The organism is Streptomyces sp. NPDC034049, assembly GCF_055575575.1.
This window is the reverse complement of record NZ_JBVISJ010000003.1, coordinates 281,701-508,365: the sequence shown is the minus strand read 5'-3', so window position 1 is coordinate 508,365 and position 226,665 is coordinate 281,701. Positions and strand designations below refer to the sequence as shown.

Sequence of the window (226,665 nt, the reverse complement as noted above, 5' to 3'; positions counted from 1 at the left end):
CCGGAGGCTCCGGCCGCCGCATGTGCTCCTCGCCCGGCGAAGTACGTGGCTGCACCGGGGGAGCCGGGGCCGTCGAGGGCGCTGTACGCGAGGGTGACGGTGGGCCGTGCGTCTCCGGGGCTCGGACACGTGACGGCTCGGCGGCCGTCGCAGAGGTCGATCGCGGACCCGGCTGCGTCGGAGGAACCGCGCTCTGAGCCGACCGGGAGCGCGACCGGGCGGACGGAGAGAGCGGTTCTGCTGGTGCGGTGTCAGCCGTGGCCAAGGGTCACTCCCGAAGCGCGAGGAGGGCCGCCCGTGCGAGGGACACGGGAGGAGTTGCGCCGCCCGCGGGATCGAGCCCGCGACGAGTTTCCGGACTCTAGCCGCCCGTCACCGCCCGCAGACGGCCCCGCCGGGAAACTTCCCCCTGGCGAGGGAACCTCACGTTCCTGTTACCGGCGCGCCCCTGACCGGCCTCACCCACTCACGCCTCAGCCGTTGCGCGAGGCTGACGCCTCACCAGTCGCCGCGCGAGGAGGATCCCGCCGTGAACTTCCTGACGACATAGATGAGTCCGCCGACCAGGGCCACGAAGACCAGCACCTTGAAGAGCAGGCCCACCACCACCTGGACGACGCTGACTATCAGCCCACCGAACACCAGCAGGGCGATGACCGGCACCGCGATCCACTTCACCCACCACGGCATTCCCGCGAAGATCTCCCGCATCGCCCTTGCTCCTTGTGTCTCCACCCGTCGCCCGCCACCGGGGCACTGATTCCGGGCCTTGTGCTGTCCTGCCTCGATGCTAGGGCCGTGCAAGGACGCTCCGGGGGCTTCGCACCCCTTGTCCGTCCCTGATCGTCCCCCTAGGGAACGCCGAAGCGGACGTCAGCCCTCCGGCGGAGAGAACACCACCACGACCCTCAGATCCTCGGTGATGTGGTGGAACTTGTGGGCGACCCCGGCCGGCACGTACACGACGCTGCCGCGCGCCACCTGGGTCGTCTCCAGCCCCACCGTGAGCGAGGCACGGCCGCTCACGACGAGGTACACCTCGTCCTGCTTGTGCGGCCTCTGCGGATCGAGCTCACCGGCGTCGAGGGCGTACAGGCCGACCGACATGTTCCGCTCGCGGAGGAACTGCAGATAGGCACCGTCGTTGGCGGCGCGCTCCGCCTCCAGCTCATCCAACCGGAATGCCTTCATCGACTTAGTCGCCCCTGCCCAGTACTCGTACCGATCGCTTCTGCCACGATCAGACACATGATGAATTTTCTAGTCAAGACGATCGCCAACGCGGGCGCGCTGGCGATCGCGGTGTGGCTGGTCGACAAGATCACGCTGACCGGGGACAGCACGGGCAAGAAGGTCGGCACGCTGCTGGTGGTCGCCCTCGTCTTCGGCCTGGTGAACGCGGTGGTCAAGCCCCTCGTACGGCTGCTGACCCTCCCCCTGTTCATACTGACGCTCGGCCTGTTCACACTGGTGGTGAACGCGCTGATGCTGCTGCTCACCTCGTGGCTGGCCGACGTCCTCGACCTGAGTTTCCACGTGGAGGGCTTCTGGACCGCCGTTCTCGGCGCCCTGATCATCTCGATCGTCTCCTGGGCACTCTCCCTCGTCCTGCCCGACGGGGACTGAGGGTCCGGCATGGCGTACCGAGTCTGTTTCGTCTGCACCGGCAACATCTGCCGTTCCCCCATGGCCGAATCCGTCTTCCGCACCCGTGTCGAGGAGGCGGGTCTCGGCGGGCTGGTCGAGGTCGACAGTGCGGGCACCGGAGGCTGGCACGAGGGTGACGCCGCCGATCCGCGTACAGTCACGGTCCTGGAGTCGCACGGCTACGACAGCGTCCACGCGGCCCGGCAGTTCCAGGTCTCGTGGTTCTCCCGCCTCGACCTCGTCGTGGCCCTGGACGAGGGCCACCTCAAGGCCCTGCGCCGCCTCGCGCCGACGGCGGCGGACGCGGACAAGGTCCGGCTCCTGCGCTCCTACGACCCCGCCGCCGGAGACGACCTCGACGTTCCGGACCCCTACTACGGGGGCATGGACGGGTTCGAGGAGTGTCTGGAGCTCGTGGAGGCCGCGAGCCCGGGTCTGCTGGCCGCCGTACGCGAGAAGGTGGAGGTGGGGGCCGCATGAGCACCGAGAACCCCGCTTCGGGCCCCGGCGAGGGCACCCGTGCGGTGCGCGCCGGACTGCCCGAGCCCGTCAAGCACGAGCCCACCCTCCCCGGGCCGGTCTTCGCCGCCCACTACCACCTGCCGGGCGAGCCCACGGGCCCGTACGCCTACGGACGCGACCAGAACCCCACCTGGACGCTGCTGGAACGGGCCATCGGCGAACTGGAGGCCCCCGGGCAGAGCGACGTCGAGACGGTCGCCTTCGCCTCCGGCATGGCCGCCATCTCTGCCGTCCTCTTCTCCCAGGTGCGCTCCGGGGACGTCATCGTCCTGCCGAGCGACGGCTACAACGTGCTTCCGCTGGCAGGTGAACAGCTGCGGTCGTACGGCGTCGAGGTGCGCAGCGCACCGACCGGCGGCGACGCCCAGCTCGACGCCCTGGACGGGGCCAGGCTGCTGTGGATCGAGACACCCTCGAACCCGGGCCTGGACGTGTGCGACGTGCGGCGGCTCAGCGAGGCGGCACGCGCGCGTGGCTGTCTGGTGGCCGTCGACAACACCCTGGCGACACCGCTGGGGCAGCGTCCGCTGGATCTGGGCGCCGACTTCGCCGTGGCCAGCGGCACGAAGCAGTTGACCGGCCACGGGGACGTCCTACTCGGGTACGTCGCCGGACGCGACCCCGCGCTGATGGCCGGCGTGAGGCGATGGCGCAAGATCGTCGGGGCGATCCCGGGCCCGATGGAGGCCTGGCTCGCGCACCGCTCGCTCGCCACGCTCCAGCTGCGGGCCGACCGGCAGAACGTGAACGCCCTGGCCGTGGCCGAGGCGCTCAGGGGCCGGCCAGAGGTCACCGGGGTGCGCTATCCGGGGCTGCCCGACGATCCCTCGCACAAGATCGCTTCGCAGCAGATGCGGCGCTACGGGTGCGTGGTGTCGTTCGCGTTTCCCACGCGCGCGCGTGCCGACCGTTTCCTCGACGCGCTCCGCCTCGTGGACGACGCCACGAGCTTCGGCGGGGTGCGCTCCACCGCCGAGCGACGCGGCCGGTGGGGAGGGGACGCGGTCCCGGAGGGCTTCATCCGTTTCTCGGCCGGCGCGGAGGACACGGACGACCTCGTGGCGGACGTACTGCGGGCGCTCGCTGTCGCCACCGACTAGTACCGCGCTCCGTACGACGGACGGTCCGAGCCTCCCCCCTCGTGGCTCGGACCGTCCAGGTTCCCCGCGCGAAGAACCACGCCAACAAGGCTAGTTGACTCTGTGTCAGTGTCCAATCACAGTAGCGACAGCGGCCTATCGACTTATTTATCGTTGGGCGCTCCGACGGCGGGGAGGGAAGGCGACCATGGACCTGGCCCTGCTGCGGACGTTCGTGACCGTGCACCGGGCCGGTTCGTTCACCCGCGCCGCCGCCCTGCTGGGTCTCTCGCAGCCCGCCGTCACCTCGCAGATACGCACTCTGGAACGCCAGCTGGGCCGCCCGCTCTTTCTGCGCAGGCCCCGCGGGGTGACGCCGACGACCATCGGCGACGAGCTCGCCCACAAGGCCGCGCCGCATCTCGACGCGTTGGTGGAGATCGCCGAGACCGGTCTCGACGACGACTCCTCCTTACGGACCCTCCATCTCGCCGGCCCTCCGGAGTTCACCGCCGAGCGGGCTCTGCCCGCGCTCACCGAGCTGACCGGCGACGACGGCCAGGGCTTCGCGCTGCGGGTCTCCTTCGGGAACTCCGACGAGGTGCTGGAGGGCCTGGCCGCCGGACACCACGATCTGGCCATCACCACCGCCCAGCCGCGTGGTGCCCTGCTCTCCGCGACCCCCCTCTGCGACGAGGAGCATGTCCTGGTCGCCGCACCGCGCTGGGCGGACGCGATCGGTCCGGGCAGGCCGGGGCGCAAGGGTGCGCAGGCGCTGGAGGATCTTCCTCTCGTCGAGGTACACGAGTCACTGCCCTTCATCGCCCGCTACTGGGCCGCGGTCTTCGACGCCCGGCCCGCCGCCCCCGGGACCGTCGTCGTCCCGGATCTTCGGGCGGTCATCGCGTGCGCGATCTCCGGCGCCGGACTGGCCGTGGTCCCCCGCTACCTGTGCGCTTCCGCCCTGGACCGCAGGGACCTCGTCACCGTCCTCGAACCCGCGGTACCCCCGTTGCGGACCTATTTCCTGGTGGTCCGTACCGGCACCCTCGCCATGCCCCACATCGCGCGAGCGCACGAGTGGCTGCTGGGGACCGCGGCGAACTGGTCCTGAGACCGCTGTGGAGCCCCTGGACAGAGGGGGGTGCCGACCACAGACCGGCGGTGGGCACCCGGGTGCCCCGCTTCCTCGCTCCGGTGATGTTTCACGTGGAACATGCGGGGCCACATTTCTCCCATGACCGTACGACCCGTGGTCAAGCGCACCGCCCGCGCCGTCCTGCTCGACGGCGATGACCTGATCCTGATCAAGCGGACCAAGCCGGGCATGGATCCCTACTGGCTCACGCCAGGCGGCGGCGTCGAGCCGGAGGACACCACGGTCGTCGACGCGCTCCACCGCGAAGTCCACGAGGAACTCGGCGCCAAGATCACCGACGTGGTGCCCTGCTTCGTGGACACCGTGGAGCACATCAGCGAGGACGGCGGCGCGACCGGGGTGAAGGTCCAGCATTTCTTCGTCTGCCGTCTGGAGTCCATGGACCCCGCCAAGCGGCACGGTCCCGAGGTGGATGAGCCTCTGGGGGAGTACGAGATCGTGCGCATCCCCTTCACCCGGGTCGGCATCGCCTCCGTCCACCTCGTCCCGTTGTCCCTGCGGCACTATCTGGACGGGAACATCGAGGGCGTACGGGCGATGCACGCGCCCGACCTGGGCTGACCGTACGGCGGCGCCGCTCCTGGCCTCCGGCTCAGTCCCCGGCGGCCACCAGTTCCTCCACCGAGTCGTGGCGTATGCGGTCGGCGGAGACCCCGGCGGCCTTCAGCGCGTCCACACCGCTGCGGATCATGCCGGGCGGGCCGGAGAGGTAGGCGTCGTACCCGTTCCAGGGTCCGTGGTCACGAATGGCGTCGGGCAGTTGGAGCAGTCCGTGCTTGTCCACGACCGGGCGGACCTCGAGCCACGAGTTGCTCTGCTGAAGCCGCAGCAAGGTGTCGAGGTCGTAGAGGTCCTGGCCGGTGCGGGCTCCGTAGAAGACCTCGACGGGGCGGTGCCGTCCGTGTTCGGCCACGTCCTCCACGATGGCCTTGATCGGCGCGATGCCGGTGCCCCCGCCCAGGCAGAGCAAGCCGCTGTCGCTGGTGTGGTCGACGGTCATCCCGCCCGCCGGCGGTCCCAGTCGCAGCACGTCGCCGGGCCGGGCGCGGTGCACGAGCGAGTTGGAGACCCAGCCCGCGGAGATCGCCTTCACATGGAACGACAGCAACCCGTCCGACCGGGGCGCCGAGGCGAACGAGTAGTGCCGCCAGATCCGCGGCCACCAAGGAGTCTCCAGGCTCGTGTACTGCCCGGCGCGGAAGGGGTACGGCTGGTTCGGGCGGACGGTGAGGACGGCCGTGTCCGCGGTTCTCAGATCATGTGAGACGACTTCGGCGAGCCACCATGGAGGGGATCGCAGTTCGTCCGCGGCCGCCGCGTCGATCATCACCTGGGAGATCGTCGTGTACGCCCGGACCCAGGCGGCCTCGGTCTCGTCGTTCCAGCTCTCCTTGGCGTACCGGCTGAGCGCGCCGATCAGGCACTCGCCGACGGCCGGGTAGTGCTCGGCCTGAGTGCCGTACTTGCGGTGGCCACGGCCGAGGTTCTGCAGGTAGTCGACGAGCACGGGAGTGTTGTCGATGTGCTCGGCGGCGGTCAGCAGTGCCTTGAGCAGGCGGTCGCGCTGGGCGTCCATCGCCGGGGGGAACATCGAGCGCAGCTCGGGGTGCTGGACGAAGAGCAGCGCGTAGAAGTACGAGGTGACCTTGTCGGCGACGGGTCCGACCTCGGCCATGGTCCGCCGGATGAGAACGGCGTCGGGGGAGGCGGTGGCCGTCTGTCCGGCGCCTTCGTCCGGCACCCGAGGATCGAAGACGGAGGGGTCGGAGCCTTGATCCGGGGTGGGCGGAGGGCTGGGTGGGGCACTGGGAGGGAGGTCCGCGCCGGTCCGTATTCGCTCCCGCGCGGTGCTCTCCCGGTGCTGCTGCAGGCTGTTCGGCGGCTCCTGGGAGCGGCCCACGGGCCGCAGGCCTGCGAGGCGGTTGCCCTCCGGCTCCTGGTCCCCGCCCAGGGGCGGCGAAGTGCGGGGCGTGAACCAACCGCCTCCGTCGGTGTCCCCCGAAGTACCGTTGCCGGCCGACGTGGTGGTCGGAGCGTCCATGGTCTGCCTCGCCTCAAGCATCTTTCGGTCGATCTGCGTACGCCCTCCCGACGGAAGTCGCACGTTTTCCCCCGCGGACGGCCTTGCTATTCCCCGTTCGTTCCCCGTCGACCAATGCGGCCACATTCAACCCGCGTTCCCGCTCCGTACGGACAAGTAGGTGAGAGTGTGGCGTGAGCCGCGGCACTCATCGCAGCGTTCCACAGCGCCCGAACGCCCTCGCCTCGTAACGGTAAACGCAGGTTCTCGATCTCCCTGTCCGGTTAGGCTGCATTGAGCTGTGTTCGTACCCCCATCATGAGACGACTGCATCTCACTTCGGACACGAACCGGACTCGACCCTACCGGCAGGGGCGTCACACACAAGTCCCCCCTGGCCGTACCGGGAATTCCACGGGTGCGAATCAGCGATTCCTTCAATTACCGGGCGCGTCCCACCAATTCATAGGCATCTCGCAGATCCTGCCGCCGGATGCACAGGGACGGGCATCACCGGCCGATCGTGGACCTCCGTTCACGTGCCCCGAATACGCCATGGCATGGGCGCCGGGGCCAACCGGGCCTGCACGCGTATGCCCGGAGACGGATGTTTCACGTGAAACATCCGTCCCTGCGTTGTGCGGTTGTGCGCGAGATGGCCAAAACGGCGTACGTCGACGGGAAACCGGTGGACGCCCACGGCGTGTGTCGGACAACCTGACCTGCGTGTCGACACCTTTCCCCACATCTCTGCCCATCCGCCGTCTGACGCCTCGCGATCTCACCGCCTGCGCCGATCTGTCCGAGGACCGAGGCTGGCCTCGCGAAGAGCACAAGTGGGGGCTGCTTCTGACGGCCGGCACGGGATACGGCGTCGACGATCCTGCGGGCGGACTGATCACCGCCTGTGTGGTCACCGAGTACGGCCCGGCGGGCCGCCCGGATCTGGGAGCGATCGGCATGGTGCTGGTCGCCGAGCGGTACGCCCGCCAAGGCATCGGCCGCCGACTGATGCGCCATGTCCTCGCTGAGATGGGGACGACACCCCTGACCCTGCACGCCACCTCGAACGGACGCCCGCTCTACGAGGAACTCGGCTTCAAGGTCACCGGCCGGGCCGAGATGGTACGCGGGCACTTCACGGCAGAGGGCGTGGCACCCGCGGTCTCCACCCGCCCGGCCACGGCCGAGGATCTCCCCACGATCCTTCGACTCGACGAAGAGGTCTTCGGCACGGACCGCACCCACGTCCTCACCCGGCTTCCCGCCTTCGCCGACCAACTGCGCGTCGCGGAGGAGAACGGCCGGATCATCGGATACGCCGCAGCCTGGCCCAATCTGAACGACCAGGTCGTCGGCCCGCTGATCGCCCGTGACACGGAGGCGGCGAAGGCACTCGTCGCCTCCCTCGCGGCCCGCACGGACCGGCCGTTGCGCACCGACATCGACGTCCGCCACGAGGAGCTGCTGGCGTGGGTGAAGAGCCGAGGCCTGGAGTCGATCGCCTTCAACTCCGTGATGACGTACGGCATCGCAGAACTGCCGGGCGACTGGGCCCGGCGCTACGCCCCGCTGACCGTGGCGGCGGGCTGAGGCTCGCCCTCTGCCGACCCGCCCACCCTCAGGAGTGGACAGGCGTCCGCCGGGCGCCTGCTCCCCCAGATCCCGCGACGACCGTGCCGACGGTCCTCTCCCTGCGCTCCAGTGCCGCCACGACGAACGCCAGCACGAGCGCGCTCACGGCGAGAGCGGATCCGACCCAGTTGGGTTCCGTGTAACCGAGGCCCGCGTCGAGGACGAGACCGCCGAGTCAGGCGGCGAGCGCGTTGCCGAGGTTGAAGGCACCTCTGTTCACGGCCGAGGCCAGTGTGGGTGCGCCGTGCGCCGTGCGCCTGGTCGAGAACCCTCTTCTGCAACGGCGGTACGATCGCGAAGCCCAGTGCGCCGCCCAACGCGAGGCTCTGGACGCGTCCGCCGAGAATCCCGAACTGGCCCCGCTCGTGCGCGTCGTGGAGACGCTCAACGTGCCCGCGTAGGGTGCGGGCATGGGAGATCTGGACATTCGCCCGGCGACCGAGCACGACGTCCCGGAGATCGTCGCGATGCTGGCCGACGACCCCTTGGGCGCCCAGCGCGAGTCACCGGACGATCTGGCCCCCTACCTCACCGCCCTGGAGCGTCTCCGTGGTGACCCCCACCAGCACGTGGTGGTCGCTGTCCGTCAGGGCCGCGTCGTCGGCACACTCCAGCTGACGATCGTTCCGGGACTTTCCAGACGCGGCTCCACCCGGGCGATCATCGAAGGCGTGCGGATCCATGCCGATGAGCGCGGCAGCGGCCTCGGTTCACGGCTCATCGAGTGGGCGATCGACTCATCCCGGGCGCAGGGCTGTCAGTTGGTACAGCTGACGTCCGATGCCACACGCACCGAGGCCCACCGCTTCTACGAGCGGCTCGGCTTCGAGGCCACCCACGTGGGCTTCAAACTGCCGCTCTGAAAGGCCGCGCAGTAGTGGCCGTGGGGTTCTGTTTCACGTGAAACATCGCAAGTGGGACCCCGCAGCGGCAGAAGCGCGCCTACTCGATCCCGCGCCACCCCTCGGGATCCACGCCACCGGGCACCGGAGCCCCCTCGTCGTACGGCTGGCGCGTGAACACGAACGATCCGAGGTCCAGGTGGCTCACGGCCCCGTCGGGCCGTCGTACGGCCCGCAGGAGCTCTCCGGCGAAGTAGCCGTTGAGCCCGGTCCAGCTGCCGTCGTCGTTGCGTCGGAAGCGAGCACCGCGCAAGGTGGCGGCGAGCGGCTCCAGCGCGAGACCTCCCTCGGCGGTGAGCCGCAGCACGAAGCTGTACGTCCCCCAGTACCAAGGGCCGACCAACTCCAGGACCGACCGGTCCACTTCGGGCAGCGGCCGCCAGGGCTCAGGGATCCGCGGCTCGGCCTCCGCGACGATGCGCACGAGATCGGCGGCCACCTCCGACACCACCGGACCGGAGGTGCAGTTGGTCAGCACGACGGCTGCCACATCGTCCTCGACGCTGATGGTGAGCTGGGCAAGAAATCCGGGCACCGAGCCTCCGTGTCCTACGAGGAACCGGCCACCTCGGTGCTGAAGCTGAATCCCGAGGCCGTACGCCGCTCCTGCCGCCACGTCAGCGGCCTCCCCCGGTGCGGCCGGCGTACGCATCTCCAGGACCGACTCCGCACTCAGCACCCGCTCGTCCCCCTTCGCCAGGAAGGCCGCGAAGAGAGCCAAGTCGTCTGCTGTGGACCAGAGTTGCCCTGCGGGACCCATGCGGCCCAGGTCCTCGACCTGCTCCGGCAGCATCACGTCCGCCCAAGGGTGCACGGCCCAACCACCGGCGTGCGGTGCCTCCGGGTGCCAGGTCGTGCGACGCAGACCGAGGGGTTCCAGCACCTCTCGTCGCAGCACCTCTTCCCAGGGAGCACGTCGCAGCTGCTCGACGAGCGCGCCGAGGAGTGTGAAGCCGGGGTTGGAGTAGTGGAAGCGACGGCCCACGGGATGGCGGTGGGGCTGCTTCCCGAGCACATCGGCGAGTTCCGGGCGCAGGGATCCCGGCGTGCGCTCCCACCAGGGCGAAGGGGACTCCGCCGCCAGTCCTGCCGTGTGCGAGAGCAGTTCGGCGATGGTCGCCTCCCCCGCACCGGTGCCCGGCAGATGCTTCTCCAGCGGGTCGCCGAGGTCCAGGGCGCCCTCGTCACGCAGCCGCATGACCAGAACGGCGGTGAAGGTCTTGGTGATCGAACCGATCCGGTACTGCACGTTCGCGTCCGGCCCGTGCCCCTCCACCGAGGTGCGTGCTCCGTTCCACACCGTCTCCCCGCCCCGGACCACCGCCGCGACCAGAGAGGGTGCCCGTCCTTCGGTCTGAGCGACGGCGATGCGGTGCAGCAGTGCCCGGCGCGTGGCGGGAAGCAGCTCTTCGTGAGGTGTTGTCATGCGCTCAGTCCACCGGGCCCGGGACCGGGAGTCGAGCGCATTTCACCGGGTCAGGTCTGTGCCATGTCCACGAAGCGGGAGTAGTGCCCCTGGAAGGCGACCGTGATCGTGGCCGTCGGACCGTTACGGTGCTTGCCCACGATGATGTCGGCCTCGCCGGCGCGCGGCGACTCCTTCTCGTAGGCGTCCTCACGATGCAGCAGGATCACCATGTCGGCGTCCTGCTCGATCGATCCCGACTCACGCAGGTCGGACACCATGGGCTTCTTGTCCGTACGCTGCTCGGGACCACGGTTGAGCTGCGACAGGGCGATCACCGGCAGCTCCAGCTCCTTGGCCAGCAGCTTCAGGTTTCGCGACATGTCCGAGACTTCCTGCTGGCGGCTCTCGGAACGCTTGCCCCCGGACTGCATGAGCTGCAGATAGTCGATGATGACGAGCTTCAGATCGTTGCGCTGCTTCAGGCGCCGGCACTTGGCCCGGATCTCCATCATCGACAGGTTCGGGGAGTCGTCGATGTAGAGCGGTGCGGCCGACACGTCCGGCATACGGCGTGCCAGCCGCGTCCAGTCCTCGTCCGTCATCGTGCCGGACCGCATGTGGTGGAGGGCCACGCGTGCCTCGGCCGACAGCAGACGCATCGCGATCTCGTTGCGTCCCATCTCGAGCGAGAAGATCACGCTCGGCATGTTGTGCTTGATCGAACAAGCGCGCGCGAAGTCCAGCGCCAACGTGGACTTACCCATGGCGGGACGGGCCGCAATGATGATCATCTGGCCCGGGTGCAGACCGTTGGTGAGCTGGTCGAGGTCCGTGAAGCCGGTCGGCACACCGGTCATCTCCCCCGACCGCGAACCGATCGCCTCGATCTCGTCGAGCGCGCCCTCCATGATGTCGCCGAGCGGCAGATAGTCCTCGGTCGTGCGCTGTTCGGTGACCGCGAAGATCTCGGCCTGGGCTCTGTTGACGATCTCGTCCACGTCGTCGTCGGCCGCGTATCCCATCTGCGTGATGCGGGTGCCGGCCTCGACCAGGCGGCGCAGGACGGCACGCTCGTGGACGATCTCCGCGTAGTACTCGGCGTTCGCCGCCGTCGGCACCGTCTGGACGAGCGTGTGCAGATAGGAGGCACCGCCCACCTTGGTGATCTCGCCGCGTTTGGTCAGCTCGGCGGCGATGGTGATGGGGTCGGCGGGCTCGCCCTTGGCATAGACGTCGAGGATCGCCTGGTAGATGGTTTCGTGCGCCGGCTTGTAGAAGTCGGGACCCTTGAGGATCTCGACCACGTCGGCGATGGCGTCCTTGGACAGCAACATGCCGCCGAGCACGGATTGCTCGGCGTCGAGGTCCTGCGGCGGCACGCGTTCGAAGGCCGAACCTCCGCCGCCGTCCCACTCCCCGTTGTCCCGGCCCCTGTCGTGCCGCTCGTCCCTGCTCCGGTCACCGTCCGGACGCCGGCGGGAAGGGGGCAGACGATCACTGGGCCCGCTGTCGGCCCACGGGTCGTCCAGGGGCTCGGAAATGCTCACCGAGCGACCTCCTCCCGTCCGCCGAGCGGACCTCGCCGTGCTTCTTCTTTCTACGGCACGACACTGACAAATGAGAGGCCCAACTCCGGTTCTGGCACGTCGGTTTTGCGAGGTTTCCGTGATCGGCCAGGGAGTGGGCGCCGCACCACCGTAGGCCCCTCGGCACCGTCAGCCAATCTGGTTATCCACAGGCCATGTGGACGACGGCCCAGATGCTGTGGAGAACCTCGCAAAACCTGTGCACGACTCGGTGGACAGCCCTGTGAACAAGAACCCGATTGCACCCAGGAAGCTGCTCTGACCTGCACTTCTACCGTCCACGGGCTGTGCAGAAGAAAAACTTCCCCAGCCGGATCAAGATCGTCGAGATCGATACACGAGAACGCGCCCGACCAGGCCACATGTAATAGCCACAAGCACTTTACATCTCTTACCTGTGGAAGATTAGATTGGTGCTCATGACACAGGCTTCCGCGACCACCAGGGTCACCCGGCGTCGGCACGATCGAGAGATCATCACTCTGGCCGTGCCGGCCTTCGGCGCGCTGGTCGCCGAGCCACTCTTCCTCATGGTCGACACCGCCATCGTCGGCCACCTCGGCACCGCACAACTGGCCGGTCTCGGTATCGCCTCGGCCCTCCTCGTCACCGCGGTGAGTGTGTTCGTCTTCCTCGCCTACGCCACCACGGCTGCCGTCGCCCGGCGCGTCGGCGCCGGTGATCTGCGGGCCGCCATCCGTCAGGGCATGGACGGCATCTGGCTCGCTCTGCTGCTGGGAGCAGCCGTCATCGCGGTCGTGGTGCCCACAGCCCCCACCCTGGTAGCCCTCTTCGGATCCTCGGACACGGCGGCTCCCTACGCCACGACCTATCTACGGATCTCAGCCTTCGGCATCCCGGCCATGCTCGTCGTGCTCGCCGCCACCGGTGTCCTGCGCGGTCTCCAGGATACGAAGACACCCCTGTACGTCGCCGTGGCGGGCTTCGTCGCCAACGGCGCTCTCAACGCGGGCCTTGTCTATGGAGCCGACCTGGGCATCGCCGGGTCCGCGTGGGGCACGGTCATCGCCCAGTTCGGCATGGCTGCCGCATACCTCTGGGTCGTGATCCGTGGCGCCCGCAGACACGGAGCCTCACTGCGCCCGGACCTCGTCGGTATACGAGCCTCGGCTCAGGCGGGAGCACCCCTGCTGGTCCGTACGCTCTCGCTACGAGCGATCCTCATGATCGCCACCGCCGTGGCCGCCCGGCTCGGTGACGAGGACATCGCCGCACATCAGATCATCCTCTCGCTCTGGAGCCTGCTCGCGTTCGCCCTGGACGCGATCGCCATCGCCGGACAGGCCATCATCGGTCGCTACCTCGGCGCGGGAGACGCCCAAGGAGCCCGCGACGTCTGCCGCCGGATGGTGCAGTGGGGAGTTGCCACGGGTTCCGTGCTCGGACTCCTGGTGGTCGCTGCCCGTCCCTTGTTCATCCCGCTCTTCACCAGCGATCCGAACGTCCAGGAAACAGCACTGCCCGCTCTGATCGTGGTGGCGCTCTCCCAGCCGATCTCCGGCGTCGTCTTCGTGCTCGACGGCGTACTGATGGGCGCGGGAGACGGGCCCTACCTCGCCCGGGCCATGCTTTTGACCTTGGCGGTCTTCGTCCCGGCCGCCTTGCTCGTCCCCACCTTCGGCGGTGGTCTGACCGCTCTCTGGGGCGCCATGACACTGATGATGGCGACACGCATGCTGACCCTGTGGCTGCGATCCCGGTCCGGCCTCTGGATCGTCACCGGAGCGACCCGCTGAGAGTTCGGTCGATGCTCGCGCTGAGAACACCGCGAGCTTGCGATGTTTCACGTGAAACATCGCCCCGACAAGCATGTGGGGCCGCACCCATCACAGGGTGCGGCCCCATACACCGCTTCAGCGAGCGCGACCCTTAGGCCGCGATGACCTCGATGTTGACCTTGGCGGCAACCTCGGGGTGCAGACGCACGGACGTCTCGTGAGCGCCCAGCGTCTTGATCGGAGCGCCCAGCTCGATGCGGCGCTTGTCGACCTCGGGGCCACCGGAAGCCTTGATCGCGGAAGCGATGTCGGCCGGGGTGACGGAACCGAAGAGACGACCGGCGTCGCCGGAGCGGACAGCCAGACGGACCTTGACGGCCTCGAGCTGGCCCTTGATCTGGTTGGCCTGCTCGATGGTCTGGATCTCGTGGATCTTGCGAGCACGACGGATCTGCTCGACGTCCTTCTCGCCGCCCTTGGTCCAGCGGATCGCGAACTTCCGCGGGATCAGGTAGTTGCGAGCGTAGCCGTCCTTGACGTCGACGACGTCGCCGGCAGCGCCGAGGCCGGAGACCTCGTGGGTGAGGATGATCTTCATGTGTCGGTCACCCTTCCCTTATCGCGCGGTGGACGTGTAGGGCAGCAGCGCCATCTCACGGCTGTTCTTGACGGCCGTGGCGACGTCACGCTGGTGCTGCGTGCAGTTGCCGGTCACGCGGCGGGCACGGATCTTGCCGCGGTCGGAAATGAACTTCCGCAGCATGTTCGTGTCCTTGTAGTCCACGTACGTGACCTTGTCCTTGCAGAAAGCGCAGACCTTCTTCTTCGGCTTGCGCACAGGCGGCTTCGCCATGGTGTGTCTCCTGTGTGATCAAGAAGTTTGGGGTGCGGCCCCGCCCTCGACCTCGACGACCGGTGCTCCGGCCTCGCAGGCTTAGAAGGGGGGCTCGTCCGAGTAGCCGCCACCGCCGCCGCCGGAGCTTCCGCCCCAGCCGCCGCCACCGCCGCCCTGGTTGCCGCCGGCGGGAGCGCCGCTGGCCCACGGGTCGTCGGCGGGAGCGCCGCCGCCCTGCTGGCCGCCGCCGGGGCCTCCACCCCAGCTGCCGCCACCCTGGCCGCCGCCACCACCGCCGCCGTAATTGCCCTGGCCACCACGGCCGCCTCCGGCGGTCTTGGTCACCTTGGCCGTGGCACTGCGCAGGCTGGCGCCGACTTCCTCGACGTCCAGCTCGTAGACCGTGCGCTTGACGCCCTCACGGTCCTCGTAGGACCGCTGCTTCAGCCGGCCCTGCACGATGACGCGCATGCCTCGCTGGAGCGACTCGGCGACGTTCTCCGCCGCCTGACGCCAGACCGAGCAGGTCAGGAACAGGCTCTCGCCGTCCTTCCACTCGTTGGTCTGACGGTCGAAGGTGCGGGGGGTGGACGCGACACGGAACTTCGCGACCGCCGCACCGGAAGGGGTGAAGCGCAGCTCGGGGTCGTCGACAAGATTGCCGACGACCGTGATGACGGTCTCGCCTGCCATGGGGAACCTCTCGGCGGGTTTGCTGCTCTGGCTGCTTGGTTGCTGCTACTCGAATCCCGAGATCAGCTGAGCGGGAAGCTCAGTGGGTCTCGGGGCGGAGGACCTTGGTCCGGAGGACCGACTCGTTCAGGTTCATCTGGCGGTCGAGCTCCTTGACGACCGCAGGCTCGGCCTGCAGGTCGATGACCGAGTAGATGCCCTCAGGCTTCTTCTTGATCTCGTACGAGAGACGACGACGGCCCCAGGTGTCGACCTTCTCGACCTTTCCGTTGCCCTCACGGACGACGGAGAGGAAGTTCTCGATCAGGGGGGCGACGGCGCGCTCCTCCAGATCGGGGTCGAGGATGACCATCACCTCGTAGTGACGCATGTAGAACCCACCTCCTTTGGACTCAACGGCCACGGTCGTTCCGTGGCAGGAGGGTTGTGATGCGTACGCAACGGTATCGGCAGCCACTGACAATCGGGTCCCCGCGAAGGGGTTCCTGTCATGGCCTGGGCAGACACCGGTGCAGACGGTACAGACTACCCGCACACCCGCTTCCGGTTGAAATCCGGTGGTGGTGACCGTCAATCTGTACACATCGGGTGTGTATGGCGCTACGATGCGCCGTTTTCCGCAGGAGGTGCCCCATGGCACAGACATTGCGACCCAACATCGCCGGCTCCCTGTTCGCCACCGACGACAAGCCCCACCCCGTGCAGGACACCCTGCTCGCCGTGACGCTCGTACTCGGGGCGGTCTCGTTCATCACGGCGCTGTTCCACCACCTGCACCTGCTCAGTTCCTGGACGGGCCTGGTGGGGATTCTGACCGGCGCATACGGACAGTTCATCTCGGAGACGACCCGTGAGCGCTTCGGCCTGATCGTGGGTCTCGGTGCCTCGGCCGTCGGATTCTTCCTCGGCATGGCCCACGGGGGTCTTTTCGGCGGGCTCATCGGCTGACCCCCCGGCGCCGGGCGAACGGTCGGCGGACGGTGCCCCACGCCGTCCGTGGTCTCACATCGGACCAAGCGGCCGAATAACACCACCTGACGTCCTGACCACGTACTGGCCGGGCTCCAGGTGCCATACAGCCATTCGGGGCGCCCGCAGGGCGCAGTAGGCTTCGGCGCGAGAGCCGGAGCCCCTGTACCCATGGGGACACACCAGCCCGAGGAGCGCCCCGAATGAGCCTGACCCTGAGGACGATCAGCCGTGAGCAGCATCTGGCATACATCCAGAGCCTGCCCGCGGCTAGCCACATGCAGGTTCCGGCCTGGGCGGACGTCAAGGCCGAGTGGCGCTCCGAAAGCCTCGGGTGGTTCGACGACAAGACCGGCGAGATGGTCGGCGCCGGCCTGGTGCTCTACCGCCAACTGCCCAAGATCAAGCGCTACCTCGCTTACCTGCCCGAGGGCCCGGTCATCAACTGGTTCGCGCCCAATCTCACCGACTGGCTGGAGCCGATGCTCGCGCATCTGAAGCACCAGGGCGCCTTCTCGGTGAAGATGGGCCCGCCGGTGATCATCCGGCGCTGGGAGGCCACCTCGATCAAGGCGGGCATCCAGAACCCGGACGTGAAGCGTCTGCGCGACATCGAGGCCGACTTCATCGAGCCCCGGGCCTTCGAGGTTGCCGACAAGCTGCGCCGCATGGGCTGGCAGCAGGGGGAGGACGGCGGCGCCGGCTTCGGTGACGTGCAGCCGCGCTACGTCTACCAGGTGCCTCTCGCCAACCGCTCCCTGGAAGAGGTCCACAAGAACTTCAACCAGCTGTGGCGCCGCAACATCAAGAAGGCCGAGAAGGCCGGTGTCGAGGTCGTCCAGGGTGGCTACCAGGACCTGGAGGAGTGGCAGCGGCTGTACGAGATCACGGCCGTGCGGGACCGCTTCCGGCCCCGGCCGCTGTCGTACTTCCAGCGCATGTGGACGGCCCTCAACACCGAGGACCCCAACCGGATGCGGCTCTACTTCGCCCGGCACAACGGCGTGAACCTGTCCGCGGCGACCATGCTCGTCGTCGGCGGACACGTCTGGTACTCCTACGGTGCCTCGGACAACATCGGGCGTGAGGTCCGGCCCTCGAACGCGATGCAGTGGCGCATGCTGCGCGACGCCTACGCCCTCGGCGCGACCGTCTACGACCTGCGCGGCATCTCCGACTCGCTGGACGAGACGGATCACCTCTTCGGCCTGATCCAGTTCAAGGTGGGCACGGGCGGACAGGCCGCCGAATACCTCGGCGAGTGGGACTTCCCGCTGAACAAGCTGCTCCACAAGGCGCTCGACATCTACATGTCGCGCCGCTGACGCCCCCGTTTTTGTTTCCATACCTCTGATACACCGCAGCCACGAGAAAGGTTCCGGGACCGTCCATGGCGCTCACGCTGTACGTCGACACCGCGCGCTGGCGGGCGCACCACAAGCACGTTCAGGAGCAGTTCCCGGGACTCGTCCCCGTCTGCAAGGGCAACGGCTACGGCTTCGGGCACGAGAAGCTGGCGGAAGAGGCCACGCGTCTCGGGTCGGACATCCTCGCCGTCGGCACCACGTACGAGGCCGCCCGGATCAAGGACTGGTTCAGCGGCGACCTGCTGGTGCTGACGCCCTACCGGCGCGCTGAGGAGCCCGTCCCCCTGCCCGACCGCGTCATCCGCTCCGTGTCGTCGGTCGACGGCGTGTACGGCCTCGTGGGCGCCCGTGTCGTCATCGAGGTCATGTCCTCGATGAAGCGGCACGGTGTGAGCGAGCAGGAACTGCCCCAGCTCCACGCGGCCATCGAGAACGTGCGCCTGGAGGGCTTCGCCATCCACCTGCCGCTGGACCGCACCGACGGCTCGGACGCCGTCGAGGAGGTCATCGGCTGGATGGACCGGCTGCGCGCGGCCCGCCTGCCGCTGCACACCATGTTCGTCAGCCACCTCAAGTCCGAGGACCTCATCCGTCTCCAGCAGCAGTTCCCGCAGACCCGCTTCCGGGCCCGCATCGGCACGCGACTGTGGCTGGGCGACCACGACGCGACCGAGTACCGCGGAGCCGTCCTGGACGTCACCCGCGTCGCCAAAGGCGACCGCTTCGGATACCGGCAGCAGAAGGCGGCCTCCGACGGCTTCCTGGTGGTCGTGGCGGGCGGTACGTCGCACGGAGTGGGACTGGAGGCCCCGAAGGCACTGCACGGCGTCATGCCGCGCGCCAAGGGCGTCGCCCGGGCGGGCCTCGCCACGGTCAACCGGAACCTTTCTCCGTTCGTCTGGGGCGGCAAGCAGCGCTGGTTCGCGGAGCCTCCGCACATGCAGGTGTCGATCCTCTTCGTGCCCTCGGACGCCCCGGAGCCGAAGGTCGGCGAGGAACTGGTGGCCCATCTGCGGCACACCACCACTCAGTTCGACCGGATCGTCGACCGCTGAGCCCCTGCCCCGCAGGGTTGAAAAACCGGGGCCCGGCGGATCAGCCCGCGGAGACGAATGCGGAAGGCCGTACACGAGAGCTCGTGTACGGCCTTCCGCATGTCGTTCCGGTGCTGCCCGCCCCGCCCTGTTCGCTCAGAGCGAACTACCTCCCGGGTCGCGGCTGCCCCATTCCACCTGAGGCCCTTCGAAAGGCATCGCGTGCCGCGGGGGACGGGCTGCCGCGCCGTACACATGGACGTCCTCCGCGCCGTCGAGCACTCCGCCGGAGGGGTCGTCGTCACCAGCTCTGCGCACGGTGTCCCGCTCGGGCATGAAGATGTCGCACACGACGACGACGCACAGGTAGAGCGTGCCCAACAGGTGAGCCAGGATGGCGAGTTGGTAGCCCTCGGCGGGCAGGCCCTTGTGCGCGTCACCGCTGGTCGTGTACGCGAGGTACATCCAGATCCCGAGGAAGTACGCCACCTCGCAGGCCTGCCAGATCAGGAAGTCCCGCCAGCGGGGCCGGGCCAGGGCGGCGAGCGGGACCAGCCAGAGCACGTACTGCGGCGAGTAGACCTTGTTGGTGAGGATGAAGGCCGCGACGATCAGGAAGGCCAGCTGCGCGAAACGCGGGCGGCGCGGGGCGGTGAGCGTGAGGGCCACGATGCCCGCGCAGACCAGCACCATCGAGACCATCGCGTACGCGTTCGCCGTCTCGGCGGTGATCTGGATGTTCAACCGCTGCGAGATGACGAGGAAGAAGGAACCGAAGTCCACACCGCGCTCCTGGCTGAAGCGGTAGAACTTCGACCAGCCGTCGGACGCCAGCAGCATCACCGGAAGGTTCACGGCGAGCCAGGCCCCGACAGCGCCGAGCAGCGCCGTCGCGAACGCGCGCCACTTGCCCGCTCGCCAACACAGCACGAAGAGCGGTCCGAGCACCAGGAACGGGTAGAACTTGGCGGCCGTGGCGAGCCCGATCAGTACGCCGAAGGCGAGGGGTCGCCGGCGCGACCACATCAGCATCGCGGCGGCCAGCAGGGCCACTGCGAGGAGGTCCCAGTTGATGGTGGCGGTCAGCGCGAAAGCGGGCGCCAGAGCCACCAGAAGGCCGTCCCACGGACGCCGGCGGTGGATGCGAGCGCAGCAGACCGCGATGACCGCCGCGCACACCATCAGCATCCCGGCGTTGACCATCCAGTACCACTGCTCCTGGTCCTGGATGCTGCCGCTGCCCGGGGTGAGCCAGGCGGCGACCTCCATGAACAGGCCGGTCAGTACCGGGTACTCCAGGTACTCCATGTCGCCGGGGATCTTGTCGAAGTACGGCACAAGGCCGTCCGCGAAGCCACGCCCCTGGTAGAGATGCGGGATGTCCGAGTAGCAGGCGTGCGTGTACTGGGAGCTGGCTCCGAAGAACCAGGCACCGTCGTAGCAAGGCAGCTTCTGCACCATGCCCAGCGCGAACATGCCGATGGCCACCAGCGCGACGACCCGTACCGGCGTCCACCAGGATGTGCCGAGAAGCGCTCGGCGCCCGATCGGGCCGCCGATCAGCTCACTGCCGGCCGAAGCGACCTCGTCCTCCCTGGTGGGCCGCACCGGCTCCGGCTCGTCCGTGCTCACTCGCGTCGTCTCTGCACTGGGCATGCCGCACATCCTGCCGTACGCATCCAGGAATAGACCGCGGACCACCGCATCCCGTCGTATCGACGGTCTGTGTTTCACGTGAAACATCGGCCGCCCGCGCCGGACGGGCAGGGGATATGGCGAGGGCCACCGCACCTGATCGGTGCGGTGGCCCATGTTTCACGTGAAACACCTCTGCCGAGCGTGGAGCTACCCGTCGTTGCCTCCGAAGAGACCCCCGTTCTGGTTGCCTCTCGAATCGTCCTCCGACTCGGACGGTGACGCGGTCACTCCGCCGTCGATTCCACCGGTGTCCGTGCCACCGGTGTCGGTGCCTCCGGTCTCCTCACAGGTGGGGTTGAACGGGTTGCGGCAGGTCTCGCTGGGCGTCGGCGAGGGCAGGATCTCGCTCTCGCTGGGCGTCGGGCTCGGCTCGGGCGACTCCTCCTCCGACTCGGTCACCGTCGGGGTCGGTGTCGGGTCCGGGTCGTCGTTGACGATGACACCGATCGGCTCCGGCTCCGGGAAGTCCTCGGCCGGCTGACCCTTGAGCGCGTCCTCCATGTAGTCGTGCCAGATCTCGGCCGGGAAGGAGGCACCGTGGATCGTCTCCTGGCCACCCGTGCCGTACATCTCCAGGAACTTGCGGTTCTTGTTCGACTCGTCGTCGTCCATGCGGTACATGCTGATCGCCGTCGACAACTGCGGGGTGTACCCGACGAACCAGGCCGACTTGTTGCCGTCGGTGGTGCCGGTCTTGCCCGCCACCTCGCGGCCGGTCAGCTGAGCCGACGTACCGGTTCCCTCGTCGACGACGGTCTTGAGGACGTCGGTCACGTTGTCGGCGACCTCCGCCGTGAAGGCCCGCTTGGTATCGGCGACTTCGTCGTGGTTGAACCTGGTCAGCCCCTCGTACTCGACACTCTTGACCGAGAACGGCTCGTTCTGCTTGCCGCTGGCGGCGAAGGTCGCGTACGAACCCGCCATGCGGATCGCGCTCGGGTCCGAGATACCGATCGAGAAGGACGGGAAGCTCGTGCCGGTCAGGCTGCCTTCCTTGAGGCCTGCCTCCATGGCCGCCTCCTTCACCCGGTCCAGGCCGACGTCCATGCCCAGCTGGACATAGGGGGAGTTCGCCGAGACCCGCATCGCCTCACGGAGATCGATCTGGTACTTCGGCGGGCTGCCGTACGACTCGTCGCCGTCGTTGGCCTGCAGCCACTCCTTGCCCTCTTCGTTGGTCCAGATGTCGCCGTTGTAGTCCCTGATCTTGAGGTTGTTCTTGCCGCTGTAGAGACTCTTCGGCGAGACGATGGTCCGCTCGTCCTGCGCCTGGTCGGGGTCGAGGGCGGGGTCCCGCTTGCCCCAGGTCATGGCAGCCGCGAGGACATAGGGCTTGAACACCGAGCCGACCTGCGCGCCGGTGACGTCGGCGTTGTTCGTGAAGTGCTTGGTGGCGTCCTCGCCACCGTAGATCGCCTCGATGGCGCCCGACTTCGGGTTCACCGACGCTCCACCGAACTGCACATGGGTGTCGGTCTTCGGGCGCAGGTCCGGCTTGATGTTCTCCTTGCGGACCTTCGTGACGGCCTTCTCGAGTTCCTTGACCTTCCTCTTGTCGAAGGTCGTGTGGATCTCGTAGCCGCCCTGCTCGAGCTGCTTCTGCGTGATGTTGGTGTTGTTGAGGATGTAGCCCTTGGCCGTGTCGACCAGGTAACCGATCTGGCCGCCCAGCTGTGCGTTGGAGCGGGGACGCTGGATCTTGGGGAAGTTGGGGTACTTGGCCTTCTCGGCCGCGGACAGATGGTTGTCCTTGACCATCTCGTTGAGGATCCAGCTCCACCGTTCCGTGGCCCGCTTGGTGTTCGCCTCCGACGTGGCGGCCGGGTCGATCGCTGTCGCTCCGGCCGGGTCGTAGTACGTCGCGCCCTTGAGCACCGCGGCGAGGAAGGCGCACTCGCTGGGGTTGAGCTTCTCCGCGCTCTTGTCGAAGTAGGTGCGGGCCGCCGCCTGGAGCCCATAGGCGCCACGGCCGAAGTAGGCCGTGTTCAGGTAGCCGCGCATGATCTCGTCCTTGTCGACGGAGGCGCCGACCTTCACCGAGATGAAGAGTTCCTTCACCTTCCGGGACAGCGTCTGCGACTGGTCGTCGAGCATGGCGTTCTTCACGTACTGCTGGGTGATGGTCGAGCCACCCTGCGTCTGACCGCCCTTGGCCATGTTGACGACGGCGCGGGCGATGCCCATCGGGTCGACGCCGCTGTCGGTCTCGAACGTCTTGTTCTCGGCCGACATGACGGCGTAGCGCATCGCCTTGGGGATCTTCTCGTACGCGATGATCTGACGGTTGACCTCACCACCCGTCGCGACCATCTGCGAGCCGTCCGACCAGTAGTAGACGTTGTTCTGCGCCGTAGCGGCCTGAGCGGGGTCGGGTACCGCCACAAGCGCGTACCCGATGCCGGCCGCCGCCACGAGGCAACCGAAGAACCCGATGAACAGCCCTGTCACCTGGCGCCACGAGGGCACCCACCGCATCGCTCCGTACCTGCCGGCGCGCGGATAGTCGATAAAACGCTGCTTGCCGGGCGGGGCTTCACGTCCTCGGCCACGACCCGGCCCGCGCCCCGCGGGCTCGGCCGCTCTGCGACGGCCGCCGCCCGGACCGGCGCCGGTGCTTCTCTGCGCCGCACGTCGCGACGCCGCGCGGCCCTCGTAGGCGGACTCCTCACCTCCCGCACCATAGGTGTCGGAAAGTGACCCGGTGGCGCCCCGCGGTGCCGCGCGGCGGCCGGAGGATGCCGACTGGCCGCGTCGGGCCGCGGCACGTCCGCCTCCCTGCGGCTGCGGCGGTTTGCGACGGTGCTCGCTCATCGAACGACTACTCCTCGGGCAGGCGCACCCGTGCGCGCCTGGAAACGGCGGCTGGTTTCCGGTCCCCCCGAAGTACGGATGTGGTCGTGCTGGCATTCATCCGTACCGCACCCAGGACGACGACGTGCTCAAACGTCACTCGGCTCCCAGTGGTGTGCATGCCGCACAGACTACGCACCGCCAAAACCCACTGAGCACCGAACTTCACCCCAAATCAGGCAACTTGCTTCCTACTAATTGGTGATGTGACCCCGTTCACCGGATCCCCACTTGTCGCATCCGTAGGGGCGTTCTATCGTCGTGATGTATCGAGTCGATACATCAGCTCGGCATACATCGTGTCGACAGGGCCAGTGGAAGACGGGAGGCGACGATGAGCCGGCGCTCCGGGATACTCGAGTTCGCCGTCCTCGGTCTGCTCCGCGAAGCCCCGATGCACGGCTATGAGCTGCGCAAACGACTCAACACGTCGTTGGGTGTGTTCCGGGCGTTCAGCTACGGGACGCTCTACCCCTGCCTCAAGACGCTGGTCGCCAACGGCTGGTTGATCGAGGAGTCGGGTGGTACCCCGGAAGATGCTGCCGCCGCCCCGCTCACGGGTCGCCGCGCCAAGATCGTCTACCGGTTGACGGCGGAAGGTAAGGAGCACTTCGAGGAGCTGCTCTCGCAGACGGGGCCCGACGCCTATGAGGACGAGCACTTCGCCGCTCGCTTCGCGTTCTTCGGGCAGACCTCCCGCGATGTGCGCATGCGCGTCCTGGAGGGCCGTCGTAGCCGTTTGGAGGAACGGCTGGAGAAAATGCGTGTCTCGCTGACACGCACCCGCGAGCGCCTCGACGACTACACGCTCGAGCTCCAGCGCCACGGGATGGAGTCCGTGGAGCGCGAAGTGCGCTGGCTGAACGAGCTCATCGAAAGCGAGCGGGCGGGCCGGGACCTGAAAGGCCCCGGCCACGGAGAACCCGCTCGCGACACCACAGAGGGAGCGCCGGGCGCCCTGCCCCGGCCCGGGGACACCCCCGGGCCGGATGCGCCCGGCGACACCACCACGTGAGGTCCCTGCCAGGACCTCACTCGTACACACAGGGAGCAACCGGAATGGGTTCGGTTCGCGTAGCCGTCGTCGGTGTGGGCAACTGCGCCGCGTCGCTGGTGCAGGGAGTCGAGTACTACAAGGACGCCGACCCGGCGTCCAGGGTCCCGGGCCTCATGCACGTGCAGTTCGGTGACTACCACGTCAGGGACGTCGAGTTCGTCGCCGCCTTCGACGTCGACGCCAAGAAGGTCGGGCTGGACCTCGCGGACGCCATCGGCGCCTCCGAGAACAACACGATCAAGATCTGTGACGTGCCGAGCACCGGTGTGACCGTGCAGCGCGGCCACACGCTGGACGGTCTCGGCAAGTACTACCGCGAGACCATCGAGGAGTCTGCCGAGGCCCCGGTCGACGTGGTCCAGATCCTCAAGGACAAGCAGGTCGACGTCCTCGTCTGCTACCTGCCCGTCGGTTCCGAGGACGCGGCGAAGTTCTACGCCCAGTGCGCCATCGACGCCAAGGTCGCCTTCGTCAACGCCCTCCCGGTCTTCATCGCCGGCACCAAGGAGTGGGCGGACAAGTTCACCGAGGCGGGCGTCCCGATCGTCGGTGACGACATCAAGTCGCAGGTGGGTGCCACCATCACGCACCGTGTCATGGCGAAGCTGTTCGAGGACCGTGGGGTGGTCCTGGACCGCACGATGCAGCTGAACGTCGGCGGCAACATGGACTTCAAGAACATGCTGGAGCGCGACCGCCTGGAGTCCAAGAAGATCTCCAAGACCCAGGCGGTCACCTCCCAGATCCCCGACCGGGATCTCGGCGAGAAGAACGTCCACATCGGCCCGTCGGACTACGTCGCCTGGCTCGACGACCGCAAGTGGGCGTATGTCCGTCTCGAAGGCCGTGCCTTCGGTGACGTCCCGCTGAACCTGGAGTACAAGCTGGAGGTCTGGGACTCCCCGAACTCCGCGGGTGTCATCATCGACGCACTGCGCGCCGCGAAGATCGCCAAGGACCGTGGCATCGGCGGCCCGATCCTGTCGGCGTCGTCGTACTTCATGAAGTCCCCGCCGGTGCAGTACTTCGACGACCAGGCACGAGAAAACGTCGAGAAGTTCATCAAGGGCGAGGTCGAGCGCTGATCAGGCGTTCGTAGCGGGCCATTGAGGGTCCCTGGGGCAGCTGCCCGGGGGCCCTCCCCGTATGTGAGGCTGTGCCCCATGTCCGTCGTGCGCGACCTGCGCGTCCTGCTCCGTTTCCGGGACTTCCGGCATCTGCTGGCCGTACGGCTGCTGTCCCAGGGAGCCGACGGGGTCTTCCAGGTCGCGCTGGCCACCTATGTCGTCTTCTCGCCGGAGAAGCAGACGTCGGCAGCCGCGATCGCCTCCGCGATGGCAGTGCTCCTTCTCCCGTACTCCCTCGTCGGTCCGTTCGCCGGCGTCCTGCTCGACCGCTGGCGACGCCGCCAGCTCCTGCTGTACGGAAACATCCTCCGCGCCCTGCTGGCATCGGTGACGGCCGTCCTGATCCTGAGCCATGTGCCCGACTGGCTCTTCTACGCCTCCGCGCTGTGTGTGACGGCGGTCAATCGCTTCGTCCTGGCGGGCCTCTCCGCCTCGCTGCCCCGTGTGGTGGACGCCGACCGCCTGGTGATCGCCAACTCGCTCTCACCGACAGCCGGGACGCTGGCGGCGACCGCGGGCGGCGGACTCGCCTTCGTCGTACGGCTCGTGGCGTCGGACTCCGACGCCGCAGTGGTCCTCCTGGGCGCGTGTCTCTACCTCTGTGCCGCACTGGCCTCCCTGCGTATCGCCCGGGAACTGCTCGGCCCGGACCCCGAGCTGGTGCAGCCACGACTGGGTGCCGCCCTCGCCGGCACCGCACGGGGTCTGGCAGCGGGCGTACGACATCTCGCCGAGCCGGGACGGCGGGCGGCTGCCTGGGCGCTGGCCTCGATGACGCTGATGCGGTTCTGCTACGGCGCTCTGACCGTCATGGTGCTCATGCTCTGCCGCTACGCCTGGTCGTCCGACAGCTCGGGGGTGTCCGACTCCGATGAAGGGCTGGCCCTCCTCGGTCTCGCCGTCGGCATCTCGGGAGCGGGATTCTTCACCGCGGCGGTGATCACCCCCTGGGCCGCGAGGCGCCTGGGCCCCGGCCTCTGGATCGTCACCTGCTCCGCGGCCGCCGCCGTGCTGGAGCCGGCGCTCGGCCTGCCGTTCACAGAGGTGCCCCTACTGATCGCGGCGTTCGTCCTGGGTCTGGTCACGCAGGGAGCGAAGATCTCGACGGACACGATCATCCAGTCCTCCATCGAGGACGGCTACCGGGGCCGGATCTTCTCCCTCTACGACGTCCTGTTCAACGTCGCCTTCGTCGGCGCCGCTGCCGTGGCCGCTCTGATGCTCCCGCCGGACGGCCGCTCTGCCGCCCTGGTGGTCACCGTGGCGGTGATCTACGGAGTGATCGCTGCGGCCATGGCCCGCTTCGGCGGGGCCCGGCGGAGCTGATACGGCGACGGCGATGTTTCACGTGAAACATCGCTCTCTGTTTCACGTGAAACATCGCCGTCGCGTCGATGCCGGCCGAGAGGACCGACTGGCTGCCGTCAGGAGACCTGCGACGTCTGAGCCCACCACTCCTTGAGTGCTGTCACGGCCTCGTCGTGTTCCATCGGCCCGTTCTCCAGACGCAGCTCCAGCAGGAACTTGTACGCCTGCCCGATCACCGGGCCAGGCCCAACGCCCAGAATCTCCATGATCTGGTTGCCGTCGAGATCCGGGCGGATGGCGTCCAGTTCCTCCTGCTCCTGAAGCTCGGCGATGCGCGCCTCCAGGCCGTCGTACGCCCGGGAGAGAGCGTTCGCCTTGCGCTTGTTCCGTGTGGTGCAGTCGGAGCGGGTCAGTTTGTGAAGGCGGTCCAGGAGCGGGCCCGCGTCACGCACATAGCGACGGACAGCGGAGTCCGTCCACTCGCCGGTGCCGTATCCGTGGAAGCGCAGGTGGAGTTCCACCAACCGCGAGACGTCCTTGACGAGGTCGTTGGAGTACTTGAGGGCGGTCATGCGCTTCTTGGTCATCTTGGCGCCCACCACCTCGTGGTGGTGGAAGGAGACCCGGCCGTCCTTCTCGAAACGACGAGTGCGGGGCTTGCCGATGTCGTGCAGCAGCGCGGCGAGCCGCAGCGTGAGGTCCGGTCCGCTCTCCTCCAGCGCGATCGCCTGCTCCAGAACGATCAGTGTGTGGTCGTAGACGTCCTTGTGCCGATGATGCTCGTCACGTTCCAGCCGCAGCGCCGGCAGCTCGGGCAGGACGTGCTCGGCGAGACCGGTGTCGACCAGGAGGGTCAGGCCCTCACGGGGGTGAGCGGACAGGACCAACTTGTTCAGCTCGTCCCGCACCCGCTCCGCCGAAACGATGTCGAGACGGCCGGCCATGTCGCCCATCGCCGAGACGACCTCGGGAGCCACCTCGAAGCCCAGCTGGGCGGCGAAACGCGCGGCCCGCATCATGCGCAGCGGGTCGTCGGAGAACGACGCCTCGGGTGTGCCGGGAGTGCGCAGAACGCGCGCCGAGAGGTCCTCCAGCCCGCCGTGGGGGTCGATGAACTCCTTCTCGGGCAGGGCCACCGCCATCGCGTTCACGGTGAAGTCACGGCGTACGAGATCGTCCTCGATCGAGTCGCCGTACGACACCTCGGGCTTGCGCGAGGTCCGGTCGTACGCCTCGGAACGGTAGGTCGTGACCTCGATCTGGTAGCCGTCCTTCTGCGCACCCACCGTGCCGAAGGCGATCCCGACCTCCCAGACGGCGTCCGCCCAGGGCCGCACGATCCTCAGCACGTCCTCGGGGCGGGCGTCCGTCGTGAAGTCCAGGTCGTTGCCGAGCCGCCCCAGCAGCGCGTCCCTGACCGAACCACCGACCAGGGCGAGCGCGAACCCGGCCTCCTGGAAGCGGCGAGCGAGGTCGTCGGCGACAGGGGAGACCCGCAGCAGTTCACTCACCGCGCGGTGCTGCACCTGGCTCAGGGCACTGATGTCTTCGTTGGCGTTCGGCACAACTGAAAAGGGTACGGGGCGCCGGTGGCCGCGGTCGCCTCCATTGAACGTGCACAAGGACTTCGCGCAGGTGCCCCCCTCACACGCCCCCTTGATACGTGCACATACGGGGACAGCCCGGCCTCGTTCCCCGATCTTGTGGAGCGGACCGCGGCACTTCCCCTCAGCGCACCTCGTTACCATGCGTGGACGCACATTCCGACGACCACTGACGACGACGAGGGACGGGCGAGCGCGTGGCCGAGGCGGCAGACTTCCAGGGGACGAGTCCCTCACCTGCCCGCCGGTGGATGCTGCGCACCGGCGCCCTCCTCGCCGGGGCGCCCCTGCTGGCCGGCCTGTTCCAGCTGCCCGCGCCCCCGTCGGCGCAGGCGGCCCCGAAGGTCTCCCTGGCCGAGGCCACGGGGTCGAACACCGTCGAGGTCTCCCTCGACTCGCTCAGCCCGAGCCTGCCGACGGACGGCGACACCGTCACCGTCTCGGGCACGGTGACGAACAAGGGCAAGCAGACCGTCACGGACGCGCATGTGGGCCTGCGCGTGGCCCCGGCCGCCGTGACGGGCCGCTCGTCCATCGACGACGCGGCCAAGCGCACCGGCTTCGACCAGTACGCCGACGGGCCGGAGGTCGGGGGCAAGTACGTGGAGAAGTTCTCCGCGCTCGCCTCAGGGGTGGCCCAGCCCTTCACCATCTCGGTGCCCGTCAAGGAGCTGGACCTCGGCTCGGACGGTGTCTATCAGCTGGGGGTCTCGCTCTCGGGCAGGACCGGCGCCGCTCAGTACGACCAGGTCCTCGGCATCCAGCGCACGTTCCTGCCGTGGCAGCCCGACGAGGCGGGCACCAGAACGAGGACGACCTACCTCTGGCCGCTGGTCTCCACCACTCATCTGACGGCCGAGACCGGTCCGGGCGAACAGCAGACGCCCGTCTTCCTCGACGCCGAGCTGGCCAAGGAGATCTCCGCGGGCGGACGCCTGGAGCAGATGCTCACGCTGGGCAAGGACCTGGACGTCACCTGGGTGATCGATCCGGACCTGCTGGCATCGGTCGTCGCGATGACGGGCGTCTACCAGGTCCGTAGCGGGGGCACGACCGTCGCGGGCAAGAACCAGGCTGTCGCCAAGGAGTGGCTGGCCGAGCTGGAGACCGCGGTTCAGGGCGAGGAGGTGATCGCTCTGCCCTTCGCCGATCCGGATCTCGCGGCCCTGGCCCACAACGGAAAGACGATCACCGGCTCGCTCAGCCGGCTGAAGGACGCCACCGATGTGGCCTCCGACACGGTCCAGAACATCCTCCGGGTGAAGCCGGAGACGGACTTCGCCTGGCCCGTGAACGGCGCCGTCGACCCGTCGATCGTCAAGGTCGCCATCTCGGCGGGCGCCGACAAGGTGATCGCCCGCAGTGACAGCCTGCGGGAGAGCAGCAGCCTGTCCTACACGCCCAGCGCGGCCCGGCCCATCGGCGGCGGTACCACCGCGGTGGTCGCGGACGCCCGGTTGTCGACGGCCTTCCAGGGCGACATGACGAAGGCCGAGAGCTCCACACTGGCCGTGCAGCGCTTCCTCGCCCAGAGCCTGACCACGGACCTGCAGAACGGCAAGCAGCGCAGCATCGTGATCGCTCCGCAGCGCATGCCGACGGCGAGCCAGGCACAGACCATGGCGCAGGCTCTCACCGCGCTCGAGGGCGGTAACTGGTCGCAGACACAGGACCTCTCGGCGGCGGCCGCGGCCAAGCCCGATCCGAACGCCAGCACCAAGATCCCGTCGGCCTCGGCCTACCCCTCGTCGCTGCGGAAGCAGGCGCTGCCGAAGTCCGCTTTCGAGGAGATCCGGACCACCCAGACCGACCTCGACCGCTTCAAGGTGATCCTCTCCGACCAGTCCCGAGTGGTCACGCCGTTCGGCAGGACCATGGACCGGGAGATGTCCACCTCCTGGCGAGGCCGGTCCATGGACGCGGCGGTCTACCGCAACGGCGTCCAGACGCACCTCAACTCGCTCACCGAGCAGGTGCGGTTGATCGAGAAGTCCGAGACGAAGCTCTCGGGCCGCAGCGCGACGATCCCCGTGACTGTGCAGAACAACCTCGTGCAGGGCGTCGACAACCTGACGCTGCGCCTCACGTCCAATGCGCCGAAGCGCCTGAAGATCGGTGACACGGACTTCGACGAGCGGTCCGTCGACATCTCCGGCGGACACAGCGAGTCGGTGAAGTTCACCACCAACGCCGAGGCCAACGGGCCGGTCACCGTCGTCGCCCAGCTCTACACCGTGGACGGCGAGAAGTATGGTGACGAGGTCAGGTTCACGGTGAACGTCACCGAGATCACCCCCACGGTGATGCTGGTCATCGCCGGTGGCGTCCTGCTCCTCGTCCTCGCCGGTTTCCGGATGTACACCCAGCGCAAGCGCGCCGCCGCCCGGCTGGCGGCGGAGGGAACCCCGACGGACGGCGAGGACTCGGAGAGCGCCCGGAAGGACGGCGAAGCGAACACCGAGGCGGCCTCAGTCGTACACACTGCCGAGGAGAAGGACCCGGCGAAGTCGGGGACTGACGAGCCGGAGCACCCGAGTGACCCGGCACCGGACACCGCTCCGGAAAGCGCCGACCCGTCCGGCACGGGTGAGAGAGTGGACCGTTGAGCGATTGTCGTGGCCGGTTGGCCCGGGGACGATGAGGTGGGGTAAGCATGAACGCGCCGTACGACGGTGACCGCGGCCAGGGCGCGGCCGACTCGGGGTATCCCGACGGCCCGCTGCCCGGGCCGGGCCAGGTGCCGCCGCAGCCCCCCGCGGACATGTACCTCCAGGACGCCTACGACCAGGACCCCTACCGCGCACGGGACCTCGCCGCCCAGGACCCGGTGGCCGAGGCGCTCTACGACCGGGCCGCCCACCCGCCGCCGGCTCCGGGCACCTACCAGCCGCAGCAGCCGCTCTACGCGCAGCCGTCGGCACCGCAGTACGCGCCCGACCCTCGTGTGTGGGCCCAGACTCCGGCGCCCGAGCCCGAGGGGCCGACCCGGCATCTGCCATACGGCGACGACGCCCGGACCACGCAGTTCGTCGGCGTGGACGACCTGGTGACGCAGGCGGGTGAGGAGCGCCACGAGCCGGACGCCTTCGCCCATCTCTTCCGTGACCAGCAGCAGGGCGGCTCCCCTGTGGGGCAGCCCTCCGTTCCCGGGCCGACCCCGGCCCCCGGCCCCGAGGTGGGCCGTCCGGCCCGCGAGGAGCCCGCGCCCGTGCCCACACCGGCGCCTGCCGCGAAGAAGGGCGGGCGGGCCTCGGGCCTGCTGAAGTCGAGCGCCGTCATGGCGGCGGGCACCATGGTCTCGCGCCTGACGGGATTCATCCGCTCGGCGATGATCGTCTCGGCGCTGGGTCTCAGCCTTCTCGGTGAGTCCTTCCAGGTGGCCTATCAGCTGCCGACGATGATCTACATCCTCACCGTCGGCGGTGGTCTCAACTCCGTCTTCGTGCCCCAGCTCGTGCGGGCCATGAAGGAGGACGATGACGGCGGAGAGGCGTACGCCAATAGGCTGCTGACGCTGGTCATGGTGATCCTCGGTCTCCTCACCGCGCTGGCCATGTTCGCCGCCCCACTGCTCGTCAGGGCGTTGTCGACCCCACTCGCCACGAACCCCGAAGCCAACGACGTCGCGGTCACCTTCACCCGGTACTTCCTGCCCTCGATCTTCTTCATGGGCATTCACGTGGTGATGGGGCAGATCCTCAACGCCCGTGGACGCTTCGGCGCGATGATGTGGACCCCGGTCCTCAACAACATCGTCATCATCGTCACTCTCGGCGCGTTCCTCTGGGTCTACGGCAGCGCCGCCAACTCGCACATGACGGTCGAGACCATTCCCCCGGAGGGGGAGCGACTGCTCGGCATCGGCATTCTCCTGGGCCTCGTGGTCCAGGCCCTGGCCATGATCCCGTACCTGCGGGAAACCGGCTTCCGGCCGAGGCTTCGCTTCGACTGGAAGGGGCACGGTCTCGGCAAGGCCGCGATGCTCGCCAAGTGGACGATCCTGTTCGTGCTCGCCAACCAGGCGGGCGCCCTCGTGGTGACTCAGCTGGCGACCGCAGCGGTCACCGAGACGAGGATCGCCGGAACAGGTTTCAGCGCCTACGCCAACGCCCAGCTCATCTGGGGCCTCCCGCAGGCCATCATCACCGTCTCGCTCATGGCCGCCCTCCTGCCCCGCATCTCGCGCTCGGCGGCCGAGGACGACGCCGGCGCGGTGCGTGACGACATCTCACAGGGCCTGCGCACTACGGCGGTCGCCATCGTGCCGATCGCCTTCGGCTTCGTCTCGCTGGGCATCCCGATGTGCACGCTGATCTTCGGTTCGTCCGGTACGGGCGCGGCGACGAACATGGGCTTCATGCTGATGGCCTTCGGGCTCGGCCTGATCCCGTACTCCGTGCAGTACGTCGTCCTCCGCGCCTTCTACGCGTACGAGGACACCCGGACGCCCTTCTACAACACGGTCATCGTGGCCGCCGTCAACGCGAGCGCCTCGGCGATCTGCTTCTTCGTGATCCCGGCCCGCTGGGCCGTGGTCGGCATGGCCGCCGCGTACGGTCTCGCCTACATGATCGGTGTCGGCGTGGCCTGGCGACGCCTCAAGAAGCGGCTGGGCGGGGACCTGGACGGCTCCAGGGTCATGCGCACGTACGCGCGCCTGTCGATCGCCTCGCTGCCCGCGGCACTGCTCAGTGGTGCGGCCTGCTACGGCATCAGCCGGGCCCTGGGACAGGGCGTCGGCGGCTCGATGCTCGCCCTCGCCGGCGGAGGAATCGTTCTGCTCGGTGTCTTCTACGTCGCCGCGCGACGCATGCGCATCGAAGAGCTCAACTCGATGGTCGGTATGGTCCGCGGACGGCTGGGGCGCTGAGGCTGGGGTAGGCGCACAACCATCGTCCGCCGACGCGTGTCGCTCATAGCGGCGGACTGTGGGCACAATTGGCTTTGGCGTCTTGGAACGCTCAACGGATGGGGAGGCAGGGACGACGGTGGCGGAACGGAGCACGGCTGCCGTCGACGTGGCAGACAACAGCGGCGACGAGCCGCTGACCGCACAAGCGGACCAGTCCACGGCCGACGGGGAGGCCCAGAACCGGGAGCGGGACACGGAAAGCTCGGCGAGCGAAGAGGCCCAGGGGAGCGGCGGCATCGAGAGCCCCTCCAAGACGACACCGCCCGAACTGCACAGCGGTCACAAGCTCGCCAGGCGCTACCGCCTCGAAGAGTGCGTCACCCGTCTGGACGGTTTCAGCAGTTGGCGTGCCGTGGACGAGAAACTGCGCCGCGCGGTCGGGGTGCATGTGCTGCCCGCCGACCACGCGCGCGCTCGTTCCGTGCTGGCGGCGGCCCGCTCCTCGGCGCTGCTGGGTGATCCCCGCTTCGTCCAGGTGCTTGACGCGGTCGAGGAGAACGACCTCGTGTACGTGGTGCACGAATGGCTGCCCGACGCCACGGAACTGACGACGCTGCTGGCCTCCGGTCCGCTGGAGCCGCACGACGCGTACCAGATGGTCACGCAGATCTCCCATGCCATGGCCGCCGCGCACCGGGAAGGTCTCTCACATCTGCGGCTCAACCCGAGTGCCGTGCTGCGCTCCGCCGCCGGCCAGTGGCGCATTCGTGGTCTCGCGGTCAACGCCGCCCTGCGCGGCATCAGCTCGGACACCCCGCAGCGCACGGACACCGAGGCGATCGGCGCGCTGTTGTACGCGGCACTCACCCAGCGCTGGCCGTACGAGAACGACGCACACGGCCTCTCCGGACTCCCCAAGGACATCGGGCTCATCGCGCCCGACCAGGTCCGTGCGGGCGTCCACCGGGGACTGTCGGAGCTGGCCATGCGGGCCCTCGCCAACGACGGTGCCACGGCCTCCCGCCATGAGTCTCCGTGCACCACCCCGGAGGAACTGGTGAAGGCCATCGGCGAGATGCCCCGCATCCGCCCGCCGGAGCCCGCCTTCACCGCGCCCCCCGAGTACCAGCACACGTCGTACCAGCAGGGGACCTACGGTCGTCCGTCCCCCCACGCCGGCATCACGCAGCCCCTACAGACACCGCCTCCCCCGCTGCAGAGCAGGACCGGCAAGGCCCTCAAGTGGGCCGTCTCGGCACTGCTGATCGCCGCGCTCGGTCTCGGCAGCTGGCAGCTGGCCGACGCGCTCGTGGGCGGCGGCAGCCAGTCCAGCGAGCCGGACTCGACCCAGACGAGCGACGGCAACGACAAGGGCACCGACAAGGCCAAGCCCGTCACGACGCTCAGCATCAAGGGCGCCGCGGAGTACTACCCGGACGGGAAGGCTCAGCACCCGAGCGATGTGGGCCTGACCTACGACAGCAGCGGGTCGACATACTGGCGGACCTACTCCTTCAAGGGCGGGCCCACCCTGGCTCCGTACAAGCAGGGCGTCGGCATCGTCTACGACCTCGGCTCGGCCCAGGAGGTGTCAGCGGCCTCGATAGGGCTGTACTACCCCGGCGATCGCACGACGGCCACGCTCTACGCGGCCGACTCCTTGTCGTCGTCCGCTCCGCTCAGCTCCATGACGAAGATCGCCACCAACGGGACCACCGGGACGGAACTCAAGATCTCCGCCAAGAAGTCGGTGAAGACCCGGTACGTTCTCGTGTGGCTCACGGATGTGCCCAAGGCCAACGGCGATCAGTACAGCGACCCTGGCTACAAGCAGGCGATCACCGACGTGAAGTTCATGGGCTGAGAGTTCACCGACGGGAGGGGGTCCGATGGCGCACAGCGCTGACCACAGCGAGGCGAGCGATCAGGATCTCCTGGCCCGGCACGTGGAGGGGGACGCCGACGCCTTCAGCGAACTCGTGCGGCGGCACCGGGACCGCCTCTGGGCGGTGGCGCTGCGCACCCTGGGAGACCGCGAGGAAGCCGCCGACGCCGTCCAGGACGCCCTGGTGTCCGCCTACCGGGCCGCCCACACCTTCCGTGGCCAGTCGGCCGTCACGACCTGGCTGCACCGCATCACGGTGAACGCCTGCCTGGACCGCGCCCGCAAGGCGGCGTCCCGCAAGACGTCGCCCGTCGACGACACCGAGCGCCTGGAGCAGCTCCTGGAGCCGTACGAATCGGCGTCCGCTCCGGCCGAGCGCAATGATCTGCACCGCCAGCTGCTGGAGGCCCTGAGCACCCTGCCGAAGGACCAGCGGGCGGCGCTCGTCCTGGTGGACATGCAGGGTTACCCGGTGGCGGAGGCCGCACGCATCCTCGATGTGCCGACCGGCACGGTGAAGAGCCGCTGCGCCCGTGGCAGAGCCAGACTTCTGCCGCTCCTGACTCATCTCCGTGCGGAGGGCGAGGGGGAGGGCGGCAAAAAGTCGGGGCGCGGAAGGAACCGGGCGCAGGGGACATCCGTCCCACCCGCAGCGGGAGCACACGATGCAGGGCCAAGCGATTCAGCAGCTGTGAAGGGCGGAGGTGGGCGAGCGTGACATCCACGACCGACACGGCCGGGCACCCGGAGGTCACGGAGATCTCCGACCTCAGCGAGGGACTCCTTCCTCCTTCCCGCACTGCGGGCGTCCGTCAGCACCTGGCCGAATGCCCTCTCTGCTCCGACGTCTATGCCTCGCTGGAGGAGATCCGTGGTCTCCTCGGCACCCTGCCAGGGCCTCCCCGCATGCCCGACGACGTAGCGGGAAGGATCGACGCCGCTCTGGCCGCAGAGGCTCTGCTGAACGCCACGGGACCCACAAGCGAGGCGACCGACGAGCTCGCCGCTGCCTCGCGCATCGCTGCGAGCGAGAACGGCGCGCATGTTTCACGTGAAACATCGTCGGCCGCAGACCGCCCCGCCGGTCGTCCACGCGCGTCCACCGGCCCGGGCAGGACGAGTCAGAAGCGGCGCAACCGCCGCCGGACGGCCATCGGTGCCGTCTTCGCGATCGCCGCGCTGGGCCTCGGTGCTGTTCTCGTCCAGTCGCTCGGTGACGACGACAGCCCTCCGGCCAGTGCTTCCGAGACCTTCTCCGGCGTCAAGTTGGAGAAGCGGGTCGAAGACCTCCTGACCAAGACGGAGAGTGGAAGCACGGGCGATAAGGAGCCCTTCGGGACCGCGACGGCCCCGGACAAGGGCACCAAGACGTTCTTCGCCCCCGACGTGCCCGACTGCATCGCCAAGGGCATCGGGGACACCACGGGTGCGATCGCTTCCGAGCCGGGTACCTACCAGGGAGCCGACGCGTACCTCGTGCTGCTGCCCGACCGCTCCGACGACGCACGCGTCACCGCCTACGTCGTCGACGCCTCATGCTTGAAGAAGGCGTCGGATCCTGTCGGCGCCGTTCTCGTCAAACACGTTTACGCCCGTCCCTGAGCACTGTCTCCCGCGCTGAGCCACCTCCGGCATCTCCTGTGGCGGCGTCGCACCTCCGTGTGCCCGGACACACCGGGAATGCGCGCCCCTTAGGATCCGTTGGGTGGGGTGAGAGTTTCGAGAGCAGCTCCCACCGGCAGTACGCAGCAGTCTCCAGAGACGAGGAATCAAGCCGTGAGCGACGTCCGTAACGTGATCATCATCGGCTCCGGGCCCGCCGGCTACACGGCGGCGCTCTACACCGCGCGCGCGTCGCTGAAGCCGCTGGTGTTCGAGGGCGCCGTCACCGCAGGCGGCGCGCTGATGAACACCACCGATGTGGAGAACTTCCCGGGCTTCCGGGACGGCATCATGGGCCCCGACCTCATGGACAACATGCGGGCTCAGGCCGAGCGCTTCGGTGCGGAGCTCATTCCGGACGACATCGTCGACGTCGACCTGAGCGGCGAGATCAAGACCGTCACGGACACTGCGGGCACGGTGCACCGCGCCAGGGCCGTCATCGTCACCACGGGTTCCCAGCACCGCAAGCTCGGGCTCCCCAACGAGGACGCGCTCTCCGGCCGCGGTGTCTCCTGGTGCGCCACCTGTGACGGGTTCTTCTTCAAGGACCAGGACATCGCCGTGATCGGCGGCGGCGACACCGCCATGGAGGAGGCCACCTTCCTCTCGCGGTTCGCCAAGTCCGTGACCATCGTCCACCGCCGGGACACCCTGCGCGCCTCCAAGGCCATGCAGGAGCGTGCGTTCGCCGACCCGAAGATCTCCTTCGTCTGGGACAGCGAGGTCGCCGAGATCCAGGGCGACCAGAAGCTCGCCGGTCTGAAGCTGCGCAACCTCAAGACGGGCGAGACGTCCGAGCTGCCGGTGACCGGCCTGTTCATCGCGATCGGCCACGACCCGCGTACCGAGCTCTTCAAGGGTCAGCTCGACCTGGATGACGAGGGCTACCTGAAGGTGGAGGCCCCGTCGACCCGGACGAACCTGACCGGTGTCTTCGGCGCCGGCGACGTCGTCGACCACACCTACCGCCAGGCGATCACCGCGGCCGGCACCGGGTGCTCCGCCGCCCTCGACGCCGAGCGTTTCCTCGCCGCTCTCGCAGACGGCGACCAGGCCGCCGAGCCCGAGAAGACCACCGTCTGACCCCCGTCCGCCCCACCGCACCAACCAGTTAGGAGCCCTCAGTGGCCGGCACTCTGAAGAACGTGACCGACGACTCCTTCGAGCAGGACGTCCTCAAGAACGACAAGCCCGTCCTGGTGGACTTCTGGGCCGCCTGGTGCGGCCCGTGCCGCCAGATCGCGCCGTCCCTCGAAGCGATCTCCCAGGAGTACGGCGACAAGATCGAGATCGTCAAGCTCAACATCGACGAGAACCCGGCCACGGCTGCCAAGTACGGCGTCATGTCCATCCCGACGCTGAACGTCTACCAGGGTGGCGAGGTCGCCAAGACCATCGTCGGCGCCAAGCCCAAGGCCGCGATCGTGCGTGACCTCGAGGACTTCATCGCCGAGTGATGTTTCACGTGAAACACGAAAGGGCCGACCCTTAAGGGTCGGCCCTTTCGCTTAGAGCGGTCGCAGCACGGGCTCCTTCTGCACGGCTCCCAGAAGCCGATCCAGCGCCAGTTCGACATCCTCTTTCCAGGAGAGCGTCGTCCGCAGCTCCAGCCGCAGCCGAGGGTGGGCGGGGTGGGGCCGCACCGTCTTGAAGCCCACGGCCGTCAGATGGTCGGCGGGAAGCACACACGCCGGTTCCTTCCAGTTGGCGTCCCCGAAGGCCTCGATCGCCTTGAAGCCCCGCCTCAGCAGATCCTTGGCCACCGTCTGAACCATCACACGACCCAACCCCTGACCCTGGTAGCCCGGCATGATGAAGGCCGTCATCAACTGGACGGCGTCAGGGGAGACCGGGCTCGTGGGGAAAGCCGTGGAGCGGGGCACATAGGCCGGAGGCGCGTACATCACGAAGCCCACCGGTACCTCGTCCACGTAGACGACCCGACCACAGGACCCCCAGTCCAGCAGGACGGCTGAGATCCATGCTTCCTTCTCAAGAGCGGGAGTGCCCGCCTTTACCGCGGCTTCGCCGCTGACTGGGTCCAACTCCCAGAAGACACACGAGCGACAGCGCTTGGGAAGGTCCTGAAGGTTGTCCAGCGTGAGCGGTACGAGCCGACGCCCCATGAAGGCTGATCCTCGCTTCCCTCGCCCGCAGCGTCGCGAGCGGCTGTCAGAGCGCTCCGCTCCCTGAGCAGACTGCCGACGAATCCGCCGACGGCACCCAGTCCCAGGCCTGCGGTCACCAGTCCGGAACGGCTCACGGTTCGCATGGCCCGCCTCTCCACAAAGATCCGCCAGGTCGATGCGCCATACCCGAACGCATCGTATCCACGATGCGATTACCTAGATACCGCCCCACAGCAAAGAGCGGGCTGTGTCCGTTGTATACCGGACACAGCCCGCTCATGCGGTCGACGAGCCGAAGGCCGTCCTGCGAATCAGAGGGTCAGGCCTCCGACTCCTCCGAGTCGTCGTCCAGGAGACTCCGCTGCAGAGCGAGCTTCTCGCCGGGAGCGAGCGTGCTCAGGATCCGCTCCAGGTCCTCCGTGGAGGCGAACTCCACGGTGATCTTGCCCTTCTTCTGCCCCAGGTCGATCTTCACACGCGTCTCGAAGCGATCCGAGAGTCGGGTCGCGAGCTCGCCGAGCGCCGGGGACGGCACGGAGCCGGCCCGTGGGCCCTTGGACCGTGTGGCGCTCTTCGGTCGCGATCCCATCAGGGTGACGATCTCTTCGACCGCTCGCACCGAGAGGCCCTCGGCCACAATGCGGTGAGCCAGCTTGTCCTGCTCCTCCGAGTCCTCGACGGAGAGCAACGCCCGCGCGTGCCCGGCCGAGAGGACACCCGCTGCCACACGGCGCTGAACCGCCGCCGAAAGCTTCAGCAGACGCAGAGTGTTGGAGACCTGCGGGCGCGAGCGGCCGATTCGGTCGGCCAGCTGGTCATGCGTGCAGTGGAAGTCCTTGAGCAGCTGGTCGTACGCGAAGGCCTCTTCCAGCGGGTTCAGCTGGGCGCGGTGCAGGTTCTCGAGAAGCGCGTCCAGCAGAAGCTTCTCGTCGTCCGTCGCCCGTACGATCGCCGGGATCGCGTCGAGCTCTGCCTCATGGCAGGCGCGCCAGCGCCGCTCACCCATGATGAGCTCGTAGCGGGCGGGGCCCACCTGCCGTACGACGATGGGCTGGAGAAGGCCGACCTCCTTGATGGAGGTGACGAGTTCCTGGAGGAGATCCTCGTCGAACACCTCGCGGGGCTGGCGCGGGTTCGGGGTGATGGAGTCGAGAGGCAGCTCGGCGAAGTAGGCGCCGACAGGCGCCGCAGGCAGGTCGGCCGCGGCATTCGGCGACAGCTCCTCTGTTTCACGTGAAACAGGCGGGAGCGTGGCCAGCTTCGAAGCCGCCATCCCTCGTTCAGGGGTGAAGACAGACGGCGATGACGCGGCAGCGGGTGCAGCAGCCGTCGGTGCCTCCTTCTCGCCCGTCGCGGCCGCTGGGATCAGTGCGGCGAGACCACGGCCCAACCCCCTCCGTCGATCACTCACTGGATCCCCTCCACCACACTCGGATTGTTCTGAGCACCGATGTGCGCGTGCGTCGGGTCGTACCCGACGCCCACACCCCTCAGTGCGATTTCTCGTGCCGCCTCAAGATAGGAGAGGGCACCGCTCGATCCTGGATCGTAAGTCAGCACCGTCTGCCCATAGCTCGGCGCCTCGGAGATCCGGACCGAGCGGGGAATGCTCGTCCGCAACACCTCTTCGCCGAAGTGGGTGCGCACCTCGTCGGCAACCTGGGACGCCAGGCGGGTCCGGCCGTCGTACATGGTGAGCAGGATGGTCGACACATGGAGGACGGGGTTGAGGTGCCCCCGTACCAGGTCGACATTGCGAAGCAGCTGACCGAGGCCCTCCAGTGCGTAGTACTCGCACTGGATCGGGATGAGGACTTCCTGGCCGGCGACCAATGCGTTCACCGTCAGAAGACCGAGCGAAGGCGGGCAGTCGATGAGGATGTAGTCCAGGGGCTGCTCGTACGCCTGAATCGCTCGCTGCAGTCGGCTCTCTCGTGCCACCAGCGACACCAGCTCGATCTCCGCACCGGCGAGATCGATCGTGGCGGGGGCACAGAAGAGACCCTCGACATCGGGAACAGGCTGGACGACTTCCGACAGCGGCTTACTGTCGATCAGCACGTCATAGATGGACGGCACCTCGGCGTGGTGGTCGATACCGAGCGCGGTGGACGCGTTGCCCTGTGGATCTAGGTCGACCACGAGGACACGGGCACCGTGCAGAGCCAGCGAAGCGGCGAGGTTGACCGTCGTCGTGGTCTTTCCGACGCCGCCCTTCTGGTTGGCGACGACCATGACTCGGGTCTGCTCGGGCCGAGGCAGTCCCTCACCGGCGCGGCCCAGAGCCTCTACCGCCAGTTGGGCAGCACGACCGATGGGAGTGTCGTCCATCGGGGGCGGTGTTTCACGTGAAACATCCTCCCCCATCGACTCGGTACGGGGACCGGGGACCGGATCGGTCATCGGTCCCGCGATGTTGGCGTCGGACCGCAAGGATTCACTCTCCTCGACTTCAGGCTCGCAATGAACAGAGCCTCCCATGCCTTCGGGGTCGTGAACCAGTGAGGCCTGGTGTTCTGTGGAGAATTCCACCTCTGTGGAAAACTCCGTTACCTCTCCGAGTGACCCGAGAGGCTTCCGGTCGCGCGGTTCGGCCGCGGCGCGGCCACGACTGATGATGCCGTGCAGCAGTGAGCGACGTTTCACGTGAAACACGATGCCCAGCTGCACAGGCCGCGCCCGCGCGACACTCCGAGACGCATAGGTATGGAGGCTTGTGTGGAGTACGACTGATCGTCAGGACGGATCAGCGACCGTCCAGATCGATGCCTAGCGGCGACGCCGTACCCGTCCTGTCCGAGCCGCCTTCGCGCGCTTCGCCGCGAAACGCACACCACCCGGGCTCTCCCCGACCTCCACACGGACGACTGTGGACAGCGGATCGACGACCCCTTCGCCCACATGGTGGATGGACGTCTCCACAGCACCGAGCTTACTGAGGGCGGTGGCTGCGGCCTTCAGCTCCTCCTCCGCGGTGTCACCCTTGAGCGCCAGCATCTCTCCGTACGGGCGCAGCAGCGGAATGCCCCAGCCGGCCAGTCGGTCCAGTGGGGCCACCGCTCGCGCCGTCACCACATGGACCGGCTGCAGCGTCCCGAGGACTTCCTCGGCCCGGCCACGGACCACGGTCACATGGTCCAGGCCCAGAAGCTCGACCACCTCGGTCAAAAAGTTCGTGCGCCGCAGCAGAGGCTCCAGCAGCGTGATCTTCAGATCCTCCCGGACGAGGGCCAGCGGAATACCGGGCAGGCCGGCACCGGAACCGACATCGCACACCGTCACCCCCTCGGGCACGACCTCGGAGAGCACCGCGCAGTTCAGCAGATGCCTCTCCCACAGACGGGGTACCTCGCGCGGGCCGATAAGTCCGCGCTGCACTCCCGCCTCGGCCAGGAGCTCGGCGTATCGGACCGCGTCCGCGTAGCGATCTCCGAATACGTCGCGCGCCTGCTCGGGCGCAGGGGGGAGCTCCGCTGCCTCCGTCACGGGGACCGTCCTTCCGTACCGCAAGAGCGCACTGGGCGCTGACACCAGAACAACAGGCTGACAAAGTCCGGCCCCGCCTGCAGGCAGACGGGGCCGGAGAAGCGTGCGTACCGAATCAGGCAGGCAGGACGACGACGAAGCGCTGCGGCTCCTCGCCCTCGGACTCGCTGCGCAGACCGGCGGACTTGACCGCGTCGTGCACGACCTTGCGCTCGAAGGGCGTCATCGGCTGTAGCTTGATCGGCTCGCCGGTGCTCTTGGCCTCGGCCGCCGCCTTGGCACCCAGCTCGGAGAGCTCGGCGCGCTTTTTGGCCCGGTAGCCCGCGATGTCCAGCATCAGACGGCTGCGGTCGCCCGTCTCACGGTGCACGGCCAGGCGCGTGAGCTCCTGGAGAGCCTCGAGCACCTCGCCCTCGCGACCGACGAGCTTGCTGAGATCGCGGCTACCGGAGTCGCTGATGATCGAGACAGAGGCACGGTCGGCCTCGACGTCCATGTCGATGTCGCCGTCGAGGTCGGCGATGTCCAGCAGACCTTCCAGGTAGTCCGCCGCGATCTCACCCTCCTGCTCCAGGCGGGTGAGGGTGTCGCCACCCTCGGAGGCGGCGGAGGTGGTGCCTTCCGTCACGGGATGGACTCCTTCTTACTTCTTGGACGGGGACTTGGGGCGCTGCTGACCCTTGCGCTGACCGGACTGAGCCTTGCTGCGGCCGCCGGCACCGGGCTTGGGCGCGGCCTTCTTGGCAGCGGCCGCCGGCTTGGCGTCCTCTGGCTTGGCGTCCTCCGGCTCGTCCGACTTGGTCAGCGAGGTGGGCTCGGGCTTCGGCTCGATGTCGTCGGCGGCCTTCACACCACCGGACTGACGCTGGGCCTTGGACTGGCGCTTGGGCTGCTGACGCTTCGGGGTCGCCGACGTACCGTCCTCGGCCGTGGCGACGGCCGAGGCCTCGCTCTGGATCACGGTGCCGTCGCTCTGGGCCGCGAGGCCCTCCTTGCCCAGGCCGGTGATGAACTTCCGCTCGTACTCGTTGCGGTCACGGCCCTTGGCGACGATCGCCTTGACGATGGCGCGCTCACGACGGTTGCGGGTCTTGCCGTGCCGTGTGACGTGCTTGGCGAGGCGCTCCAGGTAGGCCGCCTGCGCCTTGGAACCCGGGGTCGGGTTGTTGTGGATGACGTACATCTGCTGGCCCATGGTCCACACGTTGGTGGTCAGCCAGTAGACGAGGACACCGACCGGGAAGTTGATGCCGAAGACGGCGAACATGATCGGGAAGACGTACATCAGCATCTTCTGCTGCTGCATGAACGGCGTCTTCACCGTGGTGTCGACGTTCTTCGTCATCAGCTGACGCTGCGTGTAGAACTGCGACGCCGACATCAGGACGATCATGATCGCGGTGACGATCCGGACCGTGGTGATCGAGGCGTCGAGCGCGGCGGCGTCAGCGGCGGAGTCCGTGAAGGTCGCGGCGAGGGGGGCACCGAAGATGTGCGCCTTCTGCGCGCTCTCCAGCAGGCTCTCGTTGATGACACCGATGGTGTCGTTGTTCGCGATGCTGTTGAGCACGTGGTACAGGGCGAAGAAGAACGGCGACTGCGCCAGGATGGGAAGGCACGAGGAGAGCGGGTTGGTGCCCGTCTCCTTGTACAGCTTCATCATCTCTTCGGACTGGCGCTGCTTGTCGTTCTTGTAGCGCTCCTGGATCTTCTTCATCTCGGGCTGCAGCGTCTGCATGGCCCGGGTCGCCTTGATCTGCTTCACGAAGAGCGGGATCAGACAGATACGGATCAGGATCACCAAGGACACGATGGACAGGCCCCAGGCCCAGCCGGTGTCAGGGCCGAAAAGGGCGCCGTACACCGCGTGGAACTGGACGATGACCCAGGAGACAGGTGTCGTGATGAAGCTGAAGAGGCTGGCAATCGTGTCCACTAATCATGCTCCTTGGGCATGGGACGGGGTCTCTGCGGCCGGGCCCGAGGAGACATGCCCCTCGGTGGCCGGTTCAGCGGCGGAGGTCCCGCCCTTGCGTGCACGCCAGGCGCCACGCAACATCTCGTGCCACCGTGGGCGCTTGCGCGGCGGGACGTGGTCCACACCGCCGAGCGACCACGGATTGCACCGCAGGATGCGCCAGGCGGTGAGTGCCGTTCCCTTGATCGCGCCGTGCCGGTCGATGGCCGTGTAGCCGTAGTGGGAGCACGACGGGTAGTACTTGCACACCGGGCCGAGCAGTGGACTGATCGTCCACTGGTACAGCTTGATCAGCGCCAGCAGCGGGTACTTCATCGTGCGCCCCCTCCCAGCAGCCGCCCTATGGCGGCATCCAGGTCTTGGGCCAGTTGTACGTGGTCGGCGTCACCCGCTCCGGGCAGCGCTCGTACGACTACCAGGCTACCGGGGGGAAACAGGGCGACTCGATCGCGCATCAGATGGCGAAGCCTGCGCTTCACCTTGTTGCGCACGACCGAACCACCGACGGCCTTGCTCACGACGAAACCCGCACGCGTCGGGGGAGCGCTCTCCCCAGGCGCGTGCGGGTCCGTGGCACCGCTACGTAGGTGAACGACGAGGAGAGGGCGGCCGGCCCGGCGTCCTCGTCGTACCGCGGTCGCGAAGTCCTCGCGCCGCCTCAGCCGATGCTCGGTAGGCAGCACGACGTCATGACCTGATCGGGATCAGGCGGACAGGCTGGCGCGACCCTTGCTGCGGCGGTTCGCGAGAATCGCGCGACCGGCACGGGTACGCATCCGCAGGCGGAAGCCGTGGGTCTTCGCGCGACGACGGTTGTTCGGCTGGAAGGTGCGCTTGCTCACTCGGGGGCTCCAGAAAGAAATCGGTGTTTGCGGGTGCCGTCCTGGCTGTCACCGTGCGCCCACGAGTAGCTCGCTCAACGCCCGAGTGCACCGCTGTCCGATCACCTGAAGTGACCTGTGCCCATCGGAGGCAGGCGGCAGCAGCCATCGACAACTCGACCTGGTTACGGTACGCGCGGCTACGCCATCCGGTCAAACCAGAGATCACCAGGAGACACTATCCACAGGCTGGGGACAACAACTTGAACCGTACCGGTCGCCGTGACTACCGTGACTGAACTCCGATTCATTCCCTTTCCTTTGGCTGTGGGGACCCGACCCGCCCACCAGCAGCTCGTTCCGAGTGCCCCACCCGAGTTCCAAACCGACCTGTCCCAGAACCACACGTTCGTGGGACCTGTGAGAGAGCGTGCCCTGTGGCTGACGTACCTGCCGATCTTGCCGCAGTGTGGCCACGCGTACTGGAAAAGCTCCTGGGTGAGGGCCAGGGCCAAGGCGTCGAGGTCAAGGACGAGCGCTGGATCAAGCGCTGCCAGCCCCTCGCCCTGGTCGCGGACACGGCACTTCTCGCCGTCCCGAACGAGTTCGCGAAGGGCGTACTAGAGGGCCGGCTCGCGCCGATCGTCAGCGAGACCCTGAGCCGGGAGTGCGGCCGTCCGATCCGTATCGCGATCACCGTCGACAGCTCCGTCGGCGAGCCCCCGCCCCCGCCGGTGCAGCACCGCTTCGACGAGGCCGAGCTCCCCTCCGTCCCGGCCCAGAACCGCGAGTCGTACGACGGCAGGGACGCGTACGACGGCCCGGGGCGCGAGGCGCGCGGCGGATACGAGAAGCAGGGCACGTACGACAACCCGAACGGATACGACAGCCAGGGGCGCGACCCCTACGAGGGGTACGGACGCCACCGGGCCGACGACCGCGGCCCGGGGCGTGGCGAACAGCTGGGCGGCGGTCCCGGCGACCTGCTGCCGCCCCCGCGCACGGACCAGATGCCCCCGGGCCGCTCGGACCAGCTTCCGACGGCGCGGCCCGCGTACCCGTCCGAGTACCAGCGGCCCGAGCCGGGTGCCTGGCCGCGGCCGTCGCAGGACGACTACGGCTGGCAGCAGCAGAGACTCGGGTTCCCCGAGCGGGACCCCTACGCTTCGCCGTCGTCGGACTACCGCTCGCAGCCGATGGACCGGCCACCGTACGACCAGCGCTCCGAGTACGACTCCGGGCGCCCCGACTACGACCGGCCCGGTGGCGACTCCGACTACCCGCGACCGGACCGGCGCAAGCTCCCCGAGCCGCCGCCCGGCTCAGGACACGTGCACCGGGGCGGGCCGGCCAGCAGTGCGCCCGGCCCGCTGGCGGCGCAGCCGGCGCCGGCCCCCGGACCGGGTGAGCCGACGGCCCGACTGAACCCGAAGTACCTCTTCGACACCTTCGTCATCGGCGCCTCGAACCGCTTCGCCCACGCGGCCGCGGTGGCGGTGGCCGAGGCGCCGGCCAAGGCGTACAACCCCCTCTTCATCTATGGGGAGTCGGGCCTCGGCAAGACGCACCTGCTGCACGCGATCGGGCACTACGCGCGCAGCCTCTACCCGGGCACGCGGGTGCGGTACGTGAGCTCGGAGGAGTTCACCAACGAGTTCATCAACTCGATCCGCGACGGCAAGGGCGACAGCTTCCGCAAGCGGTACCGCGAGATGGACATCCTGCTCGTCGACGACATCCAGTTCCTGGCGGACAAGGAGTCGACGCAGGAGGAGTTCTTCCACACCTTCAATACGCTCCACAACGCGAACAAGCAGATCGTGCTCTCCAGCGACCGGCCGCCCAAGCAGCTGGTGACCCTGGAGGACCGGCTGCGGAACCGTTTCGAGTGGGGTCTGATCACCGACGTCCAGCCGCCCGAGCTGGAGACGAGGATCGCGATCCTCCGTAAGAAGGCGGTGCAGGAGCAGCTCAACGCCCCGCCGGAGGTACTGGAGTTCATCGCCTCCCGAATCTCGCGCAACATCCGTGAGCTGGAGGGCGCGCTGATCCGGGTGACGGCGTTCGCGTCGCTCAACCGGCAGCCGGTGGATCTGGGACTGACCGAGATCGTCCTCAAGGACCTGATCCCGGGCGGCGAGAACGCGTCCCCGGAGATCACCGCCACCGCGATCATGGGCGCGACGGCCGACTACTTCGGGCTCACCGTCGAGGACCTGTGCGGTACCTCGCGCGGCCGGGCCCTCGTCACGGCCCGCCAGATCGCGATGTATCTGTGCCGCGAGCTGACCGACCTGTCGTTGCCCAAGATCGGCGCGCAGTTCGGCAACCGCGACCACACCACCGTCATGCACGCCGACCGCAAGATCCGCGCGCTCATGGCCGAGCGCCGGTCCATCTACAACCAGGTGACGGAGCTGACGAACCGCATCAAGAACGGCTGACGACACAGGCTGACGACACAGGGCCGACAGGGCCGTCGGACATCGGCCGCGGTACACCGTCGTACGTCGCCGAGGGCGCCCCGGGACGAGTTCCCGAGGGCGCCTTCGGCGTTCCCGGGCAGCCTCGACCGGGCTGCCGGACCGCTTCGATCCGGCTCTCGGGCCGCTTCCACACGTCCCTCGGGCCGTTTCCACCCGCCTTCTCGACGGCTTCGGCCCGCTGCGGGGCGGCCCAGGCCGTCGCCGTCCCGTCATCGCGTGTTCGATTACCTGCGACGTTACGGCCTTCCTCCACAGATTCGGGGACTTTCTCCCGTCCACACCCTGGGGACCGGGAAGTTATACAGATCGTGTCCACAGGGCGGGCTGTTGAGAGATCATCGGGCCAGGTCAACCGCCTGTGGATCCGTGGACGAAAGATCTCCACAGGCTGTGGACGAAGCGGGGATCCACAGACTGTGGACGGAGTTGTCCACCGACAGCCCACAGGCTCCGGCCGGTTGTCCCCAGTGATCGCCGGCTTCTCCACATGCCTGTCCACTGTTCGGCAAGGCCACGCGCCTCCTCACCGTGTCGAGTGAAAGGCGTCACACGAAGTTGCCTGGTTGGCCTGTGGGAAAGGTGGGTAAACCTGGGGACGCCGCTGGGGAGAAGTGCCCCGGGGCTGTGCACGGTGTGTGCAGAACTTTCCGTTCTCCACAGAGACCCCTGGTTGTCCACCGCCTCCGCCCACAGGCGCGGTGGACAAAATTTGCCTTCTGAGCTGCGAAAACGGGGTTATCCACGGTTTCCACAGGCCCTACTACTACTCCCAACTAGAGAGAGCTGGGAATCCGTTTCGAAGTGGGTCCTGTGCACAACTCGCTCTTGGCTGCCTGACCGCGCCTCGTCACGACTTGACCCCGAGAGGCTCCGAGTGTCAGTGGTGTGCGTCAGACTGGTCCCCGGTGTCCTTCCCGTCACAGGAGCCAGCGACACCGAGACAGACGACGAAGCCAGGCAGGGCGAGAAGCGCCGGCAACAGCAGGAGGCGGCAACAGTGAAGATCCGGGTGGAACGCGACGTACTCGCGGAGGCAGTTGCCTGGGCGGCGCGTAGCCTCCCGGCCCGTCCGCCGGCGCCGGTCCTCGCCGGCCTCCTTCTGAAGGCCGAGGAAGGCCAGCTGAGCCTCTCCAGCTTCGACTACGAGGTCTCCGCACGTGTGTCCGTCGAGGCCGAGGTCGACGAGGAGGGCACGGTGCTCGTCTCCGGCCGCCTTCTCGCCGACATCTGCCGCGCCCTCCCCAACCGCCCGGTGGAGATCTCCACAGACGGTGTACGGGCGACGGTGGTGTGCGGCTCCTCCCGGTTCACCCTCCACACACTGCCTGTGGAGGAGTACCCGTCGCTGCCGCAGATGCCGAACGCCACGGGCACCGTCCCGGGCGAGGTCTTCGCCTCCGCCGCCGCCCAGGTGGCCATCGCCGCGGGTCGCGACGACACCCTGCCCGTCCTCACCGGTGTGCGCATCGAGATCGAGGGCGACACGGTCACGCTGGCCTCCACCGACCGCTACCGCTTCGCGGTCCGCGAGTTCCTGTGGAAGCCGGAGAACCCCGAGGCGTCCGCGGTGGCCCTGGTGCCCGCCAAGACGCTCCTGGACACCGCCAAGGCCCTCACGAGCGGCGACAGCGTCATCCTGGCGCTCTCCGGCTCGGGCTCCGGCGAGGGCCTGATCGGTTTCGAGGGCGCGGGCCGGCGCACCACCACGCGACTGCTGGAGGGCGACCTCCCGAAGTACCGCACGCTGTTCCCGACGGAGTTCAACAGCGTGGCCGTCATCGAGACCGCCCCCTTCGTCGAGGCCGTCAAGCGTGTCGCCCTGGTCGCCGAGCGGAACACCCCGGTGCGGCTGAGCTTCGAGCAGGGCGTGCTGATCCTGGAGGCCGGCTCCAGCGACGACGCACAGGCTGTGGAGAGGGTCGACGCCCAGCTGGACGGTGACGACATCTCGATCGCCTTCAACCCGACCTTCCTGCTGGACGGCCTGAGCGCCATCGACTCCCCGGTGGCCCAGCTGTCGTTCACGACGTCCACCAAGCCCGCGCTGCTCAGCGGCAAGCCTGCGGTGGACGCCGAGGCGGACGAGGCCTACAAGTACCTGATCATGCCGGTGCGGCTCAGCGGCTGACCGGCCGGGCACCGCCGGGGCAGAGCCGCGGAGGTTGTCCACAGCGCTGTGGGGCCCGGTGGATCACCGGGCCCTCGGCACGAAGCCGCAGGTAGGGGTGTACTTATGAGCGGGTATGCCCACAGGTGTGCGTGAGCGTCCGGGTTTAGGCTCGTGCGTGGGTACGCAGTTCAGGTGCCCTCCTGCCACGTCGCAACCTAAGGAACAACTGATGGAGCTCGGTCTCGTCGGCCTCGGCAAGATGGGCGGCAACATGCGCGAGCGGATACGCCGCGCGGGCCACACCGTCATCGGATACGACCGGAACCCGGATCTCGCCGATGTCCACAGCCTCGAAGAGCTTGTGGGCAAGCTCGCGGGCCCGCGGGTCGTGTGGGTGATGGTCCCTGCCGGTGCCGCCACCCAGTCGACCGTCGACGAGCTGGCCGAGCTGCTGGAGCCCGGTGACGTCGTCGTCGACGGCGGCAACTCCCGCTGGACCGACGACGAGAGGCACGCCGAGGAACTGGCGGCCAAGGGCATCGGCTTCGTCGACTGCGGTGTCTCCGGCGGCGTCTGGGGCCTGGAGAACGGCTACGCGCTGATGTACGGCGGCGACGCGGAGAACGTCGCCAAGGTACGACCGGTGTTCGACGCGCTGAAGCCCGAGGGCGACCTCGGCGCGGTGCACGCCGGCAAGGTCGGCGCCGGGCACTTCGCGAAGATGGTCCACAACGGCATCGAGTACGCGATGATGCAGGCCTATGCCGAGGGCTGGGAGCTCCTGGAGAAGGTCGACTCGGTGACGGACGTCCGCGAGGTGTTCCGTTCCTGGCAGGAGGGCACGGTCATCCGCTCCTGGCTCCTCGACCTGGCGGTGAACGCCCTCGACGAGGACGAGCACCTGGACGGTCTGAGGGGCTTCGCGCAGGACTCCGGCGAGGGCCGGTGGACCGTGGAGGCCGCCATCGACCACGCCGTGCCGCTGCCCGCGATCACGGCCTCCCTCTTCGCGCGGTTCGCGTCGCGCCAGGAGGACTCGCCGCAGATGAAGATGATCGCGGCGCTGCGGAACCAGTTCGGCGGCCACGCGGTCGAGAAGAAGTAACCCACGGAAGCGCCGCACGGCACAGAAGACGACAGCACACACACTACGGTCGACGAGTAGTCGTCCACAGGGCCGCACGGTGGTCCACAACCCTGGGGGAGGTCGGCACCCGACCATGCACGTCACGCACCTGTCGCTGGCCGACTTCCGCTCGTACGCCCGGGTCGAGGTCCCGCTCGACCCGGGCGTCACCGCGTTCGTGGGCCCCAACGGGCAGGGCAAGACCAACCTGGTCGAGGCCGTCGGCTATCTCGCGACCCTCGGCAGCCACCGGGTCTCGTCGGACGCGCCCCTGGTCCGCATGGGCGCCGACCGCGCGGTGATCCGGGCACAGGTGCGGCAGGGCGAACGGCAGCAGCTGGTCGAGCTGGAGCTGAACCCCGGCAAGGCCAACCGGGCCCGCATCAACAGGTCCTCGCAGGTCAGGCCGCGCGATGTGCTCGGCATCGTGCGGACGGTGCTGTTCGCGCCGGAGGACCTCGCGCTGGTCAAGGGCGACCCCGGTGAGCGGCGCCGCTTCCTCGACGAACTGATCACCGCGCGGGCCCCGCGCATGGCCGGGGTGCGTTCCGACTACGAGCGCGTCCTCAAGCAGCGCAACACCCTCCTCAAGACGGCCGCGTTGGCCCGTCGGCACGGCGGCCGTTCCATGGACCTGTCCACGCTCGACGTCTGGGACCAGCACCTCGCGCGCGTGGGCGCCGAGCTGCTCGCCCAGCGCCTCGATCTGGTCGCCGCGATCCAGCCGCTCGCCGACAAGGCCTACGAGCAGCTGGCACCTGGCGGCGGCCCGATCGCACTGGAGTACAAACCCTCCTCGCCCGGCCTCGTCGGGCACGCGCGCGAGGAGCTGTACGAGCAGCTGACGGCGGCCCTCACGGAGAGCCGCAAGCAGGAGATCGAGCGGGGCGTCACGCTCGTCGGACCCCATCGGGACGATGTGACCCTCAAGCTCGGTCCGCTGCCGGCCAAGGGCTACGCCTCCCACGGCGAGTCCTGGTCGTACGCCCTGGCGCTCCGGCTCGCCTCCTACGACCTGCTGCGCGCCGAGGGCAACGAGCCGGTGCTGGTCCTCGACGACGTCTTCGCCGAGCTGGACACCCGGCGGCGGGAGCGTCTGGCGGAGCTGGTCGCGCCGGGCGAGCAGGTCCTGGTGACCGCCGCGGTCGACGACGACGTACCGGACGTACTGACGGGGACGCGGTACACCGTGTCCGACGGGACGGTGGAGCGCGTATGAGCGGATCCGAGGGAACACCCGAGCCCTCCGGTGTGGACCTCGCGCGCGTGGCGCTGCGCGCCGCGAAGGAGGCCGCACGCGCGCGTGGCGAAGCCACCCAGCAGCAGAAGCAGGCACGGCGGGGCGGTGGGCTGCGCTCCGGCGCGCGTGCCGACGGCCGCGACCCCATGCCGCTCGGGCCGGCCATCAACCGGCTGATCACCGAGCGCGGCTGGGAGGCGCCCGCTGCGGTGGGCGGTGTGATGGGGCGTTGGCCGCAGATCGTCGGCGAGAAGCTCGCCGCTCAGTGCGTACCGCTCAAGTACGACGAGGACGAGCGCGTCCTGATCGTGCAGTGCGAGTCCCCGGTGTGGGCGACCGAGGTGCGCCGGCTCGCGCCGAACCTGGTCGCCCGGCTCAACGAGGATCTGGGACACGGCACGGTCCGGCAGATCAGGGTGCAGATGCCCGGCGGCGCTCCTCGCCGCTACGGCCCGTTGCGGGCGCCCCGAAGCAGCGGGTCCGGCGACTTCTACGAGTGACCGTAGTCACACCCAAAAGCCTCGTCGGGGAGCCTTCCGGTATCGGGCGCCCATGCCTCGCGCTCCGCTGTGGACCTTCGCATGCGGATGCGAACGGCGACCTGACCCGGGAGTAGCAAAGGGTTGACACCCGGAAGCGCTGAGTGCCGCTGTGAGCCTCTTGGAGCCCCGCTCCGCATATGGGGAGTCGGGAGAGACCGGTTCAGGGCGGCACATGCGGACTCAGGTACCGGCAAACCCCCATCACTGTCGGCGCTACCGGTAGACTGGAAGCTAATCCCGCCCCATTCGTGGGGACCGCTTCGGAAACACTGTGCAACGCTGACAAAGGCTTCCACCGCAACATGCCGCAGCCGCTCCGGCGAACCCGCCAAGAGCCTGGCTGTGCTGTGCCAGAAAGGGCGCTTCGTGGCCGATTCCGGCAACCCCAACGAGAACATCCCGTCCACCGAGGCCCTGGCCGGAACGGCCGAGGCCTCACCCTCGGCGTACGACGCCAGTGCCATCACCGTCCTCGAAGGGCTGGACGCGGTCCGCAAGCGGCCCGGCATGTACATCGGCTCGACCGGTGAGCGCGGCCTGCACCACCTCGTGCAGGAGGTCGTGGACAACTCCGTCGACGAGGCCCTGGCCGGCCACGCGGACACCATCGACGTGACGATCCTGCCCGACGGCGGTGTCCGGGTCGTCGACAACGGCCGCGGCATCCCGGTGGGCATCGTCCCGTCCGAGGGCAAGCCGGCCGTCGAGGTCGTGCTGACCGTCCTGCACGCGGGCGGCAAGTTCGGCGGCGGCGGCTACGCGGTCTCCGGCGGTCTGCACGGCGTCGGCGTCTCCGTGGTGAACGCCCTGTCGACGAAGGTCGCCGTCGAGGTCAAGACCGACGGGTACCGCTGGACGCAGGACTACAAGCTGGGTGTCCCGACCGCCCCGCTCGCCCAGCACGAGGCCACGGAGGAGCACGGCACCTCGGTCACCTTCTGGGCCGACCCGGACATCTTCGAGACCACCCACTACTCCTTCGAGACGCTCTCGCGGCGCTTCCAGGAGATGGCGTTCCTCAACAAGGGTCTGCGGATCAACCTCACCGACGAGCGCGAGTCGGCGAAGGCCACCGCCGGGGCGGACGAGGCCGGTGAGGACGAGAAGCACGAGGTCAAGACCGTCTCGTACCACTACGAGGGCGGCATCGTCGACTTCGTGAAGCACCTCAACTCCCGCAAGGGCGACGTGGTGCACCCCTCCGTCATCGACTTCGAGGCCGAGGACAAGGACAAGCTCCTGTCCGTCGAGGTCGCGATGCAGTGGAACAGCGGTTACAGCGAGGGTGTGTACTCCTTCGCCAACATCATCCACACGCACGAGGGCGGGACGCACGAAGAGGGCTTCCGCGCCGCGATGACCGGTCTGATCAACCGCTACGCGCGTGACAAGAAGCTGCTCCGCGAGAAGGACGACAACCTCACGGGTGACGACATCCGCGAGGGTCTGACCGCGATCATCTCGATCAAGCTGAGCGAGCCGCAGTTCGAGGGCCAGACCAAGACCAAGCTGGGCAACACGGAGGCCAAGACCTTCGTGCAGAAGGTCGTCCACGAGCACCTGACGGACTGGCTCGACCGCAACCCGGTCGAGGCCGCGGACATCATCCGCAAGTCCATCCAGGCGGCCACCGCGCGCGTGGCGGCCCGCAAGGCGCGTGACCTGACCCGCCGCAAGGGCCTGCTGGAGACGGCGTCGCTGCCGGGCAAGCTGAGCGACTGCCAGTCGAACGACCCCATCAAGTGCGAGATCTTCATCGTCGAGGGTGACTCCGCCGGCGGCTCGGCCAAGTCCGGCCGCAACCCGCAGTACCAGGCGATCCTCCCGATCCGAGGCAAGATCCTCAACGTCGAGAAGGCGCGGATCGACAAGATCCTGCAGAACCAGGAGATCCAGGCGCTGATCTCCGCCTTCGGCACCGGGGTCCACGAGGACTTCGACATCGAGAAGCTCCGCTATCACAAGATCATCCTCATGGCGGACGCCGACGTCGACGGCCAGCACATCAACACCCTGCTGCTGACCTTCCTCTTCCGCTTCATGCGCCCGCTGGTCGAGGCAGGGCACGTCTTCCTGTCGCGTCCGCCGCTCTACAAGATCAAGTGGGGCCGGGACGACTTCGAGTACGCGTACTCGGACCGTGAGCGCGACGCCCTGATCGAGCTCGGCCGGCAGAACGGCAAGCGCGTCCGGGAGGACTCGATCCAGCGCTTCAAGGGTCTCGGCGAGATGAACGCCGAGGAACTGCGCATCACGACCATGGACCAGGACCACCGCGTCCTCGGCCAGGTCACGCTGGACGACGCCGCCCAGGCCGACGAGCTGTTCTCGGTGCTCATGGGTGAAGACGTCGAGGCCCGGCGCCAGTTCATCCAGCGCAACGCCAAGGACGTCCGCTTCCTCGACATCTGAGTCGGTCTCAGCTGACCGCACCAGGAAGGATCCCCACCAGCAATGGCCGACGAGAACCCCACCGTCACGCCTGACGACGCCGGCGAGACGACCGTGCGCATCGAGCCCGTCGGGCTCGAGACGGAGATGCAGCGCTCGTACCTGGACTACGCGATGTCCGTCATCGTGTCCCGCGCGCTGCCCGACGTCCGCGACGGTCTCAAGCCCGTCCACCGTCGTGTCCTGTACGCCATGTACGACGGCGGCTACCGGCCCGAGAAGGGCTTCTACAAGTGCGCCCGCGTCGTCGGCGACGTCATGGGCAACTACCACCCGCACGGCGACTCCTCGATCTACGACGCGCTGGTCCGCCTCGCGCAGCCGTGGTCGATGCGGATGCCGCTGGTGGACTCCAACGGCAACTTCGGCTCGCCGGGCAACGACCCGGCGGCGGCCATGCGCTACACCGAGTGCAAGATGGCGCCGCTGTCGATGGAGATGGTCCGGGACATCGACGAGGACACCGTCGACTTCACGGACAACTACGACGGCCGCTCCCAGGAGCCGACCGTCCTTCCGGCCCGCTTCCCGAACCTGCTGATCAACGGCTCGGCGGGCATCGCGGTCGGCATGGCGACCAACATCCCGCCGCACAACCTCCGCGAGGTCGCGGCCGGCGCCCAGTGGTACCTGGAGAACCCCGAGGCCTCCCACGAGGACCTCCTGGACGCGCTGATCGAGCGCATCAAGGGCCCCGACTTCCCGACCGGTGCCCTGGTGGTCGGCCGCAAGGGCATCGAGGAGGCGTACCGCACGGGCCGCGGCTCCATCACGATGCGCGCGGTCGTCGAGGTCGAGGAGATCCAGAACCGCCAGTGCCTGGTGGTCACGGAGCTGCCCTACCAGGTCAACCCGGACAACCTCGCGCAGAAGATCGCCGACCTCGTGAAGGACGGCAAGATCGGCGGCATCGCGGACGTCCGCGACGAGACGTCGTCCCGTACGGGTCAGCGCCTGGTCATCGTGCTGAAGCGCGACGCGGTCGCCAAGGTCGTGCTGAACAACCTGTACAAGCACACCGACCTGCAGACCAACTTCGGCGCCAACATGCTGGCCCTGGTCGACGGTGTGCCGCGCACCCTCTCCCTGGACGCGTTCATCCGCCACTGGGTGACGCACCAGATCGAGGTCATCGTCCGCCGGACGAAGTTCCGGCTGCGCAAGGCCGAGGAGCGCGCGCACATCCTGCGCGGCCTGCTGAAGGCCCTGGACGCCATCGACGAGGTCATCGCGCTGATCCGGCGCAGCGACACCGTCGACATCGCGCGCACGGGCCTGATGGACCTCCTGGAGATCGACGAGATCCAGGCGAACGCCATCCTCGAGATGCAGCTTCGCCGTCTGGCCGCCCTGGAACGCCAGAAGATCATCCAGGAGCACGACGAACTCCAGGCCAAGATCCGCGAGTACAACGCGATCCTCGCCTCGCCCGTGCGGCAGCGCGGGATCGTCAGCGCGGAACTCGCCGCGATCGTCGAGAAGTACGGCGACGACCGCAAGACGATGCTGGTCCCCTACGACGGCGACATGTCCATCGAGGACCTCATCGCCGAGGAGGACATCGTCGTCACCGTCTCGCGCGGCGGCTACGTCAAGCGGACCAAGACGGTCGACTACCGGGCGCAGAAGCGCGGCGGCAAGGGCGTCCGCGGCACGAAGCTCAAGGAAGACGACATCGTCGACCACTTCTTCGTGTCCACGACCCACCACTGGCTGCTGTTCTTCACCAACAAGGGCCGCGTCTACCGGGCCAAGGCCTACGAGTTGCCGGACGCCGGGCGTGACGCGCGTGGACAGCACGTCGCCAACCTGCTGGCGTTCCAGCCGGACGAGGCGATCGCCGAGATCCTCGCGATCCGCGACTACGAGGCCACGCCGTACCTGGTGCTCGCCACCAAGGGCGGTCTTGTGAAGAAGACGCCTCTGAAGGATTACGATTCGCCCCGTTCCGGCGGCGTCATCGCGATCAACCTCCGTGAGAAGGAGGACGGTTCCGATGACGAACTGATCGGAGCCGAACTCGTATCGGCAGAGGACGACATCCTTCTGATCAGCAAGAAGGCACAGTCGATCCGCTTCACGGCGACGGACGAGGCGCTGCGGCCCATGGGCCGTGCCACCTCGGGTGTCAAGGGCATGAGTTTCCGTGAGGGGGACGAGCTGCTCTCGATGAATGTTGTTCGACCCGGTACGTTCGTGTTCACTGCCACAGACGGCGGGTACGCGAAGCGGACCGCCGTCGACGAGTACCGCGTCCAGGGTCGCGGCGGCCTCGGCATCAAGGCCGCCAAGATCGTCGAGGACCGCGGTTCGCTCGTCGGCGCGCTGGTGGTCGAGGAGACCGACGAGATCCTCGCCATCACGCTGTCGGGCGGTGTGATTCGTACGCGAGTCAACGAGATCAGGGAAACCGGCCGTGACACCATGGGCGTCCAACTGATCAACCTGGGCAAGCGCGATGCCGTGGTCGGCATCGCTCGGAACGCCGAGGCGGGGCGGGAGGCGGAGGAGGTCGACGGCGACGATGCCGTCGACGAGACCGCCGAGACCGTCGCGACGACCGGTACGGACGAGGGTGAGGCGCCCTCGTCCGAGTAGCACGAGGAGTGAGTCAGCGTGAGCGGAGCCACGGGCGCGGGATCGTCCGGTACTTCGGCCGGCACATCGACCGGGTCGGAGGCGGACGGCGGCGGCCGTGGCTCCGCCGCGCGTGCGATGGACACGCACACGACCCAACTGAAGGCCATCAAGCCGGACGCGACGGACGCGGCCGTGTCCGCGCCGGAGAAGCCGGGACCCCAGGGAGCGACCGTGACGGACACCCGTGGTCCGCAGGCCCAGAAGCCCGCGTCCGGCGGTCCGGCCGCGGCGCAGCCCCAGCCTCAGCCCCAGGCCCCGGCACAGGCCGCTGCCTCCGCGCTGCCCGGTGAGCGGCAGTCGCAGCAGCAGGCGGGTCCGTACCACCCGCCGCAGGCCTACGCGCCGGCCCCGGAGGCTTCCTCCCGCAAGCCGCGTACGGGGGCGCGCACGACGCCCCGCACGCGCAAGGCGCGGCTGCGGGTGTCCAAGGCCGACCCGTGGTCCGTGATGAAGGTCAGCTTCCTGCTCTCCATCGCCCTCGGCATCTGCACGGTCGTGGCGGCCGCGGTGCTGTGGATGGTCATGAACGCGATGGGCGTGTTCTCCACGGTCGGCGCCACCATCTCCGAGGCGACCGGCTCGAACGAGTCCAACGGCTTCGATCTGCAGGCGTTCCTGTCGCTGCCCAACGTGCTGATCTTCACCACGATCATCGCGGTCATCGACGTCGTCCTCGCCACCGCCCTGGCCACCCTCGGCGCCTTCATCTACAACCTCTCCGCGGGCTTCGTGGGCGGCGTCGAGCTGACGCTCGCCGAGGACGAGTAGGCGCGGCTCACCGCGTCGCCGTCGCCCTGCGGGTATCGATTTTGGGACTGCCCACGTCGTGCGCTAATCTTCAGGAGTCAGCGCGCGGGACACACACCGCAGAGCGCGGCGGGGCTATAGCTCAGTTGGTTAGAGCGCATCCCTGATAAGGATGAGGCCACAGGTTCAAATCCTGTTAGCCCCACCAGCCAAAAGACCACCTGCTCTTTGAGCAGGTGGTCTTTTGACATCCACGGCTGACATCAACCGATGAGTGGATCTTCCAGGAGTTCGGCGAGCATCGTGACAGCTTCCCGCTCGCTGTCTCCGACCACGTGCGTGTAGACGTCCATCGTCATGCTGATCTGACTGTGCCGAAGGATCGCCTGAGCGACCTTGGGATGCACCTTCAGGAAGGCGAGCAGGGTGCCGCAGGTGTGCCGGGCGAGGCGGACTGTGATGCGACGCACACCGGCCCGCTTCACGAGTCGGCCGAAGGTCCGAGAGAAGCCGTTCGGATCGATCATGCCGCCATGCTCCGAGGAGAAGATCAGGTCATGGTCGGGCTCCTGCGACCAGTGGTCGCCAGCGATCTTCCGTTCCAGCTCCTGAAGCTCCCGGCGTTCCTCCAGGGCACGGGCGCAGAACTCCGGCAGGGGGAGCACGGCCTGCGACGACTCGGTCTTGAGGTCCTTGAGGACCAGGCCGACGCCCTTCACCCGCTGCACCTGCTTGACCGGGGTGAAGTGCCGCGCGTCGAAGTCGACGTCTTGCCAGCGCAGGCCCAGGAGTTCACTGCGGCGCAGGCCGAGCACGAGGACGAGGACGCAGGCCGCATAGAGGCGGTGGGAGCGGGCCGTGCGGAGGAACGTGATCGCCTCGCGGGCGTTCCATGCCTTGCCCTTGTCCTTGGAGACCTTGGGCATGTCGACCAGGAGCGCCACGTTGCGCGTCAGCAGCTCCTCGCGGACCGCCCGGTTGAGCGCGTTGCGCAGGACGCGCAGCACCTCGAAGCGGGCAGAGGCACCCACCTTCTCGCGCTTGAGCGTCGCCATGAACGCGCGGATCTGGGCCGGTGTGAGCTTGACCAACGGTTTCTTGCCGAGGTGAGGCTCCAGGTACAGCCGGACCTTGGACTCGTACTTGACGTACGTGTTGTGCTCGCGTTCCGGCGCGACGATGTGCTCGAGCCAGTAGGCCAGCCATTCTCCGAGCGCCCAGGAGCGGGACGGCACCGGGACGCCGTTGCGTTCCTGATCCTGAAGCTTGCCGAGCTTCTCGTTGGCCTCGTCCCAGGTGTAGCCGTAGACGTACTTCCGAACCCTGTTGCCCTCGGTGTCCGTGACGTAGGCGGCTCCCTGGTAGCGGCCGTCCTTTCGCTTGGTGATAGTTCCGCCGCCGTTGGGTCGACGCTTGGCCATCAGAAGGCACCCTCAATCCGGCTGGCGATGAAGTCGCTCACGGCGCTCTCGGGGATGCGTCGGCAGCCGTCGACTTTGATGGAGACGAGGCGGTGGGTGCGGATCAGGTCGTAGACCTTGGTCCGACCGACCTTGAGCCGCACTTTGACCTCGTCGACGGTCAGCAGCACAGGCGAAGCGGTGGTCATGCGGCGGCTCCTTCGAGGTCGGGGTGGCTGTGCCGTTCTTCGCGAGCGATCTCGCGGCTCTGTTGGATGTCGCGCTGGATGGTGGCGGCGAGCCAGGATTCGCCGGGGGTATGGCCGTGGCCGGCATAGGTCCAGTGGGCGAGGGTCAGGGTGGTTGCCTCCTCGTTCTCGTCGGGGTCAGGCAGGCCGAGGGCGGCGCGTTGCTGAGCGGCTCGGTAGTCGGCGCGGGTCTGGCGGAGGGCGCCGAGGGTGGTGGAGTAGCGGCGGGACTTGGTGGAGAAGTGACCGCGGAAGCCGAGCATGTGGGCCCAGTCGCGCAGCTTCCGGTCCGGGTAGAGGGCGTGGAGGTCGAGGCAGGCTTCGATCAGCCGGCGGGGGTGGTCGGGCACGCCGAGCAGGGCGAGCGCTTCTTTGTTGCCGATCCGGCGGTCGACGGTGCCGGTGGTCTCGGCCGCCTTGGTGGCGTACTTGGCGACGTAGGAGGCCACGGCCTGTTCGGTGATCTCCTCGCCATGGCCGAAGGCGCCGATGGGCTGCACGTCGAGCTGGGTGCCCCAGCGCAGGGTGCGGCTGGGCTGGTCCCCGGCCGGGGGTACGTCGACGGCGACGCGGGCGGCGGCGGCTCGGATCGCGTCAGTGAGCAGGCCGATGCTGGCCCAGTGCGGGGGCGGGCTGTCCGGTCCTTCGGGGCCGTCGAAGCGGATCACGGCGTGGAAGTGCACGGCCCCGCGCTTCTGGTACTCGGCGACCTTGCCGAAGGACAGCCGGGACTGTTCACGGGCGGCTTTCTGGGTGAGTCCGGCCCGGCGGGCGATCTCTCGGCGGAGATAGATCGTGAAGTAGCGCCACAGGTCGGAGGCGTGGTTGTTCCACAGGACCGCGCCCGCATAGTCGTAGGTGGCCGGGTCGAGGGCGGTGCCCAGTTCCGGGGCGTCTTCGACGTGTCGTACACCGCAGCGGCAGGGCCGGTTGCCGGGGCGGTTGTGGACCGGGCCGAAGGAGGGGGCGGTGAGGGTGGCGAAGACGCGGGGGTGGTCGCGCACCGTCTCCGGTGTGCCTTTGGCCGGGTCTCCGGTGAGTCCGGCGCGGATGAGGTGGTAGGTGTCTCCGGCGTAGGTCCAGGCGCAGGCCGGGCAGCGCGAGGCACGGCGGTTGCCGCAGGCGACGCGGAGCATGCCGCCCGGCTCGGTCTCGGTTGAGTACGCGTGCAGGATCGTCTTCGTGGCGCGGTCGATCGTCTTCGTGCCGCCCACCAGCCGGATCGGATCGGAGCAGCCGCCGGTGCGCTTGATCTGTTCTTGCCAGCGGTCGAAGTCGGCCGACCCGGCCACCCTCAGCACGTCGGCGAGGGTGGCCGGGTCGAGACCCGCCAGGGTGGCGGTGTCGGTCACGCGATCACTTCCCAGCCTTCGCCAGGGCGGCGGGCCGGGCGTAACCGGTGCCCTTGCAGGCCGGGCAGGCGACGGTGAGGGTGACGCGGGTCCCGTCGCGGTGGAGGGTGCCGGTGGTGATGGCGGCGGTGGCGAAGCCGTCGCAGGCGCGGCAGACGGGCATGGTCCGGGTGTGCTGGGGCATGATGAGGCTTCCCTTTCGGGTCCGTTGGATCTGGAAGTGGTGCAGGCGCCCGGAGCGGCGGAAGTTTGGCGACCGAGGCCGCTCCGGGGGCCGTTTAGCGGCGGGGGTATCCGTGGCCGGGCGGCGGGTAGGCGTCGGGGTCCCCGCAGTCGTCGGCCAGGCCCTGGGCGTTGGCGGTGGCGAGCAGCGACCCGGCGACCACGGCGGTGAAGTCGTCCATCTGGCCGGTCTTGAGGTCGGCGGAGATGTCGGTCAGCATGCGCTGAGTCAGCTCCCGGTCCGACTTCCGGTCATTCTTGAACAAGCCCATGTCAGTGCCCTTTCTTGCGCTTGGCGGAGCGGGTGACTGTGTAGGTGATGCCGCAGGTGGCCGACAGGACCGAGACCGCCGACGCGGCGACGATCGGGACGACGTACGCGATCACCAGCAGGACCAGGCAGGAGCCGGTGGTGACAGCGATGGCGAGGATGATCGGGCCGGTGTAGTTGCGCGGGGCTTCCTGCACGATCACGACGCGGCGTACGTCGGTTCCGGGCGGGATCTGCCGGTACAGGTCGGCGGGGATGTGCCCGGCGCGGCGCTGTTCGTCGGGCAGTCGCATGGGATACCTCCTCTCAGGGCGTGCAGCGGTGAGTGCGGGCGGCCAGTTCGGCGGCCGACCGGACGCTGTGCTCGGTGGAGAAGCCGCAGTTCGGGGCCGTGCAAGCGGCGGTGTGCTTGGTCTGGCCCCGGCCGTTGTTGAAGGAGCCGACCTTGACGGGACCGATGCGGATCACGTCGTAGAAGCGGTTCGGGCGCGGCATGGTCAGTCCTCCTGTCGCAGGCTTCGGCCGGGGAATTCGGCGAGTATGCGGGCCGCCGCGTCCGGGTCGGAGGTACGGTCGGCGGCCTCCTCGGCCAGCAGACGCGCGAGGGTCGGGCGGCCGGAGTCGGCCATCTCGCGGGCCGCGTCCAGGAAGTCGGCAGGGCGGTTGAAGGTGAGTAAGGGCATTGCTGTTTCTCCTTTTCTGTCAGGCGAGTTGGGCGGCGATGGCCCCGGCGAGGTCGTCCGGGATGCCGAGGCGGGCGCGCAGGGTGGCGGTGTCGATGTCGGTACCGGTGCGGGCGCGGTGCTCGGTGGCGACCTTGCGGGCGTGGTCGACCAGGGCCGGTGGCAGCGCGAGAGCTGGGGCTTCGGGCAGCGCCGGAACGGGCTCGGTCGGGAGGACCGGCTCAGGCTCAGGCTCAGGCTCGGGTTCGGGAGCCGGGGCAGGGTCGATGTCGGGTGCGGGGGCCGGGGCTGCGGGCGCCGGCGGAACCGGCACCCGGTCCCCGGCCGAGTTCGGCGAGTGCACGAGCAGCGTGCCGCCGAGGAAGGCGAGCGCAGGCCAGGCGGCGACGATGATGCGCAGCCAGGCCGGGACCGCGTCGAGGTCGAGAAGCCCGGCGGTGGCGACGTTGGCACCGAGGGAGGCCACCAGGGCGATCAGGAACCAGCACCAGGCCAGCCACGAGGGACCATTGGCGCGCAGTCGTCGCCACGCGGCGACCAGGAGCAGGTCAACGCTGATCGGGTAGGCCCAGGCCTTCCAGCCGTCCTGTCCGGCGGCTTCGGCCAGGTCGTGCAGGTGGGCGAAGGACAGGGCACCGGCAATCACGGCCTGTATGAGTACGGCGTCCGGGCGCAACGAGCGGGGCACGGTCTTCACCTCCTTCGTGGGAGTTCAGCCGGGCCGGGCGCGGAGCGGTGTCCGGCCGCCCGGCCAACGGGCGGTGTTTCGGGCATGGCGGGGGTAGGGACCTGGCGCGAAGCGGTCGCGCCGACCGTGTGGGGTGGGGTGTTACTCGGTGACCGGGCGCGGCTTCGTCAGCGGTAGCGCAGGCTCCGTGACCGGCTCCGGGCGGACGATCGGCCGGAACGGGGCCAGGAACGGCAACTCCGGTACCAGGTGCGCGAATTCGCGGCACACGGCCGCCGCCGCAGCTGGAGAGGTCTCGGGCGTGCGGATGCGGGACCAGCCGCCGGAGGTGTCACCGGCCACGGCCACACCCGGACGGTCCGGCGGGATCGTGGTCACAGCGGCCACCGCGTCCGGCGCGATGTCACCCAGGCCCATCTCACCCGTCTGCTTGTCGTTGACCCGGTGCACGACCCGGCCCGTGAGCTGAGCACGCAGCGCGGTCGCGCCCTTGCCCAAGTCGGAGCCGAACCGCTGCCCGCACACCTCCAGATAGATCCCGATCGCACGGGCCAACTGAGCGAGCCGGACCAACTGCATGACCGACCGGTCCCTGCGCTCCTCCTCCTTCTTCGAAGTCACCAGGAACAGCTCCGCGACCTCGTCGACCAGGACGACCAGAGGCACCGGCCGTATGTCGTCGGGCAGTTCCCACAGGTCCGAGGCCCCATGTTCGGCCAGCAGGTCGAAGCGATCTTCCATCTCCCCCACCAGCACATCCAGCAGACGTGAGGCGTCATCCGGGGTCGTGACCAGGGCGGAAAGGCGGGGCGCGTAGCGGCTCTGCTCAACACCGCGCTTGCAGTCGATGCCGATCAGCCCCACCGGCAACTGCGCGAGCCCCTTGATCAGGTTGCGCTGGTACATCGACTTCCCCGACTGGTTCGCGCCCAGGGTCAGCGCCATGGGGACCCGGCGGTAGTCCCGCTCGAAGACCGTGCCGTCCTCCCGCAGCGCCACCGGCACGACCAGGTCGTGAGGCCGAGCCGAACGCGGCATCCTGACCCGCTTGAGCACGTCATACCCGGTCATCCGCAGCTCAACGAAGCCCGGCTTGGTCTCCGCCACGGTCACTGAGCGCACTCCCCAGGCGTGGCGCAGACGCTCGGACGACGCGGCGATGTCGGCGGGCTCCAGCCCGGCCGGGAGACGCATGGTGACCCGCAGACCGGTCGAGGTTGCACGGACTCGGCGGATCTTCGGCGGTACCGGCCGGACCTCCTGACGGGCGACGGTGCGGGTCATGAAGGCCCGCAGGCGGGACGGCCGCACCGTCAGCCCGCACACCTCCATCGTGGAGCGGTAGGTCCAGGTCAGCCGAGCCGACGTCATCGGAGCCCCCGCCAGCACCCAGTACACGCGCGGAGCACGGGCCTTCGCAAAGCCCAGACCAAGGCCACCGGCACCGGCCGCCACACTTCCGGCTTCCATCCAGGTCGGCAGGTCGGTCATGGTCAGGCCGCCGGGGTGATCGCGACCGCGCGGAACGAGATCCCGTGCCGCTTCTGGCCGTTGAACTCGTTCTCCCAGTCACGCGCCTTGAGGCCGACCACCCGCACCGGCATACCCGGTACGAGCCCCTCGGGAAGACCGGTCTCCGGCACGGTCACCTGGTAGAGGTTGCCCTCTCCTTCATCCGAGACCAGCAGACCCACGGTCGACAGACCCGCACCCGTGTCCCGGTCCATGGCCCGCTCACCGGTCTTCTTGTTGGCCATCTTCGGCTCCGGCGCGGTCGCCACGAACACGATGGCGGTCGAAGTGTCGATCTTGAACGACGGCATGAAGCTCTCCCTAAGTCGATGGCGTTGGAGCAACCAAAGGACACCCACGCTCAACAGTCCTAGGACTGCAAGCGGCATGAGGAGACTGTGGCATGCAGTCCTGGGACTGTCAACAGTCCTGGGACTGTGCTTCACTTGAATCCGTTAGGAAGGGGACACGCAATGGCGCCCAAGTGGCGGGAGCTGGCCGACAAGCTGGCTGAACAGATCAAGACGGGTGAGTACGCACCAGGCCAGCAGCTCCCGCAGATCAGGGAGCTAGTTGCAGCGGGCGAGGGCTCCAAGTCCACCGTTCATCAGGCCTACAAGGCTCTTGAGGCCGAGGGCCTAGTGACGTCGTCTCGCGGTCACGGAACCGTGGTGCGGGAGCGAGTGCCTCTCAAGCGCCTTGGTATTGCCAGGTACGACAAGGCCAAGTGGCGGGACGGGGACGAGGTCGCCTTCATCGCGGACCGCGTGGCTTCCGGACGGGGGTACCGCCGGAACGAGCAGACCCAGACGGTCAGTCGCATCGCAGCGCCACCGGAGGTAGCAGCCGCACATGGGCTGCCGGAAGGCGCCGAGGTCTACGCCCGCGCCCGACTGGTTAAGGAAGGCGATCAGCCGACGCACACGCTGACCAGTTACTACCGGCCTGAGCACGTTGAAGGAACGCGACTCGTGGATCCCACGCCGGGCCCCGCCGGCCGTGGCGGCGGATTTCGCGTGCTGTACGACGCGGGTTACGAGATCGATCACATGAAGGAGCGACTGTTCGCCCGTGCTGCTACACCGGACGAGGTGAAGCAGCTCCAGCTACCGCCTGGCGAACCGGTCGTCGAGTTGCATCGGACGACCTTTACAGCCACAGGCACCGTCGTGGAATTCGCCATTGGGGTACATGCGGCATCGCGCTTCGCGTGGGAGTACGACTTCAAGGTGCCCGACTCGGCGGAGGACAGGAAGGGGCAGCAGTGATCTCGACACAGGATTGGGCAGACGCCCGACGCGTGTGGGACTACCACCAGATGGGCCACTCGCCCCGGCCGTGCTCGGTTGCCATTGGGCTCGGCAGCCACGACCTGGGCGTGGCTGACACGGCAGTGGACCTGTACAAGCGAGGCATGGCACCCCTGCTCCTGTTCACCGGTGCCACCAGCCCCACGACGCGGGAACGCATGCCCCGGGGCGAGGCCGTCCACTACCAGGAACGGGCACTAGAACTTGGCGTCCCCAGCACGGCCGTTCTCGTAGAGCCACGCGCCTGCAACACGGGCGAGAACATCCGCTTCTCGCGAGAGCTGTTGGAAGAGGCTGGCATCGAGGTGTCCTCGGTGCTTCTGATCAGCAAGCCGTACGAGGAACGGAGGGCGTACGCCACCGCGCGCAAGCTCTGGCCCGGAGTCGAGGTCGTCAGCGCCTCCAGGTCGATGACGCTGGACGAGTACGTCGACTCCATCGGTGACGCCCGCCTGGTGATCGACATGCTGGTCGGTGCGCTTCAGCGGTTGATGATCTACCCGGAGCAGGGATTCATGATCAGCCAGCCACTACCTGCCGACGTACTCGAAGCGTACGAGCGCCTTTGCCATGCCGGATTCACGAGCCGACTCCTGACTACCGACGCACCTTCAGCCTGACCAGGCTAGAGCGAAGCTGTTACGAGTTTCTCTACCTCATCAAGCCCCGGCTGCGCTCCGCTCCGCCGGGCGCGCTTCCCGGCTCTGGCTGCGCCCGCGCTCCTGCCTTCGGCCCGCTCGGCGCTGCCGCCGCCGACGCGCGCCCACATGTGGATAGGGCCGGAAGCCATGAGTCGATCACCGCATAGCGCGGCCCACGGTCAAGACGATGCCTCCGGCGGGGGATCGGCCGGCACCGGGATGGAGGGGGCACCGTCGCCGACCGCGGGCCCGTAGTGGCGTGCGCGGGGAGCTCCCATCCCGTCCACCGTCGACCCAGGCAGAGCCGAGCAGACGCGGCCCATGGCGTCCAGGTCGTTCGTACAGTGGCGCGCTCCACCTGGACGCCATGAACCACGCCTGCTCCACGGTGTGTGGGTCGACGGCGGACGGGATGGGAGCTGGGGTGGGTGGTGGCTCGAGTAGGGAAGGCGAAGCAGCCGCCTAGGGGTAATGGGTGCAATAGGGCACTACCTCTTACTTCGCGACTCGTGGCGTGTACTTCTGTGCACCGTTAGAAGCGATCTTGGTTCGATTGGGGAAGTTTTTCTCATGCACGGGTGGGGGCGAGGAAACCTGCTGGTCAATGGGCCATCCTCGTGTCGTGCGGTCGGCTACCCACAGGCCCGTCCCGCAGGTTGCACACAGCGGTAGGTCAAGTCTCCACAGGGGGAGGCGAGGTTGCGCCCAGGGCCTGTGGATAACCAGATTGGCCGGTGACAACGGGCGTGCCACTATCAGCAAACCAAGCGGCGGAACTGCCCTACTAGGCAGCGCAATTGATGTTGAGCGGGTTCCACGTGAAACGGCCGACGGGAGTAACTCCCATGTCCGTAGCGGAGTTGGGCCTCTCATTTGTCAGTGACGTGCCGTAGAAAGGTCAGGCCCAGACAAGACGCGGGGCGCACCCGAGCACTTTGGCGAGAGGCAGGTGCGCCCCGAGAGAGCCAGGAGGAACATGCACATGCCCCGTCCGACCCACAACGCTCAGCTTCAGCACGGAAGCTTTGGCGCTAGTACCACTGTTCCACGAGCCACTGACAACGCCCAATGGGTATGGCTCGGAGCAGTAGCTAGCTGCGTGATTGGGGCCCAGCCCCTTGCCGCAGCCCTCGATTCAGCGACGCAGCTGGTCACCGTGATCGTCGTGCTGTTGCTTGTCCGAGCGCACCTGCGGAGTCAGCCCTCTACTGTTGTCGAGGAGAGTCGTCAAGTACGGCGCTGATGTCTGACACCAGTCGATGACACCAACAGGGGCGAACAGCGGCGGTCGACGCTGAACCTGGGCGGACCGGCGATCCAGGTCGAAGGTCGATTAACCCAGTACGCCCATCCGGCGTGATCGACCTGATAAGGATGAGGCCACAGGTTCAAATCCTGTTAGCCCCACCAGACCGAAGACCCCCGACCGATATCGGTCGGGGGTCTTCGCTGTCGTCGGCGACACATGGGGTGTCCCGGATCTCGGTCAGCCAACAGGGACACGGAGCGGACGACTTGCTCCTCTGGCCGGCGGGAGGCCGAGTGTCCGGCGGTGGCTCCGGTGATCGGCGGTGGCTGTGCCGCATTCGGTGGACCGTGCTCGGACGCGCTCCACACAACGACGAAGACCCTCAGCCGCGTCTGGCTGAGGGTCTTCGTCGTTCACGGTCTTCCACCGGGCGTCGTACGCAAGATCGCCGCTGGGTCGGTGTCTTCCTGCCGGGGATCAGCGCTGGAGAGGTGCTCCTGGATGCTCGGCCCGTGGGAGAGGTGCCTCCGGGGCCGCGACCCGGCCCGTGGCGTTCGTGGCGTTCGCAGCGGTGTCCGTGGCCGTGTGCAGGGCCGTGCGGTGGCGGCAGGAGGGGGAGGAGCCGTGGGCCTCGGCGCGGATGCGCTGTTTCATCGTGGGGGGCAGAGCACGGTCGTGGGGCCGGGCCGGGAGGGGCATCGCCGAGGCCGTCGCGGGGACCGCGCAGTTGCGGGTGGTCTCGGTCCGCAGTACGGCCGCCGAGGCCGTGGTCGTGACGAGTCCGAGCGCCGTGCACAGCGCGAGGAAGGCGGTGACGATGGCGGTCCACAGCTTCATGACCTTGTTCTGGGCCATGGCCCCTCACTTTCGGGTTGGGCGATTTGCGTACTTTCCTCATGATGTGTATGTGGGGTCCGAAATCATGGACCGACGTCCATGGCGCGTCGATCTTCGGATGAACACCACTCGGATGGGTGCAAGGAGGTCTTGAGGACTTGCAGGAAGCCGAGGGCCGTGGGATCCGCCGGGGTGTGCGAGATGTGATGGACCTGTGTACAGACCTGTGTGATGAGCCTGCGATCGGAACAGTGGCGTCCGGTTCTACTGCGGCCTTCCCTGCGGGAGTTGGGGGGCCGACGCAGGTCACCGATCGGTATCGGTCGGTGTGTATAGTCGGGCGCCAGAGGTCCCCTACGTCAAGGAAAGACGAGGTCGCGCGGTGAAGAAGCTTCTCCTGGTCGCACTGGCCGCCATCGGCGGGCTCCTCGTGTACCGCCAGATCCAGGCGGATCGCGCCGAGCAGGATCTGTGGACGGAGGCGACTGACTCCGTGCCCACGGGTTCGTGAACGTCGACATCAGTCTCAGAGCAGACCCCGGCCGCCTGGCGGCCGGGGTTTTGTGTCGCTCGGGGATCGCTTCCCTCCCCTTCCGGACCATTGGCCGACATTTCGGCGGACTTGGATTCGCCTTGGCGAACGAGGTGCTTGCAGGAGCAAGACGGCGTTCCGGGTAGCGGCCGTTTTCAGCCGCTCCTGCCCAGGAACTGAGGCATCGGCGCGCACGGCCCGGCAGGATGGGCGCTTTCGGGGCCACGAGCACCTGGTGGGGCCTCGGGGTCACGGTCTACGACGAGGGGTGGCGCTTGATGGGGCGGCGCACGGTCTGGTGGTGGCGAACTGCGGCGGCCGTGGGAGCGGCTCTGTGCGTGACGACGGCGCAGACCGGTCTCGCCGTGGCGGCCGACGCGCCCACCCCGTACGCCTACGCGCGGGACGCGATCACGGTCGAGGGCGCCACGAGCAGCACGGGAGCCGTACGGCTGGCGGCCGGCAAGACCTATCGGAGCTCCCTCGGGCCGGGCGGCAAGCTGTACTTCCGTCTCGATCTCGGGGCCGCCGCCAACGCGTACGTCTCGGCCACGGCCGTACCGGAGGCGGGATCGGCGGTCGGCTCCGCGGACGGGGTCAGGGTGTCCGTGCAGGACGCCGACGCCCATCGCTGCTCCTACGGGACGGCCCGCTTCGGACCGACCCGCAGCGGGCACCCCGTCACGGCCTGGGCCTCGCGGGAGATCGGCAGCGACGAGTACATGTGCCAGGGGGCCGGGGTCTACTACGTCGTTGTCGAACGGGTCGGCTCGGCTGTCGGGGTCGGTGCGGGGACGAGTACGGGCTCCGCTTCGGGTTCGGCGTCGGGATCGGTTTCCGGCTCCGCTTCGGGCTCGGTGACGGGTTCCCCGTCCGAGGCCGGCGCGGAGAAGTGGGGGCTGGAGCTCGGCTTCGTCTCGGAGCCCGCTGTGACGAAGGGCGGTGCGACGAACGCCCCCCAGACCTGGAACTCCGCCTCGCCCGAGCCCGTGTCCGGTGACCCCGAGGTCCGTCGCGGCGGGAGCGGCTTCGCCACGGCGAGCCCCGTGGCGCAGGGCGTCTGGCGGGACGAGGTCGGCATCAGAGCCGGAGAGACGCTCTTCTACAAGGTGCCCGTCGGCTGGGGGCAGCAGCTCCACGCCACCGCCGAACTGGGCAGCACGACCGAGGGCGACGGCTATGTGGGGAACGCGTTCGTCATGTCGCTCTACAACCCCGTACGCGCCTCCGTGGACGACAGGACGGCCAACTACGGGGGCGATCAACGCTCCGTCGCCCTGGACCCGCTCCCGCCCGTCGCCTACGAGAACCGCTTCTCCCCCGACGACGAGGTGGGCGGGATGCGGTTCGCCGGCTGGTACTACCTGGCACTGCATCTCGGGACGTCGGTCGCCGACCGGTTCGGCGACGACCCGGTCGGACTGACGCTGCGGGTGCGCCTGGAGGGCGAGGCCGGGGCCGGGCCGGGATATCTGGGGGCTTCCGTGCCGCGTGGGGTCTTCGAGGTCACCGAGGGGGATCGGGAGGCCGCCGAGAACGGCACGACGGGGGACACGCTGGACGACGGCGCCGGGGGTGCCGAGGGCGGCGGTGACGGAGAGAGCGCGGGCAGTTCCGGCGACGGGGAGGGCTCCGGGAGTTCCTCGGGCGGCGGAGACCAGCGTCTGGCCATGACCGTCGTCGCGGCGGGCGGCATCGGCACCGGGAGTCTGCTGGTGCTCGGGCTGCTGCTGTGGACGGTCGTGGCCCGCGTGCGGGCATCCGCCGCCACCGAGTCCGAACGGCCGAGGGTGGGCACGGCGTCGCGGGGGCGGCACGGGGCGTCCCGGGGGCGGTAGTACGGGGCGGTAGAGGGGGCGGTAGAGGGGGCGGTAGGGGGCGGCGGGCCGACCTGGGGTCGGTGGCAGAGGTCAGAGTCGGCTCAGTGCCCAGAACCCCACCGCGAAGCAGGCCAGGGCGACCAGCAGGACCGGGATGACCACCTTGACGGGAGGGCCCGGACGTCGCCGGGCAACCGCCCTCGACCGACGCGGAACCTGTGCCGTCCGAGCGGTGTATGAACCAGTAGAGGCGTATGCGTGCTGCTGCACCGCCGATGCCGGGGCCTGAGAGAGGCCCAGCGGTGGGTGCGACTGGGGGGAGGGCACATGCGCGGGTTCGAGGTGGGGCGCCGGGGCTGTCCGGACGGGGGTCCCGGCAGGGTGGCCGGCGTGCTGCTCGGGTTGCTGTGGTGGGTGGCCGAGGCCGGGGACGTGCTGCTCGACGTGCTGCTGCGGTGCGTCGGCGGTGAGTACCTGGGGCGGCGGCAGGTGGAAGCTGCCGGTGTCCGACATCGTGGAGGGCCGCGCTGCTGCGGGGGCGCTATCGGGCGGCGGTGGGACGGTGGAGGGGGACGACTCGGGAGGCGTGTGACCGGTGTGGGTCGGCGGCGCCGAAGACACCGAGGAAGCGGTGCCGGCGTCAGGGAGCCGGTGATCGGTTCCCTGTCCTGTGCCGACGCCTGAATCGGTGCTGGAGGCGGTGCCCGAGGGACCGGTGCCGAAGCCTACGCCGGAGCCGTTGTCAGAGCCGTTGCCGGAGTGGGAGGAGCCGGTCCTGGGCGGGGCGGTCGGGGGCATGGGGGGCGGGGATATGGAGCCCGTGGCCGTGTACGGGGGCTGAGGGAAGGCGCCTGGGAGCGGTGCCGGTGTCGCGGGGCCTCTCCCGGGCTGGGACGGCGGACCCATGGGCGGCGGGACGTACGCCGGCGGATGGTGAGGCGGCGGTGGTGTGGCGTCCGAGACGAGCGGTGATACGGCGGGCGCCGAGGAGGCGCCGGAAGCGGGAAACGATGAAGGGGGGTGCGGACCTGGTGAGTGGGGAGGAGCGGCGGGCGTCCCCGGGCCGGGAGTGGGCGAGGCATTGCTGCCGGTGCCCGGGCCACTGCCGGTGCCCGTGTCTGTCTTGTCCAGCCCCGATGCCCTGTGCAGCGGCCCTTCGGGAGCGAACCCCTGGGGAAGCGGGCCGAGTTGGTCGAAGACCTCCACCAGTTCGTCATCGGGCCCCGGCTCGGGCAGCAGCTCGATGGCGGCGGCGAGGGCCTTGCGGGCTCCGGTGGCGGTGCGGAAGCGGGAGTTGGGGTCCGGCTGGAGCAGCGTGGCGATGACCTGCCACAGCGGCTCGGGGATGCCTCGCGGCGCCTTCGGAGTGCCATGGGCGGCGAAGTGCTCGATGAGGGCCTTGGCGTCGGGCTTCGCACCCTGCAGGAGGTACAGGGCGACCAGTCCCACGGCGAAGAGGTCGGCCGGGAAGTCCGGATCCGCGCCCAGCATCTGTTCGGGGGCGAAGTAACCCGGCGTGCCCACCACGTAGTTGGTCTCGGTCAGGCGTGGTTCGCCCAGGCGCATGGCGATGCCGAAGTCGGACAGACGCAGACGGGGACGGGCCGTTCCCGTGGCCTCCAGCAGCACGTTCGCGGGCTTGATGTCGCGGTGGATGACGCCCTCGGCGTGCACGGCGGCGAGGCCGGACAGCAGTTGGTCGAGCAGGCCGCAGACGTAGGCGGGCGGAAGGGGACCGTAGTCGTTGACGAGGTTGACCAGTGATCCACCGGCCACGAGGTCCATGGTGAACAGGACCTTGTCGTCGTCGGCGGCCCAGCTGGCGGGGGCGAGCACATGAGGGTGGTCGATCCGTACGGCCTGCTCGCGGACGAAGCGCAGCAGGGCGTGCGCGTCACGCTGTTGCAGGACCTTGGCGGCCACATAGCGGCGGCGGCGGTGGTCCCAGGTGCGCCAGACCGCGCCGACTCCCCCGCGCCCGATCGGGTCGACCAGTTCGTACCGGCCGGCGAAGACCTCACCCATGGCTGTGCGTCGTTCCCCCTTCGGCTCCCCTCTTGGCTGCCCGTCGGCGGAGGGCACGGCGCTCGCGCCGCCCTCCGCGGAGCCGGCTCGTACGCGCCCGGCTTCCCTCGGAGCTAGTACCCGCTTCTGTCCCCCTGCCGCTCTGTCCTGCTCATGCTTCACGGTTTCTGCGCGGAGCCTACGTCCCTGATGCCGTGGCTCACGAGGGGCCTACAGACCCCTTGTCCCCCTCTTCGGCCCCGGCCCGGTCGCCGAACCCCCTTTCGGGGACCGGGCCTTGAGCTCAGTTCTGGTGGGACTGGTAGTGCGCCACCGCGTCCGAGGTGCGCCCCGCGCCGTACACCCGTAGGAACTCTGCCAGCTCCGGGTGGGTCGGGGCGAGGGTGTCCGCCGCCTCGATGATGTCGCCCGCGGCCGCCACCGAGCGAAGCAGCGACTGGATCTCGCGGACGACCCGCTTGACCGTGGGCGCCCCCGAACTCGTCGTCGACTGCGTGGTGTTGCTGAGCACCGATCCCCCCTGTGACTTCTTGATCTCATCCATGCGCTCGGTCGCCTCGGCGGCGCTCACGCTGCCGTCCGCGACCTGCCCCGCCAGGTCCTGCAGCAACTGCACCCGCTGGACCACCGCCGGGTTGCCGATCTTGGCACGCTGACCGCTCATCAGCTGCGACAGCATCGGTGCGGAAAGGCCCAGCACCCCCGCGAGCCGGGCCTGGTTGAGACCCAGGTCCTCGATGAGCCTACGGAAGAGCGCCCCCAACGGCTCTCCGTACCAGTTCCGCTGCAGCTCCCGGGCTCTTGCGGTCGCTTCCTGCTGTGCGGCGTCCATTGCGTCTCCCCATCGCTTCCCCAAATACTGCGGTTCGCTGTAGCGAACCACGACGAGCATCTTACGGAGAGTGGTCGTTCACGGGGACCCCCAATCTTTTTGCGAGATCCCGGGGGTGACCCGGTACTCTGGTCTGCGAAGCCTCCCGGTGGTCCTTCTTTCCGGGTGGATGCTTCCCTTCCGGGGCCTTAGCTCAGTTGGTAGAGCGCTGTCTTTGCATGGCAGATGTCAGGGGTTCGACTCCCCTAGGCTCCACAGCGGATCGGCCGGGCCGGATGTCTTAGGACATCCGGCCCGGCCTTTTTGCTGCCCACGGGATCACGTCCGTCGGTGGCGTCCCGGGAAGGGGACGTCGCGATCGCTATCTGTGCACTTCGCGGGAAGAAGGCCGCTGGAACGGGGCAACGGATGATGGCACGTGTCGACGTGCGCAGATGCGAAACCAGTGTGCTGGGTCACAGGGATGGCCGACGAAATGTGTAGGTCACCCTTCGCAATCGGATCAATACATTCCGGTCGGGGGATGGTGAGGTCTTGAAGGGGCGGCGCCGTTTCACGTGAAACAGCCCTGTGGGGCAGAAGACCGGCAAGTCTTCTGCCCCACAGGGCTGTTGAAAGGTGTCCCGTCGAACGCACCCTCGGGCAGGGCCGAGTCAAGAAGGAACACGTCGTCCGACACCGGTAGCCGTGGAGAAGTGCCCTCGGCTGCCGGTGCTCAGTCGGTGCTCAGCTGCGGTTGTCCCGGTCGGCAGCCTCGTCCTCGGCCTGCTTGGCCTGGACCTCGGGGTCGAGAGCGGACTGGCCGCTGCCGTCCACGGAGGACAGCCGACCCGAGTCGGAGACCTCGGTGGCGGCGGGGGGCTCGACCAGCCAGTCAGGGTTGGCCTGCTTGTCCCACCACTTCCAGGCGGCGAAGGCGCCGCCCGCCAGGACGCCCAGCACGGCCATGCCCTTGGCGGCACGGCCGAGCCTTGCCCGGCGCTGCTGCCTACGGACCAGCCGCTGGATCTGCCGGGGCGAGACCTGCCCGCGCAGTGCGGCCAGCGCCGCGACACTGCGGGCGGTGGCCTCCTCTCGGACGGGGCCGGCCGCGGCCACGGCCTGTTCGATACGTGGACGGGAGTAGTCGGCGGCCTGGCGGGCCGCCTTGCGGGTGCGTGCGGCGGCTTCGTGGGCCGCGTGATCGACCTTCGGCGGCACATGCGTGCGAGCCTGCTCCAAGCGCGGGACGACATGGGCGCCGTACTGGACGCGAGCCTGTTCCGCAGCCTGCGACACCTTCGGCGCGAGTCGTACACGTGCCTCTTGCGCGTAGTGCGAGGCCTTGTCCTTGGCCGTGTCGGCGTAGGGCGCCACCACTTCCGCGGCGTGCAGCACGCTGTCCTTCGCCGAGCCGGTCGCGGCGCGCACGCTGTCGATGCGGGTCACGGGATCCTCCTCCTCGGTGGCGTACGGTAATTCGACTTTCCACCCTTTTGGGGATCATGCCTCTCGGAGCGCTCCGAGGCATGTGCGGGCGGGCATCCGGGTCATGGCCCAGGCTCCGGCCGAACGTCGGACGGAGCCGCTCATGAACCCGTTCACATGCAAGAGAGGATGAATACGGGGCAACGGGAACTAGTCCACGACAGTGCCGACAATGCCACGGATCGCCGCGAAGCGCGCCGGTACCGGGGGTACTCGGCCGGTTTTCCGTGCGCCCGCCGTACCGGAGCGTGGGCGTCGGGGGACGGACGGCGTCGTCCGTGCGAGGATCGGGGGAGTCACAGAGGACAACGGAAGGCAGATCGTGGCTGAGCAGCTGTACGCCACCCTGAAGACCAACCACGGCGACATCGAGGTGCGGCTGCTGCCGAACCACGCGCCCAAGACGGTTCGGAACTTCGTCGAGCTCGCCCAGGGCGAGCGTGAGTGGACCAACCCGGCCACCGGCCAGAAGTCCACGGACAAGCTCTACGACGGCACGGTCTTCCACCGGGTGATCAGTGGATTCATGATCCAGGGCGGTGACCCGCTGGGCAACGGCACCGGTGGTCCCGGCTACCAGTTCGCGGACGAGTTCCACCCGGACCTCGCCTTCGACAAGCCCTACCTGCTGGCCATGGCCAACGCCGGTCCGGGCACCAACGGCTCGCAGTTCTTCATCACCGTCTCCCCGACGGCGTGGCTGAACCGCAAGCACACCATCTTCGGTGAGGTCGTCGACGCGGCCAGCCAGAAGGTCGTGGACGCCATCGCCGGTGCCCAGACCAACCCGCGCACCGACCGTCCGGTCAACGACGTCGTCATCGAGTCGGTGGTCGTCGAGACGCGCCAGGGCTGAGCCCTCGGGCCCGTCGCCGGGCCGAGCGTCCCGGTTCACCGCGCGGACCGGACCCGAAAGGTTCACAAGGTCCCGAAGGGAACCAATCGCCCCGCCCATCCGTAAGGATGAGCGGGGCGACGCGTTCCACACAGGAGACGGAGGGGACCCGATGGATCAGGTGCCGAGCGGCTCGCAGGACGCGCGGAGCCTGCCCACCTGCTACCGGCATCCGGACCGCGAGACGGGTATCAGCTGCACCCGCTGCGAGCGTCCCATCTGCCCCGAGTGCATGGTGAGCGCCTCCGTCGGCTTCCAGTGCCCCGAATGCGTCCGCGACGGCTCGGGCACGGGCCACGCGCCCTCCGCCTCGGTCCCGCGCACCCTCGCGGGGGGCACGGTCACCGCCGACCCTCGGCTCCTCACCAAGATCCTGATCGGCGCGAATCTGCTGCTTTTTCTGGTGCAGGAGGCCATCGGCGACTCCTTCACCGAACGGTTCGCCCTCGTCGGACAGGGCTGGGGTTCCAATCTCGGCTCCATGCAAGGCGTCGCCGAAGGCCAGTGGTACCGGCTGGTCACATCGATGTTCCTGCACAGCGGTGTCATGCACATCGCCTTCAACATGCTCAGCCTGTGGTGGATCGGCGGCCCGCTGGAAGCGGCCCTCGGTCGAGCCCGCTATCTGGCCCTCTACTTCGCCTCGGGTCTCGCGGGCAGCGCGCTCACCTACCTGCTTGCCCCGCCGAACCAATTGACGCTCGGCGCGTCCGGCGCCATCTTCGGCCTCTTCGGCGCGACAGCTGTCCTCATGCGCCGACTGAAGTACGACATGCGCCCGGTCATCATCCTGCTGGTCATCAACCTGGTCATCACCTTCGGCTGGTCCGGCATCGCCTGGCAGGCCCATGTCGGCGGCCTCGTCGGGGGTGTCGTGATCGGCTACGCGATGGTGCACGCACCGCGCGAGCGGCGGGCGCTGGTCCAGTACGGCGTGAGCGCGCTGGTGCTGGCCGCCGTGGTCGTCATGACCGTGGTGCGGACCGCCCAGCTGACCTGAGGTGATCGCGGACGGTCACCGTTCCGCCCCTGGTCCGGCACCGTTACAGCACTGTTGTCCACAGACTGTGGCGGATCTTGTGCATAGGGTGCGGGAACAGGTGTGCCCCCTGTCGCTCACCTGCGTTTTTGCAGGTCAGACAGGGGGCGAACATGTTTGCGGGTGCCGGTAGGTCAGTCGTACCGGCGTCAACGCCCAGTGAGTTATCCACAGATCGTCGTTCTTTTTCCCCACTGTGGAAAACGCCTGTGGATAACTCCGTGGATTGCTCTGGGGAGAACTAGCTCCGCAGAGCGAAGAGCGCTACTTCCACTGGGTCGAGACGCCGAATCCGGCCGCGATGAAGCCGAAGCCGACCACGATGTTCCAGTTGCCGAGCGAGTCGATCGGCAGCGAGCCGTCGGTCACATAGAAGACGACGATCCAGGCCAGCCCGATGAGGAACATGGCCAGCATGACCGGAGCCACCCAGCCACGGCTGTTCAGCTTGATGTTCGTGGCCTGCTTGGACGGCGGCGGCGTGTAGTCGGCCTTCTTGCGGATACGTGACTTCGGCACGAGGGTCTCTCCTGTCGATGCGCTGCGTGGCCGCGCAGGGAACTGTGGCGGGCTCCGGGGCAGCGTACAAGGGGACACTGAATGCTCCCCCGGGCGTCCGTTAGCGTAGTGCTTCCGCGGCGCCTAAGGAGATAAGGGTACGTTGAGCAATTCAGCCGACTCCCCCGAGGCGGGTTCCGGCACCTCCCCCCGAGGCGGTTTCCGGCCCGTGCGCGTGCTCACCGTCGGGGTCTTCGCCCTCGCCGGACTGATCTTCTTCACCAGCTTCGACACGGCCAAGGGCACCAACATCCGTACGGACGCCTCGCTGCTGAAGCTCTCCGACCTGATCCAGGAACGCAGCCACAAGAACGGGCAGCTCGACGAGTCCAACGCGGTCCTCCGGGACGACGTGGAGGCCCTCGCGGAACGCGACGACGGCAGCACCAAGGCCGAGGACGCCCGCCTCAAGGCACTGGAGAAGAACGCCGGCACCCAGAAGCTCAGGGGTCAGGCCCTCACGGTCACCCTCAACGACGCCCCGCCGGACGCCACCGCCAAACTCCCCGGTTATCCCGAACCGCAGCCCGACTATCTGGTCATCCACCAGCAGGACCTGCAGGCCGTCGTGAACGCCTTGTGGCTGGGCGGCGCCGAGGGCATCAAGGTCATGGACCAGCGGCTGATCTCCACCAGTGCCGTCCGCTGCGTCGGCAACACCCTGATCCTCCAGGGCCGCGTCTACTCGCCCCCGTACAAGATCCAGGCGGTCGGGGACCCGGAGAAGCTGCAGAAGGCGCTCACCGCCAGCAAGGCGATCCAGAACTACATGGTGTACGTGAACGTCTACGGGCTGGGCTGGAAAGTCGCCGAGGACGGGCCGGTGACTCTTCCCGGCTACTCGGGCACAGTGGATTTGAAGTACGCGAAGCCCGTGGAGTAACGGCAGCCGGGGGGCCCGTGTCGGTGCGCGTGATCGTGAGGACCGCCAGCGAACTCTGCATCACCGTCGGCACCCTGATCGTGCTCTTCGTGGTCTACGTGCTGTTCTGGACCGGAGTGAAGGCCGACACCGAGATGGAGCACCAGGTCGACCTGCTCCAGGACAGGTGGGCGAAGCAGCCGGTGCGACCGACCTCCGGCCCGGGCCCCTCGACGGCTCCGGAGCCGCCCGCCGCGTACGAGAGCGGCGAGCCCTTCGCGCTCATGTACATCCCGCGCCTTGGTTTCACGTGGAACAAGCCCGTCCTGGAGGGCACGAAGACGGACACTCTCAAAAAAGGGCTCGGCCACTACGCGAACACCGCGCAGCTGGGACAGAAAGGGAACTTCGCGGTGGCCGGCCACCGCCGCACCTACGGAGATCCCTTCAAAGATTTTCCCAAGCTGCGCCGCGGTGACAAGGTCGTCCTGACCGACGGCGCGGACTGGTTCACGTACGTCATCGACAAAGGGCCCCACCGGACATTGCCCACGGACATCCAGGTCATCGACCCCGTGCCGACGAAATCGGGCTACACGCGCGCGGGGCGCTATCTGACGCTGACGACGTGCGACCCCGAGTGGGGGCACAGCCACCGGCTCATCGTGTGGGGCCATCTGGATTCCACACAGCCTGTGGAGTCAGGGAAACCGGAGGCACTACGCCGTTAGTCTGGTGGCGGTACGGCGTGAGTCCGGTGCCGTGGTGTGAAGGAAGGGACGGCATGTACGGCTGGATCTGGCGACATCTGCCGGGTAACGCGTGGCTGAAGGCGCTGATCTCCATCGTGTTGACCCTGGCCGTCGTCTATGTCCTCTTCCAATACGTCTTTCCCTGGGCCGAGCCCCTGCTGCCCTTCAACGATGTGACGGTGAACGACCAGTGAGTGCCGCCCGACCCGCCCGGGTCCTCGTCGTCGACAACTACGACAGTTTCGTCTTCAACCTGGTCCAGTACCTGTACCAGCTGGGCGCCGAGTGCGAGGTGCTGCGCAACGACGAGGTGGCGACCTCCCACGCCCAGGACGGCTTCGACGGCGTGCTCCTGTCCCCCGGACCGGGCACCCCCGAGGAGGCCGGCGTCTGCGTGGACATGGTCCGCCACTGTGCCGCGACCGGCGTCCCCGTCTTCGGCGTCTGCCTCGGCATGCAGTCCATGCAGGTGGCGTACGGCGGTGTCGTGGACCGCGCGCCCGAACTGCTGCACGGAAAGACCTCGCTGGTGGAACACGAGGGCAAGGGGGTCTTCGCGGGCCTGCCCACCCCCTTCACCGCGACCCGCTACCACTCCCTGGCCGCGGAGCCGGCCACGGTGCCGGCCGAGCTCGAGGTCACGGCGCGCACGCACGACGGGATCATCATGGGCCTCAGGCATCGGGAACTTCCGGTCGAGGGCGTGCAGTTCCACCCCGAGTCCGTCCTCACCGAGCACGGCCACCGCATGCTCGCCAACTGGCTGACCGAGTGCGGCGACCAAGGGGCCGTGGCCAGGTCGACGGGGCTCGCCCCCGTGGTGGGCAGGGCCACGGCGTGACGGCACTGCGCCCCGAGCGCGAGAGTGCCCCCTACGGCGGCGAGGCCGCGTACGGGGGCGCCGAGTCGTTCGAGGCGGAGGCCTTCCCGCAGGGAACGCCGTTCGGCGACGCCGCCGAGCCCGAGCCGTGGACTCTTCAGCAGGCCTCCCCGTACTCCCAGAACGACTGGTACGGACAGCAGCAGCCCTACGCCGAGCCCTCGTTCGAGCAGTACGAGTCCTACACCCCGCCGCGTGACCAGCCGTCGTACGAGGGCTATCACGAGTCCTACGGAACGCCCGGCACCGTGAGCGCGCCCGGCGGAGCCGCGGCCGAAACCGCTCTGGAGCACCCTCCGATCGACGAGGAGACGGTGGCGCTCCGGGTGGAGGAGGCGCGGCGGCTGGCCGCCGCGGCCGAGCGGATACCCGCGCCCCCGGCTCCCGGAGGCCGTGCGGCCCGCCGTAAGGCCGCGAGACGGCACGGGAGGCACGGGGGCTCCCCGGGGGCCCACGCGGGCTCCGGGGCCGCTCAGGGGCCCGAGGAGGGCTTAGGAGAGGACGGCCTGCCGTCGCCCCGCTCCAGGGTCGAGGCGCGACGGGCGGCGCGGGCGCGCAAGCCCAGCATGGGAGTGATCGCGAGCCGGGTCATCGGCGAGGTGTTCATCACCACCGGCGTCGTGATGCTGCTCTTCGTCACCTACCAACTCTGGTGGTCCAACATCCGTGCCCATCAGCAGGCGGGCCGGGAGGCGACGAGCCTCCAGGAGGAGTGGAAGAGCGGCAAGCGCGCGCCGGGCGCCTTCGAGCCCGGGCAGGGCTTCGCCATCCTGCACATTCCGAAGCTGGACGTCGTCGTGCCGATCGCCGAGGGCATCAGCAAGTCGAAGGTCCTGGACCGCGGCATGGTCGGCCACTACGACGAGAACAGCATCAAGACGGCGATGCCCGAGGACAAGGCGGGCAACTTCGGTATCGCCGGACACCGCAACACCCATGGTGAACCGTTCCGTTACATCAACCGCCTCAAGCCGGGCGATCCGATCGTCGTGGAGACGCAGGACACGTACTACGTCTACGACATGGCCTCGATCCTGCCGGTGACCCCGCCGTCGAACGTCAGCGTGCTCCAACCCGTGCCCCCGGGTTCCGGCTTCACCCAGCCGGGTCGCTACATCACGCTGACCACGTGTACGCCGGAGTTCACGAGCAAGTACCGCATGATCGTGTGGGGCAAGATGGTGGAGGAACGGCCGCGCAGCGAGGGGAAGCCCGACGCGCTCGTCCAGTAGGGGCTCGACCAAGGGCGGAAGAACTGTGGCAGTGACCACCGACGACACCGAAGAGAAGACGGACGCGCCCGAGGCCACGCCGCGGCGCCGCGGCATGAGCCGGATCGCCATGGCGGTCAGTGTCTTCGGTGAACTCCTCATCACGGCGGGCCTGGTGCTCGGTCTGTTCGTCGTCTACTCGCTCTGGTGGACGAACGTCCTCGCCGACCGCGAGGCGGACAAGGAAGCGAACAAGGTCCGTGACACCTGGGCCTCGGACGACGGCCCCGGCGCCCTGGACACCAAGGACGGCATCGGCTTCCTGCACGTCCCCGCCATGAAGAACGGCGAGGTCCTGGTGAAGAAGGGCACCTCCACCAAGATCCTCAACGGTGGTGTCGCCGGCTACTACACCGACCCGGTCAAGGCGACCCTGCCCAGCTCCGACAAGGACGGCAACTTCACCCTGGCCGCCCACCGCGACGGACACGGCGCGAAGTTCCACAACATCGACAAGCTCGAGAAGGGCGACTCGATCGTTTTCGAGACCCGCGACAACTGGTACGTCTACAAGGTCTACGACACCCTCACCGAGACCTCGAAGTACAACGTCAAGGTCCTCTCGAACATCCCCAAGGAGTCCGGCAGGAAGAAGGCCGGTAAATACATCACCCTCACCACCTGCACGCCCGTCTACACGTCCCGGTACCGGTACATCGTGTGGGGCGAGCTGGAGCGGGTGGAGCGCGTGAACGCGGAGCGCACGCTGCCGAAGGAACTGCGTTAACTGCGCGGTGGGTTCCTCCCTCGCAGGGATGTTTCACGTGAAACACCCGGTTTCACGTGAAACATCGCGATCACGAAGGAGCCCCGGCACCCTCTCAGGGAGGGTGCCGGGGCTCCTTCGTCGTACGGGGCAGAGGGCTGATCAGGTCCCCTGCCATGGGCGGGGGCGCTAGCCGAAGGGGCCTCCGTCACCGCCGCCGCCGTTGTTGCCGTTGTTGCCGCCGAAACCGATCGAAGCGAGCGTGATCGTCGTCTGGGCCGGGTCGACTCCCTTGCCGCCGTCCGGGTCCTGGTCGGTGACGATCGCGGTGTCGCTCTGGTCGCTGCCGCCGGCGAACTGGATGCGGGTGAAGCCGGACGCCTGAAGGATCTGCTTGGCCTGGCCCACGGTCCGTCCGACGACGTTCGGGACCTCGGCCTCCTGCTCCTCCTCCTCGACCGCCTTGCCGATCTGGATGGTGACCGTGTCGCCCTTGTTGAGCTCGGAGCCCGCCTCGGGGCTGGTCGCGACGACCTTGCCGACGAGGTTGGGGTCCTGGGTCTCGACCTCGGTGCACGTGCCGACGAGGTTGTTGGCCGCCATCTGGTTCTTGGCGGCGTCACAGCTCTGCCGGGCCACGTCCGGGACGGTTTCCTTGTCGGGGGCCCTGGCGACCGTCAGCGTGACCGTGGAGCCCTTCTCGAGCTTGCCGCTGGCCGGGTCCTGGTCGATCACGATGCCGGCCGTGCGGTCGGACTCCTCGGTCTTCTTCTCGACCTCGAAGCCCTTGTCCTTGAGCTCGGCCTCCGCCTCGTCGAACTTGATGCCCTGGACGTCGGGGACCGTGACCTTCGGGGCACCCGTCGAGATGACCAGGGCGATGGTCTCGCCCTTCTTGATCTCGGTTTCGGCCTTCGGGTTCTGCTCGCAGACGTCGCCGGTCTTCTGCTCCGCACACGCGGCCTTGGTCGTCGTCACCTTGAGGTCGACGTTACTGGCCGCCTGTCTGGCCTCCGCCTCGCTCTGACCGATGAGGTTCGGTGTCTTGAGCGTGTCGTTGCTCGCGTCGTTGCCCGAGAACATCCACTGGCCGATGAGGACCGCGCCGATCAGCACCAGGACACCCGCGACGACCAGGAGGATCGTCGAGGTGTTGTTCTTCTTCTGCTGCTGGCGGCGACGGCCCTGGCGGTCGTCGTAACCGCCGTAGCCGTCGTCCGGGCCGACCGGAGGGAGCATCGTCGTGGCGCCGGCGTCGGCCCGCAGGGCCGTGGTCGGCTGGTCGTCCGGGTAGCCGCCGTAGCCCACCGATCCCATGGCCGCCGTGGCCGCGACGGGCTGACCGTCGAGGCAGGCCTCGATGTCGGCACGCATCTCGTCGGCGGACTGGTAGCGGTAGTCCGGGTCCTTGACCAGGGCACGCAGGACGATGGCGTCCATCTCCGGAGTGATCTCCGGGTCGAAGACGCTCGGCGGCTGCGGCTCCTCCCGCACGTGCTGGTAGGCGACCGCCACGGGGGAGTCACCCACGAACGGCGGGCGGACCGTCAGCAGCTCGTAGAGCAGACAGCCGGTCGAGTACAGGTCGGACCGGGCGTCCACCTGCTCGCCCTTGGCCTGCTCCGGCGAGAGGTACTGGGCGGTGCCGATGACCGCGGACGTCTGCGTCATCGTCATGCCGGAGTCGCCCATGGCGCGGGCGATGCCGAAGTCCATGACCTTGACCTGGCCGTTGCGCGTCAGCATGACGTTGGCCGGCTTGATGTCGCGGTGGACGATCTGGTTGCGGTGGGCGTACTCCAGTCCCTGGAGGATGCCGATGGTCATCTCCATGGCCCGCTCCGGCAGCAGCTTGCGGCCGCTGTGGAGAAGCTCACGGAGGGTCGAGCCCTCGACGTACTCCATGACGATGTACGGGATCGAGACCCCGTCGATGTAGTCCTCGCCCGTGTCGTAGACCGCCACGATCGCGGGGTGGTTGAGCGAGGCGGCCGACTGGGCCTCCCGGCGGAACCTGGCCTGGAAGGTGGGGTCGCGCGCGAGGTCCGCTCGCAGCGTCTTCACCGCCACGGTGCGGCCGAGGCGGGTGTCCATCGCGAGGTAGACCTCCGCCATGCCACCACGGCCGAGCACCTGGCCCAGCTCGTACCGGCCGCCGAGGCGACGCGGCTCTTCCATAGCTTCCTACCAGCCCTCTCAGTCGGTCCCGACCGCACCCGTGTGTGGTCCGGCGGCTGTGCTCCGGGCATACGGTACCCGGCTCGCCTTCTGTGACCTGGCCAACCGCGTCACCCGATACAGGACCGGTATCGCAACGTGCACCGATGTGAAGGCGACGTGAGCGGGGTCACTTCTTGCTGTTGATCACTGCCTGCATCACGCTCTTCGCGATCGGGGCGGCGAGACCGCCACCGGAGATGTCACCGCGGTCGGCCGCGCCGTCCTCGACGACCACGGCCACGGCGACCGGCGAGCTGCCGTCACTGAGCTTGGCGTAGGAGATGAACCAGGCGTACGGCTTCTCCTTGTTGTTGAGACCGTGCTGCGCGGTACCCGTCTTGCCGCCGACGGTCACGCCGCTGATCTGCGCCCTGGTGCCGGTGCCCGTCTTGACGACGCTCTCCATCATGTCCTGGAGCTTCTGGGCGGTCTCCGGCGAGACAGCCTGGGACAGCGTCTCGGGGTCGTGCGTCTCGATGACGTCGAGGTTGGAGGCGCGCAGCTGGTCCACCATGTACGGCCTCATCAGCTCGCCGTCGTTGGCGACGGCCGAGGCGACCATGGCCATCTGCAGCGGGGTGGCACGGTTGGAGGCCTGCCCGATGCCGGCCATCGCGTTCTGCGGGCGGTTGTCCTCGGGATAGACGCTCTCGGCGGCACGTACCGGTACGTCGAGTTCGTCCTCGCCGAAGCCGAACTTCTCGGCCTGTTCACGCATCTTCTCGTTGCCGACGGAGTCGGAGAGCTTGCCGAAGACCGTGTTGCAGGACTGCTCGAGCGCGTAGCGGAGGGTGGCGTTCTTGCACACGCCGTGCTCGTTGGTGAGGTTGCTGGACGACTCCGGCAGCTTGAACGGGTCAGGCGTGTCCGTCTTGTCGTCGATGTCGGAGACGACGCCGTTCTCCAGGGCCGCGGCGGCCGTGACCACCTTGAACGTGGAGCCCGGCGGGTAGGTCTCGCGCAGCGCGCGGTTCAGCAGCGGCTTGTCCGAGTCCTTCTCCAGCTTCGAGAAGGTCTTGCTGTCCTTGGTGCTGATCCCGGCGAACGTGGACGGGTCGTAGGACGGCGTGGAGGCCAGGGCGAGGATCGCGCCGGTCTTGGGGTCGAGCGCGGCGACGGCGCCCTTCTTGTCGCCGAGGCCCTCGAAGGCCGCCTTCTGCGCGGCGGCGTTGAGGGTGGTGACGACGCTGCCGCCCTCCTTCTTCTTGCCGGTGATCATGTCCAGCGTGTTGCGGAAGAAGAGCCGGTCGTCGTTGCCGGTCAGGATGCCGTCCTCGAGGTTCTCCAACTGGGTGGCCCCGATGATCTGGGACGAGTATCCGGTGACCGGCGCCCACATCTCGCCGTTCTTCCAGGTGCGCTTGTACTTGTAGTCGAGCCCTTCGGAAGCGACGGACCCGGTGATGGCCTTGCCGTCGACGATGATGTCCCCGCGAGGCGTGGCGTAGCGCTCGATGGCCACGCGACGGTTGAACTTGTCGGTCGCGAGGGAGTCCGCCTGGACGTACTGGAGCCAGTTGTTGCGGATGAGCAGGGCCAGGACCAGAAGCCCGCAGAAGATCGCGATGCGGCGCAGGGGCTTGTTCATGACGGGCGGACCACCTGGGTCATCTCGGCGTCGGGGTTCGGAGCGGGCGCCGGCGCGGGCCGGCGCGCGGTGTCGCTGATTCTGATCAGGATGCCGATGAGCGCCCAGTTGGCGATGACCGAAGAACCGCCGTAGGCCAGGAACGGCATCGTCATACCGGTCAGCGGGATGAGGCCCATCACACCGCCGGCGACGACGAAGACCTGGAGGGCGAAGGCACCGGACAGACCGACGGCGAGCAGCTTGCCGAACGGGTCGCGGGCGGCGAGGGCGGTCCGGATGCCGCGCTCCACGATCAGACCGTAGATCAGCAGGATCGCCATCACGCCGGTCAGTCCCAGTTCCTCACCGAAGGTGGCGAGGATGAAGTCGGAGTTCGCGGCGAAGCGGATGAGCTCGGAGTGGCCCTGGCCCCAGCCGGTGCCGAGGGTGCCGCCGGAGCCGAAGGCCCACAAGGCCTCCATGGACTGCGCGGAGTGGCCGACCACGGTCTTGGAGAGCTCCCACTCGCCCATCGGGTCCAGCCAGGCCTGCACACGCTGCTGCACGTGGATCTCGAACGAGGCCACGCCGACCGCGCCGGCCGCGGACATCAGCAGACCGAAGACGATCCAGCTGGTCCGCTCGGTCGCGACGTACAGCATGATCACGAACATGCCGAAGAACAGCAGCGAGGTACCGAGGTCGGTCTCGAAGACCAGAATGAGGATCGAGATCGCCCAGACGACGATGATCGGGCCGAGGTCGCGGCCGCGCGGCAGGTACAGCCCCATGAAGCGGCGGCTGGCCAGTGCGAGCGCGTCGCGCTTCACCATCAGGTAGCCGGCGAAGAAGATCGCCAGCACGATCTTGGCGAACTCGCCGGGCTGGATGGTGAAGCTGCCGACCTGGATCCAGATCTTGGCGCCGTAGGTGAGTTCCGCGCCGAGGCCCGGCACCAGGGGGAGCAGCAGCAGGACCAGCGCGCCGGCCATGGAGATGTAGGTGTAGCGCTGGAGGGTGCGGTGGTCCTTGAGGAAGATCAGTACGGCGATGAGGAGCGCGATGCCCATCGCTGTGTAGACCAGCTGATTGGTCGCCTTGCCGCCGGCCTGTCCGATCTGCTGGAGCAGTTTCGACTGGTCCAGTCGCCAGATCGCCACCAGCCCCAGTCCGTTCAGCAGCGTCGCCAGCGGCAGCATCAGCGGGTCGGCGTAGGGCGCGAACTTGCGGATGACGAGGTGGCCGATGCCGGCCAGTACCCCGAGGCCGATGCCGTAGGCGGCCAGCCCGGCCGGTACCTCGTCGTTCAGTGCCAGACCCACGTTGACGTAGGCGAACACCGGGATGACGACCGCGAACGCCAGCAGCGCCAGCTCGGTGTTGCGTCGGCTCGGTGTGCCGATCGCGCCGATCGTGGACGTGTGCTGCGTCGACGTGTTGGTAGTACTGCTCATGGTGTGCGTGGGCCCCTCGCGGCTTGCCTACTGCTCACCGCACCGTGAGACCAGCTCCTGCTCCTCCTCCGAGAGGGTGGGGCCGGCCGACGGTGTGGGTGCGGTCTGGGTCGGGGTGGGGGACGTCGACGGCTTCGACGTCGGGGACGGTGTGGCCTTGGACGTGAGGGAGGTCTTCGTGGTTCCCGTGACTCCGCCGGCCTCGCCCTCGCCCGTCTTGGCGTTGTTGTCCGCCGCCTCGCGGCGCTCGGCGTTCTTCTTGCACGCCGACGCCTGGGTGGACAGCTCCTCGATCTTCTTCCGGGCGTCGCTCAGACCGCCCTCGGCGATCGTGGCCTCGACCAGCTTCTGCTGGTAGGGCGGCAGGTACTTGAGTTCGATCTCGGGATGGTCCTTCTCGACCTTCGAGAGCGAGATCCAGGCCAGGTCCTGGCTGATGCCGCGGTACAGCGCCACGTGGTCGTCCTTGGAGCCGACGTAGTACTGCGTCTGCGTCCACCGGTAACCGCCGTAGAGACCCCCGCCGACGACGGCGAGGGTGAGGATGCCGAAGAAGGATCTCTTCAGCCACCTGCGCTTCTTGCGCGGCTTGACGAAGTCGTCGTCGGAGTAGTCCCCGAAGCTGCCCGCCGCGGGCAGGTAGCCGGTGGTGTCGCCGGAGCCGGGCGGGCCGAACTCGCCGCCGCCCTGTCCGTGCCCCTGACGGCCGAGACCGGAGGCCCGGCCGGCGGGGGTCTGCATGATGCCGTTGTCCTGGAGGTGCAGCTGGTTCTCGGCGACCGCGCCGACCACGACCGGGGTGTCGGAGAGCTGCCCGGCGAGGGTGTCTCCGGTGTCGAGGTCGAGGACGTCGGCCACGATGACCGTGATGTTGTCCGGGCCGCCGCCGCGCAGCGCGAGCTGGATCAGCTCCTGCACGGTCTCCTGCGGACCCTGGTAGCTGGCGAGGGTGTCCTCCATCGTCTGGTGGGACACCACGCCGGACAGACCGTCGGAGCAGATCAGGTACCGGTCGCCGGCGCGGACCTCGCGGATGGAGAGGTCGGGTTCCACGTGGTCGCCGCTGCCCAGCGCGCGCATCAGCAGGGAGCGCTGCGGGTGGGTGGTGGCCTCCTCCTCGGTGATGCGGCCCTCGTCGACCAGCCGCTGTACCCAGGTGTGGTCCTGGGTGATCTGGGTGAGGACGCCGTCCCTGAGGAGGTAGGCGCGGGAGTCGCCGACGTGGACGAGGCCGAGGCGCTGACCGGTCCAGAGCAGGGCGGTGAGCGTGGTGCCCATGCCCTCCAGCTGCGGGTCCTCCTCGACCATCGAGCGCAGCTGGTCGTTGGCGCGCTGCACGGCGGTGCCGAGGGAGGTGAGGATGTCGGAGCCGGGGACGTCGTCGTCGAGCGTGACGAGGGTGGAGATCACCTCGGAGGAGGCGACCTCACCGGCCGCCTGGCCGCCCATGCCGTCGGCGATCGCGAGCAGCCGCGGACCGGCGTAGCCCGAGTCCTCGTTGCCCTCGCGGATCATGCCTTTGTGCGATCCGGCGGCGAAGCGCAGTGACAGACTCATGCGCACCTCGCCCGTCGGCTCCGGGTACATCCGCACGGTGCCCACCCTCCGGTCGGGAGCGCGCCGGGAGCCCTGGTGGGGGCCGCCCCTGCGTGCTCGCTCCGCTCGCGCCTACTCATGATGTAGCACTACTTCCGCAGCTCGATGACGGTCTTGCCGATGCGGATCGGCGCGCCCAGCGGAATCGGCGTGGGAGTCGTCAGTCGGTTCCGGTCGAGATATGTGCCGTTGGTGGACCCCAGGTCCTCGACGATCCACTGGCCGTCGCGGTCCGGGTAGATCCGGGCATGCCGGCTGGAGGCGTAGTCGTCGTCCAGCACGATCGTGGAGTCGTGCGCGCGGCCCAGGGTGATGGTCTGGCCCTGGAGGGCCACCGTCGTCCCCGTCAGGGTGCCCTCGCTCACGACGAGCTTGGTCGGGGCGTTGCGCCCACGACGGCCGCCACCGCCGGCGGGAGGCGCGGGCTGCTGGCCGCGCTGCTGCGGGGGCGCGGCCTGGCGGGCGGCCGCCTGCGGCCGCGCGCTCTCCCGGCGCGACCCCCGCTGGGTGACACGCGTACCGAACAGGTCGCTGCGGATGACCTGCACGGCCACGATCACGAACAGCCACAGTACGGCCAGGAAACCCAGCCGCATGACCGTGAGGGTCAGCTCTGACATTGCCCCCGCTTCACCCTTCGGCTTGCCGGTAAATGATGGTGCTGCTGCCCACGACGATCCGCGAGCCGTCGCGGAGCGTAGCGCGGGTGGTGTGCTGCCCGTCCACCACGATGCCGTTGGTGGATCCGAGATCCTGGATCGTCGAGGGCGTTCCGGTCCGGATCTCGCAGTGCCGGCGGGAGACGCCGGGGTCGTCGATCCGCACGTCGGCTTCGGTGCTGCGCCCCAGCACCAGCGTCGGGCGGGAGATCTGATGGCGGGTGCCGTTGATCTCGATCCAGTAGCGCGTGCGCCCACCGCCCGCCGGAGCGGCGGGCGGCCGCTGTCCGAGAGGGGCGGGACGGCCGCCGGGCGGCGGCGTGGCGGGCATGGGCGGGGCGCCCGTGGGTGCCGCCGTGGGCGGGTAGCCGTAGCCGCCGGGGCGGCCCGCGGCGGGGCTCGCCGGGGCGCCCGAGGGGGCCTGCTGGTTGGTGGAGGAGGCGAGCGTACGACTGCGTACCCGGTACAGACCGGTGTCGAGGTCGTCGGCTTTCTCCAGATGGACCTTGATGGGGCCCATGAAGGTGTAGCGCTGCTGCTTGGCGTAGTCGCGCACCATGCCGGCGAGCTCGTCGCCGAGCTGGCCGGAGTAGGGGCTGAGACGCTCGAAGTCGGGCGTGCTCAGCTCCACGATGAAGTCGTTGGGGACGACCGTACGGTCGCGGTTCCAGATGGTCGCGTTGTTGTCGCACTCGCGCTGGAGTGCTCCCGCGATCTCCACGGGCTGGACCTCGGACTTGAACACCTTGGCGAAGGTGCCGTTGACCAGACCTTCGAGACGTTGCTCGAACTTCTTCAGGACTCCCATGGGGCACCTCCTCCGTCGTCACCGCTCTGCGTACCGCATCGGTACTGCTTACTGATCGTATCCACGCGCCGAGGAATCGGCTGGTTCCCCCTGTCGGCCCGTTCGACCGGTGTCACCCGGCCTCGGCGCCCACTGAGGTCCCCTCCCGGATTCCCATCGGAGCTCCTCTTCGAACTACCCCGTCCGAACTCTGCCAAGGATCGTAGAGGCGGCGCGAGACCAGTGTCCCGCACCGGACTGTGCGCCCCGTCCCTCTCCCATGGAGATGGGCGGGACCGGTACGAGGTTGAGACGTGAACCAGCACTCGTTGATACGTGACAGGAGGGGGCGTGTGTTCGGTCCGTCCTGGTCGGCCGATCTCGGGCCTCGTCGGCGTGGCCCGGCCGCGGATAAGGGATGTGAATCCACCCTCTCCAGCGTGCTAATCTTCTGGATGTCGGAAGGCGCCACGCCGCAAGGAACGGGGCCTGAGGACACACCCAATGCGCGGGTGGCGGAATAGGCAGACGCGCTGGATTCAGGTTCCAGTGCCCGCAAGGGCGTGGGGGTTCAACTCCCCCCTCGCGCACAGCGAAGCGGTCCCATCGTGATCACGATGGGACCGCTTCTTTTTGTCGTTCGGAGCCGCCTGCGGAGCGGCTGGTCGCCCGGCGGTTCGGGGCTCCGGAGTGTGAGGAGTCTCTCAGGAGATTCGGTAAGGGCTTTCGGCTTCCGGTGGTGCGGGACGGCATGGGGGCGTGCCGCGCGCGGTGTGCGCGGTCGGGGATGCCGGGGAGTCAGCCTCACGTGAATCGTCGTAGATGCGGGCACGAACGATGTTTCACGTGAAACGGCGCCGAGGGCATGCAAGTGGCCGCGCGATGTGGGCCGTTGGCCTCGGGAAACCCGTCAGTACCGTTGACGTTCGCCTGTCACCTACCTATCTTCTGGTCGGGAATTCGCACAACGTTCGCAATTTCGAACATGATGCTCGCTTTGTCCTCCACCCCCACCCCTGCCAGAGACGAGGCGCACATGGCTCCGCCCCTCTCCAGACGTTTCCTCCTTCAGTCCGCGATGCTCGCCGCGGCCGTACCCGGGGTCTCCCTGGGGACCGGGGGCGGCCGTGCGGTCGCCGCCGCGGTACCGACGCCCTCCACCTGGTCGGTCCGGCCCTTCGAGCTCAAGGACGTGACCCTCGGCCAGGGCCTCTTCGCCGACAAGCGCCGGTTGATGCTCGACCACGGCCGCGGCTACGACGTCGACCGGCTGTTGCAGGTCTTCCGCGCCAACGCGGGACTCTCCACCAAGGGCGCGGTCGCCCCCGGCGGCTGGGAAGGCCTGGACGGCGAGGCCAACGGCAATCTCCGCGGCCACTACACCGGGCATTTTCTGACGATGCTGGCGCAGGCGTACGCCGGCACCAAGGACACGGCCTACGCCGACAAGATCCGCTACATGATCGGTGCCCTGACCGAGGTGCGCGCCGCGCTGCGCACCGATCCCCGCATGCTCGCCGTCACCGGGAAGTTCGGCACCGCCCAGGAGAACCCCCGGGGCTCCTACCAGTACGTCGACCTGCCGAACACCGTCCTCGGCGGCGCCTCGGCGATCACGCTGTCGGCCTGGGTGAAGCCCACGCACAACGCCAACTGGACCCGGGTCTTCGACTTCGGCGACAACACCACCCGCTATCTGTACCTGGCCGCCCGGAACGGCGGCGGAGTCCCGCGCTTCGCCATCACCACCAACGGCCCCGGCGGCGAGCAGGGGCTCGACGGCACCGCCGCGCTGCCGCTCGACCAGTGGAGCCATCTCGCGGTCACGATCGGCGGCGGCACCGGCACGCTCTACGTCAACGGCACGGCCGTGGCGCGGAACACGTCGATGTCCCTCACCCCGGCCGCCCTTGGCACCCTGACCAACAACTGGCTGGGCCGGTCCAACTTCTCGACCGACCCCGTCTTCGCGGGAGCGTTCGACGAGTTCAACGTCTGGTCGCGGGCGCTGACGGCCGCCGAGATCACCTCGCTCCAGGGCAACCGGGCCTCCGCCTCCTCGGCGGGCCGGGGCGACCTGGCCTCGTACGACTTCTTCGAGACGAGCGGCGGCACCTTCGCGGACGGTTCCGGTCGCGGTCTGACCGCCACCCTGCGCCGCACCTGGGGCGCGCCCAGCCATGCCGGGTTCCTGGCCGCGTACCCGGAGACGCAGTTCATCGAGCTGGAGTCGATGACCAGCGGGGACTACACGCGCGTGTGGGCGCCGTACTACACGGCGCACAAGATCCTGCGCGGTCTGCTGGACGCGTACCTCCACGTCGACGACGCGCGGGCGCTCGACCTGGCCTCGGGCCTGTGCGACTGGATGTACTCCAGGCTGTCGAAGCTGCCGGACGCCACGCTGCAGCGGATGTGGGGCATCTTCTCCAGCGGGGAGTACGGCGGTCTGGTCGAGGCGATCGTCGACCTGTACGCGATCACCGGCAAGGCGGACCATCTGGCGCTGGCCAGGCTGTTCGACCTGGACAAGCTCATCGACGCCTGTGCCGCGAACACGGACACGCTGGACGGGCTGCACGCCAACCAGCACATCCCGATCTTCACCGGGCTCACGCGGCTGTACGACGTCACGGGCGAGACGCGCTATCTGACCGCCGCGAAGAACTTCTGGGGCATGGTGATCCCGCAGCGCATGTACGGGATCGGCGGAACCAGCACGGCCGAGTTCTGGAAGGCCCGCGGGGTGATCTCGGGAACGATCAGCGATACCAACGCCGAGACCTGTTGTGCGTACAACCTGCTCAAGCTGAGCCGGAGCCTGTTCTTCCACGAGCAGGACCCGAAGTACATGGACTACTACGAGCGGGCCCTGTTCAACCAGGTCCTCGGCTCCAAGCAGGACAAGGCCGATGCCGAGAAGCCGCTGGTCACGTACTTCATCGGGCTGAAGCCCGGCCATGTGCGCGACTACACCCCCAAGCAGGGCACCACCTGCTGCGAGGGCACCGGCATGGAGAGCGCCACCAAGTACCAGGACTCGGTCTACTTCACCAAGGCCGACGGCAGCGCGCTGTACGTCAACCTCTACAGCGCGGCCACGCTGAACTGGTCCGCGAAGGGCGTGACGATCGCCCAGAGCACCGACTATCCACGGGAGCAGGGGACCACGATCACCGTCGGGGGCGGCAGCGCGGCCTTCGAACTGCGGCTTCGGGTGCCGTCCTGGGCCACCGCCGGTTTCCGGGTCACCGTGAACGGCAGCGCGGTGACCCGGAAACCGGCGGCGGGGAGCTACTTCACGATCCCCTCCCGCACTTGGCGCGCCGGAGACGTCGTCCGGGTGACGATCCCGTTCCGGCTGCGGGTGGAGAAGGCGCTCGACGACCCGTCGCTCCAGACCCTGTTCTACGGGCCGGTCAACCTGGTCGGCCGGAGCAGTTCCACGAGCTATCTGTCGGTCGGGTTGTACCGCAACGCGGGGCTCTCCGGTGATCTGCTGCCCTCCCTCGCGCCGGTGAGCGGAAAGCCGTTGCACTACACGCTGGACGGCACCGAATTCGCTCCCTTCCACGAAGGGAGCGAGGACCCGACCCACGCCTACGTGAGGCGCCTGGAACCGAAGGTCGTCCTCGGCGGCACCGACTCGGGCGTCGCCAACCCGGCCAAGTCCGACGGGACGACCCTGTTGGACGAGATCTGGGCCGGGGCGCCGTTCGCGGACAAGGGTGCGCTGGTGGCGCGGGTGCGGTCGACCGTCGGCTCCTGGGTGTCGGCCGGACTGCTGAGCCAGGCCGACGGCCAGAAGGTGGTGACCACGGCGCAGAACGCGTCCTACGCGGCCTGACGGCGCGGGCGCTCGGCGACAAGGGCGGCCGCTCCCCCTGGCGGGGCGGCCGCCCCGCGCGTTCCGCGGGAGGGCCTGGCTAGGCGGCGAGGCGGGCGGCCAGGCTCTTGGCCTTGACGACCGCGTCGTCGAGGGCCTTGGCGCGGGAGGCCTCCGAGAGCGGGACCAGCTCGCTCATGGCGGGGTTGTGCGGGGCCATCGTGAGCTCCGGGACGATGAAGTCGACCTCCAGCCCGAGCATTTCGGTGAGGATCGCCGTCAGGTAGTTCTGCACGTACTCCAGGGGTTCGCGGGGCGTGCCCGGAGCGTAGGAACCGCCGCGGCTGGCGACGACGGTGACCGGGGTGCCCTTCGTCTTCGAGTCCTCGTTCAGGGCGGTGCGGCCGATGAGGACGACGTTGTCCAGCCACGCCTTGAGGGTGGAAGGGACCGAGAGGTTGTACATGGGCGCGCCGATCAGGATCGCGTCCGCCTGCTCCAGCTCCTCGATGAGCTTCTCCCGCTCGGCGAAGGCCGCAACCTGCTCCGGGGTGCGCTGGGCCGGTTCGACGAAGCCGGCGGTGTGGGCGTCGGCGCTGATGTGCGGCACGGGATCGGCGTGCAGATCGCGATAGATCACCGTGCCGTCCGGGTGCTGGTCCTCCCATGCCTTGCGGAAGGTCTCCGTCACCGCGCGCGACGTCGAGGCGGCGGCGGGGAACGCGGACGAGTCCAGGTGCAGCAAGGTAGCCATGCGTACTCCAGAGAGGTTGCTTCGTTTTCGTACCTGACTAGAGATAACACAGTCACTTACTTTTTTTCATCCCCATACAAACGGGTCAGTACCCTTGCCTCATGGCGGAGCAGCAGCGGGACATCCACGGCGCAGAGCCGTGTCGGCGGGTCGACGACGGCATCACCCGGGTCTTCGCCCTGCTCGGCAAGCGTTGGACGGGGCCGATCGTGGCCGTGCTGATGCCGCATCCGGCGCACTTCGTCGATCTGCGCAGGGCGATCCCCGGCATCAGCGAGCGCATGCTCTCCGACCGGCTCACCGAACTCGCCGCGGCCGGCCTGGTCGTCCGCGAGGTCGACGAGGGGCCGCCGCTGCGCGTCACCTACCGGCTGACGGCGGCCGGGGAGGCGCTGGGGCCCGCGCTCACGGAGCTGAAGAACTGGGCGCTGGCCCATCTGCCGCAGGACTGGCCGTGCGCGGGGTCGGCACGCTAGCGGCGCGGCGGACGGACCCGGTTTTCCACAGGTGTGGACAGGTGCGGCGGGGAGTTGTCCACAGGGTCTGACGCGTTTCGGCCACCGGCTGTACCGTCGTCACGAGTTGATGTTCGTGCGTGGACGGGTGCGGGGGAGGCGGTCGCTGTGACCGAGGTCGGTGTGACGACGGTGGGGGCGGGAGCCGAGTCGGAGTCGGAGGCGGCGGGATCCAGGCAGGTCGGCGTGGGGGCCGTGGCAGGGGCCGCAGCGCGGGTGCCGGCGGTGACGGGATTCGCCCGGTGGCCCGCGGTGGGGTCGCCCAAGGACGAGGGCAAGGCGCTGCGCACACGGGTGCCCCGCAGCGCGCACGCGGACCTGACGCTCACCACCGACCGGCCGGACGCGGTGTCCGCGGTCGAGGAGTCCAACCGTGGCCGGATCCCCGAGCTCACCCCGATAAGGGTCGGCAGGATGGCGGCCACCCCCTTCGCTTTCCTGCGCGGCTCGGCGGGCCTCATGGCCCATGACCTGGCTCGTACGCCCGTCACCGGCATCGGCGCGCAGATCTGCGGCGACGCCCACGCGGCCAACTTCGGCCTGTACGGGGACGCCCGCGGGGAACTCGTCATCGACCTCAACGACTTCGACGAGACCGTGCACGGCCCCTGGGAGTGGGACCTCAAACGGCTCGCCACGTCGCTGGTGCTCGCCGGCCGTGAGGCGGGCGCCGACGAGGACGTCTGCCGCAAGGCGGCCTACGACGCGACGGGTGCCTACCGGCGCACCATGAAGCTCCTCGCCAAGCTCTCGGCGCTCGACGCGTGGAACGCCATCGCGGACGAGGAACTGGTCTCCTACACCGACGCCCACGACCTGCTGGGCACGCTGGAGCGGGTGTCGGAGAAGGCGCGCGCCAACACCAGCGGGCGTTTCGCGGCGAAGGCGACCCGGGAGGTGGAGGGCGGCGGCCGTCACTTCGTGGACGCCCCGCCGGTACTGCGCCGTGTGGACGACAGGGAGGCGGCCCTGGTGGCCACCTCCCTGACGCAGTACCTGATCACGCTCTCGGAGGACCGCCACCCGCTGCTCGCCCGGTACGCCGTGCAGGACGTGGCGTTCCGCGTGGTCGGAACGGGCAGTGTCGGCACCCGCTCGTACGTCGTCCTGCTCCTGGACCACCGTGGTGAAGCGCTCGTCCTCCAGGTGAAGGAGGCCCGTCCGTCGGCGCTGGAGCCGCACCTCGCGACCGCCGGCTTCGAGGTGCCGGAGGTGGATCACGAGGGGCGCCGGGTGGTCCTCGGACAGAAGCGTATGCAGGTCGTCAGCGACATACTGCTGGGCTGGACCACGGTCGACGGACTCCCCTTCCAGGTACGCCAGTTCCGCAACCGCAAGGGCAGTGTCGACCCCGCCGCCCTGGCCGCCGACCAGATCGACGACTACGGCCGCATGACCGGCGCCCTCCTCGCCCGTGCCCACGCCCACAGCGCCGACCCCCGCCTCCTGGCCGGCTACTGCGGCAAGAACGACGAACTCGACGAGGCGACGGCCACGTTCGCCGTCACCTACGCGGACCGCACGGAGGCGGATCACGCGGACCTGGTGGCGGCGGTGCGGGCGGGGCGGATCGCGGCGGAGACGGGGGTCTGAGGGCTGAGGGGATCGCGGAGGGGACGGGGGTCTGAGGGCTGAGGGGATCGCGGAGGGGACGGGGGTCTGAGGGCTGAGGGGATCGCGGAGGGGACGGGGTGTTGGGGGCGGCGCGGCACGAGCGGCCGGAGGGCGCTGTCAGGGCGGCCGGGGGCGTGAGGTGCTCGTACGGATGCGCGGGGGCCAGGTGTCCGGTGGCTTTCGGTTCGGCCGGGAGCCGTGGCCTAGGCTGGGTCGGGTGACGACCCCGGAAGCCGACCAGACACCGTCCGAGCGCTCCACCGAGCCTGTGGAGACCGCGGAGCCCGACGCGGGCACCGAGCGCGGCGAAGCGACGTCGTCCGCCGTGGGCGCGGCGCCTGCTGAGACGTCGTCCGGTGAGGCGGTGGGGTCCGACGAGACGCCGGGGCCTGCTCAGGGCTCGGGATCTGCTCAGGGTTCGGCCCCCGCCGACGGTCAGGGTGAGGGTGCAGGGGATGTCGAGGGCTCCGGAGGGGGCTCCGGGCGGCCTGAGGAGCGGCTGGAGCGGGCCGTGCGGGCGGCCGAGCAGGCGTTGATCGAGTACGAGATCGCCGTGGAGACCTTCCGGGTCGAGGTCGAGAACTTCTCCCGGTTGCATCACCAGAAGCTCGGCCCCATGTACGCGCGGCTGGACGAGCTGGACGCCCAGATCGCCGAGGCGAAGGCCGCGCGCACCGGTGACCCCGAGGACGTGCGCAAGGCGCAGGAAGCGCGGGCGCGGGTCATGCCGATGCCGGGCGTGGAGGAGTTGTTCCACGGCTGGATGGACTCGGAGGGACTGTTCCCCGAGGCGGCGGCCATGCTCACGGACCAGCCCGTGCGGTCCCCGGAGCGGGTGCGCCCGAGCGACGAGGCCCGCAGGCTCTACCGCGAACTGGTCCGCAAGGCGCACCCCGATCTGGCGCGGGACGACAAGGAGCGGGAGCGGCGGGACGAGTTCATCGCTCGGGTGAACGCCGCCTACGGCCGTGGTGACGAGGTGCTGCTGCGGGAGCTGTCCGAGGAGTGGGCCGCCGGGCCGGTGCCGGAGGAGCGCAGGCCGAGTCGGGCCGAGGAGCTGTACGCCCGGCTCGAATGGCTCGCCCAGCGCAAGGAGCTGCTCGCACTCCTCGCCCGTGAGCTGGAGGAGGGCGCCATCGGTTCGATGCTCCGCCTCGCGCCGGACGACCCCGACCGCCTCCTCGACGAGATCGCCGACCAGCTGCTGGCGGAGGTCGCACAGCGGGAGGCGGAGCTGGCGGGGCTGGTCGGCCGGGACGGTCCGGATGGTCAGGGTGACCAGGGGAGTCAGGGCGGCCAGGGGAGTCAGGGCGGCTGACGTGGTACGCCACTGTGGTTGAGGTGGTTCGCCGCTGTGGCTGATGGGGCTGCTCGGGTCGCTGAGGGCTTCGGACGGGGGCGTTCGGTCGGGTAGCGTCGGACGCATGCATTTCGGAGCGGGTGTGCCCACGGTCGAGGTCGGAGACCTCAAGGACGACGACTTTCTGCTGGACGTGCGGGAGGACGACGAGTGGCAGGCGGGTCATGCCGAAGGGGCGCTGCACATCCCCATCAGTGAGTTCGTGGCGCGCTACGGCGAGTTCACCGAGGCGGCGCCGCAGGATGGCAGGGTCCATGTGATCTGCCGCTCGGGTGGACGTTCGGCGCAGGTCACGAACTATCTGGTTCAGCAGGGCGTGGACGCTGTGAACGTCGACGGCGGCATGCAGGTCTGGGCGGCCGTCGGCCGCCCGGTGGTGGACGACAAGGGCGGGGCGGGCTTCGTTCTCTAGGGAACGAGGGGCTCAGCCCAGGGGGTGCGCCGCCAGGAGGTCCCCGAGGGCCTCCTCGTGGGCCGCCGCGGGGCCCAGCGACAGTTCGAGGTGCTTGGCCCAGGCGTGATAGCGGTGCAGGGGATAGTCGACGTCGGCGCCGAAGCCCCCGTGCAGATGCTGTGCGGTCTGCACGACCCGTCGTACCCCCTCCGAGGCCCAGATCTTGGCCACGGCGACATCTCCGGAGACGGGCAGCGCACCTCCTGCGCCGGAGGTGATGCGCCAGGCGGCCTGCCACAGCGTCGCCTCCATCGCACGCAGGTCGATGAAGCGGTCGGCGGCCTGGACGGCGACGGCCTGGAACGAGGCGATCGGGAAGCCGAACTGTTCGCGTTTGCCGGCGTACTCGCCGGTCATGCCGAGGACCTGCTCACCCAGGCCGAGCGCCAGCGCGCAGGTGCCGGTGGCCAGCAGCTCCCGTAGCCGTTCCCACGCGCCCTCCGCGTCGAGGACATCCCGGTCGGCGATCCGTACGGCGTCCAGGCGCAGCTCCGCGAGCCGTTCACCGGCGGTGGAGACCTGCTCGGCGAGCGTCACCCCCTCGTGGCGGCGGGGGACGAGAGCGAGCACGGTCCGGCCGTCGGCGGCCGCGACCGCGTTCCGCTCGGCTCCGTAGGGGGTGTCGGAGGCGTCCACCGACTCCGGTGCGACGACCGCGGGGACGACGATGCAGTCCGCGTTGTGGGCCCAGGGCACCGCAGTCTGTACGCCGTCCAGGACCCAGACGCCGCCCGCGTCGCGGCGGGCGGTCACGGCGAGTTCGGCCGGATCGTGGCCGGTGCGGCCGTGCGCGGCGACGGTCAGGACGACCTCGCCCCTGCCGACACGCGCGAGCAGCTCCGCCTTCAGCTCCTCGCTCCCGTGGGCCTGCACGGCCACGGCGGCCGCGCTGCTCTCCAGCAGGGGACCCCTGGCCAGCACCTTCGCCGACTCGCGCAGGACCAGGCACAGCGCGATCGGGTCGAGCCCAGAACCTCCGTACGCGGGGTCGAGCAACAGGCTGAGCAGGTCCGCGTCGGCCAGCTTCGCCCACAGGGCCCGGTCGAAGTCGTCGGCAACCGCCCCCGGTACGAGGGACGGGCTCGGCACACCGTCCGGCGCGACCCCGGCGAACACCGCCCTCGCCGCCTCGGCCGCCGCCTGCTGCTCCTCGGTGAAGGTGAAGTCCACGGTCCCGCCCCTTCCGTGTCGCCGATGACGGGGCGTCAAGATAGAACAGGTTCTAGAAGAAGGGAATGGTGTGGCGGGCCGGGCCGGCCATCGCAAGAGAGGCGGACCACACCGCGCCGTAAGGTGGCCCCCGCTGTGGATAACCTCATGGGTGCCGTGTGAGCGGTGTGACGATGTGACTGCTGTGGCCATCGGGGCTGTGCCGGAGGAACGCGGCTGAGTAAGTTCCGGTGGGGAAGTCGACCGCGTAGTGGAAATCGGGGAGCTGGGCGCAATGGACGCGAACGACGAGGTCTCGAACGCCCGGCAAGGGCCGGACGAGCCCGCGAGCGACGCGGCCTCCGCGAGCGACCCGGCTTTCGCGAGCGATGCGGCCTCGAAGGGTGGGCCGTCCCGCGAGACCTCGGTCCCGAGTGACCTGCCTCCGAGGGGGCGCCTGCTGCCTCCGTCACCAGCGGATTCGTCCTCAGGGCCACCGGCGCCGGCGCCTACCGAACCGTCCCCCACCTCTCGGCCGGAGGGGATAGCCGGGCCGGCGCGGCCGGTTTCCGGTATCGCGGCGCTGACCCTGCCGTACCAGATCGCCGTGGCGCTGGTGCTCGCCATCGTGGCGGTGGCTGCCTGCGCCCATCTCGGGCTGGTGTTTCTGCACATAGCGCCTTCGAACACGTTGACGAAGCAACACGGCCAGGCGGTGGACGAGTGGGTCTATCCGGAGTTCGAGCAGAACTGGAAGCTGTTCGCGCCGAACCCGCTGCAGCAGAACATCGCGGTGCAGGCGCGCGCCGAGGTGCGTACCGCCGACGGTGAGGTGCGCACGACCGGTTGGTACGACCTGTCGGGGCTGGACGGTGCCGCGATCGACCGCAATCCGGTGCCGAGTCACACGCAGCAGAACGAACTGCGTCGGGCCTGGGACTTCTACACCGCCACGCATGACGGCGAGCACCGCGCCACCACGTCGCGCGGCGATCTGTCCGAGCGCTATGTGCGCCGCATCGTCGTGATGCGTCTCGACCGTGAGCAGGCCGCCGGCCCCGGCGGCGAGATCGAGCGGATCCAGCTCAGGTCCCGTACCACCAATGTGCAGCCGCCCGAGTGGAGCGAGGAAAAGGTGTCCGACAAGCCCGTCGTCCGTGAGCTGCCCTGGTGGTCGGTGACCGTCGACGACCGTGCGGACGCCGCCGCCGGCGCGGCCGGTGCCGAGGGGGCCGGTGCCGACGGGGTCGCCACCGGTCGGACGGAGGCGAGCGCCGGATGAGGTCCCTGAACCCGACCGGCCCGACCGGCCCGACCGGCCCGACCGGCCCGACCGGCCCGACCGGCCCGACCGGCCCGACCGGCCCGACCGGCCCGGTTGCGCCGGTGAGTCGCACAGGGCGCCTCGTCGCGGCGGCAGGCAACGGCATCACCCGGGTCACCGATCGTGCGCTGGGCCCGTACCAGAGCGCGATCATCCGTATCGGCTTCTCCGCGACCTGGTTGCTGTTCCTGCTGCGCGAGTTCCCGCACCGGCGCGAGCTGTACGGCCCCGACGGGCCCTGGAGCTGGGAGCTGGCCCAGCGGCTGATCACGGACAACGACGCCTTCACGGTGCTGATGTGGTCCGACAGCATGGTGTGGTTCGAGATCGTCTACGCCGCCGCCATCCTGTCGACCTTCCTGCTGCTGCTCGGCTGGCGCACCCGCGCCATGAGCGTCCTGTTCATGGTGGGCGTCCTCTCGCTCCAGAACCGCAGCGTCTTCATGGGGGACGGCGGCGACAACGTCATCCACCTCATGGCGATCTATCTCGTCTTCGTCCGCTGCGCCCAGGTCTGGTCGCTGGACGCACGGCGCGCACGGCGCGTGCGCGAGCGCCTGGAGCGGGGCGGCGGGGCGCGGGAGGACGTGGTCGGCCCGGTTCTGTGGTGCGTGCTCGGCTTCGCGCTGCTGGTGTCGACGTTCGGCGGTCTGATCCCCGGGGGCCTGCTGGGCGGCTGGCTCACGTTCTTCTGGGGGCTGTGGGCGGTGCACGGCCTGTGGTGGGCCGCCGGACGCATCGAGTCGGACGCCAAGCCGCGCGCGCTGCTCGACATCGTCGGCAATCTCGCGCACAACGCCGCCCTGGTCGTGATCATGGCCGAGGCGTGTCTGATCTACGCCGCGGCCGGCTGGTACAAGATCCAGGGCTCGCGCTGGCAGGACGGCACGGCCGTCTACTACCCGTTCCACCTGGACTACTTCTCGCCCTGGGGCACGCTCTCCGACCTGATGTCGTCCAGCGGCACGATGATCATGCTGGTGACCTACGGAACGGTGATCGTGCAGGTCGCCTTCCCGTTCACGCTCTTCAACCGGCGGGTCAAGAACGTCCTGCTCGTGGTCATGATGACCGAGCACGCCGTGATCGCCGTCGTCCTGGGGCTGCCGTTCTTCTCGCTCGCGATGATCGCCGCCGATGCCGTCTTCCTGCCGACGCCCTTCCTGAAGCGCCTGGGCGGCCTGGTGGCCCGCGCCCGTGACCGCGCCCTACGTCGTGTGCCGCCGGGGAACGGCCGTACGATCCCGGGCCCGCGCGCCCCGGACCAGCCTCCGCTCCCCGAGAAGAAGCAGGAGAAGGGGGCGGCCGAGCACCCCCACGTAGGCTTCACCGCATGAACGATCCGGTGAGCGCACCAGCGGACGAACCGGCAGGCAGAGCGGCAGGCAGGGCGGAAGGCAGACCGGCGGGCGAACCGGCGGTCGACACGGTGAGCGGGGCGCGCGCCCGGCCGGCCGGTGGCCCCGTGCGGACCTGGCGCCGCCTCGCCGACACCGCTGTCCTGCTCGACGGTTTCCACGCCCTCAAGCACGCCGTGCGCTTCGGCGCCGACGTGCAGGTGGCCGTCGCCGTGGACCGTGCGGCGGCGCTCTCGCTCGCCGACGACCTGGCCCCGGACGTACGGGACCGGCTCGCGGGCCTCCTCCAGGAGGTACCGGAGGAGGCGTACCGGAACCTCGTGGTCCGCCCGCATCCCACCGCTGTCGCCGCGCTGGCCGTACGCCCGTCGCGCGAGGCCCAGCTGGCGGCGCTCGCCCGTACACCGCGCACCGCCCCGGTCGTCGTCCTCGACAACCCGCGCAACCTCGGCAACGCGGGGGCCGTGATCCGGCTGGCGGCCGGGTTCGGCGCGACCGGGGTCGTCACCACGGGCACCATGGATCCCTGGCACCCCACCGTCGTGCGCGGTGGCGCGGGCCTGCACTTCGCGACCGCCGTCGAGCGCCTGGGCGTGGCCGAGCTGCCCGCGGGCCCCCTCTTCGCGCTCGACCCCGAGGGCGACGACATCCGGGGGCTGAAGCTCCCGGACGACGCCGTCCTGGCCTTCGGTTCCGAACGCAGCGGTCTCTCCGGCGAACTGCGTGCCCGCGCCGACCACTTGCTGTCGCTCCCGATGCGCCCCCAGGTCTCCAGCTACAACCTGGCGACGAGCGTGGCGATGACGCTGTACCACTGGAGCGCGGGTTCCTTCTGAGGGACTGGTGAGGAGGCGGCGCGCTCCAGAGGTGTGCGCCGGTCGCTACGCCTCGTGCCGGACCTCCACCACCCGGAACCGGTTGGCGACGAACGCCCCGTCGCACAGCGCCGCGTTGGCCGCCGGATTCCCGCCGGAACCGTGGAAGTCCGAGAACGCCGCGGTCTGGTTCACATAGACCCCGCCCGTGAGGTTCAGCGACAGTTGCGCGCACTCCTCCAGGCAGACCTCCTCGACGGCCTCGGCCACCTCGTCGGAGGTGGTGTACGCGCCGACGGTCATCGCGCCCTTCTCGGCGATGGTCCGGCGCAGCAGGTCCAGCCCGTCCGCCGCCGAGTCGACCGCGACGGCGAACGACACCGGCCCGAAGCACTCGCTCATGAACGCGGCTTCGTCGTCGGTCCGCTCCCAGTACTTCCGCGCGCCGTCGAGCTTCACGATCACCGGCGTCCGCACGACCGCGTCCGGGAACTCGGGGTGGGTGATCTCCCGTGAGGGGAGCGCGACTTCGCCGAGCGAGGCGGCTGCTTCGAGACGGGACCTGACGTCCGGGTTCACGATCGCGCCGAGCAGCGCGTTCGCGCGGGCGTCGTCGCCCAGCAGGCCGCCCACGGACTTGGCGAGATCGGCGACGACCTCGTCGTAGGACTTGGCGCCCTCGTCGGTGGTGATGCCGTCGCGGGGGATGAGCAGGTTCTGCGGGGTGGTGCACATCTGGCCGCTGTACAGGGACAGGGAGAAGGCCAGGTTGGAGAGCATCCCCTTGTAGTCGTCGGTGGAGTCGACGAGCACCGTGTTGACCCCGGCCTTCTCCGTGTAGACCTCCGCCTGGCGGGCGTTGGCCTCCAGCCAGTCGCCGAAGGACGTGGAGCCGGTGTAGTCGATGATGCGGATCTCGGGGCGGGTGGCCAGGTCCTTGGCGATGCCCTCGCCGGGGCGTTCGGCGGCCAGCGCGACCAGGTTGGGGTCGAAGCCGGCCTCGGCGAGGACGTCGCGGGCGACCTGGACGGTGAGGGCGAGCGGCAGTACCGCGCGCGGGTGGGGCTTCACGAGGACCGCGTTGCCGGTGGCGAGGGAGGCGAACAGGCCCGGGTAGCCGTTCCACGTCGGGAAGGTGTTGCAGCCGATGACCAGGGCGATCCCGCGCGGTACGGGCTTGAAGCGCTTTGTGAGCGTGAGCGGGTCGCGCTTGCCCTGGGGCTTGCTCCACGCCGCCTCGTCCGGGGTGCGGACCTGCTCGGCGTACGCGTAGGCCACGGCCTCCAGGCCGCGGTCCTGGGCGTGCGGGCCGCCGGCCTGGAACGCCATCATGAAGGCCTGGCCGCTGGTGTGCATGACGGCGTGGGCGAACTCGTGGGTGCGGTCGCTGATGCGCTTGAGGATCTCCAGGCACACCACCGCGCGCGCCTCCGCGCCCGCGTCGCGCCACGCGCGCTGGCCGGCCTTCATGGCGGGCAGCAGCGTGTCCACGTCCGCGTGCGGGTAGGTCACGCCCAGCTCGACGCCGTACGGCGAGACCTCGCCGCCCACCCAGTCGTCGGTGCCGGGCTGGCCGAGGTCGAGACGGGTGCCGAGGAGGGCCTCGAAGGCGGCCTTGCCCTCGGGCATGCCCAGGCTGCCGTCCTCGCCGTAGGCCTTGGGGTGCTCGGGGTGGGGCGACCAGTACGCGCGGGTGCGGATCGCTTCCAGGGCCTGGTCGAGGGTGGGCCGGTGCTTGGCGATCAGGGCGTGCGCGGACGGTTCGGCGGCCATGCTTGACCAACTCCTCACGTCAGGGACTCGTCATCGGGCCCTGACCTGGGCAGGAACAGGCGGACAGAGTTAGAGTAACCGAACGATCGGTCGGGACAAGGGGGTCCGCCGCATCTGTGGACAACCCCGTGCGGGAGGATCGCGCACATGACAGCACTCGACCTCAGCAGCCCCGTGGCCGTCGTCGGCACCGGCACCATGGGCCAGGGCATCGCCCAGGTCGCGTTGACCGCCGGCCATCCCGTACGGCTGTTCGATTCCATGCCCGGTCGTGCCCGGGAGGCCGCCGAGGCGATCGGCGCCCGGCTCGACCGGCTGGTGGCGAAGGGCCGCCTGACCGGCGCGGACCGCGACTCCGCGCGCGCCCGGCTGCACGCCGCCGAGAGCCTCGCCGACCTCGCCGACTGCGGCCTGGTCGTCGAGGCGGTCCTGGAGCGGCTGGACGTCAAGCAGGAGCTGTTCCGCGCGCTGGAGGACATCGTCGCCGAGGACTGCCTGCTCGCCACCAACACCTCCTCCCTGTCCGTCACGGCCATCGGCGGCGCCCTGCGCAACCCGGGCCGTTTCGTGGGCCTGCACTTCTTCAACCCCGCGCCGCTGCTGCCCCTCGTCGAGGTCGTCTCCGGGTTCGCCACCGACGTCACGTCGGCCACGCGCGCGTACGAGCTGGCGCGGGTCTGGGGCAAGACGCCCGTCGCCTGCGCGGACACCCCCGGCTTCATCGTCAACCGCATCGCACGGCCGTTCTACGCGGAGGCCTTCGCGGTGTACGAGTCGCAGGCTGCCGAGCCCGTCACCATCGACGCGATCCTGCGGGAGTGCGGCGGCTTCAGGATGGGCGCCTTCGAACTGACCGATCTCATCGGGCAGGACGTCAACGAGTCCGTCACCCACTCCGTCTGGCAGGCCTTCTTCCAGGACGTGCGCTTCACGCCCTCGCTGGCGCAGCGGCGGCTCGTCGAGTCCGGCCGGCTCGGCCGCAAGACCGGACGGGGCTGGTACGACCACGGTGAGGACGCCGAGCGCCCCGAACCGCACACCGCCGAACCGGTACCGGCACCCGCGTACGTCGTCGTCGAGGGCGACCTCGGCCCCGCCTCCGACCTGCTCGGCCTGATCCGGGAGGCGGGCATCCCCGTCCGTGAGGACGAGGAGGACCACGGCACCCGGCTCGTCCTGCCCGGCGGCGGTCAGCTGGCCCTCGCCGACGGACAGACCTCCGTGGAGTTCCGGGACGTCGTCTACTTCGACCTGGCGCTCGACTACCGCAGGGCCACCCGGATCGCGCTCTCCGCCTCCCAGGACACCTCCCCGCAGACCCTCGCCGAGGCCACCGGCCTCTTCCAGGCGCTCGGCAAGGACGTCAGCGTCATCGGGGACGCCCCCGGCATGATCGTGGCCCGCACGGTGGCGCGGATCATCGACCTCGCGCACGACGCCGTCGCCAAGGGGGTGGCCACCAAGGAGGACATCGATACGGCGATGCGCCTGGGCGTCAACTACCCGCTGGGACCCTTCGAATGGAGCCGCAGGCTGGGTCGGAACTGGGCGTACGCCCTCCTGGACGATCTGCACCTGCGCGACCCGTCCGGGCGCTACGCGCCGTCCCTGGCGCTCTACCGCCACGCCTACGCCTCCGACAAGCGGGAGGGCACCTCCTCATGACCACCGCCAAGCGCGACACGTACACCCCGGAGACGCTGCTGTCCGTCGCCGTGCGGGTCTTCAACGAGCGCGGTTACGACGGCACGTCCATGGAGCACCTGTCCAAGGCGGCCGGTATCTCCAAGTCGTCGATATACCACCACGTCACCGGCAAGGAGGAGTTGCTGCGCCGGGCCGTCAGCCGGGCGCTGGACGGTCTCTTCGGGATCCTCGACGAGGAACCCGCGTGCACGGGGCGGGCGGTGGAGCGCCTGGAGCACGTCGTCCGGCGCATGGTCGAGGTGCTCCTGGGCGAACTCCCCTACGTGACCCTGCTGCTGCGGGTGCGCGGCAACACGGACACCGAGCGCTGGGCGCTGGAGCGGCGCCGCGATTTCGACCACCGGGTCGCCGAACTGCTGAAGGCCGCGGCGGCCGACGGGGACGTCCGGGGGGACGTGGAGGTGCGCCTCGCGACCCGGCTGGTCTTCGGCATGATCAACTCGATCGTGGAGTGGTACCGGCCTGACGGGCGGGGCATGGGCGAGCGGGAAGTGTCCGAAGCCGTGGCCCATCTGGTCTTCACGGGGCTGCGCGCCCAGGGCTGAGCGCCCCGTCGGGAGGGGGCGTGCGCTCCGTAGGGAGGGGCGTGCGCCCCGTCGGGAGGGGGCGTGCGACCGGGCGGGTCATCCCTCCGGTTCCACGTCCTCCTCCTCGAACACCAGCAGCGTCCGGGTGCTGAGCACCTCCGGGATGGCCTGGAGCTTGGTCAGGACGACCTCGCGCAGGGCTCTGTTGTCCGAGGTGTGCACCAGGAGCAGGACGTCGTAGTCGCCGCCCACCAGGGCGATGTGGGCGGCACCGGACAGCTGGCGCAGCTGGTCGCGGACCGTGCGCCAGGAGTTCTGCACGATCTTGAGGGTGATGTAGGCCGAGGTGCCCTTGCCGGCGCGCTCGTGGTTCACGCGCGCCCCGAAACCCCGTATCACGCCGTCCTCGACGAGGCGGTTGATGCGCGCGTAGGCGTTGGCGCGGGAGACGTGGACACGTTCGGCGACCGACCGTATCGAGGCGCGCCCGTCGGCCTGGAGCATGCGCAGGATGTCCTGGTCTATGGCGTCCAGCGGTCGCGGGGGCGGCAGGACCGGGCCGTTTTCCGGCGGCTCGGCCATTTGTTCAGGTGCCATGTGCCCCCGCCTCCCTGCCATGGACGTACTGCGTTCATTTGAGGCTGTGCAGAACCGTTTGTCCACAGCCTTGGGGTGCCTGTAGCCAAAATGCGCCAACGACCGAACAATCGGTAGGTGAGACGCGTCACAACCCGTGCCGCGTCCCTGAGCCACTCCCACGAGGAGGTGCCGTATGACGGTCATGGAGCAGCGGGGCGCGTACCGCCCGACACCGCCGCCCGCCTGGCAGCCCCGCACGGACCCCGCGCCGCTGCTGCCCGACGCCCTGCCGTACCGCGTGCTCGGCACGGACGCGGCCGCCGAAGCCGACCCCGCGCTGCTGCGCCGGCTCTACGCCGAGCTGGTGCGCGGCCGCCGCTACAACACGCAGGCCACGGCCCTGACCAAGCAGGGCAGGCTCGCCGTCTACCCCTCCAGCACCGGCCAGGAGGCCTGCGAGGTCGCCGCCGCGCTCGTCCTGGAGGAGCGGGACTGGCTCTTCCCGAGCTACCGCGACACGCTCGCCGCCGTCGCCCGCGGCCTCGACCCCGTACAGGCGCTCACCCTGCTGCGCGGCGACTGGCACACCGGCTACGACCCGCACGAGCACCGCGTCGCGCCCCTGTGCACCCCCCTCGCCACCCAGCTCCCGCACGCCGTGGGCCTCGCGCACGCCGCCCGCCTCAAGGGCGACGACGTGGTGGCGCTCGCCCTGGTCGGCGACGGCGGCACCAGCGAGGGAGACTTCCACGAGGCGCTCAACTTCGCCGCCGTCTGGCAGGCCCCGGTCGTCTTCCTCGTCCAGAACAACGGCTTCGCGATCTCCGTGCCGCTCGCCAAGCAGACCGCCGCCCCGTCGCTGGCCCACAAGGCCGTCGGCTACGGGATGCCGGGCCGCCTGGTCGACGGCAACGACGCGGCCGCCGTGCACCAGGTGCTCGCCGAGGCCGTGGCCCACGCGCGCGCGGGCGGCGGGCCGACGCTGGTCGAGGCGGTGACCTACCGCATCGACGCCCACACCAACGCCGACGACGCCACCCGCTACCGGGGCGACGCCGAGGTCGAGACCTGGCGCGCGCACGACCCGATCGCGCTCCTGGAGCACGAGCTGACCGAGCGCGGCCTCCTCGACGAGGACGGCATCCGGGCCGCCCGGGACGCCGCCGAGACGATGGCCGCCGACCTGCGCGAGCGCATGAACCAGGACCCGGTGCTCGACCCCATGGACCTCTTCGCCCACGTGTACGCCGAACCCACCCCCCAACTGCGCGAACAGCAGGCCCTGTTGCGGGCCGAGCTGGCGGCGGAGCACGAAGGGGCACACCGATGACCACCGTCGCGCTCAAGCCCGCCACCATGGCGCAGGCGCTCACCCGCGCCCTGCGCGACGCCATGACCGCCGACCCCACCGTGCACGTCATGGGAGAGGACGTCGGCACCCTCGGCGGCGTTTTCCGGGTCACCGACGGCCTTGCGAAGGAGTTCGGCGAGGACCGGGTCACCGACACCCCGCTCGCCGAGGCGGGCATCCTCGGCACGGCCGTCGGCATGGCCATGTACGGGCTGCGGCCGGTCGTGGAGATGCAGTTCGACGCGTTCGCCTACCCGGCGTTCGAACAGCTCATCAGCCATGTCGCCCGCATGCGCAACCGCACGCGCGGCGCGATGCCGCTGCCGATCACCATCCGCGTCCCCTACGGCGGCGGCATCGGCGGCGTCGAGCACCACAGTGACTCCTCCGAGGCGTACTACATCGCGACCCCGGGACTCCACGTCGTCACCCCCGCCACCGTCGCCGACGCCTACGGGCTGCTGCGCGCCGCCATCGCCTCCGACGACCCGGTCGTCTTCCTGGAGCCCAAGCGCCTCTACTGGTCGAAGGACACCTGGAACCCCGAGGAACCGCAGAACGTCGAGCCGATCGGCCGCGCGGTCGTCCGCCGCGCCGGCCGCAGCGCCACCCTCATCACCTACGGCCCGTCCGTGCCCGTCTGTCTGGAGGCGGCCGAGGCGGCCACCGCCGAGGGCTGGGACCTAGAGGTCGTGGACCTGCGCTCGCTGGTGCCCTTCGACGACGAGACGGTCGCCGCCTCGGTACGGCGGACCGGCCGCGCGGTGGTCGTGCACGAGTCCGGCTCCTACGGCGGCCCGGGCGGCGAGATCGCGGCCCGCGTCACCGAGCGCTGCTTCCACCACCTGGAGGCGCCCGTCCTGCGCGTCGCCGGGTTCGACATCCCCTACCCGCCGCCGATGCTGGAGCGGCACCATCTGCCCGGCGTCGACCGGATCCTGGACGCGGTGGGGCGCCTGCAGTGGGAGGCGGAGAACTGATGGCCCAGGTGCTGGAGTTCAAGCTGCCCGACCTCGGTGAGGGGCTGACCGAGGCCGAGATCGTCCGCTGGCTCGTCCAGGTCGGGGACGTCGTCGCGATCGACCAGCCCGTCGTCGAGGTCGAGACGGCCAAGGCCATGGTCGAGGTCCCCTGCCCCTACGGCGGCGTCGTCACCGCCCGCTTCGGTGAGGAGGGCACGGAACTGCCCGTCGGGGCACCGCTGCTGACGGTGGCGGTGGGAGCGCCGGTCACCGACGGTTCCGCCGGGACGGCGGGCGCGGGCGCCCGCGACGAGACCGAGGGCTCCGGCAACGTCCTGGTGGGCTACGGCACCGGGGCACCCCCGGCGCGCCGCAGGAGGGTGCGGCCGGGGGAGCCGGTCCGGCCGGCTGCCCCGGCGGCGCCGACGGCGACGCTCGGTTCCGTCGGGACGCCGGCGGCCCCGGACACCGCTCCCGAGCGCCCGGACGGGCACGGGGCGGCCACCGCCGGTGAGCGCCCGGACGGGCCCGTGCCGGTGATCTCACCGCTCGTCCGCCGTCTCGCCCGCGAGAACGGGCTCGACCTGCGGAAGCTGCGGGGCTCGGGGCCCGAGGGCCTGATCCTGCGGGCGGACGTCGAACACGCGCTGCGGGCCGCCACGGCCCAGGCGCCCGGGACCGTGACCGCGCCGTCGGCCGCCACTCAGGCCGCTCAAGCCGCGCCCGCCGTCCCGGCCGCTCAAGCCGCGCCCGCCGCCGGCGTCTCCTCCGGCACCCGTGTCCCCCTCCGCGGCGTCCGTGGCGCCGTCGCCGACAAGCTCTCCCGCAGCCGGCGGGAGATCCCGGACGCGACCTGCTGGGTGGACGCCGACGCGACGGAGCTGATGAGCGCCCGCACGGCCATGAACGCCGCCGGAGGCCCGAAGATCTCCCTGCTGGCGCTGCTCGCCCGGATCTGCACCGCCGCGCTGGCCCGTTTCCCCGAGCTCAACTCCACCGTCGACATGGAGGCCCGCGAGGTCGTACGGCTGGAGCAGGTGCACCTCGGGTTCGCCGCGCAGACGGAACGGGGGCTGGTCGTCCCCGTCGTGCGGGACGCGCACACCAGGAACGCGGAATCGCTCGCCGCCGAGTTCGCCCGGCTGACCGAGGCGGCACGCACCGGCACCCTGACACCCGCCCAGCTGACCGGCGGCACCTTCACGCTGAACAACTACGGCGTGTTCGGCGTCGACGGCTCCACGCCGATCATCAACCACCCCGAGGCCGCCATGCTGGGCGTCGGCCGCATCGTCCCCAAGCCCTGGGTGCACGGGGGCGAGTTGGCGGTACGGCAGGTCGTGCAGCTCTCGCTCACCTTCGACCACCGGGTGTGCGACGGCGGCACGGCGGGCGGCTTCCTGCGGTACGTGGCGGACTGCGTCGAACAGCCGGCGGTGCTGTTGCGCACGCTCTGATCACCGGCTTCGTCCGCCGGGTCCGGCCGCTGGGGCGTCGTCGGACCCGACCGGGGCCGCAACGCGCGGCCTCCCCCGCGTTCCCAGTGATCGCGCAGGCACGCATACTCGGAGGGTGACCGCGTACGAGCCCCCGGGTGGCCCCGGTACCGACGTGTTCGACGCCGTCGTGCTCGCCGGGGGCGCCGCCCGGCGGCTCGGCGGCACGGACAAGCCCGCCGTGCGCGTCGGCGGACGGCCCCTGCTCGACCGTGTGCTGAGCGCCTGCGCCGGAGCCGGGACGACCGTGGTCGTCGCCGACCCCCGGCCCACCGCGCGGCCCGTGCTGTGGGCCCGCGAGGAACCCCCCGGCGGCGGTCCCCTCGCCGCCCTGGGAGCCGGACTCCGGCACACCACCGCGCCGTACGTCGTCGTCCTCTCCGCCGATCTGCCGTTCCTGGACGAGGAGACGGTACGGCGGCTGCTCGACGCCCTCCTGGCCGACGAGGGAGCCGCCGACGGCGCCCTGGTCACCGACCCCGACGGCCGTGACCAGCCGCTCGTGGCCGCCTACCGGGCCGAGAGCCTGCGCCGTGAACTCGCGGGGCTCGCCGTCGGGCGCGACGGCCTGACGGGGCTCCCCCTGCGGCGGCTGACCGCCGCACTGCGCCTCACCCGTATCACCGACCCCCTCGCGTCCTTCGACTGCGACACCTGGGACGACATCGCCGCCGCCCGCGCACGGATCAGGGAGCATGGCCACGTGTTGGATGAATGGATTTCCGCAGCCAAGGACGAGCTGGGGATCGACCTCGACGTCGACATCACCGAGCTGCTCGACCTCGCCCGTGACGCCGCCCACAGCGTGGCCCGGCCCGCCGCCCCGCTGACCACCTTCCTCGTCGGCTACGCCGCCGCCAAGGCAGGGGGAGGCCCCGAGGCGGTCACCGAGGCCGCGCGCAAGGCCTCCGCCCTGGCCCTGCGCTGGGCCGACGAGGCCGCCCCCGAGCCCGAGACGGACGCCGGGACCGAAGCCACCCCGGACGCCGAGCCCCCCTCCGGGCCCGGCGTCGGCCAGGACACCGGCCCGGCAGCCGGATGACCGCCCAGGACGCCGAGGAACTCGACGTGGAGGAGGCGCTGGCCGTGGCCAACGACAGGCCCGTCCGGGGACCGGCCGAGCCCCACTCCCCCCGCGAGACCCCCACGACCGGTCGGACCGGCGCGCAGGGAGCCAAGGACGACTCCCACCACCGGGCCACCTCCTGGCCCGAGGCCCGGGCCGTCGCCGAACGCGCCGCGCGCTCCGCCGGGCGCCGGGCCCCCGTCTCGGTCACCGTCGACCAGGCCCTCGGCCTGGTGCTCGCCGCGCCGCTCACCGCCCTCACCGACCTCCCCTCCTTCGACAGCTCCGCGATGGACGGCTGGGCGGTCGCGGGCCCCGGCCCCTGGGCGGTGCGGGAGGACGGTGTGCTGGCCGGCCAGGCCGAGCCCGTACGGCTCACGGACGGGGAGGCGGTCCGGATCGCCACCGGCGCCCGTATCCCGCCCGACACGACCGCCGTCCTGCGCAGCGAGCACGGCCGCACCGACGACAAGGGGCGGCTGCATCCGACCCGGGACCTCGCACACGGGCAGGACATCCGCCCGCGGGGCCAGGAGTGCCGCAACGGCGACCAACTGCTGCCGCTCGGTACGCAGATCACCCCGGCCGCGCTCGGGCTCGCCTCGGCCGCCGGGTACGACACGTTGAGTGTGCTCCCCCGTCCGCGCGTCGAACTGCTCGTCCTGGGCGACGAACTGCTCACCGAGGGGCTGCCGCGCGAGGGCTCGATCCGGGACGCCCTCGGGCCGATGCTGCCGTCCTGGCTCCGGGCACTGGGCGCCGAGGTCACCGCCGTACGCCGTCTCGGTGACGACGCCGACGCCCTGCACCGGGCGGTGAAGAAGTCCTCCGCCGATCTCATCGTCACCACGGGCGGCACGGCGTCCGGGCCCGTCGACCATGTCCACCCCACCCTGCGCCGCGTCGGGGCCGAACTCCTCGTCGACGGGGTGAAGGTGCGCCCGGGGCACCCCATGCTGCTGGCCCGGATCACGCCGGATCAGCACCTCGTGGGGCTGCCCGGCAATCCGCTGGCCGCCGTCTCCGGTCTGTTCACGCTCGCCGAGCCGCTGCTGCGGATCCTCGCCGGCCGCGCAGCCCCGGAGCCGTACACGATGCCGATGCGGGAGGCGGTGCACGGGCACCCCTCCGACACCCGGCTCGTCCCCGTCAGCCTGCGGGGTGATGACGCCCTGCCGCTGCACTACAACGGCCCCGCTATGCTCCGCGGCATCGCCACCGCCGATGCCCTCGCCGTCGTACCGCCGGGCGGCGCTCGTTCCGGCCAGGAGTTGGAACTGCTCGATCTGCCCTGGGCGACGGCGGGCATCCAGGTGTGTTTCACGTGAAACGTCGATATGGGCCACCGGCCTTGCGACCAACGATGTTTCACGTGAAACCACGGGCAGCCGGTGGCGGAGTGCAGCCAGGGGATGTACGCCGAAACGGGGAGTGTTTCACGTGAAACTTCCGGGCCAGGACGCGATCGCCCGCAACGCGGACGAGCGTCACGTGACCCACCAGGTGAGACTGCCGAAAAGAGAGGTTGAGCGGCCGATCCGTCAGGTCGGCAAGCGACTGGCGATGGCCATGTTCGTGCTCGTCGCCACCGCCTTCATCGTCTACGCCGACAGTGAGGGGTACAACGACAACTCCGACGGTTCCGTGGATCTGCTCGACGCGTTCTACTACGCCACCGTCACCCTCTCCACCACCGGCTACGGCGACATCACCCCGGTCAGCGATGCTGCCCGCTTCACCAACATCTTTGTGATCACGCCGTTGCGTGTGCTGTTCCTGATCATCCTGGTCGGCACCACGCTGGAGGTGCTCACGGAGCGCACGCGCGAGGAATGGCGACTGAACCGCTGGAGGGCGGCCTTGAGGGAGCACACCGTTGTCGTCGGCTGGGGGACGAAGGGGCGGTCGGCGGTCCAGACCGTCTGCGCGACGGGTCTGAAGAAGGAGCAGGTCGTCGTCGTGGACCCCAGCTCGAAGGCCATCGAGGCGGCGGCCTCCGAGGGGTACACGGGGGTCCTAGGGGATGCGACCCGCAGTGATGTGCTGCTGCGGGCGGAACTCCACAAGGCGCGGCAGATCATCATCTCCACCGCGCGGGACGACACCGCCGTACTGGTCGCGCTGACCGCCCGCCAGCTCAACCGCGGCGCGAAGATCGTGGCCGCCGTCCGGGAGGAGGAGAACGCGCCGCTGCTGAAGCAGTCCGGGGCCGATGTCGTCATCACCAGCGCCAGTGCGGCCGGACGGCTCCTCGGGCTCTCCGTGCTCAGCCCCGCCGCCGGCATGGTGATGGAGGACCTCATCCAGCAGGGAAGCGGGCTCGACATCGCCGAACGGCCGGTCATAAAGGCCGAGGTGGGGCGCGGTGTGCGGGAGACGGAGGACCTGGTGGTCAGCGTGCTGCGCGGACACCGGGTACTCGGCTACGACGATCCGTCCATCGGGGAGCTCCAGTTGACGGACCGGCTGATCACCATCGTCCGGGCCACCCCGAGCACGAAGATCACCCCCGAGACCAAGCATCTGCCGTAGCGGCGACAAGGGTGGCCCCGGGGTCCGCACCCCGGGGCCACCCTTTCGACGAGCGCCTACTTGCGGTTGTACAGCCGCATCGTGATCGGTCCGAAGACCAGCACGAACAGGGCGGACCAGCCCAGCGTCCAGGCGATCTCGGCCGCCGGCCACTCGCCGGCCATCAACTCGCGGACCGCCGACGCCAGATGCGTGACCGGGCTGTTGTTGACGAACGCCTGCAACCAGCCCGGCATGGTGCTCGGATCGACGAAGACGTTGGACAAGAACGTCAGCGGGAAGATCACCATCATGCTGACGCCCATCACGGACTTCTCGGTGCGCAGCATCAGGCCGAACATCGTCCAGATCCACGAGAACGCGAACGAGAAGACGATGAGCAGCGCGACCCCGGCGACCACACCGACCGCCCCGCCGTCCGGGCGGTAGCCGAGGATCATGCCGACGGTGAGCATCACCACGGACGCGATCGCGTAGCGCAGGGCGTCGCCCAGCAGATAGCCGACCATCGTCGACGGCCGCCAGATCGGCAGCGAACGGAACCGGTCGAAGACACCTTTCTCGATGTCCGTGTTGACCGAGACCCCGGTGTACATCGTGATCATCACGACCGACATCACCAGGATGCCCGGCAGCAGGAACTGGATGTACTGCTCGGGGGAGCCGGCCAGCGCCCCGCCGAACAGGTACGTGTACATCAGCACCATCATGATCGGGAAGGCGGTGACGTCGAAGAGCTGCTCCGGCACATGTTTGATCTTGAGCATGGCCCGCCAGCCGAAGGTCAGCGACGCCGAGAGGGCGCTGGGCCGCGGCGGGCGGTCCTTGGCGATGAGCAGCGCGGCGAGCGTCTCGGCGCTGACGGGGGCGAGTTCCTTGTTCTCGGTGGTGGTCGCGGTGCTCATGCCGCTGCCTCGTCCTTCGTCTCGGGGGCGTCGTCGGTCTGCCGGGCCGTCACCCTGGTGTCGTGTCCGGTGAGGGCGAGGAACACCTCGTCCAGGCTGGGCTGGCCCAGCGAGAAGTTGTCGACGGTGATGCCGGTGCGGGCCAGTTCGGCGAGCGCCCGGGCGGCGGCCTCGGCGGCCCCCTGTCCGCCCGCGGATCCCGCGCCGACGCGCGCTGTCAGCGCCACCGGATCCGGCTCGCGCTGTACATCGGCGTCGAGGGCGATGCGCAGCACCTCCTCGGCCTGCGGCCGCTGGGCCGCGTCGCGCAGCCGCAGATGGACGGAACCGGCACCCACGGAGGCCTTCAGCTCGCCCTTGGTGCCCTCCGCGATCACCTTGCCCTGGTCGATGACCGCGATCCGGGACGCCAGCTGGTCCGCCTCGTCCAGATACTGCGTGGTCAGCAGCACGGTCGTGCCCTGCGCGACCACCGCGCGCACGATGTCCCACACCTGGTTGCGGCTGCGCGGGTCGAGGCCGGTCGTCGGCTCATCCAGGAACAGCAGATCGGGGGTGTTGAGGATGGACGCGGCGATGTCGATACGGCGCCGCATACCGCCCGAGTAGTGCTTGACCTGCTTTCCGGCCGCCTCGCTCAGCCCGAAGGCCTCCAACAGCTGCCCGGAGCGCTGCCGGGCCGTGCGTTTGTCGTGGCCGAGGAGCCGGGCGAGCAGCACCAGGTTCTCGGTGCCGGTGAGGTCCTCGTCCACGGAGGCGTACTGCCCGGTCAGGCTGACCCGGCCGCGTACCTCGTCGGCCTCCCGGACGACGTCGTGTCCGAAGACGTGTGCCTGGCCGCCGTCCGGGCGCAGCAGGGTGGCGAGCATCTTCACGGTGGTGGTCTTGCCGGCGCCGTTCGGGCCGAGGACGCCGTAGACCGTGCCGGCGGGCACGGCCAGGTCGACGCCGTCGACGGCCCGGGTCTCGCCGAACGTCTTCACCAGACCCGCGGTCTCGATCGCGAGGCCGGATGTCTGTGCGCTCATGTGGAGATCCTTCCGCGTACGGGGCCCGTGTCCGGGGCTACGCAAGGGGAGACCGCCGTGACCGCCGGAACTCATCGGTCACCGCGCGGGAAAACACGGCTGTGCCGGCTGCCTCCTGTGCCGGCTGCCGCGTCGGGACGGAGCGCGTCGGCGAGCACCCGTGCGGCCGTGAGGACTCCACGGTCTCTCCGATGCGGGTCGGCTGCACCCCGATCACGCCCGGCCAGGACCGAAGGACCGGCTGAGGGACCGGCTGGGACCGGGAGCTGGGACGGTGAGCTGGGACCGGGAGCTGGGATGGAGGAATGAGAGGGAGGCGTGCGAGGGAGAGGTGAGAGGCCGGGGTGGGGCGGCGAGAGGTGTCCGCAGAGCCAGGCTAGGGGACGGTCGGGGTGGTGATGCAGGTCGGAGGCCCGGGGCGCGCGAGGGTGGTGCGGGGGCTTGCGGGGGCAGTCCGGGACCGGCGGAGCCAGGGGGACCGGGCCGGGATCGGACAAGGAGGCCGGGGGTAGCGTCCCTCTCATGCATGCGATCACGATTCCCGAACCCGGTGGACCCGAGGCCCTGGTGTGGGGCGAGGTCCCCGACCCGGTGCCCGGCGAGGGCGAAGTGCTCCTCGAGGTGGCGGCGAGCGCCGTGAACCGCGCCGACCTGCTGCAGCGGCAGGGCTTCTACGACCCACCGCCCGGCGCCTCCCCCTATCCCGGCCTGGAGTGCTCCGGCCGTGTCGCGGAGATCGGGCCCGGCGTGGCCGGGTGGAACGTCGGCGACGAGGTGTGCGCGCTGCTCTCGGGCGGCGGCTACGCGGAGAAGGTCGTCGTCCCGGCAGGCCAGCTGCTGCCGGTCCCCTCCGGCCTCGATCTCCGACAGGCAGCCGCGCTGCCGGAGGTCACCTGCACGGTCTGGTCGAACGTCTTCATGATCGCCCACCTGCGTCCCGGTGAGACGCTCCTCGTGCACGGCGGCTCCAGCGGCATCGGCACGATGGCCATCCAGCTCGCCAAGGCCGTCGGCGCGAAGGTCGCCGTCACGGCGGGCACCGAGGAGAAGCTGGAGCAGTGCGCCGCCCTGGGCGCGGACGTCCTGATCAACTACCGCGAGCAGGACTTCGTCGAGGAGGTCCGGGCGGCCACGGACGGCAAGGGCGCGGACGTCGTCCTCGACAACATGGGCGCCAAGTACCTGGACCGCAACGTCCGGGTCCTGGCCGCCAACGGCCGGCTCGCGATCATCGGCATGCAGGGCGGCATCAAGGGCGAGCTGAACATCGGCGCGCTGCTCGCCAAGCGGGCCGTGATCAGCGCGGCCTCGCTGCGGGCCCGGCCCCGCGAGGAGAAGACGGCCATCGTCGCCGCCGTACGCGAACATGTGTGGCCCCTGATCGCCGGTGGCCATGTGCGCCCGGTCGTCGACCGCGAGATCCCCATGGACGACGCGGCGACGGCGCACCGGGTGCTGGAGGAGAGCGGGCACGTGGGCAAGGTGCTGCTGGTCGTGCCGTAGGGGGACGGTCGGCCGTGCGGGGAACTGTGTCGCGCCCGCGCCCGTTCGGTACTGCTCCGGTTCAGCTCCGCACCGCTCCGGTTCAGTCCCGCACCGCTCCGGTTCAGCTCCGCACCGCTCCGGTTCAGTCCCGCACCGCTCGGGTTCAGCTCCGCCGTATGCGGAGCCCCACGAAGGCCAGTCCGAGGCCCACGCCTATCAGGATGAGGCCGCTGCCGAGGGTGAAGACCTGCAGCACGGGCTCCTCGACGGACGAGGAGTCGCTGCCGGGCGGCACGCCGGGGACGGGCAGGGCCGCGTTCTGGGAGGGGTCGGGGGCGACGGAGGGGTCCGGGCCGTCCGGGTCGGGAGCGGGCTCCTCCGAGGGCGTGGAGGCGTCGTCCTCGGGTTCCACGGGGCCGGCGTCCGTCCGGCCCGGCCGTTCCCGGCCCTCGCCCGCGCGGCTGCCGGCCCAGGAGGTCGCGGGGTCGGGATCGGTCCCGTACGCGGCCGGCACGGGCCCCGTCACCAGGACGACCAGCAGTCCCGCGACGAGAACCGGTCCCGTCACGCGCACCGAACGAAGCCAGATAGCCACGCTCTCAGCGTCACACGCCCCCGGACCACCGGCATCCCGGCGCCTCGGGCCGGGCCCGGTCGGCGGCGCGACCGCCGCTCAGGACACGAATCCGGGCACCGTAAACGGTGGATCACCCTGCGTGGGGGGCACCAGGATGGTGAGGTGGGCGCGTGCGAGAGAATGGCGGCATGGAGATGCCGAGGAACGAACGGTCGCCCGAACAGCCCCAGATCCTGGTCGTGGGCCAGGACGGCATGGCCGTGGGCGGCGGTGGAGGCGACGAGGACTCCCGCGAGGTCCCGGTGACGGAGATGGTGGAACAGCCAGCCAAGGTCATGCGCATCGGCAGCATGATCAAGCAGCTGCTCGAAGAGGTACGGGTCGCCCCCCTCGACGAGGCCAGCAGGGCGCGGCTGAAGGAGATCCACGCCAGCTCGGTCAAGGAACTGGAGGACGGCCTGGCGCCCGAGCTGGTGGAGGAGCTGGAGCGGCTCTCCCTGCCCTTCACCGACGAGGCGATCCCGAGCGACGCGGAACTACGGGTCGCGCAGGCCCAGCTGGTCGGCTGGCTGGAAGGCCTCTTCCACGGGATCCAGACGACGCTGTTCGCCCAGCAGATGGCGGCCCGGGCCCAGCTGGAGCAGATGCGCCGCGCGCTGCCGCCGGGCGTCGGCGGCCACGAGGGCGACGACGACCCGCGCACACTCGGCCGCTCCGGCGGCCCGTACCTCTAGCCTCCGGCAGCCTTCGACGAACCCCCCACCCGTACGCAGAAGGGCCCGGCACACCGAGTGCCGGGCCCTTCCTACGTCTGCGGCGTCAGGCCGGGTTGCCCGTCGAGACCTTGAGGATGATCGACGGCATCTCCTTGGGGTCGACGTCCTCGGAGGCCGTCGGGTACTGCTCCATGACCGTGCCCTCGCCGTACGTGTTCTCGTCGACCTTCTGGACGTCGTACTGCCAGCCCGCCGCCTGGAGGCACTTCTTCACCGAGTCGATGTTCTTGAAGGTGAAGTCCGGCAGCTCGATCTTGTCGGGGTCGTTGTACGACTCCACGGGCTCCGTGCACGCGGTCGTCTCGATGACCTTCGAGGTGTCCGGGCCCTTGTGCCCCTCGACCACGGTCGGCGAGGAGGACGCCTTCGCGCCGTCGGCGCCGCCCTCGGCCTCGGTGCCCGAGCTCAGGGAGAGCGCCAGGATCAGACCACCGACCGCGAGGACGGACACGGCGATCGCGCCCACGATGACGCCCTTGTTGCTCTTCCCGCCGCCGGAACGCCCCGCCGACATGGAGGACTGCTGGGGTGTGATGTTGTACGGCGGCGGCGTGGCCGAGCCCTGCTGCGGCGAGTACGCGGCGGTCTGCGGCGGTGTCTGGTAGCCGCCCTGCTGCGGGTAGCCGTAGGACGGGGCGGGCGTCGGAGCCGGTGTCGGCGGACCGTAACCACCCGTCGCCGGCGGCTGGTACGGCGTCTGGACGCTGCCCGACTGCGGGGCGCCCGTGTGGTCGATCGGCGGGAAGACGGCGGAGGAGACACCCGCGCCGCTGGCCGTCTGCACACCCGGCACGATGCTCGGCGCGACGGGCTGGAGGGACGCGGCGACCCGCAGGCACTCGTCCCGCATGGCCTCCGCGCTCGGGAACCGCTCGTTCGGGTTCTTCTTCAGCGCGCGGGCGATGATCGCGTCCACGGCCGGCGGCAGGGAACGGTTGATCGAGGAGGGAGCGACCGGCTCCTCCTGGACGTGCGCGTACGCGATGGCCAGCGGCGAGTCCGCCTCGAACGGCAGTCGCCCGGTGGTCAGTTGGAAGAGCATGATGCCGACCGAGTACAGGTCGGAGCGGGCGTCCACGCCACGGCCGAGGGCCTGCTCGGGCGAGAGGTACTGCGGGGTGCCGACGACCATGCCGGTCTGCGTCATCGACGTGACACCGGACTGCATGGCGCGGGCGATGCCGAAGTCCATGACCTTCACGACGTTGCGCTTGGTCATCATCACGTTGCCCGGCTTGATGTCCCGGTGGACCAGGCCCATCTCGTGGCTGATCTCCAGCGCCGCCAGCACGTCCGCGGTGATCTTCAGCGCCTTGTCGGAGGGCATGGCGCCGAGCTGGGCGACATCCGCGTCGAGCACCGAACCGAGCGGCTTGCCCTCGACGTACTCCATGACGATGTAGGGCATCGTCATGCCGTCGAGATCGTCCTCGCCGGTGTCGAAGACCGACACGATGTTGGTGTGGGTGAGCTTCGCCACGGCCTGCGCCTCACGGCGGAAACGCTCACGGAAGGCCTGTTCGCGGCCGAGGTCGGTGTGAAGTGTCTTGATCGCGACCTGTCGGTCGAGCACCGAGTCGTACGCGAGGTGGACGGAGGCCATGCCGCCCTCGCCGAGCAGGTCACGCAGTTGGTACCGGCCACCGGCTAGCGACCGCCCCGCGTACCGGCCCTGTGCGGCGTCCTGGCTCATCTTCCTGCGTCCCCCATCGGCGCGCGCGAAAGCTGTTGGACTGGCTCCCGCGATCGGTGATCCCTGATGATGCTGGTGATCCTTTGTGCTATTCCCGGCCAAGTCTGCCCCAGGGCACTGACACGTCAAGCGCGGTGCCCGATCCGTGACCGTACGCGAAAGAAGCGTCGCGGAAGCGTTACAGGGGGCGTACGCCCGGTACACAGAACTTGCACGAGTGCGCGCGCTGCGGGTTTCATGGCCGATCAACCTTTGAATCCACCTTGAATCCGTCGTGAACCCGTCGCGCATCCAACCCGGACCGGCCTCTTGCGTGAAGGCTGTAGCGTGGCCGACGGAGACCGTAACAAGTACCGCGCGGACCGCGGGCAGAAACGACGGCGAGGACTGATGGCACAGCAGCAGCGCTCTCAGGGCCCGTCCGACCCCGAGGCGACTGGCGGCGGCATGTCGGACGCGCCGGAGTTGTGGGGCAACGGCGGGCTCGTAGGCGACGGCCGGTACCGGATGACCCACAGACTGGGCCGGGGCGGCATGGCCGAGGTGTTCGCGGCCGAGGACGTGCGCCTCGGTCGGACGGTCGCGGTCAAACTGCTCCGTTCCGACCTGGCCGAGGACCCCATCTCCAAGGCCCGCTTCACGCGTGAGGCCCAGGCGGTGGCCGGTCTCAACCACCACTCGATCGTGGCGGTCTACGACTCCGGTGAAGACATGGTGAACGGCACCCCCGTGCCGTACATCGTCATGGAGCTGGTCGAGGGCCGCACCATCCGTGACCTGCTGATCAACGCCGAGGCGCCCGGCCCCGAGCAGGCGCTGATCATCGTCTCCGGTGTGCTGGAGGCCCTGGCGTACTCGCACCAGCACGGCATCGTGCACCGTGACATCAAGCCGGCGAACGTCATCATCACCACCAACGGCGCGGTGAAGGTGATGGACTTCGGCATCGCCCGCGCCCTGCACGGGGCGTCGACGACGATGACGCAGACCGGCATGGTCATGGGCACGCCCCAGTACCTCTCGCCGGAGCAGGCGCTCGGCAAGGCCGTCGATCACCGCTCCGACCTGTACGCCACCGGCTGTCTGCTCTACGAACTCCTCGCGCTCAGGCCGCCGTTCATCGGCGAGACCCCGCTGTCGGTGGTCTACCAGCACGTCCAAGACATCCCGGTGCCGCCCTCCGAGACCTCGGAGGGTTCGGCGCCCCCGGAGCTCGACGGCCTGGTCATGCGCTCCCTCGCCAAGGAGCCGGACGACCGGTTCCAGACGGCCGAGGAGATGCGCGGCCTGGTCCAGTACGGCCTGCAGATGCTCTACGACCAGGGCGGCCACACCGGCACCTGGAACACCGGGCCCGTCACCGTGCACGAGGGCCGGCACACGCCGCCGGGCGGTATGTCCGGTACAGCCGTCATGTCGCACCCCGGGGAGTCGGGCACCTCGCAGATTCCGCAGCCGATCCTGCCGGGGTACGGCGGGGGCGGCCGGGACGACGGCGGCTTCGAGGGGAGCGGCAACCGGGGCAGCGGCCGCGGCAAGCTGTGGATCCTCGCCGTCCTCGCGGTGATCGCCATCGCCGCGGGCGTCGCACTGGCGCTGAACAACAACGGTGACAGCGGTGGCGGCGACACCGAGACCACGAAGTCCCCGACGGCGTCGACGTCCAGCAAGGACAAGGACACCAGCGAGTCGCCCAGCGAGGAGGCGACCGAGGAGACCACGGACGAAAGCACCGACTCGGACAACGGCGGCGGCTACACGCCGTCGTACACGCAGTCGCCGAGCTTCAGCCAGTCGCCGACCCAGAGTGAGCCGTCGGAGGAGCCGACGACCGAGGAGCCGACGACCGAGGAGCCGACACCCACGGACGACGGGGAGGAGTCGCCCCCGCCGGAAGAGTCGCCCGATGACAGCAGTGGCGGCGGAGACGCGGGCGGCCTGCCGGGCGGCATCGGCGGCGAAAACGGGTGACCCCGGTGCAGGGGGCGACCCGGGCGGACCTCGCCCGGGTCGCCCCCTTCGCTGTGGAGCGCGCTCCGCGTGGGCTCACCCCACGAACGCCTCGCGCACCGCGTCGTACTCCCGTGTCCACCACACCACCAGCGCCGAGGCCGCGGGGAACTGCGGGTCGGCGCGGGTGTCGCCGCGTTCGTAGCGCCAGCGCAGCATCCAGAAGTCGTTGAGCCGCTCCCACCACACGCGGTGCACGGCCGCCGCGAGCTCGGCCGGGGCGGCGCCCGCGGAACGCCGGTACGCGCGCGCGTAGGAGCGCACCCTCGCCAGGTCCAGCGCGCCGACGGGACGCACGAAGAAGATCACCGCCGCCCGGACGGCCTCCTCGGCGCGCGGCCGCACACCGAGCCGGTCCCAGTCGAGGATCGCGGCCGGCACCTCGGGGACGTCGTCCCGGTAGAGCACGTTGTAGGGGTGGAAGTCGCCGTGCACCCACCCCACCGAGCCGCCCCTGGGCGGTCGCCGGTCCGCGTGCCGTTCCAGCAGTCGCCGCCGCTCCAGCAGCCGGTGCCGGGCGAGCGCGTCGAAGGGGCCGGCCGGGCGGTGGCGGCGTACCCGGTCCAGCAGGTCGTCGATGAGGGCGAAGGTACGGACGGGGTCGGCGCTCTCGGTCCCGGGAGCCTCAAAAGCCCCCATGGCCTCGGCAGCCGCCGGCTGACCTCGCATCTCCCGGGTCCCGCGCTGCGCCGGGATCAGCCGCCTCCGTGCGGGCGGGATCGGCCCCTGGGGCGGCATCACGCGCTCCAGCAAGGCGTGCACGACACCCAGCAGGGCCCCGAGACGGGCGCACTGCCCGGCGGTGAGCTGGCCGCCGTGCCGGTGGCGCCCCTCGATCCAGGGGTGCAGGGCGTAGGCGTGGCCGGCGACGACCGCCACGGTGTCGCCGTCCCGTCCGGTCAGCGGCGGGGCGACGGGAACGCCCAGGTCGGCGAGGTGCTGGGTGGCCCGGTGCTGGCGCGCGATCGCGGCCGGGTCGGCGGTCTCGGGGTCGAAGTGGTGCTTGAGGAAGTACCGGCCGCGGGTGGTGCGGAGCCGGTAGCCGCGATTGAGGAGCCCCTCGTCGACGGGTTCACAGGCCAGCACGGACCCGGCGGCGTACTGCTCCAGCAGGGGGCCCAGAGGGGGCGCGTGGAGCACAGGGGGTGGTACAGATGAGCGCGGCACGCGCCAGATGTTAGGGCACGCGACGCGCCGCTGACCTCCCGCTTGTCACACACAGTCGTTACCGATCACAGAGTGCATGGATCCGAACTGTGGCTCGACGCGCAGACATGCGGGCGGGCGACCGCCGCGCCGGAGCGGAACCGGGCGGTCCCGCCGTCCGCACGGATGGAGCAACTTGCGCCACCGATCTCACGGCCCGGCTCCGGCGAACTCTTCCCGTGGCCGGGGTGGCCGGGATAACGTGCCGGTGTTCCGGCCCCCTGCCAGGCTGTTTCCAGTGCTGTGACCAGCAGCTGTTCCCGACGGACGCGAACTACTTGGACCCCCTAGTACCGAATTACTTGGAAATCCAAGGAAAATCGCAGGTCAGTAGGGGTTTCACAGGAATGTGGCGCACTGGGTAACGTGCCTCGTGCAGGGCGCTCGCCGGGGCACCTGTCACGTCTGTTCCCGGCCAAGGGCACCCACCCCGTGCACGGGCACCGGGATCAGGCGAGCCGCACTGGTCACCCGGCAACCCCGGGGGCCGGACCGACGGAGGAGCACACGTGACCGTGGAGAGCACTGCCGCGCGCAAGCCGCGACGCAGCGCCGCAGGCAAGACCGGCACCACCGGCAGCAAGGCGGCCGGCACCACCGGCACCAGGCGCGCCGCTGCCAAGAAGCCGACCGACGCCCAGCCCGAACTCGTTCAGCTGCTGACGCCCGAGGGCAAGCGCGTCAAGAACGCCGAGTACGACCCGTTCGTCGCGGACATCACCGCCGACGAGCTGCGCGGTCTGTACCGCGACATGGTGCTGACCCGTCGCTTCGACGCCGAGGCCACCTCCCTGCAGCGCCAGGGCGAGCTGGGCCTGTGGGCCTCGCTCCTCGGCCAGGAGGCCGCCCAGATCGGCTCCGGGCGGGCCACCCGCGAGGACGACTACGTCTTCCCGACCTACCGCGAGCACGGCGTCGCCTGGTGCCGCGGCGTCGACCCCACCAATCTGCTCGGCATGTTCCGCGGCGTGAACAACGGCGGCTGGGACCCGAACAGCAACAACTTCCACCTCTACACGATCGTCATCGGCTCCCAGACGCTGCACGCCACCGGCTACGCCATGGGCATCGCCAAGGACGGCGCCGACTCGGCGGTCATCGCCTACTTCGGTGACGGTGCCTCCAGCCAGGGCGACGTCGCCGAGGCGTTCACCTTCTCCGCGGTCTACAACGCGCCGGTCGTGTTCTTCTGCCAGAACAACCAGTGGGCCATCTCGGAGCCCACGGAGAAGCAGACCCGCGTCCCGCTGTACCAGCGCGCCCAGGGCTTCGGCTTCCCGGGCGTCCGCGTCGACGGCAACGACGTGCTGGCCTGCCTCGCGGTCACCAAGTGGGCGCTGGAGCGCGCCCGCCGGGGCGAGGGCCCGACCCTCGTCGAGGCGTACACCTACCGCATGGGCGCCCACACCACCTCCGACGACCCGACCCGCTACCGCCACGACGACGAGCGGGTGGCCTGGGAGGCCAAGGACCCGATCGCGCGTCTGCGCGGCTACCTCGAGTCCGAAACGGACACGAACGAGGGATTCTTCGCGGAACTCGAAGCGGAGAGCGAGGCGTTGGGAAGGCGAGTGCGCGAAGTGGTGCGTGCCATGCCCGACCCGGACCACTTCGCCATCTTCGAGAACGCGTACGCGGACGGACACGCGCTCGTGGACGAGGAGCGCGCCCAGTTCGCGGCGTACCAGGCGTCGTTCGCCGATGTGGACGAAGAGGAGGGCAAGTAGCGATGACCACGCAGACAGCCGCGCAGACGGCAGGGCAGGGCGCCGGACCATCCGCCGTGAAGAACATGGCGATCGCCAAGGCGATCAACGAATCGCTGCGCACGGCCCTCGAAGCCGACCCCAAGGTCCTCGTCATGGGCGAGGACGTCGGCAAGCTCGGCGGAGTGTTCCGGGTGACCGACGGCCTCCAGAAGGACTTCGGCGAGGACCGGGTCATCGACACCCCGCTCGCCGAGTCCGGCATCGTCGGCACCGCCATCGGCCTGGCCCTCAGGGGCTACCGCCCGGTGGTGGAGATCCAGTTCGACGGCTTCGTCTTCCCCGCGTACGACCAGATCGTCACCCAGCTCGCCAAGATGCACGCGCGCTCGCTGGGCAAGGTCAAGCTCCCCGTCGTCGTCCGCATCCCCTACGGCGGCGGCATCGGCGCGGTCGAGCACCACTCCGAGTCCCCGGAGGCGCTGTTCGCGCACGTGGCGGGCCTGAAGGTGGTCTCGCCGTCGAACGCGTCGGACGCCTACTGGATGATGCAGCAGGCCATCCAGAGCGACGACCCGGTGATCTTCTTCGAGCCCAAGCGGCGCTACTGGGACAAGGGCGAGGTCAACCCCGAGGCGATCCCCGGCCCGCTGCACAAGGCCCGGGTGGTCCGCGAGGGCACCGACCTCACGCTCGCCGCGTACGGCCCGATGGTGAAGCTCTGCCAGGAGGTCGCCGACGCCGCCGCCGAGGAGGGCAGGGCCCTGGAGGTCCTGGACCTGCGGTCGGTCTCCCCGCTGGACTTCGACGCCGTCCAGGCGTCCGTGGAGCGGACGCGCCGTCTGATCGTGGTCCACGAGGCCCCGGTCTTCTTCGGCTCGGGCGCCGAGATCGCCGCCCGCATCACCGAGCGGTGCTTCTACCACCTGGAGGCACCCGTCCTCCGCGTCGGCGGGTACCACGCCCCCTATCCGCCGGCCCGGCTGGAGGAGGAGTACCTGCCGAATCTGGACCGGGTGCTCGACGCCGTCGACCGCTCACTGGCGTTCTGAGGGAGAGGTCCGTGACGACGATGACAGACACGTCTCCGCGCGAGTTCAAGATGCCCGACGTGGGCGAGGGACTCACCGAGGCCGAGATCCTCAAGTGGTACGTCCAGCCCGGTGACACCGTCACCGACGGCCAGATCGTCTGCGAGGTCGAGACGGCCAAGGCCGCCGTCGAACTGCCCATCCCCTACGACGGCGTGGTCCGCGCCCTGCACTTCCCCGAGGGCACCACGGTCGACGTCGGCACGTCCATCATCGCGGTGGACGTGGCGGGCGGCGCGGCCCCGGCCGAGCCGGAGCCCCCCGCGGCGAAGCCGGAGCCCGCTGCGGCCCCGGCGGCGGCACCGAAGCCGGCGGCACCGGCGGCCAAGAAGCCCGAGGGCCGCAAGCCGGTCCTCGTGGGCTACGGCGTCGCCGAGTCCTCCACGAAGCGCCGCCCCCGCAAGGGCGTCCCGGCCGCAGCCGCGCCGGCCGAGGACACGCTGTACGGTGCCTCGGCCCTCCAGAGCGTCCAGGGCGAGCTGAACGGCCACGGGCAGCACGGGATCACCGTCGCGCGTCCGCTGGCGAAGCCGCCGGTCCGCAAGCTGGCCAAGGACCTCGGGGTGGACCTGGCGACGATCACCCCGTCCGGCCCGGACGGCATCATCACCCGGGAGGACGTCCACGCGGCCGCGGCCCCGCCGACGGCTCCCGAGCCGGTGACGCAGGCGCCCACGGCACCGGCGGCCCCCGCCGCGTCCGTTCCGGCCCCGGCCCCGGCGTCGGCGGCCTCGTACGACGGCGCGCGCGAGACCCGTGTGCCCATCAAGGGTGTCCGGAAGGCGACGGCCGCGGCGATGGTCGGTTCGGCCTTCACCGCGCCGCACGTCACGGAGTTCGTGACCGTCGACGTGACCCGCACGATGAAGCTGGTCGAGGAGCTGAAGCAGGACAAGGAGCTGGCGGGGCTGCGGGTCAATCCGTTGCTGTTGATCGCCAAGGCCCTGCTGGTGGCCATCAGGCGCAATCCGGAGATCAACGCGTCCTGGGACGAGGCCGCCCAGGAGATCGTGGTCAAGCACTACGTGAACCTGGGCATCGCGGCGGCCACCCCGCGCGGTCTGATCGTCCCGAACATCAAGGACGCCCACGCGAAGACGCTGCCGCAACTGGCGGAGTCGCTGGGCGAGCTGGTCTCGACGGCCAAGGAGGGCCGGACCTCCCCGGCCGCGATGCAGGGCGGCACGGTCACCATCACCAATGTGGGCGTCTTCGGCATCGACACCGGCACGCCGATCCTCAACCCCGGCGAGTCCGCGATCCTCGCGGTCGGCTCGATCAAGCTCCAGCCGTGGGTCCACAAGGGGAAGGTGAAGCCCCGCCAGGTGACGACCCTCGCCCTGAGCTTCGACCACCGGTTGGTGGACGGGGAGCTGGGTTCGAAGGTGCTGGCGGACGTGGCGGCGATCCTGGAACAGCCGAAGAGGTTGATCACTTGGGCGTGAGACTCCCCGCTGGGTAGGCTCAGTCCACAGGGGCGCCGCAACTTCGGATTGCGACGCCCCTGTCCTGTTCCCGCTTTCGGGGAAAGGTCAGCGCTGGTGCAGCACGTACACCGGGGCGCCGTCCTCCGCCGCACCCACGGGATGGATGCAGGCGTGCTTGCGCAGCAGCCGGAGGCACTCGTTGACGCGGTGCACCGACAGTCCCGTACGGGCCGCGATGGCCTCCAGCGGCTGCCGTAGCTCACCCTCCTCGACGAGCACCGGCGCGATCACCACGGCCACCGTCCACACGTCCGTCGTCACGGACAACCGCTCGCGCCAGTCGGCCAGCACGGACTCGGTGGTGGGGTGCGTCTCGAAGGCGGTGGCGGCGGGAGCCGGGTGCGCGACGGCGAGGGTGTCGAGCCGGTTGGCGATGCGCTCCATCGCCTGGGCCATGGCCTGCTGAGCGGCGAGGCCGGCCCGCTGCATCTCGACCATCTGCTGCTGGGTTGCCAGCATTTGCTGCTGGGTTGCCAGCATCTGCTGCTGAGTTTCCAGCATCTGCTGCTGGGTTTCCGACATGTGCTGTTGCGAGTCCAGCATCTGCTGTTGCAACGCGAGTGACTTCTGCTGGGAGACCGCCAGTTGCTCGTCCGCCTGGAGGTTGCGCTCTTCGAGCCGGACGATGGCGTCGGCGATCTGCTCGGGCATGGCGTACGCGATGGGTGCGCCGGGGCCGACGGGCTGGACCTCAGCCTCGTCGAGGGCGTAGGAACCCTCCCGCTGAACGGTCTCGATCACCTCGGCGACCCACTGCTTGAAGGGTGCGCACTCTGGCTTGGTGCAGGCGCTGACGAGGAGGATCAGACCCTGGAGATCGATGAGATTCAGGTCTCGGCGCCACTCCCTACCTGCAGGAACGCTGAGACCGTAAGCTCCAGTTACGGTCTCAAGAATGTCTCGGTGCCTCTCGGGGACGTGATCCGCAAGGGCCTGTCGAGAGTTGGTGTGCCCCAACTGCTTGCAGACGTCCACCGCCGGAAACCAATGCGTCCCGTCCGGCATGGTGAGTCGGCGGACGCGGGCTCCGGTGGCCGCGTAGACGAAGTCGCCGACGTCGAGTGCGTCCACTTGCCGCATACGGGGGTCGGGTTGGTGCTTGCTGGGTTCGATCACGTGAACCACCTCCGCTGCGGAACGTACGGGGGCGGAAATCGAATATGCCAGCTGGGTTAGCCATGTTCACTATTGCGAGGTAAAGAAGCCTGATCGGCTTGCGTCGAGCACGAAAAAGGGGGCCACCGCGGTGTGCGGTGGCCCCCTTCCCGTGTGTCCGGCGAGGCGGGGCTAGAGCGCCGCGAAGCCGTAGTTGAGGAGCTTCTTCGCGTCCGCCAGACGGGTGTCGGCGTTGGACGCGGTGAGGACCGTGCCGTAGATCGTCTTGCCGTTGCGCGTGGCGGCGAAGACCAGGCAGTACTTCGCCTGGGTCCCGGAGCCCGTCTTGATGCCGATCGCGCCCTTGTAGGTGGTCAGCAGCGGCTTGTTGGTGTTCTCCCAGGTGTGGTAGCGGTAGCCACCGTTCTTGGTCGTCACCTTCTGCTTGGTGCTGACCGTCTTCACGATCGTCTTGAACGTCGAGTTCTTCATGACGTTGCGGGCGAGCGTGGTGAGGTCCTTCGGCGACGACTGGTTGGTGCCGTTGCTGATGCCGTCGAACGAGTCGAACTTCGTGTTCGTCATGCCGAGGCTCTTGGCGGTGGAGTTCATCTTGCCGATGAACGACTTCACCCGGGCCGCGCGGGTCGAGCCCGTGCCGAACTTGTCGGCGAGCGCGTACGCGGCGTCGCAGCCCGACGGCAGCATCAGCCCGTAGAGCAGCTGACGGACCGTGACCTTGTCGCCGACGAACAGGCCGGCCGAGGAGGCGCCGTTCTTGACGATGTAGTCGCTGTACGCCTTCTGGATCGTGACCTTGGCGTCCAGGTTCAGGTTCTTCTGCGACAGCACGACCTTGGCGGTCATGATCTTGGTGGTGGAGCCGGTGGCGCGCGCGGTCGTCGCGGTCTTGCCGAAGCTCTTGCCGGTGGCCGGGTTGATCACGAACGCGCCCTTGGCGTTCAGCGTCGGCTTCGCGACGGCGGCCTGCGCGGGAGCGGAGGTGGCTACTCCCGTCGCGATCATCGCACCGGTGGTCACGACGACTGCAGCGGCTCTGCGGACACGTGCGCCCTTTATGGCGGTAATCAAGTCAAGTACCCCGATTGCGTCAAATGTCTGAGGAGCGCGGCCACTTGGGCTCCGATTGCGGGCAAGCAGGGCCGCTTCTCGTGTGACAAGTGAGTAGCACAAAAGGTTGCGCTCTGGGTGAGGCAGGGGGCAATTCGAGTCCATCTCACACTCTTCTGACGGGTTCACGGTGGGTGCGAGACGCGTTCGAAATCGTCTTCGGCGCGGGCGTGCCGTTCCGGATCGTGGACGTGGACGGCAATGCGTACGTGTTGTATCTATGCTGTGGGCATGCCCTCCGCCCCGGCTCCCGCTTCCGTCCCCGCCGTCCCCGCCGTCAAGCAGCCACCCGCCGCCGACCGTGTCTACGCCCACGTCAAACAGGGTGTGCTGGAGCGCCGCTACGAGGGCGGCACCTTGCTCACCGAGGGCGAGCTGGCCGAGGCCGTCGGCGTGTCCCGGACGCCCGTGCGGGAGGCCCTGCTGCGGCTGGAGGTCGAAGGGCTGATCAAGCTCTACCCGAAGAAGGGCGCCCTGGTGCTGCCCGTCTCCGCGCAGGAGATCGCGGATGTCGTGGAGACCCGGCAGCTGGTCGAGGAGCACGCGGTGCGCAAGACGGCCCCGGCCTCGCCGCAGCTGATCGAGCGGCTGGAGAGCCTGCTGGAGCAGCAGAAGGAGCAGGCCGCCGCCGGGGACCTGGCGGGCGCCGCGGTGACCGACCGCTGTTTCCACGCCGAGATCGTCCGCAGCGGGGGCAACGAGATCCTCTCCCGCCTCTACGACCAACTCCGCGACCGGCAGCTGCGGATGGGCGTCGCCGTGATGCACGCGCACCCCGACCGCATCACCAAGACGCTCACCGAGCACGAGGAGATCCTCCGGGCGCTGCGCGCGGGCGATGCGGAGGCGGCCGTGGAGATCGTGCACCGGCACGTCAGCTGGTTCTCCAACCTGGCACGGGGAGAGGTCCGTTGAGCCGCCCCGCCATCACGTCGTCCGCCGGGACCCTGCCCGGAGACCCGCCCGGCGGCCGTCGCGCCCTCGCTGTGTGGGGTGTGGGCGTCTCCGTCTACTTCGTCGCCGTCATCTTCCGTACGTCGCTGGGCGTGGCCGGCCTCGACGCCGCCGAGCGCTTCCATGTGGGTGCCTCCGCGCTGTCGACGTTCTCGATCCTCCAGCTGCTGGTCTACGCCGGCATGCAGATTCCCGTCGGCCTGCTGGTCGACCGGCTCGGCACCAAGAAGGTGCTGACGCTGGGCATCCTGCTGTTCACGGCCGGCCAGATCGGCTTCGCGCTGTCGCCGACGTACGGCATGGCGCTGGCGTCGCGGGCGCTGCTGGGCTGCGGCGACGCGATGACGTTCATCAGTGTGCTGCGGCTGGGCAGCCGGTGGTTCCCGGCCCGGCGCGGACCGATGATCGCGCAGATGGCGGGCCTGGTCGGCATGGCGGGCAACCTGGTCTCGACGCTGCTGCTGGCCCGGCTGCTGCACGGGGTGGGCTGGACGGCGGCGTTCGCGGGCAGCTCGGTCGCCGGTCTGGTCGTGCTGGTCCTCACCCTGCTGTTCCTGAAGGACCACCCGGACGGGCACGAGCCGCAGCCGTTCCCGCACCACGGGGCGGCGTACGTGCGGCGGCAGATCGTGGCGTCCTGGCGGGAGCCCGGCACCCGGCTCGGGATGTGGGTGCACTTCACCACCCAGTTCCCGGCGATGGTGTTCCTGCTGCTGTGGGGGCTGCCGTTCCTGGTCCAGGCGCAGGGGCTCAGCCGGGGCACCGCCGGTGAACTGCTCACCCTCGTCGTCCTGTCCAACATGGTGGTCGGACTGGTGTACGGGCAGATCGTCGCCCGGCACCACGCCGCGCGGCTGCCGCTGGCGCTCGGCACGGTCCTCACGACGGCCGCGGTGTGGGCGACCACGCTCCTGTACCCCGGTGAGCACGCCCCGATGTGGCTTCTGATCGTGCTCTGCGCGGTCCTCGGCGCCTGCGGTCCGGCCTCGATGCTCGGCTTCGACTTCGCCCGCCCGGCGAACCCGCCGGAGCGTCAGGGCACCGCGTCCGGAATCACCAACATGGGTGGTTTCGTCGCCTCCATGACGACCCTCCTCGCGGTCGGCGTCCTCCTGGACCTGACCGGCGACGACTACGGCATCGCCTTCTCCGCCGTCTTCGTCCTCCAGGCGCTGGGCCTGAGCCAGATCCTGCGCCTGCGCGGCCGAGCGGCCCGCCGGGAACGGGAACGTCTGGTGGCGAGCCGCGTGGAGACGGTTCACGTACCGGCGTAGTGGCCGGGACGCCGCCGTACGGGGCGTGTGGCGCGGTGCGGACCCTGCCGCTAGACGGTCACCGCGAACGCGTGCAGGATCGCCGCGATCAGGTGGGGGTCGCCCTCGGCCTTGATGCGGTCGGCGACGAGGTCGGCGGTGACGCGGCCGCAGGCGAGGCGGACGTAGGTCTCCCAGTCGAGGGTGAGGCTGGCGGCGGGGCCGAGCGCGGGAGCGGTCTCCAGCGTCCCGCGGCCCTGGATGTCCACGCGGACGGTACGGATGAACTCCACCGGGCCGTGCACGTCGAAGACGACCGCGGAACTGCGCGGCGCCTGCGCGTCCTCCGCGACCACCTTCGGCAGCACGGACAGCAGCTCGTCACGGACGACGTACGCGCCCGGCGAGTCCAGGTTCCCCGGCTGCCCCAGCGCGGCGCGCAGGTCCTGCTCGTGGACCCAGACGTCGAACGCGCGGTTGCGCATGGCCTGTTCGAGGGTCAGCTCCGTGCCGAGCGGGCCCCGCACCTTGTGCCCCGGGTCCCGTGACTCGTTCCGCAGCTGGCGGTTGCGCCGGATGATCGTGTACTCCAGCTCGGAGGTCATCTCCGGCGCGGTGTGATGCCGGCGGGCGTCGACCTGCATCTCCATGTACCGCTGGTGCTCGGTCCGTACGTGGTACAGGTCGCGCGGGAGGGTGTGGATCGGCCGGGGGTCGCCGAGCATCTCGCAGTCCAGGCCGATGACATGGGAGACCACATCGCGCACCGACCAGCCGGGGCATGGCGTCCGCCGGTTCCACTCGCCCTCCACGAGCGGCGTCACCAGCTCGGATATCGCGTCCACGGAGTGGGTCCAGGCGTCGGCGTAGGGCTGAAGAGTGGGATGCAGACTCACGGAACGGGACCCCTCGGGCGGTCGGTACGTGTCAGTACGGTCGGTACGTGTCGGCTACGTGGACGGTGGTCTTCAGTGGGGGCGTCGGCGTTGACGGCGTGGAGCGGTTCGTCGGCGGCTGTCAGTGGGTGCTGTGAAACGTTAAGTTACGCTGCTGTGAGGCACCCCGGCAGTGCTTTCGTGTGACGATCGTAGGCCGGTGTGGACAGCTCGAATGCCAGGACGGTGGTAGTGTGCGCGCCTCGCTCATCCAGATCGGTGTAGACGAGGACGAATCGGTCGATTCGCGCAGGCGGCGGGCGGCCTCGCTGGTGCGGGAGCAGACCGGCGCCGATCTCGTCGTCCTGCCGGAGCTCTGGACCACCGGCGCCTTCGCGTTCGAATCCTTCGACGCGGCGGCCGAACCGCTGGAAGGGCCGACGTACGAGGCGATGGCCAAGGCGGCGAGCGACACGGGCGTCTGGCTGCACGCGGGCTCGATCCCGGAGCGCGACCCCGACGGAGCCCTCTACAACACCTCCCTCGTCTTCTCACCGTCCGGCGACCTCGCCGCGGCCTACCGCAAGATCCACCGCTTCGGCTTCGACAAGGGCGAGGCCGTGCTGATGGGCGCCGGCGCGGAGCTGGTGACGGTCCGGCTGCCGGACACGACCGTCGGCATCGCCACCTGCTACGACCTGCGGTTCCCCGAGCTGTTCCGGGGCCTCGTCGACGCGGGCGCCGAGATGTTCGTCCTGTCGGCGGGCTGGCCGGAGCGCCGGCGCTCCCACTGGACGCTGCTGGCGCAGGCCCGCGCCGTGGAGAACCAGGCCTACGTCCTCGCCTGCGGGACGGCCGGTACGCACGCGGGCGTCCCCCAGGCCGGCCACTCGATCGTGGTCGATCCCTGGGGCGAGGTCCTGGCGGAGGCGGGCGCCGACGAGGAGGTCCTGACGGTGGAGTTCGACCCGGCGAAGGTCGCGACCACGCGGGAACAGTTCCCGGCGCTGAAGGACCGCCTCCTGGGCTTGGAGCCACCGCGCCGCTGAACCTCCGCTCAGCCCTGCGGCGGGGTTCGGGGGCCGTTCCGCAGGGTGGTGAGGAGCGCGTGCAGGGCGGTGGGGGTGGGCGACAGGATGGTGGTGGGGCTGTCGCTCTCGCGGAGGTGGAGGGTGGTGGGGGTGGTGGATATCTCTACGCAGGAGGTGTCTCCGCCTCCCCCGGAGAACGACGACTTCTGCCAGTGGAGTCCTTCGGGCACAGGGAGATCCTTCACAGTTCCTGGGCGATACGGCGGATGAGGTCAAGGGAAGCATTCTGCGTGAGCGCTGCCTTGTCGATACTTTCGAAGAGAGCCCGGTATCGGTTCAGCCGCGCTGTGGCGTTGATGAATTCGGCGCCATGTGTGGTGTCGATCTGCACGGTGTCGAGTGGGGATACCGGCCCGCCCACGTACTGCATGGCGTACCCGGCGCCTGCGAAGCCCTCGGCGGTGAAGGGGACGACGCGGAGGGTGAGAGAGGCCCTGTCGGCTGCCTGAAGAAGGTGTCCGAGCTGGGCGCGGGTGACCTGGGAACCGCCGACGCGCATGCGCAGCGCGGCCTCGTGGATGACGACGTCGTACGGTGTGCCTGCCTCCAGTACCTGCTGTCGCCGCATCCGGAACGAGACACGGGTCTCGCGGGCCTCTTCCGAAAGGCTCGGTTCGCAGAAGACCGAGGCGGCGCGCACGTGTTCCTCGATCTGGAGGACTCCCGGGATGTGCACCACTTCGAATACGCGTACGTATGACGCGTCATGCTCCAGTTCGGCCAGGTCGAGCGCCTGCGGTGGCATCGCGCCCCTGTACTCCTCCCACCAGTTGCCGAGGCGGGGTACTGACATCTCGACCAGCGCGTCAACGAGGGCGGTGTCGTCGCAGTCGTAGAACTCCGCCATCCTGCGGAGTCGTTCAGTGCTGAGGCCGAACCGTCCGGACTCGATGTGGCTGATCTGGGTCGGGCTGACTCCCAGTTGCGCGGCGGCCTTCCGGTTCGAGACGCCCGATGCCTCGCGCAGTTTCCGCAACTCTGCGCCCAATCGAGCCTGTCGGGCGGTCGGGGTGGGCCTCGATGTCATGCCTTCTCCTCGATCGGGTGACGAGCTTCCCTGAAACGTTGAGCCTGCTCAACGTTTACCGCTACGGTTGCCACTGTACTCACGGAGAGTGCCCGTGTGGTCACTCATCCGCAACTCCCGCGCACCCACCCCCCGTTGGAAGCGCCACGCCGACCATCGACACCGGGGCGCCGGACAGCAACGCGGACAGGCGCGTGCAACCCCCTCACCTCCACCGGAGTTGATGCCCCATGCCCTCGTACACCCTCATCTGCCCACCCGTCGAAACCTCCCCCCACATCGCCCGCGATTTCGTCGCCACCGTCCTGCACGCGCTGCACCTGGACCGCACCCTCGTCGACGACGCGGTCCTCTGCGCCTCCGAACTCGTCACCAACGCCTGCGTGCACGCCAAGGGCGGTGACGGCACCGTGCTGTGGCTGGCCGTGGAGGAGGGGCGGCTCCGGGTGGTGGTGTACGACGGGGACAAGAACCCGCCGGTCATAAGGGAACTGACGACTGAGACCTGGGAACGGGGCGGCGGCCGGGGACTGTATCTGGTCGACGCCCTCACCGAGGGCCGCTGGGGGCACGGGGCGGACGTCCCGTACGGCGGCCCGACACACCCGGTGGGCAAGGCGGTCTGGTTCGACCTGCCCGTACGGCGACGGGCGGTGCCGTGTTGACCGACGAGCCGCGAACGCCCGAGAGCAGGCAGCGGCATCTCGTATCGGCGGCCGTCGTCCTGGGCCTCGCGCGGCCGATGGTCGACGACGGCGCATGCCTGACGGCCAACCAACTGCGCTGGATCGCGGGCCGTCTGGTCGAGTCCCTGGCGGAGGTCCTCAAGATCGCCGCCGGCCAGTGCGATCCCACGCCCGAACCGGGTGGTGGGAGGTGGGTACAACACCTCCCCCCGTCCGATCACCCGCCCCTAGGATGACCGCCATGGCTATGGACGGCGCGCAGACGACCCCTGACGTGGTGGAGGACGTGTTCGAGGGACACGCCACGGACATCGAGGTCGAGGACCCCGGTGAGGAGACCGAGCGGATCCAACGACCATGGAACCCCGACCAGATCCGGGTGAACACCAGCCAGTTCTCCCTGCGCAACATCCTCGACCAGATCGACGAGGGCTCCATCGAACTCGCTCCGGACTTCCAGCGTCTCCAGGTCTGGCGCGCCGACCAGAAGTCCCTGCTCGTCGAGTCCCTGTTGCTCCAGATCCCGCTGCCCGCCTTCTACTTCGCGGAGGACGCGGACGGGTCGTTCCGGGTCGTCGACGGACTTCAGCGGCTCTCCACGCTGCACGCGTTCGTCCGGGGCGGCGAGAACGGGTTCGCCCTCGGGAAGCTGGAGCATCTGAACGACCTGAAGGACCTGCGTTTCACCGATCTCCCCGTGCCGTTCCAGCGGCGGATCAACAACACCCAGCTGATCGTCAACGTGATCGACCCGACGACACCGCGCGGAGTGACGTACGAGATCTTCAAGCGGATCAACACCGGTGGAACCCCGCTGAACGCGCAGGAGATCCGCCACTGCATGAGCAGTCCGCGCAGCAGGGACATCCTGCACCGGATGACCCACACGGACGCCTTCGCCAAGGCCACCGGGGGCCGCCTGACCAACCACATCCGGATGAACGACCGGGAGATGGCGCTGCGGTTCGCCGCGTTCTGGCTGAAGGACATCGAGGCCTACCAGGAGCGGCCCATGATGGAGCTGTTCCTGATGGACGCCACCGAGATGCTCGACGATCCGAAGCAGGTCCCCGACGAGCGGGTGGCGGCGCTGGAGGAGGCCTTCGACCGGGCGATGACCCACGCATACCTCGTCTTCGGGGAGCACGCCTTCCGCAAGTGGCCGAAGGGCGACGACTACCGTCGTCCGATCAACCGGGCCATGTTCGAGAGCTGGTCGCTCGCCCTGGCCGATCCCGATCACACCACCGCCGACCTGCGGGCGCGCCGGAAGGCGATCGTGCAGGCCGCGCGGGAGCGGATGACCACGGACGTCACCTACCTCAATGCCATCACCTCCTCCACCACCGACCGCCATCGCGTCGACTACCGCTTCAAGGCCGCCGTCGCGGACGCCGGAGCCGGCCGGTGATCACTTCCCTGGAGATCCGGGGCTTCAAGCGGTTCGAATCGGAGTCGTTCGAACTGCGCCCCCTGACCGTCCTGACCGGGGTCAACGGCGGCGGCAAGAGCACCATGCTCCAGTCCCTGCTGCTGGCGCGGCTGGCCGAGAGGGCACGCGGCGTGGCGGGCGACGCCGTGCGGCTGAACGGTCCGCTCCGGCTGGCCCTCGGTGAGGCCCGGGACGTGCTGAACTGGGCGACCGACGCACGCGAGATCACCGTACGGCTGGGCGGCCCGAACGGTGAGTCATGGGTGTACGTCCTCGGTCTGCCCGACTCGGAACAGGCACTGCACCTGAACGCGCTGCGGCTGCCGGTGCAGTCCGTGCCCGGCATCGGGCGGGATGTCGTCGACCCCGCGTTCACGTATCTGTGCGCTGAGCGTCTCGGACCGCGCGACACGCTGTCGGTGTCCGCCGAGGAACCCGACCGGATCGGGGTGGGAGTACAAGGGGAGTTCACCGCACAGGTGCTGGCACTGCGCGACACGCGTGCCGTGACCAGCCGGAAAGCGGTCCGTAAGCCACTGCGGCACGCGGACGCCGCCGGTCCGCAACTCCGGCTCCAGGCCGAGGCCTGGGCCTCGGAGATCATCCGCCCGCTGCAGATCACCGCACGGGTCGCCGTGGGCATCATGGCCGGGACGATCCGCTTCAGCGAGCCGGGCCTGAGCGGTGAGGAGATCCGCCCCGTCAACACCGGTTTCGGTGTCTCCTACGCCCTTCCCGTCATCGTCGCCGGTCTGCTCACCGAGCCGGGCGACCTGTTGATCGTCGAGAACCCCGAGGCCCATCTTCACCCGGCAGGGCAGTCCCGGCTCGGCCGCTTCCTCGCGCGCGTGGCGGGCAGCGGGGTGCAGGTCCTGGTCGAGACACACAGCGACCACGTCCTCAACGGAGCCCGGCTCGCCGTCGCCCAAGACCGCTCCCTCCCGGCGAAGGACATGATCACGCACTACTTCGACCACGACCGGACCCTGCCCATCGCCATCAACGACAGGGGCGAACTCAGCCACTGGCCGAGTGGCTTCTTCGACCAGATCGAGAGCGACCTGGGGAGGCTGGCCCGTGCCGGACGCAGCAGGTGACGCCGACGACTACCGCGTGGTCGTCGGCGAGGAGTCCTTCGACTGGCGGGAGCTGGCGGACGCCGATCTGCCCGAGGCCCTCGACATGCTCGCGAAGTTATTGGAGCCCCTGGCCGACGGCCGCAAGGCGGCGTTCATGAACGCCGCGTACGACGTGGAGTGCCGGCCCTCGGTCTCGCTGATCGACGCCCTGTACTCGCCCGACGGCGGGCTGCCCCGTGACGTGCGGGCCCGCCTGCAGACGCTACTGGGCAAGTGCAAGCGGCTGGACCCCGACGAGGCGGACCTGCCGCAGCCCGTCCGTGTGGCCGAGGGCCCCTGGCGCGAGCCGTCCTGGGGCACGGCACACGCCCTGGCCAGAGCGGCGGAAGGCCGGGCCATGTCCTGTCTCCTCGCGCCGTACGCCAAGGAGCCCGACTGGCCGTCCGGATGGGTCACCGTCACCCGGACGACGGAGACGGGCCAGGACGAGGTGAGGGCACACGTCCTGCGCTCACCCGCGGACGCGCCGGGCTTCTGGCGAGGCCTGTTCACCCACGAACCCGTCCCGGCCGAGCACTTCTTCACCCTCACCGAGGACGCCTTTCCGCGGCTGCTCTTCGCCGAGACCCTGCGCCTGCACCACTTCAAGGGCTCCTACGCCGAGGTCCTGCCCTGGCTGGTGAAGCTGCTCGGAGCCCTCAACGACCACTTCGCCCGGACCCTGGCCGACTGCGGCGGCGACCAGAACCAGGTCATGGCCAGATTCTCCGCCCTGGGCCTGGACATCTCCCCCGAGAGTCCGAACACGAAGAAGAACGCGAAGGCGTGGGAGCAACGCAAGGTGGTTCACGGCGACGCCGCCTACCGCTGCGAGTGGCACGGCAAGCGCCTGTGGGACCGCGACCGGGTGCACTTCTCCCTGCCGCTCGCCGACCAGGACGACCGCGTTCTCATCGGGATCTTCGTGGAGCATCTGGCGACCTGACGAGTCGTCTCAGTCGTCCCGCTCCTTCTCCGCCAGGCTGATCACGCACACCGTGACGGCGATCAGCAGCGCCGGGTCCGCGTCGTCACGTACGACGTCCAGGCCGTAGGTCTCGCGGACGCTCAGCCATCTGCGGGAGATGTGCGCGAGGAGTTCCCCGTCGTACTCGATGACGAACTCACGGTCGAGGATCTTGCCGCTGACGTCGAGTTCGGTGCCTTCCGCCAGGGAGACCCGGTAGTGGTTGCGCAGCAGGGAGAGGCGCTTGCGGCGGACGGTGGCGAGGGGCTCGCCGCCGCGTTCGACGACCATGGTGTCGCGCAAGGCGAACATCTTGCGGCGGATGTCGATCAGCACCCGCCCCTGGGTGTCCTTCAGCTCGAAGGTGTCCCGCAGCCGCATGGCCTTGCCGTCGACGAGGAAGGCCTTCCGGCCGTGCTCGTCCTCGATCCAGTAGTCGTCACCGATGCCGAGGAGCCGGTCGCGTACGAGGAATCTCATGTCTACAGGCGTTCCCCCGCGCCCGCACCGAAACGTCGCCTGTAGGCCGAAGGGCTCAGCCCGGTCTCCTGGCGCAGGCGCGCGCGGAGGTTCGCGGCGGTCCCGAGTCCGCTGCGCTCGGCGACCACGTCGAGACGCACCTCCCCGCGTTCGATGAGCCGTCGGGCCAGGGTCACGCGTTCCCCGTTGAGCCAGGCCAGAGGTGTCGTGCCGAGCTGGCTGCGGAAGCGGCGGTGCAGGGTGGCGGGCGAGACGGCCGCGCGGGTGGCGAGGTCCGAGACCGTGAGGGGGGCGGCGAGGCGCTTCTGGGCCCAGGCCAGCACGGGTCCGAGGGACTCGTCCGGGATGTGCGGAACGGGCCGCTCCACGAACTGCTGTTGCCCGCCGTCGCGATGAGCCGCGAACACCAGCCGTCGGCTCACCGCGTTGGCCAGCTCCGCGCCGTGGTCCCGGCGCCAGATGTGCAGCCCCAGGTCGAGCGAGGCCGCGCTGCCGGCCGAGCTCAGCAGGTCGCCCTCGTCGACGTAGAGCACGTCCGGTTCCAGCCGGACCTTCGGATGCAGCTGCTGGAATGTCTCCGCCCAGCGCCAGTGGGTGGTGGCCCGACGGCCGTCGAGCACCCCGGCCTCCGCCAGCGCGAATGTGCCCGTGCAGAAACTCACGACCCGCGCCCCGCGCGCGTGGGTGCGCCGGATGGCGTCGAGCACGGCGGCCCCGCGCGGCACGACGTTGTCCGGTCGGCCCGGTACGACGAGGGTGTCGGCGTCGTCGACGGCGTCGAGCCCCGCCACCCCGGTCATGGTGAAGAACCCGTGGTTCATCCGGACCTGGGCCCCGGGCGTGCACAGCGTCACCTCGTACAGCGGCACAGGCAGCCCCAGCTCGGGCCGCGGCAGCCCGAACAACTCGGTCGCCACGCCCACTTCGAAGGGGTTGGTGGCCTCGTCGACGACCACCACGACACGGTGCGGACTCGGCGGAGGATGCTGCGAGGATCCTTTCGGCATGTGCGATTCCTAGCACTCGTACGGTGGTGCGCACACACCGACGATGACTTCATGGAACCCACCGCACCCATCTCCCTGGCAGAGGCGCTGTCTTCTTTCGACGCCCTGTGGAGCCCCCGCATCGTCACCACCGTCAACGACTACGACGTCCGCGTGGCCAAGGTCGAGGGCGACCACCTCTGGCACGTCCACGAGAACACCGACGAGTTCTTCCTGGTCATCGAGGGCGAACTGCACATCGGCCTGCGCGAGGCGGAGAGGGAACGCACGGTCGTCCTGCCTCGAGGCTCGGTCTTCACCGTCCCACGAGGGGTCGAGCACAAGCCGCACGCCCCGTCCCGCGCAGCCATCCTCGTCATGGAACCGAGCGGTACGAGTACCGTCGGCGACCGGCATGACGACATCCCGGACCATGTGGACGTGACCACGGGGCACGCGCTGAGCTGACCGTCCGTTCCGGCTGACACGCCCACCAGCAGGACTGCGGCGTGCCGGTCCGGATCACGGAGGGCGGGGCGGACCGGCTGCCGCTGGTGCCGACGGGGATGGACGAGGGCGGCGATGGAGTCCGTCGGGGCCGCCGCCCCCGCTGCTCGCCGGGACGGTCACACGCCGCCGTATCCGTCGCGGCTGTGCCGGCCTTCGTCGATGACCGGAGTCGAGGGCGGTACCACCACGCGCCTCCGCTTGGCGATGCTGCTGAACGTCGCGACCCCTATGAGTCCGACGATCATGAAGATGACGCCGACCAGGTCGAGGTTGACCCCTTGCATGTCCCAGTCGGTGGCGAACGTGAGGATGGCCCCCACCGCGATCAGAATGATGCACCCGCCCAGGCCCATGAGTGTTCCTCCCTGTGTCCGGTTGGGTCGGCCGGTCGTTCCGGTCGTTCGGTCCTACCGGTTGACATCGGGTACCCGGACAGGCCGGTCAGTAACAGCCGTTGGGGGCGGGAGGGGGCGCGGGCCCGGGGGTCAGCCCTCCAGGAAGGCCGCCAGGGCGTTCGCCAGGAGGTAGGGGTCCTTCGCTCCGCACAGCTCGCGGACGCTGTGCATCGAGAGGATGGCCACCCCGATGTCGACCGTGCGGATGCCGTGCCGGGCGGCGGTGATGGGGCCGATGGTGGTGCCGCAGGGCATGGAGTTGTTGGAGACGAACGTCTGGAACGGCACCCCGGCCTTCTCGCAGGCGGCGGCGAAGACGGCGCGGCCCGAACCGTCCGTGGCGTAGCGGTTGTTGACGTTGACCTTCAGGATCGGGCCGGCGTCCGCGCGGGGGTGGTGCGTCGGGTCGTGGCGCTCCGCGTAGTTGGGGTGGACGGCGTGGCCGGTGTCGGAGGACAGACAGACCGTGCCCGCGAAGGCCCGTGCCCGGTCCTCCCAGGAGCCGCCGCGCGAGAACACCGTGCGCTCCAGGACACCGCCGAGCAGCGGGCCGTCCGCGCCGGTGTCGGACTGGGAGCCGTTCTCCTCGTGGTCGAAGGCGGCGAGGACGGGGATGTACGGGAGGTCGTCACCGGAGGCGGCGACGGCGGCGAGCGCGGCCGTACCGGCGTGCACGGAGAGCAGGTTGTCCATGCGGGGACCGGCGAGCAGTTCGTTGTCGCGGCCCAGGTACGCGGGGGGCTCGACGGAGTGGGTCATCAGGTCCCAGCCGGTGACCTCGCCCGCGGGGAGCCCCGCCTCCTCCTCCAGGAAGGCGATCAGGTCGCCGTCGCGGACGTCGTCGCCGAGGCCCCAGACGGGCTGGAGGTGCCGCTGCTTGTCGAGCTTGAGGCCCTCGGAGGTGACCGTCCGGTCGAGGTGGATGGCGAGTTGGGGGACGCGCAGAAGCGGTCTGTCGACGTTGACGAGGCGGCTGGAGCCGTCGCGCAGGGAGAGCCGGCCGGCGAGGCCGAGGTCGCGGTCGAGCCAGGAGTTCATCAGCGGACCGCCGTAGATCTCGACGGCGACCTGGCGCCAGCCGTGGGCACCGCTGTCGGGACGGGGCTTGACCCGCAGGTTGGGGGAGTCGGTGTGGGCGCCGACGATCCGGAAGGGGGTGTGGGGGTCGGCGCCCTTCGGGACGTACCAGGCGATGATCGCGCCCCCGCGCAGCACGTACCGGCCGCCCAGCGAGCCGTCCCACGCGTCGGTCTCCGAGACCTGCCGGAAGCCTGCCTTCTCCAGCCGTTCCGCGGCGCTCGCCACCGCGTGGTACGGGGTCGGGCTGCTCGCCAGGAACGTCATGAGGTCGTCGGTGTGGCCGCGATCGAAGCGTGGGGGTGTGCGCATGGGGTTCACCTTAACGACGTACGAGGGCCCGCTCCCTGGGGACGGGAGCGGGCCCTCGTGGCGGGCGGGCGCGGGAGCGGGCGCCGGACGGACGGGCAGGGTCCGTCCGGCGCCACGACCTGGTCGGCCGGGGGCGGTCGGCTAGAACGCCGCCTCGTCCAGCTCCATCAGGTCCAGGTCGACACCCTCGGAGATCTTGCGGGCGAGGGTGACGCCCGGGAGGACGTTGGCGGCGAAGAACTTCGCCGCCGCGATCTTGCCGGTGTAGAACGCCTTGTCCTTGGCGGAGGCGGTCGGGAGCTTCTCGGCGGCGACGGCGGCGCCCTTGAGGAGCAGGTAGCCGACGACCACGTCACCGGAGGCCATCAGCAGGCGGGTGGTGTTCAGGCCCACCTTGTAGATGTTCTTGACGTCCTGCTCGGTGGCGGCGAGGTCGGTGAGCAGGAGGCCGACGATGGCCTCCAGCTCGACGGCGGCCTTGGCGAGGTGCTCGCGGGCCCCCTCCAGCTGCTCGCCGCCCTCTCCGAGGGCCAGGAACTTCTTGATCTCCTCGGCGAGGGAGTTGAGCGCGGCGCCCTGGTTGCGGACGATCTTCCGGAAGAAGAAGTCCTGGCCCTGGATCGCGGTGGTGCCCTCGTAGAGGGTGTCGATCTTGGCGTCGCGGATGTACTGCTCGATCGGGTACTCCTGGAGGAACCCGGAGCCGCCGAAGGTCTGCAGCGACTGGGCGAGCTGCTCGTAGCCCTTCTCGGAGCCGTAGCCCTTGACGATGGGCAGGAGCAGGTCGTTCAGGGCCTCCAGGGCGGAGAAGTCCTCGCCGGCCGCCTCCTTGACCTGGATCTCGTCCTGGATGGAGGCCGTGTAGAGGACGAGGGCGCGCATGCCCTCCGCGTACGCCTTCTGCGTCATCAGCGAGCGGCGGACGTCGGGGTGGTGGGTGATGGTGACCTTGGGCGCGGTCTTGTCCATGAAGTTCGCGAGGTCCGGGCCCTGGACGCGCTCCTTGGCGTACTCCAGCGCGTTCAGGTAGCCCGTGGAGAGCGTGGAGATCGCCTTCGTGCCGACCATCATGCGGGCGAACTCGATGATGCGGAACATCTGGCGGATGCCGTCGTGCTTGTCGCCGATCAGCCAGCCCTTGGCGGGGTGCTGGTCGCCGAAGGTCATCTCGCAGGTGTTGGAGGCCTTCAGGCCCATCTTGTGCTCGACGTTGGTGGCGTAGACGCCGTTGCGCTCGCCCAGCTCGCCGGTCTCGAAGTCGAAGAGGTACTTCGGGACGAGGAAGAGGGACAGGCCCTTGGTGCCGGGGCCGTGGCCCTCGGGGCGGGCGAGGACGTAGTGGAGGATGTTCTCCTCCATGTCGTGCTCACCGGAGGTGATGAAGCGCTTGACGCCCTCGATGTGCCAGGAGCCGTCCTCCTGCTGGACGGCCTTGGTGCGGCCGGCGCCGACGTCCGAGCCGGCGTCCGGCTCGGTGAGGACCATGGTGGAGCCCCAGGTCTTCTCGACCGCGATCTGGGCGATCTTCTTCTGGACGTCGTTGCCCTCGTCGTAGAGGATGCCGGCGAACGCCGGGCCGGAGGCGTACATCCACACGGCCGGGTTGGCGCCGAGCAGCAGCTCCGCGTAGGACCAGATCAGGGAGCGCGGCGCGGTGGTGCCGCCGATCTCCTCGGGGAGGCCGAGCCGCCAGTACTCGGACTCCATGAAGGCCTTGTAGCTCTTCTTGAAGGACGCCGGTACCGGGGCGGTGTTGGTCTCCGGGTCGAAGACCGGGGGGTTGCGGTCGGCATCCACGAAGGACTCCGCCAGCTCGTTCTCCGCGAGACGGGTCAGCTCCTCCAGGATGCTCTTGGCGGTGTCCGTGTCCATCTCCGCGAACGGGCCGGTGCCGTACAGCTTGTCGCGCCCGAGGACCTCGAAGAGGTTGAACTCGATGTCGCGGAGATTCGACTTGTAGTGCCCCATGGCGACGGCTCCGTAAGAGAGATCGGCGAGGCACTGGATCCTCGCACTAGTTCACGTACCAACAAGTAGCTTGTATGTCGATGATGCTACCCATCAGTAATAAGAAGCAACCCCGATCGGGTCATCTGTGACTCGTTACGCTTTGCCGCATGTACGGCTACGACCAGAGCGCCGGCCCCCAGCAGCAGTACGCCCCGCCGCCGCAGCAGCAGATGCCCGGGCAGATGCCCGGCGGCCAGATGGGGGGCGGCTACGGACAGCAGGCACCCCTGTACCCCGAGCCGTCCCCGCCCTCCCTCGCGGACGCGGTGCGGGCCTTCACCACCGGGCAGCTGGCGGCGGAGGACTTCCAGCAGGTCTTCGCGTCGTCCAAGGTGTACTGCCCGCGCGGGGACAACCCCGGGTTCCTGGCGCTGCACAACACCCAGCAGCCGGTGATCCCGATGTTCACCTCGCTCAAGGAACTCCGTCGGTACGCCGGCAAGGAGTCCAAGTACTTCGTGATCACCGGTGCGGAGGTGATCGATCTGCTGCCGACCGGCTACGGCTTCGTCCTCGACATGGAGGGGGAGCACCGGATGGTGTTCGACGCGAAGGCCGTGGAGCAGATGGTGGAGTTCGCGATGCGGCGGATGTACGGGTAGCTCCGCTGGTCGGGCCGGGTTCGGGTTCCGGGTTCGGGGTGGTGGGTGCGGTTCGTCGCGAGGTGCGGGGCTGTGGGGGTTGTTCGCGCAGTTCCCCGCGCCCCTTGGGTGGGCTGGGGCTTGGGCATAGTGGTTTGCTGAATCGTTTCTTCCGGTCTCTCGGGTCCTCTACTGTTCGCCGGTGACCCGGGTCGTCATCTCGCCGTTGGTCCTCTGGGCCGGCGGCGTTCTGCTGTCCGGGGCCGTGCGGGAATGCGACGGGGTCCGTGCGCTGTTGGGCCTGGCAGGAAGTTCAATAATCAACTAAACTGAGCGCACAAGGAGGTACCGACATGCCCGCAGTGACCGTCGAGAACCCGCTGATCCTGCCCCGTGTCGCCGCGCCGACCGACGCGGTGGCCCGCCCGGTGCTCGCCGTGACGACCGCGCCCAGTGGTTTCGAGGGCGAGGGCTTCCCGGTCCGCCGCGCCTTCGCCGGGATCAACTACCAGCACCTCGACCCGTTCATCATGATGGACCAGATGGGCGAGGTGGACTACGCGCCGGGAGAGCCGAAGGGCACCCCCTGGCACCCGCACCGCGGCTTCGAGACCGTCACCTACATCATCGACGGGATCTTCGACCACCAGGACAGCCACGGCGGTGGCGGCACCATCACCAACGGCGACACCCAGTGGATGACGGCCGGCTCCGGCCTTCTCCACATCGAGGCGCCGCCGGAGTCCCTCGTCATGTCCGGCGGCCTGTTCCACGGCATCCAGCTGTGGGTGAACCTCCCGGCCCGCGACAAGATGATGGCCCCCAAGTACCAGGACATCCGCGGCGGCCAGGTCCAGCTGCTCACCACCCCGGACGGCGGCGCGCTCCTTCGCGTCATCGCCGGCGAGCTGGACGGTCACCAGGGGCCGGGCATCACCCACACCCCGATCACCCTGCTCCACGCGACCGTGGCGCCGGGCGCGGAGATCACCCTGCCGTGGCGCGAGGACTTCAACGCCCTCGCCTACGTCCTCGCCGGGCGCGGCAGCGTCGGCGCGGACCGGCGGCCGATCCACCTCGGTCAGACGGCCGTGTTCGGATCGGGCTCCTCGATCACCTTCCGCGCGGACGAGCAGCAGGACTCGAACGCGCCCGACCTGGAGATCGTGCTCCTCGGCGGACAGCCGATCCGTGAGCCGATGGCCCACTACGGCCCGTTCGTCATGAACACCCGCGAGGAGCTCCAGCAGGCGTTCGAGGACTTCCAGAAGGGCCGGCTGGGGACGGTCCCGGCGGTGCACGGGATGACCTCCGAAGGGCCGCAGGGCTGAGCGTATAAGGCCGTCCCGCCGGGCAAATGCGGGCTGTCTTCACCAATCGGGCCACCGGGTGTCGTCCGGGTTCACTGGGCGTGGGGTGATCATGCACACCCGGTCGACGCCTGGATGAGCGCCGCCTCCACCGCGTAGGTTTTGGCATGTCCACCCCTTCGGCTGACCTCCGGAGCGGGTGGCTCTCATGGGGGAGAGAGCACCACTCGGATCCCGCCCCGGCCATCGGCCGGGGCGGGCTCAGTTCTGCCCGCTTCCCCGCCGCGCACGCAGGGATACGGGGAGAGACACCATGCGCAGACTGTTCCACCACGATGGATCCCGACGTCCGTCCGGCACTGCTCCGTTCGCTTGAGCACGTCCGCGCTGTCGTTCCTGCGAGGGTGCGCGACCGTCGCGGCGGCCCGTTCCGCGGCCGTGACGGTGGTGGCGGCGGTACGGCGGCTGCCGGTCTGGTCGGTTCCGGTGCTCTGGACGCTCGCGCTCGGTCTGTGGGGGCTGTCCCGGCAGCACAGTGTGTGGCGGGACGAGGCGGCGACCTGGCAGGTCGCGCGGCGGTCGACCGCCGACATCTGGCACATGCTGGCGCAGGTCGATGTCGTCCACGGGGCCTACTACCTGCTGATGCACGGCCTCTTCAGCTGCTTCGGACCCGGCACGACGACCCTGCGGCTGCCCTCGGTGCTGGCCATGGCGGGAGCGGCGGCCTGTGTCACGGTCGTCGGCCGTCGGCTGGCCGGGCTCTGGGCCGGCCTCGGCGGCGGACTGGCGTTCGGGCTGCTGCCGGCCGTGCAGTTCCACCTCCAGGAGGGCCGCCCGTACGCCCTGACAGCGGCCGGCGCCGGACTCTCGACGCTGCTGCTGGTGACCGTGCTCCAGCGGGGGCGCGCCCGCTCGGGGGCGCACTGGGTGGCGTACGGGGGCGTGATCCTGGTGTGCGGGCTGCTGAACTGGCTGTCCCTGCTGATCGTGCCCGCGCACGCGGCGACCCTGGGGTGGACCCGGGCGCCGCGCGCGACCTGGGTGCGCTGGGCGACGGCCTCGGCGGTCGCGGTGGCGGGGGTGCTGCCGCTGATCCTGTTCAGCCGGCGGCAGTCCGACCAGGTCTCCTGGATACCGCCGGTGACCTGGCACATGCTGATCGGCCCCGCCGTCCTGCTGATGATCGGCACTCTGGGGGCGCTGCTGGACCGGCCGCGGGTGGGGCGGCTGTCGGTGGCGGCCGTGGGGCTGCCGCTGCTGGCGGTGCCGCAGCTGGGTCTGCTCGGCCTGTGCCTGATCCGTCCCCTGTTCCTGGACCGCTACATCCTGTTCAGCATGCTGGGCCTGGCGCTGCTGATCGGCACGGCCCTCGACGCGGCGGCGCGGGCCGTCCGGCCGGGGTTCCCCAGAACGGCGTCGTGGCTCGTCCCGGTGCTGGTGGCCGTCGCGACGGTGGCGATGCTGCCGTACGCGCTGGCCGAGCGGTCCCCCGCCAGCCGGGTCGACGACGTCCTGGCGGCGGCCGAGCACGTACGGCAGCTGAAGCGGCCCGGAGACGCGGTCCTCTTCGCCCCGGCCGCCCGGCGCGACACCGCGCTCGTCTCCCCCGGCGACTTCGCGGGCCTGCGGGACATCGCGCTGGCCCGTGGCCCCGTGGCGTCCGGGACGCTCAAGGGGGTGGAGGCGGATCCGGCCCGGATCCGGACCGCGATGCTGGCGCAGCGACGGATCCTGCTGGTCACCGACGCGCCCGGGGTGGCCCGGCCACCGTCGGGGGGACGGGAGCGGACGAAGGCGGCGGTGCTGGAGGAGTACTTCGCCGTGGTGGTGGACGAGTCGGTGCGGGGGCGGCGGGTGGTCGTGTACGAGCGGCGCTGATGCGCGTCCGCGCGCGGCATGGGGCGCGCGATGTGGACGCCGGGGAGCGTGCCGGCCGTGCAGATGCTGGAGGGGCATGTGCTGATGCCGGCCGTCCAGAGCCGGACCGTGCGGATGCATCCGGCGGTGGTGATGCTCGCGATCACGGCGGGGGCGCCGGTGGCCGGGGGCTCGGGATGCTGCTGGCGGTGCCGCTGACGGACAGCGGCGTTCGGGGTGGAGCACGAGCTGTGGGGGCGGTTCGTGTAGGTCCGGGCGAGGCCCCCTCGGCTCCGCACATGGCTGGGGGCCGGGCCGGGCCGGTCAGTTCAGGGGCGCGCCGTCCAGGGGCGTGCCGTGCGGACCGTCCGGGGGTGGCGTCTCGTACAGCTCGAACCAGATGCTCTTGCCGTCGCCGCGGGGGTCCACGCCCCAGGCGTCGGCGAGGACGTCCATGAGGACGAGGCCGCGGCCGGAGGAGGCCAGTTCGCCGGGGTGGCGCTTGTGGGGGAGGTCGTCGCTGGCGTCGGTGACCTCGATCCGCATCCGGCGCCTACCGCCGTCGCCGGTCATCTCGGCGACGAGAAGGGCGTCGGCGTCGGTGTGGACGAGGACGTTGGTCAGCATCTCGGAGACGAGGAGGACGGCGGAGTCGACCTGGTCGCCGCAGGTCCAGTCGTGGAGGAGTTCGCGTACCTGCTGGCGGGCGCCGGCGATGCGTTCGGGCTCCGCCTGGGCGATGGTCAGGGCGGTGCGGCGGGTGGGTGCCGGTATCGCGGTGGTGTTGCCGCGGCCGCGTCCCGCGCTCTCCCGGCACAGCAGCAGCATCGCAATGTCGTCCTCGCGCCGGTCGGCGAGCGGGCCGGGCGTGTGGTGCGAGGAGGGGCCGTGCACCCCTTGCACGAGCGCGTCGGCCAACGCCTCCAGCCGCCCGGGCGCGAGCCCCACGACCTCCGGCGCACCCACGACCTCCGGCGCACCCACGACCTCCGGCGCACCCTCGGCCTCCGGCGCACCCCCGGCTCTCAAGGCACCCGCAGCCCTCAAGGCACCCGCAGCCTCCGAGGCACCCCCGGCCGAGGCACCCCCGGCCCCCGCCGCCCCCGTGCCCCCCTCCCCCGCGCGCGGTGTCGTGTCGAAGGATTCCAGGATGGTGCGGATGCGGCGCCAGCCCGTGTCGAGGTCGTGGCCGCCGGTTTCGATGAGGCCGTCGGTGCACAGGAGCATGGTCTCGCCCGGCTCCAGCACCAGCCGGGTCGTGGGGTAGTCGGCGTCGGGGTCGATGCCGAGGGGGAGGCCGCCCGGGGTGGGCCGGACCAGGACCGTTCCGTCGGCCATGCGGACCACCGGGTCGGGGTGTCCCGCACGGGCGATGTCGAGGACGCCGGACGCCGGGTCGACCTCGACGTAGAGGCAGGTCGCGAAGCGCAGGTCGGGATACGCGTCGGCGGCGGAGTCCGTGATGCCGTGCAGGAAGCGCGAGGCGCGGGAGAGGACGGCGTCGGGGCGGTGGCCCTCGGAGGCGTAGGCGCGCAGGGCTATGCGGAGCTGGCCCATGAGACCGGCGGCGCGGACGTCATGGCCCTGGACGTCGCCGATGACCAGCGCGAACCGGCCGCTCGGCAGGGCGATCATGTCGTACCAGTCGCCGCCGACCTGGAGTCCGCCGCCGGTGGGGACGTACCGCGCGGCGACGCTCATGCCCGGTATCTCGGGACCCAGCGTGGGCAGCATCGTGCGCTGCAAGCCGTCGGTCAGCTCGCGCTCGGTCTCGGCCGCGCCGGCCCGGGAGAGCGCCTGGGCGAGCATGCGCGCGACGGTGGTCAGGACCGAGCGCTCGTCGGGGGTGAAGGTGACGGGGTGGGTGAAGCCCGCCATCCACGCGCCCATCGTGCGGCCGGCGACGGTCAGCGGCAGGAACGCCCAGGACTGGCGGCCGAACTGCTCGGCGAGCGGCCAGGCCGTGGGGTAGCGCGCCTTGTACTCCTCGGGGGAGGAGAGATAGACGGCGCGGCCGGTGCGGACCACCTCGGCCGCCGGGTAGTCCGTCTCCAGCGGCATATGGGTGAAGGGGCCCTCGTCGCCCTGGTTGTGCCCGTGGTGGCCGATGACGGTGAGGCGGTCGGCCTCCACGCCGAAGACCGCGAGTCCGTCCGGGGAGAAGCCGGGCATCGCGAGGCCCGCCGCGACCCGCAGCACCTCGGCCGTGGACCGCGCCTCGGCCAGCGCCCGGCCCGCGTCCAGCAGGAACGCCTCCCGCGAACGCCGCCAGTCGCCGGTGACGGAGGGAGCCCGGACGGCGGTCGCCGGGGAGGGCTCGGTGACCTCCTGGATGGTGCCGATCAGCTCGAAGGACTTGCGCACCGGGTCGAAGGTCGGCTTGGAGCGGCTGCGGATCGTGCGGATCACCCGGCCCCGTTCGTCCATGACCCGGATCCGCACCTCGGCGAGGGTGTCCTCGGCGACGGCGAGCTGCACGACCGAGACGATCTCGTTCCAGTCGACGGGGTGCAGACGCGAGCGCGCCCCGGCCTGGGTGAGGGTGGTCGGCTCGGCGGGCAGCCCCATGAGCCGGGCGGCCTCGGCGTCCAGCGTGACGGTTCCGGCAGCGCTGTCCCAGGTCCACAGTCCCGTCGCGAGGGCGGACAGGACGTCCCCCACGGTGGGCGGGGGCTCACCAGTGCGCATTGACCCACTCTAAGAACAGCTGATCGGACCGTGCCACCGAAGCTGTAGCGGGCACCGAGGGGTGCCCGAAGCCATGACGGAGCCATGGGCCGACGAGGACCATGACTGAGCCATGACGAGAAACCACGACCGGTGGCGACGGAGGTGACGGCAATCGACGCTAGCGACAGTAACCGCTTGCGGTCCTGCCCATGGCTATGACCGTGCGTATCCGGTCAGAAGAACGGCCGCCGGGTCACCTCGGCCCGGCCCCCGGACGGTAAGCGCTGCAGCTCCTCGCTCCCCGAGGGAAATGGTGGGGAGGCGATCTCGGGGTGCCCGGTACCCTTGGCGTTGTTTCACGTGAAACAGCGGCCCTAGGGAAACACCGGCCGCGAGACACCCGCCAGATCCCCGATCAGCGAAGGCTGGATGAACGACGATGCATCGGTACAGGTCCCACACCTGCGGCGAGCTCCGCGCCTCTGACGTCGGCACCGACGTCCGGCTGAGCGGCTGGCTGCACAATCGGCGCGACCTGGGCGGCATCCTCTTCATCGATCTCCGCGATCACTACGGCATCACGCAGCTGGTGGCCCGTCCGGGCACCCCCGCCTACGAGGCGCTGGACAAGATCTCCAAGGAGTCGACCGTCCGCGTCGACGGCAAGGTCGTCTCGCGCGGCGCCGAGAACATCAACCCGGACCTGCCCTCCGGTGAGATCGAGGTCGAGGTCGGCGAGGTCGAGCTGCTCGGCGCGGCCGCCCCGCTCCCCTTCACCATCAACACCGAGGACGGGGTCAACGAGGAGCGGCGCCTGGAGTACCGCTTCCTGGACCTGCGCCGCGAGCGCATGCACCGCAACATCATGCTGCGTACGGCCGTGATCAGCGCCATCCGTCACAAGATGACGGCCCTCGGCTTCAACGAGATGGCGACCCCGATCCTCTCCGCCACCTCCCCCGAGGGCGCCCGCGACTTCGTCGTGCCCTCGCGCCTCAACCCGGGCAAGTTCTACGCGCTCCCCCAGGCTCCGCAGCAGTTCAAGCAGCTGCTGATGATCTCGGGCTTCGACCGCTACTTCCAGATCGCGCCCTGCTTCCGTGACGAGGACGCGCGCGCGGACCGTTCGCCGGGCGAGTTCTACCAGCTCGACGTGGAGATGTCCTTCGTCGAGCAGGAGGACGTCTTCCAGCCCATCGAGAAGCTCATGACCGAGCTGTTCGAGGAGTTCGGCGGCGGCCGCCACGTCACCTCGCCCTTCCCGCGCATCCCGTTCCGCGAGGCGATGCTCAAGTACGGCTCCGACAAGCCGGACCTGCGCGCCCAGCTGGAGCTGGTCGACATCACCGATGTCTTCGAGGGCTCGGAGTTCAAGGCGTTCGCCGGCAAGCACGTGCGCGCGCTCGCGGTGCCGGACGTCTCGGCCCAGCCGCGCAAGTTCTTCGACCAGCTCGGCGAGTACGCGATCGAGCAGGGCGCCAAGGGCCTGGCCTGGGTGCGGGTCGCGGAGGACGGTTCGCTGTCCGGCCCGATCGCCAAGTTCCTCACCGAGGAGAACGTCGCCGAGCTGACCAAGCGCCTGTCGCTGGCCGCCGGTCACGCGGTCTTCTTCGGCGCGGGCGAGTTCGAAGAGGTCTCGAAGATCATGGGCGCGGTGCGGGTCGAGGCCGCCAAGCGCGCCGGGCACTTCGAGGAGGGCGTCTTCCGGTTCTGCTGGATCGTCGACTTCCCGATGTACGAGAAGGACGAGGAGACCGGCAAGATCGACTTCTCGCACAACCCCTTCTCCATGCCGCAGGGCGGTCTGGAGGCCCTGGAGACCCAGGACCCGCTGGACATTCTCGGCTGGCAGTACGACATCGTCTGCAACGGCGTCGAGCTGTCCTCCGGCGCCATCCGGAACCACGAGCCCGAGATCATGCTCAAGGCCTTCGAGATCGCGGGCTACGACCGTGACACCGTCGAGGAGCAGTTCGCCGGCATGCTGCGCGCGTTCCGCTTCGGCGCCCCGCCGCACGGCGGCATCGCGCCGGGTGTCGACCGCATTGTCATGCTCCTCGCGGACGAGCCCAACATCCGCGAGACCATCGCCTTCCCGCTCAACGGCAACGCCCAGGACCTGATGATGGGCGCGCCGACGGAGCTGGAGGAGGCGCGGCTGCGCGAGCTGCACCTGTCGGTGCGCAAGCCGCAGCCGAAGTAGGCAGTGAGGCTGACAAGAAAGTAAGGCAAGCCTTTCTCGGCCTGTCGGTGAAAAGGGTCCTGAAGTCGTCCGTCGATTTCAGGACCCTTTTCCGTGCATGGGGAAAAGGTTTCGTTTTCTCAGCTCGCTGACAGGCTTCCTATCTAACTTCCCTGCACATGACAGCCAATCAACAGGAACAGCAGCCCCAAGAGCCGACCGAAGCGCGGGACATGACCCGGCGCAAGGTCGTCGTGGCCGGTGCGGGTGCCGTCGCGGCGATGGGCCTGGGCGGTGCCATGGCGGCTGACGCCTTCGCCGGTGAGCAGAGAGGAGGATCCGGATCCGACGGCCGCGCTCCCGTCGCGGAGGAGTGCTACCTGCTGACGTCGGAGACCATGGAGGGCCCGTACTACATCGACGCGGACAAGCTCCGCCGGGACGTCACCGAGGACCGCGAAGGCATCCCGCTCCTGCTCCGACTCAAGGTGATCGACTCCGAGACGTGCAGGCCCATCCGTAACGCGGCCGTCGACATCTGGCACTGCGACGCGGTCGGCGTCTACTCCGGCTACGAGGACGTGGGCAACGGCGGTGGCGGGCCGGCCCCCACCGGCGAACCCCCGACCGGACCGCCCCCGACCGGCGCCCCCTCGGGCCCACCCCCGGGCGGCGGCCACCAGGAGCCGACGGACGACACCCGCTATCTGCGGGGTACCTGGCGCACGGACCGGCAGGGCCTCGTCACCTTCAAGACCGTCTTCCCCGGCTGGTACCAGGGCCGCTGCGTGCATATCCACACGAAAATCCATGTCAACGGCGAGTGGACGGACGCCGGTTACGAGGGCGGCAACACCTGCCACACCGGCCAGTTCTTCTTCGACGAGGAGTCCGTCCTCGCCTCCACCGTGATGGAGCCGTACGTGTCGAACACCGTCGACCGTACGACGCTCGACGAGGACTTTCTCTACGACGGCAACGGCGCCCAGGGCGGCCTGCTGAAGCTCCGCTACGACAAGCGGGACATCTCCAAGGGGGTCACGGCCTCCCTCACGGTGGGCGTGGACCCGGAGGCGACCCATGAGGGGACGGAGACGCCGCCGCGGCCGAGCACCTCGGCGTCGCCGTCCGCGAGTTAGAGCACAAGTAAGGTAAGGCTATCCAGAGTTCTGCCGAAAGGGGGTCCGAAATGGACGGCGATTTCGGACCTCCTTTCCCTCTGTGCGGGAATGCATGGCACACCACAGTCCTTTCTCATGGCTTTGACAGTTCGGTTCCCTAATTTCCTCGTCATGACGGGAAACCAGACCGGAAACGAGAAGGCCCAGGGGCCGAAGCACAAGCGGGACCTGACGCGCCGCAAGGTCGTCGTGGCGGGCGCGGGCGCCGTGGCCGCGGTGGGCGTGGGCGGAGCGGTCGTCGCGACCGCGAGCGCGGGCACGAACGAGAAGGGCACCACCACCCCCCTCTCCTCCACGAGCGCCAGTGCCGGCGAGGAGTGCTACCAGCTCACGTCGGAGACCACCGAGGGCCCGTACTACATCGACGCGGACAAGCTCCGCCAGGACATCACCGAGGACAAGGAGGGCATCCCCCTCACCCTGCGCCTCAAGGTGATCGACTCCGAGACCTGCGAGCCGATCCGCGACGCGGCCGTCGACATCTGGCACTGCGACGCGCTCGGGCTCTACTCGGGTTACGAGAGTTTCTCCGAGGGCGGCGGCACCGCCCCGACGGACGTGCCGTCCGGCACCCCGACCGGAGAGCCCCCGGCCGGAGGCGGTGGCGGTGGCGGCGGGCACGAGGAGCCGACCAGCGACACCCGCTATCTGCGCGGTACCTGGAAGACCGACAAGCAGGGCCGGGTCACCTTCACGACGGTCTTCCCGGGCTGGTACCGGGGCCGGTGCGTGCACATCCACACCAAGGTGCACGTCGATGGTGAGTGGACGGACGCCGGTTACGAGGGCGGCACCACCTGCCACACCGGCCAGTTCTTCTTCGACGAGGAGTCCGTCCTCGCCTCCGCCGAGGTCGCGCCGTACTCGACCTCCACGACCGAGCGCACCACCCTCGACGACGACACCATCTACGACGGCAGCGGCACCCAGGGCGGGCTGCTCAAGCTGAAGTACAAGAAGAAGGACATCGCCAAGGGCGTCGTCGGCTCCATCACGGTCGGCGTCGACCCGGAGGCCACGAATACCGGAACGAACGACTCCGGCCGGCCGGACGCGTCGGAGACGACATCGGAGTCCGCCTCGGCGAGCTGACCCCGACCGGCGTACACCGCGTCACCGAGCGGCCGACAGGTGTACGACCCGGCGCACGCCGAAGGCCCGGAGCCCCCTCCCCCTGGGTTCCGGGCCTTCGGCGTGCGCCCGCGCCGACGCCGGGTGCCCGCCGGGGAACTCCTCAGGGGACGCACAGGTTTCTCGGCGGACGATCACAGCGGGAGCGAGTGTCATGGGACGTACAGGGTGAGGAACCCGTACGGGATGTACGACCCGTACGGGACGGAACGTCGGAGTGCTGGAGGAGGCCATGAAGCTGGCCGTGCTGGTGGCGGTGTCGCTGATCGTCGCGGCGGTGGTCGCGGTCGTCGCGCGGCGGCGGTCCGTGGCGGAGCCGCGTCCGTCGTCCGACCTGGACGCGGAGGCCGAGGCCAATCGCTGGGTCGTTCGGCTGGGCGGCGGCCTGGCCGGCATCGACGTACGGGCCCAGGCCCGGGCGGGCGGCGGCGCGACCGAGTCCCTGACCGAGGCCACCGAACGCCTCCGCGCCGCCCGCGCCCAGCTGACCCGGGCCCGCACACCGGACGAGTACGCGCAGGTCACGCGGACGGCGGCCGAGGGGCTGCGCCATGTGCGGGAGGCGCGTACGGCGCTGGGGATGGACAAGGGCGAGGGCACGGGCACCGGCGGTCAGGGTGAGGTGCCGGCGGCGGGGCCGGTCCGTACGGCGATCAGCAGGCCGCTCGACCAGGCCAGCCGGGTGGTGCGGAAGTCCGAGCGGCCCTCCAGAGCCGCGAGCAGGTCGGTCACCGCCGCTCCGTGACCCTCCGGCCAGTCGGCCACCGGCATCAGGTCGTCGACGACGTACGCGCCGCCGGGCGCCACCAGCCCCAGGGCGGCGTCGAGGTGGGTGAACTTGCCGGGCCAGGTGTCCGCGAAGACGAGGTCGAAGGGGGCGCCGTCGTACCGCTCCAGCCACTGGCCGCCGTCCTCGGTGACGAAGGTGACCCGTCCGTCGGCGCCGAACCGGTCACGGGCGACGGCCTGTACGGAGTCGTCCAGCTCAACGGTGACCAGTGTCGCCGTCTCGTCCATCCCACCCAGGAGCCACGCGGTGCCCTCGCCCACACCGGTGCCCAGTTCGAGGACGCGGCCGCCGGGGCGGGCGGCGGCGAGCGTGGCGAGCAGGCTGCCGGTGCGGGGGTCGCACGACATGGTGAATCCGGCGGCACGGGCCGCCTCCCGCAACTGGGGCAGGGCGGAGGGGAGTTGGCTGGGCCTGGGGAAGTCGTCCATACGGGGATTGTGTAGGGCCGGGGTGCCGGCCTCAACTCGCTGGTGCGGAACTTCCGGTCCGCCGGCCGCGTCGTAGTGATCATGACCATGTCGATCGACTCCACGGCCGTGTCCGCACCCGTCCCCACCACCCTCGGGGAGGAGATCCTCCTCCTCTCGCTCGACGACACCACGGGTGAGGCCCGGCTGCCCCTGCGGACGCCCTACGCGATCACGGCGGCGGCCCTGCTGGAACGGGCACTGTCCGGCGCGGGCGCCGGCGGGGTCGATGCGGCCGCCGGGGTCGACGGTGCCGGCGAGGGGGTGGCCCTGCCGGAGGATGTCGAGAAGTGGATCCACGAGCACCACACGGCGGAGTACGAGACCGCTCTGCGGGGTGTGCTGAAGAAGGGCCTGATCCGGAAGGAGAAGCGCCGGGTCCTGCTCGTCTTCCGCACCACGCGGTATCCGGAGGCCGACGGCACGGTGGAGTCCGCCCTGCGCGGGCGCCTGGCGGAGGTCGTGCTGGAGGGCGCCGACCCGGACCCCCGCACCGCCGCCCTGATCAGCCTGCTGCACCACGGTGATCTGCACACCCTCGTCTTCCCCGACGCCGACTCCGAGGACTCCCCGGCCCGGCGGCGCATGGCCGCGATCGCCGACCACCACTGGGCCGACCCCGCCCTCCGCCGGATGGCCGAGACCGCGGCGGCCACGGCGGCGGCCCTCACGGCGGCGACGATGGCGATGACGGTGGTGGTGATCACGGCGGCCACCTGACGAGCATTCGACGAGCACCTGAGGAGCACCTGAGGAGCACCTGAGGAGCACCTGAGGAGCACTGAGGCGGGCACGACGCGGGCGCGACGAAACACCCCCTAGCGCTTCAGCGCGCGGTAGCGCTTGAGGAGGGTGCCCAGGCGTCGCGGGTCCTTCGCGCCGTTCAGTTCGGTGAGGAGGTCGTCCGGGCAGTGTTCGTAGAGGTCGCCCCACCAGCCGCGGCGGCGGTTGTCGTAGACGCGGTAGCCGCCGGGGACGCCCCGGGCGACGTACCGTCTTCTGCTCACTCGGTGTCCTCCTCCGGTGGGGACGCCAGGGCCTCCTCTTCCAGGAGGCGTTCGGCGATGTCGTCGGCCCAGGTCTGGGCCCAGCGGCGCAGTCCCAGGATGGCCTCGGCGTCAAGGCCGTGGCGAGCGAATTCCCGGTCGTCGAACCACTCGGTGCCCTCCAGCCGGGACTGGAGGTCGGCGAGGTCGAACGCGGTGGACGTGGCGGAGGTGTGGCGGCGGGCCAGTTCCTCCAGCTCGACGGCGGTCCAGTGCGCGGTGGCCGCGTGCACGGCGATCAGGTCACGGGCCGAGCCCCGGTCGGCCATCGCCCGGACCTTCGTGCCGACCACGTCCTCCAGGGAGAGGGTGAGCCCGAGGGGTGTCTCCACCGGCGGGTGCCAGAGGGTCTCCTTCAGCAGGTCCAGGGTGCGTTCCTCCGCCGTGGTGGGGTCGGTGACCAGGAGACGGGCGGAGAGCGGGGCCGTCTCCACCGTGCGCACCAGCCAGCCGCGGTCCGCCAGCCCCGCTCCGACCGTGGCCGCGATGCGTTCCATCGGCGCCGCGTGCTCGGTCGCCGTCTCCAGGTCCCGGCCGGGCGGCCGCGCCTCGATGAGACCGTGCGCCTGCGCCGCGTGATCGCCGGTGAGGGCGAGGCCGTAGGGGGCGCCGACGGCCAGCACGTCGTCGACGAGACGGCGAAGCTGGTCGGGGAGGAGGTCGCTCGCACGCGGTTCCGGGGGGCCGTCGTTCACGGGTGGGCCTCGGGGGCGGCGGGGCGGGGGTGGGGTGGGGCCATGGAGGGATTATCACGGCCCCCGCGGTGTTTCCCCGGTCGGTACGGCCGTCGGCCCACCCCGGTTCCCGGTCGGTACGGCCGTCGGCCCACCCCGGTTCCCGGTCGGTACGGCCGTCGGCCCACCCCGTTCCCCGGCGGGTCGAAGTTGGCCACCACATAGGTCCAGCCGTTCCCGCACCTCGCCTTGGCCGCGCCGACCCGTGTCGAGCCGCGCCAGACCAGCTGGGTGTAGTGGAGGCACTCCCGGTCGTCGACGCAGGAGTTGGAGGGGCGGTCGTAGTCGGACTTCTCGTCGAGCCACAGGCGGGCCGCGTCCGCCAGCGAGTAGCGGGGGTTCGACCCCTTGGCCAGGTTCTCGCCGTACCGGCTGTCGGAGTGGACGAGCTCGCAGTCGGCGACCCGCACCCTCGCCCAGGAGCGGGCCTGCGCGGCGACGGACTCGTCCCAGACCAGCGGGGGGACGCCGACGTCGGCCCGCGCCTGGTTGACCACCGACAGGAAGCCTCTGACCTCGGATTTCGGCGCGGTCGGCGTGGCGGGGACGGCTCCCACCGACCCGGCACCGGTCGCCTCGACGCCCGTCACCCCCGCACCGGTCAGCCCCGCCGCCGTCGCCGTGACCGTCTCCACGACCGGGGGCCGGGGGCCGACGGCACGGGCCGCCCCCGGAGCGAGCGCCAGCGTCGCCGCCGCGGTCACCGCGGCCATCGCCCGCGCCCTGTCCCGTCGCACCACTGGTGCCTCCTTCTGCTCCAACTTCCTTACTGGCGCAGCCACTTGTAGGGCAGGGCGGGGACCAGCCGGGGACGGACCGCAGCTCCTGCCACTCCATCGGGGGAATCGGAGCGGGTCCGGGTTTCGCTGGCCATTGCACCGGGACCGCCGGGCGGGCGCCTGCCGAGACGGTCTGTTCGGAGGGGGCGCCCGGGGTTCGCGCCCGGGTTCACCTGTCGTTGGCCGGCGGAACTTCTCAAGTTCAGTTAAGGGAAGGCAAAGCGCGCTCAAAGCTCGACCCTCGATCGTCTTTCGACATGGACCAGACCCTTCTCGTGGTCGCCGATCTGGCCGCCATCTCCGTGCTGACCTTCGCGGTCTACTTCCCGCGCCACCACCGCCGGGACCTCATCGCCGCCTTCCTCGGCGTCAACGTCGGCGTCCTCGCGGTGGCGATGACGCTCAACTCGTCGTCGGTCGGCATCGGCCTCGGCATGGGGCTGTTCGGCGTCCTGTCGATCATCCGGCTGCGCTCCAGCGAGATCGCCCAGCACGAGATCGCCTACTACTTCTCCGCACTCGCCCTCGGCCTGCTGGCCGGGCTGCCCGAGCGGGTCAACGTCCTGTCGGCGCTGCTCATGGCACTGATCGTCGCCACGATGTACGTCGGCGACCACCCCCGGCTGTTCGGCCGGTACCGGCAGCGCAGCCTGCGTCTCGACGCCGCCCACACCGACGAGGACGCCCTGCGCGCCCACCTCGAAGTGCTGCTGGGCGGGCGGGTGGTGAACCTCTCCGTGCAGAGCGTCGACCTGGTCAACGACATGACCCTCGTCGACGTCCGGTACCTCGTCACCGACGAGGGCCCGCGCGCACCGCGGGAGTCCGGCGCCCGGGGCGGGCGGGAGCAGGGGGTCCGGGCGTGACGGCCCTGGACTCCGTCGCGCCCGTGGTCGGGGCGCTGCGCCCCATCGGCCTCGACGAACTCGTCGACCGTGCCGAGCTGCTGACCCGGGTGGACCGCAAGTACATGCTGCCCCTCTCCGACCTGCCCTTCGTCGTGGGCGGGCTGGAGGGTGGGGGCCCCTCCCGGTCGAGCGAAGTCGAGACTGGGGGAGTACGGGTGCTGGAGGTCGACGGCGCGCGGCAGTTCGCGTACCGGTCCGTGTACTTCGACACCCCGGACCTGCACGGCTACCGCGCCGCCGCCCACCGCCGCCGGCGCCGCTTCAAGCTGCGGATACGGACCTACCTGGCCACCGGGCAGCACTTCCTGGAGGTCAAGACGCGCGGCCCGCGCGGCACCACCGTCAAGCAGCGTGTCCCGTACGACGGGGAGCCGGGGCGGCTGGGCCCCGAGGCACGGGCGTACGTCGACGGTGTGCTGCGCGCCGAGGGCATCGACTCCCGCGGCTTCCGCCTGCTGCCGGCGCTCACCACCCGCTACCTCCGCACCACCCTCTTCCTGCCGGGCAGCGGCAGCCGGGTCACCGTCGACACCGACCTGACCTGGGCGTTGCCCGACGGCACCGCGCTGCGCACCCCCGAGCGGACCATCGTCGAGACCAAGGCGGGCCGCGCCGGATCGGGCGCCGACCGGCTGCTGTGGTCGCTGCGGCACCGGCCCTGCCCGGTCTCCAAGTACGGCACCGGGCTGGCCGCGCTGCGGCCGGACCTGCCCGCCAACCGCTGGCTGCCCGTCCTGCGGCGCCACTTCCCCACCGCACCGGCACTGAACGGGAGCCTCATATGAACATGCGATCGAACATCCGTAGGAACGCGTGGAACGCAGCGAACGTGCGGAACGCGGGCGCGTGGACCACCAGGAACGGGTGGAAGGCCCGGAGCGCGTGGAGGCGAAGGGCACGCGCGCTGCGTACGAGGGCCGCGGGTGCCCTCGCCTCCGTCGTCCTCGCGACCGCCGCGCTGGCGGGGTGCTCCGCCGGGAGCGACTCCGGCTCGGCGTCGTCCGCCTCCTCGGCGAGCGCGAGCGCGGCGGCGGCCGTGGACGGTACGCGGAACGCGACGGCCGTCCTCGCCGACAACGAGGAGACGCACGCCGAGGACGGCGACACCGCGTACGGGGAGGCCGAGGAGTCGGCGGCTGTCGCCATCGAGCTGAAGGGCGACTCGGCCTCCGCCGACGGCAAGGGCGTGGACGTCGACGGCTCCACCGTCACCATCACCGCCGGCGGGACGTACCTGCTGAGCGGGTCCCTCGACGACGGGCAGATCGTGATCACCGCCCCCGAGGCGACCGTGAAGCTCGTCCTGGACGGTGCCGACATCTCCAGCTCCTCCGGGTCGGCCATCGCCGCGACCGAGGCGGAACGGCTGGTGGTCGTCCTCGCCGACGGCAGCGAGAACAAGCTGAGCGACACCGACTCCTACGCCGAGGACGCCGAGGCGAACGCCGCCCTCTACAGCGCGGGCGACCTGACGATCGGCGGCAGCGGCTCGCTGACCGTGCGGGGCAACGGCAACGACGCGATCGCCGGCAAGGACGGTCTGCTCGTCGAAGGCGGGACCCTCACCGTCGAGGCCGCCGACGACGGCATCCGGGGAAAGGACTACCTGGTCGTGAACGGCGGCACGGTCACCGTGACGGCGAAGGGAGACGGGCTGAAGTCCGACAACGCGGACGAGGAGGACGCCGGTTACATCGCCGTCGACGGCGGCACGGTCTCCGTCACCGCGAACGGTGACGCCGTGGACGCCGCCACCGACCTCGTCGTCACCGGCGGCGAGCTGACCGTGCGGGCCGAGGCCTCCGACGACACCTCCGCGCACGGGCTGAAGTCGGGGGTGATCACGGTGCTGGAGGGCGGCACGGTCGACGTGAACGCCTCCGCCGACGCGCTGCACGGCGACGCGGCCGTCCACCTGAACGGCGCCGACGTCACCCTCGCGGCCGGCGACGACGGCATCCACGCCGAGGGCGACCTGGTCATCAGCGACGGCACCCTGGACATCACCGGCTCCAACGAGGGCCTGGAGGGCAAGGACATCCTGGTCAGGGGCGGTACGTCGAACGTCACCTCCGACGACGACGGCGTCAACGCCTCCGGCAGCGAGGCGACGTCGGAGGAGGACGCGAACGCGCAGGGCGGCCGGGGCGGTGGTCCCGGTGGCGGGGGCGGCGGCATGGAGGTCGGCGACTACACCGCCAAGGTCACCGGCGGCACGCTCGTCCTGAACTCCCAGGGCGACGGCTTCGACTCCAACGGCACCGCCGAGATCACGGGCGGCACGCTCGTCGTCAACGGCCCCGAGGCGGGCGGCAACGGGGCGCTCGACGTCAACGGCAGCTTCACCGTCAGCGGCGGCACGCTGCTCGCGTCCGGCAGCGCGGGCATGGTCGTGGCCCCGGACGAGGAGTCGGAGCAGGGCTGGCTGTCGGCGACCCTGGACGCGTCGGTCGAGGCGGGCACCACCCTGCACATCGTCGACGCGGACGGCGACATCGTGGCCTCGTACGTGACCTCGAAGACCATCCAGAACGTCGTGTACTCGGGCGCCGGGATCGAGAGCGGCGAGGAGTACGGCGTGTACGCCGACGGCTCCACCTCCGGCTCGGACACCGGGGGCCTCGCCGGCTCCGGCAAGCTCGGCTCGGCGGAGAAGATCGCCACCGCCACGGCGGGCGAGGCTCCGGAGGGCGGCTTCGGAGGCGGTCCGGGCGGCGGCCGAGGCCGGTAGCGGCACCGTCGGGTGACCCGGTCGTCGGGACGGTGCCGCCGCTGTCCTAGGCCGGCGTGCCGAAGTTCTGGGTCCAGTAGTTGCCCGGCTGGGCCAGGCCGATGCCGATCTCCTTGAAGCCGCAGTTGAGGATGTTCGCCTTGTGGCCGGGGCTGTTCATCCAGCCGTTCATGACGCTCTCGGCGGTGCCGTATCCGGCGGCGACGTTCTCACCCGCCGAGCGGAACGCGTACCCGACCCGGGAGAGCCGCTCGCTCATGTCCGAGCCGTCGGAGCCGGTGTGGGACATGTTCTGGTGGTCGGCCATGTCCTGGCTGTGGTCCTGGGCCGCCTTGGTCAGCTTGTCGTCCACGGTCACCGGCGAGCAACCGGCCTTCTCGCGTTCGGCGTTGACCAGGTTCAGCACCTGGGCCGTGGGACCGGAGGCCGCGTTGCCGGTGGAGGCGGCGGGAGCGCGCTCGGCCTGGGTGGCCTTCGGGGCGCTCGGCGGCGGCGTGGTCCTGTCGGGCGTGTCGGCGGCCTCCGGGGTGGGCTTGGCCTTCGGCTTGGCGGACTTGGAGGGAGACGGGCTCGACTTGGCCTTGGAACGCGACGGACTCGGGGAGCTCTCCGGAGTGTCGGGGGCGCTCTCGGTGGAAGGCGTCGCGGTCGCGGAGGGGGTGGGCGACGGCGCCGGGGGAGCCGGGTCCGGCTTCTGCCCTCCCCACCAGGAGGAGGCCACGGTGCTCCAGTCGCCGAGCCCCACACCGCCGGCCCACGCGGCCGTGGGGATGCCGACGGCGCCCACGGCCACCACGAAGGCGGTGGCGACGGCTATCTTCTGGCGTTTCGTCCGGGGCTGCCGCGTTCCCGACCGTTTCGGCTCACGGCGGTGACTGTTCGTTCGTCTCGTGCGTGTCATACGTGGCCTCACTGAATGGTCCGACTTCGACGCAATCGACCCCTTGGCAGGCCGTGGCCCTGGCGAGCCCGGTCATTATGGGGACCGCTCGCCGCACCGGGCAACGAACACGTGTGCCCCCGCCGGGGAGCGTCGGCGAGGCGTTTCGAGGGGGTCGAGACGTACGTCCGCGGCGGGGCGCCGTCCGCGCCCGAGGGCCCGAACCCGCCCTGGGACCAGGCAGAAAGCTGTTGCTCCGACGGCGTCGGCGCGGGTGGCGCAGCTCCGGACGATCAGTTGGATTCGCCGTCTGTGCGGCAAATGCCGGATGGGCATTCGAGGGGCGGGATTTGTCACTTTGGTGAAACGGATCGAACGGTTCCATCGTGTGCAATTCGGTCGTGACGCATGTCACCCCGATTCGAGGTGTGTGCGGGACAGGCGCAGACTGGATGGAGAAGCGGAGATCGCACAGACCCCGCAGTGATCCAGTCGTGGAGGAATCATGACGGCAGTCACGCGGACGGAAGCCCCCGTGGTGATCGAGGGCGACGGTCTTGAGGTACGCATCCAGGAGCTCGGCGGCGGTATGTCCGTCGCCTTCATCAAGCTCCCCCAGGGCACCGACCTGTCCCCTGCGCTCAAGGGACTCCCCGACGACCTGTGCCAGTGCCCGCACTGGGGCCAGGTCCTCAGCGGGCGGCTGAGGATGCGCACCAAGGACGGCGAGGACTTCTACGAGGCGGGCCAGGTCTACTACTGGGCCCCCGGCCACTCCCCGGAAGCCCTGGAGGACGTCGAGGTCGTCGAGTTCTCCCCGACGAAGGAGTTCCTGGAGGTGATGGAGCACATCAAGTAGGGGCGCCGGAGCACATCGACCAGCCGTGGAAGGGCCACATCGACCGGCCGTGGAAGGGCCACATCGAGCGGCTGTGGAAGGGTTACATCGAGCGGCCGTGGCGGAACCACATGGGCAGCCCCTTGTTCACCCCTGTGTACCCGGCCATCGGCGTCACACTGTTGGGCTGATCCGTTGATCGTGCCGCCGGGCCCCCAGGCGCTGCCTTCCGGATCCGCCACCTTCGCCCTCCTCGTCACCGGCCCCGCGAACCCGGCCGCCGCCACGCCGCGCTTCCGGGTGTGCCGTCGGGCGGCCCCTGCCGCAAGCCGAAGCCGAAGCCGAAGCCGCAACCCAAGTGTGGGGCAGCGGTCGGTCACCCCGTTGCCGCCGGACGACCACGTGTGGGAAGACCTCACGGACGACGACGACCTGCCCACCGGTCAGAACGGCGACGCGATGGGCAACGCCTTCCTGTGGGACGAGCGCTGGACCCAGTTGGAAGCGCTGCCGCTGCCGCCGAACCCGTAGAGCGTCCGGCGGCCCCAGGGGCTCCGTCCCTGAACGGCGGCCGTCGCTCTCACCGGGCGGCTGCCAACTCCTTTTGAAATTCCCGGAATCGGGGCGGCAACCTTTCAAAACCCTGCGACCACACATGAGTCGTAACCCCCTTCACGGGGGTTCCACACGAACCACGTGTTCTCCCGAACCACGTACGTTACGTAAGGACTCATCCGTGGCCTCTGCCTCCCCGCGCCCGTCCCACCGCCGGTCCCTCCGCAAGCGCCGGGCCCTCGTGGTCTCCGCCGCAGCCGTGGCCGCCGCTGTCGGCGCCGGCGTCCTCGTGATGAACGCCAGCGCGAGCCCCACCGACCTGTACCACCAGGTGCTGCCCGCCAAGGACGGCTGGGCGGCGTCCGGTTCCGGTACGACCGGCGGCTCGAAGGCCGACGCGGCGCACACCTTCACGGTGTCCACCCGGGCGGAACTGGTGAAGGCCCTGGGCTCCGCCACCGACACCACGCCCCGCATCATCAAGATCAAGGGCACGATCGACGCGAACACCAACGACTCCGGCAAGAAGCTGACCTGCGCGGACTACGCCTCCGGCACCGGCTACTCGCTCTCCGCCTACCTCAAGGCGTTCGACCCGTCCACGTACGGCAAGAAGGCCCCGTCGGGCACCCAGGAGACCGCCCGCAAGGCCGCTCAGGACAAGCAGAAGAAGAACATCGTCCTCAGGGTGCCGTCCAACACCACCATCGTGGGTGTCCCCGGCACCAAGGCCGGCATCCTCGGCGGCAGCGTCCTGGTCCAGAACGTCAAGAACGTCATCATCCGCAACCTGACCTTCGCGGACACCCAGGACTGCTTCCCTCAGTGGGACCCGACCGACGGCTCGGCCGGTGAGTGGAACTCCAACTACGACTCCGTCACGCTGCGCGGCGCGACCAACGTCTGGGCGGACCACAACACGTTCACCGACGCGCCGACCTTCGACAAGACCGAGGCGACGTACTACGGCCGCAAGTACCAGGTCCACGACGGCGCGTTGGACATCACCAACGGCTCCGACCTGGTGACCGTCGAGCGCAACCAGTTCCTCAACCACGACAAGACGATGCTGATCGGCTCCAGCGACACCGACAGCACGGGCAAGCTGCGCGTGACGATCCACCACAACCTGTGGAAGGGGATCGTGCAGCGGGCGCCGCTGGCCCGCATCGGCCAGATCCACCTCTACAACAACGTCTACGACACCGCCACGGTCAACGGCTACGCGCCCAAGTACAGCATCGACTCGCGCGCCAAGGCCCAGGTCGTCGCCGAGCGCAACGTCTGGAAGATCCCGGCCGACGCGAAGGTCGCCAAGCTGCTGAGCGGCGACGGCACGGGCTCGATCGCCGGCACCGGCAACATCGTCAACGGCAAGGCCACGGACGTCGTCGCCGCGTACAACGCCGCGAGCTCCAAGAAGATCAAGACGACCGTCAACTGGACCCCGGCCCTCACCGCCGGTCTCCAGACCACGGTCACCAACCTCCTGACCGACCTGACCGGCACGACGGGCGCGGGCACGCTCTCCTGACCGCCCCGCTCCTCGAGTACGTGACGCCGTCGGGCCACCCTTCTCCGGTGGCCGGACGGCGTCACCGTGCCCGCGGTACGTCGCTCGCGCCGTACGTCTCGTAGAGGTACTGGGCGGCGGCGAGTTGGGCGACGAACACCCTGATGGCCACTGACTTCGTCCGCACGCCCTGGGCGCAGAGGCCGACGTACCGGCGGCCGGGGGTCTTGTCGGTGCGTCGGCGCCGGGCGAAGAACGTGTCGTCGGCTCTCAGCCCGGACGGTGGGAAGACCGCCGTCCGACGGGCGAAGAGGTCGTGGATCTGGCGGTCGGCGCGCCGGACGGTGGCGGCGATGACTTTGGGGCGCACGCTGACGCCGCTCTGTGGCTCCCAGGTGGAAAGAAACGGCGGCTCGGTCGGCGGGGAACGGCGTGCGGATGCGGGGCGTGCGGGCGCCGTGCGGGCGGCTTCCTCGGCACCGAAGGCGTACTCTCACTTCCAGCTCACGCGCGGACTGCCTTCATGGCCTCGTCCAGGACGGCGGTCAGTTCCCGCAGGGCCTCCTGCGCGACGACGGGATCCTCGTGTTCCAGGTTGCTCGTCGCACGGGCGTGGCGGGCGGCCAGATCGGGCCGGCGGGCGATCTCGATGTCCCGCGCCCAGACGAGGACCCAGCTTCGTACGGGGCTCAGGGACTGCCACTCGACTGCCTTGGCGAAGGCTTCGTCCTTGGTGCTCTGCATCTCTTCCAGGCGGCCGGGGGCGACGACGGCGAGGGCCGCGCGCAGGGCGTCGGCGGTCTGCTCGGGACGGGGGATCAGCTCGTGCCCGTGGTCGGCCTGCGTGCTCATGGTGTCCTCCAGAGGGCGCCCCGGTCAGAGTATCCGGCCAGGGACACGGTGGAGCCGGGCCGCGAGCCGGGCGGGGCTTGGGCACGGGGTATCCCCTGCGTACGGCAGGAAGTCGCCGTTCACGGCTGAGCGTGGGCGCTGACGGGCATCGCGCCGGTAGGGGCATCGGGGCTCTCGCCGGGAGTGGTGGAGATTGCGTGCCGCGCCGCACACCCCGGGCAGAGTTTCGGATCCGGGCCGCGGTACCGAGGTCGCAGTCGGTGCAGACGCGGACGGGGTACAGAACCGGTGGCGGTGTCTCGGGGGCCCCTCGGCGAGACGGTGGGCCAGGAGGGCGGCCGGGCGGCGCAGGGGCTCGGCCGGGAGGTCGCCGGTCAGGGCGTGGCGTACGGCGGTGGGGGTGAGGTCACGCTCCAGCCAGGCGACGACGCCCGGGGCGAGGTGTTCGGCGTCCGTGGCGGAGAGGATCAGACGGGGGTCGTGGCACCGGAGGCCCGCGAGGACCTCGGTGGCGGTCTGAAGGAGGGTGGGGCAGGAGTACGAGGGCTGGGGTACGGCGGGGAGGGCGCGACGCAGGGGCTTCTTCCGCTGCTCGGTCGCCTGTCGGGCCGGGGCCTCGGCCCGACGTTCCCGAGCGCCGTCGGGCGCGTTCCCGTGGCGGCCCGGCTGGTTGCAGGAGACGGTGCGGGTGACGATCCGCCCGCTCTCGGTGCGTTCGAGTCGTATCCCCTGTGATTGGCCAGAACAGCGCAAACCCGCCCGTTTTTGGCGTGTCCACGCCGGGTCAAGCCGATCCAAAGCACAGGGGACTGACAGTCGGTCTTTGGGTCGGGCTGACGTGGGTGGTTGTGGGTGCCTATGCGCCGGCCGGAAGGACGACGCAGCCCGGGAACCGTTTCGATTCCCGGGCCCTCGCGCGGGTCACCGGGCCACGAACTGCGTGAGGATCGCCTGGACCTCGTAGATGTCCACACCCTTGGTGAACGTCTTCTCGATCGGTTCGTGGGAGCCGGAGAGCCAGATCTTCAGTTCGGCGTCGAGGTCGAAGTGACCGGCCGTCTCGACCGCGAAGTGCGTGATGCTGCGGTACGGGACGGAGTGGTACTCCACCTTCTTGCCGGTGAGCCCCTGCTTGTCGATCAGGATCAGCCTGCGGTCGGTGAACAGGATGGTGTCGCGGATCAGCAGGAACGCGGCGTGAACCTGCTCCCCGTGCCCCAACAGCCGCCCGTAGTCCTGCTGGGCCTTGCCGGGATCGACGGTGTGCGCGTTTCCGAACAGTGCCATGCACAGAGAGACGCGCACCCGGACATACGGGGTTGCTTCCTCACCAGAAGCTCGGGAGTTACGCCGGTTCGCCGCCGAAGCGGGTCTTGTAGGCCTCCAGGTCGTCCTCCGTCAGCTTGGCGAAGAGGACCGGGGGGACCGTGAAGGGGGTGCCGGCGGGGACGGAGTCCAGGGACCTGGCCTCGGGCTGCGACACCCAGGTCGCCGTGTCGTCCTCGAGGGTGAACGCGGCGCGCATCGCGGCCGAGGACGCCGGGATGAAGGGCTCCGAGACCACCGAGTAGAGGTGGATGAGGTTCATCGCGGTGCGCAGGGTGAGGGCCGCGCCGTCCTGGTCGGTCTTGATCTCCAGCCAGGGGGCCTTCTCCTCCAGGTAGGAGTTGCCCGCCGACCACAGGGCGCGCAGGGCCGCCGCCGCCTTGCGGAACTGGAGGGCCTCCATGTGGCCCTCGTACTCGGCGAGCAGTTCGGCGATCTGCTCGCCCAGCTTCGCCTCCGCCTCGCCGGGCGCGCTGCCCGCCGGGACCTCCTCGCCGAACCGCTTCTTCGAGAAGGACAGCACGCGGTTGACGAAGTTGCCGAGGGTGTCGGCGAGGTCCTTGTTGACCGTGGCGGTGAAGTGCTCCCAGGTGAAGGACGAGTCGTCCGACTCCGGGGCGTTGGCGATCAGGAAGTACCGCCAGTAGTCCGCCGGGAGGATCTCCAGCGCCTGGTCGGTGAAGACGCCGCGCTTCTGGGAGGTGGAGAACTTCCCGCCGTAGTACGTCAGCCAGTTGAAGGACTTGACGTAGTCGACCTTCTTCCACGGCTCGCGGATGCCCAGCTCGGTGGCCGGGAACATCACGGTGTGGAAGGGGACGTTGTCCTTGGCCATGAACTGCGTGTAGCGCACGGGGTCGTCGCCGGCGTCGGCCTCGTACCACCAGGACTTCCAGTCCCGGGGCTCGCCGTCCGGGGCGGCGTCCGACCACTCCTTCGTCGCGCCGATGTACTCGATCGGGGCGTCGAACCAGACGTAGAAGACCTTGCCCTCGGCCGCCAGCTCCGGCCAGGTGTCGGCCGGTACCGGGACGCCCCAGTCCAGGTCACGGGTGATGGCGCGGTCGTGCAGGCCCTCGTTCAGCCACTTGCGGGCGATGGAGGACGACAGGTGCGGCCACTCCTCCTCGTGCGCCGCGACCCACGCCTCGACCTCGTGCTGCAGCTTGGACTGGAGGAGGAAGAGGTGCTTGGTCTCGCGGACCTCCAGGTCGGTGGAGCCGGAGATGGCGCTGCGCGGGTCGATCAGGTCGGTCGGGTCCAGGACGCGGGTGCAGTTCTCGCACTGGTCGCCGCGGGCCTTGTCGTAGCCGCAGTGCGGGCAGGTGCCCTCGACGTAGCGGTCCGGGAGGAAGCGGCCGTCGGTCGGGGAGTACACCTGGCGGATCGCCCGCTCCTCGATGAAGCCGTTCTCCTTCAGGCGCCGGGCGAAGTGCTGGGTGATCTCGACGTTCTGCGGGGAGGAACTCCGGCCGAAGTAGTCGAAGGCCAGCGCGAAGCCGTCGTAGACCGCCTTCTGCGCGTCGTGCGCCTGGGCGCAGAACTCGTCGACCGGGAGGCCCCGCTCCTTCGCGGCCAGCTCGGCGGGGGTGCCGTGCTCGTCCGTCGCGCAGATGTACAGCACGTCGTGGCCGCGCTGGCGCAGGTAACGGGAGTACACGTCCGCCGGGAGCATGGACCCCACCATGTTGCCCAGGTGCTTGATCCCGTTGATGTACGGAAGGGCGCTGGTGATGAGGTGTCGAGCCATCGGGGGATGCTCCCAGGTCGGTCGTATTCGTGAGTCTTGAAATCCTAGCCGACATGGGTGTGCCGCCCGCCTCCCGTTTTGACGGGTGGGAGGCGGGCGGCACGGGTGAGCTGTGCGGTGCGGGCGGCCGGGGCGCCCGGGTGCGGGGGTTACGGGCGCCAGGTGGCCAGGATGCCCTCGTAGACCTCGGCGTCCGTCAGCTCGCGCGGGGTCTCGCCCGCCAGGAAGTGGGACGTGTTGTCGGTCTTCAGCTTGCGGAGGTAGTCGAAGGCCTTGTTCTCCGGGTCGCCGAACGCGACGAACGCGAAGTGGACGTCCGGGTGGTTCTTCGCGGCGTCCGCGAGCGCCTGGTTCGCCGGGGTCTTGGCGTCCGGGGCACCGTCGGTCTGGAAGACGACGAGGGCGGGGGTGCCGGGGGTCGCCTTCTGGTGCTGGGCGAGGACCTCCTCGACGGCCACGTGGTAGCTGGTACGGCCCATGCGGCCGCAGCCGGCGTGCAGGTCGTCGACCTTGTTCTCGAACGCGTCGAGGGTGAGCTCGCCGGTGCCGTCCAGTTCCGTCGAGAAGAAGACGACGGGGACGGTGGGGGGCTGCTCGGGGTCGAGGTGGGCGGCGAGGGCGAGGGTCTGCTCGCCGAGGGCCTGGGCGGAGCCGTCCTTGTAGTAGCCGCGCATCGAGGCGGACCTGTCGAGGACGAGGTAGACCTTGGCTCGGGCGGTGGTGAGGTTCTGCTTGGCGAGTACGTCGTGGGCGGCGGCGTATGCGGTGCGGAGCCCTCCGGGGATGGTGGCGGCGGGCACGGCCTCGGCTGCGCCGTCGGCCCCGTCCGTCTCCCCACCCGCACCACCTGTGCGGCTTTCGTCGTCGGCCGCGGGTGCCACCTGTGGGGCACCTTCACCGTCGGCGACTGCGGCTTCGGGGGTGGTGGTGGCTTCGGGTTTCGCTTCAGGGGCGGCTGCGTCGGCCACGACGACCAGGTCCGGGGTCGCGGAGGGTTCGGTGGGCTCGACGGCGACCGGTTCGGGGGTGGCCTGCGGCTCCGGGGCGGTTTCGGGCTCCTGGGCGGCTTCCGGCTCGGTGGCGACGGCCGGTTCGGTGGCGGCTTCCGGCTCGGGAGCGGTTTCCGGCTCGGCGGCGACGGCCGGTTCCGGGGTGACCTCCGGCTCGGCCTCAGCCGGCGGGGCCGGGGCGGCCTCGGGCTCGGGAGCGGCCTCGGCCTCGGGCGCGGGCTCGGCCTCGGGCGCGGGCTCGGCCTCGGGCGCGGGCTCAGCGGCAGCCTTCGGCTCCTCGGCGGCCTCGGACTCCTCCGCAGCCTTCGACTCCGGCTCGGCCGACGCCTCGGGCTCCGCCTCAGCGGCAGCAACCTCGGCGGGCTCGGCCTCGGCGGCCGGCTCCGGCTCAGGGGTCACGGCCGGCTCGGCGGCAGCCGCCGCCTGCGGCTCCGCCTCGACCACCGGCTCAGCCGCGGCTTCGACGACCGGCGCGGCAGCCTCCTCCTCGGCGGCACCCTTCGCGTCGTCGGCCTCAGCCGCCGCCTCGCGCTCGGTCTCGGCGGCAGTGGCGGGCTCGACGACAGTCTCCGGCTCCGTCTCCGGCTCCGCCTCGGCGACCGGCGCCGCAGCCTCCACCTCATCGGCAGTCTCATCGGCAGTCTCGGCGACCGCCTTCGGCTCGGCCTTGTCGGCGGCCTTCTCCTCGGCCGCCCCGGTCTCCCCGGCCTCGGCGACCGGCTCGGCCTCGACCACCGACGTCTCCGTCTCGGCCTCGACCACCGACGGCTCCACCTCGGTCTCAGCCTCGGCGGGCACCTCGGCCTCGACCTTCTCCTCGCCGACCGGCGTCACCTCAGCCTCAGCCTCAGCCACCGCCTCAGCCTTCGGCGCCGCCCCAGCCACCGGCTCCGGCGTAGCCACAGACTCCGGCGTAGCCCCAGGCTCCGGCTCTCTCTCGGGGGTCTCCGCGCCCCGCGGCTTCGGGACCGTCACGTTGTCGAAGGCCGCCGAGACGAGCTCGTCGGCCACGGAGGAGGCCGCGGGCTCGGTCGCCGGGGCCGGGACCCTCGGCTCGGCCGCCGGGGCCGGGACCGCCGGCTCGGCGGTCTGCTGCGGCGCGGCCCCCTCGGCCGTCGCCGCGGAGGTGTCCTCCGGGGCGGAATCCCGCTCCGCCTCCTGCGAAGGAACCGTGTCGCGCCCCTTGCGTGAGCGGCTGAACGCATTCCGGAGGAGAGAGAGAATGCCCATGTGCGCAACCCTTCGGGTGAGTTGAAGCCCGTCAATCCCTGGCCAGGACGGACACGTAAGGTTAGCGGCCGGGCGTGGCGATCTTGGGGTGGGGCAGGGGCCTTTCACTATCCCCGCCACCCCGCGCTGTCAACACCGCCCCAACTGCCGCAGGTTCACTCCCCGTTCACCTCGCGTCCCCGTTCTCGAACACACGCCCCCCTAGCGTCGCGCTCACACCAAAAGGCACATAAGAGCATCGAGGAGCGCGCTGTGCGCAAGCTGCTGCCCATGATCGGCTCGCATCCCGGCGGCCGTTCCGCCCTGACCTGTCGGTTCCGCTGTGGCGACGCCTGCTTCCACGAGGTGCCGAACACCAGCACCAACGAATACGTGGGCGACGTCATCGCGGGCGCGCTCAGCCGTCGCTCGGTGATGAGGGCCGCCGCCGTCGTCTCCGTGGCGGGCGCGGCCGGCTCGGCCGTCTCGCTCGGCACCGCCGGGCCCGCCGCCGCGGCCACCTCGGCGGACGCCGCGGGGTCCGCCGAGACCGCCGGAGTCGCAGCGTCCAAGGCCCGGCCCAAGGCCGCCCGCGGTCTGCGGTACACCTCCGTCGCGCCGAACACCGCCGACACCGTGACCGTGCCCGACGGGTACAGGCAGAACGTCGTCATCCGCTGGGGCGAGCCGATCCTGCGCGGCGCCCCCGCCTTCGACCCGGAGAACCAGACGGGCAAGGCGCAGGCCGGCCAGTTCGGCTACAACAACGACTTCCTCGCGCTGCTCCCGCTCCCGGGCGAGCGCGGCCGGCAGCTCCTCGTCGCGAACCACGAGTACACCGACGAGGTGCTGATGTTCCGCGGCTACGACGCCGCGAACCCGACCCGTGACCAGGTCGAGGTCGCCTGGGCCGCGCACGGCCTGTCCGCCGTCGTGGTCGAGGAGGACCGGCGCACCGGCAGGCTCACCGCCGTGCCCCGCCACCACCTCAACCGCCGGGTCACGGCGACGACCGAGTTCCGGCTCACCGGCCCCGCCGCCGGATCCGACCTGCTCAGGACCTCCGCCGACCCCACCGGCCGCAAGGTCCTCGGCACCCTCAACAACTGCTCCGGCGGCACCACCCCCTGGGGCACCACGCTGCACGGCGAGGAGAACTTCAACCAGTACTTCGCCAACAGCAGCCGGCCCACCGACAAGCGGTACGGCATCGGCACGGGCGCCAGCGAGCGCAAGTGGGAGCGGTTCGACAAGCGGTTCGACGTGGCCCAGGAGCCGAACGAGGTGCACCGCTTCGGGTACGTCGTCGAGTTCGACCCGTACGACCCGGCCTCCACCCCGCGCAAGCACACCGCCCTCGGCCGTTTCAAGCACGAGGCCGCGACCATCCGGCTCACCGCCGACGGCCGTCCCGTCGTCTACTCCGGCGACGACGAGCGGTTCGACTACTTCTACAAGTTCGTCAGCAGCAAGCGGATGCGGAAGGGGTCGAGCCGCGCGGTGCGCGAGCACAACCTGTCGCTGCTGGACGAGGGCACCCTCTACGTGGCCAAGCTCACCGGCGACTCCCCCGCCATCGAGATCGACGGCACGGGCAAGCTGCCGGCCGACGGCGAGTTCGACGGCAGCGGCGAGTGGATCCCGCTGGCCACCGCCACCGCCGAGGGAGCCGTCTCCCATGTGGACGGCATGACCGCCGACGAGGTCTTCGTCTTCACCCGGCTCGCCGGTGACAAGGTCGGCGCCACCAAGATGGACCGGCCCGAGGACATCGAGCCCAACCCGGTCACCGGCAAGGTCTACGTCGCCCTCACCAACAACTCCAACCGTGGTGTCGGCTCCAACCCCAAGGCGGACGAGGCCAACCCGCGCAACGCCAACAAGCACGGCCAGGTGCTGGAGCTGACCGAGCGCTGGAACCGGCCCGAGAGCACCAGGTTCGCCTGGCTGCTCTTCCTCGTCGCGGGCGACCCGGACGACCCGGCGACCTACTTCGCCGGCTTCCCGAAGGACGACGTCTCCCCGATCTCGTGCCCGGACAACGTCGCCTTCGACCGGTACGGCAACCTGTGGATCTCCACCGACGGCTCCCAGCTCGGCTCGCACGACGGACTGTTCGGCGTGGCGACCAAGGGGGACCGCCGTGGTGAGCTGAAGCAGTTCCTCACCGTCCCGAGCGGCGCCGAGACCTGCGGCCCGATCATCCAGGACCGTCGCGTGCTGGTGGCCGTCCAGCACCCGGGCGAGCTGGACGGGGCCACCGTCGAGAAGCCGAAGAGCACCTGGCCCGACGGTGCGGGCACGTACGTCCGCCCGGCGGTCGTCGCGGTGTGGCGCGCGGACGGCTGCGACATCGGCGTCTGAGCGACACCGGCGTCCGAGCGACACCGGCGCGGACACGGCTGCGGGCCGCCCTCCTGTCGGGGAGGGCGGCCCGCATGTCGTGCCGGGGTGGGCCTCAGGGGGCGAGGCAGCTCACGGCCGGGGCGCCCGCCGGGTCGAGCAGGGCGGCGGGGTCGACGAGGGCGGTCGGGTCGGCCGCCAGCTCCGTCACGGCGGCGGGCGTCTCGGCGAGACACGTGACGGTCCCGACCGGGTCCGGGACCGCGTGGGCGGCCGGGGCCATGGCGCCGGCGAGGGCGAGGGTTCCGAGCAGGACGGTCGCGGTGCGACGCATGAAAAATCCCCTTATAGGTAGGGCGGTTGAACAGGATTGATCATGACTGGTTTTCGGCTGCGCCTTCGCCCTCAGTCACCCGTGCGGGGATGACGTAACGATTCGGCGCCCTGCGCCCGGTTGACCTGCGGAGACCGTGGCTCAGCGGGACGAGGTGATCGTCCGGGCCGCCGCCACCTCCTGGCGGAGCGGCTCCAGCACGCTGCCCGGCGGCCCGCTGAGGTCGGAGCGGACCTCGTAGAGGGTCTCGGTCCTGCGCAGTCCGTCCGCCAACTCCCGCAGTTGCCGGATGACCTGGTCGACCTCGGCGGCGGACGGCGGCTGCGCGCCCTGCTTGATCCGGACCCGGGCGGCCGTCGTCGCGTCCACGATCCGCTCGACCGCCACGACCAGCGGCCACCAGGCGGCTGCGCGCCGGCCGACGGGCGGCGGTTCGGTCAGGGCCCGCTGGAACTCCGTACGGATGGTGGAGAGGTCACGGTAGAGGCGGCGGCGGGTCCGGGCCCGGTCGGCGGGGTCCGCCGGGGTCTGCCCGAAGGCGCGTTCGACGTAGGCGGCCGTGTCGGCGACGGCGTCCGCGAGCCGGTCGCCGACCCGGGCGTGCCAGCTCTCCGGCCAGAGCAGATAGCCCGCCACCAGCGCGATCGCGCAGCCCATGAGGGAGTCGACCAGACGCGGGACGAGCAGATCGGCGCCCTGGTGGTTCAAGGTGTCCGAGAGCAGCAGGATCACCGGGGTGATGGCGGCCGTCTGATAGCCGTAGCCCCGGGGCGTGAGGACGGGGATGAGCGGCGCGAGGAGCAGCATCACCGGCACGTCCCACCAGCCGCGCGGCACCTCCGTGAGGATCGCGGCCGCGACCACCAGCCCCACGACCGTGCCGAGCGCCCGCAGCAGCGCCCGGGAGAACACCGACCCGAAGTCCGGCTTCAGGACGAAGGTGATGGTCAGCGCCACCCAGTACGAGCGCGGCACCGGCACGAGCGACACCAGGGCCTGGGCGATGCCGATGCACAGCGCGAGGCGCAGGCCGTAGCGCCAGGAGGTGCCGGAGAGGACGACGTTCCGGGCGACCCGGAGGGCGCGCACGCCCAGCGGCGCGGGGCGGCCCGCCCGGTCGCCGGCCTTCTTCAGTGCGTCCGGCGACTTCTCGGTGGCGACGTCGGCGGCGTGCCGCAGGGCCTGGTCGACCGCCCGCCCGATCTCGCTCGCGGGCTCCGGCAGCCGCAGGCCCAGCGGCCCCGAGTACCCCGTCTCCACGGCCTCCGCGAGATGCCGTACGGCCACCGGGATCTCGGCGGGCAGCGGCCGGCCGGCCAGCCGTACCGCCGGGGCGGCCTCCACCAGCGGGGTGATCGCGTTCAACTGGGCCAGCAGGCGTACGAGTTCGGGGCTGCGGCCGTGGTGGCGGGCGCGGCGGGCGAGGACCAGGTCGTAGGACTGGTTGAGGGACTGGGTGACCAGGAACCGCGCGTCGTCGTACGAGTCCCGCGTGCCCGGGGCCGCCGGGGTGTCCGCCGTCATCGTGGCGAGGAGGTCCGCGACCTCGCGGTAGGTGTCGGCGACCGCGGCCCGTTCCGGCACGCCCGCCCGCAGCGGCCAGGCGAGCAGGGCCAGGGTGAGGACGAGGAAGCCGCCGCCGGTCATCAGCAGCGGGGCCAGCCACCACGGGCCCGGCATCGGCAGCCCCGCGCCGATCACCGAGTTGAGCAGCAGGAGCAGCCCCGACACGGAGGCCACGGCACCGATCGAGGAGATCATCCCGGAGACGAGCGCGACCCCGGTCAGGACCCCGACGGTGACCCAGCCCTGCCCGTACGCCAGCGACCCGAGCGTGATGCCCACGGCGGCGAACAGCTGGGGGACCGCGATCTTCAGCAGCCGCATCCGGTACGCGGCGGCCGTGTCGCTGATGACGCCCGAGAGGGCACCCATGGAGGCGAGCGCGCCGTACTCGGGACGGCCGGCGGCGAGGCCGAGCACGAGCGGCAGCGTCAGCGCGATCGCCGCGCGCGCCACGGCCGGCCGGTTGACCGGCGCGGGCTGCGGCCGGAGGTTCCGCACCAGCCAGTCGGGCGGGGCGAGGCCGATGGGGAGCGTGCGGGGCATGCGCCCATTATGGCCACGGGTGATCGGGGTCCCCGGGGGGCGTCGGCGACCTCGCGGTTCACCCGCGCCGGTGCAGCGAGAGGTCCACGACGACGGAGTTGTGGTCGGTGCCGGACAGCTCGCGGAAGCGGACCTCGCGGGCGGAGAAGTCCTTCCGGGAGACGAGGACGTGGTCGATCTGGGCGCCGATCCTCGGGGTCGTCCGGGAGGGCCAGGTCGGCCTGCGGTCCTGTCCGGTCAGCCGGGCGGCGTCGTTCATGCCGGTGTCGAGGATCGCGCGGAAGGCCGCGTGGTCCTGGGAGGCGTTGAAGTCACCGGCCAGGATGGTGGGCGTGCGGGTGTCCTCGGCCGCGTACGCGCGCAGCGCGCCCAGCTCCCGGCGCCAGGTGTCCAGCTGGCCCGGCAGCGGCGGCATCGGGTGCGCCAGCTGGAGCCGGACGGGGTGGCCCCCGACGTCGGCGACGGCGCCCGGCATGCCCATCGAGCCGGGGATCGGGTCGGTGGACTTCAGGGGGTACCGGCTGAGGATGACGGAGCCGGTGGAGCCGTAGCCCTCGACGGACTGCCGGTGGGGATAGTCGGGGGTCCGGCCGCTCAGATCGCCGAGCGAGTCGCGGAGCTTCGCCGAGCAGGTCAGCTCGCACTCCTCGACGAAGACGATGTCGGGGCGCTCGCGGCGCACGGCCTTGACGAGGGCGTCGGTGCCGCGGCCGAACTGCACGTTCGACGTCATCACCCGCACCTTCGCGAGCACCGGTCCGGTCGGTTCGCTCGCCTTGCCGTAGGGCTCGATGTACCAGGCGAGGGCGCCGAGGAGCACCACGCCCCAGGTCAGGGTGATCCACCGGCGGGAGAGGAGCGCGAGGAGGAGGGCGAGGGCGGTGGGGGCGAGCAGCCAGGGCAGGAACGCGAGGAGCTGGGGGACCGGGGTGAAGGCGTCGATGCCGGCGGCGCGGGAGCCGACGACGAGGGTGACGCCGAGGAGGAGCAGGACGGCGAGGAAGGCCTTGCCGCCGTGCCGCTTGCGCGGGCGTGGCCCGGCTGCCGGTGCGGGTTCCGGGCTGGGGTCCGGCCGCTCGATGGTCGCGCTCTCCACGGCCGGTGCCTTTCGCTGTTTCTGGCGGGTCCTTCTAAGGACGGGCGGGGTGGGGGGAAGGTTGCGCCGGGGGCGGGATCGGGGCGGGGCACGTGGGCGGGTGCGGGTCCGGTGGGGCTTCTCGCGCGGTTCCCCGCGCCCCTGAAAGGCAACGGCCCTGCGGGCCGAAAAGCGAAGCCGGGCGTAGCCCCGGCTTCGCTTTCAGGGGCGCGGGGAACCGCGCGAGCGGCCACGACGGGCGCGCGGCCGCCGGCGCACACAAGCCCCCACCTCTCGGGCGTTCGGCGGAGCCTACGGCGTGGGGTCCGGCGAGGTCGCCAGGGACCACATCACGAAGACCGCGATGCCGATGCAGATGAGCGACCAGACGGGCGCGTACGGCAGGAACATGAAGTACTCGATGGCGAACAGCGAGGTCAGGGCGATCCCCACCGCGCGAGCCCAGGTCTGGCCCTGGATCACGCCCCACCCGGTGCCCAGGACGCAGAGTCCGATCACCAGATGGATCCAGCCCCAGGTGGTGAGGCTGAACTCGAAGACGTAGCTGCCGATGTTCGTGTACACGTCGTCCGTGGCGATCCCGGCGATGCCGTTGAGGATGCCCATGACGCCGATGACCATCATCAGGACACCGGCGAAGACCATGCCGCCGTGGGCCCACTCCGAGCGGGCTCCCCGGTGGGACATCGGCGTCTCCTGCGACGTGGTGTTCGAGCGTGGTGCGGTGCTGTGCTGGGCCATGTGGGCCTCCTCCTACGGATGGACAGCTCACCCGCATGCTCACGCGGCGGGAGGAGGGCCGCATGCGGTGTAGGCCGAACGGGTGAAACCGGGAGGTGGGAGGCGTGGGAGGGCCGGGACGGGGAACCGGGGCGCGCGGCCCGGCCCGGTGCTCAGTCCAGGCGGGCCAGGAAGGCCCCGAGCGCCTTGTCGAACTCCTCCGGGCGCTCCAGGTTCGGCAGGTGGGCGGCGCCGTCGACGATGTGCAGGGTGGAGTCGGGGAGGGCGGCGTGCATGGCCTCGGCGTCGGAGACCGGGGTGTACTCGTCGTCGGCGCCCACGACGACGAGCGCCGGGACGGTGACGCGGGTGAGCAGCTCGCGGTAGTCGGGGCGCTCGGCCCGCCCGCGCAGGGCCGCCGCGGCGCCCTCGGGGTCGGTGCCCGTCATCATGCGGCGCACCAGGGCCGCGACCTCCGCGTCGGCGTACGGGGCGACCATCTTGAACAGCACCTCGTCGGCGTACCCCGCCATGCCCTCGCGCAGCAGCCGGTCGGCCATGGCGTTCCGGGTGCGCTTGCCCTCCTCGGTCTCGGCGGCCGGGAAGGTGTCGGCGAGGAGGAGGCCGCGGACGCGGTGCGGGAACAGGCGGTAGCACTCCATCGCGATCTGGCCGCCCATCGAGAGTCCCCCGAGGACGAACTCAGGGACCCCCAGGTCGTCCAGGAGCGCGGCGATGTCCTCCGCGAAGGTGGAGAGCGGGGTGACGCCCGGGACGACGGGGGACCGGCCGTAGCCGCGCAGATCGGGCGCGACGACGCGGCGGGTGGGGGAGAACTCGGTGATCTGCGGGTGCCACATCGTGCGGTCGAAGGGGTGGCCGTGGACGAGGACGAGGGGGAGGCGCGCTGGTCGGCCCGCGGGTCGGCCCGCGGGTCCGGGTTCCCCGAGTCCCTCGGGCCCCCCTTTGTCCTCGTATGCGAGGAAGGTGGTCATGACATCGACCCTAGAGTGCCCCAACTCCTCGGTGCAATAAGATCTTTGCCCTCGGTGCAATGTGGCGGCCGGGTGGAGCTGGACAGACGAGAGAGTCACGAGGGTCGAGCAGGTCGAGGGAGGGGGCGGCCATGGCCGACTACCGGCGGATCGCCGATCGCATCGCGGAGGACATCGCCTCCGGGCGGCTGGAGCCCGGTGACCGGCTGCCGCCGCAGCGGGTGTTCGCGCGACGGCGGGGCATCGCCGGGTCCACCGCCGGGCGCGTGTACGCGGAACTGGTGCGGCGCGGGCTGGTCGTGGGCGAGGTCGGGCGCGGGACGTTCGTACGGGCGGCGCCGGCGGCGTCGGTGGGGCGGGCGCTGGCCGAGCAGGCGGGCTCGGCGCCGGTGAACCTGGAGCTCAACTACCCCTCCGCACCCGGCCAGTCGGAGCTGCTGGCCACCGGGCTGGAACCGCTGCTGCGGCCGGACGTGCTGACGGACGCGCTGCGCACGGCCCCGGCGACCGGTACGGCCGCCGCGCGCGAGACGGCGGCCGGGCTGCTCGCCACGGCCGGCTGGCGCCCGGATCCGGGACGGTTCCTCTTCGCCGGGAACGCCCGTCAGGCGATCGCCGCGGCCCTCGCCCACCTCGTACGGCCCGGGGGGCGCGTCGGCGTCGAGTCCCTCACGTATCCGCTGGTCAAGGAGATCGCCGGGCGGCTGGGGGCGACCCTGGTGCCGCTGGCGACGGACGGGGAGGGGCTCCGGCCGGAGGCCGTGGCCGCCGCGCACCGGGCGGCGCCGCTGTCGGCGGTGTACGTCCAGCCGACGCTGCACAATCCGACGTCCGTGACGATGGGCGCGGGGAGGCGGGCCGAACTGGCCCGTGTGGTGCGGGAGTTGGACCTGCCGGTGATCGAGGACCGGATCTGGTCGTTCCTGGCGGGCGGGGACGCGGGTGCCGGTGCGGGGGCGCTGCCGCCGTTGGCCGCGTACGCGCCGGAGCGGGTGTTCCTCGTGGACGGGCTGTCCAAGCGGGTGGCGCCGGGGCTGACGGTCGGCTTCCTGGTGGTGCCGGAGGGCCGGGTCGGGGCGGCGGCGGACGCGTTGCGGTCGGGGGGCTGGGCGGTGGGGCGGTTCGCGTTGGAGGCGGGGGTGCGCTGGATCGCGGACGGGACGGTCGGGCGGCTGGTCGCGGCCAAGCGTGCTGACGCGGCGGCACGGCAGCGGCTGGTCGCCGAGCACCTCGCGGGGTTCACCGTGCGGGGGGACGCGCGGGCCTACTACGCGTGGTGGGAGCTGCCCGAGCCCTGGCGGGCGGACACGTTCCGCGCGGCGGCCGCCGAACGGGGTGTGGCGGTGACGCCGGGGCCGGAGTTCCGTGTCGCGGGGGCGGCCACCGCCGCCGACTGCGTCAGGCTCGGGCTCGCGTCGGTTCCTCCGACGGTGCTGGCGGGGGCGCTGCGGACGCTCGGCGATGTCGCACGAGCCGGCCCGTGAGCCAGGCGGCCCCGGCCACGGTCGTACCGAGCAGCAGCAGTCCCCAGGTCACCGTGCGCAGGGTGGCCGTGAGGGCGTCGTAGACGGCCCCGGCGGCCGCCGGGGAGACGTCCGGGGGCAGGTCGGCGAGTGTCAGGTGGCGGCCGAGGGCCACGGCGACGCCGAGCAGCGCACCGCCGAGCGCCGCGCCGAGACCCGTCGCGCAGACGGCCCGACGACGCTGCGTCGCGACGAGGACGCCCCCGGCGGCCAGCGCGAGCGCACCGACCGGAAGCCAGAACGCGGCGATTTCGAGCACGCGATACCCCTTTCGAAGCTGGACCAGTTCCGCGGCCGACAACACCTCGACCTCGGTGCGCGCGACCGGGATGCGGTGGGCGAACGGCACGTGGTCGCGCACGAGTTGCCGTTTGACGCGCTCGCCGACCGGCGCGAGGTCGAGCGTCACCGCCCGCGCCCCGCCGACGCCGGGCCCGCCCGTGCCCCCGCCGCCGGTGTCCTCCGCGCGCACCGCCGTCAGCACCGCGTCGTGCGCCGCCCGGTTCACCATGTGCCACGCCGTGCGGAACGCCTCGGTCTGCGTGAAGGAGTGCGCCGCGTCGTGCGTGAACTCCCGTACCGGCCGCCGCAGCGGGGGGCCCACCCGGACCTCGCGCAGGACGCCGGCCGCGACCGCGTCCGCGAGCGCCTCCCGGACGGCCGGGTCGCTCGCCAGCGGCGCCATGACCGCCTCGTACCGCGCCCGGTCCGCGAGCTCGTACGTCGCCCACGCGGCCAGCGCGCCCACCGGTGTGAGCAGGCAGGCGAGCGCGGTCAGTACGGCCGACAGGGCGGCGCGGACGGGGTGGGGCACCCCTCCAGGCAAGACCCCCGCCCACGACCTCGCTAGCGCTCCCGACCCGTGTGACTGCGAATGGCCCCCCAGGACAAGCCGAACGGGGAGGGGCCGGGGGCGTGGTCCGCTCCGGTGGAGCGCTCACCCGACCGGGTGTTACCTGGAGGAAGCGTGACAGGGGGTGGCGAAGGGCGCCTCGTCGCGGCCGGGATCACCGGTGGTGTGCTGGCGGTGTCGGCGCTCGGGACGACGACTGCCGCGACAGCGGCGACAGGGGCGACAGGGGCGGCCGAGGCCGGCCACTCCGACGGTGCCGTCCGGGGCACGGTCGTCGCCCGCGGTGACCTCAACCTCCGCGCACAGCCGACGGCGCACTCCCGCGTCGTCGGCTCCCTCGCGCCCGGCAGCCGGGCCGTCGTCGACTGCGCGGTCCGGGGCCAGGAGGTCTTCGGCGACGCGCACTGGTACCGGCTCACCCTGGGAGTGGGAGGAGGAATGACTCAGCCCAAGCGGTGGCCCGTGGCGTCCTCGTGGGTGTAGTAGCGGTAGAAGGCCACCGCGAAGACCGCCGCCGCGATCCCGAGGGACATGAGGGTCGAGCGCATCACGGTGTGCTGGGCGGCCTGGCTGTAGAGGAAGCCGAAGGCGCAGCCGGCGAAGGCGGCCCAGAGGAGGGCGTGCGGTTCGCGGCGCAGCCGGGGCGCGACGGTCAGTACGGCGAGGAAGAGCGCCGCGAAGACGAACGCGGTCACGAAGCCGAAGAGGACGTTCCAGCCGGTGATGGGGCCGGCGTCGCGGTTCATCGCCGCGGCCCAGTAGCCGTAGACGAGGCCGAGGACCACCGGCAGGATCAGCTTCGTGAGCCGGTGGGTGCGCTCACTGAAGACGTCAGGCGTGGCCGGCCCCGCCGACCTGCCCGGGACCGGGGTCCGGCCCGGGACCGAGGGCCTGCCCGGAATCACCGGCCGCCCCGGAGTGGGTGCCGATTGAGCCATGGGAGCACTCCTCTCTTCCCACCCCGCCACTCTCCGCCCCGTCTACCAGACCACACCTGGGGGGAGCGGCTGGCAAGTCGGGGGGCGGAGTGGTGACGGCGGGGTGCCTGCGCGTGGGCGGGTGCGGGTCCGGTGGGGGCTGGTCGCGCAGTTCCCCGCGCCCCTTAAGGGCCTACGGCCCTTTCGAGCCGAAAAAGCACGGGGCGCAGCCCCTGCTTTTTCAGGGGCGCGGGGAACTGCGCGAGAAGCCCCACCGGACCCGCACCCGCCCACGGATGCGGGGGGAGTGGGGGCGTGTTTCGCTGTGGGCATGCGGATGCGGATGCCGGTGCCGTTCGGGCGCCGGGACCCGGACCCCGTCGCGCGGCAGCAGCCGCTGCGGATCCGTGGGCGGAACGTCGCCTGGCTGCCCCCGCTCGTGGTGCTGCTCGCCGTACCGGTGGTCGACTGGTTCACCGGCGGCGACTTCCGGGTCATCTCCTGGCTGGTGCTCGTACCGGGCACGGCCGCCGCGGTCTGCCGGGTGTGGACGACGGCGCTGTTCGCGGCGCTCGCGATGCTCATGTACATCGTGGGCGACAACTCCTGGCCCCACCAGGAGCGCACCGGCCTCCCCGACTTCGTCCTCGTCGCCCTCGGCGGGATCCTGTCCGTGCTGGCCTGCGCGGTACGGCTGCGCGGCCAGGAGCGCATGCTGCACATGCGGGCCGTCGTCGACACCACCCGGCGGATCCTGCTGCGCCAGCTCCCGCCGGACGTCGGCGGCCTCGACCACGCCGAGATCTATCTCGCCGCCGACAGCGAGGCCCGCGTCGGCGGCGACTTCTACGACATCCAGCCCAGCCCCCACGGCACGCGCGTCGTCATCGGCGACGTCCAGGGCAAGGGGCTCGCGGCGGTGGAGGCGGCCTCCGTCCTGCTCGGCACGTTCCGCGAGGCCGCCTACCACGAGGCCGAACCGGCCACCGTGGCAGAGCGGTTGGAGACCCGTATGGTCCGCCATGTGCGCTACTGCGCGCACGTCGGCCGCGACGACGCAGAACGCTTCGCCACCGCCGTCCTGCTCGACTTCCCCGAACTGCGCAGCGAGCGCACCGACTGGGGCCCGGATCTCACGGGGCTCGACGCGCTCACCGTGGACGTCGTCAACTTCGGCCACGAGCCCCCACTGCTGCTCTCGCCACGTGGTGTGCGCTTCCTGCCGCTGCGGGACGGACTGCCGCTGGGGCTCGCCGAGCTGGCGCCGCGGGAGACCCGGACGGCCACCGTGCGGCTGGCCGCCGACGAGACGTTGCTGCTGGTCACGGACGGGGTGACGGAGGCGCGTGACGGGCGCGGGGTCTTCTTCCCGCTCCGCGAGTACGTCGCCCGCGCCCTCGCCGCCGGGGCACCCGCCCTCGACCCCGGGGCCCTGGTCCGCCTCGTCCGCGACGGTGTCCTCGCCCACACCGGCGGCGGTCTCGACGACGACACGACGATCTTCGCGGTACGGCGGGCGTCGCAGCCGGTACGACGGGCCCCGAGCGCCCCACGCTGAACCTCCGGCCCCGCTCCCGCAGTCCTCCTTTCCCCCTTTGCGCGCGCAGCGGTTACGGTGCTGGCTGGTGCGGGTGATCGACGAGGAGTCGGCCGGGAGGCCGGCGGGAGTCGGTGACCGGCGACGACCGGCGAAGTCCGGTGACGGCGAGTCGATGGGGAGGGAACGATGCCCGGAACGGTGCTGCTGCTCGCGGCCTCACCCATGGGCAAGGGCTGCCTGGTGGACGCGGCCTCCGTGCTCCCCGTACTGGCGGCCGTCACACCCGAGGTGCTGTCCGGCGCGGGGACGGCGAACGTCGTGGAGCTGGCCGATCCGCTGGAGCCGCAGGCCGTCCTGACGCGCTTGCGCGCGGCGGCCACCGCGCCCGGTCCGCTCACCGTGTACCTCGCCGGGCAGCTGCAACTCGACCGCAAGCAGCGGCTCGTCCATCTGGCGCTGGCGCGGACGACACCGGCGACGGTCCGGTACACCGCGTTCCCCTGGCACTGGATCGTGGAGGAACTGCGGCTGCGCACGCCCGGGACGACCACGCTGTTCGTCGATCTGCACGCCGACGCGGAGGTGTGGCAGCAACTGGCCGGGGGGCCGTTGACGGCCGGGCCGGGGGTGAGCGTGTACGGGCGGGTCGCGCCGCCGACGGGGGGCGTGCGGCGGGGGGTGGCCGCGCCGGCGTACATGAAGGCGCTGGCGACAATACTGCGCAGCGGGCAGCGGCCGGAGCCGGCGGTGCTGCACGAGCAGGTGCTCGCCCGGACCGCGGGCTACGGCGACCTGCTGCTCTCCTACGACGCCACGGGCTCCGTGCCGGGTGCCACGCTCGGGGGTCCCGCCCCCGCCGTCACCCGTTCCCGACCCCAGGGCTCCGCGCCCCCGGTCCCGCGAAGCGGGCCTCCGGCCCTGCCCGCGCCCGGCCCGCATACGGGTACGGGTCCGGGTACAGGTCAGAACCTTGCGCCCCAGTCGCCCATCCCCACTCCGCCCACTCCCTCCACTCCACCCAGACCACCCGCGTCCCCGCCGCACGCCCCCGCCGTCCCCGTCGCCGATCCGCACGGTGCCATCAGTGCGGCCGTCGGGGCGGGGCGGCATGACGAGGCCGGTGCCCTGGCCGCTCGCTGGGAGCAGGAGGCCCTGCGGGAGTACGGGGACGGGTCGGAGGAGGTGCTGCACTGGCGCGAGGTGCGGGCGGACCTGGCCATGTTCGCGGGCGACCCGGCGGGCAGCTGTGCGGCCTGGATGGGGGTCGCGCGGGCGCGGCTGGCGGCGGGGCGGCCGGCTCAGGACCCGGCGGTCGAGGCCGCGGTCGACCGGGCGCACCACCAGTGGGGGCTGATCACGGACACCGTGCGCGCCCATGAACTGGGCGTGGAACTCGTGGAGTTGCGGGGTCTGGTCCCCGGGCGACGCGCCGGAGCCCTGGAGCACGCCCGGCAGCATCTGGCCGAACTGCGGCGGCAGCCCGCGTAGGGATGAGGTCGGCCCGGCACGTGCCCGGTAGGCCGAGCCGGGTCGATGAGCCGTCGTTCCGTTCGTCGTAGATCGATGAGCCGTCGATCAGGGCGCTTACCGGGCCGACCTCGGAGGGGGAGTTCGTACGGGGCCGCACTGTGCGTACGTGCGTACACACGGTGGACACCGCACGTGGCCCACTTAAGCGGTCGTGGCTCCGAAGCGGATCGGAGCCGGATCAGAGGTTGATCAGAAACTCCCCAGCCGTCGGCAAAGTCCACCTCCCGTCACCACCCTTGGGCTATGCCGGGCGGCTCAGGACGGCGCCGGGATGCGGACCCTGAACCAGGCTCCCCGGTGCGACGGTTCGGAGGGTTCCAGCGTGACCACGCCGCCGTGGGCCGTCGCGATCGCCGCGACGATGCTGAGGCCGAGCCCGCTGCCGGCGGCCCGCGGCTCCTCGCCGCGGACGAAGGGGTCGAAGAGCCGGGCGCGGAGTGCGTCGGGGATCCCCGGGCCGTCGTCCAGCACCTCGATCACCCGGTGGCCGTCCTCCGTACCGAGTCCGAGCGTGGTCGTCGTCCCCGGTGGTGTGTGCACGCGGGCGTTGGCGAGCAGGTTGGCGACCAGCTGGTGCAGCCGCAACGGGTCGCCGGTGACCGTGTGGTCGCCGGGGGCCAGCAGCAGCCGTACGGGTCGGTCGGGGTGGCAGTCACGGGCGGCGGTGACCGCGTCGCGGCACAGCTGGGCGAGGTCCACGCGGGTCAGGCGGAGGGGCTGGCCGAAGTCCAGACGGGTCAGCAGCACCAACTCGTCGATGAGGGCGCCCATCCGGCCGACCTCGGTGGTGATCCGGTCGAGTGCCTCCTGCCGCATCGGTTCGTACGCGGGGTCGCCGACCCGGGCGAGTTCGGCGTACCCGGAGATCGTGGTGAGCGGGTTGCGCAGTTCGTGCCCGGCGGCGGCCATGAACGCGCGCAACCGCCGCTCGGTGTCCTGCCGTTCCCCGACCTCACGGCGACCGAGGCGGCGGGCGCCGATCAGGACGGTGGCCAGGAGGGGGAGCGCGGCGGCCGTCTCGACCTGGAGCAGGCGCGCGACGGCCCGCCGGTCGTCGGCGGTGGACCGGGCGATGACGACATAGCCGCCCTGGCGACTCCGGCCGGTCTCCACCCCGCGGACGACCTGCGCGCGGTAGTTCTCCCCGAACGCCGAGGGCGCGGACCGGTCCGCGTACGCCCGCAGCCGGGCGGGCGTGAGCGCCGGGAACGCGGGCAGGCCGACGGATCCCGGGTACCGCTCGACGACCCTGCCCCGGTCGTCGAGGACGAGGACGAGACCGTTCTCGTCGAGGGGCGGGGCCGGGGGGAGGGTGGGAGGGGAGGGCGTGGTCGCCGAGGCGTCCGGGGAGACCGCCCGCCGGCCGGGGCCGCCGAAGGCCGCCGCGCCGTCGAAGCCGCCGGCTCTCGTGATCTCCTGGTCGGTGCGGGCCGTGAGGTGGTGGGCGAGGGTGTGGGCGGAGAGCGCGGCGACGGCGCCCAGGGTCGCGAGCGTGGCGATCAGCCAGAAGCCGACGGTGCGCTGACCGGTGCGGTGGGGGCGGATCGGCCGCTCGACCGGGGGGTGGGGGCGCCCGGGAAGGGGCCGGGCGCACGTGTCACCCGGCGCGAGCAGCCCGACCGCCCGGATGCTCTCCCCCAGCCCGGCGAACCCGCTCATGTCCGCGACCCACCCGGACCCGCTGTGCCGTCCCCGGAAGGGATTCCGTTCAATCGGCGCACAGTTGGTAGCCCACTCCTCTGACCGTTCGTATGAGGGACTGGCCCGGCCCGCCGAGTTTGCGGCGCAGGTAGTAGATGTACGTGTCGACGACGCCGGAGCCCTCGTCGCGGTGGTTCCAGACGCGCTCCTGGATCTGGCGCCGGGACAGCACGCGGCCGGGGTTCTCCATGAGGTAGCGCAGGAGGGCGAACTCGGTGGTGGTGAGTTCGACGGGGCGGCCGTCGGCCCAGACCTGGTGGGCGTCGGCGTCGAGCTGGACCGCGCCGGCGCGGAGGCGGTTGCGGTCGGGCGCGGGGTGTCCGCCGCCGGCCCGGCGCAGCAGGGCGCGGACCCGGGCGGCGATCTCCTTCAGCTCGAACGGCTTGGTGACGAAGTCGTCGCCGCCCATGTCGAGTCCGCGGACCCGGTCGTCGACGCCGCCGAGGCCGGTGAGGAACAGAACCGGGACGGCGTTGCCCCGGTCGCGCAGGGTCCGGCACACCTCGAAGCCGCTCAGGTCGGGGAGGTTGACGTCGAGGAGGATCAGATCGGGGTCGTGGCGGGTGACGGCCTGGAGCGCCTGGCGGCCGGTGGCCGCGGCGGTCACCTGGTGGCCGAGGAACTCCAGCGCCATCGTCAGCATGGAGCGGACCCCCTCCTCGTCGTCCACGACGAGGAGCCGCGCGGCCGGCGTGGCTGACGCGGCCGGCGTGTTCGCGGTGTACGCGGACGGGAGTGCCGAGGCGGACGAAGCCGCTGGTGGGGGTGTGGAGGGAGCGGCGGGCACAGGCGTGGTCATGTCCTGTTCCTTTGCGAACGTGGCCTCAGATTGAGGTCTCAAGTTTCGAACAGGGCCGTATCGTCACACGTACCGGCAGGTAAGGGAGACCGCTCCCCCCATCATTCGGAACGCCCCCGTCCGGGGGCGCCCCTCATGTCACTTGGTGTAGATGAAGTACTTCCAGGGGCCGTACGTCGTGGTGTTGACGTTGTCGCCCGAGGTCGTGTCGTGGTACTCCGAGCGGAAGCGGAGGCGGACGTCCGTGGTCGGGGTGCCGGTGAGGGTCACGTCGGACCTGCCCGCGGTGCCGAGGGGGAAGTACTCGGAGCCCCCGTCGTGCCAGGCGCCGTCGTAGTGGAACTGCAACTGGAGCCGCTGCTTGCGCTCCGGGTAGTACGACATCGTGGTCTTCAGGACCGGGTCCTTGGACTTGTGGATGTAGTGGTACTTCTGGCCCCACGCCGTCCGGGTCGTGTAGTGGCCCGAGATGGACGACGCGATGGCGACCTTGGTGTAGACGGTGTTGGTGACCGTCTTCGCCTTGTAGCGCGCGTCGCCCGCGAACTTCACCGAGAGCTTGGTGTCGCGCTTGAGGTTCACGGTGACCGACAGGTTGCCGCTGGAGTTCACCGTCCCCGACTTCACCAGCTTGTTCGGCCGGTCCGAGCCGTACGGGTCGGCCCAGATCTCGACCTTGCGGTTCTTGTACGTCGTGCCGAGGTGCGCGGTGAACTTCACGTCCGCGCCGTACGCGTAGGTCTTGCGGTTCTTGTCCAGCGTCAGCGTGGGCGTCGCCCGGGAGACCTCGACGGAGCGGGAGGCGGCCGCGGCGGTGTGCTGCGCGTCGCCCGCGTAGGACACCTTGTACGTGACCTTGCCGCCGGCCGGCGGGGTGTCCGTGAAGGAGAACGTGCCGCCCGTGCCCAGCGTCTTGGTGCCGAGCGACTTGCCCGTGGGGGACTCCAGGTCGGTCCGGGTGACCGTGAGCGGGGTGCCGGCGGGCAGGGCCAGGCCCGAGGTGAGCTTGCCGGAGACCGTGAGCGGCTTGGCGCGGGTGGCGGTCGCCGGGGCGTTCACGGTGAGTGTGGCGGCGTACTTGCGGGGCGCGTCGAGGACGTGGAACAGGCTGCCCTCGCCGCTCCCGGTCATCACGAACAGCTTCTGACCGTCGCCGGACCAGCCGATGGAGTGTCCGAAGAACGGCATCCAGTCGCGGGACAGGTTGCGGACGCTCGCGGGCTTGTCGGCGCCGACGGGGAAGACGTACGTGTCGCCGGCGTCGTCGGTGTCGATGACGGTCGCCGCGACCGTGCCGTCCGGGGCGACGCTGACGGTCTGCGGGTCGTCGGCGACGGGGTAGGTGCGCACCTCCGAGAGGTCGGAGAGCCGGTACTCGGCGAGCGCCCTGTTGCCGGGCCCGGCCACCACGACCGACTGGCCGTCCGGCATCAGGGCGGCGTCCTCGTAGAAGCCGCCCTTCTCGGCGGAGGCGTGGATCACCGGGGTGCCGGAGGAGATGTCGTAGACGACGATCGGGGCCGAGCTGATGCCGAAGTCGAGGGCCGTGAGGGTGCCCGGGTTGTCGGGATCGGCGAGCAGCACCGGCTGGCCGGACCAGTCGTAGCCGGCCGCGAGGTCCAGGTTCACCGTCGGGGTCTCGGCGGTGAGGTCGACCGCGCCGATCCCGGAGTCCCAGTTCTGGCCCCAGCCGAACCAGAGTTTGCCGTCGGCGTAGGCCACCCGGTGCGGGGCGGTCTTCTCGCCGGTCGGGTACTCCGCGCTCAGCGCGAGCGTCGTGGTGTCGACGGCGACGATCTTGTCGGCCTCCGGAGCCGTGGCGTACAGCGTGCCGGAGTCCGGGCTCAGTTCGAGGTCGTTGACGCCGGGCAGACCGGTGAGGGTCTTCACGACGTTGCCCGCGTAGTCGGCGACGATGACCTTGCCGCCGTCGGAGAGGAAGACCTGCTGGTGGACGCCGTCGACCACCGTGTCGTCCGCCCAGTCCGAGAGCGGGAACGGCTTGGCACTGTCGGCCGACGCCGTGGGCGCGACCGCGAGCGCGGCCGAGCTGAAGAGGACTGCCAGCGCGGTGGCAGCCGGAAGAGTGCGCATACGCACAGGTTTCGAACCCCCCGGAACGAAAGAAATGGGCGCGTCGTCGTATGCCGTCGGGCGGGGCCGGTGTGTTCGACCTGTGTCGCGCGTGTGACACCTGTGACGCGTGAGCGAAGACTAGGTCATGCCTCTGACAAGAGGGTCACAGGGGGTGGCGGGGAACTCAACGCATTTACGCACCGCACGTCCACTCCGGCGCACGCGCCCTCCGCGCACCCCGCGCGCGGTCACCCGAACGGCCCTGAGGTGCGCCGTCACCCGGTTGGCCCACTGCTATCCACAAGGGGAGGGGACGTATCCGACGTACCCGCGAAGGGAAGAACCACCCATGGTCAGCCTGTCCGTCGACCTGTCCGTCGACTTCACCCAGGGCTTGAACGACGCCTGGTCCAAGGTCGCGCAGTTCGTACCGCAACTCGTCGCCTTCCTCGTCATCCTGGTCGTCGGCTGGTTCGTCGCGAAACTCGTCTCCCGCGTCGTCGACCGCGTGCTGCGCAAGGTCGGCTCCGAGCGCCTCTCCGAACGTGCCGGAACGTCCCGGCTGCTGCGGGACTCCTCGTACGACCTGACCGGCATCCTCCGCCGGATCGTGTACTACGCGCTGATGCTGATGACCCTCCAGTTCGCGCTGGGCGTCTTCGGCGCGAACCCCGTCAGCGCGCTGATCGACGACATCGTGGGCTGGCTGCCGCGCGCCGTCGTCGCCGTGGTCCTCGTGGTCGTCGCGATGGCCGTCGCGGGCGCGGTGCGCGGGATCGTCGGGGGCGCCCTCTCCTCCCTCTCCTACGGCCGCACCCTCGCGACCGCCGTCTGGGCCTGCGTCGTCGGCCTCGGTGTCATCGCGGCGCTCGGCCAGGCCGGCATCGCCCAGGACGTCACCCGGCCCGTCCTCTACGCCGCGCTCGGCACGGTCGCCGGCATCCTCGTCGTCGGGGTCGGCGGCGGACTGATCGGCCCGATGCGGCAGCGCTGGGAGCGGATGCTGACGGCGGTGGAGCGGGAGACCGTGCAGGTGCGGGGGAGCGTGGCGGCGTACCAGGCGGGCCGCGAGACGGCGATCGGCCACCAGGCGGGCTCCCGCGAGCGGGCGGACACGGCGGGCACCGAGATCTGACCGCCACGCTCGACGGTGGCGACGACAGCGACAGCGAAGGCGGCGGCGTCCGGCTCTCGATCGAGAGCCGGACGCCGCCGCCTTCATTGCCGTCCCGTCGCCACCGCCGTGGTGTCAGCCCGCGCCGTTGGGGTCGAAGGCGATGCCCGAGGGCATGGCGCGGCTCAGCTCGGTGGTGAAGCGGCCGTCCTTCAGCGGGAAGTTGGCGTCGCCCCAGGTGGCGTCCTGCATCCGGGACTGGAGGCTCGACGTCCAGGTGTTGCTGGTGCCCGGGTAGCTGTTCCAGCTGACCAGGCCCGGGAAGTCCCAGCCGCCGTTGCCCCAGGCCTCCGCCGTCTCACCGGACTTGGCGAAACGGAAGGCGTGGGTCAGCGCGCCGTCCTTGTGGTAGACGACCTTCAGCCGGACCCCGTCCTTCGGGACCGAGGCGAACGTGGTGGTGGAGTAGCCACCGTGCGCGGAGACGGACACGTACTCCGGCGTGCTCGCGCCCTGCCGCACCCAGATGACCGCGGCCTCCCAGTCGTGCCGGTGCGAGGTGGCCGTGCAGTCCGCACAGCTCATGTCCTTCTCGAAGTACAGGGTGTAGACGATGGCGCACCACCCGTTGTTGCACTTCACACGCGAGTACGTGTTGGCCTTGCCGAGGTGGTCCGAGCGGCACTGCCCGGTGACCGGACCGCTGTCGTCGAGACCGCCGTTGAGGGTGCCGCTCGCATTGATCGCCGCCGCGGGGAAGCAGCTGTCGGAGTCGTAGTCGAAGACCGGCTGGAACGTCTTCTGGAACGAGGTCGTGCTCTCGTTCAGCGGGTTCAGCACGCCCGCGTGCGCGCTGCCGGTGAACCCGATCGTCAGGGCGACGGCGCTGCCCGCGACCGCCGCGGCCCTGCCGAGACGGGCGAGGCGCGAACGCACGGACTCCGTGGACCTCTTCGTAGCGTGGGACATCAGCGGTTTCTCTCCACTCGGCTCAGCGTGGGGGTCGCCGGTGATCCGGCTCTGCGGAACCGAGGCTGGCAAGCGGGGAGTTGATCGGCACCTCCTCCCACCGGGGCAATCAACTCGGCGCCCCGCTTCCGAGTTGTTCGGCCCGGCGTACGACCGCTGTCATCAACACCACACTTCGCGCGTCCAGGGTTACGCGTGTCCACCTGCGTACGTATGGTGAGCGCCGCCTGAACCGGAAGCGGGTGATCCTGTGGGGCGTCCCGAAAGACCGTTGGACCCGGCGGCCGGGCCCGTGCAGCGCCTCGCCCACGAACTGCGGGAGCTGCGCCGGGCTGCGGGCACCCCGTCCTACCGGGCGATGGCCGAGGACGCCGGCTTCTCCGCGACGACTCTCTCCCAGGCGGCGGCCGGCGAACGGCTGCCCTCCCTCGCCGTCGTCCAGGGCTATGTCCGGGCCTGCGGGGGCGATCCGGCCGACTGGGAGCCGCGCTGGAGGGAGGCCGACGCCGCGGCCGGCGCGGCCGCCGTGGAGGACGGCGGCGACCACCCGGCGCCGTACCGGGGCCTCGCCCGCTTCGAACCCGACGACCACGCGCTGTTCTTCGGCCGCGACCGGCTGGTGGAGGAGCTGGGCGACCTGGTCGACGCCCACCGCTTCGCGGCCGTCTTCGGCGCCTCCGGCAGCGGCAAGTCGTCCCTGCTGCGCGCCGGTTTCCTGCCCCGGCTGCGTGAGCGGATCGCCCGGCAGGAGTGCGTGTCCGTGCTGCGGGTCCTCACCCCCGGCGCCCGCCCGGCCGAGACGTACGGCCACCTGCTGACGGTGACCGACGGCGAACCGGACAGCTGGGTCGTGGTCGACCAGTTCGAGGAGGTGTTCACCCTCTGCCGGGACGAGACGGAACGGGCCCGCTTCCTCGACCTGCTGCTCACCGCCCGCGACCCCGCCTCCCGCCTCCGGGTCCTCATCGCCGTACGCGCCGACTTCCACGCCCGCTGCGCCGAACACCCCGGCCTCGCCGAGGTCCTGCGCCACGCCGGGCTGCCCGTCGGCCCGATGACCGCCGACGAGCTGCGCGAGGCGGTGGTACGGCCCGCGCAGGCGGCCGGACTCCTGGTGGAACGGTCCCTCGCCGCCACCGTCGTCGAGGAGGTCCAGGGCCGCCCCGGCGCGCTGCCCATGCTGTCGCACGCCCTGCTGGAGACCTGGCGCCGCCGCCGGGGCCGCATGCTCACGGCCGCCGCGTACGAGGCGGCCGGCGGTCTCAACGCTGCGATCGCGGCGAGCGCGGAGGCCGTCTACGGCGAGCTGTCCGCGCCGCAGGCCACCGCCGCCCGGCAGTTGCTGCTGCGGCTGGTCGAACCGGGCCGGGGCACCGTCGACACCGGGCGCCCGCTGACCCGGGACGAACTCTCCGAGTGTTCCCACCCCGACATCCCCGTGGTCGCGGAACGGCTCGCCCGCGCCCGGCTGCTGACCGTCGACGAGGAGGGCGTCCGGCTCGCCCACGAGTCGCTGATCGCCTGCTGGCCCAGGCTGCACGGCTGGATCGACCAGGACCGCGAACGGCTGCGCCACCACCGGCAGCTCACCGAGGCCGCCCGCGCCTGGCTGGAGCACGACCGCGACCCCGGCACGCTCTACCGGGGCACCCGGCTGGCCCGGGCCGAGGAGGTGTTCCCCGGCCACGCCCGTGACCTCGCGCTCACCGAGGCCGAACGGGCCTTCCTCACCGCCGCGTTCGACGTCCGGGAGACCGAGCGGCGCGCCGCTCGCCGCGCCACGCGTCGCGCCCGGGCCCTGGTGGGCGCGCTCTCCGCGGTCCTCGCGGTGGCGCTCGTCGCCGGGCTCGCGGCCTGGCGGCAGCGCGATGACAACGTTCTCCAGCGCACACAGAACACCGCGCGCCGCATCGCCGCCGTCGCGGACGGCCTGCGCACCACCGATCCGCGCGCCGCGCTCCTCCTCGGCGTCGCCGCCTGGCGCATCGCCCCGCTCCCGGAGACCCGCCGCGCGCTCCTCGGCTCCCTCGCCCAGCCCGAGGTGGACGCCTTCAGCGACCCCGCCTCCGGCTACCGCTCCCAGCGGTTCCTCGCCGACTCCGGCCGCACCCTCCTCAGCGTCGACGACCGCACCTGGCAGACCTGGGACCTCGCCACCCGCCGCACCACCGCCTCCGGCCACCTCCCGCCCGGCGAGGTCCTGGCGGCGGGCCCCGACGCCCGCGTCCTCGCGATCTCGACGACGCCGGGGGCGGGGGACGGCGACGCGCCCGGAACCGTCCGGCTGTGGGACGCGCGTGCCGGCCGGTGGACCGGGGGAGCGCCGCTGCGGCTGTCGGGCGGGGAGGGGGCCGAGATCGCGTTCGGGGCGAGCGGGGGGAGTTATGTGGTGGGAGAGGGCGCGGACGCCGCCACGGGTGGTTCGGGGGCGGACGGGGCGGGCGCCGGTGACGGTTCGGCCGGCGGCGCGCGTACGGGTGCGGACGCGGCTTCGGCTTCGGCTTCGGCGGCTGGGTCGGTCGGCGGGCGGGTGCGGGTGCGGTCCGTCGTGGACGGGGCCGTGTTGTTCGAGGCGCGCGGGGTCATGCCGGCGAACGTGGCGCCCGACGGGGACGACCGCCGGGTGGCCGTGTGCCCGGCCGGGAAGGCGCCGCGCGTGCTGGAGGTGGACGGGCGGCAGGTGGTGCACGGCTCCTGGGAACGGGAGCGCGGGGTCTGCGGCGCCGACTCGGCGGTGGTGTTCGGCGCGGCCGGCCGCTTCGCGGTCGTGGCCGGTGGCGAGGTACGGGTGTGGGACGCCCGGACCGGCACCCGGGTGGCCGTGCTCCAGGACCCCGGCGTGCGGTACGCCGCGTTCAGCCGGGACGGCGGCTTCCTGGCGACCGCCGGTACCGCCGACGAGATCCGGGTGTGGCGGCTGTCGTCACCGGCCGCCCCCGTCCTCCGGCACCCCCTCAACAACCAGCATCTGCACGGCGGTCTCGCCTGGGACCCGGGAACGTCCGTCCTGCGCTACCTGGAGGGCGGCACCGCCCACACCCTCGACCTGACGACCACGGTCACCGAGGCCTGGCGCGACCGCCCCGTGGACGCGGTCCTGCTGAGCCCGGACGGCCGCCTGTACGCCACGGCCACCCGGACGGGGACAGGCACACCGACCGGCACCGGCTCCAGCACGGGCACCGGCACACCGACCGGCACCGGCGGCGAAAGCGTGGGCGGCGGAAGCGCGGGCGCCGGTCGCGCGGACGGTGGCTCCGGGTTCCGCTTCGAACTCCGCGACACCCGCGACGGCCGCCTGATCCGCACCCTGCCGTCGTCGCCCTCGCCCGCTCCCCCGCCTCCGGCCTTGGTCACGTCCCAGGTCGGTTCCCCCCAGCGGCTCGCCCCGGCCGACACCGTCCCCCAGACGGCGTTCAGCCCCGACGGAGGCAGGTTCGTCTACGGCGTCACCGGCCCCGGTGCGCGGGGCGCGTCGCAGTGGTTCACCGTCTGGGACGTGGCCCGGGGCCGCGCACAGAGCGTGCTGGACCTGGGCCGTACCCGGTCCGGCACCGAGGTGACGGCGCTGGCCCTGACCTCCGACGGCCACACCCTCTTCACCACCCGGACCCCGGTCGACGGCGAGCCGAGCAACGAGCAGTGGAACACCGAGACCCGCGGCCGCACCGACACCCTCACCGGGCCGGGTCTGGGCGGCGCCCGCCTCGCGCTCAGCCCCCGCGACGAACTGGTCGTCGGCGACAACCGGGTGGCCCGCGACGGCACCGGGCGGAGCGCCGCGCTGGACCTCGTACAGGGCGACCACATCAGCGCGCTGGCGTTCAGCCCCGACGGGAGCCGGGTCGCGGCGGGCGACCGCACCGGCCGGGTCGCGCTGTGGGACGGCGAGCTGCACCGCCGGGCCGGTGTCCTGCGCAACGTCTTCCCGGCCCCGCTCGGCGGCGGCACCCCGGAGGCCGTCAGCGCCCTCGCGCTCAGTCCCGACGGCCACACCCTCGCCGTCGGCGGCGACGCCGGCACGGTCCAGCTCTGGGACACCACCACCCAGCAGCCGCTGGGCGGACCGCTCCCCTCCCCCGGCGAGCGCATCGCGTCACTCGCCTTCAGCCCCGACAGCACGACCCTCTACGCCGGCGGCGCCCATGTGCCCCTCCTCCGCCACACGGTCGCCCCGGGCCGCACCGTCGCCCAGGTCTGCGCCCGCGCCGGGGACGAGGATCTGTCGAGGGGCGAGTGGGCCACGTACGTACCGGACGCGCCGTACCGAAAGGTGTGCGGCTGAGGGGCACCGAGGCGTACTTGCGGAGCACCGAGGCGTACTGAGGGGCTGTGGTCGAACAGCCCCTCAGCCGCTCTCAGCGATCCCTCAGCGGGCGAGGACGATCTTCGTCGTGGTGACCGGCGCGTTGTTCGGAGTCGCGGTCGCGGACTTCTTCTTGTCGGGGTTGATGGCGTACTTGAAGGTGAAGCCGACCGTGGCCTTGCCGGGCTTGCCACCGACCTGGACGTTGAAGACACAGGTGCCGGAGAGGTTGTAGGTCTTCTTCTTGGTGTGCGGGTGGGCCTTGCTGCCCACCTTGGAGTGCCACTCGTAGCCGACCGGGATGGCGGCGTGGGTGTCGTGGTACTTGCCGTTCAGCCCGGTCGCCTTGCAGTTCATCTTGCTCGTGGCGATGGCCTTCAGCTTCTTGTTGGTGATCTTGAAGGACCAGGGCATCGGGTAGTACTTGGGGTACTTGCCCGTCAGCTTGACCTGGGCGTGCAGGATGCCGGCCTTCTGCTTCGCCTTGGGCGTGCTGTAGCCCTGCTTCTTCGGCGTGAAGACGGTCGTCTCCTGCGCCGTCGCGGCCGTCGGCGCGGCCTGCGCGGCGCCGAGCGCGCCGAAGGCGAGGGTGAGGGCGGTGCCGGACACGACGGCCACGCGGCCGATCCTGTTCATTTCGTTCTGCAAGGTGTCCCCGTTTCAGAAAAGCGTGGCACCAGGCGCGTTGCCTGGTCATCACCAGACCATCAGACGAAGTGGGGCCCGTGGTAGGTCCTTTGGGACAATGCGAGTGCGAAAATCCGGAGTTAGCCTGAAGGCCGGCGTACGACTCCGGCCCGACCGTAGGGGGAACGATCAGCAGTCATCCGGTCCATGGCACCGTCCGGTCGTGGGACGACGAGTCCGGCTGGGGAGTTCTGGCCTCACCCGAGGTCCCCGGTGAGGTCTGGGCGCACTTCTCGGCCGTGTCCACCCCGGAACCGGGGGCGTTCGCGTCGCTGGAACCGGGTGAGGCGGTCCTGTTCACCTGGGAGGAGGCGGAGCAGGACGGCTACGCGTACCGGGCGAGACGGGTGCGCCGCCCGACGGACGAGACGGCCGGCCGGAACGACGCCGACCGCGAGGACGAAGATGAGGACGAAGACGAGGACGAGGAGGACGACGTGTTCGCGTTGACCGACGTCCAGATCGAGTTCGACGACGAGTGACCCGGTGCGGCCGAGCGCGGCGGCCGGGGTGAGGGGGGACGGACATGCGTGAGGCCGTGGTCACGGACGCCGGGGACCGGATCCGGTGGGTCGAGCTGCCGGGGGAGGAGCCCTGCCGCGTGTATGTGCACGGGCTCGGGGCCACGTCGTCCGCGTACTTCACGGAGGTCGCGGTCCACCCCCTCCTCGCGGGGCGCCGTTCGCTGCTGGTCGACCTGCTCGGGCACGGCATCAGCGATCGCCCGGCGGACTTCGACTACGGCCTGGAGGCCCACGCGGACGCGCTGGCCCGGGCCCTGACGGCGGCGGACGTCACCGGCGCCGAGTTGATCGCGCACAGCATGGGCGGCTCGGTGGGGATCGTGCTGGCGTCCCGGCACCCGGGACTGGTGCGGAAGCTGGTGATGATCGACTCCAACCTCGATCCCCTGGTCCCCACGCACGGGGTGGTCGGCAGCAACGGCATCGCGGCGTACTCCGAGGAGGAGTTCCTCGCGGGCGGACGCGAGGAGTTCGCGGAACTGGCCGGGGCCCAGTGGTGGGCGACGATGCGGCTCGTCGGCCCCGAGGCCCTGTACCGCAGCGCCGCCCGGCTGGCCCAGGGCACCCGCCCGACGATGCGCGAGCTGCTGCTGGACCTGAAGATCCCCCGCACCTATCTCCACCCCGAGACCGACGGCCCCGTCCCGGGCACCGACGCCCTCACCGAGGCCGGCGTGACCGTCGTCCCGATCCCGGCCTGCGGCCACAACATCATGCTCGACAACCCGGAGGCGTTCGCCCGCGCGACGGCAGCAGCCCTGGCCGACTGAGAAGCCCGCCCGCACGGAAACGTAACAGCACGCTCGTTCGAGTGAACGGCTCCGGATTCCCTGTGCGGGCTTCCGGTCTACTCTGGGAGCGTCGCGCTGAGCGAAGGAGGTCTGTCATGGCGACGGCGGAGCCGATCATCATGCCGGGGTACCAGGGCGAGTACATCAGCGGTCCTTTCGACGACCCTGACGGCGACAGCGACGTGCCTGACCACACAGGCGCGAGTGCCGAGCAGGTCTTCCAGCTCTTCAGTGCGACGGCCCCCAGGGGCTGGCGCGTAGAGCTGATCGAGGGAGAGATCTGCGTGACGCCTCCGGCCAACGGGGAGCATGAAGAAATCGTGTCGGAGCTGACGGAACAGGTCATCGACCGCCGCCGTGACCGATCCCTTCGCAACTACACCGGCATCGGGCTGGACGTACCCGGTGGCTCCATGACAGGGCACGTGGTCCCTGATCTCGCCGTCGCCCCCAAGGGCACCTTCGACGACGAGCAGGAGTGGCACGACCCCTCCGCTGTCCTTCTCGTGGCCGAGGTCACCTCGACCAGCACCGGGGACCGTGATCGCGAGACGAAGATCCTCGGCTACGCCCGCGCCGGTATCCCTGTCTACCTCCTCATCGACCGCGAGGAAGCCGAGGTCACGGTGTTCTCCGAGCCGTCCGGGGACAGGTTCGCCAAGACGGTGAAGTGCAAGCTGGGCATGGTCGTACCCCTTCCCGACCCCCTCGGCTTCGAGTTGGACACCGCCGAGTTCTGAGCCCGCGCGGGACGGCTCGCCCCGTCAGCGGGGGAACGCGTTGGCCGCCGTCATCAGGGCGGTGATCGCGAGGAGCGCGGCGGCGGCGGAGCGGGCGTGGCGGGTGAGCAGGTCTCGGATCACGGGGCCTCCCAGCGGCGGCGACGGCGACGGCGATGCGACGGTGGCTACGACGGTGACCGGGTGGCTGACTCGGTGAGTCAAGCGTGCTTAACGTGTCGCTCAACGTAAGGCTCTGGCCTGGCAACGGCAAGAGCCTGTCAGGGAGTTGGGTGAAACGGCCGGTGTAAGCCTGCTTACTGGCATGCTTACGTCATGGCAGGTATGGCCGAGCGTGACGACCCCGAGGTCATCGGGCGCAGAGTGCAGCGACTGCGGACGGAACGGGGCCTCACACAGCGGCAGTTGGCGGAACCGGCGTACACCCCGGCATATATCTCGACCCTGGAGGCCGGCCGGGTGCGGGCCTCGGAACCCGCGCTGCGGCATATCGCCGAACGGCTCGGCGTCGGCTACGAGGAACTCGCCACCGGACGACCCGCGGGCCTCGCCACCGAGCTGCGGCTCCGCCTGACCGGCGCCCAGCGCACGCTCGCCGGCGGGGCCGGCGAGGCCGCCGCCGAGGGGTTCACGGCCGTCCTCGCCGAGGCGGAGGAGTACGGCCTGGTCGCCGAAGAGGCAGACGCCCTGCTCGGCCTCGGTGAATGCGCCCTGGAGACCGGTGACCTGGAGACCGCCCAGCTGCGGTTCGAGCAGGTCGAACAGCGACTCGGCGACGCCCCCCTCCCGGCCCGCGTCCCCGCCCTGCGCGGCCGCGCGACCGCCCACTACCTCGCCGGTGAACTCCGTTACTCCTGCTACCTCTACGAGTCCACGCTCGACGAGCTGAACCGCAACGGCCTGCACGACCCCGACGCCCTGCTCCTCCTCTACACCGGCGTCATCGCCCCCTACATGGACATGGGCGCCCACGCCCGAGCCGCCCAGGCCGCCGAGCTGGCCCTCGCGCTCGCCCCGCGGTCCGCGGACCCGGCCCTGGTCGCCCGTATGCACCGCTCGGTCGCCCGGACGATGATCGCCGAGGGGCGGATCGCCGAGGCCGACGCCTCCCTCGCCAAGGCCTCCGAGCTGTACCGGCAGCTCCAGATCCGCACCGAGCTGGCCAACTGCCACTGGATGCGCGGCTACCTCCACGCCCAGAACGGCGAATACGCCCGCGCCGAGGAGGAACTGCGCGAGGCCCGCCGCATGCTCTCCGCCAAGCGTGCCGCGCTCTACACCAGCCAGGTCGCCGTCGAACTCGCCGACGTCCTGCACCGCCGGGGCAAGTCCGAGGAGGCCGCCGAGCTGCTCCGTGAGGTCCTCAGCGACCTCAGCTCCGAACGCGGCGCCCTGCACTCCGCCGCCGCGCACCGCCTCCTCGGCATCATCGCCGAGGACGCGCGCGACGCCGACGCCGCCGAGGAGCACTACGTGCGGGCGCTGAGCCTGCTGGAGCGGGCCGGTGCCGCCGGTGACCTGGCCGATCTGTGCCGGCTGCTGGGCGACCTGTACCGCCGCGGCGGCCGTGTGGAGGCCGCGCTCGACGCCTACCGCACGGGCCTCGGCCACCGTACGGCCCCCGGCACCACGACACTCGGCCCGGCCCCCGCACAGCCGCCTCTCTGACGATTCCGGTCCACCGCACGCCCCGCGGGCCCCGCGACCGGCGGCGGAGAATGCGTGCGGGAAGCGGTGTCCCCCGGTGGGCTCAGCCGAGGTCCTGCGCGGCGACCACGCCGCCGTCCCTGTCGTACACGGTGACCTTGCGGGTGATGCCCCGCAGGTGCCCGGGGTTCGAGACGCCCTCCCCGACGGTCGCGAGCAGGTACCAGCCGCCCCACTCCCTGTTGCCCGCCAGCCGGACGACCGTGCCGTCGAAGGTCCTGCCGTCGTACAGCTCGATCCGTATGCCGGCCGCCTCGGTCGAACCGCCGTAGTACACGCCGGTGAGGAACACCTTCTCGGGGCCCCGCGGAGTCTCCTGCACCGAGACACCGGGGCGGCTCCGGTCGATGTTGCCGTCGACGACACTGCTGAACTCGGGTACCTCGGAGACGCCGGGCGTGTCCCCGTACTTGCCCTCCTCGGTCAGCCAGAGCCGTGTGCCGTCGCCGATGCGCACCTTCTCGCCCGGCTCGACGACCCGCACCTGCCCGGCCAGGGGGGTGGAGAGACGTGAGGCCGGCGGCGAGGCGGACGCGCTCGGCTTCGGGCCCGGCGGGGCCATGGGCCGCACCGTGGCCGAGGAGCCGTCGGGGCGGAGGGCCAGCACCACGACCAGCGGGAGCAGCAGCAGCCCGCAGCCCGTGCTCAGCGCGGCGGCCCGGCGCCGTCGTCGACGGCTGCGGCCCTCCCGCTCGATGGCCTCCAGCGGCACGGGCGGAGGCGTGAAACCGTACGCGGCCTCGGCGAACGCCGCGCGCAACCGCCGCCCGGTGTCGCCGGTGTCGCCTGTGTCGACGACGACCGCTTCTGCCTCTGTTCCTGTTGTCGCTGTCGTGTCCGGGCCGGTCCCGGAGGTCGGGTGGTTCATGGGCGGGCTCCGGGGACGGGTGAGGGTGGCGCCGGGACGAACGGGAGGGAGGGTGCGGAGCCGTGGCCGCGGCGGTCCGCGCAGGCCGCGCCGGTGAACTCGGGGTGGGCGCGCAGGGCTTGGAGCCCTCGGCGCACATGGGTCTTGACCGTGCCGAGCGAGCAGCCCAGCAGCTGGGCGATCTCGCTCTCGCTGAGGTCCTCCCAGAAGCGGAGCACCAGCACGGACCGCTGCCGGGCCGACAGCGCGGCCAACGCCTGGGTGACGGCGGCCCGTTGGGCGATCGACTCGGCGTGCCCGGCATGCCGCTCGTGCACCCGCTCGGGCAGGAACGGGGTCAGCAGGTGCGCCACGCGTCTCTTCCGTACGCGGCTGATGTTGTTGTTCACCAGCGAGCGCCGTACGTAGAAGTCGACGTCGTCGCGCGGTATGCGCCGCCAGCGGCCGTACACCTTCGCCAGGGTGGTCTGCACGAGGTCCTCGGCCTCGTGGAAGTCGCCGGTCAGCATGTGCGCGGTGCGCACCAGACGGGGCCAGGCGGCGGTGGCGTACGCGGCGAAGTCGCCGGCCTCCGGTGCTCCGGGTTTCTCCTGCGGCACGGGCGACGGTCCTCGGGGTCGGGAACAGGAACAGGAACAGGTACGGGAACAGGTACCGGAAGTGGGGGAGCCCGGCGGTGCGGGGGCGGTCAGCCCCACCCCCGCACCGCCGTGGGCTCAGCGCAGGCGCAGCTGCGAGTAGACGCCGCCCTTGGTGTCGCGGACGGTCACCCCGCGCAGGAACTCCTGTCCGTCGTCCACCGCGGGCAGGTCGGCGACGGCGTACCAGACACCCCAGCCCGGCTTGCCGGGCAGTTCGAGCAGCTTGCCGTGGACCGTGCCGGTGCTCGTCCGGACCGCCACACGGGAGGCGGTCCCCTTGCCCCCGTAGTAGACGCCGGAGAGGTAGTAGCGGCCCTCGAAGGCGGACGCCTGGAGCGAGACTCCGGGACGGCTCCGGTCGATGTTGCCGTCGACGACGCTCCGGAACTGTTCGAAGTCGGGCAGGTCCGGCTCCATCCAGTGCTTGCCCTCCTCCGTCAGCCAGAACTCGAAGCCCGGCGCGGCGACGACGTGTTCACCGGGCTGGACGATGCGCGGAGTCGGCGCCTTCCTGGCGGCCGTCGCGGCCGCCGTGGCCTTCGCCACCGCCGCCGTGGTGCCGGCGCCGTGCGCCGCCTCCCCCCGCGAGGCGGCGTACGACGTCGTCGACGCCCCCGCCAGCAGCGTGGTCAGCGCTGCGACGGCGACGAGTGTGTGCATCCGTGCCGTGGTCATGTACGGACGACCCCCAAAAGATGTGTTGGTCCAGGTGCTTGGTCTGACACTCCTGAAACCCGTGAGGCGTACGGGACGGATGACACCGGCGGGAAACTTTTTCTCCGGCCTGTCTCAGCGGTGCGGTGTTCTCGGGGCCGCCGGGCGCGCCCGCGGTGATCAGCGAGGGCCGACGGTGAAGTGCCGGACGAGGGCCGCGCCGACCTCGACGGTGATCTTCGTGCCGGGCCGCCAGTCGCTGCGCGGGCGGAAGTCGACGCGCTGCCCGTCGGCGAGGGCCCGGTCCTCGACCCAGCCCCAGGAGCCCTCGGCGTCGACGTCCATGGTCACCTTCAACTGCCGTTCCACAGCCTCGCGTTCGGACTTCGGGACCGGGCGGGCGAAGGTGACGGAGATCGGCCTGCCGACGCCCACGGTCTGTCCCTCGGCGATGTCGACCCGCACACCGTCGAAGGCGACCCCCTCCTCTGTCCCCTGCGCGTCCGCCCGGACCTGGGCTCCCGGTATCTCGCTCGGGCCCTCGACCCGCACTCCCTCCCCGCTCCCCGCGCAGCCCGCGAGCGTGAACGCGACCACGCACGCGGCCGTCGCGGCGATCACGCGCCCCGGCCGCCGACGCGGCCGCGCCCCCGACCGGGCGCCCCGACTCCCCCAGGCCCCGCCTCCCGTGGCCCCGCTTCCCGTGGTCATGGTGTCCCCCAGTCGCTTTCGGCGATGTGTTTCGATGTGCTGCGGCGTACGGTCGTGACATGTACGCACGGCGGGGGCCACCGGGTTGCATGGCGATGCACGGGACTTCGGACAACGGCGGGGGGCATGAACGAGGAAGAGTTCGACGCGTTCTACGCCACCGCGTTCCCCCGTCTGACCGGCCAGCTCTACGCCTTCACCGGGGACCACGGCGAGGCGCAGGACGTGGTGCAGGAAGCCTTCGTACGTGCCTGGGACCGGCGGCGGGACTTCCTCGCCGAGGGAGCCCCCGAGGCGTGGATCCGGACCGTGGCGATGCGGCTCGCGGTGAGCCGGTGGCGCCGGGCGCGCCGCTGGCTGGAGCTGGTGCGCCGTGATCCGCCGCCGGAACACGCGCCGGGACCCGATCCCGAACGGGCGGTGCTGGTGCAGGCGTTGCGCAGGATCCCGGAGGCCCAGCGGATGGCAGTGGTTCTGCACCATCTGTGCGACTTGAGTGTCGAGGAGGTAGCCTCCGAGACCGGTGCCCCCGTGGGCACGGTCAAGGCCCGGCTGTCCCGTGGCCGGGCGGCGCTGGCGCGCGAACTGGCCCCCGGCAAGGGTGCGAAGGAGGACGGCCGTGTCCGATGAACTCACCCTCCGGCTGCGCGAGTTGGCCGAGTCCGCCGAGTCCCTCCCGCCCGGGTCCGGCGCCGAGGTCCGCGCCACGGCCGGACGCCGTCGCCGTCGGCGCCGTACGACCGCGGCGGTCGCGGGGGGCTGCGCGGCGGCGGGCCTGGCCGCCGTCCTCACCCTGAACACCGTCTCGCACGGCACCGAGCGGGACTCGGCCCTGGCCGCGAGCGCCCCGCCCAGTGCGACGGCCGAGGCTCCCGACGCCACGGTCGACCTCTCCCGCCGCGTCCTCACCGTCGCCGGCCGCGAGCTGCCCATCTCGGCGGGCACGGCGGAGACTCCGACCCCGACCGGCCTGATGACCGTCACCGCCAAGGCCGACGTCAAACTCGTGCCTGGGGCGACGGTCGGCTTCGACGACGAGTACGACGGGCAGCTGACGTGGGTCCTGGAACTGACCCCGGTCGGCACGGACACCACTGACACCACGGCCGCCACGGGCGGGTCGGCCCCGGCCGAGGCGACCGCCGGAACCGCTGCTACCGCCGCTACCGCCGGGACCGGCACGAACGCCGGAGCCGACGCCTTCGACCCGGCCGACCCGAGCCCCGAGACCGACCGGACCGAACCGACCGACGGGACCGGCCCCGGTGGGCGGTTCAGCGCACCTCCGACGCGGATCCCGGACGACAGCGGCGTCTGGATCGCCGCCCTCCCCCTCTACGAGAAGGCCCCCGGCACCTCCGACCTGACCTCCGGCTGGATCGGCCTGCGCACCACGGACGCCCGCTGGCTGTACGGCCGCCTGACCACGGGCGCGATCGTGGAGATCCGGGGCACCTCCCCCACCCCGCCCACCATGGCGTCCACCCCCACTCCCTCCTACACGCCCCCCGGCTGACCGGCCGGCCACCTCCCCGAGGAACCCTGCGGCTGTCCGGGCGGGACCACCTCCCCCAGAAACCCTGCCGCTGTCCGGGGGACCACCTCACCCGTACGCCCCTGTGCGCTGGTGGGCGGGCCCGAGCGGTGTTGGCGTGGGAACGGCAACGTCGTGCTCTCGGGAGGCTCCGCCATGCGTCGTCCGTACCGTGTTCTCGCCCGGGTCCTGGCCCTAGGGATGCTCGCGGGGGCGGCGGCGGCCTGCGTCGTGGACGACCCCGGGCACCCCCGCGGCTTCCCCGAGGCCGCCTCCGTCGACGAGACCACGGCCTCCGCCTCGCCCACCGCCCCGGCCGCCCCCGCACTCACCGACGCCCGCGCCCGGAGCGCCCTGCTCCGCCAGGACGACCTCGGCGACGCCTGGTCCGGCACCCAGGGCGCGGCGACCTGGCGCGACGGCCTCCTCAAGGGCCGCACCGACCGCCCCGAGTGCCAGCCGCTCCTCGACGGGATCTACGCCGAGGACGTCCTCGGTGAGCCCAGGGGCGGCACGGCCGTCACCGGCTTCGACGACTACGAGTACGGCGCCCAACTGCGCTACCAGGTCGGCGCGTACGACAAGGCCGACGTCGACGCCCGCCTCCGCCGCCTCGGCCAACTCGTGGGGGAATGCCAGGAGTTCACCATCACCGGTGTCCAGGGGCGGGAGTACGGCGCCGAGGTCGCTCCCGTCGAACTGCCCGGCAACCTCGGTGACGCCCGGCAGGGCCTGCGGCTGATCGTCAGCGGTGACCCGGAGGGCGACGAGAGCGCCCTCACCCTCGACCTCGCCACGGTACGCGTCGGCGACACCGCCGCCCTCCTCACCCACGGCGGCCTCTACGGCATCGACGACACCGCCACCACCGAGGCGGCGAAGGCCGGCATCGAACGCCTCCAGACCCTCCTGAAGGAAGAGAAGGAGAAGAAGGAGAAGAAGGAGAAGAAGCCGAAGAAGCCGAAGAAAGCGACCAAGGCCCCCGGCACGAAGGCGCCGTCCGGCGAGCGGTCCACCGACTCCGGCGAAGAGGAGGACTCCTCGGACGAGGCCCGAGCGCGGTCCTCCGCCCGCACCGCGGCCCTCGCCGCCTCCGCTACTCCTCCTCCAGCATCGGCGTGACCACGCTCCGCACGTCCTCCTCCGTCACCGTGCTCTGCACGGCCCCGGCGATCCGGCCCGCGCGGTCGACGAAGAGGGTGAAGGGCAGGATCTGCGGGTTCACCAGTCCGTTCGGCAGCTTCAGGAACTGCTTGCCGCCGGGGTCGTACAGGCTCGGGTAGGACAGGCCGAGGTCCCGCTCGAAGGCGAGCGCGTTCGGTCGCGACGCGTCGGTGCTGATGCCCAGCACCTGGACGTCCCGCCCCTTCAACTCCCGGTGCGCACGGTCCAGATCGGGCGACTCGACGCGACAGGGGCCGCATGTGGAGGCCCAGGCGTTCACGACGACGACCTGGCCGCGGTAGTCGGAGAGCCGGACGGATCCGCCGTCGACGGTGCCGCCGACGAAGTCGGGCGCGGCGGGCCGCTCACCGACCGGGATGCTCTTGAACACTCCACCCCCGTCGGCCTGTTCCACATCGGCAGGCAACGGCTTCGGCGTGGCACAGCCCGTCATCGCGAGCCCGGCCACCACCGCGCACAGGGCCGCACGGGGGTTCGTCTTCATCGCCGTACAGCTTAGGCAACTCCCCGGGGGATCCTGCCGATCGGCCTCGTCGGGACGGCTGGGACACTGCTGTGGTCAGCGGTTGACCGCCGGTGACGTACGGGGATGCGAGGAGCGCAGATGATCACGCCTTGGCGCAGAGCGGTCGAGTACGCGGCCGTGGTGACCCTTCCCTCATGGCTGTGGGGGGTGGCCGTGCTGAGCATCGGGGCCGGAGGGGACTCGTGGGCCGTCGTCGGCGGCGCGGGACTGCTCTTCCCGCTGGTGGCGGTGGCCGTGCTGACGGTCCTCCGCAAGGTGCTCCCCGCGCTGTCGCGCTGGCGCACCGCGACCATCGACACCTCGGTGTACGCGGTGCTGTATCTGCTGTCGCTGGTGGCGAACGGCCTGTGGGCGGGCGAGGGGCCGGGCGACGCGGTCGACTGGGCCTTCGTGCTGATGACCGTCGCCCTGCTGGACCTGCAGTTCCTGATGGCTCTGGGGCTGTCCGCCTGGCGCTACGACCGTCTCGTCCCGACGGCCCCCTCGGGCCGGCTGAGCGGTGGCCCCCGCGTGGTCTGAGGCGGGGTCTCGGCCTCACGGCGGCCGCTTCGGATCCCGTCAGCGCGGGGTGGCGTCGGCTGTGGAGACGCACGCGTCGTCCGGCGCCCGCTCGATCGGCCGCACCACGTCGCTGAGGTCGACCAGGACGCCGTCGATCGCCGTGATCCGGTCGTCGACGAAGGCCTGTACGGCGGGGTCACGGCCGTAGGTGATGAGGATGCGGTAGCCGGAGCCGGTGGAGCGGTCCTCCCGGAACACCCAGTCGACGCCGTCGACCTCGACGCACGGGTCGACGGTCTCGTCCGGCGGTTCCAGGCCGCAGCGCAGCACCACGCTGCCGTTGCCCCAGGAGGTGACGCCGGTGACGGAGACGGGGTCGCGGGACTCGCCCGCGATGCGGTCGGGGTAGCGGTCGGCGATCCGGGCGCAGGCCGGGTCCGCGGCGCGGGCGGCCGGCCGGAGGTCCAGGGCGGGCGAGGAGACCTCGCGGGCCACGAGCGGTACGGCGACCGCCACCGCGCCCAGAGCCGTCCCGATCGCGATCCGGGCCCGCCGCGAAGGGCGTCTCATGCGTCAACTCCCGCCGTACGTCGTGGTGATGGCGAAGGAGGGGCCCGCTGTCGGGGCCCCTCCGCTCAGACCGACATGTTCGCATTCACCCCGTAGGCCGCCGGAGTCGTCCGGGTTGTCCCTGTCGCCGAAGTGGTGCGGAAGTGATGTCGATGGGTGGTCGGCGGATGGTTGGGGCCGCGCTTCAGCGAATGGTCAAAATTTCCACAAGTGAACGCCAAAACGCGGCTGTGGATCAGACGGCGGACGCCCCGACGAGCCGGGACAGGGGAGCGGCGGAACCGCACGCGCACCGTGGATCGGCGCACAGCAGTTCATGGGCGAGGACGGAGAGCACCGCGGCCTGCAGCCGTGTCTGCTGCTCCAGTTTCTCCACTATGCGCGCGACATGTGCCTTCACCGTGCGCTCGGCGATGCCGAGCTCCCTGGCCAACTGCCGGTTGCCCAGGCCCGTTCCCAGCAGAAGCAGGACTTCCTTCTCCCGTTCGGTCAGTGTCTTGAGCCTGCTGATGTCGCGAACCGGATCGGCCCCCGTGCGCCGGTAGGCGCAGGCCGTGTCTCCTACGTCAGACCTCTTGGTCATTGGTCGGCCCTTCCCGATGCCGCTTTCCCGACAGAGCCCCGTGCCCCGGGTGCGGCGGCGATCTCCCCCCAACTTAGCGTCCGCTACTGACAAGAAGCACCCCCGTAATGACACGGGCACGTCACAGACGACCATCCCCGGAGGTCACTGCACCAAAGGACAATTTCGGCCGGGCCGGGCTCTCCCTAGGCTCGTCGACGCGCACCTACGGACACATCGATCACAGGGGGAACACTGTGCACAGCATCACCGCACGTCGTCTGACCACCGTCGCCGTCGCCGGGGCGACGGCCCTGGCGGTCCTGGCCCCGGCCGCGTCCGCGGACGAGGCCGTCGCGAAGCTTCCGGCGAAGCTGACGGTCAAGAGCTACACGGCCTACCTCAAGGCGCAGAAGACGCCGGAGGCCAAGCGGACGCTTCGGAGCTTCTCGGCGCTGCCGGCGGCCAAGCAGTCGAGGTTCGTCGGACACCTGCAGAACGGCAAGATCTACGCGTCGCTGTTCCGCCAGCTCAAGGGCGACCTCAACCGTCCGCTGAAGACGGTGACCCCGTACAACAGTGACGTGAAGTTCGTCCACGAGGTCGCGCCGAGGAAGAGCAAGGGTGCCGTCTCCGTCGCCTACACCGCGACCGAGACCATCTTCGGCATCCCGGTCACCAGCGAGAAGCTGACCCTGCACTACAAGATCGCGGGCGGCAAGGTGCAGCGCGGCGCCCGCGCCGTGGCCGGCGTGACCAACGTCAACGCCGCCGTCGCCATCAAGGGCGGCGCGGTCAAGGTCGCCGTCAAGGGCATCGCCCGCGCCGACGTCACCTGGAAGGCCACCCCGAGGGTCCAGTCCGTGGGCAAGCCCGTCCTCAAGGACCAGGCGGTCACGGGCCACGTCAACACCTGGACCGCCTCGCTCATCCACGGCTGACCGGCGGGCCCATCGAGCGCCAGGTCCCCGGCTTGGCGCCCCAGACGTAGACGGCGTCGTCCTCGTGCATGACGCGCCACAGGCGCTCGGCGTCGGCGTAGCGGAGGTTCACGCAGCCGTGCGAGCCGCCGCGGAAGAGGTCGTCGAGGACGCCGTGGAAGGCCTGCCCGTCGTCGAAGAACTGGGCGAAGGGCATCGGCGCGTTGTCGTACAGGTCCGAGAAATGGTCGCGGTCCTTCCAGTAGACCGTGTGCCAGCCGGTACGGGTCTCCTCGCCGTCCCTGCCGGTACGCGCCGGCACCGGCGCGTAGATCACCTGCTTGCCCTGCTGCACCCACACCAGCTGACGGTCGAGGTCCACGCACGTCACCTGGTACGTCCGCACCGGGCACTTCCCGGCCGCGTTGGGGTTGGCGCGGGCCTGCACCACCAGCATCGTGCGGTAGGTGGCGAGGCCCGCGTAGCCGTCGGCCGGCTTCACGCCCGTGCGCTGCTGGAAGGCGCGGATCGCCACGCAGTCGGCGGTGGACTGCCGGCCGTCCTCCGGGAGCTTGAGATGGCGCTCCAGGTCCCACTGGTAGGGGCCGGTCCGCGCCGCGCACTCCGGCGCGGGCGCCGACGCGACGGCGGGTGCTGTCGCGTCGGCGGGTGCCGCCGTCCACCCCACCAGGGCGGACGACAGCACCGCGACCACACGTATCCGGCTCTTCTGTGTCCTGCGGGCCTTCCGTGTCCTTCGTCCCGTCAACGCGGCCTCCGGGTCTCGCTCAGTCGCCGAACCCCCTCCCAGAGATACGGCATCCGGCCCGCCCCGGAGACGTCCTGCTGGGCCGAACGGGCACCGGCGTCAGCACTTCTTGCCCTTGCAGGCCTCGCCCCGCGTGTTGAACAGCTTCACCAACAGCCCGTTCCCCTCGGAGGCGTTCCTCGGGGTGAGGACGTACGGCCCGGTGACCGGTCGCCTCGGCTTGAGGTAGCCCTCGGGGACGTCCGTCTCCACCAGGAAGTACGTACCCGGCAGGAGCGAGCCGAAGGAGCAGCGGCCGGCGCGGGAGGTGGCGCAGTCGTTGACGAACCGGTCCTTGCCCAGGCCGTGACGCTGGAGGCCGCGGACCCGGTTGGTGTCCTGCCACAGTTCGAACACCGCGCCGGGCAACGGCTTGCCGCTCTTCCTGTCGAGCTTCACGAGCGTCAGCCGCACCGACCGGGTGAGACCGGCGTCGACCGTGTGGTTCACATGGCCGGCGTCTCCGACGCGGACCGTGGTCCGACCGTAGGCGTCGACGTCGGAGTCGATCGCGCGGTTCGAACCGGCGCCCCGGGCCGTCCACTTGAGCGAGGCGCGGCTCGGCCGGCCCGGCAGCGCGCCGGTGTCCACGCCGCCGTGGTCGAAGGTGACCCGGTAGGTGGTGTTCGGCCGCAGCCCGCCCTGGTGCTGGCTGCCGACGTAGTACTCGCCGTTGCCGTCGGTGTACGTGACGAGGTCCGGGCCGGACGACGACGTCGGGTGGAGCGTCACCTTCACGCCCTTGACCGGCGGCTCGGACGGGTCCTGGACGCCGTCGCCGTCGGTGTCGAACCAGACGCGGTTGCCGACCTGGACGGGCGCCCGGTCGCAGATCAGCTCCAGGTCGGCGAGCCCGTTGCCCTCGCCGAACAGCATGGCCCGCTGCGCGGCGTCCGCGCTCCAGGTCCGCTGCACCAGGAGGTTGCCCTCGGTCCTGCCCCTGGTGGCGTTCCAGCGGCGTACGCCCTGCTCCCAGGAGTGCTCGTCGAACGGGGCGTGGACCGTGCTCCACAGCTTGTTCCGGTACGGCTGGAGGGCCGTGCCGCCCTGGGTGACCTGGTCCTCGTGGGCGTCCGGGAGCTTCGTCGAGTCGGCGTAGAACTCGCCGTGGCCCGGCCCCTCGTCGTTGTTGGGCAGCGCGCCGTAGAGCGCGTCGCACCGGGCGTTGTTCTCCAGCGTGTACGTCGTACGGGACGCGCACACCCGCAGTACGTCACCGGCGGCGACGGCCCGGACCTTGGCGGCGTCGCGGGGGGCGTTGAAGGGGTACGTCGCCGTGCCCTGCATGTCGGCGAACCGGTCGCGGAAGCCGAGGATCAGGTCGCCGTCGTCCGCGATCTCGATGTTGGACAGGATCGGCTGCGGCGCGGAGACGAAGGAGAGCCGGCCGGGAGTGGGAACGCGCTGGTTCCACGCCTCCCACATGGCGCTCAGCGGGCTGCCGACGGTGGAGGGCTTGGCACAGCGGGGAGCGGTCGCGGGCGGCCCGGTGAACCGGTAGGCGCAGCCGCGCGGGTAGTTCATCGCCGTGCTGAACAGCGGGCGGAACGAACCCCGGGTGAACTCGTAGACGTGCGAGGTGACCTGTGAGGGGTCGCCCCACGGGACGCTCCTGGTGACGGTGTTCTCCGCGCCGCACACCCCGCCGACGAGCACCCGGCCGCCGCGCACCCCGATGCCGTACGGGTGCCAGTGGCCGGCGCACTCCTCCGGCCGGGGGATGACGTGCGAGCGGTAGGTGCCCGGGTAGACGCCGTCGCCGGTGCCGCGGATCGGCACGGAGTACAGGCGGGAGTCGTTGAGGCTGACCGCGTAGAGGGTCTTGCCGTCTCCGGAGACGTCGACATCCCCGATGCCCTCCCGGCCGACCCTGCTGTACACCGGGTTGTCGCGCAGCCAGTCCTCGGCCTCGTCGTGCTCGGTCAGCAGGCCCGGCAGGGTGACGAAGGTGCTCACCCCGGAGGCGCTGTTGCGGCGGTAGATCGTGTTGGTCGCGCCCGCCGGGCCGTAGCCGGCGTGCCGCTTGACCAGCGTGCCCAGGTAGGTGTTGCCGGTCCGGTCGTTGCCGATGCCGAACACGGTCCCCTGCTGCTGGTTGTTGGTCAGCCGGGTGACCGTGCCGCCGGGGTGGGTGTCGGAGAAGTTCCCCCCGAACCGCACCAGGCCCTTGTGGGTGTCGGGCGCGTCGCCCTTCGTCAGGTTGCAGGTCACCAGGTCGGGGTTCTCCTGGCAGTAGAGCCCCGGCTCCCAGAAGCCGGTCGTGTACGTCACGTCGCGGCCGCCGGAGACGTTCACGAAACCGACGCTGCTGCGCATGACCCCCGGTCCGTCGCCGAGGCCCGCGACCGCCGGCTGGAGGGTGCGGGAGTCGGGGTTGTAGGCCTGGACGCGGTACCTGCCGCCGCGCAGCCGGGAGGCCGACGGCTGGAACCAGGCGATGCCGTACGCGTTGGTGGTGCGGGTCTCGACGGTGCCGTGGTCGTCGGTGAGCGTGACCCGCACACCGGCCCGGCCCTTCTCCAGACCGTGGTCGTACGCCCCGTCGGCGTCCACCTCGTCGACGACCCGTACGGTCACGGAGCCGTCGCCGGGGGCCCTGCCGTCCGCGGTGCCGGTGCCGCCGGGGGCGGCAGGGGCCGCCTCACCGGCCAGTCCGACCACCAGCGCCGCCGTGACGGCCAGGGCCAGACCCACGCCCCCCGGTGTTCTTCGCTTCACCACGTCCCTCTTCTCCCTGATGTCTGCCGAGGCGACGGAGCCCGGTGCCCGAAGCCGACCCCTGCATTCATATGAAGTGCCAACCACCACTAATCAGGCTGAACGGGGCACGGGAGGGGGGAGGGGCTGCCGGGCGGCATGCCGGAAATGTGGAGATTCGGGGGAGGTGAAGGGGTGGGGAGGGGCCGAGGAGGAGCCGAGAGGACAGAACGACCGAGGTGCCCCCACCCCACGCTCCACCCGAACGGCCCCCGGAAGAGGTCCCCACATGGCGTACGACCGCGATTACGGGTAGACCACCGTGGCTGCGCCGTCCTGCTGGTGGTCTGCCGGCCGCCGGGCCGGCGCTTCGCGGCGCGGGGGCGTGCCGCCGTCCAGAGCGGCCGCATCGTTCGACTCGCCGCGCTGCGGCCCGCCGACGTGCTGACCTGCCGCGTGGCTGCCTGGCCGGCCCGGTGGACCGGTGACATGGCGTGCCGCCGCGCCGGTCGGCTGTCTTTCTGTCGTGCCGTCGCGCCGGTGTTCCGCCGTGCAGCTGACGTGTGGACTCGCCGGCCCGCCCGCGCGCACCGCCGACCGAGCGACCCCTCGGCGCCCCACGGCCCCCGGCGGTCTCCCTGCTCCCCGGCGGTTCGGAACTCGGCGGTCAGCCGGGCCGGTCTGTTGTCGTCGGCTCTTGAGGTGTCGGGTCCGTCAGGGGCTGTTCCGCCCAGATGACCTTGCCCTCCGGGAGGAAGCGGGTGCCCCAGCGTTGGGTGAACTGGGAGATGAGGAACAGGCCGCGGCCGCCCTCGTCGGTGGTGCGCGGGTGGCGCAGGTGGGGCGCGGTGGCGCCGCCGTCGAACACCTCGCAGATCAGGGTGCGTTCGAGCACCAGCCGCAGCCGGATGGGCCCGGCGGCGTGCCGGATCGCGTTGGTGACCAGCTCGCTGACGATCAGTTCGGTCGTGAACGCCAACTCGTCCAGCCCCCACGCCCCGAGCTGCCGCGTGGTGGTCTTGCGGGCCTCCGCGACCAGCGCCGGGTCCGCCGGCAGCTCCCAGGACGCCACCCGGTGCGCGGGCAGGCGCCGGGTGCGGGCCAGCAGAAGGGCGACGTCGTCGGTGGGGCGGGCCGGCGCGAGGGAGTCCAGCACCCGCTGGGCGTGCCGTTCGAGGGAGGGCTCGGGCCGGGCCAGGGCACGGCACAGCACCTCCCGCGAGGCCCCGGCGAGCAGCCCGTCGGTGTGCAGGGCGATCACCGTGCCCTCGGGAAGGTCCAGCTCCAGCGCCTCGAACGGCTGCTGGCCGACACCGAGCGCGGGCCCCTCGGGCAGCCCGGGGAAGGTGACCCTGCCGTCCGGGTCGACCAGCGCCGGGGCGAACGGCCCCGCCGCGGCCATGGCGCACCGGCCCGACACCGGGTCGTGGACCACGTACAGACAGCGCGCCCCGACCGTCTGCCCGCTGCCCCCGCCCGGCTCGGCACCCTCCTGCCGCGCCGACTTCGCCACCATGTCGTCGAGGTGGGCCAGCACCTCGTCCGGCGGCAGGTCGAGGTCGGCGAGGGTGCGTACGGCCGTACGGAGGCGGCCCATGGCGGCGGCGCCGTCGATACCGTGCCCGGCGACCTCGCCGACGACGAGCGCGACACGGGCGCCGGAGAGCGGGATGACGTCGTACCAGTCGCCGCCGAGACCGGTCAGTTCGTCGGCGGGCCGGTAGCGGACGGCGACCTCGGCCGCGTCCTGCTCGGGCAGCCGGCGCGGCAGCAGGCTGCGCTGGAGGACGAGGGCGGCGTCGCGCTCGCGCGTGTACCGGCGGGCGTTGTCGACGCAGACGGCGGCCCGGCCGACCAGTTCCTCGGCGAGGCCGAGGTCGACCGCGTCGAAGGGGTCCAGCCGGTCGCGGCGGAAGAACGTGGTGATGCCGAGCGTGATACCGCGCGCCCGCACCGGCACGATCATCACACTGTGCAGTCCGAGCGCCTCCGCGGGCACCGTCCGCCCGCCCGGGACCGCACTCGCCCACTCCGCCGACAGGGGGTCCAGCCGCGGCTCGGACCACGAACGGCCGTCGACCAGCGCCCGCACGGGGGGCGATCCGGCCGTGTACGCGGCGACCGCGCCGACCTCCAGGACCGCCTCCGGCACCCCGTCGTGCACGGACTGCTGGGCGACCCGCCGCAGCGGGACGGAACCGTCGCCGAGGGGACCCGGCTCGGCGCCGCGCAGCACCGAGTCCAGCAGGTCCACGGTCACGAAGTCGGCAAGCGCCGGTACGACCACATCCGCCAGCTCCTGCGCGGTCCGCCGTACGTCGAGGGTGCGGCCGATGTGCTCACCGGCGCGGTCCAGCAGGGCGAGCCGGGTGCGGGCGCGGTGCCGCTCCGACACGTCGACCACCGTGTAGTACACGCCGATGGGCCGCCCGTGGTCGTCCTCCAGCCGGGTGAACGACATCGCGTGCGCGGTCTCGCGGTACGGCGCGGAGCGCACCCGGCCCACGTGCTCGTAGTCCAGCACCGGGACGCCCGTCTCCAGCACCTTCCGCATCTGCGCCTCGATGCGCTCGGCGTCCAGCCCGGGCTGCACCTCCGCGAGCCGCAGCCCCACCCTCTCGTGCGCCCGGCCGCCGCCGAACCGCTCCAACGCCGCGTTCGACCACACGAACCGCAGCTCCGTGTCCACGATCGCGATCCCGACCGGCGACCACGTGGTCATCCGCTCCAGCACGGTCCGACTCATGTCCCAGCCGGGCGCTCGCGTGGCATCGGACACGAGAGCGACCCAGTGGGCGGGCCTGAGGGGGGCGGCGGGGGGAGGGGGCGCGGACGGCGAGGGGCGTACGGGGGAGGACGGGGAGGGAGAGAAGGGCAGACGGGCGGAGGGGGACGCGGCAGGAGGCGGGGAGCCGGCGGCCGGGGCCGCCTGCCGGGCCGTGGGACCACCGGAGTGCTGGGCGGCCGGCCGGACGCGCCCGGCGTACCCCGCGGGTGACGCGGGGGGCTGAGGGGCTCCCTGCGCCACCGGTGCCGCGGTCCGTGGCGGCGCGGTCCGTGGCGGCGCGGTCCGTGGCGGCGCGGGCTTGGGCGGGCCCCCGGCGTCGCCGGCGGCCGACCGGCCATGGCCCTCCCGAACGGGTACGCGCCCGCCCGCCGCTCCGCTTCCCGCCTCACCCGGCGCGGCGGGCGGTGCCTCGCGGGTGGGGACGACGCGGACCATCACCTTGAGGGGGTGGCCGTCGCGGTGGCGGGCGGTGAGGATGCCGGACCAGCCGCCGAGGGCGCGATGGGTCTCGGCCAGTGCGCCGATGCGTTCGCCGTCCTCGTCGACCAGGAGCGTACGGACGCTGCGGCCCAGGATCTCGGCCGCCGGATACCCGAACAGCAGCTCGGCGTCCCGGGTCCAACTCGTCACGAACCCGTCCGCGTCGATCAGCAACGGCGCGGCGTCGGCCACGTCGAAGCGCTGACGGGAAACGGCACTGTCCCTGTCGGTCCCCACGGCGACCCTCTCTGTCGCTGAGACGCCCTCAGGCCCCATTATTCACCTTGTGTGATCGCAGGCAGGCCAACTTGTGACGGCGCACACGCAGGACCGCACGCCATGGCGCACGGACCGGCACGCACCAGACCCCTCACGGCTCCGCCGAGCCCCCACCAGGCACCCGACCGCCCCCGCCGAGCCCGCCAGGACCGTTCACGATCGGGCGGGATACGGCGCGATAGGGACGAAGCCGCCCACACGACCGGCCCCCAGCCACCCACACGCCCGTACCGGCTCCCGCCCTCCGATGCAGCCATACGCCGGTAACGCGCCCCCGTACGCCCCCCGAGCCCCCACGTACAGAATCGACCGCCCCCTCCGCGAGAGGGGTGCGGAGGGAGCGGTCGACAGCCGGTTCAGGCCCATCCCACGCCGGGCAGCCGAGCGGCGGGTCGCGATCGGCCGGCGCGGATCGGCCGTCCGGCGTTCAGCAGTCGCGGAACTCCGGCGACTGGTTCAGGATCTGGGACCGCAGCGACGTGAAGCGGGTGTACGTCTCGCCGCCCCGTGCCTCCGGCGGGAAGACCGCCACCCGGTGGCAGTTCTGGAAGGCGAGCGCCACCCCGAAGTGCCGCTCCAGGCTCCCCCGGATCGCGTCGCTGGACAGCGCCCGCAGCAGCTGGCCCCGCTCCTTCTCCGAGGGCGGCGGAGTCTGGTTGTCGGCGAAGGGTGCGGTCCCCGCCCGCAGTTCACCGGCGAGCGAGGCGATGAGCTCGTAGGCGTACGGCAGCGACGTACGCACCGTTTCCACGAACTCCTCCTCCCGCACCTCGCCCTTCTCGGCATCGGCGAGCAGCTGCGGGGAGACGTCGAGCGACATGGATGGTCCTGTTCTGATCAGAGGGGGACTAGGGAGCTATGGAGGGGGCGGTGGCCCCGGCGGCAAGCGCCTGAGGTCCGTGGCGGAACCCGGGGTCCACCTGGGCGGCCAGGTCGTGCCCGGTGGCGTCGTTGGCCCAGGCGGCGGCGTTGCGGAGGTGGAACTCGACGGCGTGGCGCTGGAACGTGGCCCAGTCCTTGGTGCGGGCGTCGACGGCGTCCTTCAGCTGGGTCAGCGCGTGCAGGTTGTGCGCCTCCAACTCGCCCTGCGGCCGCCCCTGTTCCTGCGCGCGGACGTACGACGACTGCACGCAGTACGCCAACAGGTCGTCGCCGACGTACTCCTTGAGGAAGAGCAGGTCGTCCTCGCCGGAGACCTTGTTGCCGACCACCGCGATCGGGATGCCGAACTCGGCGGCGTGCTCCCGGTACTGGCGGTAGACGGAGACGCTCTTCCGGGTCGGTTCCGCGACCAGGAAGGTCATGTCGAACCGGGTGAAGAGCCCGGAGGCGAAGGCGTCGGCGCCGGCGGTCATGTCGACGACGACGTACTCGCCGGGCCCGTCGACGAGATGGTTGAGGTACAGCTCCACCGCGCCGAGCTTGGAGTGGTAGCAGGCGACCCCGAGGTCGCTCTCGTCGAACGCGCCGGTGACCATGAGCGGCACGTCGCCCACGCGCTCGACGTGCCGGGAGTGCAGGTCGTCGTCGCCGAGGAGCCGCAGCAGGCGGGACCCGCGGCCCGGCGGGGTCGTCTTGACCATCGCCTCCCGCGAGACGATCCGCGGGTTGGTGCCGCGCAGCAGGTCCTTGATCTCGCCGGTGCGCGAACTCAGCGGCGGGGCACCGAAGTCCGCGTGCTCGTCGAGGCCGAGCGCGTGCGCGAGGTGCTGGTTGATGTCACCGTCGATCGCCACGAGGGGCGCGCCGGTCCGGGCGAGGTGCCGGGCGAAGAGCGCGGAGAGCGTCGTCTTGCCGCTGCCGCCCTTGCCTACGAAGGCCACACGCATGGACCGTCACCCCGCTCGCCCTCGGCGGCACCCTTGACGCCGATAATGAAAATGGATGTCATGAACGTAGATTCCGGAGCGGCGGGCGGCTTGTCAAATCCGTCCTCTATCAACTCCTCTGGGCAAAGAGGTGAGTTGGTGAACCCTTTGCGGTGGAGGTCTGCTCTTGGTGTGCTCGTGAGGACCGCATGGTCTCCCGATGGCCGCTCGATGGTTCCCCGGAGGGACTGATTCCCTTTGTGTCCCATATGTGCCCCGCACGTGGGGCACTTGTGTCTGACGGCCCGTCCGGCGCCCGCGCCGACCGGCGTTTCCCGAGGTTGACAGCCCCTACCCCTTGGTAAACGATGTCCCCACCCTGTGGCTCAAGTGACCCCTGAGCCCGGTGTTTTCTTCGACCACTCACCCCCGGCGCGGCTACCGGCAGCCCTGTGCTGTCGTGCCGCCGCCGCGCCCGGGGTCTCGTACGTACGACGTTCCGAGTTCGAGAATGGGATCTGCATGTCCATAGCGAGACGTGTCATCGTGAGCCGCCTGGTGGGGACGGGCATCGCCGCTCTTGCGCTGAGCGCGGCGGTCTCCGGCCCGGCGTTCGCCCATGACACACCCGGCGGCGGCGACGGCTGGGGCAAGAAGAGCTATGCCCCCGGCCAGGGCGCGGGCACGGCCACCGAGACCGACCGCTGCGAGTTCTCGCTGGACGGCGTGACGTTCGCCGACTGGGTCAAGCTCGACGACCAGAACCTCAAGCCCAGCGACGACGGCAAGGTCCACATCAAGGTCCGCGCCGCCTCCGACGCCACGACCTGCACGGTCTCCCTGGCCTCCTACCTCGCCCACGGCCCGACCTTCGCCACCTCCGGCGAGCAGGTCTTCGTCGACTTCGACACGGTCACGGTCAAGAAGGGCGCGACGGACTCCCTCGACATCGCCGTCCCCGACGCGGGCTGCTACGCCCAGATCGACCTCTACCGGGGCGCCGTGAAGTTCGACGGCAAGCTCGACGCGAAGGACGGCTTCGAGCACGGCGACGTCCCCAAGGGCCCGGACCGCCCGGTCATCAAGGACAAGCTGATCGCGGCCTGGAACGGCGGCACGAAGGACTGCACGACGGAGCAGCCGCCGGCCGAGGAGCAGCCGCCCGCGGAGGAGAAGCCCCCGGCGGACGAGAAGCCCCCGGCCGACGAGAAGCCCCCGGCCGACGAGAACCCGCCCGCCGACGACACCCCGAAGACCGAGTCGTCCCCCTCCCCGTCCCCCTCGGACTCCACCCCGGTCGCCCCGTCCCCCAACGGCGGTGAGCCCGGCGACCTCGCCGAGACGGGCGGCGGCAACGCCATCCCGATCGCCATCGGCGCGGCGGGCCTGGTGGCGGCGGGCGGCGCGATCTTCATCGTGACCCGCCGCAGGGGCACGGGCGGCACGGGCGCGTGACGGCCCCATAGCTCTTCGTCCCACCGGCCCACTGACGCGGCGCCCGGCCTCTGCCAGGTCCGGGCGCCGCTTCATGCGCGCGGACACGGGTCGGCGCACGTCGACGTGGTCCGGTGTGAACTTGGCGTCAGAGCCCGGGGCGGCGAGGACCTGCGGGATCTGGCTGGGTCGCATCCTTGCCGGGGGTGCCCGACGCTGTCGCGCGGGTGCTGTTGCACCTGGTCAGAGAACTGCCGAACAGCGTGCGGTCAGAGCTGGCCGAGGTCGATCTCCACCGGGAAGGGGGCCGCTACCTTGATGACACCGGTGAACACGTCTCCGTCGCGGTAGGTCTTTGTCGCGGGGTCGAGAACGTAGGTGTAGACGAGAGGAACGCCTGTCGCGGCCTGCTCGATCCGCCAGTAGAAGGCGATGCCCGCCTTGGCGTACTGGTCGACCTTCACGATCCGGTCGGTGGTCTCCGAGCCCGGCGAGACCACCTCAGCGACCAGCAGCACGTGCTCAGGGCGGGTGGGGGTGATGTCGATCGTGTCTGCGCGGTACACGACGACGTCCGGGCGGCGATTGGTGAGAGGGACGTCCTGAAGCCGGACGTCGAAGTCGGTGTCGGCATTCCACTCCGGGCCCGCGGCGGCATCCAGCGCGTTCGCCAGAATGCGGGCCAGCCGGTTGTGCCGCTTGGACGCACTCGGGCTCACGACGACCATCCCGTCCACGATCTCGATGCCGGCGCACTGTTCCTCCGACCAGGAGTCGTACACCTGCGCCGTGATCTGCTCATGCATCCACGCCGGGGCCACCATCTCGGCCGTCATGAAGCACCTCCCGGACACTGTGCTGCGGGCCCGATTCCCCGCGGCATCCAGCGTACTGTCTGCCATCCTTCCGGCAGGCTGACCTGAGCAACCGGCCGCGTTTCCACGTATCCCTTGGCGAGTGCTCTCGGTGCGGAGAAGGAACGGAGATCCGGCGTGATGAGGAAGCTGGCGCGGGGGGTCGGGTTGGCTGCGGGGCTGGCTGTCCTGCCCCTGGTGGCGGCCTGTAGCGGGGGCGGTGGTGACAAGGGCTCGGGCAAGGCGGGTGAGGAGTCCAGCCCGGTCGCCGCGGTCGTCGCGCCGGCCAGGGTCGAGGTGATCGCCGAGCTCACCGGGTGCGAGGTGAAGATCCGGACCGAGGCCGAGGAACTGCGCGAGGGCGTGTGCCAGACCGGTGCGGGGGACTACCTCATCACGACCTTCCCCAAGGACGAGCTGAAGGAGGTCTGGCTGGAGTCGGCCGCGATGTACGGCGGCAAGTACCTCGTCGGCCCCCGCTGGGCCATCTCCGCCAAGCCCGCCGTGCTCAAGAAGCTGAAGGCCAAGGTGGGCGGCACGGTCCGGGACCTGGGTCAGCCGAGCGCCTCGTAGTCGCTGAGGGCGTACGCCGCCTCGTCGTCGATCCCGTTCTCCTCCCAGTCGATGGCGAGGGTGACCGGGCGGCCGTCCGACGCGTACGAGACGTCCACCTTGTCGGCACCCTCCTCGCGGGCCGCCTCCGCCTCCCGCAACAGGTCCGCGATGGTGGGGACGTGGTGCGGCGTCCGGTCGACCACTTGCCGCCCGCTGTCGTCGAGCCCGACGGCCCGCACGACCTTCCCGTCCCGGACCGTCACCTCGAACGTCCCGATCAATGGCCGCTCGCCCTCCGTCGACCTCAGCGTGTAGGTGTAGGACGCCGGTTCCTTCCATGCGGGCGCCGAAGGCTTCGTCGTAGCCGCCGGTTCCTCTCCGCACCCTGAGATCGCCCACATCAACGCCCCCGCCGTCGCGACGACGGACAGCGCGCGGGGACGGAGTCGTACGGCAGCGGTGGTCGGCATGGCGGTGGCCCCTTCGTGGACGGTCACCACTGGGACGCCGGACGGGGCGACAACGTTCGCCGGATCGGTCGAGTCCCCGATGCCGAGCCCGGCCGAGCGACACGGTTTCCGGCCGTCGTCGCGGGAAGGCTCCGCCCGGGAGAACGTCACGGGCAGGATGGCGGTATGACCAAGCCGTCCACTCAAACCATGCGGTCCGCCTCCCCCTCCGGTTCCGTGCTGTCGCTGTGGTCCCAGGACTCCGTGCTGTCGATCGGGTCCGTCGGGTCGGTGCTCTCCGTGGGGTCCGTCGGGTCGGTCCTGTCGATCGGTTCGATCGGGAGCGCCCTGTCCGTCGGCTCGATCGGGTCCGCGCTGTCACTGATCTCGACCGGCTCGTGGCTGAGTACGGGGTCCCTGTTCTCCGCGCACTCACGCTGGTCGGTGCTGTCGTGGCGCTCCGACGGAGGCTTCATGGCCGCCGGGGCGGTGGGGGCGGCGGTGGTGGTGGCCGGGGGAGCCCTGTTGCTGGGGCGGCAGCGGCAGAGGGGCTAGGGGACACCTCAACGCGACGAGCCCCGCTTCACGTGTTGTGAAGCGGGGCTCGTTCTCTGGAGCGCCGGGCAGGCCTTGCACCTGCATTTCCCCGCAGGAAGCGGGGCGTCTTTCCTTGGACCACCAACGCATCGAGTGCTACCGGGATTTCGTTTTCCGGTGAGCGGCTCGAGATCAACTATAGCGGATCTTCAAGGTCGTTGCATCCTCGGTCGCGGCCGGTCAGAGCAAGTGCGCCTGCGGGGCGTACTCGACGCGGAGGTACTTGGCGTTCCGCTCGCCGTACGCCTCGCGGAGGATCGGTTCGGCGGTCTCGGGGTCGTCCACGCCGACGTGGACGAAGCCGGTG

General features: G+C 70.3%; 204 protein-coding genes, 3 tRNA genes and 3 pseudogenes (1 of these 210 only partly in view). 109 read left to right on the top strand and 101 right to left on the bottom strand.

The window, feature by feature from the left end:
• Positions 1-498 precede the first annotated feature (498 nt).
• Both ACZ52C_RS11895 and ACZ52C_RS11890 read right to left on the bottom strand, forming a co-directional pair.
• Positions 499-711: a DUF5326 family protein gene (locus tag ACZ52C_RS11895; RefSeq protein WP_045558480.1), complete on the bottom strand. Its 213-nt coding sequence runs from the start codon at positions 709-711 to the stop codon at positions 499-501.
• A 162-nt stretch (positions 712-873) separates the two neighbouring features.
• Complete coding sequence (locus ACZ52C_RS11890) at positions 874-1,191, bottom strand: cupin domain-containing protein (RefSeq protein WP_469074568.1); 318 nt, start codon at positions 1,189-1,191, stop codon at positions 874-876.
• A gap of 57 nt (positions 1,192-1,248) precedes the next feature.
• Between ACZ52C_RS11890 and ACZ52C_RS11885 the strand changes: the two genes are divergently transcribed.
• From ACZ52C_RS11885 to ACZ52C_RS11865, 5 genes are all read left to right on the top strand, one after another.
• Positions 1,249-1,626, top strand: a complete 378-nt coding sequence (locus ACZ52C_RS11885; RefSeq protein WP_469074567.1) for a phage holin family protein — start codon at positions 1,249-1,251, stop codon at positions 1,624-1,626.
• Positions 1,627-1,635: 9 nt separating this feature from the next.
• Positions 1,636-2,127 carry a low molecular weight protein-tyrosine-phosphatase gene (locus tag ACZ52C_RS11880; RefSeq protein ID WP_469074566.1) on the top strand — a complete coding sequence of 164 codons (492 nt, stop codon included), beginning with the start codon at positions 1,636-1,638 and terminating at the stop codon, positions 2,125-2,127.
• Positions 2,124-3,269, top strand: coding sequence for a cystathionine gamma-lyase (locus ACZ52C_RS11875; protein WP_469074565.1), 1,146 nt, complete (start codon positions 2,124-2,126; stop codon positions 3,267-3,269). Before ACZ52C_RS11880 ends, ACZ52C_RS11875 begins: the two co-directional genes overlap by 4 nt.
• A gap of 187 nt (positions 3,270-3,456) precedes the next feature.
• Positions 3,457-4,362: a LysR family transcriptional regulator gene (locus tag ACZ52C_RS11870; protein ID WP_469074564.1), complete on the top strand. Its 906-nt coding sequence runs from the start codon at positions 3,457-3,459 to the stop codon at positions 4,360-4,362.
• Positions 4,363-4,485: 123 nt separating this feature from the next.
• Positions 4,486-4,968, top strand: coding sequence for an NUDIX domain-containing protein (locus tag ACZ52C_RS11865; RefSeq protein ID WP_469074563.1), 483 nt, complete (start codon positions 4,486-4,488; stop codon positions 4,966-4,968).
• A gap of 31 nt (positions 4,969-4,999) precedes the next feature.
• On the opposite strand, the gene ACZ52C_RS11860 is transcribed toward ACZ52C_RS11865, so the two are convergent.
• On the bottom strand, positions 5,000-6,469 hold the full coding sequence (locus tag ACZ52C_RS11860; protein ID WP_469074562.1) for a globin domain-containing protein: 1,470 nt from the start codon (positions 6,467-6,469) through the stop codon (positions 5,000-5,002).
• 684 nt (positions 6,470-7,153) lie between these two features.
• Here ACZ52C_RS11860 and ACZ52C_RS11855 point away from each other — a divergent pair.
• Entirely contained in the window at positions 7,154-8,020 is an 867-nt protein-coding gene (locus ACZ52C_RS11855) for a GNAT family N-acetyltransferase (protein WP_469074561.1), read from the top strand.
• 28 nt (positions 8,021-8,048) lie between these two features.
• On the opposite strand, the pseudogene ACZ52C_RS11850 reads toward ACZ52C_RS11855, so the two are convergent.
• Positions 8,049-8,388 (bottom strand): annotated as a pseudogene (locus ACZ52C_RS11850) (MFS transporter); the annotation flags it as partial.
• On the opposite strand from ACZ52C_RS11850, the pseudogene ACZ52C_RS11845 reads away from it, so the two are divergent.
• Together ACZ52C_RS11845 and ACZ52C_RS11840 are read left to right on the top strand one after the other, a co-directional pair.
• Positions 8,374-8,463: pseudogene (locus ACZ52C_RS11845) on the top strand (MarR family transcriptional regulator); the annotation flags it as partial. The pseudogenes ACZ52C_RS11850 and ACZ52C_RS11845 overlap by 15 nt on opposite strands.
• A 9-nt stretch (positions 8,464-8,472) precedes the next feature.
• Positions 8,473-8,925 (top strand): GNAT family N-acetyltransferase, encoded by a 453-nt coding sequence (locus ACZ52C_RS11840; RefSeq protein ID WP_469074560.1) that lies wholly within the window; start codon positions 8,473-8,475, stop codon positions 8,923-8,925.
• Between the two features lie 79 nt (positions 8,926-9,004).
• Here the strand turns inward: ACZ52C_RS11840 and ACZ52C_RS11835 are convergent, their stop codons facing one another.
• Positions 9,005-10,390 (bottom strand): serine hydrolase domain-containing protein, encoded by a 1,386-nt coding sequence (locus tag ACZ52C_RS11835; protein ID WP_469074559.1) that lies wholly within the window; start codon positions 10,388-10,390, stop codon positions 9,005-9,007.
• Between the two features lie 50 nt (positions 10,391-10,440).
• The gene (gene dnaB, locus ACZ52C_RS11830) at positions 10,441-11,919 is read right to left on the bottom strand and encodes a replicative DNA helicase (protein WP_319103457.1); all 1,479 of its coding nucleotides are present in this window, start codon (positions 11,917-11,919) and stop codon (positions 10,441-10,443) included.
• Between the two features lie 449 nt (positions 11,920-12,368).
• Between dnaB and ACZ52C_RS11825 the strand changes: the two genes are divergently transcribed.
• The gene (locus tag ACZ52C_RS11825) at positions 12,369-13,715 is read left to right on the top strand and encodes an MATE family efflux transporter (protein WP_469074558.1); all 1,347 of its coding nucleotides are present in this window, start codon (positions 12,369-12,371) and stop codon (positions 13,713-13,715) included.
• A gap of 133 nt (positions 13,716-13,848) precedes the next feature.
• Here the strand turns inward: ACZ52C_RS11825 and rplI are convergent, their stop codons facing one another.
• The 4 genes from rplI to rpsF form a co-directional block, all read right to left on the bottom strand.
• Positions 13,849-14,295, bottom strand: a complete 447-nt coding sequence (rplI, locus tag ACZ52C_RS11820; protein WP_045558490.1) for a 50S ribosomal protein L9 — start codon at positions 14,293-14,295, stop codon at positions 13,849-13,851.
• Positions 14,296-14,313: 18 nt separating this feature from the next.
• The gene (gene rpsR / locus ACZ52C_RS11815; RefSeq protein WP_003949403.1) at positions 14,314-14,550 is read right to left on the bottom strand and encodes a 30S ribosomal protein S18; all 237 of its coding nucleotides are present in this window, start codon (positions 14,548-14,550) and stop codon (positions 14,314-14,316) included.
• Between the two features lie 81 nt (positions 14,551-14,631).
• A complete protein-coding gene (locus ACZ52C_RS11810) occupies positions 14,632-15,225 on the bottom strand; it encodes a single-stranded DNA-binding protein (protein ID WP_469074557.1) in 594 nt (197 codons plus the stop codon).
• A gap of 79 nt (positions 15,226-15,304) precedes the next feature.
• Positions 15,305-15,595 (bottom strand): 30S ribosomal protein S6, encoded by a 291-nt coding sequence (gene rpsF, locus ACZ52C_RS11805; protein WP_005482942.1) that lies wholly within the window; start codon positions 15,593-15,595, stop codon positions 15,305-15,307.
• A gap of 263 nt (positions 15,596-15,858) precedes the next feature.
• On the opposite strand from rpsF, the gene ACZ52C_RS11800 reads away from it, so the two are divergent.
• The 3 genes from ACZ52C_RS11800 to ACZ52C_RS11790 all read left to right on the top strand — a co-directional run bounded on the left by ACZ52C_RS11800 (position 15,859) and on the right by ACZ52C_RS11790 (position 18,616).
• Complete coding sequence (locus ACZ52C_RS11800; protein ID WP_469074556.1) at positions 15,859-16,173, top strand: hypothetical protein; 315 nt, start codon at positions 15,859-15,861, stop codon at positions 16,171-16,173.
• A 224-nt stretch (positions 16,174-16,397) separates the two neighbouring features.
• Entirely contained in the window at positions 16,398-17,519 is a 1,122-nt protein-coding gene (gene femX / locus ACZ52C_RS11795; RefSeq protein WP_045558492.1) for a peptidoglycan bridge formation glycyltransferase FemX, read from the top strand.
• Positions 17,520-17,584: 65 nt separating this feature from the next.
• On the top strand, positions 17,585-18,616 hold the full coding sequence (locus ACZ52C_RS11790) for an alanine racemase (RefSeq protein WP_469074555.1): 1,032 nt from the start codon (positions 17,585-17,587) through the stop codon (positions 18,614-18,616).
• Positions 18,617-18,751: 135 nt separating this feature from the next.
• Here ACZ52C_RS11790 and ACZ52C_RS11785 read toward each other — a convergent pair whose 3' ends face one another.
• A complete protein-coding gene (locus ACZ52C_RS11785) occupies positions 18,752-20,260 on the bottom strand; it encodes a glycosyltransferase family 87 protein (protein WP_469074796.1) in 1,509 nt (502 codons plus the stop codon).
• 180 nt (positions 20,261-20,440) lie between these two features.
• Complete coding sequence (locus ACZ52C_RS11780; RefSeq protein ID WP_469074554.1) at positions 20,441-23,104, bottom strand: transglycosylase domain-containing protein; 2,664 nt, start codon at positions 23,102-23,104, stop codon at positions 20,441-20,443.
• A gap of 373 nt (positions 23,105-23,477) precedes the next feature.
• On the opposite strand from ACZ52C_RS11780, the gene ACZ52C_RS11775 reads away from it, so the two are divergent.
• The 3 genes from ACZ52C_RS11775 (at position 23,478) to ACZ52C_RS11765 (ending at position 26,653) form a co-directional block, all read left to right on the top strand.
• Entirely contained in the window at positions 23,478-24,158 is a 681-nt protein-coding gene (locus tag ACZ52C_RS11775; protein ID WP_045558496.1) for a PadR family transcriptional regulator, read from the top strand.
• A gap of 44 nt (positions 24,159-24,202) precedes the next feature.
• On the top strand, positions 24,203-25,285 hold the full coding sequence (locus ACZ52C_RS11770) for an inositol-3-phosphate synthase (protein WP_469074553.1): 1,083 nt from the start codon (positions 24,203-24,205) through the stop codon (positions 25,283-25,285).
• Between the two features lie 78 nt (positions 25,286-25,363).
• A complete protein-coding gene (locus ACZ52C_RS11765; protein WP_469074552.1) occupies positions 25,364-26,653 on the top strand; it encodes an MFS transporter in 1,290 nt (429 codons plus the stop codon).
• A 98-nt stretch (positions 26,654-26,751) separates the two neighbouring features.
• Here the strand turns inward: ACZ52C_RS11765 and ACZ52C_RS11760 are convergent, their stop codons facing one another.
• Positions 26,752-28,200, bottom strand: coding sequence for a CCA tRNA nucleotidyltransferase (locus ACZ52C_RS11760; RefSeq protein ID WP_469074551.1), 1,449 nt, complete (start codon positions 28,198-28,200; stop codon positions 26,752-26,754).
• 236 nt (positions 28,201-28,436) lie between these two features.
• Between ACZ52C_RS11760 and ACZ52C_RS11755 the strand changes: the two genes are divergently transcribed.
• From ACZ52C_RS11755 to trxA, 7 genes are all read left to right on the top strand, one after another.
• Entirely contained in the window at positions 28,437-30,845 is a 2,409-nt protein-coding gene (locus ACZ52C_RS11755) for a DUF6049 family protein (RefSeq protein ID WP_469074550.1), read from the top strand.
• Between the two features lie 47 nt (positions 30,846-30,892).
• A complete protein-coding gene (murJ, locus tag ACZ52C_RS11750) occupies positions 30,893-33,109 on the top strand; it encodes a murein biosynthesis integral membrane protein MurJ (protein ID WP_469074549.1) in 2,217 nt (738 codons plus the stop codon).
• 118 nt (positions 33,110-33,227) lie between these two features.
• Positions 33,228-34,955: a protein kinase family protein gene (locus tag ACZ52C_RS11745; protein ID WP_469074548.1), complete on the top strand. Its 1,728-nt coding sequence runs from the start codon at positions 33,228-33,230 to the stop codon at positions 34,953-34,955.
• A 25-nt stretch (positions 34,956-34,980) separates the two neighbouring features.
• Positions 34,981-35,694, top strand: a complete 714-nt coding sequence (gene sigM / locus ACZ52C_RS11740; RefSeq protein ID WP_469074547.1) for an RNA polymerase sigma factor SigM — start codon at positions 34,981-34,983, stop codon at positions 35,692-35,694.
• Complete coding sequence (locus tag ACZ52C_RS11735; RefSeq protein WP_469074546.1) at positions 35,691-36,578, top strand: anti-sigma factor family protein; 888 nt, start codon at positions 35,691-35,693, stop codon at positions 36,576-36,578. The genes sigM and ACZ52C_RS11735 overlap by 4 nt, the downstream gene beginning before the upstream one ends.
• 174 nt (positions 36,579-36,752) lie before the next feature.
• Complete coding sequence (gene trxB / locus ACZ52C_RS11730) at positions 36,753-37,724, top strand: thioredoxin-disulfide reductase (RefSeq protein WP_469074545.1); 972 nt, start codon at positions 36,753-36,755, stop codon at positions 37,722-37,724.
• Between the two features lie 41 nt (positions 37,725-37,765).
• Complete coding sequence (gene trxA / locus ACZ52C_RS11725) at positions 37,766-38,098, top strand: thioredoxin (RefSeq protein ID WP_469074544.1); 333 nt, start codon at positions 37,766-37,768, stop codon at positions 38,096-38,098.
• Positions 38,099-38,149: 51 nt separating this feature from the next.
• Here the strand turns inward: trxA and ACZ52C_RS11720 are convergent, their stop codons facing one another.
• The 9 genes from ACZ52C_RS11720 to rpmH form a co-directional block, all read right to left on the bottom strand.
• Complete coding sequence (locus ACZ52C_RS11720; RefSeq protein ID WP_469074543.1) at positions 38,150-38,767, bottom strand: GNAT family N-acetyltransferase; 618 nt, start codon at positions 38,765-38,767, stop codon at positions 38,150-38,152.
• A gap of 322 nt (positions 38,768-39,089) precedes the next feature.
• On the bottom strand, positions 39,090-40,181 hold the full coding sequence (locus tag ACZ52C_RS11715; protein WP_469074542.1) for a ParB/RepB/Spo0J family partition protein: 1,092 nt from the start codon (positions 40,179-40,181) through the stop codon (positions 39,090-39,092).
• The gene (locus ACZ52C_RS11710) at positions 40,178-41,251 is read right to left on the bottom strand and encodes a ParA family protein (RefSeq protein ID WP_469074795.1); all 1,074 of its coding nucleotides are present in this window, start codon (positions 41,249-41,251) and stop codon (positions 40,178-40,180) included. The genes ACZ52C_RS11715 and ACZ52C_RS11710 overlap by 4 nt, the downstream gene beginning before the upstream one ends.
• A gap of 288 nt (positions 41,252-41,539) precedes the next feature.
• The gene (gene rsmG / locus ACZ52C_RS11705; protein ID WP_469074541.1) at positions 41,540-42,256 is read right to left on the bottom strand and encodes a 16S rRNA (guanine(527)-N(7))-methyltransferase RsmG; all 717 of its coding nucleotides are present in this window, start codon (positions 42,254-42,256) and stop codon (positions 41,540-41,542) included.
• A 115-nt stretch (positions 42,257-42,371) separates the two neighbouring features.
• Positions 42,372-42,884: a Jag family protein gene (locus ACZ52C_RS11700; RefSeq protein WP_469074540.1), complete on the bottom strand. Its 513-nt coding sequence runs from the start codon at positions 42,882-42,884 to the stop codon at positions 42,372-42,374.
• A gap of 15 nt (positions 42,885-42,899) precedes the next feature.
• Entirely contained in the window at positions 42,900-44,192 is a 1,293-nt protein-coding gene (gene yidC, locus ACZ52C_RS11695; RefSeq protein WP_469074539.1) for a membrane protein insertase YidC, read from the bottom strand.
• 3 nt (positions 44,193-44,195) lie between these two features.
• Positions 44,196-44,549 carry a membrane protein insertion efficiency factor YidD gene (gene yidD / locus ACZ52C_RS11690; protein ID WP_086797709.1) on the bottom strand — a complete coding sequence of 118 codons (354 nt, stop codon included), beginning with the start codon at positions 44,547-44,549 and terminating at the stop codon, positions 44,196-44,198.
• Positions 44,546-44,917, bottom strand: a complete 372-nt coding sequence (rnpA, locus tag ACZ52C_RS11685) for a ribonuclease P protein component (RefSeq protein WP_078853524.1) — start codon at positions 44,915-44,917, stop codon at positions 44,546-44,548. The genes yidD and rnpA overlap by 4 nt, the downstream gene beginning before the upstream one ends.
• 21 nt (positions 44,918-44,938) lie before the next feature.
• The gene (gene rpmH / locus ACZ52C_RS11680) at positions 44,939-45,076 is read right to left on the bottom strand and encodes a 50S ribosomal protein L34 (protein WP_005482975.1); all 138 of its coding nucleotides are present in this window, start codon (positions 45,074-45,076) and stop codon (positions 44,939-44,941) included.
• A 416-nt stretch (positions 45,077-45,492) separates the two neighbouring features.
• On the opposite strand from rpmH, the gene dnaA reads away from it, so the two are divergent.
• The 9 genes from dnaA (at position 45,493) to ACZ52C_RS11635 (ending at position 58,605) form a co-directional block, all read left to right on the top strand.
• Positions 45,493-47,499 carry a chromosomal replication initiator protein DnaA gene (gene dnaA / locus ACZ52C_RS11675; protein WP_469074538.1) on the top strand — a complete coding sequence of 669 codons (2,007 nt, stop codon included), beginning with the start codon at positions 45,493-45,495 and terminating at the stop codon, positions 47,497-47,499.
• Positions 47,500-48,538: 1,039 nt separating this feature from the next.
• Positions 48,539-49,669, top strand: a complete 1,131-nt coding sequence (dnaN, locus tag ACZ52C_RS11670; protein WP_045558515.1) for a DNA polymerase III subunit beta — start codon at positions 48,539-48,541, stop codon at positions 49,667-49,669.
• A gap of 211 nt (positions 49,670-49,880) precedes the next feature.
• Positions 49,881-50,756: a phosphogluconate dehydrogenase (NAD(+)-dependent, decarboxylating) gene (gene gnd / locus ACZ52C_RS11665; protein WP_469074537.1), complete on the top strand. Its 876-nt coding sequence runs from the start codon at positions 49,881-49,883 to the stop codon at positions 50,754-50,756.
• A 115-nt stretch (positions 50,757-50,871) separates the two neighbouring features.
• Positions 50,872-51,996 (top strand): DNA replication/repair protein RecF, encoded by a 1,125-nt coding sequence (gene recF / locus ACZ52C_RS11660; protein WP_469074536.1) that lies wholly within the window; start codon positions 50,872-50,874, stop codon positions 51,994-51,996.
• Positions 51,993-52,517 carry a DciA family protein gene (locus ACZ52C_RS11655; protein ID WP_469074535.1) on the top strand — a complete coding sequence of 175 codons (525 nt, stop codon included), beginning with the start codon at positions 51,993-51,995 and terminating at the stop codon, positions 52,515-52,517. The genes recF and ACZ52C_RS11655 overlap by 4 nt, the downstream gene beginning before the upstream one ends.
• A gap of 384 nt (positions 52,518-52,901) precedes the next feature.
• Positions 52,902-54,971: a DNA topoisomerase (ATP-hydrolyzing) subunit B gene (gyrB, locus tag ACZ52C_RS11650; RefSeq protein ID WP_469074534.1), complete on the top strand. Its 2,070-nt coding sequence runs from the start codon at positions 52,902-52,904 to the stop codon at positions 54,969-54,971.
• A 42-nt stretch (positions 54,972-55,013) separates the two neighbouring features.
• Positions 55,014-57,608 carry a DNA gyrase subunit A gene (gene gyrA, locus ACZ52C_RS11645; protein ID WP_469074533.1) on the top strand — a complete coding sequence of 865 codons (2,595 nt, stop codon included), beginning with the start codon at positions 55,014-55,016 and terminating at the stop codon, positions 57,606-57,608.
• 18 nt (positions 57,609-57,626) lie between these two features.
• Positions 57,627-58,418: a DUF3566 domain-containing protein gene (locus ACZ52C_RS11640; RefSeq protein WP_469074532.1), complete on the top strand. Its 792-nt coding sequence runs from the start codon at positions 57,627-57,629 to the stop codon at positions 58,416-58,418.
• A 110-nt stretch (positions 58,419-58,528) separates the two neighbouring features.
• A tRNA-Ile gene (locus tag ACZ52C_RS11635) sits at positions 58,529-58,605 on the top strand.
• 55 nt (positions 58,606-58,660) lie between these two features.
• Here the strand turns inward: ACZ52C_RS11635 and ACZ52C_RS11630 are convergent.
• The 11 genes from ACZ52C_RS11630 to ACZ52C_RS11580 form a co-directional block, all read right to left on the bottom strand.
• Positions 58,661-59,818: a tyrosine-type recombinase/integrase gene (locus ACZ52C_RS11630; RefSeq protein WP_469074531.1), complete on the bottom strand. Its 1,158-nt coding sequence runs from the start codon at positions 59,816-59,818 to the stop codon at positions 58,661-58,663.
• Positions 59,818-60,006 carry a helix-turn-helix domain-containing protein gene (locus tag ACZ52C_RS11625; protein ID WP_469074530.1) on the bottom strand — a complete coding sequence of 63 codons (189 nt, stop codon included), beginning with the start codon at positions 60,004-60,006 and terminating at the stop codon, positions 59,818-59,820. Before ACZ52C_RS11625 ends, ACZ52C_RS11630 begins: the two co-directional genes overlap by 1 nt.
• A complete protein-coding gene (gene repSA / locus ACZ52C_RS11620; RefSeq protein ID WP_469074529.1) occupies positions 60,003-61,397 on the bottom strand; it encodes a replication initiator protein RepSA in 1,395 nt (464 codons plus the stop codon). Before repSA ends, ACZ52C_RS11625 begins: the two co-directional genes overlap by 4 nt.
• 4 nt (positions 61,398-61,401) lie before the next feature.
• Complete coding sequence (locus ACZ52C_RS11615) at positions 61,402-61,581, bottom strand: hypothetical protein (RefSeq protein ID WP_469074528.1); 180 nt, start codon at positions 61,579-61,581, stop codon at positions 61,402-61,404.
• A 94-nt stretch (positions 61,582-61,675) separates the two neighbouring features.
• Positions 61,676-61,891, bottom strand: a complete 216-nt coding sequence (locus ACZ52C_RS11610) for a hypothetical protein (RefSeq protein WP_469074527.1) — start codon at positions 61,889-61,891, stop codon at positions 61,676-61,678.
• 1 nt (position 61,892) lies between these two features.
• Positions 61,893-62,183 (bottom strand): hypothetical protein, encoded by a 291-nt coding sequence (locus ACZ52C_RS11605; RefSeq protein WP_469074526.1) that lies wholly within the window; start codon positions 62,181-62,183, stop codon positions 61,893-61,895.
• Positions 62,184-62,196: 13 nt separating this feature from the next.
• Positions 62,197-62,385 carry a mobile element transfer protein gene (locus tag ACZ52C_RS11600; protein ID WP_469074525.1) on the bottom strand — a complete coding sequence of 63 codons (189 nt, stop codon included), beginning with the start codon at positions 62,383-62,385 and terminating at the stop codon, positions 62,197-62,199.
• A 2-nt stretch (positions 62,386-62,387) separates the two neighbouring features.
• Positions 62,388-62,573, bottom strand: coding sequence for a hypothetical protein (locus ACZ52C_RS11595; protein ID WP_469074524.1), 186 nt, complete (start codon positions 62,571-62,573; stop codon positions 62,388-62,390).
• A 19-nt stretch (positions 62,574-62,592) separates the two neighbouring features.
• Complete coding sequence (locus ACZ52C_RS11590) at positions 62,593-63,261, bottom strand: DUF2637 domain-containing protein (protein WP_469074523.1); 669 nt, start codon at positions 63,259-63,261, stop codon at positions 62,593-62,595.
• Positions 63,262-63,402: 141 nt separating this feature from the next.
• Positions 63,403-64,752 (bottom strand): FtsK/SpoIIIE domain-containing protein, encoded by a 1,350-nt coding sequence (locus ACZ52C_RS11585; protein WP_469074522.1) that lies wholly within the window; start codon positions 64,750-64,752, stop codon positions 63,403-63,405.
• A gap of 2 nt (positions 64,753-64,754) precedes the next feature.
• Entirely contained in the window at positions 64,755-65,084 is a 330-nt protein-coding gene (locus tag ACZ52C_RS11580; protein ID WP_469074521.1) for an SCO3933 family regulatory protein, read from the bottom strand.
• A 162-nt stretch (positions 65,085-65,246) separates the two neighbouring features.
• Between ACZ52C_RS11580 and ACZ52C_RS11575 the strand changes: the two genes are divergently transcribed.
• Together ACZ52C_RS11575 and ACZ52C_RS11570 are read left to right on the top strand one after the other, a co-directional pair.
• Positions 65,247-66,041, top strand: coding sequence for a GntR family transcriptional regulator (locus ACZ52C_RS11575; protein WP_469074520.1), 795 nt, complete (start codon positions 65,247-65,249; stop codon positions 66,039-66,041).
• Positions 66,038-66,703 carry a YdcF family protein gene (locus ACZ52C_RS11570; protein WP_469074519.1) on the top strand — a complete coding sequence of 222 codons (666 nt, stop codon included), beginning with the start codon at positions 66,038-66,040 and terminating at the stop codon, positions 66,701-66,703. Before ACZ52C_RS11575 ends, ACZ52C_RS11570 begins: the two co-directional genes overlap by 4 nt.
• A gap of 1,747 nt (positions 66,704-68,450) precedes the next feature.
• On the opposite strand, the gene ACZ52C_RS11565 is transcribed toward ACZ52C_RS11570, so the two are convergent.
• Positions 68,451-68,828 carry a DUF6344 domain-containing protein gene (locus ACZ52C_RS11565; RefSeq protein ID WP_469074518.1) on the bottom strand — a complete coding sequence of 126 codons (378 nt, stop codon included), beginning with the start codon at positions 68,826-68,828 and terminating at the stop codon, positions 68,451-68,453.
• A 364-nt stretch (positions 68,829-69,192) separates the two neighbouring features.
• Between ACZ52C_RS11565 and ACZ52C_RS11560 the strand changes: the two genes are divergently transcribed.
• On the top strand, positions 69,193-69,321 hold the full coding sequence (locus ACZ52C_RS11560) for a DLW-39 family protein (RefSeq protein ID WP_003999697.1): 129 nt from the start codon (positions 69,193-69,195) through the stop codon (positions 69,319-69,321).
• A 299-nt stretch (positions 69,322-69,620) separates the two neighbouring features.
• Entirely contained in the window at positions 69,621-71,180 is a 1,560-nt protein-coding gene (locus ACZ52C_RS11555) for a hypothetical protein (RefSeq protein ID WP_469074794.1), read from the top strand.
• A 72-nt stretch (positions 71,181-71,252) separates the two neighbouring features.
• Here the strand turns inward: ACZ52C_RS11555 and ACZ52C_RS11550 are convergent, their stop codons facing one another.
• On the bottom strand, positions 71,253-73,187 hold the full coding sequence (locus tag ACZ52C_RS11550; RefSeq protein WP_469074517.1) for a serine/threonine-protein kinase: 1,935 nt from the start codon (positions 73,185-73,187) through the stop codon (positions 71,253-71,255).
• A 283-nt stretch (positions 73,188-73,470) separates the two neighbouring features.
• Positions 73,471-74,019: a helix-turn-helix domain-containing protein gene (locus ACZ52C_RS11545; RefSeq protein WP_033530590.1), complete on the bottom strand. Its 549-nt coding sequence runs from the start codon at positions 74,017-74,019 to the stop codon at positions 73,471-73,473.
• A 182-nt stretch (positions 74,020-74,201) separates the two neighbouring features.
• On the opposite strand from ACZ52C_RS11545, the gene ACZ52C_RS11540 reads away from it, so the two are divergent.
• Positions 74,202-74,274 (top strand) — tRNA-Ala (locus tag ACZ52C_RS11540).
• A gap of 471 nt (positions 74,275-74,745) precedes the next feature.
• On the opposite strand, the gene ACZ52C_RS11535 is transcribed toward ACZ52C_RS11540, so the two are convergent.
• The gene (locus ACZ52C_RS11535; protein ID WP_469074516.1) at positions 74,746-75,447 is read right to left on the bottom strand and encodes a DUF5324 family protein; all 702 of its coding nucleotides are present in this window, start codon (positions 75,445-75,447) and stop codon (positions 74,746-74,748) included.
• 361 nt (positions 75,448-75,808) lie between these two features.
• Here ACZ52C_RS11535 and ACZ52C_RS11530 point away from each other — a divergent pair, with 361 nt between their 5' ends.
• Entirely contained in the window at positions 75,809-76,342 is a 534-nt protein-coding gene (locus ACZ52C_RS11530) for a peptidylprolyl isomerase (RefSeq protein ID WP_220647674.1), read from the top strand.
• A 151-nt stretch (positions 76,343-76,493) separates the two neighbouring features.
• Positions 76,494-77,381, top strand: coding sequence for a rhomboid family intramembrane serine protease (locus ACZ52C_RS11525; protein WP_469074515.1), 888 nt, complete (start codon positions 76,494-76,496; stop codon positions 77,379-77,381).
• 303 nt (positions 77,382-77,684) lie between these two features.
• On the opposite strand, the gene crgA is transcribed toward ACZ52C_RS11525, so the two are convergent.
• The gene (gene crgA / locus ACZ52C_RS11520) at positions 77,685-77,939 is read right to left on the bottom strand and encodes a cell division protein CrgA (RefSeq protein WP_045558527.1); all 255 of its coding nucleotides are present in this window, start codon (positions 77,937-77,939) and stop codon (positions 77,685-77,687) included.
• Positions 77,940-78,081: 142 nt separating this feature from the next.
• On the opposite strand from crgA, the gene ACZ52C_RS11515 reads away from it, so the two are divergent.
• From ACZ52C_RS11515 to ACZ52C_RS11490, 6 genes are read left to right on the top strand one after another with little or no spacing between them, the layout of a single operon-like run.
• Positions 78,082-78,861, top strand: a complete 780-nt coding sequence (locus tag ACZ52C_RS11515; RefSeq protein WP_469074514.1) for a DUF881 domain-containing protein — start codon at positions 78,082-78,084, stop codon at positions 78,859-78,861.
• Between the two features lie 17 nt (positions 78,862-78,878).
• The gene (locus ACZ52C_RS11510; RefSeq protein ID WP_469074513.1) at positions 78,879-79,571 is read left to right on the top strand and encodes a class E sortase; all 693 of its coding nucleotides are present in this window, start codon (positions 78,879-78,881) and stop codon (positions 79,569-79,571) included.
• Between the two features lie 53 nt (positions 79,572-79,624).
• Entirely contained in the window at positions 79,625-79,786 is a 162-nt protein-coding gene (locus ACZ52C_RS11505) for a hypothetical protein (protein WP_033530583.1), read from the top strand.
• Positions 79,783-80,433, top strand: a complete 651-nt coding sequence (locus ACZ52C_RS11500) for an aminodeoxychorismate/anthranilate synthase component II (RefSeq protein ID WP_319103553.1) — start codon at positions 79,783-79,785, stop codon at positions 80,431-80,433. Before ACZ52C_RS11505 ends, ACZ52C_RS11500 begins: the two co-directional genes overlap by 4 nt.
• On the top strand, positions 80,430-81,704 hold the full coding sequence (locus tag ACZ52C_RS11495) for a class E sortase (RefSeq protein ID WP_469074512.1): 1,275 nt from the start codon (positions 80,430-80,432) through the stop codon (positions 81,702-81,704). The genes ACZ52C_RS11500 and ACZ52C_RS11495 overlap by 4 nt, the downstream gene beginning before the upstream one ends.
• Positions 81,705-81,735: 31 nt before the next feature.
• A complete protein-coding gene (locus tag ACZ52C_RS11490; protein ID WP_469074511.1) occupies positions 81,736-82,470 on the top strand; it encodes a class E sortase in 735 nt (244 codons plus the stop codon).
• A gap of 168 nt (positions 82,471-82,638) precedes the next feature.
• Here the strand turns inward: ACZ52C_RS11490 and pknB are convergent, their stop codons facing one another.
• The 6 genes from pknB to ACZ52C_RS11460 all read right to left on the bottom strand — a co-directional run bounded on the left by pknB (position 82,639) and on the right by ACZ52C_RS11460 (position 90,756).
• Positions 82,639-84,627: a Stk1 family PASTA domain-containing Ser/Thr kinase gene (pknB, locus tag ACZ52C_RS11485; protein ID WP_469074510.1), complete on the bottom strand. Its 1,989-nt coding sequence runs from the start codon at positions 84,625-84,627 to the stop codon at positions 82,639-82,641.
• Between the two features lie 169 nt (positions 84,628-84,796).
• The gene (locus tag ACZ52C_RS11480) at positions 84,797-86,257 is read right to left on the bottom strand and encodes a peptidoglycan D,D-transpeptidase FtsI family protein (protein ID WP_469074509.1); all 1,461 of its coding nucleotides are present in this window, start codon (positions 86,255-86,257) and stop codon (positions 84,797-84,799) included.
• Complete coding sequence (locus tag ACZ52C_RS11475) at positions 86,254-87,693, bottom strand: FtsW/RodA/SpoVE family cell cycle protein (protein ID WP_045558535.1); 1,440 nt, start codon at positions 87,691-87,693, stop codon at positions 86,254-86,256. Before ACZ52C_RS11475 ends, ACZ52C_RS11480 begins: the two co-directional genes overlap by 4 nt.
• Positions 87,694-87,720: 27 nt before the next feature.
• Positions 87,721-89,250 (bottom strand): Stp1/IreP family PP2C-type Ser/Thr phosphatase, encoded by a 1,530-nt coding sequence (locus ACZ52C_RS11470; RefSeq protein WP_469074508.1) that lies wholly within the window; start codon positions 89,248-89,250, stop codon positions 87,721-87,723.
• 128 nt (positions 89,251-89,378) lie between these two features.
• A complete protein-coding gene (locus tag ACZ52C_RS11465) occupies positions 89,379-89,909 on the bottom strand; it encodes an FHA domain-containing protein FhaB/FipA (protein WP_045558537.1) in 531 nt (176 codons plus the stop codon).
• Between the two features lie 10 nt (positions 89,910-89,919).
• On the bottom strand, positions 89,920-90,756 hold the full coding sequence (locus ACZ52C_RS11460) for an FhaA domain-containing protein (RefSeq protein ID WP_469074507.1): 837 nt from the start codon (positions 90,754-90,756) through the stop codon (positions 89,920-89,922).
• Positions 90,757-91,241: 485 nt separating this feature from the next.
• Here ACZ52C_RS11460 and ACZ52C_RS11455 point away from each other — a divergent pair.
• Both ACZ52C_RS11455 and ACZ52C_RS11450 read left to right on the top strand, forming a co-directional pair.
• Positions 91,242-91,325: transfer RNA gene (locus ACZ52C_RS11455), tRNA-Leu, on the top strand.
• 446 nt (positions 91,326-91,771) lie between these two features.
• Positions 91,772-94,582, top strand: coding sequence for a beta-L-arabinofuranosidase domain-containing protein (locus ACZ52C_RS11450; protein ID WP_469074506.1), 2,811 nt, complete (start codon positions 91,772-91,774; stop codon positions 94,580-94,582).
• 79 nt (positions 94,583-94,661) lie between these two features.
• Here ACZ52C_RS11450 and ACZ52C_RS11445 read toward each other — a convergent pair whose 3' ends face one another.
• Complete coding sequence (locus tag ACZ52C_RS11445; protein ID WP_469074505.1) at positions 94,662-95,315, bottom strand: FMN-dependent NADH-azoreductase; 654 nt, start codon at positions 95,313-95,315, stop codon at positions 94,662-94,664.
• Between the two features lie 101 nt (positions 95,316-95,416).
• Here ACZ52C_RS11445 and ACZ52C_RS11440 point away from each other — a divergent pair, with 101 nt between their 5' ends.
• The 4 genes from ACZ52C_RS11440 (at position 95,417) to ACZ52C_RS11425 (ending at position 99,216) form a co-directional block, all read left to right on the top strand.
• Positions 95,417-95,791, top strand: coding sequence for a winged helix-turn-helix transcriptional regulator (locus ACZ52C_RS11440; RefSeq protein WP_469074504.1), 375 nt, complete (start codon positions 95,417-95,419; stop codon positions 95,789-95,791).
• Between the two features lie 147 nt (positions 95,792-95,938).
• Positions 95,939-97,423: a DUF2252 domain-containing protein gene (locus tag ACZ52C_RS11435; protein ID WP_469074503.1), complete on the top strand. Its 1,485-nt coding sequence runs from the start codon at positions 95,939-95,941 to the stop codon at positions 97,421-97,423.
• 238 nt (positions 97,424-97,661) lie between these two features.
• Positions 97,662-98,762 (top strand): J domain-containing protein, encoded by a 1,101-nt coding sequence (locus ACZ52C_RS11430; RefSeq protein ID WP_469074502.1) that lies wholly within the window; start codon positions 97,662-97,664, stop codon positions 98,760-98,762.
• Between the two features lie 124 nt (positions 98,763-98,886).
• Positions 98,887-99,216, top strand: a complete 330-nt coding sequence (locus ACZ52C_RS11425; protein WP_469074501.1) for a rhodanese-like domain-containing protein — start codon at positions 98,887-98,889, stop codon at positions 99,214-99,216.
• Between the two features lie 12 nt (positions 99,217-99,228).
• Here ACZ52C_RS11425 and ACZ52C_RS11420 read toward each other — a convergent pair whose 3' ends face one another.
• Positions 99,229-100,428: an acyl-CoA dehydrogenase family protein gene (locus ACZ52C_RS11420; protein WP_469074500.1), complete on the bottom strand. Its 1,200-nt coding sequence runs from the start codon at positions 100,426-100,428 to the stop codon at positions 99,229-99,231.
• A gap of 274 nt (positions 100,429-100,702) precedes the next feature.
• On the opposite strand from ACZ52C_RS11420, the gene ACZ52C_RS11415 reads away from it, so the two are divergent.
• The 3 genes from ACZ52C_RS11415 to ACZ52C_RS11405 are packed head-to-tail and all read left to right on the top strand — an operon-like array spanning position 100,703 to position 103,925.
• On the top strand, positions 100,703-101,689 hold the full coding sequence (locus ACZ52C_RS11415) for a DUF5819 family protein (protein ID WP_469074499.1): 987 nt from the start codon (positions 100,703-100,705) through the stop codon (positions 101,687-101,689).
• Positions 101,686-103,068, top strand: coding sequence for an HTTM domain-containing protein (locus ACZ52C_RS11410; protein ID WP_469074498.1), 1,383 nt, complete (start codon positions 101,686-101,688; stop codon positions 103,066-103,068). The genes ACZ52C_RS11415 and ACZ52C_RS11410 overlap by 4 nt, the downstream gene beginning before the upstream one ends.
• On the top strand, positions 103,065-103,925 hold the full coding sequence (locus ACZ52C_RS11405; RefSeq protein WP_469074497.1) for a TrmH family RNA methyltransferase: 861 nt from the start codon (positions 103,065-103,067) through the stop codon (positions 103,923-103,925). Before ACZ52C_RS11410 ends, ACZ52C_RS11405 begins: the two co-directional genes overlap by 4 nt.
• Positions 103,926-103,970: 45 nt before the next feature.
• Here ACZ52C_RS11405 and paaN read toward each other — a convergent pair whose 3' ends face one another.
• On the bottom strand, positions 103,971-105,677 hold the full coding sequence (gene paaN / locus ACZ52C_RS11400; protein WP_469074496.1) for a phenylacetic acid degradation protein PaaN: 1,707 nt from the start codon (positions 105,675-105,677) through the stop codon (positions 103,971-103,973).
• 147 nt (positions 105,678-105,824) lie between these two features.
• Here paaN and ACZ52C_RS11395 point away from each other — a divergent pair, with 147 nt between their 5' ends.
• Both ACZ52C_RS11395 and ACZ52C_RS11390 read left to right on the top strand, forming a co-directional pair.
• Entirely contained in the window at positions 105,825-107,342 is a 1,518-nt protein-coding gene (locus ACZ52C_RS11395; protein ID WP_469074495.1) for a 3-hydroxyacyl-CoA dehydrogenase, read from the top strand.
• On the top strand, positions 107,339-107,929 hold the full coding sequence (locus ACZ52C_RS11390; RefSeq protein WP_086800943.1) for a TetR/AcrR family transcriptional regulator: 591 nt from the start codon (positions 107,339-107,341) through the stop codon (positions 107,927-107,929). The genes ACZ52C_RS11395 and ACZ52C_RS11390 overlap by 4 nt, the downstream gene beginning before the upstream one ends.
• Positions 107,930-108,007: 78 nt before the next feature.
• Here ACZ52C_RS11390 and ACZ52C_RS11385 read toward each other — a convergent pair whose 3' ends face one another.
• Positions 108,008-108,493: an Lrp/AsnC family transcriptional regulator gene (locus ACZ52C_RS11385; RefSeq protein ID WP_469074793.1), complete on the bottom strand. Its 486-nt coding sequence runs from the start codon at positions 108,491-108,493 to the stop codon at positions 108,008-108,010.
• Between the two features lie 190 nt (positions 108,494-108,683).
• On the opposite strand from ACZ52C_RS11385, the gene pdhA (ACZ52C_RS11380) reads away from it, so the two are divergent.
• The 6 genes from pdhA (ACZ52C_RS11380) to ACZ52C_RS11355 all read left to right on the top strand — a co-directional run bounded on the left by pdhA (ACZ52C_RS11380) (position 108,684) and on the right by ACZ52C_RS11355 (position 115,897).
• Positions 108,684-109,820: a pyruvate dehydrogenase (acetyl-transferring) E1 component subunit alpha gene (gene pdhA, locus ACZ52C_RS11380; RefSeq protein WP_192332707.1), complete on the top strand. Its 1,137-nt coding sequence runs from the start codon at positions 108,684-108,686 to the stop codon at positions 109,818-109,820.
• The gene (locus ACZ52C_RS11375) at positions 109,817-110,821 is read left to right on the top strand and encodes an alpha-ketoacid dehydrogenase subunit beta (RefSeq protein ID WP_469074494.1); all 1,005 of its coding nucleotides are present in this window, start codon (positions 109,817-109,819) and stop codon (positions 110,819-110,821) included. Before pdhA (ACZ52C_RS11380) ends, ACZ52C_RS11375 begins: the two co-directional genes overlap by 4 nt.
• Positions 110,821-112,260 (top strand): dihydrolipoamide acetyltransferase family protein, encoded by a 1,440-nt coding sequence (locus tag ACZ52C_RS11370; RefSeq protein WP_469074493.1) that lies wholly within the window; start codon positions 110,821-110,823, stop codon positions 112,258-112,260. Before ACZ52C_RS11375 ends, ACZ52C_RS11370 begins: the two co-directional genes overlap by 1 nt.
• 115 nt (positions 112,261-112,375) lie before the next feature.
• Positions 112,376-113,341, top strand: a complete 966-nt coding sequence (locus tag ACZ52C_RS11365; protein WP_469074492.1) for an NTP transferase domain-containing protein — start codon at positions 112,376-112,378, stop codon at positions 113,339-113,341.
• The gene (locus tag ACZ52C_RS11360) at positions 113,338-114,693 is read left to right on the top strand and encodes a molybdopterin molybdotransferase MoeA (RefSeq protein ID WP_469074491.1); all 1,356 of its coding nucleotides are present in this window, start codon (positions 113,338-113,340) and stop codon (positions 114,691-114,693) included. Before ACZ52C_RS11365 ends, ACZ52C_RS11360 begins: the two co-directional genes overlap by 4 nt.
• Before the next feature lie 112 nt (positions 114,694-114,805).
• Positions 114,806-115,897: a potassium channel family protein gene (locus tag ACZ52C_RS11355; RefSeq protein WP_469074490.1), complete on the top strand. Its 1,092-nt coding sequence runs from the start codon at positions 114,806-114,808 to the stop codon at positions 115,895-115,897.
• A 56-nt stretch (positions 115,898-115,953) separates the two neighbouring features.
• Here ACZ52C_RS11355 and ACZ52C_RS11350 read toward each other — a convergent pair whose 3' ends face one another.
• On the bottom strand, positions 115,954-116,802 hold the full coding sequence (locus tag ACZ52C_RS11350; RefSeq protein WP_469074489.1) for an ABC transporter permease: 849 nt from the start codon (positions 116,800-116,802) through the stop codon (positions 115,954-115,956).
• Positions 116,799-117,830, bottom strand: a complete 1,032-nt coding sequence (locus ACZ52C_RS11345) for an ATP-binding cassette domain-containing protein (RefSeq protein WP_469074488.1) — start codon at positions 117,828-117,830, stop codon at positions 116,799-116,801. Before ACZ52C_RS11345 ends, ACZ52C_RS11350 begins: the two co-directional genes overlap by 4 nt.
• 522 nt (positions 117,831-118,352) lie before the next feature.
• Here ACZ52C_RS11345 and ACZ52C_RS11340 point away from each other — a divergent pair.
• Positions 118,353-119,333 carry an NAD(P)H-quinone oxidoreductase gene (locus tag ACZ52C_RS11340; protein ID WP_469074487.1) on the top strand — a complete coding sequence of 327 codons (981 nt, stop codon included), beginning with the start codon at positions 118,353-118,355 and terminating at the stop codon, positions 119,331-119,333.
• A 145-nt stretch (positions 119,334-119,478) separates the two neighbouring features.
• Here the strand turns inward: ACZ52C_RS11340 and ACZ52C_RS11335 are convergent, their stop codons facing one another.
• On the bottom strand, positions 119,479-119,910 hold the full coding sequence (locus tag ACZ52C_RS11335) for a hypothetical protein (protein WP_469074486.1): 432 nt from the start codon (positions 119,908-119,910) through the stop codon (positions 119,479-119,481).
• Positions 119,911-120,080: 170 nt separating this feature from the next.
• On the opposite strand from ACZ52C_RS11335, the gene ACZ52C_RS11330 reads away from it, so the two are divergent.
• Positions 120,081-120,626 (top strand): bacterial proteasome activator family protein, encoded by a 546-nt coding sequence (locus ACZ52C_RS11330; protein ID WP_469074485.1) that lies wholly within the window; start codon positions 120,081-120,083, stop codon positions 120,624-120,626.
• A gap of 85 nt (positions 120,627-120,711) precedes the next feature.
• Here the strand turns inward: ACZ52C_RS11330 and ACZ52C_RS11325 are convergent, their stop codons facing one another.
• Complete coding sequence (locus ACZ52C_RS11325) at positions 120,712-122,361, bottom strand: protein kinase domain-containing protein (protein WP_469074484.1); 1,650 nt, start codon at positions 122,359-122,361, stop codon at positions 120,712-120,714.
• Between the two features lie 390 nt (positions 122,362-122,751).
• Here ACZ52C_RS11325 and ACZ52C_RS11320 point away from each other — a divergent pair, with 390 nt between their 5' ends.
• Entirely contained in the window at positions 122,752-124,332 is a 1,581-nt protein-coding gene (locus ACZ52C_RS11320) for a protein kinase domain-containing protein (RefSeq protein ID WP_469074483.1), read from the top strand.
• Positions 124,333-124,407: 75 nt separating this feature from the next.
• Here ACZ52C_RS11320 and ACZ52C_RS11315 read toward each other — a convergent pair whose 3' ends face one another.
• Complete coding sequence (locus ACZ52C_RS11315) at positions 124,408-125,538, bottom strand: phosphotransferase (RefSeq protein WP_469074482.1); 1,131 nt, start codon at positions 125,536-125,538, stop codon at positions 124,408-124,410.
• 548 nt (positions 125,539-126,086) lie between these two features.
• Here ACZ52C_RS11315 and pdhA (ACZ52C_RS11310) point away from each other — a divergent pair.
• Genes pdhA (ACZ52C_RS11310) through ACZ52C_RS11300 form a run of 3 tightly spaced genes read left to right on the top strand, consistent with a single transcriptional unit; the run spans position 126,087 to position 129,819 of the window.
• A complete protein-coding gene (pdhA, locus tag ACZ52C_RS11310; protein ID WP_469074481.1) occupies positions 126,087-127,304 on the top strand; it encodes a pyruvate dehydrogenase (acetyl-transferring) E1 component subunit alpha in 1,218 nt (405 codons plus the stop codon).
• 2 nt (positions 127,305-127,306) lie between these two features.
• Complete coding sequence (locus ACZ52C_RS11305; RefSeq protein ID WP_469074480.1) at positions 127,307-128,335, top strand: alpha-ketoacid dehydrogenase subunit beta; 1,029 nt, start codon at positions 127,307-127,309, stop codon at positions 128,333-128,335.
• An 11-nt stretch (positions 128,336-128,346) separates the two neighbouring features.
• Positions 128,347-129,819, top strand: coding sequence for a dihydrolipoamide acetyltransferase family protein (locus tag ACZ52C_RS11300; protein WP_469074479.1), 1,473 nt, complete (start codon positions 128,347-128,349; stop codon positions 129,817-129,819).
• A gap of 87 nt (positions 129,820-129,906) precedes the next feature.
• On the opposite strand, the gene ACZ52C_RS11295 is transcribed toward ACZ52C_RS11300, so the two are convergent.
• Together ACZ52C_RS11295 and ACZ52C_RS11290 are read right to left on the bottom strand one after the other, a co-directional pair.
• Complete coding sequence (locus tag ACZ52C_RS11295) at positions 129,907-130,977, bottom strand: BRO-N domain-containing protein (RefSeq protein WP_469074478.1); 1,071 nt, start codon at positions 130,975-130,977, stop codon at positions 129,907-129,909.
• Between the two features lie 171 nt (positions 130,978-131,148).
• A complete protein-coding gene (locus ACZ52C_RS11290) occupies positions 131,149-131,982 on the bottom strand; it encodes a D-alanyl-D-alanine carboxypeptidase family protein (RefSeq protein ID WP_469074477.1) in 834 nt (277 codons plus the stop codon).
• Positions 131,983-132,318: 336 nt separating this feature from the next.
• Here ACZ52C_RS11290 and ACZ52C_RS11285 point away from each other — a divergent pair, with 336 nt between their 5' ends.
• Both ACZ52C_RS11285 and ACZ52C_RS11280 read left to right on the top strand, forming a co-directional pair.
• Entirely contained in the window at positions 132,319-133,002 is a 684-nt protein-coding gene (locus tag ACZ52C_RS11285; protein WP_469074476.1) for a GntR family transcriptional regulator, read from the top strand.
• On the top strand, positions 132,999-134,315 hold the full coding sequence (locus tag ACZ52C_RS11280) for an MFS transporter (RefSeq protein WP_469074475.1): 1,317 nt from the start codon (positions 132,999-133,001) through the stop codon (positions 134,313-134,315). The genes ACZ52C_RS11285 and ACZ52C_RS11280 overlap by 4 nt, the downstream gene beginning before the upstream one ends.
• Positions 134,316-134,365: 50 nt before the next feature.
• On the opposite strand, the gene ACZ52C_RS11275 is transcribed toward ACZ52C_RS11280, so the two are convergent.
• Entirely contained in the window at positions 134,366-135,190 is an 825-nt protein-coding gene (locus tag ACZ52C_RS11275) for a maleylpyruvate isomerase family mycothiol-dependent enzyme (protein ID WP_469074474.1), read from the bottom strand.
• Positions 135,191-135,423: 233 nt separating this feature from the next.
• On the opposite strand from ACZ52C_RS11275, the gene ACZ52C_RS11270 reads away from it, so the two are divergent.
• Positions 135,424-136,218 (top strand): carbon-nitrogen family hydrolase, encoded by a 795-nt coding sequence (locus ACZ52C_RS11270; RefSeq protein WP_469074473.1) that lies wholly within the window; start codon positions 135,424-135,426, stop codon positions 136,216-136,218.
• 8 nt (positions 136,219-136,226) lie between these two features.
• Here the strand turns inward: ACZ52C_RS11270 and ACZ52C_RS11265 are convergent, their stop codons facing one another.
• A complete protein-coding gene (locus tag ACZ52C_RS11265; RefSeq protein ID WP_469074472.1) occupies positions 136,227-136,445 on the bottom strand; it encodes a DUF397 domain-containing protein in 219 nt (72 codons plus the stop codon).
• Entirely contained in the window at positions 136,442-137,287 is an 846-nt protein-coding gene (locus ACZ52C_RS11260; RefSeq protein WP_028796396.1) for a helix-turn-helix domain-containing protein, read from the bottom strand. The genes ACZ52C_RS11265 and ACZ52C_RS11260 overlap by 4 nt, the downstream gene beginning before the upstream one ends.
• 230 nt (positions 137,288-137,517) lie before the next feature.
• Between ACZ52C_RS11260 and ACZ52C_RS11255 the strand changes: the two genes are divergently transcribed.
• The 4 genes from ACZ52C_RS11255 to ACZ52C_RS11240 all read left to right on the top strand — a co-directional run bounded on the left by ACZ52C_RS11255 (position 137,518) and on the right by ACZ52C_RS11240 (position 141,469).
• Positions 137,518-137,952 (top strand): ATP-binding protein, encoded by a 435-nt coding sequence (locus ACZ52C_RS11255; protein WP_469074471.1) that lies wholly within the window; start codon positions 137,518-137,520, stop codon positions 137,950-137,952.
• A 262-nt stretch (positions 137,953-138,214) separates the two neighbouring features.
• A complete protein-coding gene (locus ACZ52C_RS11250; RefSeq protein ID WP_225617401.1) occupies positions 138,215-139,384 on the top strand; it encodes a DUF262 domain-containing protein in 1,170 nt (389 codons plus the stop codon).
• Positions 139,381-140,502 carry an AAA family ATPase gene (locus ACZ52C_RS11245; RefSeq protein ID WP_469074470.1) on the top strand — a complete coding sequence of 374 codons (1,122 nt, stop codon included), beginning with the start codon at positions 139,381-139,383 and terminating at the stop codon, positions 140,500-140,502. The genes ACZ52C_RS11250 and ACZ52C_RS11245 overlap by 4 nt, the downstream gene beginning before the upstream one ends.
• A complete protein-coding gene (locus tag ACZ52C_RS11240) occupies positions 140,483-141,469 on the top strand; it encodes a hypothetical protein (protein ID WP_469074469.1) in 987 nt (328 codons plus the stop codon). Before ACZ52C_RS11245 ends, ACZ52C_RS11240 begins: the two co-directional genes overlap by 20 nt.
• A 9-nt stretch (positions 141,470-141,478) precedes the next feature.
• Here ACZ52C_RS11240 and ACZ52C_RS11235 read toward each other — a convergent pair whose 3' ends face one another.
• Positions 141,479-141,970, bottom strand: coding sequence for an LURP-one-related/scramblase family protein (locus tag ACZ52C_RS11235; protein WP_469074468.1), 492 nt, complete (start codon positions 141,968-141,970; stop codon positions 141,479-141,481).
• A 2-nt stretch (positions 141,971-141,972) separates the two neighbouring features.
• Entirely contained in the window at positions 141,973-142,977 is a 1,005-nt protein-coding gene (locus tag ACZ52C_RS11230) for a helix-turn-helix domain-containing protein (RefSeq protein WP_469074467.1), read from the bottom strand.
• Between the two features lie 51 nt (positions 142,978-143,028).
• Here ACZ52C_RS11230 and ACZ52C_RS11225 point away from each other — a divergent pair, with 51 nt between their 5' ends.
• A complete protein-coding gene (locus ACZ52C_RS11225; protein WP_469074466.1) occupies positions 143,029-143,424 on the top strand; it encodes a cupin domain-containing protein in 396 nt (131 codons plus the stop codon).
• A 158-nt stretch (positions 143,425-143,582) separates the two neighbouring features.
• Here ACZ52C_RS11225 and ACZ52C_RS11220 read toward each other — a convergent pair whose 3' ends face one another.
• From ACZ52C_RS11220 to ACZ52C_RS11210, 3 genes are all read right to left on the bottom strand, one after another.
• The gene (locus tag ACZ52C_RS11220) at positions 143,583-143,819 is read right to left on the bottom strand and encodes a DUF6458 family protein (protein ID WP_060886086.1); all 237 of its coding nucleotides are present in this window, start codon (positions 143,817-143,819) and stop codon (positions 143,583-143,585) included.
• A gap of 132 nt (positions 143,820-143,951) precedes the next feature.
• On the bottom strand, positions 143,952-145,250 hold the full coding sequence (locus ACZ52C_RS11215) for a M18 family aminopeptidase (RefSeq protein WP_469074465.1): 1,299 nt from the start codon (positions 145,248-145,250) through the stop codon (positions 143,952-143,954).
• Positions 145,251-145,391: 141 nt separating this feature from the next.
• Entirely contained in the window at positions 145,392-147,218 is a 1,827-nt protein-coding gene (locus ACZ52C_RS11210; protein ID WP_469074464.1) for an acyl-CoA dehydrogenase, read from the bottom strand.
• Between the two features lie 149 nt (positions 147,219-147,367).
• On the opposite strand from ACZ52C_RS11210, the gene ACZ52C_RS11205 reads away from it, so the two are divergent.
• The 4 genes and pseudogenes from ACZ52C_RS11205 to ACZ52C_RS11190 all read left to right on the top strand — a co-directional run.
• A complete protein-coding gene (locus tag ACZ52C_RS11205; protein ID WP_469074463.1) occupies positions 147,368-147,862 on the top strand; it encodes an SseB family protein in 495 nt (164 codons plus the stop codon).
• A 332-nt stretch (positions 147,863-148,194) separates the two neighbouring features.
• A complete protein-coding gene (locus ACZ52C_RS11200; protein ID WP_469074462.1) occupies positions 148,195-149,172 on the top strand; it encodes a pirin family protein in 978 nt (325 codons plus the stop codon).
• A gap of 417 nt (positions 149,173-149,589) precedes the next feature.
• Positions 149,590-151,032: a glycosyltransferase family 39 protein gene (locus tag ACZ52C_RS11195; protein WP_469074792.1), complete on the top strand. Its 1,443-nt coding sequence runs from the start codon at positions 149,590-149,592 to the stop codon at positions 151,030-151,032.
• Positions 151,033-151,065: 33 nt separating this feature from the next.
• A pseudogene (locus ACZ52C_RS11190) lies at positions 151,066-151,281 on the top strand (AI-2E family transporter); the annotation flags it as partial.
• A 54-nt stretch (positions 151,282-151,335) separates the two neighbouring features.
• Here ACZ52C_RS11190 and ACZ52C_RS11185 read toward each other — a convergent pair.
• Positions 151,336-153,699: a SpoIIE family protein phosphatase gene (locus ACZ52C_RS11185; RefSeq protein ID WP_469074461.1), complete on the bottom strand. Its 2,364-nt coding sequence runs from the start codon at positions 153,697-153,699 to the stop codon at positions 151,336-151,338.
• A 421-nt stretch (positions 153,700-154,120) separates the two neighbouring features.
• On the opposite strand from ACZ52C_RS11185, the gene aspS reads away from it, so the two are divergent.
• The 3 genes from aspS (at position 154,121) to ACZ52C_RS11170 (ending at position 158,136) form a co-directional block, all read left to right on the top strand.
• The gene (aspS, locus tag ACZ52C_RS11180) at positions 154,121-155,884 is read left to right on the top strand and encodes an aspartate--tRNA ligase (RefSeq protein WP_469074460.1); all 1,764 of its coding nucleotides are present in this window, start codon (positions 154,121-154,123) and stop codon (positions 155,882-155,884) included.
• A 158-nt stretch (positions 155,885-156,042) separates the two neighbouring features.
• Positions 156,043-157,002 carry an intradiol ring-cleavage dioxygenase gene (locus ACZ52C_RS11175; RefSeq protein WP_469074459.1) on the top strand — a complete coding sequence of 320 codons (960 nt, stop codon included), beginning with the start codon at positions 156,043-156,045 and terminating at the stop codon, positions 157,000-157,002.
• A 153-nt stretch (positions 157,003-157,155) separates the two neighbouring features.
• The gene (locus tag ACZ52C_RS11170; protein WP_469074458.1) at positions 157,156-158,136 is read left to right on the top strand and encodes an intradiol ring-cleavage dioxygenase; all 981 of its coding nucleotides are present in this window, start codon (positions 157,156-157,158) and stop codon (positions 158,134-158,136) included.
• A gap of 651 nt (positions 158,137-158,787) precedes the next feature.
• Here the strand turns inward: ACZ52C_RS11170 and ACZ52C_RS11165 are convergent.
• Complete coding sequence (locus ACZ52C_RS11165) at positions 158,788-159,393, bottom strand: O-methyltransferase (RefSeq protein WP_469074457.1); 606 nt, start codon at positions 159,391-159,393, stop codon at positions 158,788-158,790.
• Positions 159,394-159,474: 81 nt separating this feature from the next.
• Between ACZ52C_RS11165 and ACZ52C_RS11160 the strand changes: the two genes are divergently transcribed.
• Complete coding sequence (locus ACZ52C_RS11160) at positions 159,475-160,152, top strand: GOLPH3/VPS74 family protein (RefSeq protein WP_469074456.1); 678 nt, start codon at positions 159,475-159,477, stop codon at positions 160,150-160,152.
• 98 nt (positions 160,153-160,250) lie between these two features.
• Here ACZ52C_RS11160 and ACZ52C_RS11155 read toward each other — a convergent pair whose 3' ends face one another.
• Genes ACZ52C_RS11155 through ACZ52C_RS11145 form a run of 3 tightly spaced genes read right to left on the bottom strand, consistent with a single transcriptional unit; the run spans position 160,251 to position 161,949 of the window.
• Positions 160,251-160,439: a hypothetical protein gene (locus tag ACZ52C_RS11155; protein ID WP_469074455.1), complete on the bottom strand. Its 189-nt coding sequence runs from the start codon at positions 160,437-160,439 to the stop codon at positions 160,251-160,253.
• Positions 160,436-161,173, bottom strand: coding sequence for a hypothetical protein (locus ACZ52C_RS11150; RefSeq protein ID WP_469074454.1), 738 nt, complete (start codon positions 161,171-161,173; stop codon positions 160,436-160,438). The genes ACZ52C_RS11155 and ACZ52C_RS11150 overlap by 4 nt, the downstream gene beginning before the upstream one ends.
• On the bottom strand, positions 161,170-161,949 hold the full coding sequence (locus tag ACZ52C_RS11145) for a pathogenesis-related family 1 protein (RefSeq protein ID WP_469074453.1): 780 nt from the start codon (positions 161,947-161,949) through the stop codon (positions 161,170-161,172). The genes ACZ52C_RS11150 and ACZ52C_RS11145 overlap by 4 nt, the downstream gene beginning before the upstream one ends.
• A gap of 299 nt (positions 161,950-162,248) precedes the next feature.
• On the opposite strand from ACZ52C_RS11145, the gene ACZ52C_RS11140 reads away from it, so the two are divergent.
• From ACZ52C_RS11140 to ACZ52C_RS11130, 3 genes are read left to right on the top strand one after another with little or no spacing between them, the layout of a single operon-like run.
• Entirely contained in the window at positions 162,249-162,857 is a 609-nt protein-coding gene (locus ACZ52C_RS11140) for a DUF4956 domain-containing protein (protein ID WP_469074452.1), read from the top strand.
• Positions 162,854-163,684, top strand: a complete 831-nt coding sequence (locus tag ACZ52C_RS11135) for a VTC domain-containing protein (RefSeq protein WP_469074451.1) — start codon at positions 162,854-162,856, stop codon at positions 163,682-163,684. The genes ACZ52C_RS11140 and ACZ52C_RS11135 overlap by 4 nt, the downstream gene beginning before the upstream one ends.
• Positions 163,681-165,630: a carbohydrate-binding domain-containing protein gene (locus ACZ52C_RS11130; protein WP_469074450.1), complete on the top strand. Its 1,950-nt coding sequence runs from the start codon at positions 163,681-163,683 to the stop codon at positions 165,628-165,630. The genes ACZ52C_RS11135 and ACZ52C_RS11130 overlap by 4 nt, the downstream gene beginning before the upstream one ends.
• 46 nt (positions 165,631-165,676) lie before the next feature.
• On the opposite strand, the gene ACZ52C_RS11125 is transcribed toward ACZ52C_RS11130, so the two are convergent.
• A complete protein-coding gene (locus ACZ52C_RS11125; RefSeq protein WP_469074449.1) occupies positions 165,677-166,531 on the bottom strand; it encodes a CAP domain-containing protein in 855 nt (284 codons plus the stop codon).
• Between the two features lie 484 nt (positions 166,532-167,015).
• On the opposite strand from ACZ52C_RS11125, the gene ACZ52C_RS11120 reads away from it, so the two are divergent.
• From ACZ52C_RS11120 to ACZ52C_RS11110, 3 genes are all read left to right on the top strand, one after another.
• Entirely contained in the window at positions 167,016-167,369 is a 354-nt protein-coding gene (locus ACZ52C_RS11120) for a hypothetical protein (RefSeq protein ID WP_469074448.1), read from the top strand.
• 339 nt (positions 167,370-167,708) lie between these two features.
• Positions 167,709-167,879 (top strand): hypothetical protein, encoded by a 171-nt coding sequence (locus tag ACZ52C_RS11115; protein ID WP_469074447.1) that lies wholly within the window; start codon positions 167,709-167,711, stop codon positions 167,877-167,879.
• 205 nt (positions 167,880-168,084) lie between these two features.
• Entirely contained in the window at positions 168,085-169,437 is a 1,353-nt protein-coding gene (locus ACZ52C_RS11110; protein WP_469074446.1) for a pectate lyase family protein, read from the top strand.
• A gap of 61 nt (positions 169,438-169,498) precedes the next feature.
• Here ACZ52C_RS11110 and ACZ52C_RS11105 read toward each other — a convergent pair whose 3' ends face one another.
• Together ACZ52C_RS11105 and ACZ52C_RS11100 are read right to left on the bottom strand one after the other, a co-directional pair.
• Positions 169,499-169,786, bottom strand: coding sequence for a hypothetical protein (locus ACZ52C_RS11105; RefSeq protein WP_469074445.1), 288 nt, complete (start codon positions 169,784-169,786; stop codon positions 169,499-169,501).
• Positions 169,787-169,920: 134 nt separating this feature from the next.
• Complete coding sequence (locus ACZ52C_RS11100) at positions 169,921-170,268, bottom strand: hypothetical protein (RefSeq protein ID WP_469074444.1); 348 nt, start codon at positions 170,266-170,268, stop codon at positions 169,921-169,923.
• A gap of 288 nt (positions 170,269-170,556) precedes the next feature.
• Here ACZ52C_RS11100 and ACZ52C_RS11095 point away from each other — a divergent pair, with 288 nt between their 5' ends.
• The gene (locus tag ACZ52C_RS11095; protein WP_469074443.1) at positions 170,557-171,003 is read left to right on the top strand and encodes a hypothetical protein; all 447 of its coding nucleotides are present in this window, start codon (positions 170,557-170,559) and stop codon (positions 171,001-171,003) included.
• A gap of 186 nt (positions 171,004-171,189) precedes the next feature.
• Here the strand turns inward: ACZ52C_RS11095 and ACZ52C_RS11090 are convergent, their stop codons facing one another.
• The 3 genes from ACZ52C_RS11090 to ACZ52C_RS11080 all read right to left on the bottom strand — a co-directional run bounded on the left by ACZ52C_RS11090 (position 171,190) and on the right by ACZ52C_RS11080 (position 175,584).
• Positions 171,190-171,555 (bottom strand): PH domain-containing protein, encoded by a 366-nt coding sequence (locus tag ACZ52C_RS11090; RefSeq protein ID WP_220647613.1) that lies wholly within the window; start codon positions 171,553-171,555, stop codon positions 171,190-171,192.
• A 58-nt stretch (positions 171,556-171,613) separates the two neighbouring features.
• Positions 171,614-173,344, bottom strand: a complete 1,731-nt coding sequence (metG, locus tag ACZ52C_RS11085; RefSeq protein WP_469074442.1) for a methionine--tRNA ligase — start codon at positions 173,342-173,344, stop codon at positions 171,614-171,616.
• Between the two features lie 149 nt (positions 173,345-173,493).
• Positions 173,494-175,584, bottom strand: coding sequence for a VWA domain-containing protein (locus ACZ52C_RS11080; protein ID WP_469074441.1), 2,091 nt, complete (start codon positions 175,582-175,584; stop codon positions 173,494-173,496).
• 252 nt (positions 175,585-175,836) lie between these two features.
• Here ACZ52C_RS11080 and ACZ52C_RS11075 point away from each other — a divergent pair, with 252 nt between their 5' ends.
• Complete coding sequence (locus ACZ52C_RS11075) at positions 175,837-177,927, top strand: PhoX family protein (protein ID WP_469074440.1); 2,091 nt, start codon at positions 175,837-175,839, stop codon at positions 177,925-177,927.
• 94 nt (positions 177,928-178,021) lie between these two features.
• Here ACZ52C_RS11075 and ACZ52C_RS11070 read toward each other — a convergent pair whose 3' ends face one another.
• From ACZ52C_RS11070 to ACZ52C_RS11050, 5 genes are all read right to left on the bottom strand, one after another.
• Positions 178,022-178,240 (bottom strand): hypothetical protein, encoded by a 219-nt coding sequence (locus ACZ52C_RS11070; protein WP_319240180.1) that lies wholly within the window; start codon positions 178,238-178,240, stop codon positions 178,022-178,024.
• A 141-nt stretch (positions 178,241-178,381) separates the two neighbouring features.
• Positions 178,382-180,349, bottom strand: coding sequence for an FUSC family protein (locus ACZ52C_RS11065; protein WP_469074439.1), 1,968 nt, complete (start codon positions 180,347-180,349; stop codon positions 178,382-178,384).
• A 58-nt stretch (positions 180,350-180,407) separates the two neighbouring features.
• Positions 180,408-181,445, bottom strand: a complete 1,038-nt coding sequence (locus tag ACZ52C_RS11060; RefSeq protein ID WP_469074438.1) for an endonuclease/exonuclease/phosphatase family protein — start codon at positions 181,443-181,445, stop codon at positions 180,408-180,410.
• A 291-nt stretch (positions 181,446-181,736) separates the two neighbouring features.
• Entirely contained in the window at positions 181,737-182,186 is a 450-nt protein-coding gene (locus tag ACZ52C_RS11055) for a DUF7144 family membrane protein (RefSeq protein ID WP_469074437.1), read from the bottom strand.
• A gap of 152 nt (positions 182,187-182,338) precedes the next feature.
• Positions 182,339-183,160: an alpha/beta fold hydrolase gene (locus tag ACZ52C_RS11050; RefSeq protein ID WP_469074436.1), complete on the bottom strand. Its 822-nt coding sequence runs from the start codon at positions 183,158-183,160 to the stop codon at positions 182,339-182,341.
• Positions 183,161-183,291: 131 nt separating this feature from the next.
• On the opposite strand from ACZ52C_RS11050, the gene ACZ52C_RS11045 reads away from it, so the two are divergent.
• Positions 183,292-184,644, top strand: coding sequence for an aminotransferase-like domain-containing protein (locus ACZ52C_RS11045; RefSeq protein WP_469074435.1), 1,353 nt, complete (start codon positions 183,292-183,294; stop codon positions 184,642-184,644).
• On the opposite strand, the gene ACZ52C_RS11040 is transcribed toward ACZ52C_RS11045, so the two are convergent.
• On the bottom strand, positions 184,559-185,497 hold the full coding sequence (locus tag ACZ52C_RS11040) for a hypothetical protein (protein WP_469074434.1): 939 nt from the start codon (positions 185,495-185,497) through the stop codon (positions 184,559-184,561). The genes ACZ52C_RS11045 and ACZ52C_RS11040 overlap by 86 nt on opposite strands.
• 153 nt (positions 185,498-185,650) lie before the next feature.
• On the opposite strand from ACZ52C_RS11040, the gene ACZ52C_RS11035 reads away from it, so the two are divergent.
• Positions 185,651-186,019 (top strand): hypothetical protein, encoded by a 369-nt coding sequence (locus ACZ52C_RS11035; protein WP_469074433.1) that lies wholly within the window; start codon positions 185,651-185,653, stop codon positions 186,017-186,019.
• On the opposite strand, the gene ACZ52C_RS11030 is transcribed toward ACZ52C_RS11035, so the two are convergent.
• Positions 185,980-186,474, bottom strand: a complete 495-nt coding sequence (locus ACZ52C_RS11030) for a hypothetical protein (RefSeq protein WP_469074432.1) — start codon at positions 186,472-186,474, stop codon at positions 185,980-185,982. The genes ACZ52C_RS11035 and ACZ52C_RS11030 overlap by 40 nt on opposite strands.
• A gap of 310 nt (positions 186,475-186,784) precedes the next feature.
• Here ACZ52C_RS11030 and ACZ52C_RS11025 point away from each other — a divergent pair, with 310 nt between their 5' ends.
• Complete coding sequence (locus ACZ52C_RS11025; protein ID WP_469074431.1) at positions 186,785-188,011, top strand: PP2C family protein-serine/threonine phosphatase; 1,227 nt, start codon at positions 186,785-186,787, stop codon at positions 188,009-188,011.
• Positions 188,012-188,179: 168 nt separating this feature from the next.
• Positions 188,180-189,481 carry a hypothetical protein gene (locus ACZ52C_RS11020; RefSeq protein ID WP_469074430.1) on the top strand — a complete coding sequence of 434 codons (1,302 nt, stop codon included), beginning with the start codon at positions 188,180-188,182 and terminating at the stop codon, positions 189,479-189,481.
• A gap of 297 nt (positions 189,482-189,778) precedes the next feature.
• Here ACZ52C_RS11020 and ACZ52C_RS11015 read toward each other — a convergent pair whose 3' ends face one another.
• From ACZ52C_RS11015 to ACZ52C_RS11005, 3 genes are all read right to left on the bottom strand, one after another.
• Positions 189,779-191,182: a sensor histidine kinase gene (locus ACZ52C_RS11015; protein ID WP_469074429.1), complete on the bottom strand. Its 1,404-nt coding sequence runs from the start codon at positions 191,180-191,182 to the stop codon at positions 189,779-189,781.
• Between the two features lie 49 nt (positions 191,183-191,231).
• Complete coding sequence (locus ACZ52C_RS11010) at positions 191,232-192,023, bottom strand: response regulator transcription factor (RefSeq protein WP_469074428.1); 792 nt, start codon at positions 192,021-192,023, stop codon at positions 191,232-191,234.
• Between the two features lie 138 nt (positions 192,024-192,161).
• Positions 192,162-194,117 (bottom strand): YncE family protein, encoded by a 1,956-nt coding sequence (locus tag ACZ52C_RS11005; RefSeq protein WP_469074427.1) that lies wholly within the window; start codon positions 194,115-194,117, stop codon positions 192,162-192,164.
• Between the two features lie 331 nt (positions 194,118-194,448).
• On the opposite strand from ACZ52C_RS11005, the gene ACZ52C_RS11000 reads away from it, so the two are divergent.
• On the top strand, positions 194,449-195,234 hold the full coding sequence (locus ACZ52C_RS11000; protein WP_469074426.1) for a membrane protein: 786 nt from the start codon (positions 194,449-194,451) through the stop codon (positions 195,232-195,234).
• Between the two features lie 114 nt (positions 195,235-195,348).
• Here ACZ52C_RS11000 and ACZ52C_RS10995 read toward each other — a convergent pair whose 3' ends face one another.
• Positions 195,349-196,182 carry an NPP1 family protein gene (locus tag ACZ52C_RS10995; RefSeq protein ID WP_469074425.1) on the bottom strand — a complete coding sequence of 278 codons (834 nt, stop codon included), beginning with the start codon at positions 196,180-196,182 and terminating at the stop codon, positions 195,349-195,351.
• Positions 196,183-196,432: 250 nt separating this feature from the next.
• Between ACZ52C_RS10995 and ACZ52C_RS10990 the strand changes: the two genes are divergently transcribed.
• Positions 196,433-200,467, top strand: coding sequence for an nSTAND1 domain-containing NTPase (locus tag ACZ52C_RS10990; protein WP_469074424.1), 4,035 nt, complete (start codon positions 196,433-196,435; stop codon positions 200,465-200,467).
• A gap of 84 nt (positions 200,468-200,551) precedes the next feature.
• On the opposite strand, the gene ACZ52C_RS10985 is transcribed toward ACZ52C_RS10990, so the two are convergent.
• On the bottom strand, positions 200,552-201,106 hold the full coding sequence (locus tag ACZ52C_RS10985) for a hypothetical protein (protein ID WP_469074423.1): 555 nt from the start codon (positions 201,104-201,106) through the stop codon (positions 200,552-200,554).
• A 308-nt stretch (positions 201,107-201,414) separates the two neighbouring features.
• Here ACZ52C_RS10985 and ACZ52C_RS10980 point away from each other — a divergent pair, with 308 nt between their 5' ends.
• The 4 genes from ACZ52C_RS10980 to ACZ52C_RS10965 all read left to right on the top strand — a co-directional run bounded on the left by ACZ52C_RS10980 (position 201,415) and on the right by ACZ52C_RS10965 (position 204,898).
• Complete coding sequence (locus ACZ52C_RS10980) at positions 201,415-201,657, top strand: hypothetical protein (protein ID WP_469074422.1); 243 nt, start codon at positions 201,415-201,417, stop codon at positions 201,655-201,657.
• 44 nt (positions 201,658-201,701) lie between these two features.
• Positions 201,702-202,469, top strand: a complete 768-nt coding sequence (locus ACZ52C_RS10975; RefSeq protein ID WP_469074421.1) for an alpha/beta fold hydrolase — start codon at positions 201,702-201,704, stop codon at positions 202,467-202,469.
• Between the two features lie 116 nt (positions 202,470-202,585).
• Entirely contained in the window at positions 202,586-203,230 is a 645-nt protein-coding gene (locus tag ACZ52C_RS10970; RefSeq protein WP_469074420.1) for a Uma2 family endonuclease, read from the top strand.
• A gap of 324 nt (positions 203,231-203,554) precedes the next feature.
• Positions 203,555-204,898, top strand: coding sequence for a helix-turn-helix domain-containing protein (locus tag ACZ52C_RS10965; RefSeq protein WP_469074791.1), 1,344 nt, complete (start codon positions 203,555-203,557; stop codon positions 204,896-204,898).
• Between the two features lie 82 nt (positions 204,899-204,980).
• On the opposite strand, the gene ACZ52C_RS10960 is transcribed toward ACZ52C_RS10965, so the two are convergent.
• The 4 genes from ACZ52C_RS10960 to ACZ52C_RS10945 all read right to left on the bottom strand — a co-directional run bounded on the left by ACZ52C_RS10960 (position 204,981) and on the right by ACZ52C_RS10945 (position 207,721).
• Positions 204,981-205,805 carry a hypothetical protein gene (locus ACZ52C_RS10960; RefSeq protein ID WP_469074419.1) on the bottom strand — a complete coding sequence of 275 codons (825 nt, stop codon included), beginning with the start codon at positions 205,803-205,805 and terminating at the stop codon, positions 204,981-204,983.
• Complete coding sequence (locus ACZ52C_RS10955) at positions 205,802-206,404, bottom strand: SigE family RNA polymerase sigma factor (protein WP_469074418.1); 603 nt, start codon at positions 206,402-206,404, stop codon at positions 205,802-205,804. The genes ACZ52C_RS10960 and ACZ52C_RS10955 overlap by 4 nt, the downstream gene beginning before the upstream one ends.
• 117 nt (positions 206,405-206,521) lie before the next feature.
• Complete coding sequence (locus ACZ52C_RS10950; protein ID WP_469074417.1) at positions 206,522-207,121, bottom strand: hypothetical protein; 600 nt, start codon at positions 207,119-207,121, stop codon at positions 206,522-206,524.
• Positions 207,122-207,280: 159 nt separating this feature from the next.
• Positions 207,281-207,721: an Ig-like domain-containing protein gene (locus ACZ52C_RS10945; RefSeq protein ID WP_469074416.1), complete on the bottom strand. Its 441-nt coding sequence runs from the start codon at positions 207,719-207,721 to the stop codon at positions 207,281-207,283.
• A gap of 216 nt (positions 207,722-207,937) precedes the next feature.
• Between ACZ52C_RS10945 and ACZ52C_RS10940 the strand changes: the two genes are divergently transcribed.
• From ACZ52C_RS10940 to ACZ52C_RS10930, 3 genes are all read left to right on the top strand, one after another.
• Entirely contained in the window at positions 207,938-208,441 is a 504-nt protein-coding gene (locus tag ACZ52C_RS10940) for a SigE family RNA polymerase sigma factor (RefSeq protein WP_469074415.1), read from the top strand.
• Entirely contained in the window at positions 208,431-209,327 is an 897-nt protein-coding gene (locus tag ACZ52C_RS10935) for a L,D-transpeptidase family protein (protein WP_469074414.1), read from the top strand. The genes ACZ52C_RS10940 and ACZ52C_RS10935 overlap by 11 nt, the downstream gene beginning before the upstream one ends.
• Positions 209,328-209,501: 174 nt before the next feature.
• Positions 209,502-210,467 (top strand): hypothetical protein, encoded by a 966-nt coding sequence (locus tag ACZ52C_RS10930; RefSeq protein WP_469074413.1) that lies wholly within the window; start codon positions 209,502-209,504, stop codon positions 210,465-210,467.
• Here the strand turns inward: ACZ52C_RS10930 and ACZ52C_RS10925 are convergent.
• Positions 210,442-211,014: a TlpA family protein disulfide reductase gene (locus ACZ52C_RS10925; RefSeq protein ID WP_469074412.1), complete on the bottom strand. Its 573-nt coding sequence runs from the start codon at positions 211,012-211,014 to the stop codon at positions 210,442-210,444. The two genes, ACZ52C_RS10930 and ACZ52C_RS10925, sit on opposite strands and share 26 nt — an antisense overlap.
• 120 nt (positions 211,015-211,134) lie before the next feature.
• Here ACZ52C_RS10925 and ACZ52C_RS10920 point away from each other — a divergent pair, with 120 nt between their 5' ends.
• Positions 211,135-211,575, top strand: a complete 441-nt coding sequence (locus ACZ52C_RS10920) for a hypothetical protein (protein ID WP_469074411.1) — start codon at positions 211,135-211,137, stop codon at positions 211,573-211,575.
• 39 nt (positions 211,576-211,614) lie between these two features.
• On the opposite strand, the gene ACZ52C_RS10915 is transcribed toward ACZ52C_RS10920, so the two are convergent.
• Positions 211,615-212,127, bottom strand: coding sequence for a DUF3515 family protein (locus ACZ52C_RS10915; protein ID WP_469074410.1), 513 nt, complete (start codon positions 212,125-212,127; stop codon positions 211,615-211,617).
• 235 nt (positions 212,128-212,362) lie between these two features.
• Positions 212,363-212,710: a LuxR C-terminal-related transcriptional regulator gene (locus tag ACZ52C_RS10910; protein ID WP_045558625.1), complete on the bottom strand. Its 348-nt coding sequence runs from the start codon at positions 212,708-212,710 to the stop codon at positions 212,363-212,365.
• Between the two features lie 236 nt (positions 212,711-212,946).
• On the opposite strand from ACZ52C_RS10910, the gene ACZ52C_RS10905 reads away from it, so the two are divergent.
• Positions 212,947-213,630: a hypothetical protein gene (locus ACZ52C_RS10905; RefSeq protein ID WP_469074409.1), complete on the top strand. Its 684-nt coding sequence runs from the start codon at positions 212,947-212,949 to the stop codon at positions 213,628-213,630.
• Here the strand turns inward: ACZ52C_RS10905 and ACZ52C_RS10900 are convergent.
• From ACZ52C_RS10900 to ACZ52C_RS10880, 5 genes are all read right to left on the bottom strand, one after another.
• On the bottom strand, positions 213,617-214,324 hold the full coding sequence (locus ACZ52C_RS10900) for a L,D-transpeptidase (protein WP_469074408.1): 708 nt from the start codon (positions 214,322-214,324) through the stop codon (positions 213,617-213,619). The genes ACZ52C_RS10905 and ACZ52C_RS10900 overlap by 14 nt on opposite strands.
• A gap of 153 nt (positions 214,325-214,477) precedes the next feature.
• Positions 214,478-217,138 (bottom strand): SdrD B-like domain-containing protein, encoded by a 2,661-nt coding sequence (locus ACZ52C_RS10895; protein WP_469074407.1) that lies wholly within the window; start codon positions 217,136-217,138, stop codon positions 214,478-214,480.
• A gap of 643 nt (positions 217,139-217,781) precedes the next feature.
• Positions 217,782-220,619 (bottom strand): SpoIIE family protein phosphatase, encoded by a 2,838-nt coding sequence (locus tag ACZ52C_RS10890; RefSeq protein WP_469074406.1) that lies wholly within the window; start codon positions 220,617-220,619, stop codon positions 217,782-217,784.
• A gap of 469 nt (positions 220,620-221,088) precedes the next feature.
• Entirely contained in the window at positions 221,089-221,481 is a 393-nt protein-coding gene (locus tag ACZ52C_RS10885; protein WP_469074405.1) for an SCO5389 family protein, read from the bottom strand.
• Between the two features lie 28 nt (positions 221,482-221,509).
• Positions 221,510-222,490: an ATP-binding protein gene (locus tag ACZ52C_RS10880; RefSeq protein WP_469074404.1), complete on the bottom strand. Its 981-nt coding sequence runs from the start codon at positions 222,488-222,490 to the stop codon at positions 221,510-221,512.
• 501 nt (positions 222,491-222,991) lie between these two features.
• On the opposite strand from ACZ52C_RS10880, the gene ACZ52C_RS10875 reads away from it, so the two are divergent.
• Positions 222,992-223,924, top strand: a complete 933-nt coding sequence (locus ACZ52C_RS10875) for an LAETG motif-containing sortase-dependent surface protein (protein WP_469074403.1) — start codon at positions 222,992-222,994, stop codon at positions 223,922-223,924.
• A gap of 248 nt (positions 223,925-224,172) precedes the next feature.
• Here the strand turns inward: ACZ52C_RS10875 and ACZ52C_RS10870 are convergent, their stop codons facing one another.
• Positions 224,173-224,739, bottom strand: coding sequence for a Uma2 family endonuclease (locus ACZ52C_RS10870; protein WP_469074402.1), 567 nt, complete (start codon positions 224,737-224,739; stop codon positions 224,173-224,175).
• 156 nt (positions 224,740-224,895) lie between these two features.
• On the opposite strand from ACZ52C_RS10870, the gene ACZ52C_RS10865 reads away from it, so the two are divergent.
• Positions 224,896-225,330: a hypothetical protein gene (locus tag ACZ52C_RS10865; protein WP_469074401.1), complete on the top strand. Its 435-nt coding sequence runs from the start codon at positions 224,896-224,898 to the stop codon at positions 225,328-225,330.
• On the opposite strand, the gene ACZ52C_RS10860 is transcribed toward ACZ52C_RS10865, so the two are convergent.
• Positions 225,312-225,782 carry a DUF6174 domain-containing protein gene (locus ACZ52C_RS10860; RefSeq protein WP_469074400.1) on the bottom strand — a complete coding sequence of 157 codons (471 nt, stop codon included), beginning with the start codon at positions 225,780-225,782 and terminating at the stop codon, positions 225,312-225,314. The two genes, ACZ52C_RS10865 and ACZ52C_RS10860, sit on opposite strands and share 19 nt — an antisense overlap.
• Before the next feature lie 165 nt (positions 225,783-225,947).
• Between ACZ52C_RS10860 and ACZ52C_RS10855 the strand changes: the two genes are divergently transcribed.
• Entirely contained in the window at positions 225,948-226,316 is a 369-nt protein-coding gene (locus tag ACZ52C_RS10855) for a hypothetical protein (RefSeq protein ID WP_469074399.1), read from the top strand.
• 222 nt (positions 226,317-226,538) lie between these two features.
• Here the strand turns inward: ACZ52C_RS10855 and ACZ52C_RS10850 are convergent, their stop codons facing one another.
• Positions 226,539-226,665, bottom strand: partial view of a hypothetical protein gene (locus ACZ52C_RS10850; protein ID WP_469074398.1) — the end only. It continues 542 nt past the right edge of the window; the window shows 127 of its 669 coding nt (coding positions 543-669); the start codon falls outside the window, past its right edge; the stop codon is at positions 226,539-226,541.

What these genes read in the sequence shown, in the direction of transcription:
- gnd (WP_469074537.1), top strand. Translation starts at nt 49,881, where the DNA reads ATGGAGCTCGGTCTCGTCGGCCTCGGCAAGATGGGCGGCAACATGCGC.
- ACZ52C_RS10965 (WP_469074791.1), top strand. Translation starts at nt 203,555, where the DNA reads ATGGCCGAGCGTGACGACCCCGAGGTCATCGGGCGCAGAGTGCAGCGA.
- ACZ52C_RS10925 (WP_469074412.1), bottom strand. Translation starts at nt 211,014, where the DNA reads ATGAAGACGAACCCCCGTGCGGCCCTGTGCGCGGTGGTGGCCGGGCTC.
- ACZ52C_RS11320 (WP_469074483.1), top strand. Translation starts at nt 122,752, where the DNA reads ATGGCACAGCAGCAGCGCTCTCAGGGCCCGTCCGACCCCGAGGCGACT.
- ACZ52C_RS11045 (WP_469074435.1), top strand. Translation starts at nt 183,292, where the DNA reads ATGGCCGACTACCGGCGGATCGCCGATCGCATCGCGGAGGACATCGCC.
- murJ (WP_469074549.1), top strand. Translation starts at nt 30,893, where the DNA reads ATGAACGCGCCGTACGACGGTGACCGCGGCCAGGGCGCGGCCGACTCG.
- ACZ52C_RS11360 (WP_469074491.1), top strand. Translation starts at nt 113,338, where the DNA reads ATGACCGCCCAGGACGCCGAGGAACTCGACGTGGAGGAGGCGCTGGCC.
- ACZ52C_RS11615 (WP_469074528.1), bottom strand. Translation starts at nt 61,581, where the DNA reads ATGCCCCAGCACACCCGGACCATGCCCGTCTGCCGCGCCTGCGACGGC.
- ACZ52C_RS11625 (WP_469074530.1), bottom strand. Translation starts at nt 60,006, where the DNA reads ATGACCACCGCTTCGCCTGTGCTGCTGACCGTCGACGAGGTCAAAGTG.
- paaN (WP_469074496.1), bottom strand. Translation starts at nt 105,677, where the DNA reads ATGGCCGCCGAACCGTCCGCGCACGCCCTGATCGCCAAGCACCGGCCC.
- pknB (WP_469074510.1), bottom strand. Translation starts at nt 84,627, where the DNA reads ATGGAAGAGCCGCGTCGCCTCGGCGGCCGGTACGAGCTGGGCCAGGTG.
- ACZ52C_RS11545 (WP_033530590.1), bottom strand. Translation starts at nt 74,019, where the DNA reads ATGGACGCCGCACAGCAGGAAGCGACCGCAAGAGCCCGGGAGCTGCAG.
- ACZ52C_RS11235 (WP_469074468.1), bottom strand. Translation starts at nt 141,970, where the DNA reads ATGAGATTCCTCGTACGCGACCGGCTCCTCGGCATCGGTGACGACTAC.
- ACZ52C_RS11880 (WP_469074566.1), top strand. Translation starts at nt 1,636, where the DNA reads ATGGCGTACCGAGTCTGTTTCGTCTGCACCGGCAACATCTGCCGTTCC.
- ACZ52C_RS11030 (WP_469074432.1), bottom strand. Translation starts at nt 186,474, where the DNA reads ATGGCTCAATCGGCACCCACTCCGGGGCGGCCGGTGATTCCGGGCAGG.
- ACZ52C_RS10920 (WP_469074411.1), top strand. Translation starts at nt 211,135, where the DNA reads ATGATCACGCCTTGGCGCAGAGCGGTCGAGTACGCGGCCGTGGTGACC.
- ACZ52C_RS11895 (WP_045558480.1), bottom strand. Translation starts at nt 711, where the DNA reads ATGCGGGAGATCTTCGCGGGAATGCCGTGGTGGGTGAAGTGGATCGCG.
- ACZ52C_RS11445 (WP_469074505.1), bottom strand. Translation starts at nt 95,315, where the DNA reads ATGGCTACCTTGCTGCACCTGGACTCGTCCGCGTTCCCCGCCGCCGCC.
- ACZ52C_RS11575 (WP_469074520.1), top strand. Translation starts at nt 65,247, where the DNA reads ATGGCGCCCAAGTGGCGGGAGCTGGCCGACAAGCTGGCTGAACAGATC.
- ACZ52C_RS11630 (WP_469074531.1), bottom strand. Translation starts at nt 59,818, where the DNA reads ATGGCCAAGCGTCGACCCAACGGCGGCGGAACTATCACCAAGCGAAAG.
- ACZ52C_RS11835 (WP_469074559.1), bottom strand. Translation starts at nt 10,390, where the DNA reads ATGACAACACCTCACGAAGAGCTGCTTCCCGCCACGCGCCGGGCACTG.
- ACZ52C_RS11375 (WP_469074494.1), top strand. Translation starts at nt 109,817, where the DNA reads ATGACCACCGTCGCGCTCAAGCCCGCCACCATGGCGCAGGCGCTCACC.
- ACZ52C_RS11230 (WP_469074467.1), bottom strand. Translation starts at nt 142,977, where the DNA reads ATGCCGAAAGGATCCTCGCAGCATCCTCCGCCGAGTCCGCACCGTGTC.
- ACZ52C_RS11330 (WP_469074485.1), top strand. Translation starts at nt 120,081, where the DNA reads ATGGAGATGCCGAGGAACGAACGGTCGCCCGAACAGCCCCAGATCCTG.
- ACZ52C_RS11525 (WP_469074515.1), top strand. Translation starts at nt 76,494, where the DNA reads ATGGATCAGGTGCCGAGCGGCTCGCAGGACGCGCGGAGCCTGCCCACC.
- ACZ52C_RS11720 (WP_469074543.1), bottom strand. Translation starts at nt 38,767, where the DNA reads ATGGGGCGTCGGCTCGTACCGCTCACGCTGGACAACCTTCAGGACCTT.
- ACZ52C_RS11585 (WP_469074522.1), bottom strand. Translation starts at nt 64,752, where the DNA reads ATGACCGACCTGCCGACCTGGATGGAAGCCGGAAGTGTGGCGGCCGGT.
- ACZ52C_RS10960 (WP_469074419.1), bottom strand. Translation starts at nt 205,805, where the DNA reads ATGAACCACCCGACCTCCGGGACCGGCCCGGACACGACAGCGACAACA.
- aspS (WP_469074460.1), top strand. Translation starts at nt 154,121, where the DNA reads ATGCATCGGTACAGGTCCCACACCTGCGGCGAGCTCCGCGCCTCTGAC.
- ACZ52C_RS11595 (WP_469074524.1), bottom strand. Translation starts at nt 62,573, where the DNA reads ATGCCCTTACTCACCTTCAACCGCCCTGCCGACTTCCTGGACGCGGCC.
- ACZ52C_RS11285 (WP_469074476.1), top strand. Translation starts at nt 132,319, where the DNA reads ATGCCCTCCGCCCCGGCTCCCGCTTCCGTCCCCGCCGTCCCCGCCGTC.
- ACZ52C_RS11185 (WP_469074461.1), bottom strand. Translation starts at nt 153,699, where the DNA reads ATGCGCACTGGTGAGCCCCCGCCCACCGTGGGGGACGTCCTGTCCGCC.
- ACZ52C_RS11050 (WP_469074436.1), bottom strand. Translation starts at nt 183,160, where the DNA reads ATGACCACCTTCCTCGCATACGAGGACAAAGGGGGGCCCGAGGGACTC.
- ACZ52C_RS11325 (WP_469074484.1), bottom strand. Translation starts at nt 122,361, where the DNA reads ATGAGCCAGGACGCCGCACAGGGCCGGTACGCGGGGCGGTCGCTAGCC.
- ACZ52C_RS11415 (WP_469074499.1), top strand. Translation starts at nt 100,703, where the DNA reads ATGGACGCGAACGACGAGGTCTCGAACGCCCGGCAAGGGCCGGACGAG.
- ACZ52C_RS11255 (WP_469074471.1), top strand. Translation starts at nt 137,518, where the DNA reads ATGCCCTCGTACACCCTCATCTGCCCACCCGTCGAAACCTCCCCCCAC.
- ACZ52C_RS11250 (WP_225617401.1), top strand. Translation starts at nt 138,215, where the DNA reads ATGGCTATGGACGGCGCGCAGACGACCCCTGACGTGGTGGAGGACGTG.
- ACZ52C_RS11055 (WP_469074437.1), bottom strand. Translation starts at nt 182,186, where the DNA reads ATGGCCCAGCACAGCACCGCACCACGCTCGAACACCACGTCGCAGGAG.
- ACZ52C_RS10995 (WP_469074425.1), bottom strand. Translation starts at nt 196,182, where the DNA reads ATGTCCCACGCTACGAAGAGGTCCACGGAGTCCGTGCGTTCGCGCCTC.
- yidD (WP_086797709.1), bottom strand. Translation starts at nt 44,549, where the DNA reads ATGAAGTACCCGCTGCTGGCGCTGATCAAGCTGTACCAGTGGACGATC.
- ACZ52C_RS11165 (WP_469074457.1), bottom strand. Translation starts at nt 159,393, where the DNA reads ATGGACGACTTCCCCAGGCCCAGCCAACTCCCCTCCGCCCTGCCCCAG.
- ACZ52C_RS11020 (WP_469074430.1), top strand. Translation starts at nt 188,180, where the DNA reads ATGCCCGGAACGGTGCTGCTGCTCGCGGCCTCACCCATGGGCAAGGGC.
- ACZ52C_RS11870 (WP_469074564.1), top strand. Translation starts at nt 3,457, where the DNA reads ATGGACCTGGCCCTGCTGCGGACGTTCGTGACCGTGCACCGGGCCGGT.
- ACZ52C_RS11350 (WP_469074489.1), bottom strand. Translation starts at nt 116,802, where the DNA reads ATGAGCACCGCGACCACCACCGAGAACAAGGAACTCGCCCCCGTCAGC.
- ACZ52C_RS11070 (WP_319240180.1), bottom strand. Translation starts at nt 178,240, where the DNA reads ATGCGTCGCACCGCGACCGTCCTGCTCGGAACCCTCGCCCTCGCCGGC.
- ACZ52C_RS11765 (WP_469074552.1), top strand. Translation starts at nt 25,364, where the DNA reads ATGTCCGTCGTGCGCGACCTGCGCGTCCTGCTCCGTTTCCGGGACTTC.
- ACZ52C_RS11890 (WP_469074568.1), bottom strand. Translation starts at nt 1,191, where the DNA reads ATGAAGGCATTCCGGTTGGATGAGCTGGAGGCGGAGCGCGCCGCCAAC.
- ACZ52C_RS10875 (WP_469074403.1), top strand. Translation starts at nt 222,992, where the DNA reads ATGTCCATAGCGAGACGTGTCATCGTGAGCCGCCTGGTGGGGACGGGC.
- pdhA (WP_192332707.1), top strand. Translation starts at nt 108,684, where the DNA reads ATGACGGTCATGGAGCAGCGGGGCGCGTACCGCCCGACACCGCCGCCC.
- ACZ52C_RS11480 (WP_469074509.1), bottom strand. Translation starts at nt 86,257, where the DNA reads ATGAACAAGCCCCTGCGCCGCATCGCGATCTTCTGCGGGCTTCTGGTC.
- ACZ52C_RS11405 (WP_469074497.1), top strand. Translation starts at nt 103,065, where the DNA reads ATGAACGATCCGGTGAGCGCACCAGCGGACGAACCGGCAGGCAGAGCG.
- ACZ52C_RS11865 (WP_469074563.1), top strand. Translation starts at nt 4,486, where the DNA reads ATGACCGTACGACCCGTGGTCAAGCGCACCGCCCGCGCCGTCCTGCTC.
- ACZ52C_RS11460 (WP_469074507.1), bottom strand. Translation starts at nt 90,756, where the DNA reads ATGGGAGTCCTGAAGAAGTTCGAGCAACGTCTCGAAGGTCTGGTCAAC.
- ACZ52C_RS11200 (WP_469074462.1), top strand. Translation starts at nt 148,195, where the DNA reads ATGCCCGCAGTGACCGTCGAGAACCCGCTGATCCTGCCCCGTGTCGCC.
- ACZ52C_RS10885 (WP_469074405.1), bottom strand. Translation starts at nt 221,481, where the DNA reads ATGTCGCTCGACGTCTCCCCGCAGCTGCTCGCCGATGCCGAGAAGGGC.
- ACZ52C_RS11395 (WP_469074495.1), top strand. Translation starts at nt 105,825, where the DNA reads ATGACAGCACTCGACCTCAGCAGCCCCGTGGCCGTCGTCGGCACCGGC.
- ACZ52C_RS10940 (WP_469074415.1), top strand. Translation starts at nt 207,938, where the DNA reads ATGAACGAGGAAGAGTTCGACGCGTTCTACGCCACCGCGTTCCCCCGT.
- ACZ52C_RS11015 (WP_469074429.1), bottom strand. Translation starts at nt 191,182, where the DNA reads ATGAGCGGGTTCGCCGGGCTGGGGGAGAGCATCCGGGCGGTCGGGCTG.
- rpsR (WP_003949403.1), bottom strand. Translation starts at nt 14,550, where the DNA reads ATGGCGAAGCCGCCTGTGCGCAAGCCGAAGAAGAAGGTCTGCGCTTTC.
- ACZ52C_RS11505 (WP_033530583.1), top strand. Translation starts at nt 79,625, where the DNA reads ATGTACGGCTGGATCTGGCGACATCTGCCGGGTAACGCGTGGCTGAAG.
- ACZ52C_RS10870 (WP_469074402.1), bottom strand. Translation starts at nt 224,739, where the DNA reads ATGACGGCCGAGATGGTGGCCCCGGCGTGGATGCATGAGCAGATCACG.
- ACZ52C_RS11775 (WP_045558496.1), top strand. Translation starts at nt 23,478, where the DNA reads ATGAGCCGGCGCTCCGGGATACTCGAGTTCGCCGTCCTCGGTCTGCTC.
- ACZ52C_RS11065 (WP_469074439.1), bottom strand. Translation starts at nt 180,349, where the DNA reads ATGCCCCGCACGCTCCCCATCGGCCTCGCCCCGCCCGACTGGCTGGTG.
- ACZ52C_RS11565 (WP_469074518.1), bottom strand. Translation starts at nt 68,828, where the DNA reads ATGGCCCAGAACAAGGTCATGAAGCTGTGGACCGCCATCGTCACCGCC.
- ACZ52C_RS11025 (WP_469074431.1), top strand. Translation starts at nt 186,785, where the DNA reads ATGCGGATGCGGATGCCGGTGCCGTTCGGGCGCCGGGACCCGGACCCC.
- ACZ52C_RS10915 (WP_469074410.1), bottom strand. Translation starts at nt 212,127, where the DNA reads ATGAGACGCCCTTCGCGGCGGGCCCGGATCGCGATCGGGACGGCTCTG.
- ACZ52C_RS11260 (WP_028796396.1), bottom strand. Translation starts at nt 137,287, where the DNA reads ATGACATCGAGGCCCACCCCGACCGCCCGACAGGCTCGATTGGGCGCA.
- ACZ52C_RS11470 (WP_469074508.1), bottom strand. Translation starts at nt 89,250, where the DNA reads ATGAGTCTGTCACTGCGCTTCGCCGCCGGATCGCACAAAGGCATGATC.
- ACZ52C_RS11840 (WP_469074560.1), top strand. Translation starts at nt 8,473, where the DNA reads ATGGGAGATCTGGACATTCGCCCGGCGACCGAGCACGACGTCCCGGAG.
- ACZ52C_RS11000 (WP_469074426.1), top strand. Translation starts at nt 194,449, where the DNA reads ATGGTCAGCCTGTCCGTCGACCTGTCCGTCGACTTCACCCAGGGCTTG.
- ACZ52C_RS11345 (WP_469074488.1), bottom strand. Translation starts at nt 117,830, where the DNA reads ATGAGCGCACAGACATCCGGCCTCGCGATCGAGACCGCGGGTCTGGTG.
- ACZ52C_RS11610 (WP_469074527.1), bottom strand. Translation starts at nt 61,891, where the DNA reads ATGGGCTTGTTCAAGAATGACCGGAAGTCGGACCGGGAGCTGACTCAG.
- ACZ52C_RS11600 (WP_469074525.1), bottom strand. Translation starts at nt 62,385, where the DNA reads ATGCCGCGCCCGAACCGCTTCTACGACGTGATCCGCATCGGTCCCGTC.
- ACZ52C_RS11340 (WP_469074487.1), top strand. Translation starts at nt 118,353, where the DNA reads ATGCATGCGATCACGATTCCCGAACCCGGTGGACCCGAGGCCCTGGTG.
- ACZ52C_RS10930 (WP_469074413.1), top strand. Translation starts at nt 209,502, where the DNA reads ATGCGTCGTCCGTACCGTGTTCTCGCCCGGGTCCTGGCCCTAGGGATG.
- ACZ52C_RS11465 (WP_045558537.1), bottom strand. Translation starts at nt 89,909, where the DNA reads ATGTCAGAGCTGACCCTCACGGTCATGCGGCTGGGTTTCCTGGCCGTA.
- ACZ52C_RS11785 (WP_469074796.1), bottom strand. Translation starts at nt 20,260, where the DNA reads ATGTGCGGCATGCCCAGTGCAGAGACGACGCGAGTGAGCACGGACGAG.
- ACZ52C_RS11160 (WP_469074456.1), top strand. Translation starts at nt 159,475, where the DNA reads ATGACCATGTCGATCGACTCCACGGCCGTGTCCGCACCCGTCCCCACC.
- ACZ52C_RS11010 (WP_469074428.1), bottom strand. Translation starts at nt 192,023, where the DNA reads ATGACCACGCCTGTGCCCGCCGCTCCCTCCACACCCCCACCAGCGGCT.
- ACZ52C_RS11810 (WP_469074557.1), bottom strand. Translation starts at nt 15,225, where the DNA reads ATGGCAGGCGAGACCGTCATCACGGTCGTCGGCAATCTTGTCGACGAC.
- ACZ52C_RS11800 (WP_469074556.1), top strand. Translation starts at nt 15,859, where the DNA reads ATGGCACAGACATTGCGACCCAACATCGCCGGCTCCCTGTTCGCCACC.
- ACZ52C_RS11390 (WP_086800943.1), top strand. Translation starts at nt 107,339, where the DNA reads ATGACCACCGCCAAGCGCGACACGTACACCCCGGAGACGCTGCTGTCC.
- ACZ52C_RS11215 (WP_469074465.1), bottom strand. Translation starts at nt 145,250, where the DNA reads ATGCGCACACCCCCACGCTTCGATCGCGGCCACACCGACGACCTCATG.
- ACZ52C_RS11370 (WP_469074493.1), top strand. Translation starts at nt 110,821, where the DNA reads ATGGCCCAGGTGCTGGAGTTCAAGCTGCCCGACCTCGGTGAGGGGCTG.
- ACZ52C_RS11120 (WP_469074448.1), top strand. Translation starts at nt 167,016, where the DNA reads ATGACGGCAGTCACGCGGACGGAAGCCCCCGTGGTGATCGAGGGCGAC.
- ACZ52C_RS11100 (WP_469074444.1), bottom strand. Translation starts at nt 170,268, where the DNA reads ATGAGCACGCAGGCCGACCACGGGCACGAGCTGATCCCCCGTCCCGAG.
- ACZ52C_RS11885 (WP_469074567.1), top strand. Translation starts at nt 1,249, where the DNA reads ATGATGAATTTTCTAGTCAAGACGATCGCCAACGCGGGCGCGCTGGCG.
- ACZ52C_RS10950 (WP_469074417.1), bottom strand. Translation starts at nt 207,121, where the DNA reads ATGACCACGGCACGGATGCACACACTCGTCGCCGTCGCAGCGCTGACC.
- femX (WP_045558492.1), top strand. Translation starts at nt 16,398, where the DNA reads ATGAGCCTGACCCTGAGGACGATCAGCCGTGAGCAGCATCTGGCATAC.
- ACZ52C_RS11210 (WP_469074464.1), bottom strand. Translation starts at nt 147,218, where the DNA reads ATGGGGCACTACAAGTCGAATCTCCGCGACATCGAGTTCAACCTCTTC.
- ACZ52C_RS11205 (WP_469074463.1), top strand. Translation starts at nt 147,368, where the DNA reads ATGTACGGCTACGACCAGAGCGCCGGCCCCCAGCAGCAGTACGCCCCG.
- ACZ52C_RS11225 (WP_469074466.1), top strand. Translation starts at nt 143,029, where the DNA reads ATGGAACCCACCGCACCCATCTCCCTGGCAGAGGCGCTGTCTTCTTTC.
- ACZ52C_RS11410 (WP_469074498.1), top strand. Translation starts at nt 101,686, where the DNA reads ATGAGGTCCCTGAACCCGACCGGCCCGACCGGCCCGACCGGCCCGACC.
- ACZ52C_RS11475 (WP_045558535.1), bottom strand. Translation starts at nt 87,693, where the DNA reads ATGAGCAGTACTACCAACACGTCGACGCAGCACACGTCCACGATCGGC.
- ACZ52C_RS11080 (WP_469074441.1), bottom strand. Translation starts at nt 175,584, where the DNA reads ATGGGCATTCTCTCTCTCCTCCGGAATGCGTTCAGCCGCTCACGCAAG.
- ACZ52C_RS11710 (WP_469074795.1), bottom strand. Translation starts at nt 41,251, where the DNA reads ATGGGAGGCTCTGTTCATTGCGAGCCTGAAGTCGAGGAGAGTGAATCC.
- ACZ52C_RS11440 (WP_469074504.1), top strand. Translation starts at nt 95,417, where the DNA reads ATGGCGGAGCAGCAGCGGGACATCCACGGCGCAGAGCCGTGTCGGCGG.
- ACZ52C_RS11450 (WP_469074506.1), top strand. Translation starts at nt 91,772, where the DNA reads ATGGCTCCGCCCCTCTCCAGACGTTTCCTCCTTCAGTCCGCGATGCTC.
- metG (WP_469074442.1), bottom strand. Translation starts at nt 173,344, where the DNA reads ATGGCTCGACACCTCATCACCAGCGCCCTTCCGTACATCAACGGGATC.
- ACZ52C_RS11580 (WP_469074521.1), bottom strand. Translation starts at nt 65,084, where the DNA reads ATGCCGTCGTTCAAGATCGACACTTCGACCGCCATCGTGTTCGTGGCG.
- ACZ52C_RS10970 (WP_469074420.1), top strand. Translation starts at nt 202,586, where the DNA reads ATGGCGACGGCGGAGCCGATCATCATGCCGGGGTACCAGGGCGAGTAC.
- ACZ52C_RS11090 (WP_220647613.1), bottom strand. Translation starts at nt 171,555, where the DNA reads ATGGCACTGTTCGGAAACGCGCACACCGTCGATCCCGGCAAGGCCCAG.
- ACZ52C_RS11220 (WP_060886086.1), bottom strand. Translation starts at nt 143,819, where the DNA reads ATGGGCCTGGGCGGGTGCATCATTCTGATCGCGGTGGGGGCCATCCTC.
- ACZ52C_RS11780 (WP_469074554.1), bottom strand. Translation starts at nt 23,104, where the DNA reads ATGAGCGAGCACCGTCGCAAACCGCCGCAGCCGCAGGGAGGCGGACGT.
- ACZ52C_RS11790 (WP_469074555.1), top strand. Translation starts at nt 17,585, where the DNA reads ATGGCGCTCACGCTGTACGTCGACACCGCGCGCTGGCGGGCGCACCAC.
- ACZ52C_RS10910 (WP_045558625.1), bottom strand. Translation starts at nt 212,710, where the DNA reads ATGACCAAGAGGTCTGACGTAGGAGACACGGCCTGCGCCTACCGGCGC.
- recF (WP_469074536.1), top strand. Translation starts at nt 50,872, where the DNA reads ATGCACGTCACGCACCTGTCGCTGGCCGACTTCCGCTCGTACGCCCGG.
- ACZ52C_RS10880 (WP_469074404.1), bottom strand. Translation starts at nt 222,490, where the DNA reads ATGCGTGTGGCCTTCGTAGGCAAGGGCGGCAGCGGCAAGACGACGCTC.
- ACZ52C_RS11130 (WP_469074450.1), top strand. Translation starts at nt 163,681, where the DNA reads ATGAACATGCGATCGAACATCCGTAGGAACGCGTGGAACGCAGCGAAC.
- ACZ52C_RS11170 (WP_469074458.1), top strand. Translation starts at nt 157,156, where the DNA reads ATGACGGGAAACCAGACCGGAAACGAGAAGGCCCAGGGGCCGAAGCAC.
- ACZ52C_RS11005 (WP_469074427.1), bottom strand. Translation starts at nt 194,117, where the DNA reads ATGCGCACTCTTCCGGCTGCCACCGCGCTGGCAGTCCTCTTCAGCTCG.
- ACZ52C_RS11605 (WP_469074526.1), bottom strand. Translation starts at nt 62,183, where the DNA reads ATGCGACTGCCCGACGAACAGCGCCGCGCCGGGCACATCCCCGCCGAC.
- sigM (WP_469074547.1), top strand. Translation starts at nt 34,981, where the DNA reads ATGGCGCACAGCGCTGACCACAGCGAGGCGAGCGATCAGGATCTCCTG.
- ACZ52C_RS11875 (WP_469074565.1), top strand. Translation starts at nt 2,124, where the DNA reads ATGAGCACCGAGAACCCCGCTTCGGGCCCCGGCGAGGGCACCCGTGCG.
- ACZ52C_RS11770 (WP_469074553.1), top strand. Translation starts at nt 24,203, where the DNA reads ATGGGTTCGGTTCGCGTAGCCGTCGTCGGTGTGGGCAACTGCGCCGCG.
- ACZ52C_RS10975 (WP_469074421.1), top strand. Translation starts at nt 201,702, where the DNA reads ATGCGTGAGGCCGTGGTCACGGACGCCGGGGACCGGATCCGGTGGGTC.
- ACZ52C_RS11555 (WP_469074794.1), top strand. Translation starts at nt 69,621, where the DNA reads ATGGGGCGGCGCACGGTCTGGTGGTGGCGAACTGCGGCGGCCGTGGGA.
- ACZ52C_RS11125 (WP_469074449.1), bottom strand. Translation starts at nt 166,531, where the DNA reads ATGACACGCACGAGACGAACGAACAGTCACCGCCGTGAGCCGAAACGG.
- ACZ52C_RS11550 (WP_469074517.1), bottom strand. Translation starts at nt 73,187, where the DNA reads ATGGGTGAGGTCTTCGCCGGCCGGTACGAACTGGTCGACCCGATCGGG.
- rpsF (WP_005482942.1), bottom strand. Translation starts at nt 15,595, where the DNA reads ATGCGTCACTACGAGGTGATGGTCATCCTCGACCCCGATCTGGAGGAG.
- ACZ52C_RS11290 (WP_469074477.1), bottom strand. Translation starts at nt 131,982, where the DNA reads ATGATCGCGACGGGAGTAGCCACCTCCGCTCCCGCGCAGGCCGCCGTC.
- ACZ52C_RS10855 (WP_469074399.1), top strand. Translation starts at nt 225,948, where the DNA reads ATGACCAAGCCGTCCACTCAAACCATGCGGTCCGCCTCCCCCTCCGGT.
- gyrA (WP_469074533.1), top strand. Translation starts at nt 55,014, where the DNA reads ATGGCCGACGAGAACCCCACCGTCACGCCTGACGACGCCGGCGAGACG.
- ACZ52C_RS11860 (WP_469074562.1), bottom strand. Translation starts at nt 6,469, where the DNA reads ATGCTTGAGGCGAGGCAGACCATGGACGCTCCGACCACCACGTCGGCC.
- ACZ52C_RS11655 (WP_469074535.1), top strand. Translation starts at nt 51,993, where the DNA reads ATGAGCGGATCCGAGGGAACACCCGAGCCCTCCGGTGTGGACCTCGCG.
- ACZ52C_RS11305 (WP_469074480.1), top strand. Translation starts at nt 127,307, where the DNA reads ATGACCACGCAGACAGCCGCGCAGACGGCAGGGCAGGGCGCCGGACCA.
- ACZ52C_RS10860 (WP_469074400.1), bottom strand. Translation starts at nt 225,782, where the DNA reads ATGCCGACCACCGCTGCCGTACGACTCCGTCCCCGCGCGCTGTCCGTC.
- ACZ52C_RS11140 (WP_469074452.1), top strand. Translation starts at nt 162,249, where the DNA reads ATGGACCAGACCCTTCTCGTGGTCGCCGATCTGGCCGCCATCTCCGTG.
- ACZ52C_RS11175 (WP_469074459.1), top strand. Translation starts at nt 156,043, where the DNA reads ATGACAGCCAATCAACAGGAACAGCAGCCCCAAGAGCCGACCGAAGCG.
- ACZ52C_RS11385 (WP_469074793.1), bottom strand. Translation starts at nt 108,493, where the DNA reads ATGGCCGAGCCGCCGGAAAACGGCCCGGTCCTGCCGCCCCCGCGACCG.
- rplI (WP_045558490.1), bottom strand. Translation starts at nt 14,295, where the DNA reads ATGAAGATCATCCTCACCCACGAGGTCTCCGGCCTCGGCGCTGCCGGC.